The organism is Kosakonia cowanii JCM 10956 = DSM 18146, assembly GCF_001975225.1.
Taxonomy (GTDB): Bacteria; Pseudomonadota; Gammaproteobacteria; order Enterobacterales; family Enterobacteriaceae; genus Kosakonia; species Kosakonia cowanii.
In genome coordinates this window covers 402,829-633,514 of the sequence record NZ_CP019445.1, presented here as the reverse complement: position 1 = coordinate 633,514, position 230,686 = coordinate 402,829, and the positions used below count along the sequence as shown (strand labels likewise).

The window sequence follows — 230,686 nt, the reverse complement described above, 5'->3', positions numbered from 1 at the left end:
AGCAACCACCAGGTAATCTTTACCGTCGGCGGTTTTTGCGCCGTCAGCCAGCGGGTAGCGGATGTGCCACATCGAGCCTTTAGACTCGCGGTTTTCCACTTCCAGATCGGAGATCGCGGTGCGCAGTTTCGGGTCCCAGTTTACCAGGCGTTTGCCACGGTAAATCAGATCCTCTTTATAGAGACGGACGAACACCTCTTTCACGGCATTGGAGAGGCCTTCATCCATGGTGAAGCGCTCGCGCTCCCAGTCTACGGAGTTGCCGAGACGGCGCATCTGGCGGGTGATGGTGCCGCCGGATTCCGCTTTCCACTGCCAGATTTTGTCGATAAAGGCGTCGCGGCCGTAATCGTGGCGGGTTTTACCCTCTTCAGCGGCAATCTTACGCTCCACCACCATCTGGGTGGCGATACCCGCGTGGTCAGTACCGGCCTGCCAGAGGGTGTTTTTCCCCTGCATGCGCTGGTAGCGGATCATGGTGTCCATGATGGTCTGCTGGAAGGCGTGGCCCATATGCAAACTGCCGGTGACGTTCGGCGGCGGGATCATGATGCAGAAGCTTTCCTGGCTTTCATCACCGTTCGGTTTGAAATAGCCCTGCTTTTCCCACTGCTCGTACAGCGGCTGTTCGATATCTTTGGGGTTGTATGTCTTTTCCATTATTTCCAGGTTGCCGTGTTCAGGTTAAAACCGGCCACGCGGTAGGCTTTATAGCGTTCGCGAGCCAGTTGTTTCAGAGAGTCTTCGTGAGGGACGAAGTCTATCACTTCTGTGAAAGCGGTGGCAAAATCTGCAAATTCCGCGCGCAGGCTGATCAAGATGTCGCGCGGGCTGCTGTTACGTTTCGCCGGCCAGGCAATCTCGACTGGCGCACCGCCGCGCGGGCCTTCACCGGCCAGGTTGTGCGGCACAAAACTCTCCGCCGGTCGCGCCCACAGCGCTTCATCAAGACGAATGGCCTGCTGCTCATCGACGCAGGCGATCAGCACGCGTTTGCCATGACGCCAACGTTCTGCGGCAATCTCACACACCAGCTGTTCGACGGCGCTTAAGCCATCCGCAGTGCTGTCATTGTCGAGAAGATAGAACGTCGCATTTTTCATATATGGGGCTTTTGGTTGAGGTTTTAAATGCAAAGCCCGGTGGCGCTACGCTTACCGGGCCTACGCTGTTTTGTAGGCCGGATAAGGCGCAGCCGCCATCCGGCGCACAAAGTCACATGTTACTCTTCGCCGTTAAACCCGGCGCGATTGAGCAGGAACTGCGACAGCATGGCGACCGGACGCCCGGTGGCGCCTTTCGCTTTACCGGAACGCCACGCGGTGCCGGCGATATCCAGGTGCGCCCAATTGTACTTGCGGGTAAAGCGCGCGAGGAAGCAGCCTGCGGTGATTGCACCACCAGGACGGCCACCGATATTCGCCATATCCGCAAAATTGGACTCTAACTGCTCCTGATACTCATCGCTCATCGGCAGACGCCATGCGCGATCGCCCGCCTGCTCGGAGGCACCAATCAGCTCATGGGCCAGCGGATTGTGGTTCGACAGCAGGCCGGTAATGTGGTGGCCCAGCGCAATCACGCAGGCACCGGTTAACGTCGCCACGTCGATCACCGCTTCCGGCTCGAAACGCTCAACGTAAGTCAGCACATCGCACAGCACCAGGCGGCCTTCAGCGTCGGTGTTCAGCACTTCAACCGTCTGACCGGACATGGTGGTGAGCACGTCGCCCGGGCGGTACGCGCGTCCGCCAGGCATGTTTTCACAGCCCGCTAGCACGCCGGTGACGTTGATCGGCAGTTGCAGTTCAGCAACCATGCGCATCACGCCATACACTGCCGCCGCGCCGCACATGTCGTACTTCATCTCATCCATGCCTTCGCCAGGCTTGAGCGAGATACCGCCGGAGTCAAAGGTCAGCCCTTTGCCGACCAGCACAATCGGGCGCGCGTCTTCAGACGGGTTGCCTTTGTACTCAATCACCGACATCAGTGATTCGTTCTGCGAACCCTGGCCGACGGCGAGATAGGAGCACATGCCCAGCTCGCGCATCTGCTGTTCGCCAATCACGCGGGTGGTGACGTTTTTGCTGTAGGAGTCCGCCAGCTGGCGCGCGTGGGAGGCGAGATAGGCCGGGTTACAGATATTTGGCGGCATATTGCCAAGATCTTTCGCCGCTTTGATACCGGCGGAGATCGCCAGACCATGCTGGATCGCGCGCTCGCCGCTGGTCAGCTCGCGACGGGTCGGCACGTTGAAGACCATTTTACGCAGCGGGCGACGCGGCTCGCTTTTGGTGGTCTTCAGCTGATCGAAGCTGTAGAGCGTCTCTTTCGCCGTCTCAACGGCCTGGCGCACTTTCCAGTAGGTGTTGCGCCCTTTAACGTGCAGTTCGGTCAGGAAGCAGACCGCTTCCATCGAGCCGGTATCATTCAGCGTATTTATCGTTTTCTGAATGACCTGCTTGTACTGACGCTCATCCAATTCACGCTCTTTTCCGCAACCAATCAGCAAAATACGTTCGGAAAGCACATTTGGCACATGGTGCAGCAGCAGGGTTTGACCCGGCTTGCCTTCCAGTTCGCCGCGACGCAGCAGCGCACTGATATAACCGTCGCTGATTTTATCCAGCTGCTCGGCAATCGGAGAGAGCCGGCGCGGTTCAAAGACGCCAACAACGATGCAGGCACTCCGCTGTTTCTCCGGGCTACCGCTTTTTACACTGAACTCCATGCACTACGCTCCTGAATCTTAAAGACAACGGCGGCGGCTACGGATAGAATTGCAAGCTTTCGTAACTCAGGTCCGCTGTTGCGGTGACTTCGTGTTAATCTTAACGTTACTGCGGTTTCGGCACGTCAGAATCGGGTCTCACGCACGTATCCGCTGAGTATATTAATCTTAGCGATCATTTCGACGACTCAAGAGAATAAATGACGTTTAAGCCATGAAACAAGCGATTTTCCAGGAAAAAGACTGGTTTTTACGGGCGTAATTAAAGTGATAATCACAAGATATCTGGTGCGGGAGACGCTGAAAAGCCAGCTTGCAATCCTATTCATCCTGCTTCTGATTTTCTTTTGTCAGAAATTGGTCAGGATTTTAGGCGCAGCCGCTGACGGCGAAATCCCCACGAACCTCGTTCTCTCTCTGCTCGGGCTTGGCGTGCCAGAGATGGCGCAGCTTATCCTGCCGCTGAGCCTCTTCCTGGGTCTGTTGATGACGCTGGGTAAACTTTATACAGAAAGTGAAATTACGGTGATGCACGCCTGCGGCCTGAGCCGGGCGGTGCTGGTGAAAGCGGCACTGGTGCTGGCGCTGTTTACCGGTGTCGTGGCGGCGGTCAACGTGATGTGGGCCGGGCCGTGGTCTTCGCGCCATCAGGATCAGGTTTTGGCTGATGCCAAAGCCAACCCCGGCATGGCTGCGCTGGCGCAGGGCCAGTTCCAGCAGGCGACGGATGGCAACTCGGTGCTCTTTATCGAAGGCGTGGACGGTAAGAACTTCACCAACGTCTTCCTTGCCCAGCTGCGTCCAAAAGGCAACGCCCGTCCTTCTGTGGTGCTGGCGGACTCCGGGCAGCTCTCCCAGCATAAAGATGGTTCGCAGGTAGTGACCCTCAACAGCGGTACGCGCTTTGAAGGCACTGCGATGCTGCGCGACTTCCGCATTACCGATTTCCAGAACTACCAGGCCGTTATTGGTCATCAAGCCGTGGCGCTTGACCCGACGGATACCGAGCAGATGAACATGCGTACGCTGTTCAATACTGACAACCCGCGCGCAAGCGCCGAGCTGCACTGGCGTTTAACGCTGATTTTCGCCGTGGTGATGATGGCGCTGATGGTGGTTCCGCTGAGCGTGGTCAACCCGCGTCAGGGCCGCGTGCTCTCGATGCTGCCGGCAATGCTGCTCTATCTCATCTTCTTCCTGTTGCAGACCACCCTGCGTTCCAATGGCGCGAAAGGGAAGCTCGACCCGATGATCTGGATGTGGGCGGTTAACCTGCTCTATCTGGCGCTGGCCGTGGTGCTGAACCTGTGGGATACGGTGCCGATGCGCCGGGTTCGTGCCCGTTTTACCCGTAGAGGAGCGGTATAATGCAGGCTTTTGGCGTTCTCGACCGCTATATCGGTAAAACCATTTTTACCACCATCATGATGACGCTGTTCATGCTGGTGTCGCTCTCGGGCATCATCAAGTTTGTCGACCAGCTGAAAAAGGCCGGGCAGGGGAGCTACGATGCCCTCGGCGCGGGTCTCTATACCCTGCTTAGCATGCCGAAAGATATCCAGATCTTCTTCCCGATGGCGGCGCTGCTTGGCGCACTGCTCGGCCTCGGCATGCTGGCGCAGCGCAGCGAGCTGGTGGTAATGCAGGCCTCTGGCTTCACCCGTATGCAGGTTGCGCTGGCGGTGATGAAAACCGCGATCCCGCTGGTGCTGCTGACCATGGCGATTGGCGAGTGGGTTGCGCCGCAGGGTGAGCAGATGGCGCGTAACCAGCGTGCGCAGTCGATGTACGGCGGCTCGCTGCTTTCGACCCAGTCTGGCCTGTGGGCGAAAGATGGCAGTAACTTTGTTTACATTGAACGCGTGAAGAGCGACACCGAGCTGGGTGGCGTCAGTATCTATGCGTTCAACAAAGAGCGCCGTTTGCAGTCGGTGCGCTATGCGGCGTCGGCGAAGTTCGACGCCGAGCACAAAATCTGGAATCTGTCGCAGGTCGACGAGTCTAACCTGACCGACCCGAAACAGGTGACCGGCTCGCAGACCGTGAGCGGGACCTGGAAAACCAACCTGACGCCGGACAAGCTCGGCGTGGTGGCGCTCGATCCCGATGCACTCTCCATCAGCGGTCTGCACAACTACGTGAAGTACCTGAAATCGAGCGGCCAGGACGCCGGGCGTTACCAGCTCAATATGTGGAGCAAGATCTTCCAGCCGCTCTCCGTGGCGGTGATGATGCTGATGGCGCTGTCGTTTATCTTTGGCCCGCTGCGTAGCGTGGCGATGGGCGTGCGCGTTATCACCGGCATCAGCTTCGGCTTTGTCTTCTACGTGCTGGATCAGATTTTCGGCCCGCTGACGCTGGTCTACGGCATTCCGCCGGTGGTCGGGGCGCTGCTGCCAAGCGCATCCTTCTTCCTGCTGAGCCTGTGGCTAATGTCACGCAAGAGTCAGTAAATCCCCAAGAGAGGCTGCGGCCTCTCTTCTTTTTTGCAAGGAGCACACGATGTTTTCCCTCGCCAGGCGCTTTGCGCTCCGTTTCTCTACCGCACTGCTGTTCGGCATCCTCAACGCCCTTTTCACCATGGCCGTATTGAGCGGGCAGTGGCTGACCTCTTCTGCGGGCGACAGTGCGCTGCTGGCTTTTGAAGCCGCCGTGGTGGTGCTGGCGCTGCTGCTGGTGCAGTGGCTTATCCGCCGTGCTGGTGCGCTGGCGCAAGCCGTTGGTACGGTGCGCCGCGGCTCGCCCGAAGAGGCGCAGGCGGATCGTGTGCTGGCACGCTTTAACGCGGCGGAGACTCTGCTCGATCAGCTCTGGATGAGCGCACTGCTACCGGTGATTGCCGGGTTTTTCCTCCTTGATACGCACCTTGCGATGTACCTGCACGGCGGCCTGCTGGTGCTGGCGATTGCTATGACCTTCTGGCAGGGCAACCGCCTCGACAAGTTGCGTAATACCCACGGTTACCACGCCGGTTTTGGCCGCACCACGCCCTGATACCTTTCAGTAAAATCTGGTCTTTGCCCCGCTGCGCCCGGTGCGGGCTATGCTTGAGGGATGTTTCACTACACTCCCGGAAGATTATGTCCAGATTCTTTTTCAACGACCGCAAACAGCTGGTCAACGACGCCATCGAAGGGCTGGTGATCTCCGCCCCGCATGGCAACCTTGTACGCCTTGAGAGCGATCCGGCGATCCGCATCGTCGCCCGCGCCGACTGGGATAAAAGCCGCGTAGCGGTTATCTCCGGCGGCGGCTCCGGCCATGAACCGGCCCACGCCGGGTTTGTCGGCAAAGGCATGCTCACCGCCGCCGTCTGCGGCGATCTCTTTGCTTCACCGAGCGTAGACGCGGTGCTGAACGCCATTGTGGCAGTGACCGGCGATCGCGGCTGCCTGCTGATTGTCAAAAACTACACCGGTGACCGGCTCAACTTCGGCCTCGCGGCGGAAAAAGCCAAGCGCTACGGCCTGAAAGTGGAGATGGTGATTGTCGCCGACGACATCGCGCTGCCTGATAACAAACAGCCGCGCGGCATCGCCGGCACGGCGCTGGTGCACAAAATTGCCGGTTACGCCGCAGAGCAGGGCAAATCCCTGAGCGAAGTGCGCGACCTCGCTCAGCAGGCCTGCGACAACGTCTACAGCCTCGGTCTGGCGATGGAGAGCTGCAACCTGCCGGGCAGCGACAGCGAAGAGGGGCGCATTCAGCAGGGCCACGTTGAGCTTGGCCTCGGCATTCACGGAGAGCCGGGCGCGAGTACCCTTGAGACCCATAACAGCAAATCGCTGATCGATACGCTGGTCGAACCGCTGCGCGCGGCGGTGGGTAACGATCGTGTGGCGGTGCTGATTAACAACCTCGGCGGCGTCTCCGCGCTGGAGATGGCGCTGCTGACCAAAGAGCTGGCCCATTCGGCGCTGAAAGATCAACTGGCCTACCTGATTGGCCCCGCGCCGCTGGTCAGTTCGCTCGATATGAAAGGCTTCTCCCTTTCGCTGCTGCGCTTAACGGATGAGTTTGAGCAGGCGCTCTGCGCCGAGGTGCAGACCGTTGGCTGGCAGAAACCGGTCGCCTTCGCGCCGATGAAAACCCAGCCGCACAAAGCCGTTTACACCGGGCTGGAGATTGAGCCTTCCGATAACCCGCAGGTAAAAGCGCTGGTCGGCACTGCTGCGCAGACGCTCATCGACCTGGAAAACCGCCTCAACGCGCTGGATGCGAAAGTGGGCGATGGTGATACCGGCTCGACCTTTGCCGAAGGTGCGCGCGAGATCAAGCGCCTGCTGGAGCAGAACGCGCTGCCGCTGAACAACACCGCGCAGCTGCTGCAACTGATTGGCGAGCGGCTGGCGACGGTGATGGGTGGCTCCAGCGGCGTGCTGATGTCGATCTTCTTTACCGCCGCAGGCCAGGCGGTGCATAACGCCACGCCGTTGCCCGACGCGCTGCTGCTGGGGTTAAAGCAGATGAAACACTATGGCGGGGCGGATCTCGGCGACCGCACGCTGATCGATGCGCTACAACCGGCGCTGGAAGCCCTGCGCGATCGCGGATTAGCCGCTGCCATCGATGCCGCGCAGAAAGGGGCAGAGAGCACCGCCACCATGCAGAAAGCGGGCGCGGGGCGTTCATCTTACGTCAACAGTGAGAACCTTGAGGGCGTGACCGATCCCGGCGCAGTAGCGATTGCCGAAGTGTTTGCCGCGATAGGGAAATAGGAAGAGGTGCCCGGTGGTTCACCGGGCACAGTTGCCGGATGGCGGCTTCGCCTTATCCGGCCTACGTGATTGTGCGCCCTGCTCAAACGGCATGTGATTATGCGGCTGGCTGAAACCGCGTAGGCCGGATAAGCGTTTACGCGCCATCCGGCATTTAACCCGCACGCTCAACAACGTGCCGTCCGGCGTTAAACCTGCCCGGCGGCATTGACGCTCACCGGGCTAAACGGCTTAAAAATCCGCTTTCAACACCACGCGGTAACGCGCTTTACCGTCGCGCACATGCTGCAACGCTTCGTTGATCTGCGACATCGGGAACATCTCGATGGTCGGCGCAACCTTCGCACGACCGGCAAACTTCATCAGCTTACGCAACTCGTACGGCGTACCGGTTGCGGAGCCGGAGACGCTGCGATCGCCGCCAATCAGCGTAAAGGCCGGTACTTCCAGCGGCTTCATCACGGCACCAACGGTGTGGAAATGCCCGCCGTGCGCCAGCGCTTCGAAGAAGGGCAGCCAGTCAAGATCGACGTTAACGGTGTTGATGATGAGATCGTACTGACCCGCGCGCGCTTTCAGCGCTTCCGGATCGCGGCTGTTGACCACATAATCCGCGCCCATCAGACGCACTTCCGCCTCTTTTGCCGGGTTCGAGCTAAACGCCGTCACTTCGCAGCCCATCGCGCGCAGCAGCTTGATGGCGATATGGCCCAGACCACCAATACCGATCACACCAACGCGGCTGGTAGCGGTGACGTTGTGCATCAGTAGCGGTTTAAAGACGGTGATGCCGCCACACAGCAGCGGACCGGCGGTTTCAATATCAATGCTGTCAGGCAGGGGAATCACCCACTGCCAGCCAGCGCGGATTTTATCAGCGAAGCCGCCGCGGTTCAGAATGGTCGGCACCGCGCCTTCCAGGCAGTTGATCTGGTTACCGTCGATACAGGCGTCGCAGTGGCCGCAGCTGTGCGCTGTCCAGCCGATACCAACGCGCTGGCCCACTTTCAGCCCTTTGTTCTGCGCGGCGTCACCCAGTGCCACCACGTGGCCAATCACTTCATGCCCGGCAACCAGCGGATACTGGGAGAAGCCCCATTCGTTGTCGATCATCGACAGGTCAGAGTGGCAGATCCCGCAATAATCCACGGCGACTTCAACATCTTCAGCCGCCAGCGGGCCTGCATCGTATTCCTGAAGCTCAAGCTCGGCGCCAGCCTGTGGCGCGGCGTAGTTTTTGATGATGCTCATCACGGATTCCTTTATGTTGAGGGAGACGCTTGAAGTGTAGGGCATCTGCCGCCGCTCTGGCAGCCTGCGGCTGTGCATACCGCCCGTTTCGTTAAGCGATTGCTCTGAAAGCCGCGTTTTTTAGGATTTTCCATCCTCTTATTAAGCCGTGGCGACTTTGCAACACGATGTGTCCGAACCATCCTCAAATAAGGGCGCAACGCGCAGTCAACGCTCAGCGCCATTCTCTCTCTACAGGAGCAACGATGATGGCGAATCAACCGCAACACACCGGCGATGCTGGCGTCGCATTAATCAAATCCTTTGAAGGGCTAAGGCTGGAGAAGTATCGCGATGCCGTCGGCAAGTGGACCATTGGTTACGGGCACCTGATCCTGCCGAACGAGAACTTTCCCCGCCCGATTACCGAAGCGGAGGCTGACGCGCTGCTGCGCAAGGATTTGCAGACGAGCGAGCGCGGCGTGCACCGGCTGGTGACGGTCGATCTCGACCAGGATCAGTTCGACGCGCTGGTGTCGTTTACCTTCAATCTCGGTGCCGGGAACTTGCAGAGCTCAACGCTGCTCAAGCTGTTAAATCAGGGCGAATATACGCAGGCCGCCGACCAGTTTCTGCGATGGAACAAAGCGGGCGGCAGAGTGCTGCCAGGCCTGACACGGCGGCGCGAAGCGGAGCGGGCGCTTTTTTTGCAGGCGGGTTAGCCTGAAGAGGCCGATTTTTCGTGATGGTCGCATATAAAAGATATGCCGCCGGGTTAACGAGGCAGGCGCAGCAGTTTACTATTACGCTGTTTTTTTCATCACTTAGCAGAGGGCTGCAGGATAGTGACTTGCATAGCCCTCGATGGCAGGTATAATCCAACACGTTTCCGCATCCCCTTCCGTGCCGGAGTGGCGAAATCGGTAGACGCAGTTGATTCAAAATCAACCGTAGAAATACGTGCCGGTTCGAGTCCGGCCTTCGGCACCAAAAGATGTAAAAAAGCCGCATTGAAGCGGTTTTTTTGTTTCTGAAATCTGCATTTTCTTACTGTTCCTTCAAACTTCTTGCTCTTCATACCGCCGATTTTATTACTTGTAAGCATGATTTCGCTTTAGTTCAGATACGGCGCTGCAACGTAAATAAAAATCGAATCGATATTGGATTCTAAGACATATCTAACGTGTGATAGTCATCTGGCGAAATAGTATATATCCAAGAAGGATGCGCTCCCCCCTTAAAATAGTAGGCACTTATGAGCCAAAGCTGACAGTAAGATATAAATATGCGTGATATGTCACTTCAAATATACAATGTTGGGTGGAGTTAAAGCTCACATTTATATAAAATGGTTATCATTTTTTGCCAGGGACAATGTTGTTATGGGCGCAATAACTTTACGTAACGCCTTGAATGTACTCGCAAAATCATCTTCCTTTTCCGTTACCACTGTCACCGAGCGTAAGAAAGATGAGTTCGATAAACTGAAGGAACAACTCTTTGTTCAACAGGAAATTGAATCCGATTTGCAACGATATCTTGATCGAGCGGATGATGGAGAAATCATTTTTTTATGTGGAGGTGGTGGTGATGGGAAGCCAGAGATATTGAAGCACTTTAAGGCAAATTCGCGTTATCGAAAGCGACTTAATTTTCATCTGGATGTTGCGAATTTTGTTTTTTTTAAAGTGATGAGAATTATAGCGAAATATAGGTAGTCTATTTTGGAATATATTGAATTATGTTTCCTGATACGATGACCACATATTTTGCTAGTTTAATTAATCCCTCATGTTTCAAAGTGAGGAATTTATTTTCGTAAAATATATTTGAGTGTTAGTTTAAATGAATATAACCCCTGAAAGCAAAAGCCTTGAAAAAATATTAACTGGTCTTGAAACAAAATATATTGTACCTGATTACCAGCGAGATTACTCATGGTCGGTAAATGAGGTTGAGACCTTATGGGACGATATAGTCATTTCCCACAAGCAGCAATCAGAATATTTCATGGGAACAATAGTCTTAAAAAAACATGCTAAAGATTCAGATCTATTCGATATAGTTGATGGACAGCAACGACTTGCTACTTTTTCTATTCTTTTTTATGTCCTTGCTTGCTTAGGAGAGTCTTTCCCTGTAAATCCAGATATATTGAAAGATGTTGAGCGTAATAATTCATCAATGGAATTGTCTGCTAAAATTGCCAAGATCGCTAGGGCACGGTTAAGAGAACCGAGTGAACCTGATAATTATTACCTCAAATTAAATAAGAAAAATAATGAACTCTTTGAGTCCATTATCAGAGATGAAGGTAAGGATACCTTTCCGGTTGATGAGTCGAAGTTTAAAGTTAATAAAAGCGATGGTAGACTTATCAAAACAAAAAAAACATTCAATAAGAAAATCAACGGCGATTTCACAGGGAAAAATGCGTTACAAGAAATATATAGCACATTGATTCATGTGGTGAAAAAGTTAAAATTTATAACCATTGAAGTTGAAAATGACTATGATGCTTTTTTATTATTTGAATCTTTGAATTCAAAAGGTATGGACCTAAGCGTTGCAGATTTACTTAAAAATAAAATACTCATGAAGGGTGGTGGTTCAGAAGAAAAAAATGAAACTATTCTTGATAATTGGGAAACCATGATATCTGCAGTGGAGTCAAGTAGACTATCTCCTGTGGATTTCCTTAGAGTATATTGGGAAGCTATACAAGGTACGAATATCACTAAAAAAGAATTGTACAAAAATATTGGTGCTCATATCGACAGCGCAACGGATATTTTACTGTTTTCAAAAGATTTAAAAGATACTGCGATCGATTTCTCCAATTATGCCTCAAGTGATCTTTGCTTTCCTTCTTGTATTAACCTATCTAGTAAAGATGATTTTTTGAAATATTGTGGTGAGATTAACACATTGAAATACACCACATGTTTACCGTTGCTAATGTATTCATATAATTCCAGGAGGGACTTAGTAACGTTGTTAGCGAAGCTGAGTCTATCGTTCCTCTTTAGATGGATTACAATCTGCGATTATTCAGTTGGTGGAGCTAAAAAAGTTTTTGACGAGGTGATTAAACGCTTATCAACGAAAGCTGATGTGGCAAATGCGATCGAACCTTTCTTTAGTCACGATGATAAGGTCGGAGATGATGCTTTTATTATGGCAATGCGTCAATATAAGGCGCAAGATAATCAAATAGCTAAATATATTCTTTCAAAGTGTTATCTTTATGATAATAAAAATCAAAGTATACCTAATTACAACGAGGTTCATTTAGAACACGTACTCCCCCAAAACAGTACTCATTGGGAGAAAGATTCGAAATTCATCTTGCCGTATGGTACTTTTGCAAAAGATTATATATATAGTCTAGGCAATTTAACATTACTACATAAACAAATTAATCAGAGTATTAAAAACAAAATATTTTCTGAAAAAATAAATCACTATTCAGATTCTATATTTCCTGAGACCAAGGAAATATATAAGCTATCTGAAGTTGGTGGTTATTGGGGAGTGGATATTATTGAGGAAAGAGGAACGCGGCTAGCTAATAAAGCGCCAAGTATATGGCCTTTATCATATCCATAACTATCAATTAAAAAGCCCTCATATGAGGGCTTTTTATACTTATAAAGCAATGCTGAATTCTTTCATAGATTTATAATTTCTTAGTGCTGAGATTCCGTCTTCCACATGGGCAGCCCATGCTTTAATAGCTTCTTTCTGCTCAATATGTGGATATAACATCTTAAGCACTAATTCCGTAGCCTGAAGGGTCTCACCTAACCACGTTATTTTATCCAGCACTAAAGAGCCATCTAGTTTCTTAGTATCTCTTTCTGGTGAATAACGAAATTCGCTCTCAACTGAGCGAAAAAAAGCTAAACGTGCGGCCACATTTGGGGTGACGCCAGTGTAGCCTTTCAATCTTTTGAGCTGCTCTTCTGTCTGGCGGCTCAGTTGCATGCGATTAGGGAGCATCAGATTGCCTCCTTAGTTAATTCCCAGAAATAACCTGGTTTCAGTGAAGAGGATTTGGTACGCGCGTTAAACACAATTTCATAAGCATGCGAAATGTCATCCCGCAGCCTGTCAACGAAATAGCGCTCATCCACTTCGGTATCTGTTGATAACAATACGACCTGATGGCTGGCTTCAGGGAAATAATGATTGATCAATTTATCCCTATGCTGTGAGTCAAGACGGCCTAATGGCGTATCAATAATCACAGGCAAGTCACGCCCAGATGTTTTTGCTAACGCCTCAAGAATGGCAATGGCATAAATTTGCTTTTCGCCCGCAGAAAGTAATTTGCGATTAATGACTGAGCCATTTTCATCAACCAATTCGACATCAAATGTATCTGGGTTGATATGGGCATTTAATTGCAGATCTTCCTTCCGCGCTAATTTTCTGTAGGCATTTTCAAAGTTTGTTGCCAGCGTTTTTACTCGTGCTTGTGTTAAGACGTCACTGTATCGGCTAAGCAAGTTAATAGCTTCTTGTGCGTTTCTCAATGCGCTGTTAGAACCATGCTGATTACGCGCAAGATCATGGTTTTTCTGGATTTTACGTACGCAATCTAGCTGTTGTTGCTTTATTTTTCTGGCTTCATCAAGCAGAGATATATATTCCTGGCGTTTTTTCTCACGCTCTTTATCAAGCTCGCGCAGCTTGTCAAAGATATCCATTAACTGGTCGTCTTCCGGTGCGCGCGCAATATTGGCGGCTGCTTGCTCTAGTTGTTGCTCAATGTCAGTTAACTGAAGACGATACGAGTCGAAACGCTGCCACGCTTTTTGGCTATCTTGCTCAATTGATTGCTGCAGCATGCCTGCTTCTCTTTCAGAAACATCAAAGAGCAAATCACCCTTCGGCTTTGCCGCCATGTAATCTTTCAAATTATCAGCGATCGCTTCGGTCGCGATAATTTGTGTACTACTCCCGCTACTAGTGCGGAACGCAATATCATTTTTGAGTTGTGCCAGGAACTTCTCCAGCTCCTTCTCAAAACTTTTAGCTTGTTTGATCTCTGCTTCTTCAGCAATTCTTTTAAGTAGTTGCCCTAAAATATTGGGAGCCAGGGCATAGGGTAATGATCCATCGCACTCCTGACGCAATGCTCTTTCGAGCCGCTCTTTTTCTTTCAGGAGCGTCTCAACTTTAATCTTTTCCTGGGTCTTGGTTTGTGCAAATGCGCCGCCCTGAGCGTTCAATTGCCCTTCGTAGCGAATGATTTCTTTGGATAAAAGATCAATACGTATTTTTGCAAAGTCAGCTTTTTCGAGTAGTTCTTCTGCCTGAAACGCTAACTTTTGGCCTTCCGCCTCGAGTTCTGCCAGCTTTTGCTGCTGCGAACCTTCAAGCTGATTGGTCTGCTGACGTTTGATAAAAATCGTCAGATCGTTATGCAATTTTGCGATGAGGTCCAGCCCCAAAAGGCGGCGTACCGCAGTGCGCAGGATCTTACCGGACTCGTCTTCTGCGAGTTCAGCAATTTTTTCACCATCAAAAAAGAACAGGTCAGCAATACCGTGTGGGATCAATTCATTAAGGAATCCCTGGCATTGATCGTAATTCATCTCTTTAAGAGGGATCCCATCTTGCTGCAGCGATAAATTATCTTTCCTGCCTTTTTTCCAGCTTCTCGTGACAGTGAATTCGGCTTCACGCCCATCTTTGTTGTAAGTGAAGCTCAGCTCTACGGCAGCTTCATCAGGATTGTCTGTGACATAAGTGCCCTTATGAACCAGGGAGCTGAGCTGTTCAACATAATCTTGCTGTTGAGTGGCCTGACCGAATGCCAGACGTCCATACAACGCCAATCTTATGGCAGATAAAATTGAGGTTTTGCCTGCGCCATTTAACCCACCAAAGAGGACGATAGGACGCTGGTTTGTATCATTTGGTCGCTTTCTGGGAGCCAGATCAATGGTATGCGTACCGTTAAATACCCGGAAGTTGCGCAAAACCAGTTGCTTAATTAACACGTTCGTTTTCCTCGCCGGCAAAGAGAGATGATTCACTGGCATCAACGATTCTGCGTTGTAATACCTGAAGTTCAGCTTCCAGTTTTGCTACTTCTTCCTGATGAATATCACGGTCATTGCGCGTTTGTAATTTTGCATGTTGCTGCTGAATCTCTTCCAGCGTGCCCCAATCTTGTTTCAAGATGGTACCCAGTTTGTCGAAGATTCCCTGGCGACGGCTCAAACCTTCCATTGAGGTTTCAAGCTCGATCAGCTTCATTACCATTTCAGGTTCAACGTCAAAACCTTGTGCAATTTGCATCAGCAAATCGGCATCGCTGGCATCAAACCTGGATTGATCGTCAACAACCCAGTCCAGATCGCGTTGGTAAACCTCCCGATAAATGCCGGGCAGGGTATCGTACCAATCTGGTTCGTTGGGATCCTTCAGCCACTCTTGCCGAATAGCATGTAGCTCCGGCTGTGTGATCAGCGTGATGGTATGACCTTGCGCATTCAAATCGCGTTCGATTTCTAACAAGTCTTTTAGCCACTGCTGGCGATACTTAAGCCAGTATGGGCCCGGCACGTGTTTGCGTTCTGCAGTGATATCTTCGCCATCTTTAGCGTATTGATAGCTCACTTTCCCGGTACGACGTTTGTAGTTACGGAAAGTATCCTTGTTAACAGGATCGGTTGTGAACGCAAGGAGATCACGATACTTGAGCAGAGGAGACATCCACTCCTCGCCGTTTTGTATCAGGCTTTCCATCGCTTTATCTTTCGTGACGACAGTACATGTCCAGCAGCCAAATCGGGAGTTGCCACAAGAGGGGGTGCTGTCATCAATGACCAGCGGGCACTCACCTTGTGCAGAAGAATCCATATATAACGTCCATAGCGGACGGTTATTACCACCCCACGGGCTTTCCCACTCTTCAATATCATCAGGAGAGTAGCGAAACGCTCCTCTCAATAATTTCCAGACATCTTCCACATCCCATGTATCAATCGGTGTATAGATGAATGCATTGGGTAACGTGGTGTGGCGTGCAAGGCGCGTACCATCGATTTTATGTTTTGCGATGACCTGCGCACGCGATGAACTCTCGCTGCTACGCGAACCCAGAACAACAATAACCTCATCAAACTGGCTGACTTTATCTTTTATAAAGTCACTAACCGGATTGATTTTCATGCGCTCTGTACACCAGCGAAAACTCCGGGTTGGCGCTGGGTACCCTTTACCCAGCAAATTAACCCAGAAGGTTTCATTGGTTTTTGGCATTACTGCATGTTGAGTGATCGGGAGGCCATTGCGTTTAGCGCCAGCCTCTATCTGCAACATGGTTTTTTTAATCAGATCAACAACAACTGGCGTTTCTACCAGTGTATCGGATGAGACCAAAAACACATCTTTACTGCGCATTTCCGGAGGGAGTCCGAGCAACGCCAGATATACCAGGGTGATCACGGCGGAAGAATCTTTCCCACCGCTGTAGCCAATTACCCAAGGGCGTTTATCCGCACAATAAATTCGTTGCACTTCAGCAACATATTCAGCCAGGGGGCGTCCTGAGAACTGCTCCTGATTGATAAAGTCTTCATATTCGGCCAGATCAAAGGCCTGAACTAATTTACTCATAAGGCAACCATTTGAGCTTCAAGCTCTTGTTCTTCGGGGGTAAGTGGGAGAGAGAGCGCTTGCTTTAACGCATTACAGGTTAGCTGAATTGAAGTGCCAGTCTTGCTCAACTTGCCATGCTGCATTGCTCGCTTAACCATTTCAGGGTTGCTTTTGCGCCAGTCGAAATTTTTCAATTCTTTAATTTTTTCCTGCCATTGCTCAGGTTCTTCAGTCAGTAATGCACGACCAAGCAGACCTAAAGCTTGCAGTCCAATACCGTGGGCATGCACATAGTCCTGACGTAACTGCGCCGGAGAGACTTCTTTTCTTGCGGCAAGCTGCCAGTCAGGCATGACCTGGAAAACTGCCTGCCAGTAAATCGCGGCTATATTGGTATTGTCTTCGATGCTGCCAACTTTTGGGTCTTTACCCAAAAGCGCACGGGTCGCTTGCTTGATACTGCTAAGCGTGAAGAGCTTATTTGAAAGTGTACTAATACTGGATTTTTCGAGCTCCGTAAGACCGACAAAAGGTTCAATAGACATCGCCAGATAACGCGCAAGGTTTGAGCTTACATCGCGATGATCATACAGAGCCGATAAAGAAGGACTTGGGCGAATGGCATATTTGTTTAAGTCAGCAAACATTTGCTGGCTGCGCTTCAACCCTTCATCAACAAAAAACAGGACCGGAATGTTGTCTTGCCCCAGTTCAGGTCGCTCCGACAATGCATCCTCGATCGCTTTACGACGGTGTTGCCCGTCATTGATAAGAATTTGCGCATCCATTGGCACACGCAATGTCCCAAGGTTATTTGAACCGGAAAACTCATCGAACTGCACATCCACAGCAATCGATGCAGTAAGAGCCGAAAAGACATAATCCTTCGGATTCTCAAGCAGATAACGCACCATTTCAGGTATGCGAGATTTATTCAAAATGCGCTGCGCTCGCAGCTCTGGCGGGACATCCGTTTCGTCAAAGCTGAAAATTTTAGGTATGATGCGCATCGGGCAAGTCGCAATGTAGAATGGCCTTCCAGCTTGCATACCTCGCACAGCGGGGAAAGAGTAGCAGTAATCAGCATCGAAGTTTGCCATGGCAGTTCCGTGTGTTCGAGGAGGTTTTTACGTCATATTTTACGTAAAAACCTTCTAGATTAACATATGAGCCAGTCAAAAAAGCATTTTTGAAACAATGAATACATGATCAATCGCAACTTTACGTCTTTTTTAACGTAAATCCTTTATTGATAAAGGATTGCGAATTAGAAGCCTCCTTTCCACCAATTCCCCCTCTCTGTAATACCTTTCCGGCCAAATCTCCTGCGGCAGAACACCAATCGCATTTGCGATAATGGCTTCGCCTTTTGGCCATGGTCTTTCCAGGGCATTCGCTAAGGTCGAAGAGCTCAAGCCAGCCGCCCTGGAAAGTGCAGCCAGTGAGGTTCCTTTCTTATGCACCGCAGCTATCACGTCAGCTTTATGCCAGTTTGCTTTCATTCCTTTGATCCTCCGTTTTGGTGAGCTAACGACAAAAATACTACGTTATTCGTAGTTCTGCGAACAGAGGGTAAATTACGTATTTCGTAGTTTTGCAGGGAGGATCCAGATTTGCTGTAACTTCAGTGCAAAGACCAAAACAGCTAACAGAGCTACGTATTTCGTAGTATCAGGCGATAAGCATTACTACGATTATCGTAGCCATGAAAAATTCTCCCTCGCACAATGAAGTATTTAGCAGGCGGCTCAAGGCAGCGCGCCTCGCTAAAGGCTTGTCGCAAAAGCAGCTCGGCATTCTGGCAGGCATTGATGAGTTTGTTGCCAGCCCGCGAATCAATCGCTATGAGAAGGGCATCCATCAGGCGAATATCGAAATAGTCCAGCAGCTGGCACGCGTGCTTGAGGTTCCGCTCGCTTATTTCTATGCCGAAGATGACGATCTTGCAGCACTGATCGCTGCATGGAACAAAGTTGATGCCGCGCAGCGCCAATCCATACTCGCACTCCTTCCCCCAGCCAAATAACCCCCCTTAAAAAATTCCTCCCCAACTCCCCCTTTCCAAAATGCTATCCTGTCGCTGGATTCAGGCCGGGCTACATTCACGGTACTGGCCTGATTTTATTCCCCTTTTTTAAGTAAGGAGTAAGACAATGTCAGTTAAGAGAAAACACCTGACTCGCCACGAGGTGAGGCAAATATTGCTGGCAACAGACCGGGGGCTGCACTTTGCGCGGGATTACTGCCTCATCCAGATGTGTTTTTTACACGGGCTGCGCGTCAGCGAACTGTGTGATATGCGCTTGTCGGATATCGATCTGGTTGGGCGGTCAGTCTACGTCCGGCGGCTCAAGAACAGCCTCTCCACGCAGCATCCGCTGTTCGACACCGAACTGCCTGCGCTGACGCGCTGGCTGAACGAGCGTCGCCGCTGGCGGGATGCGGACAGCGACTGGCTCTTCCTCTCGCAAAAAGGCGGGCCGCTCTCGCGTCATCAGGTGCGGTTGCTGCTTAAACGCTATGGCGAACTGGGGGGAATCAGCATTTCTGCTCACCCGCACATGTTGCGGCACGGGTGCGGTTACGCGCTGGCGGATTTGGGGCGTGATACGCGTCTGATACAGGATTATCTCGGGCACCGTAACATCCGGCATACGGTGATCTACACGGCCACCAACACGCAGCGGTTTCTCAACGTCTGGGGAGATGTTTCGCAAAATCAACCATTTAGTGCCAAAACGCAAAGTAGTATCAGAAAAATTTAGGGTAGAGTCAAAATTTTTCTGATGCCTCTTCAGGCAAGACGTTATCTTGCTGTTTTTAAATCGTTATTTTTTGCAAGCACGTCGTAATAACGCATTAACCTTTACTGGCAACGTGATCCAGCTGTTCACGTTGCCAGTGTTATCTTCTCAACGTCCCGTTATTTTATCTCTCTTATTTTGCCAAAAAGCGCGTTCCCTGACGTTTTATGCTGCCTTTCTCTGTTTTTAGAAATCTTCCGCTGAACTCACCACTCTGGCACTAACGGGAAAGTCTGAAGCAGATTTTTTCGCCGCCGTTGTAGAGCAGGGCATGGCTCTGCGTCATTTTTATCAAGGAGAAGAAAATGAAAATGCGGTTAGCAAACACGGCTTTTATCGTCTGGATGGGGCTTGCCGGCACGGCGCAGGCCGCAGACGGCACCATCTACTTCACCGGCAGCATTACCGACCAGACCTGCGCGGTCGATAGCGGTTCGCAAAGCATGAACGTTGATTTAGGCAAAGTCTCCGTGACGACGCTCAACGGCTCTGCCGGGTTGAAAGCGGCTCCGACACACTTCAGCATTACGCTCAATGATTGCCCCGACACCGTCACCGCGCTGAAAGTGAAATTCGACGGCACCGCGCATGCCGTTAATCAGCGCCTGCTGTCGCTGGACAGCGGAAGTAACGTTGCGAGCGGGGTCGGCATCGAAATCGCGGATAAAAATGGCTCCGCCATTCCGCTCTACTCGGCCTCGGGCGATTACACCCTCGATGAAGGCAGCAACACGCTGGACTTCACCGCCCGCTATGTCTCGACCGGCACGACGGTCACCACCGGTACGGCTAACGCCACCTCGCAGTTCACCCTGAACTACCGCTAATGCCCGACTGACGCGGAGATACACATTAACGGTGTATCTCCGCATAACAAGGATGTTGTCTCCGGAGAGAAGAAGATGAACAGGCATCTGCATGTTGTGCTGGCGTTATTGCTGGCTCTGATTTGCGGGCCCGCAGAGGCCGGGATCGTGATTGGTGGGACGCGCGTTATTTATAACGGTGATAAAAAAGAGGCCTCGCTCTCCGTCCGCAACCCGAATAAATCAAATGTCTATCTGGTGCAGAGCTGGGTTGATAGCGGTGAGCAGGGTCGCAAAGCGCCCTTTATCGTCACGCCGCCGCTGTTTCGCATTAACGCGGATGAAGAGAACCTGCTGCGCATTATCCGCACGGGCGGCGCGCTGGCGCAGGATCGCGAATCGGTATTCTGGCTGAACGTTAAATCGATTCCCGCCATGGATGACAGCGTTGCGCGCACCAACATGTTGCAGGTGGTGATCAAATCGCGCATCAAGCTCTTCTACCGCCCCGGCGGGCTGCCGGGCGAGCCGGGAAGCGCTTATCAAAATCTGCGGTTCACGCACCGCGGCAATCGCCTGACCGTCACCAATCCCACGCCCTATTACGTCACGCTCTTCACCCTGAAAGTGGACGGAACCGAGGTTAAGGACGTTGATATGGTGCCGCCCCTGGGCAACGCCAGCTTTACGCTGCCCTCGGCTGCGGTATCGCGCGTCAGCTGGCAGGCGATCAGCGATTACGGCGGCGTCAGCCGGGTTGAACATCGGCCGCTCTGAGGGGAAGGTAATGAAAATGCCGACTTCGCGGCAGCGGGCGTTGTTACCGGCGCTGGTGCCGATAGTGCTGCTGCTGCCCGGCTACCTGCGCCATGCGGACGCGCGCGAGATGTTTAATCTTCATGCGCTGGAGCTTGATAACCCAGGCCAGCCGGTGGCCGATCTCGCCTTCTTTGCTGAACCGGACGGTCAGCTTCCGGGTACCTACCGCGTGACCGTCTATGTGAATGGTGAAAAGCAGGGCGATGCGCAGGATATTGCTTTTATCGCGGGCGCGGACAAGCGTCTGCATGCGCAGATCACGCCCGCGATGTTGCGGGGTTGGGGAGTGAAAATCGACGCCTTTCCCGAACTGGCGGCGCTGTCGCCGGAGGCACCTCTTGAGGATATCGGAAATTACATCCCGATGGCCGCCGCCGAACTGCGGTTCAGCCAGTTAAGGCTCAACGTCAGTCTGCCGCAGGCGGCGATGGATGCGCATGCCAGAGGCGATGTCGATCCCGCCGAGTGGGACGAGGGAGTCACTGCCGCGCTGCTGAACTACAACCTCAGCGGCAGCCATCGCTGGCTTGACGTGGGCAAAGGCTCGCGCGACAGCTACTACGCTAGCCTGCAAAGCGGGGTCAATCTCGGAGCGTGGCGGCTGCGTAACGACTCGACCGGGCATTACGCCAGCAACCACGGCAGCCGCTGGGCGTCGATTAACACCTATCTGCAACGCAACATCAAAGGGCTGAAGGGGCAACTGACCCTCGGCGACAGCTACACCTCGTCGGAGATCTTCGACAGCGTGCAGTTTCGTGGTGCGCAGCTCTCCTCTGACGACAACATGCTGCCGGACAGCCTGCGCGGCTTTGCCCCGGTGATCCGTGGCATCGCCCACTCCAGTGCGCAAGTAACCATCAGGCAGAATGACTACATCATTTACCAGAGCTACGTCGCGCCCGGGGCGTTTGTTATCCGCGATCTCTATCCCACCTCCGGCAGCGGCGATCTCACCGTCACCATCAAAGAGGCGGACGGCAGCGAACGCACTTTTACCCAGCCCTTCTCGGCGGTGCCGATTATGCAGCGCGAAGGCCGCCTGAAGTATGCCCTCACCGCCGGGAAGTATCGCAGCGGTAACCGAACCAGCGATGAGCCAGCCTTTGGTCAGGCGACAGCCATCTACGGCTTGCCGCGCGCCGTTACCCTTTTTGGCGGCGCGATCGCAGCGCAAAATTACCACGCCGGGGCGGCAGGGCTCGGTTTTGGGCTTGGCGATCTCGGCTCGTTGTCTGCCGATATGTCGGTTGCCCAGAGCACGCTGAACGGCAACGACGCTCACCACGGCCACTCCTACCGGCTGCAATATGCAAAGGATTTTCAGGCCACCGATACCCGCTTTACCCTTGCGGCGTACCGCTACTCCACCGCCGGGTTTTACACCTTTCAGGAGGCGAACGATCGGCGCGCGGAGGGCAGTAATAAGCGGCAAAAGCTTCAGCTCGATCTCAGCCAGAGCGTGGGTGATTACGGCTCGCTTTATCTCTCTGGCTATCAGCAAGATTTCTGGCAGGAGGAGGGCTACGAACGCACGCTTAGCACCGGCTGGAGCGGCAATTTCAGTGGCATCAGTTACAACCTCGCCTACAGCTATAACATCTATCCAGCTCGCGCCCAGCCCGCAGAGCAACAGCTGGCCTTCAACGTTCAGATGCCGCTCAGTCGTTTTCTGCCCAACGCCTGGGCGAGCTACAGCCTGAACAGCGCACGGCACGGCGACACCCGCCAGCAGGTGGGGCTCAGCGGTACGACACTTGCCGACAACAACCTGAGCTACAGCATCCAGCAGAGCCACACGCATCACGGCGCGGGCAGCGCGGGGAGTCTCAGCGCCGGTTACAAGGGCGGGCAGGGCGAAATAAGCGGCGGCTACAACTACGACGCGCACTATCAACAGATTAACTACGGCCTGAAAGGCGGCGTTGTCGCCCATCCGCACGGCATAACACTCTCCCAACCGCTGGGCCAGACGCTGGCCGTGCTGAAAGCGCCGGGCGCTCGTGATGCGAAAGTTCAGAACAACACCGGTCTCTACACCGACCGGCGTGGCTATGCGGTGGTGCCCTATGTCACGCCGTACCGGAAAAACCGCCTGGTGCTGGATACCACTACCCTTGGCGATGAGGTGGATATCGATAGCGCAGTGCAAACCGTTACCCCGACGCAAGGCGCCGTGGTGATGGCGAATTTCAACACCCGTGTCGGGTGGCGCGTGCTGATGAAGCTCTCTTATCAGGGGCTTCCGGTGCCCTTCGGCGCACAGGCAACGCTTAAAGAGGGGAGCAGCGGCATCGTCGGCGATGACGGCGTGGTCTATCTCGCGGGCGTGCCGGAGGAAGGAAAAATCAAAGTGAAATGGAACGCGGATCAGCAGTGTGAAGTCCATTTTCGCCTGCCGGACAACGTCGGCAACAGCCCAGTAATTGAAACAGAAGAGGAGTGCCTGGCATGACGCGGTTCGTAAAATCACTCTCCGGCCTGCTGGCGCTGTGGTGCCTCTCTTGCGGCGCGAAGGCCGCCTGCGGTTTTGCCAGTAATCTGGCGGGTGAGATCGGGAATGCCATCAGCTTCGGTAACGTCTCGGTACAACGTGATACGCCTGTCGGTATCGTGATTGCGACGGCAGTTACGGGTGCCTATAACGGCGGGAACAACATCGCCGGATGTACTGAGAGCTGGATTTACCGCTGGGAGATGAGCCAGTGGCGCACTCAGAGCGCCATCGGAAACAGAATTTATGCAACGAATTTGCCCGGTGTGGGGATTCGCTTAACTAATATCGGATCCCGAAAACAGCTGCCTTACGATCAGCGCGTGCCGCCGAATACCAGTGTTTATATCGGTGCCGGTATGAAAGCGGAGTTAATCAAAACCGGCGCGATCACGCCAGGAACATTGACCCCGGGCGTGCTGGCTCGCGCCTCAATCGCCAGCCGCTTCTATTTTGCCAATGTCATGCTGGGCGGCACCAACACGGTTACCACCACGGCCTGCACGATCCTGACACCGGAGCTCTATGTGCTGCTGGGCGATCATGAAAAATCGAACTTTTATGGCCCCGGCGCCTATACCGAATGGAAAGATTTCTGGATTGAGCTGGAGTGCGATAAAGACGCCCGTATCTACGTCCAGGTCGATGCGGAACAGCATCCCTCAAACGTGCCGGGCGTGATGAAGCTGGACAGCGCGCCCGGCGATATCGCGGCAACGGGCGTTGGTGTGCAGCTCTATTTTGCACCCGACGATCGGGCGGTGCGCTTTGGGCAGCGCGGGATTTACTACACCTCGCCCGGCGGCGGCACCGAGACCGTCCAGTTTAAGGCTCGCTATTACCAGACTGCTCCTCGCGTCAGCGCAGGTGTCGCCAGTGCAACAGCGACCTTTACCTTAACTTACCGGTAGGTGCTCGGAGTAAATGGCGCGGTAAGAGAAAAGCCTATTTAAAAACTGGAGCGAGTCAGCGTCAGCGTCCGTGTTTGCGGATCCCGGGTAATAACAAAGTAGGGCGGGGTTTCCCCCTCGCGCTGCCATCTTTCAAGTAAGCCTTCGCGCTTTACGCTGACATAACCCAGTGAGGTTAAATAATTTCTGATGACGGTTATGTCAGTGCCCGGACCGTAAACAATGCTGCTGTCCCTTGGCTGAGTGCCATCCTCGGCGGTAAAGGTGAAGTGATATTTCTCAGAGGCTCTCGGCGCATGGCGAATGTCGCTATCGGTGTAAAGATAATAGGCCCACAGGTTTGCCTCGCTATAACCTTCGTGGCGCTCAGCAACTTTCTGCATGCTGCAATCAATCAGCACGAAGCCAATGATGACCAGCAGAATAAGCAGTGACGCTCTTTTTAGTTTTTTCACTTGTAGTTACTCCATTGCAACTGAGATACCTGCTCTTTTACTAGTCCGATACACAGTGTCATCACCCGGTCTCAATTTATAAGGCGTAACCTGCATCATAAACCTCGGAAGCTGAGCCTTGTAAGGTGCGCGATAGCATAGCTGTTTATCGATGGGATCAGGGAAGAGCAACGGTAAAAATCCAGTGTTTTTGTAGTCACCGACAGGGCCATAGTAGTCCCATCGGCGTAGTGCTGATTCTTTGCTGGCAATACGCAAATCTCGCCAGTAAATGCGGGGAAAATTAACTCTATAGAAACCGAACAGATCCGAGACCAAATCTTCACTACTGAAGCCGCTATCGGTGAACCAACTGAACCATGGCATGGACTGCCAGTTTTCGAACGCCACTGCGGTGCCCATCATCATGGCAAGAATGATACTTCTTCGCTCTTCTATACTTCTTCCCCGCTTTATCCGCCAGATACTGAAGCGGCCAGTATTGAACCGGCTTATTGCCATCTTTTGTTCATATTTGATTTCGTAATACTCCTTACCGCTGGCTTCTCCCGCAGAAAAACGCGCTAATAACTCCTGGATATCATCACCACGAGCATGCCCCATATCGAGCCATCCCAAGACATCTGAATATAAAAGACCGCTTTTTATTGCTGATTCAGACCAAAATCTCGAAGGGTCCAGAATATCTTCACGTCGGCTCATTCTTCTAACCTCACAATCCATGTGTATAGTGCTTTTGGGACTTAATAGCCCGTCAATCTAACATGTTGTAATTGCGAGTATCTTTGGCAGTAGATCAAGAAATCTAATAATAATTTTCTGATATTGGCTCCTATTTTTAACACCTATTAATGGCTGAGTTACGCCCAGTAGGCCAGATGCTTCCCTGGCTACTTCGAGTTAATGAGTGGTATGCGATTAAGGTCCCCACCCAAACAAGTGATTGCGCTCCTATCCCTGGCATGGACAATGCCTCATCGTGCGCCATACAAAGCAGAGCAAGAAAAAGGTCAGCAAAAACCTGTAGTGATTTTTGACGACAAAAAAGCGTACAAACAGGTTTCTCACCAGCCAAACAGCAAAGGAGTCGCGATGTTACAAAAAGAGGATTTTCCGGCAAAGACCAGGTGGGTGATTATCGCCATCGGCACGCTCGCCGGGCTGCTATGGGCGTTGCCGGACGCGCTTAAGCTGCATGATAACTACTCAATTTATCTGTCGCCGCTTGCCATTGCATTTGCCAGCGTGCTCGCCTTCACGCTTTATCGCGTCAAAGACCTTAAGCCGTGGCTATGCGCACTGCTGACTCTGCCTTTTATCGCGCTAATGACCGGCTGGCTGCGCTGGAACTTCCCCGGGCTGCCGAACGATGATTTTCATGGCACAAACTTCGGTGCATCGACATTTCTGCTTACTCTGGTGATGCCGTTTCTGGCGGCTTTCTGCACGCCGTCCGGGCAGAAAGCGGATAAACATGCCTTTATCACCGGCGCACTATGGAACAACACCTTCACCCTGGGCGTGACCGCGGTGATGACCGGGCTGTTCTGGCTGGTGCTGCTGCTGTGGAGCAAACTCTTCAGCATGATTGGCATCACGCTGTTCGAGCACCTCTTTTTTGATAACCCTTTTTTCCCGGCGATGGCGACGGGTGCTGCCATCGCCGCAGGCATCGTTTTTTGCCGACGCCTGCCGGGCGCTGCCGGGCTGTTCCGTAACCTGCTGACGCTCGCGGTCAGCGTCCTGCTGCCGCTGCATGCGGTTATCTCTCTGCTGTTTCTGGCCTGCCTGCCCTTTACAGGGCTGGCGATTATCCCGGCCTCTGTTTCTGCCGCGACACTGCTGCTCACCATGACGCTGCTGATGCTGGCGTTCAGCGCCATGGTTGGCGAAAAAGCGCCAGCTGCTTCGCGTTCGCCGCGGGTGATTGCGCGTCTGGTGCTGGTGGCGCAGTGGATCACGCCGCTGCTCGCTGCGCTGGCGGGCTGGGCGCTGTGGCTGCGCATCGCCGAATATGGCTGGACGGTGGATCGCGTTTACGGCGTGGCTCTTACGCTTCTCGCGTTGATCGGGTCTCTGCTGCTGGTGAGTTATCAGCGCCGGGCCTGGTCACAGGGCGCGGCGAACATGAACAGCTTTATCGTTCTGATGCTGGCATTGACGGCCTGCGGTTGGTTTTTGTTGCATACGCCGGTTGTCGATCCGCTGCGTATCACCGTTAACACTCAGCTGGCGCGATACGCTGAGGGCAAAGCCAAAGCGGATGGGGAGGATCTTTACATGTTCAGCCACGCGGGACGTCGGGGAAAACAAGCGTTGCAGATGCTGAAAGCGCATCCGCAGTGGCTTAAAGATCCGGTGCAACAACAAGCGATGCTGATGCAAATCCTCGGCGGCTATCACGAAGGCACGAAGAAAGACATTAACGCGTTGCAGAAAAGCATCCCGCTGCGCGCGGGCAGCGAAGCACCGCCGGAGAGCTGGTGGCAGGCACAAACGCAGTATGTCGATCACACGCTGAGCACCTGCATGGTGGATAGCCGCGCCTGCCTGATCTGGATGCAGGATCTCAACAACGACGGCACGCCGGAAGTGCTGCTCTATAACCGCAACGACGCCGGGATCTCGGTCTATACCCATCAGGGCAATGAGTGGCGTCAGGCGGGCAGCGTCACGCTATCGCAAAACGCCGAAAAAGCGCTGCGCGAAAGTATGCCGAAAACCGTCAGCAAACCCTGGCGCGATCTGGAGATCAACGGTCAGCGCTATCCGGTGCAGTATTACGGCTTTGAAGGCCAGTAATCATTAAGCCCGGCGCCATAAAGCCGGGCGAGAGGAGTGCAACAGTGAGCCCGAGCGTAGAAGAGGTAATTGCATTTGTGCGTGAGTTTTCGGGATGTACGCGCAAAGCGATCGATGAAAGCACGCTGCTGGAAGAGGATCTGGGTATTTGCGGTGATGACGGCGTTGAGCTTCTTGAAGCAGCAGAGAAGTTTTTTGCTGTCCGTTTTGAAACGGATGAGGAGGATTTCCGCTCGCTTTTCTCGCTAAAGGAGAACGAGTACCTCTTTACAAGCGAAGGTCTCGATCTACTCGGCATCTGCTATTTTTTTCGCTGGTTGCGCGGCGAGCCAGAGCCCGTGGTGCGCGATCTCTCCATCGGGCAGTTGCATCAGGTGCTGGTGAAAGTGCGTAGCAAACAGGAGAGAAGTTGCCCTGCAACACCACCGAGTTAATAGGTTTTGTAATCGCTAAAATAGAAGTGTTTTCCCGTCTCATTGTCGACACGGATATTGACTTCGGCACCAGGAAAAAACGGATCCTTTTCAATGAACGGGAAAGCAATACCACGTTTGGCGATAACTTCCTCTCCTTTGAAAATATATTTCACCGTTACGGCTGCCGTAAGGTGATTATTAACGCCCTGGCGCTCATCATGATAGATATGTTTCTTCAGTATTATAGATGCTTATCTTTTAAGAGATAATGGCTATCGCCTTTTATAATCCAGCATTGCATCGCGCATATTGAGTATGTTCTTAGTGGGATCACTTTTAAGATAGACCACAGGAATGGTTGAACCCTGCTTGTAATTATAAAGATCCATGGTTTTGATATTTATGAGTACATTCTTATTCTCATATGTCTCCCCATTTTCTGCGGTAAATTGGTAATCAACATAAATGCTAACTATGCCGAGGTTCGATGGTGTGCGCGGTATAATCTGCGTAATGGTTGCATCGACATAACAAGGGTTGCTAAGTATTTTCTTTTTAGTAAACCCATCGAATATGCTTCTTATAATCGAGTAAACGATTGCAATAACCACTGCCGTTACAAGAATTATGGGGATCGCCTTGAGGTAATTGTCCATATAACCTTTTGAAGTTTAGTTTATCGGAAAAAGCTTCACGTATAGTATATGATTTATTTCTTTCATACAAACCTGAGTTGTTTACATATATACATTAACGAACAACGAGTTTCATATTCCAAATAATAAAAATCAGAGGGGTTTTCAGGGTTGATTCTGATTTTGATTGGCGTGCCAGGAACGAATTTCTCTCGGTCAGTAACCCAAAAAAAACCTCGTTTTGAGGTAATCATTTTATCTTCATAACTATATTCCAGCGTGAGTATTACCATCAGGGGATTATTAATTCGTTGGTATAAATTCATCTGCCTGAAAAAATAAGGCCACTTGCGTGGCCTTATGACATTACGTTTGTGGATAAACAATATTTGCACCGGGCGCTTCGCGGTGCAGATGGATAAAGTTCAGGTGGCGTTCATATTGATCGAGAATATCGATAATCACCTGCTCTTTGTTGTAATCCATCAGGTCATTCCCCTGGCTGCCCTCTAACAGGAAGGTCTCCAGGCGGAAGTAGTGCGACTTACCGCTGCGCGCGCGGTAGGTAAAGCCTGGAACGGAGTACTGCTGCGGCCAGACCTGGTAAACAAAGTTCTGCTCCTCGCCGAGGTGCACACGCAAATCGAGATGGCCGAGCGGTTTATCCTCTTCCGCAGGGACACTCTCCAGCGTGACGCGAGCGCCGCGCAGCTCCAGCTCTTTCGCCACATCCTGCATCGCCGGGTAGATCACCGTCTCCATCATCTGCTGGGTATAGCGCGTGCCCGGATAGTTCATCAGGCGCGAGAGACGCTTTTTCCAGCTCAGGCGATCGTTGCTCGCCGGAATATAGGGCGCAGTTTCACGGCTGGCGCTGGCGCGGCGGTGATCTTCCACTTTCAGCGACTTATAAAGCCCCGCCATCACAAAGAAGATCACAAAGCTGAATGGCAGACCCATGATCACCGTGGTGTTTTGCAGGGCGGAAATGCCGTTGGTCATCAGCATCCCCATCGTCAGCACGCCAATCGCCACCGACCAGAAGATACGCAGCCAGTTCGGCGCATCGCTGTTGATATCTTTCAGCTTCGAGGTGAAGTTACCCAATACCAGCGAGCCGGAGTCCGCCGAGGTGACATAAAAGAGCAGGCCGGTGATGGTGGCAACCGAGGCGCTCAGTTTAAACGCCGGGTACTGCGCCAGCAGACTGTAGAAGCCGCGTTCGGCGTGCGCCATCACTTCCTGGGCAAAACCGGCATCGCCGTGAATGATTTCATACAGCGCGGCGTTACCAAACACCGACAGCCACAGCAGGGTAAAGGTAAACGGAATGATCAGCGTACCGAGCACGAACTCGCGGATGGTACGACCGCGGGAGATACGCGCAAGGAACAGGCCGACAAACGGCGACCACGCCACCCACCAGGCCCAGAAGAAGAGCGTCCAGCTGTTCATCCACTGCGTCGGGCGGTCAAAGGCAAAGGTGTTCAACGTCATGCCCATAAAGCGGTTGATGTAATCACCCACATTCAGCACCAGCGCGTTGAGCAGGAAATCCGTTTTGCCCATAAACAGCACAAACAGGATCAGCCCGAGCGCCAGCGCAACATTCAGCTCAGAAAGGATGCGAATACCTTTATCGACGCCGGAGGTGACCGAAATGGTGGCAATAACCACCGACAGCACAATCAGCGCCATCTGCGCGGTTAACCCTTCCGGCACATCAAACAGCACTTTCAGGCCGTAGTTAAGCTGCACCACGCCAATACCGAGGGTGGTGGCGATACCGAAAATAGTGCCGATCACCGCTGCGATATCCACCGTGTGGCCAATCGGGCCATTAATGCGTTTACCAAAAATCGGATAGAGCGCCGAGCGGATGGTCAGCGGCAGGTTGTAGCGGTAGCTGAAGTAGCCGAGGGCAATCCCCATCAGGGCATACATCGACCAGCCAGTTAAGCCGTAGTGGAACAGCGTCCAGACCATCGCCTGGCGCGCAGCTTCCATCGTCTGCCCGGCGCCTTCCGGCGGCTGCATATACTGCGTCACCGGTTCAGCCACGGAGAAGAACATCAGATCGATGCCGATCCCGGCGGCAAACAGCATTGCCGACCAGCTTAACAGGCTGAACTCCGGTTTTGACTGCTCTGGCCCGAGCTTGATCGCCCCGTAGCGCGAACAGGCCATATAGATGACAAAGACGATATAGAGCGTGGCGGCCAGCATGTAGTACCAGCCAAAGGTGGACGACACCCAGTTCACGGTGGTCTGGATCCACGCCGCGGCGAGATCGCTATAGAGAATGGTGACAAGTGAAAATGTCAGAATCAGTCCGGCGGAGGTGTAGAACACCACAGGATTGATTCTGTCTTTTTCACTGGCAGGTGGATTAATCATCGGTTACCTCTGGTTAATTTCCTGTAACTAAATCAAAAGATTACTTGCAACGTGCTGCCTCTTTTCTTGTTGTTTTTCCCTCATTTTTGTTACGGATTGAGCCTGCTACAGCTTACACACAGCCGCTTCGTTTTTGTAACAGTGCAGGTACATTACCTTAACAAATTCTTTTTTTATATTGAACGTGCAATCAAAAAAAGATTAAATAGAGCCCTTACTTTGCGGTGGAAGAGGGAGTCATGCCAAAGGTGGGAATGCAGCCGATACGCCGTCGGCAGCTGATTGATGCGACCCTGGATACGATCAACGACGTCGGGATTAACGACGCCACCATTGCGCAGATTGCGCGCCGGGCCGGGGTATCGACCGGCATCATCAGCCACTACTTCAAGGACAAAAACGGCCTGCTGGAAGCCACCATGCGCGACATCACGCGCCAGTTGCGCGATGCGGTGGCGGTACGCCTGAAACCGTTAGCCCAGGCCACGACCGAAGCGCGTTTACTGGCGATTGTCGACGGTAACTTCGATGAGACCCAGGTGCATAGCGCGGCGATGAAAGCCTGGCTCGACTTCTGGGCCAGCAGCATGCATCAACCGCAGCTGGGCCGCCTTGAGCGCGTCAGCAGCCGACGCCTCTTCTCCAGCCTGACGGCGGAGTTTCGCCGCGAATTGCCGCGCGAGCAGGCCCGGCTGGCAGCGCACGGCCTGGCGTCATTAATTGATGGCCTGTGGCTGCGCGCAGCCCTGAGCGGCAAACCGTTCAACCCGGACGTTGCCCGAACGCTCACCACCCAATTCATCCGCCAGCAGTTGGCTGGTGCAAAGAATCCCTGAGGAAGGAGGAATCATGTCCCGATTCGCAGAACAGCAGCTCTATATTGATGGTCAATACGTTCCCGCCGCGGCTGGAAAAACATTCCAGACCATCAACCCGGCCAATGGCGAAGTATTAGCCGAAGTGCACGAAGCGGCGCAGGCCGATGTCGATCGCGCTGTCGAAAGCGCGCGTAAAGGCCAGAAAATCTGGGCCGCGATGACGGCGATGGAGCGTTCACGCATCCTGCGTCGCGCGGTCGATATTCTGCGCGAGCGCAATGACGAGCTGGCCGCGCTGGAAACCCTCGACACCGGTAAGCCGCTGAGCGAAACCCAGGCGGTTGATATCGTCACCGGTGCCGATGTGCTGGAGTACTACGCCGGGCTGATCCCGTCGCTGGAAGGGCAGCAGATCCCGCTGCGCGACACCTCCTTTGTCTATACTCGCCGCGAGCCGCTTGGCGTGGTCGCTGGTATTGGCGCATGGAACTACCCGATCCAGATCGCGCTGTGGAAATCCGCACCAGCGCTGGCTGCGGGCAACGCGATGATCTTCAAACCGAGCGAAGTCACACCGCTCACCGCACTGAAACTGGCGGAAATCTACACCGAAGCGGGCCTGCCGGACGGCGTCTTTAACGTTCTGCCGGGCAGCGGTGCGGTCACCGGCCAGCTGCTGACCGAGCATCCGGGCATCGACAAAGTCTCCTTCACCGGTGGTGTGGCCAGCGGTAAAAAAGTGATGGCAAACGCCGCCGGTTCGACCCTGAAAGAGGTCACCATGGAGTTGGGCGGTAAATCGCCGCTGATCATCTTTGAAGATGCGGATCTCGATCTCGCTGCCGATATCGCAATGATGGCCAACTTCTACAGCTCCGGCCAGGTCTGCACCAACGGCACGCGCGTGTTTGTTCCGGCGAAATGGCAGGCCGAGTTTGAAGTGAAGATCGCCGATCGCGTGGCGCGGATTAAAGCGGGCGATCCGAACGATCCGGCTATCAACTTCGGGCCGCTGGTGAGCTTCCCGCACCGCGACAACGTGATGCGCTATATCGAATCCGGCATCAGTGAAGGCGCACGCCTGCTCTGCGGCGGCAAACGTCTGACTGGCGGCGAGTTCGATAACGGTGCCTGGGTTGCGCCAACGGTCTTTACCGATTGCCGCGACGAGATGACCATCGTGCGCGAAGAGATCTTCGGGCCGGTGATGGCGATCCTCACCTATGAAAGCGAAGAGGAAGTGGTGCGCCGCGCCAACGCTACTGACTTCGGTCTGGCCGCTGGCGTAGTGACGCAGGATCTCAACCGCGCGCACCGCGTCATTCATCAGATTGAAGCGGGGATCTGCTGGATCAACACCTGGGGCGAATCCGCCGCCGAAATGCCGGTGGGTGGCTACAAGCACTCCGGCGTCGGGCGTGAAAACGGCCTGATGACGCTGCAAAACTACACCCAGGTGAAGTCTGTGCAGCTCGAAATGACCCGTTTCCAGTCTGTATTTTGAGTGAATTTTAACCTGAGGAGCGACTAATGGAATTTGATTACATCATCATCGGAGCCGGATCCGCAGGGAACGTATTGGCAACAAGACTGACCGAAGATAGCGACGTCAACGTGCTGCTGCTTGAAGCGGGCGGTCCCGATTACCGTTTTGATTTCCGCACGCAGATGCCTGCGGCGCTGGCGTACCCGTTGCAGGGCAAACGCTACAACTGGGCGTATGAAACCGAGCCCGAACCGCACATGAACAACCGCCGCATGGAGTGCGGGCGCGGTAAAGGGCTTGGCGGATCGTCATTGATCAACGGCATGTGCTACGTGCGCGGCAACGCAATGGATCTCGATAACTGGGCACAGGAACCAGGGCTGGAGCGCTGGACCTACCTCGACTGCCTGCCCTACTACCGCAAGTCGGAAACGCGCGATATCGGCGCAAACGACTACCACGGCGGCGAAGGCCCGGTCAGCATCACCACCTGCAAACCGGGCAATAACCCGCTGTTTGCAGCGATGATCGAAGCGGGCGTGCAGGCGGGCTATCCGCGCACCGAGGATCTCAACGGTTATCAGCAAGAGGGCTTTGGCCCGATGGATCGCTTTGTGACGCCGAAGGGGCGTCGCTCGAGCACCGCGCGCGGCTATCTCGATACCGCGAAAAAGCGCTCCAACCTGACCATCATCACCCATGCCACCACCGATCGCATTCTGTTCGACGGCAAGCGGGCGGTGGGCGTTGAGTATCTGCACGGTGCCAGCAACACGCCGCAGCAGGTGCATGCGCGCCGCGAAGTGCTGCTCTGCGCGGGTGCTATCGCTTCGCCGCAGATCCTGCAACGCTCCGGCGTCGGTGCGGCAGATCTGCTGAAGAAGTTCGACATTCCCGTGGTGCACGATCTGCCGGGCGTCGGTGAAAACCTGCAGGATCACCTCGAAATGTACCTGCAGTACGAGTGCAAAGAGCCGGTGTCGCTCTACCCGGCGCTGAAGTGGTGGAACCAGCCGAAAATCGGCGCGGAGTGGCTGTTTAACGGCACCGGTATCGGCGCCAGCAACCAGTTTGAAGGCGGCGGCTTTATCCGCAGCCGGGAAGAGTTCGCCTGGCCGAACATTCAGTACCACTTCCTGCCGGTGGCGATTAACTACAACGGCAGCAACGCGGTTGAAGCCCACGGCTTCCAGTGCCACGTTGGCTCCATGCGCTCGCCGAGCCGCGGCTTTGTGCGCCTGAAATCGCGCGATCCGCGTATGCACCCGGCCATTCAGTTTAACTACATGGCCCACGAGCAGGACTGGCAGGAGTTCCGCGATGCGATCCGCATTACGCGCCAGATCATCAACCAGCCGGCGCTGGATAAGTATCGCGGGCGTGAGATTAGCCCCGGTATTGAGTGCCAGACCGACGAACAGCTGGATGAGTTTGTGCGTAACCACGGCGAAACCGCCTACCATCCGTGCGGCACCTGCAAAATGGGCAGCGACGAGATGGCGGTAGTGGACGGGGAAGGGCGCGTGCACGGCCTGCAAGGGCTGCGCGTGGTCGATGCCTCGATTATGCCGCTGATCATCACCGGTAACCTCAACGCCACCACCATTATGATTGGCGAGAAGATTGCCGATAATATCCGTGGCCGCGCCCCGCTGCCGCGCAGCAACGCCGACTACTTCGTGGCGGGCGACCGCCCGGTGCGCGGCGAGCCGATGCGCGCGTAACGCCAGCAGCCGGTAGGGCAATCTTACCGGCTAGTTTTGCCCCAACCGCAGGCAGTGCGTCACCCGCTCAATCCCTTCCGTTGGCACAAAGCCTGCGCGTTGGTAAAAGCGGAACGCCGCCTGCGGTGCATGCGTGTAGAGATTGTCAAAGCTCTGCGCGGCCTGGGCGACAATCTCCCTCAAAAGCGCGCTACCCACCGCCTGGCTGCGATAGGCTGCGGCAACGTAGAGGTGGCGCACCCGGCCTGCGCGATCTCCCTGCACAAACGGGTCGATATTCAGCCCGCAAACTCCCACCAGCTTGCCGTCAAGCAACGCGCCCAGCAGCATTTCGCCTGGCTTATCAAAGCGGTTGTGCTGATTGAGCCAGTTCTCCTCAAGCCTGCGCAGCATATTAAACCCCTCCGCCACGCTCGCCTGTTTTAGCGGCTGAAAACCGTCGACTGCCGGGGTAATGGTGGTGATGTTCAGCGTCATAACACCCTCGTTATTGATGGAGATAATCCTGGCGCAGCAGGCCAAACAGCCAGTCATTGTGCCAGCGGTTATGCAGCCAATAGCTCTCGCGCAGCTCGCCCTCCAGCACAAACCCCACCTTTTCCAGCAGGCGGCGAGAGGGGTGATTGCCGGCGGTGACCATCGCCGTCAGCCGCCGGATGCCGCCTTTATTGAAGGCGAAATCGCACACCGCCTGTAACGACTCGCGCGCATAGCCTTTTCCCTGCGCCTCGGGAGCAAAGAGAAACCCCACTTCGGCGCAGTCTGCTTCGCGATGGATATAGCCGATGACGCCGAGCCTTTCACCGCTCGCTCTGTCGCGCACCACCAGGCAGAGCCAGTGCGCGCTCCCCGGTTGCCAGTGCGGCAAGCGGGCGGTGAAAGCCTCCTCGATCTCCTCTGGCGTGCGCGCGTCCGAGATGTAATGCTGCACCTCATTGCTCGCCATCAGGCGGCTAAAAAAATCGCGATCCAGTTCCTCGATTTGCATGCAGACCAGCCGTGGCGTGTCGAGGCAAAGGGCTGTTTGGGTATGGGCGTCTTTATTCATCTCATCGCTGTTTTGTTGGCAATCATTACAAAGAGATATATGTCAGATACGCGGCGAGGTAAACCAGTAAGCAGCCAAACCAGATCTTCCCCACCAGCTGATAATCCTCTTTTTTCACCATCTCCCCCTGTTCAGAAGGTCCAGGTTACGGCTACCGTGCCGGTGCCCTGATTGCGTTGCGAGACAATCGGGCTGTCGCCCGCGCGATCGCCAAGCCAGGTGTAGCCCGCGCTCAGCAGCGTTCCCCAGTGTTCGTCGAACTGATGGCTCCAGGTGAGCGAGCTGTTGACGCCGTAGAAACCGCCCGCGCGATCATAGGGGCGAAAACCGCTGCGCTGGCTCTGCCGCGCGCTGACGCCATAAAAGGTGTTGATGTAGCGGCTGTCGCCAAACAGGGCAGCAGACTGGATTGCAACGGTATCGCTGGCGCTCTGCACCGGCAGCAGCGTCACCGAGGTTTGATACTGCACGCCCTGGCTGTCGGTCAGCGGCAGCGTCGCTTTGCCTTCAACGGAGAGCCACGGGGTGATCGACCAGCCGACGGCAAGCGCGGTATTCATCGTGGCATCGATTTTCCCCATCCCTTTCAGGCTATTGGCTCCGTCGCGCCAGGAGGAGTTGCTCTCATCGCGGCCAAGACCGTAACCGAGCGTATGTTCGAGATAGAGACCGTTATCGCTTTGCAGGTCGTAACCGATGCCCTTTTGCGAATCAATGAAGAGGGCGTTATCGCGCGCCTGGATCAGTGGAACGAATTGCAGGCGCTGCTTGTCTGAACCGCTGTAACGCGGCGCAGACTGTGCGCCGATGCCTACAGTGACGCCATTTTGTGCCGATGGATCATCATCGGCGTGCGCCGCAGAGGCGGTGGTCGCCAGCAGGGCGCAGAGGCTATACAACGTACGTTTTCTGGTTATCATCGTCACATCTCGTCGGTGGGAAAGGGTGTGCGCAAGCGCTGAAAGGGAAGATAGACAGGTCGTATCAATAAACCGTCAGCAAAGTGTTAAGAAACGGTCAAGGTGGGGAAATGGTGGCGAAAAGAGTGCTGGTGATTGAGGATGACGCGGATGCGGCGGGCGTGCTGGAGGCCTATCTGCGCCGTGAAAATTATGAGGTGACGCTGGCGAGCGACGGCCTGGCCGGGCTGGAGCTGGCGCAGCGCTGCAAGCCCGATCTGATCCTGCTTGATGTGATGCTGCCCGGCATGAACGGCAGCGAAGTGCTGGCGGCGCTGCGGCGCAAAAGTGATGTGCCGGTGATCATGGTCACCGCGCTCGGCGATGCCCCCGACCGTATTGGCGCGCTGCGTTACGGCGCGGATGATTATGTGGTGAAGCCCTATCACCCCGGCGAAGTGGTGGCGCGCGTGCAGGCGGTACTGCGGCGCACGCAGCGCGCGGAAACCCAGGAGGAGGTGCTGCGCTGGCACAACCTCGCGGTCGACACCGTCGCCATTAGCGTGACCGTCACGCAAGAAAATAACCAGACGCGCGCGCTGGAGCTGACGCCGACGGAATTCTCCCTGCTTACGACACTGATGCGCCATCCCACCCGCGCCTTCTCCCGCCAGCATCTGCTGGAGCACTGCCTGCCCGAAAGCGAAGCGCTGGAGCGCGTGGTCGATACGCACGTCTACAACCTGCGTAAAAAGCTGGAAAACGCGGGCGTCAGCGGCGTGTTAAGCAATGTGCGCGGCGTCGGTTACAGGTTCTCTCAACCATGAAAAATTTAGCTCAACAGTCGCTCTGGCGCTGGATCTGCGTGCGCATCCTTGCGCTGGCGATCGGTACAGTGATCATCATCGCGCTCTGTATGTGGCTGCGCTACGCCGTGCAGACTGTCTGGATCCTGCACGCCATGCCTGCGCCGGTGCGCGCCGAGTTTCTGCTGTTGAAAGAGAACCCGGAGATCAACCCGACGCGCTTTCACGAAATCGTCGACACCTGGTGGGGGCTGAGCTACTCCACCCCCTCTATCGCCTCGACGGACTGGATCCTGGTCAGCGTGCTGGTGCTGGTGATGATCCCCTTTATCGTCTTTATGGGGCTGCGCTATGCCCGCCCGCTGACCCTGCAATTTAGCCGCCTGCGCGACGCCGCCGAAGAGGTGACGCAGGGGACATTTGGTGCGCAAGCCGAACTGGTAAAAGAAGCCCCCGCAGAAATGGTGCGCTTTGCCAGCGACTTTAACGGCATGACCCGCCAGCTGGCGCGCTATGAGCGTGAACTGCGCGCCTCCCACGTGGCGATGGCTCACGAATTGCGCTCACCGCTCACCGCCGCGATTGGTCGCCTGCAGGGGATGCTGGATGGCGTGTTTGAGCCGAGTCCTGCGCAGATGACGATGGTGATGAAGCAATTACAACTGCTGCGCCGCTTAACGGATGAGCTGCACCTGCTCTCGCTGGCTGACGCCGGGCAGCTGATGCTCAACTGCCAGCCGCTGCTCTTAGACGATCTGCTGCGCGAACGCGCGGCGTGGATGAAGCCGCAGGCCGATGCCGCCGGGTTCACCTTTACCCTGACCGCGCCAACGCCCGCGCCGCTGGAGGGCGACGCTTTCCGCTTAGGGCAGGTCTTTACGGTGCTGATGGAGAATGCGGTGCGTTACGGGCGGCAGGGCGGCCATCTGTTTATCGCCCTCACATCGCAGGCGAGCGGCTACCTGATTGATTTCACCGATGACGGCCCCGGCGTGGAGGATGATTTTCTGCCGCTGATGTTTGACCGCTTTACACGGGCCGAGACCTCGCGCGCGCGCCATTCCGGCGGCAGCGGCCTTGGGTTATCCATCGCCCAGGCAATCGTTCATGCCCACGGCGGCAGCATCAGCGCCGCGCTGCCGGAAGCGGGTGGGCTGGCGATCACCCTTCACCTTCCCCACGTGGTTGCGGCGCAAGAAAAGTTGCAGCCTTGATAAAACCTTGACGAAACGTGGGCTGAATCTCGACGCGTCACGCCTGTAATAGCGCCATTACCGATCCGGAGTGGCGCTATGTCAGAACAGTTTATCCCTTACGCACGCCCGCTAGCGCACAGGCTTTTACACGCTGTGCGCGGGCTTCCTCTGCTGCTATTGCTGGCGCTGGCCGCGACCGGCTGTGGCGAGAAAAAAACCGAAAAACCGGCACCGCCGCGTCCGGTGCGTTACCTGGTCGTCGCTAACAGTGCGGCAAACCCGCAAACGGTGCGCACCGGCGAGATCCGTGCTCATGATGAGACAACGCTGGCCTTCCGCCTGGATGGCCGCATGATTTCCCGTGAGGTGGATATTGGCGCGCGGGTGCATGCCGGGCAGGTGCTGGCCTCCCTTGAGAGCGAAACCGGTAAAAACCAGCTCGCCAGCGCCCGCGCCGATGTGGAGAGCGCCCGCGCGGCTGAGCAGGTGGCGGCGCTGAATCTGAAACGGATGCAGGCATTAATGCCCTCCGGCGCGATTGCCCGCACGCAACTCGACAGCGCCCGCGCCGACTGGCAGTCGGCATCATCAAAACTGAAAAGCAGCACTGCGGCATTACGCAATGCCGAGCAGAATCTGAGCTGGACGCAGCTGGTCGCCCCGGCAGACGGCATTATCACACGCGTTAACGCCTCTGCCGGGCAGGTGGTCAGCGCCGGGCAGGCGGTCTTTACCCTCGCTACCAGCGAGGCGCGCGACGTGGTGTTTGCCGTTGCCGACCCGCGCCAGCTGGCATCAAACGCAACTTTCACAGTTGCGCTGCTGGCGGATCCGTCAGTGAAGGCGAGCGGCAGCCTGCGCGATATCAGCCCGCAGGCCGATCCGCAGACGCGCACCTGGCAGGTGCGGCTGGCGCTGGCAAACCCGCCCACGGCGATGGCGCTCGGTGCCAGCGCCACCATTGCGCTGCCGGAATCAGCATCTGCAGGCTTTGCGGTGCCCGCCTCAGCGTTAAGCCGCCTTGGTCAACAACCGGCGCTGTTTGTGATTGATGATAAAAACCGGGCGCAGCCGCGCATGGTGACGCTGGGCGGCTATAGCGCCTCATCGGCGTTTATCCGTTCCGGTCTGCGCCCCGGCGACAGGGTAATTACTGCGGGCGTCAGCAAATTGCGCGCCGGTGAGCAGGTGATCGCCGGGGAGTTGCAGCCATGAAACGCTCGCGCTTTAACCTCTCGGCCTGGGCGCTGGAACATCAGCAGCTGGTCACCTTTTTTATGCTGCTGGTGATAGTGATGGGCGTGCTCTGCTATCAGCAGCTGCCGCGTAATGAAGATCCGGCGTTCACCATCAAAACGGCGGTCGTCACCGCTCAGTGGCCGGGTGCCAGCGTCGAAGAGACAACGCAGCTGGTCACCGACGTGCTGGAGAAGAAGTTACAGGAGATTCCGCATCTCGATTTTATTGAGAGCGAAACCCGCGCTGGCAGCACAATTATCAACGTCAACCTGCGTGATGACACGCCGCCAAAAGCGGTGCCCGGCATCTGGTACCAGGTGCGGAAAAAGATGCAGGACAGCGCCGCCGATCTGCCGCAGGGCGCGCAGGGGCCGCAGGTCAACGATGAGTTTGATGACACCTTCGGCACTATCTATGGCTTTACCGCCGACGGTTACTCGCCGCGTGAATTGCGCGATCGGCTGGAGACCATCCGCCGCAGCCTAATGTCGCTGCACGATATCGGCAAAATAAGCCTGATCGGCGAGCAGCAGGAGCAGATTGTTATCGCCTTCTCCCCGCGTCAACTGGCGGGAATGGGGCTGGATATTGAGCAGATCAGCACGGCGCTGAAGGCGCAAAACGCCATCGCGCCCGCCGGTACGATCCGCACCGGCGAGGATAACGTGGCGCTGCGCGTCAGCGGTGCGTTAAGCAGCGAAGCGAGCCTGCGGGCGGTGACGCTGCATATCAACGATCGCTATATTCCGCTCACCGATATCGCCACCGTCACCCGCCAGGCCGCAGAGCCACCCGCGCCGCAGTTTCGCGTCAACGGGCAACCGGCGCTCGGGCTGGCGATCTCGATGGCTTCGACCGGGAATATGCTGCACTTTGGCAAGGCGCTGGATGAGCGCATGGCGCAGATCCAGGCCCAACTGCCGCACGGCATTGAGATGGTAAAAGTGGCCGATCAGTCACAGGTGGTGAGCGGGGCGGTAAGCGGTTTTGTCCGCGTGCTGGTAGAGGCGGTGGTGATTGTGCTCGCCGTCTCCTTTGTCTCGCTGGGCCTGCGCGCGGGCCTGGTGGTGGCTGCCGCCATTCCGCTGGTGCTGGCGATGACCTTCGCCGGGATGATGCTCGCGGGGATCGGCCTGCAACGCATCTCCCTCGGCGCGCTGATTATCGCGCTCGGTCTGCTGGTGGATGACGCGATGATCACCGTTGAAACCATGGTCGCGCGCCTGGAAGCGGGGGAGTCGCGCAGGCAGGCCGCCACCTATGCCTTCAAAACCACCGCCTTTCCGATGCTCACCGGCACGCTGGTGATGATCGCCGGGTTTATTCCCGTCGGCTTCGCCGCCTCCAGCGCCGGGGAGTACTGCTACTCGCTGTTTGCCGTGGTGCTGATCGCGCTGCTCTGCTCGTGGGTGGTGGCGATCCTCTTCTCCCCGCTCACCGGCACCTGGCTGCTGCCCGCGCGCATCGATAAGCACGGCGATCGCGTCGGCAGGCTGAAACGCGGTTATCAGGCGCTGCTGCGCCTCGCGCTGCGCTGGCGGCTGACCACGCTGGCACTCGCGCTGCTGGCGCTGGGGTTGTCGCTGGTCGGCACCACCTATTTGCAGGGGGAGTTTTTCCCCGCCTCCGATCGCCCGGAGCTGCTGGTGACGCTCTCGCTGCCCGCTAACGCCTCGCAGACCGAGACGCAAAAGCAGGTGCAGCGCCTGGAGCGGGCGCTGGCCGGTAATGACAATCTCGATCGCTACAGCAGCTACGTCGGATCCGGCGCGGTACGTTTTTATCTGCCGATGGAGGTTTTGCAGGACAACGAGAACACCGCGCAACTGGTGGTGGTGGCAAAAGATCTCGCCGCCCGTGACCGGCTGCGCCAACAGCTGGAGACGCTGCTGGCAAGCCAGTTCAGCGCGATTACCTCTCGCGTGTCGCCGCTGGAACTGGGGCCGCCGGTGGGCTGGCCGGTACGCTACCGCGTGAGCGGGCCGGATTATGCAAAAGTGCAGACGCTGGCGCATCAGCTGGCGGCACAGATTGGCGGCTCGCCGCTGACGCGGGAAGTGAACCTGACCGCCGGGGAGCCGGAGCGGATGATCCGCTTACAGGTTAATCAGACCGCCGCGCGCGCGGCGGGCGTCTCCTCGGAAAGCATTGCCCGGATGCTTGATACCGTCTGGTCCGGCGCGACGCTGACCACGGTGCGGGATAACGATCGGCTGGTGGACGTGGTGCTGCGCGGTAACGATCGCGAGCGGCTCGATATCGGTACGCTCGGCACATTGATGTTGCCGACGTCTAACGGCACAAAAATTCCGCTGAGCGAAGTGGCGACGCCGGAGTGGGGGCTGGACGACCCGGTGATCTGGCGTCATCAGCGGCTGCCCTTTATCACTGTGCAGACGGATCTCGCGCCGGGCCTGCGCGCGGAAGCGGTATCATGCGGTCTGCGCCCGACGGTGGATAAGCTGCGCGTCCAGTTGCCTGCCGGGTATCGCATTGAGGAGGGCGGCACCGTTGCCGAGTCGGATAAGGGCAACGGCTCGGTGTATGCCGTGCTGCCGTTGACGCTGATCATTATGCTGCTGCTGTTGATGGTTCAGCTTCAGCGCTTCTCGCGCATGCTGCTGGCCATCACCATGGCACCGTTTGGCCTGCCGGGGATTGTGCTGGCGATGCTGCCGACCGGCACGCCAATGGGGTTTGTCGCGCTGCTGGGGGTGATTGCGCTGGCGGGGATGATCATCCGCAACGCGGTGATCCTGATTAGTGAAGTGGACAGCAATCTGCAACTAGGGATGCAACCTGATGAGGCGATTATCGCCGCGTCGGAGCACCGCGCGCGGCCGATTATGCTGACCGCCTGTGCGGCGATCCTCGGCATGATCCCCATCTCCCATCAGGTGTTCTGGGGCCGATGGCCTACGCCATTATCGGTGGGCTGCTGGTGGCAACGCTGGTGACGCTGACGGTGCTACCCGCCGCGTTCAGCCTGGTGCTGCAACTGAGCGCCCGCTTAGCCCCTGCGCATCGGGCGGCAGATAAAGATTAACGCCACCGCGCTACAGAGCGGGAAGATAGCCAACTGCAACCAGGGGTAGATCGCCTCAACCGAGGGGGTTAACGCCCGGTCGAGCTGGCTGCCAAACAGCAGGTTACCCGCCAGCACGGCAAAACCGCCCGCCGTCGCCAGCGCGCCATAGTGCGCGCCGAGCGTGGCGTCGTCGGCAAACCACGGCACCATATCTTTCGCCGCAGGCACCAGCAGCATCTGTCCGAGGGTTAATAACGAGACGAAGCTGATGGCGGGCAGCAGCCGCATCCAGCCCGCAGGCGGCGTGCTGGCGGCGCAGAGCGCGACGCTGGCAAAGCTTGCGGAGATGAGCAAAAAGCCCACCGGCATCATGCGCGCGGCACCAATGCGGCGCGTTAAGCGGGCGAGGGGCAGTTGCAGGGTGATAATCAACACCGAGGCCAGCATAAACAGCGGCCCGAGATCTTTTTCGCTGCCGCCCGCGCGCTGGATCTCAACCGGCAGCGCCAGGTAGAGCTGGTTATAGCTCAGTAACCAGGAGCTGTAGGCGAGGATAAAGGCGACAAAGCGCGGCTGGCGAAAGGTGGTCCACCACGGCGTGACCGCCAGCGTCTGGCGTTTTGGCGGCGCGGGCGGCAGGCAGAAGAAGAGCACAATCAGCGCCACAACAAACACGCCAGCACCTGCTAACGCCACCTGGCGAAAGCCGAGGCCGGTCATCAGCGCGCCCGCCACCGGGCCAAGCACCGCGCCGAGCTCGCCGCAGACGGCAAAAAGCGCAAACCACTCGGCGCGGCTGCGCTTGCCGCGGCTCTCGCTCTGTGCTCCGGCGCGCGCCAGTAGCGCTTCAATCGAGGGGGAGAAGAGCGCACCGCCAATGCCGGTCAGGCAGGCTCCGACAATAATTGGCCCCAGCGAGTGGCCGAACGCCAGCATCAGATAGCCCGCGACGCGGATAATGCAGCCGCAGAGAATAATCACGCGCGCGCCAAAGCGGTCCGATAACGCGCCGCCGATAAAGAACATCCCCTGCTGCGAGAAAGTGCGCAGCCCAAGCACCAGGCCGATCAGCCCGCCGGAGAGCAGTAAGTCATCGCGCAGAAAGATCGCCAGGAAGGGCACCACGGCGTAGAAGCCGATATTAAAAACAAACTGGCTACCGAGTAAAACAGGCGGCCAGAGCTGTTTCGCTGGCCGCAGGTGGGGAAAAGACATGCGGAAATCCTGATGTCAGGCGATGAAGTGGATATGGTTTTTGTCATGGCAGGGCGATGGCGTGATTTTCGCCTTCACGCGAAACACCTCCCACAGCAGATCTTCGGTGAGGATCGCCTGCGGCGTACCGCTCGCCACCACAGTACCGTGCTGCATCACAATCAGGCTGTCGCAAAACATCAGCGCATGGTTGAGATCGTGAATGGCGACGATGCTGGTCACCGGTAGCTCGCTGATAAGCTTCATCAACTGGAGCTGGTGGTGAATATCGAGGTGGTTGGTTGGCTCGTCGAGCAGGATCTCTGACGGCATCTGCGCCAGCGCGCGGGCAATGTGGACGCGCTGCCGCTCGCCGCCCGAGAGCGTCAGCCACCCCTGCTGGCTTTTCTCCAGCATGTCGACACGTGCCAGCGCGGCGGAGATGGTCTCCTCATCCTCCGTGCTCCAGCTGGAGAAGGGGGAGTGATGCGGAATACGCCCCAGTTTCACCACGTCGCGCACGCGCATATTGGCATCGGTCATGCCGTGCTGCTCAACAAACGCCACCCGGCGCGCGAGCTGCTTTTTGGGCAGCCGGTGAAGGTTCTGCCCGTCGAGCAATACACGTCCTTTATGCGGGCGGCGCAGCCCCGCCAGCACGCGCAGCAGGGAGGATTTCCCCGAGCCGTTCGGCCCCAGCAGGCCCACCGTTTCGCCACGCGCAACCGCCAGTGAGACATCGTTGACGATCACTTTTTTACCCACCTTCCAGGTGATATTTTCAGCGGCGATGCTCATTAGCGATTCCTTGAACGGTAAATAATAAAGGCGAAGAACGGCACGCCGACCAGTGCGGTGACGACGCCCACCGGCAGGCTCTGCGGGGCAATCAACATGCGTGAGGCGATATCCGCCAGCACCATCAAAATCGCGCCCGCCAGCGCACAGGCCACCAGCAGCCTGCGGTGCAGCGGCCCAAAGAAGAAGCGCATCATATGCGGCACCACCAGCCCGACAAATCCGATGGAGCCAGCCATGCTGACAATCGTGGCGGTGATGAGCGCCGTGGTGGTAAACAGCGCGAGACGCACCCACGGCACGGCGATGCCTAACGAGGCCGCCGCATCGTCGCCGAAGGTGAAGGCATCCAGCGCCCGCGAGTAGTAGAGGCAGATCGCCAGACCAATCAGCACAACCACCAGCACCAGCTGGAACTCCGGCCAGCGCACGCCGCTAAAGCTGCCCAGCAGCCAGAACATCACGTCGCGCGCCTGCTGGGCGCTGGCGGAGGTACTGATGGTATACGCCGTGACGGCGTTAAAGAGTTGCGAAGCGGCAACCCCGGCTAAGATGGTGCGCTCGTTGCCGCCGCGCGCGCCGTTGGTGAGAAACGCGACAAACGCAAAGGCGGCGAAGGCTCCGGCAAAAGCACCCGCCGAGAGCGATACCGCACCCGCGCCAAGACCCAGCACCACCACAGAGACCGCACCGGTCGATGCGCCCGCCGAGACGCCGAGCACATACGGCTCGGCCAGGGCGTTTTTCAACAGGCTTTGCAGCACCGCGCCGCAAATCGCCAGCCCGGCACCACAACAGGCGGCGACCAGCGAACGGCTGAGGCGGAAATCCCAAATCACGCTTTCATAGATGCGATTGAGCGGCTCGGCGGTCAGCCCAAGTTTATTGCCAATCGCATAGAAAACGCTGGGCAACGGAATCGCCAGCTCGCCGACGCTGGCTCCTACCGCAATCACCACCACTAGCAGCACAACGGCAAGCAGCGCGGCACTACTTAACCACAACGTTTGTCGCGTTGGGTGCAACGCTGCCATCAATTAAGCCCCATCTTTCTCAGCTGTTCAGCAACCTGCTCTGCGCCATAAATGGTGCGAATGGTGGGATTCATCGCCTGGCCATCCATCACCACGATGTGGCCTTTTTTCACCGCCTCAAGCTGGCTGACGGCGGGATCGCTCTTCAGGAATTTAATCTTCTCCTGGGCGTTATCCAGCGCCCAGCGATTGCGGTCGAGGCTGGAGACGACGATCACATCCGGATTAGCTGCGATAATGCTCTCCCAGCCAACGGTCGGCCACTCGGTTTCGGTGGTGATGGCGTTATGGCCGCCGAGCACATTGGCGATAAAACCGGAGGCACTGTTTTTGCCGCCGACGTAGGCGTCAGCGGAAGGGGATGAGCTGGAGAACCAGAAGACGAAGGAGAGATCTTTTTTGTTTTTACCAAACTCTTTACGCAGATCGGCTTCGCGCTTTTTGAAGTCGGCAACCAGCGCCTGGCCGCGATCTTCAACGTTAAAGATCTTCGCGAAATCTTCGATCTCCTGGTAGAGATAGGTCATGTCCCACAGTTTCTGGCGGCTGCCGTACATATCGCCGGTGCCTTTTTTAGTGGCGCACATGCCCGGCGACATATAGCTGTTAACGCCGACGGTGGCGAGATCTTCGCGCTTCGCCACTTTGCTCTCCGGCCCCAGCAGCAGCGGCGATTGCGCGGCTACGAAATCCGGGGTTTGCGCCAGCACCGACTCCAGGGTCGGGATCTCTACCGTCAGGGTTTTGATCTTCGCATTTTTTTCCGCCAGCTGCGGCAGGACTTTGGTCGGCCAGAAGGCGGTGGCGGCGATTTTATCCTCTAAGCCGAGCAGCAGCAGGATCTCGGCGGTGTTTTGCCCCAGCGCGACCACGTGCTCAGGGGCTTTGGTGAAGGTCTCTTTGTAGCCGCAGTTTTCAAGGGTGAGGGGATATGTGGTGGCATAAGCAGAACTTAATGAGGCAAGCGCCAGCCCCAGCGCGCAGAGAACCTTCTTCATTCAACACTATCCTTCATTAACATTATGGTGATTTATGGGATCATCGAAATAGTTTCGCAATGATAATGAATCCTATTACGAATGCGAGATCTTCTTTGCGCGAAGGGTTCAAATTTGTTTTATGAATGAATTTTTGAGGATTCATATTTAGTGTAAATATGATTATTTAATTTAAATTTCGCCCCCTTTTGGTCGATAACTCTTTTAAGGCAATTCGCATTTTATGCGGTGCCACATCGTTTTGTCGCTCTATCACCCAAGGGATCACTATGTCAGTCAGGCGTTTTTCATTGCTCGTTTTTGGTCTGTTACTCTCTATCTTCCTTATCAGCTCCGCGTCTAACCTCTGGTCGCTTACCCGCAGTAACGACTCGCTGGATAACGTAAACAAAGAGATCCGCGTGGTGCTGTCGGTCATCGATCCGATTAACCATAGCCGTACCCTGCGCGTACGCCTGATGGAGGCGATGATTAACGCCTCGCTGGGCGATAGCCAGAAAACCCAGGCCTCCCTTGAGAGCGCCAATGAGGTGATGCAAAAAGCCTCGTCGGCGTTCAATAACTATCTCGCCGCGCCGCGCGTTGCCGGTGAAGATGCGCTTGCTACGCCATATCGCCGTGCCTGGCAGAACTATGTTGATAACGGTTTACGTCCGCTGATGGATGCCGCGAAAAGCAACGACACCGCGCGCTTTAACCAGCTGGTCAGCACTACCATTCCTCAGTTAGATCGTCAGTTTGAGATCACCCTTGATAACCTGCTGGCGTTCCGTGAAAAGTATGCCCAGCAGCTGAACAATGAGGCGCAGAGCCGCTTCGTTAACAGCATGGTGACCATCGGCGTCTTTGCGCTGCTGTTTACGCTGATCATTGTGGGCATCTTTATCCTGCTGCGTCGTCGTGTGCTGTCACCGCTGGATGCCGCGCGTCTGCACTGCCAGAAAATGGCGGCGGGCGAACTGAATCTGCCGGTGGTTTCCAGCTCCAAAGATGAGATCGGCGGCATGATGAGCGCGCTGGAGCAGATGCGTCTCTCGCTGGTGCAGATCATCTCTCAGGTGCGTAACTCCAGCCAGAGCGTGGCTTACGCCGCAGAAGAGATCGCCGCAGGTAACACCGATCTGTCGGCGCGTACCGAAGAGCAGGCCGCCTCGCTGGGGCAGACCGCTGCCAGCATGGAAGAGCTGACCTCAACCGTGAAGCACACCTCTGAAAACACCCAGCAGGCCAACAGCCTGGCGGGGAATATGCGCAGCGCGGCGCAAGAGGGGAATGCGATTGTTGAAGAAGCTGTGGTGTCGATGAAGGAGATCGAAACCAGCTCCGGCAAGATCGGCACCATTATCGGCATCATTGAAGATATTGCTTTCCAGACCAACATCCTGGCCCTTAACGCCGCCGTCGAAGCGGCGCGCGCAGGCGAGCAGGGGCGTGGTTTTGCCGTGGTGGCAACCGAAGTGCGTAACCTCGCGCAGCGCTCCTCCGTGGCGGCGAAAGAGATCAAAGAGCTTATTGAACTCTCCGGTCGTCAGGTGCTGGTGGGCAGCGATCGCGTTACCAGCGCAGGCGAGAGCATGCAGCGTATTATCAACTCGGTGAAGCAGGTTTCTGAACTGATGTCGGAGATTGCGCTCTCCACCGGCGAGCAGAGCCGTGGGATCGATCAGATCAACCTCGCGGTGGCGCAGATGGATACCGTGACCCAGCAGAACGCCGCGCTGGTTGAAGAAGCCTCTGCCGCAGCCTACTCGCTGAAAGAGCAGTCTCAGCTGCTGGAAGAGGCGGTTGCGGTGTTTAAGCTCAGCTAATCAGGCGCAGCCGTTAACTTGAGGTCAGCCATGCTATGTGGCTGGCCTTTTTTATGGGCTTTGCTTTACGCTCTGCTGCACAACCACTGTTTTGTCGGGAGTTATTGATGAAAGGGTTTTCTCGCGGGTTAATTGCCAGCTTACTGTTGAGCGCCGGGGTAAGTGCTGCGCCTCAACCTGACGCCGCAAGCCGCACCTATGCACAGAATTACAAAGATGCCGCACTGGCGCTCTGTGTAGCGAAAGCGTACGCCAGTGAACCAGCTGCCAGTAAAGACGCATCAGCCAGCGCTGGCGGTTTTGATAACTGGAGCGAGTATGATGCCGAAAAGGGCGCCGGGAAGATGGGCGAACTGGCCGACCGCTATCTTGCAGGAGAGTATCACTCCCATCAGGGCAGCGATGTAAAACTTAATCTGATGAAATGCATCGACATGTATCACAGCGCAGAGCTTGCAAAACAGGTCAAAGATTTTGTGCCACATCCCGAGCGCAGTTGGGCGCAGGATCATGCTTCAGCAAAGCGCGGTAAATAAGATTCCGGCAATTAACGCGAAGGGGTAATTTAATTACCCCTGTAACGCGTCCTTATAAAAAATAATCTGAATTTTAGTTTTCTGCTTATTCCCTCTGCGCAGCGGTGACGAGATTTATTGATAATCCTGCGCTGTTATTTGTGAAAGGGAATAAATGATGACTACAGGACGTAGAGAGGGAACATTGCGTCTGATGACGCTCGGTGAAATTGCCATGGCACGTCAATTTTACGGCGATGCGATTGTGTATAGCCGCGTCTGGATCCACTGCGACAGCTACTTCCCGTTTGGGCTGCAGCATCCGGATTATGTTATGGCGCCGAATGGGGAGATTTGGTACAGAAAAGAGCGCTATAGAGATGACTTTTCTTTGCCTTCTGCGACCCTGCAAGAAAAACACACCTTCATCCATGAGTTAGGGCACGTGTGGCAGCATCAGCATGGTCAATGGGTGCGCATCCGAGGAGCTTTTAGCTGGGCAGCAAATTATTTTTATCAACTCGACAGAGAAAAGCTTACAGATTATCCCCTTGAGCAACAGGCCTCTATTCTGGCGGATTACTGGTTGCTTCATATTCATGGTATTAATGTTTGGCGGTTATTTCAGAAACAGAATCAACCAGGACGATATTGCGGAAAAGATGATATTCGTGATATCCCGACGCTGTATCGAAAAATCATTACAGGCAGAGGGTAAGGATGATGAGAGCAAATATGCTATTGATAGCAGTATGCATGCTATCTGGCTGCATCGGGTTTCTTGACAAAATGACACGAGAAGTGCCGACAAATCTATTTTTGATGAATCATGAAGTTTGCGCAGTCTCGATCATGAAACCCGGCGAAAAGATGGTCTCGGCTGAGATTTTCAGTACTGATGAAGGAAAGCGTTTTGAACTCTTCCCGGATAAGCCGCGTTATATTGCTGCGGGTGATTGCCTGCCCATGTTTAGCACTGCATTCAGGGCAGGGGAAAAATATGCTTACTCCTGGAACGTTGTACCTGTCAAAGGTGATGCCTACCTCATCACCGCCCAATTTACCCTCTCCACCGATAGCGCAGGGCATCTTTCAGTGAGCGATACCTCAATCCGCTGACTAGCTTTCAAGATATTTATCCACCAGATTCGCGGTATAGGTGCTGGCCATCAGAATATCCCAGCACCGCATGGCAAAGGTTTTATCATCAGGAATAGTTTCTCCGACGAGGGTGTTGAGTTCATTCTCTGTCACACTCAGCCCGCTTTTGTAATCGGGGTAATCTTTCATGAATTGCCCGACCGTTGTGTCGCCATTCGCCAGTTTTGCAACATCTTCAAGCGCATTGTCAAAACGACTGTTGGCAACAGTCACTCCCCTCGCCGGGGATTTCCGCTGCAGACCCAGTAGCCTGACCCACAAATCGTGATTGCGGCTTTGCTGTTTTATCATTTTCTCTACGTCGATGGTTGGCAGGTCACCAGGGAGGTAAGTCCTGGCCCGGGTAAAGAAGCGCCTGGTATCACGCATTCTCTCGCTGAAGTAAAAAGGATACGCCGTTACTTTTTTGTTCAGGATATGCGCCAGAACCTTACCGGTGGGTAACGAGCCAAACGCGCCGAAGCAGGAGTTAAGCCTGATTTCTTTTATTTTCGACCAGTCCACTGTGGATGTTTCACGCAGCCCCAGGCCACGAATCACCTCTGCAAGTTCAGAGGCATCCATTGCATTAACGCTTGATGCAGCACCATGTGCCGTAATGATTAATTGATTGCCGTTGACGACAAAACTGGCGTCCTGTCCCAGCAGTGACTTCATGCGAAGATTAGTCAGTGAGATATTGCCTGCATAGACTTTGCGGTTTTTAAAAATCTCATCGGAAAATTGCTCTGCTTTGACAATAGCTTTATCGAGTGGCAGACCCGCATCCAGGTGTCCGGGATTTACCATAAAAAACTCACCGTTACCCAGGCTGTACATGACATGCCTTGTCGATGAGGCATCAGAGGTTTTATCAAAAATGATCAATTGTCCTTTGGGCACGTTTGCCAGCTGTTGTTTCTTAATCAGGACGGCATTCGTTAATAAGTTGGTTATGGGCTGATGAACAACGCCAGTGGTGGTAGTGGATAACAGGGGCGTTAATAGATCTTTCAAAGCCCTGGCCTGCTCTTCTGCCAGCTCCCCTGATTTGCTGAGGAATTCAGTGGTAGTGGCGGCGATATCGCTGCTGTTCGCTGCCGATAACGGGGCATCTTCTGCAAGAGATTTTAATGAAGGGGAGTCAAGCTGCAGCCCTTTCGGTCTGCCCGCGATAAGCTGCAAGTCTGGTAACTGCGCATTTCCCCTGCGCCTGAATGTTCCGTTCACAAACTCGCCAAGCTGTTCTGCGGTTAATATTCGTTTGCCCTCACCGAGGCTGCTGTTAAGCACGCTATTTTTTACCCCAGCGAAGCGGCCATTACCGAGGCTTACCATAATATGGATCGGGCGCGGTCCTTTGGCCGGTAAATTAGGATCAACCTCCATAAACATCAATATTTCGCCCTGCTTTACACTAAGCAGATTCTCATGGCTGTTGATTATGGTACTACTTGCAAAGAGATCATTAACGTTGCCTGGGGAGGAGGCGCTAGCGCGTTGGTATTTTGTTGCCTGACGTATGCCGGTACGTAACGTTATGGCCGGGCCTTTACTTATAAGTTCGGCATTCTCAAGAAGAGTAACCGCATAATCCCAACTGATGTCGGATGCCTGGCTTGTTAGCCTGCTACGTCTTGCCGCCTCGCGTACAGGATTGGCCTGCTCAATGGTGTCGAATGCCATTTTTTTATTGGTGCTAGCGATGGCAGCAACATCATCGACACTTTTTTTTGGAAAATACCAGATAGGTCGCTTGAGAACCAATGCATTAGGCAGTTGGCTATTGGGCCCTCGCACGAGATAAGGGCTATAAGACCCGTAATCTATTTTTACCTTACGCAGTTCGTTCAGGGGATAATCAGCGTACTTTATAAGCTTTCTTTCTGACGTAATATTGGCATACTTTTGAGCCCACATCTCCTCGGGCATAATGATTGGTCCACTCAACTCTGGATAGAGTCCATTAAACTGGCCTGCAGTAATGTCAAAAGCGTAATCTCTACCCTTTTTTGTGCCGATAAGCACGAAATGATTGGTTGCTGAAGTATCCATGCCATTAACAAAAAAAGCCATGCCCCGGCATCTGATGTTTGTAAATTCCTTTTTTTTCATGAAAGTAGCCATAGTTGTAATAACAAGTTCGCATTTTTCAGACGGGGATAATATGGCGCCACTTAATCCGCCGGTTTTTTTTATTTCTTCAAGATATGCCTCTGCATTAACATCTGGAGTGCTGATGATGTTTTCAAAGACTTTCTCCTCTTTTAAACCTTCCCTCATTGGTTGCTCACCCATAGTAACCAGTGGGTACTTTATTTCACCGCCACGTAACCCGCCATAATTTTTATTTATTACCCAGTTTTCATCTTCTAAAATAACCGGTTCACCATAACTAAAACGTCCCGGGTTATTAGGGTCAACAGTTCGCCAGGTGTGCGCATAATCATCCCAGCGTATTTGATAGAGATTGCCATCGGATGTAATAAAATACTTGCCATTCATTTTACTGTCGGTTGTTGAGGTATAAACGTCAACGCCATGTACATGAGCCTTTGATAAATCGTCCAATGAAATGTTTGTGGTTATGTATTTAGCAGGAATGCTTCTACCTTTTAATGCACCTTGCACATCAGTGTTAATGATATTGCTCAAGCCAGAGGTAAGTTTACTTTTAGAGAAAGAGATTTTTGATAAATCTGCTAAATTAACAGGTGAAACAAGATCGATGAGCGCATTGGCGCTGATTTTTGCCAGCCCCGATGCGTTGATGAAGCCTTGTTTTCCCATTTGTTTAATTACGTATTTTTGCAGTCCTTTTCCTACTAATCCAATTTTCCTTCCTTCGCCAATTATTTTTCCCATCCCTTTGGCATTTTTAAGCAATGCTGCACTTTTAGTTCCCGCCTGGGAAGCAACAAAGCAAATGCTCATGACATCAAGCATAATTGATGTGGCATCAACCTTGTGCTCTGGGTCGTTTATTGAACCACGTATCTCAGCATAAAAAGGAATAACTGCATCAGCTATTTGTTGAAATAGTGTCGGCTGGTATAACGCCGTTTTTCGATTAGTAGCGGAGCGCTTCAGGACATCATGAAAAGCTTTATTCAAGGTTTCTAATAGCGTCTCTTGTGGTTGCTCAGTGTTAAGTGAAAAGTCATAGGTTAATCCATAATATGCGCGATCCTTAAAAGGAGTGTCATAAGTAATACCATCATTATCCTTGTATAAGGTGTTTTTTATTAAATCTTCGAACTCCTTTTTCTTTCTGGATTCAACGGTGCTGTATTTTCCAGCCTTTGTATTCCTATTGTTAGGGTCAAAGTTTTTAAGAAAGAAAGATTCGAGGAAAACAGACTCAACGCCGTGATAATGTGTTTTTTCAGGAGTAAGGGTGGCAATTGTCTTTAACCAGATATTTTCCATCATCTCTTTACGAGAGAACGTCCGGCTAAAAAGAGCGTCAGGAAAAAGAGAGAAGAAAACCCAGCGGCCATCTTCTAGTTCAATAAATAACATTCCGCCATCATGTTTATCATTAATGTCAGTTGACTGTAGTACGTTAAAATAGAAACGCTTTTTGACGCTGGATGTGATCTCATTTAAAGAGAGATCGGATGACAGAAGGAAGTTTTTGGTATTTTCACTGGCCTCGTAATCACTGTATTTTTCCTTGTAGGTGGCAAATTGCTGATAATACTCGCTATCAGAGTTGAAATAATTGCTACCTAACATATGTGCCAATGGTGTAAACCCTTCTGGCATTTTCTTGATTTTCTTGAGTGGGTTCAATGAATAGGCATCAGCATAATAAATATCAATAACGTTATCTATATCTATCGTCCTTAGGGTGTTATAGTTACCGTTGTTTTTTAATAACCAGTAGAGCAAGGGGGGTAATAATTGATTCGCTTCGGGATTTTCATCGTCTGCATAGCTTTCCTGGTAAATTCTCTCTGCTTCTTTATTGCTCCATTCTATATCCTGATAGCTGTTTTTCAATGTCGGCAACCGAACAGATGATTGCTGGATTTTTTCTATTAATTCCTGGCTGAGAGTATGGCGTTCAATGAGTTGTGCAATCATTGTTTGTGAAATGCTCAATGTTTTTAATTTATCGAGTTCGAGTTGAGTGTAAGCCTCTGTTGCTGAATTTCTTATGGCAATTTTCTGTAAGGTGAAATCAATTAGTAACTCTTCAGCTATGCTTACATCATCATTAAATCCTGCTGGTTTTTTCTTAACAGCAAGGGCTTTTTTCACATAGTCAATACTGATATTTACCAAACGATAATTTTTATTATAGTCGTCTATGACTTTTTGGTATTCAGCTTTCCGATCGAGTGTTTGTTTCCTCAAGGTACTGAGTTGTTTGATTCTGGTTTGATGCGTATTAATTGTTAACTTAAGGGCGTCTATGTTCTCCTGGGCTATTGGTTTATCAACTGATAACGGCCTCTCTAAAAGGAAATCAAGCCAGTAAGATATATCTTTCATACGGGCAGAGATAGCGGCGTATTGTTCTTTGATCTGTCGATCAATAGCCGCAATGCTGAGTTGGGCAATCTTTTTATTGGCCTCATCTGCCGCAACTTTAGCTTGTCGCGCGGCATATAAATATGAACTCTCTTCTTGCTCGCTTGTAAATTCTTCACGATATAAATTCAGTAGGTTTTGATTCCAGTTACGCTCTTCATTTTCATTACTCTTGTCAGGGTTGTAATAAGCAATGGATTTTTGCAGTTCTGAAACCTTATTACTTAATGAGATTATACTCATGAGAGCACCGCTGGTCGGCTTTTCATAGAGCCTATAAAAACCCTGCTCAAGTATTTTTTGCAAGTTATATAATAAATTATCCAGCGACGTGAAATTATCTCTCCATAATATTGCATCTATTTTTTCTTGCGTTTCATTATCAAGCGTAGCATCCTGGATGCTTTTTAGAAGACTATCGAGATCGAATGCGTCTGATATCAACTCTTCATCAAAATAGTGCCATTGACTGTTCTCCCTAACGAGAACGAAAAATTTCTCAATGCCATCTGCGGTGACTGTTACGCCACCTACATTTGGTTTTACCCAACTGAAATGCCAGTAGCGATTTTGCAGATAGATATAATATTCCCCCGTTTTATCTTGATATACCACTCCCTCTATCCCAGGTCCTGAACCAGCAGGTCGCACAGACGAATCAAGATCCCATTTTTTCATTTCGCCAATTAAATCTGTCGATAATGTATTAGGCACAATAGTGTTATCAATATCATACGCATTATCCTTGGTTTGCAACGGGACCCATGCGCCAAGGGCTTCATTATAATGTATGTTGAGATATTCACGCGTCCCGGCTTCATGTATTTTCCAGGTTTTCAGCTCTTCAGAGCCACGAAGGAGAATAGACGTGATATGCCAGTAATATCCGTTGGCCTGTATATAGTGCTGACCCGTAGACTTGTCCACGAACAATCCATTGTTTAATTTTTGTAATTTTTCGGAGGTGATTTTTGCGGCGTTATCAGTACTGAAAAATGCCTTAATATAATCTTCAATGCTAAAATTACCTACGTTTTTTACAGGTAGTGGGCTTGTGTCAAATGTCGGTGCCGGCCCCCACTGTTGATTTACTTTTCTTATATTAAAGATTTTTTTCTGCTGAGCACCATTAGTGTTCACCGAGATAGATGCTGTCGCATTTCCTGTGAAAATTATCGGCCAGTAAAAACCATTAAGATAGATATAGTGTTTATGGCTTTCACTATCCGTGTAAATTTGAGCCTCTTTGCCACCAGCCATATTGTCATAATAAAAGGCGCTGTGCGCTGGCCAGCTTTTAACTTGTTTATAAAGCTCAGGTGTGGCTGTGCTGTTAGATAAATCTACTGACGAAGTCGCGTTTCCCCCGACCTGTTTGTCTGAATCCGTAACGGCTTTATCACCTTCATCTGCCGGGTTTTTAGGCTTAACAGGGAGGGCAGGGTAATTGTTTTTTGTGTTTTCATTTTCAGTTGCTATCCACGTATTATTCTTGAGATGAACCTCTATTTTTATTTCACTCTCATTTTCATAAGGGTTTAGAGTGATGACACCCTTCTGATTGCTTTTAAAATCAATGGGCCAGTATTTTTGATTTATATAAATATAAAAATTGCTGCCCGCATTATAAACTGCGCCTTCTTGTCCGTTTTTAAAGCTGGAATTTAAAAATCCACTCCCGGTAGTCAGATTTTCGACGATACCTTTCAAGCTACCGGAAACCTGAGAGGAGATAGCTTTATTATCATCCTTATCCGGTGTGGTATTCAGTGCTATGCCAGGTCGGGGAGCGCCGCTGCCTGGCGCAAACCTTTTTACCCGGCCGCTGCGGGATAATAACGGCACTTTTCTTTTATTTGTGGTGGTCTGGTCAGTGCTTGCTGCTGTAGAGGTTTCACGCTGTGACGTTGTTGTTTCAACCGCCTGGTCTTCACTGATATCTCTATCCCCGGCGATGGTGTCGTCAGCGGTTAATTCAGTTCCGGTCTCCTCTGTGGTTTCATCTGATTCTGAATCACTCTCCTCTTCCTCAATATCCGCCATGCTGAACTGCTGCAGCATGCGGTTAATTCTCTCGCGCCGCGCATGCACCGCCTGCGCCCAGGCTTTCTGCATCGCGCGCTCCGCGCTGGCCCGCACCACGGCGTTCACGCCGGCGTAACCGCCATACGCGAGGCCGAACCACAGTGCTTCCTGTGGCAGGCCGACAATCACTTTTTTGGTCAGCGCCCTGGCGTAGGTTTTTTTATCCTTTAGCAACTGGCTGCCGACGACGGTGGCGGCCACGCCATATCCACCCGCCGGGGATAACGAGAGCGTCAGCCGGAAGGCCAGCTTCGACATCTCCTGATGAAACAGCCGGTTTCTGACCCGCTCATTTGCCGGTCCTTCACCCAGCCGCACGCGGTTCATCGCCCTGAGGTTTTTGTTCAGCGTCCAGCCGGTTTTCGCACCGCGCAGGGCGATGCGCACGGGGAGGGAAACCGGGCCGGTCAGCAGTTTCATGCCGCCTGATATCGCCGCTGACAGCGCACCGGTGAGGATCTTCTTCTCCGCCCAGTGCTGAACATCTGCCGGGACAGTGCGGGTGCCCGCGAGGATCTCCTCCGCCGTCGGCGGGTAGACCGTCGTCCCTTCCGCGGTATGTTTTAACGCAATGGCGACCCGTTTCAGCAGGCTCTCTGCCTGCGGATCGTCAGGCCCGGCAAAGTGCTGGCGCTGCCCGCTGAGCAGCTCCGTGAGTAATGTATCGAAGAGTTCATTTGCGCGGGTGCGTTCATCGCCCGTGAGGCCTGCAAGGTAATCCTGGCGGAGCGTCTGCGCCCACTCCGCGATGCCGCGCGCCAGCATGCCGCTGCGGGAGAAGTTATCCGGCGCCTGGCCGGTGAGCTGAATGGCCTGGGTCTTGACCTGGCTCTTCAGGGTTTTCAGCGTCATCAGCCACTCACCGGCTTTCTCCTGCAGCGCTTTTCCGCCCTCATGCCCGTGGCCGCTCAGCCGCACGGCGGCGGCGTTCAGCTGACGGGCAATACCGGCCAGCTGTTCAGCGGCCTGGATCACCGTTTCATCCATACGCGCAATTGCTTCAGCGCTTCCCGGCGCCGGGTTAGCCCGCAGCTCATCGCTCAGGGCAAAGTAAAATTCGTTGAACCAGGTTGTTTCCGCGAGGCGTGTGAGGGGAGCGAGCAGGGCTTCCATCTGCCGGGCGGCATTGTCCGCGATCTGCTGCCAGTGGTCTTTCTCCAGGGCAAGCCGCCGGGAAACCAGTTCATCCATTAACGCTGATTCATGGGGAGCGGCGATCTCCCGGCTGAGCAGCAGTTGCTGCTGTACCGCTTCCTGACGCACCCAGGCATAGCCCGGCAGGAGCCTGAGCCGCCGCTCTGCCTGCTGGATCTCATCAAGCAGAAGCAGGGCGGTGTTGCTGATGGCCTGGCGGGTGCCCTCGCTGACGGCAGGAACCCGATGCAGGGTATGTTTGGTTTTTGAGGCTGCCCGGCTGACTTTGCTGGCGGAGGTTTTCGCCAGCCAGACGGAGGCCGCGCGCGCAGCACGACCCTTCTTCCTCCCCCTGTCCCAGACCACGTTTTTTATTCTCTCCGTTAACGCTCTCTTCTGTCCGGGCTGAGGATCGGCGGGGGCGGGTTCCGTACGCTGCTTCTCCTGTAAAAGATGCACGGCCACCGAGCCCAGCGCATCCGCCAGTGGCACCATGCTGCCGGCAAGCCTGGCGCGCGCCGGTTTGCCCTGTCGCGCCGCCCTGTTTACGGCGGCAACCAGCGGGTTCCCGGCAAGTGCATGCCCGGTGGGGGCATCATCCACAGCCCGCAGATAGCGGGCATACTGCTGATAGCCCTGGCTCCAGTGCATAAGCTGCTCCGGGTGCATCTGCCCGGAACCGGACTCCGCGAGCAGCATATCCAGCGCAGCGCGGCGTGCTTCGCGCGCGCCCTGAAGAAGGGTGTCTGCCCGGGTCTGCAAATGGGCCGCCAGCCGCTGGCGGGTCAGGCGGCTTTCCGCGACCAGTGAGGCTTTCAGCAGGTCGAATTTTTTATACTCTGCGCTGAGCGCGTTGCTTTGCGCGAAAAGTAAACTGTCGAGAGTCTGCCGGCTTTTCTCGCGCGCGGCGGCCTGGCTCTCCTGCGGGAAAAGTTGCTCAGCCGCGCGGGTGACCAGCTCCCCGCGTGCTTCGCGCGCCGTCTGCTCGGCTTCCTCCTCCCAGTTCAGCGTGCTGATTTTCCGGGTGGCGCTGAGGTCATCCAGCGCGGCGCGCAGGTGCTGAAGAACGTCGTCTGAAGCCTGGAGCAGATCAGGGGAGAGCGCCGCTTCTGAGCTGAGCACGGCACTGAGCGTGTCAACAAATCGCCGGGCGGGTTGACGCAGCGCTTCAGGGATATTCAGCCGCTCGTTTTGCAGAATCTCCTGAAGCTTCTGCAGTGCGTTTCTGTCCGGACTGACGGGGTTATAACCCTTCCCGTGAAATTCGATCAGCTGAGGCAGTTTTTTATTTAACGCCTCTTCAATGAAATCCCTCAGCTGTTGTTTTTTATTTTCATCGGGCGGGGTGCCGGTGTTTGCCGGGCGGCCTGATGACTGGAGAGTTATATCTTCTGAGTCGTCGAGGAAAAGTTCATAAATATCAGCGGCAAGCTGTGAATAATCATTTTTAAATGATGCCTCCGGCAGCGCCGTCTCAAAAAGATCGGCCAGTTCGCTTGTGGTGTCGGGCATACTTTTAGGAAGAATATCGTAGTCGGACATGGTAAGCCCCTGATAATCATCATCTTGCGCCTGAAAGATGAAAGCGGTGGTCGCTCAAAAAGATGGAGAAACGAACGGGGTACGAAGGTAATTTTTAAGCATCAGCAAAGGGAGGAGGGGCTTCAAGGGAAATGGTTTCTTTTCGGATGTTTCACGCGGTAAATATCCCAGCGGTAATGCAGGCGTGTCAGCAGCGGTTTCGGCTGGCGATCCCGCTGCTGGCGGGGATTATGCTGTTTTATCCGCCCGCAGTATTGCCAGATGAGCCTCGATGCGTTTAACAAGCGCGTCAACACTGCCGTCATGGGCCAGCTCATGGAGTTGAACCCTGAAACCGATCGCTTTGATGGCTTCATCTTTTGCAATCGTGACCGTACCGTCAGTTTTTGGATAACCGCGATAGCTGTTCCACAGCGTGTAAGGGGAATCGTAGGTTCCGTTTTTACAGGCGGCGAAGAGGTAGATTTCAAGCAAGCTTGCTGCATTTTCTGGCGCTGTTTTCAACGAGCTGGCGAGCGGTTTTTCATCTTCGCCATATTGTTTGTTGCGCTGCTCCCAGGCCAGTTCGCTGTCCGTTACCAGGCGGAAATCAACAACGAAATCCTCGCTCCCCATTTTGCTGGCGGTCTGCTGGTGAGCGAAAACGAAGGAGGCATCCAGTAGCGGCAGAAAATCCCACTCCCAGCTGGTAAAAGGGTTGCTGTTACGCTGCGGCGGTGGGCTGAAGCTCCAGTGATCGCGGCGAAAAAACTCTGCCCCAAGGCGATAGGCGGTTTCATTGATGAGCGGCAGCATCTGCTGATAGTAGGCCGCACAAATCCGGTGCGCCTGGCGCACGACGCTAAATGGATCGGACATCAGGATTTTCCTTGTAAAGAGGGGAAGCCAGCCGACAGGTCGGCGTGATGAAGAGACGAAAGAAAGGGCTGCCACGGCAACAACGGCGCACGAATGCCATATAGCTCAAGGGCGCGCAGGCAATCGGCGACAATGCGTTGATCCTGCTCAGTCGGCCAGCCGCTGACGGGGTGTTCCATTTTTGCGCGAACCTCGCGCCACTCTGCGCCGTAAAAAGTGACCTCTTTGAACAAGGCCTTCAGGTTATCAAACAGTAAGGTAGCCTCCCTGGGCAGGTTGCCGACCGCGAAAAAATGCAGTGCCTGTTGGGCCTCTTCACTGTTTTTCCATGCGTAGATCTCCTTACACCACTGCTGTTGATACTGCTGACCACCCTCGGGTGGTTTGACTTCCACCATCAGCGTGGCGTGTTCGAAGGTCAGGACAACATCGGGCTCGGCATACTTGTCCTTTTCATTGATCCACGGCGCGACAGCGCTATCCAGCACATCAGGAAAGGGATATTTGGGCCAGAACGTAAGGGATTCAAACTTTCCCCACGGGCCTGTATCGGTAGCGAGCAGGGAGGAGAGTAAAGCCTGTATGGCTTCTTGTGAGAGGTAGCTTATTCGCCCCCAGAATGCGGCGGTTAAGAGATCTTCATAGTTTTGAAATACCGACCGCCAGCTTTGCGCGGCCTTAGCGCTCACATCCACGCGCCGTGCTTTGCTGTTCAAAATGGCATGTAACATTGTGGTTCCTTTCACAAAGTAGTGAGATGTAATAAACGGCAGGAGATCCCTTTCCTTTAATCTCCTGCGTGAGCCATGCCATTCTGGTAGTTATCGATTCGGCAACTTTGCCTTACACTCTGCGGGTCACGACGTAAGGAGAAGAGGATGAGTGAGTACTGGTGGAAAGATCTGCATGACCGTCAGGATCGCTGGCAGGGGCTGGAGCTGGTGGTGCGCGAGGGCAACGGTCAGGCGATGGAGATGCAGAGCGGCAACAACGGCCGCATGGCGTTGCAGGTCAATGGTGAACCCCTCTTCTGGGCGACGATGCTAAACGACCACTCCGGCGTCTGGCTGGTGTTTAACGCCGAGCACCCCGGCCAGGATCTGCTGCTGCCTGCCATCAGCTCGGCGGACGTAGAAAGCGCTAAACGAGCGGGCGAAGAGAACTGGATCAGCCACTGGTGCCGCTACTTTGCCCGTGAATTGATGGAAGCGCCCGTTCCACTGTTGCCGCCGCGCCGCTGGCTGCTGCGCCCGATGCTGGCGGCAAAGCCGAAGGCACCCTATGTTTGTGACCGCAAAGTGCCGCGCGATGAGTGGCGTTTTGAGACGCCCGACCACAGCACCTATATTGGCGTGAACTGGTCGCTCTACAGCGAAGATTTTCCCGATCTGCAAAACCCGGAGAAGGTGAAGTGGGTTGACTGGTGGTGGGGCGGTCATCTGCTGCTCAGCCGCTATCCGGTGGATGCCGAGTCCGGCCGCGTGAAGTGGTGGCGCAAGAAGTGCCGCGAAAACGCGCTGCCGCCGATTCTGGTGTGGTATATCGCCGGGCTGGCGTCGTTCGTCATCCTCGACGGCCACGACCGGTTACAGGCCGCGCTGGCAGAAGAGTATCAGCCGCAGTTTCTGGTGCTGAGCGAACTGAGTGAGCAGTCGTGGACGCCCAATGAAGCGTCGCGCGAAAAAGTCCTGCGTTCGCTGGCTATCCAGCAGGAGAGAAGCAAGAAAACCCCGGCCAATATCGATGCGATGAACCAGTCACTGATGAACCTCTACGACACGCGTTATCTCTACGCCCCGACGCACAGCCGCGCGGTGCTCGGTGATGGCTCCGGCTGGGAGCGTCAGGTGAAAACCTATCTGCAACGCCACCAGCTTGATGCGTTTATCGAAAAGATTATGGCGCGCGAAGAGTAGGCAAAGAGCGGCGAGTCAAACTACGGTGCAGGATAAAAAATAATGATGCACAAGCCCCACGCAGCCACCGCGTTAATCTTCCGCATAGTGAAGTGGGGCAGCCTGTTTGTGGTTTCACTCGCGCTGGTGCTCTTCTTTCTGCTCTGGCTGATGCTCTCCGGGCTGGGGGAAACGACGGTCTACACCGAGCGTAATCTGTGGGATTACCACGCATTAACCGAAAAGGCGATTGCACAGGCTCCTCGTATCACCACGACGTATCATCTGGAATTTCATAATGGTGACGGTTATCCCTCCATCAACAGCATTATTTTCGAGAATGCCAGCAAAGAGAGCGTCGAGGCGCTGCGGCAGTACGTTCAAACCCTCGGCTATGAGCGCGATCCGCATCCGATAACCAGTGCAGAAGAGTGGCGAAAACCCGGCAACCCCGCAGCAGATACTTTTTCACTCTATTACGATGCGCAAACCCGCCAGGCGACGTTAAGCATGATACTGCTACGTTAGTGAGTGCTTACTGGAGGCGCTATCGTCTGCGCTTACAAATATGTTTATCCCGATGGCCTCTGTAGCCGATGCACTCTCCTGTTTCCGGATCGACGTAATATTTAAACGGCGAGGGTAAAAATTGCTCACTGAAGGGTGCATCCAGCGGTGGCGCGATATTGGTATTGATTTCCCAGTACCGCTTGTTGTCACTTTCAACGAGCGAAGCCACGTGGTAGGCCTCATCCCAGCCGTTTTCGAAATTTTCATTCGCCCAGGCTTTCGCCGAGGCGAGGGCGGTTTTTTCGTCAATCATGCGTCTTTTCCTAAAGACAGAATTGGCTCATCATGAACTTTTTCAGCCAGTAAGCAAACCCATCCCGCTTCCCTGCGGGCCTGCAAATCCCTTATTTCACCGGCTGTAGCGCCGTTTTATCGACATACGGCTTCATCAGCGTATCCGCCTCTTTTTGTGCGGCGGCGGCCGCCGCTTCCGGCGTCACTTTCTCATCGTTCACCACCGCGGCGAGCTGGTTCTCCATCGCTTTGCGCACGGCGACGGTTTCATAAGTGGAGTACCACGGGTGCGCATACTGCAACTGCTCCAGCGCAATCGCCGCGCGCGGATCCTGCTTGAGATAAGCCTTCATCTCCGGCGTGTCGTAGGTCGCTTTCAGCGGCGAGAAGTAGCCGGTAAAGCGGCTCCACGCGCCGTTCACCTCCGGGCTGATGAGGTAGGTCATAAACTGATAAGCCGCTTTTTTCTGCGCGTCTGAGATGCCTTTAAAGCTCACCAGGCTGGCACCGCCAATCGGCACCGCGCGCTGCAGCTGGGCAGGCATCATCGCCACGCCCAGCTCAAACCCTTTGCTGTTCTCACGCATAAAGCCAAGCGCGCCGGTGCTCAGCATCGTCATCCCCACCTTGCCGGAGAAGAAGGCGGCGCTGATCTGTTTTGAGTTCAGCACGCCGGAGGGCATCACCTTCTCTTTGTAGATCAGATCCTGCCAGAAGCGCAGTGCGCCAATGGTGGTCGGCGCGTTGTAATAGACCTCGCCCGGGAAGTTCTCGTTGAAGTAATTGCCACCGTTGGCGCGTACCAGCGAGGAGAAGATCCAGCCGCCGTAATCGTCATTGGTAGAGGGGAGCATAATGCCCCACTGGCCTTTGCTCTGGTCCGTCAGCTTTTTCGCATCCTCCAGCAGCGTTTTCCAGTCTTGTGGCGGTTGCGTAATGCCCGCCTGCGCAAACAGCGTTTTGTTGTAGTAGAGGATTGGCGTCGAGTTGTGGAACGGGATGGCATAAGTTACGCCCATCACCTGCGCATTCTTCTGCATCGCAGGCCAGAAGGCGCTTTGCAGGAAATCGCCCGCTTTTTTATCGCCATATTTGAATAGCTCATCCATCGGCAGGATTTCATCTTTTAACGCCAGATCGGTAGTGAAGTTGGCGGACATGATCACCAGCGCAGGCGGCTGGCCCGCCTTCTGCGCAGACTCGGCTTTCATTTTGGTGGTGTCGTAGTTGCCGGTAAAAATGCCGCGCACCTCAACCTCTTTTTGCGAGTCGTTGAAGGCTTTGATGATGCGCGTCATCTCCATCGTTAGCTTGCCGTCGACCGGTGCCGGAAACATAAAGTCGATCTTCTCCTGCGCCGCCGCAGTGGCGCTTACCGCAAGGGTTATGCCGTAAGTAAGCGCTCGCATTAACTTATGCATGGTCTCTCTCCTGGTGTAAATTACGCTGCGTATCGGCAGCAAAAAGGTGGCAATCAAACGGTGAAAAACCGACGCTGAGCGTGTCCCCTTTGTTGGGAACATCGCCCCGGTGACGGCGGATATAGCGCAGGTTGCCGATGGGCGTGGTGACATGCAGCTGGTAATCAGCGCCCATCAGTTCGCGCTGGGTGACGGTGGCAGGCAGCATCAGATTGCCTGCTTCTGGCACATCAGAGATATGTTCCGGGCGAATGCCGAGCCACACCTCCGCATGATGACGGGCGTGAGCCGGCAACGGCAGGCGCTGCTCGCCCAGCAGCACATCGCCCCCGGCGCAGGGCAGCCGTTGCAGATTCATCGCCGGTGAGCCGATAAAGCCAGCGACAAACAGGTTCACCGGGTGCGCATAGAGCTCTTCCGGGCGGCCCACCTGCTGCACATGCCCGCCATTCATCACCACGATGCGGTCGGCCATCGACATCGCTTCGGTCTGATCGTGGGTGACGTAGATGGTGCTTATCTGTAACTGCTGGTGCATCGCCATAATGCTATCGCGCACGTCGCTGCGCAGGCGGGCATCAAGGTTGGAGAGCGGTTCATCCATCAAAAAGAGTTTCGGGTTGCGCACGATGGCGCGCGCCATCGCCACGCGCTGGCGCTGGCCGCCAGAAAGCTTGGCCGGTTTTCTCTCCAGCAGCGTATCGAGTTCCAGCATCTGCGCCACACGCTCCAGCCGCGGCTGCCAGCTTGCTCGCTCCTCATTGCGCACCTTCATGCCGAAGGTGATGTTGTCGCGCACGGAAAGATGCGGGAAGAGGGCGTAGTTCTGGAAGATCATCGCAAAGTTGCGATCGCGCGGCGAAAGGGTCGTGATCTGCTGGTTATCGAGCCAGATCTCCCCGCTGCTGACGCTCTCTAGTCCGGCGATCAGCCGCAGCAGCGTGCTTTTACCGCAGCCGGACGGGCCGACCAGCACCACAAATTCGCCGTCGGCAATCTCTAGCGAGACCGCACTCAGCGCCGCGTTGCCCTCAAAGCTTTTACTAACCTGATTGAGTCTTAACATGATCTTAGCGCTCATCCACCGGGCAGCTGATCTGTGGGTTGTAGAGCCACGGGCCGGGGTAGTGAGAAAGCGAATGCAGGTAACTGACCCACTGTTCGCCGACCTGGCGGTGCATCAGGCAGGCGGGCGGCGACATATCGTAATAGGGGCGAGTATCTTCGTGGCAGTACGGCACCTGGTGGACGGTGGCGGGAATGGTGGCAATCGTCGCCTGGCGATACTGGGTCATGGTCAGGCTGTGATTATGGCCACAGAAGATGCGCGTCAGCGCCGGGAAACGCTCAATCAGCTTTAACAGCAGATGGCCGTTTTCACAGGCGATACGATCCATCTGCGCATTGCCGAGCGGCAGCGGCGGGTGGTGCATAAACAGCGCGGTAGGCCGATCTCTACTCTGCGTAAGCTGCGCTTCCAGCCAGTTCAGCGTCTCCGGTGTCAGCCAGCCTTTTGACTCCCCGGTGAGACTGGAGTCAATAAACAGCAGGCGAGTGGGGAACTCATCAATCGCGTAACGCATATTGTGCGGATCGCTGCCCAGCTGTGGGCAGAGCGGGTGCATATACTCAAGAAAGTGCGCTTTGTCGTCGTGATTGCCGGGAATGACAAACAGCGGGTAATCGAGGCTGCCGAGCACCTGGCGCGCCACGCGGTACTCCGCAGGCTGGCCGCAGTTAACGATATCACCGCTGATGACCACCGCATCCGGGCGCTCGCGCAGGGCGTTTAGCTGGCACACCACATCGGCGTTACCGGCATTGACGTCAATAAACCCGTACAGCTTCTCATGCTGGCTGCGAAAGTGGGTGTCGGAAATTTGCGCTAAAAACATCACTGCACTCCTTATTTAATGCCGGAGAAGCCAAAGCTTCGAAGAAACTGTTTCTGGAACGCGATAAAGGCGATCATCAGCGGCAGGCAGACCATCAGCGTTCCGGCGCTGATCACCCCCCACTGCCCGCCGGACTCCGCGCCCATGGCGAAGGAGACCAGCCCGACCGTCAGCACCTGTTTATCGGGATCGTTGAGCATCATTAGCGGCCATAAATACTCGTTCCAGTGATAGGTAATGCTGACGGTGGCGAAGGCGAGCAGCGACGGCCAGGACATCGGCAACATCACGCGGAACAGCACCTGCCACCAGCGGCAGCCCTCCATTAGCGCCGCCTCTTCGATCTCTTTCGGGATGGCGAGAAAGGCCTGGCGCATCAGGAACACGCCAAACGCCGAGGTGAAGTAGGGCATCATCACGCCGGTTAAGGTGTTGAGCAGGCCGAAGGTTTTCAGCGTCAGCATATTGGGGATCATCATCACCACCGGCATGATCATCAGCTGCACCAGAAAGAGGACGAACAGCGTCTGCTTGCCGCGAAACTCATGGCAGGCAAAGACATACCCGGCGGTCGTGATGGTAAAAAGCTGCACGAAGAAGGTGCCGAAGGCGAAAATCAGCGTGTTGCCGTAGAGGCTCAGCCAGTCGGCGCTGTTCCACGCCTCGCTGAAGTTATCCAGCGTTAGCGGAAAGCGCGGCAGAATTGAGGCCATCTCTTCGCCGAAGGTGGTGGTGCTGAAAGCGGACGACAGCATCCAGATAAACGGGCTGACCCACAGCAGCGCCATGCAGCTCATCAGCAGCGCGAGGGTAAACGGACGGGAGTGGCGCAGACGCAGCCAGCGCGGGCGGGCAGCGGCGGCCGTCGAGTTGAGGGCAGGCGAGATCTCAACGCTCATAGTGCGCTCCTCTTTCCAGTAATTTCAGGTTAACCAGCGAAAAGATGAACAGGCCGACCAGCGTTAAAAAGGTGGCCGCCGACGCTTTACCGAGATCGTGCGTCTCCCAGGCGAGATTCTGGATGTAGTAGAGCAGCACGGTGGTGGCGTTGTCCGGCCCGCCGTGAGTCATCACCGCAACGTGATCGATCTGCGTTACGGAGTAGATCAGCGCCGTGGTGAGCACAAAGCTCAGGGTCGGACGCAGCAGCGGCAGCGTCACTTTGAAGAAAACCTGGGTCGGCGTTGCGCCCTCCATCACCGCCGCTTCGCGCGTGGAAGCGGGAATACCCTGCAAGCCGGCGAGAAAGAAGAGCATGTAGTAGCCAGCGAATTTCCATACGCCAATCAGCGCCAGCGCAAACAGCGCGCTGTTGCTGCGACCGAGCCAGTTGTTATTCATCGGCCCAAAAAGGGTGGCCAGGTAGTGATCGAGCATGCCGAGGCCGGGCATAAAGATAAACAGCCACAGCGCAGCCGCGCTGACCATCGGGATAATCATCGGGAAGAAAAAAGCGGTGCGCAGCCAGCGGTTGACGCGGTGGTTTTCCCATAGCGCGACGGCCAGCAGCAGCGCCAGCGTGACGCCCGGGATCACCGTCAGCAGGATATAGAGCAGGTTATTGAGCAGCGATTGCCAGAAGACACTGTCCTCCAGCAGGCGCGTAAAGTTAGCCGCACCGACAAAGGGCGGGTTGTCGCTCGCCATGCGCGTATCAAACAGGCTGTCGTAGACCGAGCGCAGCAGGGGAAAGTAGGTGAACAGCGCCAGGAACAGCAGCGACGGCGAGAGGATAAGCCAGGGAAGCCAGTACTTTTTCATAGTTGCCTGAAAAAAACGTCACGGGTTTCGAAAGCGGGCATTGTGTGAAACCAATGCTGCAAAAGCATGGCGTGCAGGTGACTGTTTAATGAACCGGCGGTACGGGGGAGGTGCCGGGTGGCGGCTGCGCCTTACCCGGCCTACGAAAAGCGAGGCATCAACACGTAGGCCCGATAAGCGTAAGCGCCATCGGGCAATGCGGGGAGATGCCGGGTGGCTGCTGCGCCTTACCCGGCCTACGAAAAGCACGGCTTCAACACGTAGGCCCGATAAGCGTAGCGCCATCGGGCAATGCTGGGAACATGCCGGGTGGCTGCTGCGCCTTACCCGGCCTACGAAAAGCGCGGCTTCAACACGTAGGCCCGATAAGCGAAGCGCCATCGGGCAATGCTGGGGAGATGCCGGGTGGCTGCTGCGCCTTACCCGGCCTACGAAAAGCGAGGCTTCAACGCGTAGGCCCGATAAGCGAAGCGCCATCGGGCAATGCAGGGGAGGAGCCGGGTGGCGGCTACGCCTTACCCGGCCTACGAAAAGCTCGGCTTCAACACGTAGGCCCGATAAGCGTAAGCGCCATCGGGCAATGCAGAGGAGATGCCGGGTGGCGGCTGCGCCTTACCCGGCCTACGAAAAGCGAGGGTTCAACGCGTAGGCCCGATAAGCGTAAGCGCCATCGGGCAATGCAGAAGGGTTACCGGTTAAACCTTAAAAATCCATCTTCACCGTGAACTGCACTTCACGCGGATCGCCAATCTGGTTACCCAGATTATTGGTGCCCATCGATGAGGTGTAATAGGTCTTATCAAACAGGTTTTTCAGGTTCAGTTGCAGCGTCACCGGGTAGCGCAGCTGCATTTTGTAAGCGGCAAAGGCGTCCGCGACGACATAGCCAGGCAGGTAGTAATCCGCGCCGTTGGTGGCCGAGCGGCGGCTGACGCCGTGCCCACCGCCGCCAAGGGTCAGCGTATTACCGGCGTAAACATTGTGAATGTCATAGGTCAGGAACAGCGAACCGGTGTGACGCGGCACGTTCGGCAGCGGTTTCCCGGCGTAGTCGGGATCTTCCAGCACTTTCGCCGCGGTATAGCTGTAGCTGGCGATCACATTCATATTCGGCGTCAGCGCACCTGCCACATCCATCTCAACGCCCTGGGAGCGCACGCGCCCGGCGGTTTTCGCTACCGTCTCATCGCCGACGATTTCGTTATACAGCACGTTGCGTTTGTGAATATCAAACGCCGTGATATTGGCGGTAACACCGTCGAAGAGGTCGAATTTGGCACCCACTTCATAGGATGTCGACGTTTCTGGCGGCAAGTCGCCGATATAGCTGGCAATGGACGACTGCGGCATAAAGGCTTTCGCCACGTTACCGAACAGTGAGATCGACGGCGTGAGTTTATAGACGAGGCCAAACTTCGGCGTCCACTGCTCATCGCTGCTGTCGGTGTTGACCTTAAACGGCCGCCCTTTGCCCGCATACTGGGTGTAATACTGGTAGCGCATCCCGGCGACCGCGATCCAGTTGTCCGTCAGATAGAGCGCATCCTGGGCATACGCCGAGTAGCTCTCTTGCTGGATGCGCTGATCGCTGTCGGAGGCCGAGACGGTTGTACATTTGCTCGCACGACCGTAGCTCGGGTTGTAAATATTGAAATCTTTCAGGTTCTTACAGCGGATCATATCGGTGCGCAGCAGATCGTAATTTTCATACGCGACGCCGGTGAGGATCTCGTTATAAAAGCCGCCGAGCGTCACGTTGCCCTGCAGATCGGCGCGCGTGGTGTGCATGCGCTGGGTCGATCCCTGCGTGGCATCCACCCGGCGCGTCAGCCCACCGGTGGCGGCGTTATAGGCCATCACCCGCGACTGGTTATCGCTGTATTTATCCTGGCTGAAACCGTACTCCAGCTTTCCGGTCCACTGGCTGTTAAAGCGGTATTCAGCGTTGAGCTGCGCGATATCAGATTCACCGTCAGTAATATTAAACGGCTCATCAAAACGGGTTTTACGATCGACATTGACCGGCTGTTTGGTCGCAAGATCGAAGATCGTGCCACGATCGAACGGCATCTGATAATCACGATGGGAGTAGAGCACGTTGATCGTGGCGTTATCGCCAAACCAGCTCAGCGAAGGGGCGATAAAGGTGCTTTTCTGCTTACCGAAATTACGCCAGTAATCTTCGTTCTGGTATTCGCCGATCAAGCGCCAGGCCAGCCGCGTGCCTTCGATCGGGCCGGTAACGTCAAACTCACCGGTGCCGCCGCCAAAGCTGCTGGAGGTGGCGGAAACGGAGCCACCAAAGGTGGTTTCCGGGCGTTTGGTCACCACGTTGATAAGCCCGCCGGGATCGAGAATGCCATACAGCGTTGAGGCCGGGCCTTTCAGCACTTCCACCCTGGAGACATCAGCGTTAAAACTGCGCGGCACCACGGTGCGCAGGCCGTTGGTCATTACCGAGCCGTCGCGGTTGGCACCAAAACCGCGGCGCACAAACGCATCCTGCGTGCCGCCAAGCGTGTTGGTCTGCACAACGTTGCTGACGTTGTACAGCGCTTCATCAAGCGTAGTGGCGTGTTGATCTTCCAGCACCTGGTCGCTGACGGTGTTCACCACTTGCGGAATATCCAGCAGCGGCATTGAGGTCAGGGTGGCGGTGGAGGAGCTGAGCGGCTGATACCCGGAGGTGGCCGGTTTATCGGCGGCGGCATCTGCCACTACCGTTACGGTGTCGCCCTCTTTGTTATCTGCGGCGTGCGTGAGTGGTGAAACGAGCGCGCCTAAAATGAGCGCAGAGAGGCGCGCGCGCCCTTTTTGCCCGGAATAACAACCCGTTAAATCTGCCATGTCTTCTTCTTTCCCGAAGCGTGCCTGCGTTACCGGCAGGCGTGAACGTTTTTTTATGGTTATTGCTGGTGGATAAAGCGTATCCGTTAGCCGTAGTGTGCGGCTTCGGATTTGTAATTGATAATCATTCAATCATGGGCTTATGTAGTAGTAAATGATAAAAGTGAGATATTCACTACAGAAGAAGCGCAGCGGTAAGAGGGCAGTTTGTGCAGTAGGTTTAGTTAATTAACTTATTAAAAATAAATAACTTAATGGCTCATTCTATTTTTCAAATATGCGGACGCAATCTGCCAGAGCGGCTAAGTGAACTAGCTGATTAGGATACTTGACTACTACAGTAGCAAACTGCAAAATTTCAAAAGAGAATGAGATTTATTTTTATTTGATGCTAACGCACGCGCGGGTAGCCACGCTGTTGCGGCGCAGGAGTCAACATGCCACAACACGTGGAACAACCTGAAAGCGGGCAAGGTATCGTGCTCGACCGCCTGTCGGCGGGCTATCACAAGCAGATAATTGTCGATGAGATCAGCCTGACCATTCCCCTCGGCAAAATGAGTGTGCTGGTGGGCGCAAACGGCTCCGGGAAATCCACCCTGCTCAGCACCATTGCCCGCATGCTGAAACCGCTGGGCGGCAGCGTGTTGCTGGATGGCAAAGCGATTCATCAGCAGCCGACAAAAGCCGTCTCCCGCCAGTTGGGCATCTTGCCGCAATCGCCGGTTGTGCCGGAAGGGCTGACGGTGTTTGAGCTGGTCGCGCGCGGGCGTTTTCCCTGGCAGAGCTTTATGCGCCAGTGGTCCCAGGAGGATGAAAACGCGGTACAGCAGGCGCTGGAAATGACCGGCACCGCCGGGTTTGCCCATCAGCCCGTGGATAGCCTCTCCGGCGGCCAGCGGCAGCGCTGCTGGATTGCGATGGCGCTGGCGCAGCAAACGCCGGTGATCCTACTTGATGAACCAACCACCTTCCTCGATCTTCGCTATCAGGTGGAGATCCTCGAACTGCTGCATACCTTAACCCGCGATCATGGCCGCACGGTGATTGTGGTGCTGCACGATCTTAACTTCGCGGTGAACTACGCCGACACGCTGATCTTCCTAAAGCAGGGACGTTTGCAAGGGGTGATCAACGAAGGCGAAGCCTGCACGCCGGAGCTGATCAAACGCGTGTTCGATGTCGAGGTACAGATGTCGGTTAACCCGTTGACCGGCAAGCCCTTCTTTATCCCCTTTCGCAAACCGGGCGGTAGCGGCGCATGATCATTCGTCACTCTGCGCGCGTGAGCATCGCCGCGCTTGGCCTGCTGGCATTAGTGATGATGGCGGCCATTGCCCACCTGGGACTTGGCGCGCGCTACATCGCACCGCCGACGGTGGTACAGGCGCTGATCGCCTTTGATCCGCACAATTTCGATCACCGGGTGATCATCAGCCTGCGTTTGCTGCGCCTCGTCGCCGCGATCTTTACCGGCGGCGCGTTGGGCGTTGCCGGAGCACTCTTGCAGTCGGTTATTCGCAACCCCTTAGGCGAGCCGCACATCCTCGGTTTGAATGCCGGAGCCGCGCTGGCGGTGGTGGCAACTACCGCGCTTGGCATCACGGTGGGCGATGCCGCCGTGAGCCGACCGCTGATTGCCGCCACCGGCGCGGCGATCCTCTTTTCGCTTGTGATGCTGCTCTGTTCAGCCGGGCGCGCTGGCTTCACGCCGATGAAGGTGACGCTCTGCGGCGTGGCGCTGTCGGCCTTTGCCTCGTCAATCACCGCCGCGATCCTGATCCTTGATGAGCAGACCCTGCTGAGCATGCGCACCTGGCTGGCTGGCGATCTTGCCGGGCTAAGCTGGGCGCAAATCACCCCTGCGGCGATGGCTGCCACCGCTGGCTTCGGGCTGGCGATTGGGCTGGCACCAGCACTGAATATGCTGGCGCTCGGTGATACGCTGGCGCGCGGCCTTGGTGTTTCGCTGACGCGCATTCGCCTGCTCTCCTTACTCGCCATTGCGCTGCTGTGCGGTGCGGCGGTCGCCATTGCCGGGCCGGTCGGGTTTGTCGGGCTGGTAGTGCCGCATATGGTGCGCCGCCTGGCGGGGAGCGATCTGCGCGTGGTGATCCCACTTTCCGCCCTTGGAGGCGCGGCGCTGCTGCTGCTGGCGGATATCGCCGCGCGAACGCTGCTGTCGCCACAGGAGCTGGCAACCGGGGTGATGACTGCGCTGGTCGGCGCGCCGCTGTTTATGCTGCTGGCGGCGAGGTTCTTCAAATGAGCCACCAACTGCATCGTGCCGGGCTGCGTGCGTTTCGGATTGGCGGCTTCTCCCGCCTGCTGCGCCCGCGCGCGCTGCTGTGGCTAAGCGGCCTGCTGCTGCTGGCGCTGGGGCTACTGCTGTTTGGCGTTTCGCACGGATCGCTGCCCGTGCCGACATCAAACCTTGCCCGGGCGCTGTTTATGCCGCAGATGCTCAGCGGCGAGCAGCACTATGTGGTGTGGGATCTGCGCCTGCCGCGGCTCTGCATGGCGCTGCTCTGCGGAGCGATGCTCGGCATGGCGGGCGCGGCGATGCAATCCATGACGCGCAATGGGCTGGCGGATCCGGGCTTAATTGGCGTTAAAGAGGGGGCCAGCGTTGCGGTGTTAACGCTGGTGTTCAGCTTTCCGGCGGTGAGCGTTGTCTGGCGCCCGCTGGCGGGAATGGCGGGCGGCCTGCTTGCCGCCGGGCTGGTGATCGCGCTGGCGCGCGATGTCTCCCGACCGCGCTTTGTGCTGCTGGGTATTGGCCTCTCCTGGACTTTCGCCGCCGGTATCGGCCTCTTTATGACCACCGCCGATGTGCGCGACGTACAGACCGCGATGCTGTGGCTGGCGGGCAGTTTACAGGCTGCCAGCTGGCCGCTGCTGGGTGTGGCGCTCTGCTGGGCGCTGCCTGCGGCGCTTATTTTGCTGCTCACCGCCCGCGCGGCGGATGTCGCGCAGCTCGGCAACCAGGCAGCAACCGGGCTGGGCGTGCGGCTGATGCTGCTTAACGGCCTGCGGGTGTTCGCGCCGGTGTTGCTGACCGCAGCCAGCGTCTCCTGCGTCGGCAGCCTCGGCTTTGTCGGGCTGATTGCCCCGCATATGGCGCGCTTTCTGCTGCGCGGCGGTGAGCGCGCGCTGCTCTGGGGCAGCGCAGTGCTCGGTGGTTTGCTGATGCTCGCCGCCGATACGATTGGGCGGCTGGCGTTTGCGCCACTGCAACTTCCCGCCGGGATTGTGATTGCGCTGGTGGGCGGCCCCTTTTTCCTGCTGCTGCTCTGGCAGCGGCGCGATCGCTTGTAACCTTAAGGAGTTCTATGCGCTTCCTCTTCTCCCTGCTGCTGCTGGCCGGTTTCGCCGCCGCGGCCGCAGAGCCAACGCAGACTTTCACCGACGATTTAGGGCGCGTGGTCAAGGTACCGCAGCACCCAAAACGCATTGTCTCGCTGCACGATCTTGATATCACCATTCCGCTAATTGAGCTTGGCGTGCCGCCGGTCGCCAGCCACGGACGTACGCAGGCGGATGGTCGCCACGTGTTACGCTCCGGCGCGCTGTTAACCGGCGTCGACTTTGATAACTCTGACATCCGCTTTATTGGCTCCGCCGATATCGATATGGAAGCCGTTGCAGCAGCAAAACCCGATTTGATCATTACCGAGCCAAGCCGTAATACGCCTGTAGAGCAACTGGCGAAGATCGCGCCCACGGTGAGCATCGATCATCTGCAGGGCGGCGCACCGGAGATCTACCGCAAGCTGGCGCAGCTGACCGGCACGCAGGCACGGCTGGCGATCCTGATGCGGCGCTATCAGGAGCAGATTGCGGCGCTGAAAAAGACCATTGATACCCGCAAGATAACGGTGTCGGTTATCCAGGCCAACAACGGCAAAATCAACGTCTTACACAGCTACCACTCGCTGGGCCGCGTGCTGCGGGATGCCGGTTTTCGCTTCCCGCCGCTTATCGACAGCATTCCTGAAGGCGGGCGGATGGATGTCAACGCCGAGCGGCTACCGGAGCTGGATGCGGACTTTGTCTTTGCGACATGGCGCGGCGATACCGGCGGCACGCCGCAGGATGAGATGGCTGCCATGAACGCGGTGATGCCCGGCTGGTGCGATTTCCTCACTGCCTGTCACAACGGGCGCTATGTACTGATTTCACGGGAAGAGGCGATCTCTAACTCCTTTGCCTCGTTAAGCCTGATGGTGGCGCAGGTGCAGTCGCAGATTGCCGGGCGACCGCTGCCGCAACAAGGGAAGTGAACATGCAGAACGCAAAGCGGGCCAGAAGCCGCGTCGATGTCTACGGCGAGCGTTTTCGCGCGCGGGCGCAGACGCTGTCACCGCGTTTGCAGGCGGTGGCGCGTTATATCCACGATCATCGCGAAGCGGTGCTGGAGCAGACGGCGATGGAGATTGCTGCCGCCACCCACACCTCTGACGCCACCGTGGTGCGGGCAATTCAGGCGCTGGGCTTTGCCGGGCTGCGCGATCTGAAGCAGACGCTGGAGCAGTGGTTTGGCCCGGCGGCGTCGTCGGCCGAGAAGATGAGCACCACGGTGAATGCGCTCGCCTGCGACGTCAATTCAGGCATCGATTTTGTCCTCGAAGGGCATCAGCACACCTGCGACGTGCTCTCCGCGCCTGCCAACCGTTACGCTATTGCGCAGGCGGTGGCACTGCTGGTCGATGCCCGTCAGGTGGCGATTTTCGGCATTGGCGCATCGGGGATCCTGGCGGAGTACAGCGCGCGGCTTTTCAACCGCATCGGCTTACCCGCTATTGAACTTAACCGCACCGGCATCGCGCTCTCCGAGCAGCTGATTGGGCTACAGCGCGGCGATGTGCTGGTGATGATGGCGCAGAAATCGGCGCACCGCGAAGGGCTGACCACGCTGAAAGAGGCGCGGCGGCTCGGTATTCCGGTGATCCTGCTGACCAACGCCGTCGACTCGCGCTTCAGCCAGCAAGCGGATGTGGTGATCCATGTCCCGCGCGGCGGCGAGAAGGGCAAAATCCCGCTGCACGGCACGGTGTTGCTCTGCCTGGAGATGATTGTGCTGTCGGTAGCGTCAGCCAATTCGCAGCGGGCGATTAAAACGGTGAAACGCATCAATGAGTTTCACCGGGGTTTAAAGCCGGGCGGGAAAAAGGGGTGAGCGCGCCGGTTATCCTTCTGACTGTGATCCTTTTATGAGAATAGTTCTCAATAGCATTGAAGCAGCCGGGTGCGGATGGTAAGGTGTAGGCCGTTTCGCCCGGCGTGGGGCCTGGGTTTGATCGAGAGCGAACGGCTGCCGGTTATGCAAAAAAGAGACTTTTCCGTTGAAGATTTTATCGGCTTTGGCGAGCGCTACGGCATAGATTATCGCTTTCCGGCGCTGGCTTCCTGCCGCTCGCTGAGCGAAGAGCGACGCATCGTGATCCAGGGCGATGTGCAGGAGATGCGCTTCTCCAGCGGCCTGAACCTGACCCGCTCCGACATTCGCGTTCTGCAACCCTATGAAACCACCTCCCTGCACAGTTGCCCGCTCTATATGCTGGTAGTTCTGGAAGGCAGCGTAATGCTGCGCCTCAACGGCGAGGAGTTTATCGTCCGCTCCGGCATGGCCTTTACCTCGCGCCTGAGCGAGCAGCAGGTGATGAATGCCCGTCATCTGGCGGATAACTCCCTGCGCACGCTGTCGCTCGGCGTTGATCCGGCCAGCTGCCAGCGCTCGCCGCTACTTACCGCGCTGCTGGAGCAGTGGGAATCCCACGGTGCGCCAACCTTTTTATGGCAGGTGCCCGAGTTTCTGCTCTCCGGTTTACAACAGAGCCAGCTTTCGACGCTGCCCGCACTGTCGCGCGAACTGATCCTCGAAGGGGTGATGCTGCAACTGGTCGGGCACGCGCTGTCACAGCGGATGGCGGGCGTTGAACGCTGTACGCGCGCCTGCGGCGGTGAGGGGCAACGGCTTGAGTCGGTGCGCCGTTTGCTCGAGCAGCAGCCGGAAAAAGAGTACACCCTGACCGCGCTGGCGCAGCTGGCGGCGATGAGCACCAGCAGCCTGCGGGTGAAGTTCCGCCAGGCGTATGGCCACTCGGTGTTTGACTATCTGCGCGACTGCCGCCTGGCGCTGGCCCGGCGCTACCTCGTCCAGGGTTATAGCGTGCAGCAAGCGGCCTGGATGTCGGGCTATCAACACGCCACCAATTTTTCTACCGCTTTTCGCCGCCGGTATGGCATCGCGCCGAGTGAAGCGCGACAGCCGATCGCCTCCCCGTAGACCTTTTCTCTCGCCCTGCACGCCATTTTGTCACCGCGCATATGTGAATTGTCATTGCGCATAGCTATTGGCGAATCCAAAAGGGTAATAATTCTTATTTACAATAATAACCGCTTCTGGAGAGTTTCATGTTCGCAAAAACGCGACTGGCATTGATGATTGGCTGCATAACCGGTGGGATGAGCGTTTCGGCGCTGGCGCAGGAAAACGCTAAAGATACTGTGGTGGTAACGTCGCAGGTGCAGAGCGGCGCGACCAAGCTTGAGACGCCGGATATCGAAACGCCGCAGGCGGTCTCGATCGTCACGCGCCAGCAGTATGAAGAGCAGGGCGCAACCAGCGTGCGCCAGGCCGTCAGCTATACACCGGGCGTCTACAGCAACCAAATTGGCGCCTCTAACCGCTTTGATTACATCGTGCTGCGCGGCTTTTCCGACGGCAGCCTCGATAATGTCTATCTCGACGGGCTGAAGATGATGGGCGACACCAACTCCCACAGCTCGCTGGTGATCGACCCGTGGTTTTTAGACAGCGTGGAAGTGGTGCGCGGCCCGGCATCTGTGCTCTATGGCCGCTCGTCGCCGGGCGGCATTGTGGCGCTGAACTCGCGCAAACCGTCGTTCGATCCGGGCGGTGAAGTGAAACTCTTCGCGGGCAATAACAACCAGCGCGGCGCGGCGTTTGATGTGACCGGGCCGGTGGATGATAACGATCGCGTGGCGGTGCGTTTAACCGGTATGACCCGCTATGCCGACTCCCAGTTTGATCACCTGAAAGAGCAGCGTTACGCCATCGCGCCGAGCGTCACTTGGCGTATTACCGACAGCACGCGCCTCGATGTGATGGCCTATCTGCATCGCGATCCGGAAGGCGGCAGCCACTCTGGCCTGCCCTATGAAGGCACCGTAGTGCCGCACGCCGGGGGCAAAATCTCCAACACCTTCTTTGAGGGCGAAGACAAGTACGACAAGTACAAACGCCGTGAAAACATGGTCGGCTATAACTTTGAGCACATGTTTGACAGCGGCTGGTCGGTGCGCCAGAAGCTGCGTTACCTGCGTACCAAAGTCGATCTCAATCAGGTTTATGCCTCAGGCTGGCTGAATGAGACCGAGCTGAACCGCGGTTACTCCGGCTCAGATGAGTCCCTCTCGGCTGTGACGCTGGATAACCAGCTTGATGGCAGCGTCGATACCGGTGCCATCAACCACCGTCTGCTGGTGGGCGTTGATTATCAGCATCGCAATAACAACGTCACCTCATCCTATGGCAGCTTCCCGGCGATCGATGCCTTTAACCCGGTTTACGGTGCCGATCCGCTCTCAATTTCCGTGTATGGCCGTGAAAAGCATAAACTGGAGCAGACCGGGATCTATGTGCAGGATCAGATGTCGCTCGATCGCTGGCGCCTGACCCTCGGCGGCCGTCACGATCAGGTGAAGATCACTAACAGCAATAAGATCGGTGACACTCACGATACGCTGGAGAAAGACCATATCAGCAGCCGTGCGGCACTGATGTACCTCTTCGACAGCGGATTTGCGCCCTACGTAAGCTACTCGACGGCCTTTACGCCGACCAGCTTTACCGATGAGAACGGCAAGATCCTGCAACCGATGAAGGGCAAGCAGTGGGAAGCGGGGCTGAAGTTCCAGCCGGAAGGTTCGCAGACCATGTACAGCGCCTCGGTCTACCGCATCAACCAGAACAATATCGCCACCAAAGTGGAGCCGACCGATCCCTACCGCGCTATTGGTGAGATTGAATCGGAAGGGGTTGAACTGGAAGCGGTGGGTCAGCTGACGGATAACCTGCGCTTACAAGCGGCTTACACCTATAACGACATTCGTTATAAGAAAAGCAGCCCCGAGGAGCAGGGCAAACGCGCGGTTTACGCCCCGCGCAACCAGGCCAGCGCCTGGCTGAGCTATGACGTGAAAGCGGGTGCGCTGAATGGCCTGACCCTCGGTTCCGGCGTGCGGTATGTTAACGGCATCACCTCCGATCGTGAGAATACCCACACGCTGCCCTCCTACACGCTGGTGGATCTGGCCGTCGGGTACGATCTGTCGAATGTTGGGCTGAAAGGGCTGAGCGCGCAGGTGAACGTGAATAACCTCACCGACAAGCGCTATGTCGCCTCGTGTAACTCTGCTAATTACTGCTACTTTGGCGCCGAGCGCAGCATCGTCGGCAGCCTCTCTTACGCATTCTGATGTGATAAACTCGGCCGCTGCGCCGGGTTTTTTCTTAGCTGAGATCGACGCCTTTATGGCCGAAGAGCCAGGTGACGATAAACCCACCGAGATAGGCCACCACCACGCCCGCCGCATAGACCGCCATCCCGGCGTAGATGCCATGATCGGAGGTCATCAGCGGCAGCGCCACCAGCCCGGAAGGGCCAAACACCGTATTCAACCCGACCGGTAAGCCAAGCCACGCCACGGCACCCATAAAAAATCCACCGCAGGCACCGCCAATACAGGCGGTGACAAAAGGTTTAACGCGCGGCAGGGTCACGGCGTAGATCAGCGGTTCACCGACGCCGAGCAGGCCGGGAATGATCGCCCCGCGGATCTGGTTGCGGATCGTCGATTCACGCGCCGCGCGGAAGTAAAGTGCCAGCGCCGCGCCCACCTGGCCGCCGCCCGCCATCGCCAGAATCGGAAAGAGCGAGTTGAAACCCTGCGCATCCATCAGGGCGAAGTAGACCGGAATAAAGCCCTGATGCACGCCAAACACCACCGCAATCAGGAACAGGCCCGCCAGCACCGCGCAGCCAAACGGGTTGCCGTTCAGGTGCAGAAACAGCCACGACATCCCTTTAAACAGCTCGCCGCCGATCGGCATGATCAATGTGAAGGTGAGCGCACCGGTGATCAGCAGCGTCAGCAGCGAGGTAAGGATCATATCGAGATTGTCGGGCACAAACCGGCGGATCTGCCGCTCGATCCACGCGCCGAGGATCGTGGCGATCAGCACGCCGATAATATTGCCGCGCGGATCGATGCTCATGCCGAAGAAGTTGTCGATCCCGGAGAAGTAGCCGACCGTCGCTTTCGCGTCGTAGCCGAGCACAAACAGCGCGGCGATAATCGCACCGTTGACGCCGCTGCCGCCAAAGGCTTTTTGCGCGTTGTAGCCGATCAGGATTGGCAGGAAGGTGAACAACCCTTTGCCGAACACTTTCATATAACCGACGACGTGCGCGAGCGCGCTGCTCTTATCCTGCGCGCCAACCAGCAGGCTTTGCTCAATCAGCGTGGCGAAGCCAAGCAGCATCCCGGCGGCGATAAAGCCGGGGATAAGCGGCGTGAAAATGGTGGCGAATTTCGCCAGAAACTGATGCAGGCCGCTGGTCTGCTTCGCCTTCATCTGCTGTTTGGTGTCGCGGGCGACCTCGTTGAGCGAGGCCGATTCCGCGGGCGCGTTGTCACGGCTGATTAAGAGACTCATCATCTCTGCCGCGGTTTGCGCTTTGCCGGGGCCAACGATGATTTGCAGCTGATCGTCGCTGTTCACCACGCCGAGCACGCCAGGCAGCGCCTGCAACCCGGCCTTGTCGACAAGCGCGTCGTTATGCAGCGCCAGGCGCAGGCGTGTCATGCAGTTGCCGCAGCTTTTAATATTCGCTTCACCACCGACCCGTTGCAGGATGGAGGCGATCACTTCCGGCGTGATTTTGGCCATCACTTCACTCCTGCGTGGAGCAGCGCCTGGCGAATAAACCCGCCGTTATCCGCGAGCAAACTCGCGGCCTCTTCGGCGTCAATCTGCGCCAGCACCATCAGGATGGCGGTTTTGCAGTGGCCGTGGCAGGCCTGTAGCGCCTGCTTCGCCTCGTCGCTGTCGCAGCCGGTGGCTTCCATAACAATGTTGACCTGCCGCTGCACCAGCTTCTGGTTCGTCGCCTCCACGTCCACCATCAAGTTGCCGTAGACTTTGCCGCTGCGGATCATCGCCCCGGTGGTGAGCATATTGAGCACCAGTTTTTGCGCCGTGCCCGCTTTCATGCGTGAAGAGCCGGTGACCACTTCCGCGCCGACCACCGGCGTAATGGCGATATCGGCAATCTGCGTCATTGGGCTACCGGCGTTGCAGGTCAGCGATACGGTGGTGGCATGCAGGCTTTTGGCGTACTCCATGGCGGCAATCACATAGGGCGTGCGCCCGCTGGCGGCGATGCCGACCAGCACGTCGTTGGCATTGAAATTAAGGGATTTAAGATCGTCGACGCCGAGCGTCAGGCTATCTTCGGCGTTCTCCACCGCCTGCAAAATGGCGCGATGGCCGCCGGCAATGAGGCCGATAACCTGCTCACGTGGCGTACCGTAAGTGGGCGGACATTCGCTGGCATCCAGAATACCTAAACGCCCGGAGGTGCCCGCGCCGCAGTAAATCAGACGCCCGCCCTTTTTAAAGGCGCTGACAATCGCATCGACCGCCTGCGTAATCGCCGGGATCACCTGCTCAACCGCCAGTGCGACCTTCTGATCTTCACGGTTAATCACCCGTAACATCGCCTCGGTATCAAGCATGTCGATGTTGGCGCTGGCGCTGTTGCGGCCTTCGGTCGTCAATGTGGATAGATCAATGTTCATCACGTCTCACTTCACTCTGCGTTATGACTTTCTGCCTGCCGCCTCACGGCCCCGGCAGCCGAAAAAGGAATAATATATTATTCATAACTATCAATTTAAGAATAATTTATTCTTGCACGGGGCGCGAAACGAGAGTGTGACGCTGCTCATGATGCGCATAAGTGATCATTAAGCGGCGCGTCAGCGCTGGTGAAAAGTGAAGATGGCCTGCACCAGCGCATCGGGATCGAGCTCAAGTTCGCCAGCGTTAAGCGCTGCGCGAAGGCGTTCAATCTTAGGCTGGTCAATCTCCGGCAATTGATCAAGGTCGGCCTGCGCCTGGTTAAGTAAAAAGAGGGTCGCGTCAGAAAAGGGGGGCGCTGTCATGATGTGCGTCTCACAGAGGGCGGTTAACGTTTGGCGGCTATCTGGCTACCTAAAACGACCATCGACGCCGCAAACTTAATCCCCGCGTTTTTGCTTAATCCGGCTCCAGCTGATAGCGAAAAATCATGCCATTTTGCTGGCAGACCAGCGGCACGCCGTCGGGCGCAATCTGCTGCATGGCATTCTCCGAGTAGGTCAGCAGATCAACATTGTTTGTCACCATGCGGTTATCTTTTGCCGGGTTGAACAGCACCGGTGGGTAGGCAAAATAGTGTTTACCATACCGCTGGCGCGTGTGGACAAAGTTACTTTTGAGCATAAAGGCCGCATTGTGCGGGCTGCTGAGCGTGCTGATAATAATATTGCCCGCCGTGCTCATGCGCGAATCGTAGATCTCCTGTTGATGCAGCATCAAATCGTAAAACCCCACCTGCTGTACGATCTCCTCCGTCTGGTTAAGGGCGCGCTGCCCGCGCTGGAAAACGATGCCGCAGGCTAACGCCGCCAGGGTGATAGCAAGCAAAAATAGTGTCCATTTACTGGCTGTTACAGCGTGCCATCTCATCCATTTTTCTCCGTGTCTCACTGACAATTAGCTTATTTAATAACGCCGTATCGGAACGCCAGTGGTCAATTTGCATCACCAGTACCCGCTGCTCGCAGCCATTATGTATGCGGAAGGTATAATTCAAGGTTTGATTTTCACTGCGATAGTAAATAGCAATACGCAGCGCCTTCTGCTTTGCCTGCCGATTAAGCCGGGTATAGCTCTCTTTTAAGCGATCATAAATAGCCGTCGGCTCTTTCATTCTCTCGCCCGGTGCCAGCAGGGCAAATATACGCAGATGGCTGTAGATATTTTTTGCCACCTCTTTTGCCACTATCTTGTTGTTATAGGTGAGCGCCAGATAGCCGCTACAGAGAACAGTAAATATAAAGAGCAGCATAATAAGCAGAACGTTAATGCAGGAGAAAGGTTGCGCAGCAACGGGCGTCTGTTGCCGGATTGGCGCGGGTAACTCAGGCGCGGAAGGTGCCGTCTCCTGTACGGGGATATCGACTTCAGGTGCGACAGGGCGCGGGTCTGGCGGCGGCCCGCTGATCAGAGGACGGCAATATTTTGCCTCCAGCACGTATCCCTTTTTGGGGATGGTGCGAATAATTCGCTGTTGCTTACCGTTATCCGCCAGGGCGGTGCGCAGCGCATGAATGGCATTGGCGAGGCTATTGCTGCTGACCGCGCGATCTTCCCAGACCTGCGCGGCTAACGCCTCATGGGAGAGGATCTCGCCGGGGTGTTGCTGCAAAACAGCCAGCAGTCTGAGCGGGTGCGTTCCCAGCCGTTTCTCCTCGCCGGTCACCACATGGTGGATCGCGCCTGACGCAGGATCGATGACCCAGTTATTTACGGTGCAATTGTGTTTATTCATAAAAGGTTAACGATTGATACCAATCCGTCAGAGACTTATTGCAAGAAATAATGCCGTTGGCTGAATCGGATAAATAACAGAATAAATATTCGTAGTTCACCGGTTTGTGGCGTTAATAATACGGAAAGCGCGGCGTAAATTACATGTGATTTCATTAGTTGGCGCTTTTCAAAGGATTAAAAAACGGGTTTGTGGTGTATTGTTTGACGCCGTTGAGGAGCGCTTTTGTAAGTTATTAGCTACTTCTCTTCTCATTTTGTTAATTAGGTGTTGCCGAAACTTTTTATTAATTGTTTTATCCGCTGTTCCTCATACGTAATGTAAATGATGAATTTAACTGCCGCAAAAACCTTAAATCCCGCTGATGAAGCGCGTTATATCAGTGATTATTTGCCGCTGGTACATAAAGTCGTCAAACAGTTCAGCTGGCAGACCAGCAGCGTAATGAGCAAAGAGGATATGCGCCAAATTGCCCTGATGGGGCTGCTGGCTTCCTTGCGCCGCTATGGCCCGCCGGACGCACAGTTTGCCGGTTACGCCATTCAGCGCATTCGCGGCGCGGTGCTGGATGAGTTACGCCAGCAGGACTGGCGACCGCGCAGGCTGCGTCAACAGACGCATAAGCTCACGGATGCGATCCGCGAAATCACCCGTGAGCTGGGGTATGAACCGCGCTTTGAGGAGCTGAGTGAACGGCTGTCGGTGACGCCGGAAGCCTGGCAGCAATATCTGCTGCTGCACTCGGCCAGTGCGCTGGAGAGCCTGGATACCCTGCTGGAGAGTGATTTGCACGCCAGCACGCTCCGTAGCCGCCAGCTCGAGGATGAACTGCTGCCCGCCTACACGTTACGCAGCGCGGTAGCCACCCTCGACAAGCGTGAGCAGCTGATCCTCGCGCTCTATTACCAGCATGAACTGAGCCTGAAAGAGATTGCGCAGGTGATCGGCGTATCGGAAGCGCGCGTCTGCCAGCTCAATAAAGGGATTGCCCAGAAGGTTCAGGCGTTTACGCGTCAATAAACGCGCTATTTATGGTGCTGGCTGTAGCCGGTGCTTCCGTTTAACTCATTGGTTTAAATGTGTTGTTCTCGTGAAAGCTGTGATTTTGTCATCCATCGTCGCCCCCAGTCGGAGCCTGCTCCGAGGGTTTTTGGGGCTTTTTTTTACGCTTCTTGTGCTGTCGCTTGCAACCGGGTGTGTGCAAACCCCCGCGCGCAGAGCGGCGCCTCTGTTAACCACGTCTGAGACAAACGCCCAGACGACTGCCGCGCATCATCAGGCGAGGCGAAAAGCGCGCGTTCGCGCATCGTTGCTGACGGTGATGAACCGTCTGGAGAAGCAGCTCGGTAAACCTTACGTGCGTGGCGGCGTCTCACCGCAGCGGGGTTTCGACTGTAGCGGGCTGGTGGTCTACGCCTATAACAAGGTGCTGGCGCGAAAACTGCCGCGCACCACCCGGGCGATGTTCCGGGATAGGGGGCTGAAAAAAGTGGCCCGCCATAAGCTGCGCCGCGGCGATCTGATCTTCTTTCACAGTAAAAGGCGCGGCCCGGCAGACCACGTTGGCGTCTACCTTGGCAACAATAGCTTTATCGAAGCACCGCGCAGCGGGCTGAAGATCCGTATCAGTAACCTGACCAATGATTACTGGCAGGATCATTACCTCGGCGCGCGGCGTATTCTGACCAACGAGGCGATTCTCTGAGGCTACTCCTCCAGCGCGTTGTGGATCGTCGCCCCCAGCTGTTTGATCGCTTCCCGTCTCTCTTCATCCGGCGGCAGGGCGCAGTTGAGGCGCAGGCAGTTGCGATACTTGCCGGAGGCTGAAAAGAGCGAACCGGGCGCGATCTGGATCTTTAACCGGCAGAGCGCGCGGGAAACGCAGACCATATCGACGCTTTCCGGCAGTTCGACCCACAGCAGAAAGCCGCCCTGCGGGCGCGTCACGCAGATATTGCATGGAAAATATTGTCGTACCCAACAGGTGTAGACCGCCAACCGCTGCTGGTACACCTGGCGCATCCGGCGTACGTGGCGGTGATAGTGTCCGTCGCGGATAAACGCCGCCACCGCCAGCTGGGTGGAAGGGACATTAGTGCCGATAGCGGCATATTTTTTATGGATCACCCGATCCAGATAGCGCCCCGGCGCGATCCAGCCAATGCGCAGTCCCGGCGCCACGGTTTTGGTCAGTGAACTGCAGAGCAGCACGCGGCCATCAATATCGTAGGATTTGATGGTACTCGGCCGTGGATAGTCGGTGGCCAGCTCGCCATAAATATCATCTTCGAAAATGACAATATCGTGGCGCTGTGCCAGCGACAGCGCCGCCTTTTTGCGCGCTTCCGGCATGATAAACCCGAGCGGGTTCTGGCAGTTGGGCACCAGGATCACCCCTTTAATCGGCCATTGCTCAAGCGCCAGTTCCAGCGCTTCAATACTGATCCCCGTTTCCGGATCGGTCGGGATTTCGATCGCTTTGATATCCAGCCCGCGCAGCAGCTGCATGGTGCCGTAGAAGCAGGGCGATTCGACGGCGACAATATCGCCCGGATCGCAGACCGCCATCAGCGCCAGCGACAGCGCCGGGTGGCAGCCAGCGGTGATAACAATCTCTTCGGCGTTTAACGAGGTGCCGCCATCAAGCATCAGGCGGGCGACCTGCTCGCGCAGCTCCTGCTGACCGGGCAGGGGGTCATAGCTGAGGGCATCCATCACTTGGTGCTGCGCGATGCGGCTCATCTCTTTCCATAGCGGTTTGAGGGTCGGCTGGTTGAGGTCCGGTGCGCCGCCGCCGAAGGCGATAATCTCTTTATCCGTGCGCGCATCAAGCAGGGTTAACACTTCATCCCACTGCGTGACATCAACCGGTCGCTGTACCGGGCGCGACATCGCCGGCACCGGCGGTTTGGCTTTGCGCGGCGCGACAAAGTAACCGGAGCGCGGCTGCGGGGTGATTAACTGCAACGTTTCCAGTACCTGATAGGCCTGCTGTACGGTGCTGATACTGACGCCATGCTCCTGGCTCAGGCTGCGCACCGAAGGCAATTTTTCACCGTGGCGATATAAGCCGTGTTCAATGCGCTCTGCCAGTAACGTGGCCAGATGTTGGTAGCGGGTCATGCTGTATCCTAAAAAGTCACCATACAGTTACAAAAAACAGTACAGATCGGGCGGGAAAGTGGCGTTCAGATCCTCTTTTACGGCATCTGTATGTTAAAGAAAAGTATTTTCTGAGTCTGTATTGTGCAGGGCGATCGCAGCGAAAATAGAGCTCTTTTCAGGCGAGGAGAGCAACATGGAATTTTTCGAAAATCGACCACGGCGCCCGTTTTCCGGCTTTGTTTTACTCTGGCGCCAGCTGCGGCGCTGGCACCTGTTGGCGAAAACCCGACGCGAACTGCGCAGGCTGAGTGACGAGCAGTTAAGGGATATGGGATTACGACGCAGCGATATAAGCTGAAGGCGAAAAGGGCGCAGGAAATATCTGGTGGTTCCCGCCCACCCTGCGTTGGGCTATGCTTAGCTCCATAACCTGAAGGGAGAGAGCACATGCATTTTATTACTAACCACGATGATGACGACAAAAAAGAGAAAGAAGCAGGCAATGCCAGCCAGCTGATGCAGCAGAAACTGCTGGATGCGCGTTCGATCATCATCTCCGGTGAGATCAACCAGGCGCTGACTGAGAAAGTGGTGACCCAGCTTCTGCTGCTGCAGGGCATCAGCGATGCGCCGATCAAAATCTATCTCAACAGCCAGGGCGGCCATGTCGAAGCGGCGGATACCATCCACGACATGATCAAATTTATCACCCCGGAAGTGCACATCATCGGCACCGGCTGGGTCGCCAGCGCCGGGATCACCATCTTCCTCGCGGCGAAAAAAGAGCACCGCTACTCGCTGCCAAACACCCGCTTTATGATCCACCAGCCGCTGGGTGGCGTGCGTGGTCAGGCGAGCGATATCGAAATCGAAGCCAAAGAGATTATCCGTACCCTTGAGCGTGTGAATCGCATGATTGCTGACGCTACCGGCCAGCCGGTGGAGAAGGTGAAGCAGGACACCGATCGCAACTTCTGGATGAACACCAAAGAGGCGATGGATTACGGCATTGTCTCCCGCGTGGTCAACTCCTACGCCGATCTCAACCTCGATTAATTCCTGTGCTTTTCTGAGGCGAGAACTCTCTCGCCTCATCATTTTCCTGATTCTCTTTCGCACCCCTGACGCCTTTCTCATTATGGAGTGATGGCATGAAAAGCAGTATCACCGCAGCGCTGATAACCGCAGCGACACTGAGCTTTCCTGCGCTGGCGGCACCTGCCAGCGTCTCGTTCGAACATAAAGACTGGCAAGTGGTGTGCGATAACACCCTGACCTGCCGCGCAGCGGGCTACAGTGTGGAGGACGACCCAACCGGTTCGGTGCTGATCACCCGTAAAGCGGGGCCGCAAACCCCGGTCACCGTGCAGGTGGTGCTGGCAGATATGGACGAGAGTGAACCGCCGTCGTCGCCGACGAAACTGGCGCTGTGGATCAACGGCAAATCGCTCGGCGCGTTAACCCCTGGCGATAACGACACCTGGCGTCTGACGGACGAGCAGGCAACGCAGATGATTGCTGCGGTGAAGGGCAGTGGCAAAGTTGAGTTCAGAGGCGGCGCGAAACCGTTTGTGCTCTCTGGCGACGGCGCTTCTGCTGCGCTGCTGAAGGTTGACGATGTGCAGGGGCGCATCGGCACGCCGGGCGCACTGAGTAAAAAAGGCAATAAGCCTGAAACCTCCGTTACCGCCGCGATCGCCGCCCCGGTGATCCAGGCCGCAACCGTAAGCAAAGGCGAGGCGCGTACTCTTAGCGCAGCCGAAGCAAAAAAACTGACGCCACAGTTGCTCGCGACACTCGGTAAAGATGATGACTGCGACCGGCTCGCCAACCCGGAAGAGGAGACGGTTAAGGGCGATAATGACCTCACCCTGACGCCGCTGGACGCCAAACATGGCCTGGTTTCCGCACTCTGCTGGCGTGCCGCCTATAACGAAGGGTATGGCTACTGGGTGGTCGACAACGCCCTGCAAGAGAAACCGCAATTCGTCACCAGCTCGGGAACCGACTACAGCAATGGTGCCATCACCCTCGCGCAGCGCGGGCGCGGAATTGGCGACTGCTGGGCATCAGCCGAGTGGGTGTGGGACGGCGAAGCGTTTCGTCGGAGCAGCGAAGGCACCACCGGCCTGTGCCGCGGCATCCGCGCGGGCGGTGCCTGGGAGCTACCCGAGTTTGTCGCCGAGGTGAAAGCCGCGAAATAACCCTCTGAGCACCGCCGCGACCTGATAAAAGAATGCGGTGGTGTTCATTTTATATACTTTACCTTCGATTTCATGGTCACTATACTTACCAAATTCAATATTAATGGTAAGTATAGTGACCATGACAGCAAGAGATAAACGCAGCGCGGTTATCTTCCCCCGCCATCAACAAGTGCTTACGCAGTTTGGTGAGAACATCAAACTCGCCCGCAAACGCCGAAAACTCACTCAGACTATGCTCTCGGAACGAACGGGGTTAAGCCGTCTCACCTTGCGAAAAATCGAGCAGGGCGACCCGGGGGTTTCGCTTGGGCACTATGTGGCTGTGCTTGGCGTACTCGGGCTGGTCGATGATTTTCTTCTGCTTGCCAGGGATGATGAACTGGGGCGCAAGTTGCAGGATATAGAGCTTTTAAGGAAGAGAGGAGAGCCGCGTTAATGACCACGGATGTTTGGGTGTATGCCGACTGGCAAGATTTTGCCGAGCCTGCGCGGGTTGGCCTGCTGCGCGCAGACAGGATACGCAATGGCGAGCATTTTAGTTTTCGCTATGACGATGAGTGGCTGATATCGCCCTTCGCGCAGAAAGTCGATCCCGACCTGGAACTCTACTCCGGCGAGCAGCACAGCCAGGCATCACGAAATTTTCGCGTTTTTCTCGACTCCTGTCCGGATCGCTGGGGGCGGCTACTGATGAAACGGCGGGAGGCTATCCTTGCCCGGCATGAAGCGCGTCGTCCACGGCAACTGGGCGAAATCGATTTTCTGCTGGGGGTGCATGATTTTCACCGCCAGGGCGCGCTGCGCTTCAAACGCGATCCAGACGGCACTTTTCTTGACGATAACCACCGGCTAGCGGCACCACCACTGACCTCGTTAAGAGAGCTGGCGCATGCGGCAGAGCAGGTCGAACGGCATGACGAGCGTGACGATGCTGAGTACCTGAAATGGCTGGAAATGCTGATGTCGCCGGGCTCCTCGCTGGGCGGCGCGCGGCCTAAAGCCAGCGTGCGTGATGAAGATGATCATTTATGGATCGCCAAATTCCCCAGCCGCTACGATGATTACGACATTGCGGCGTGGGAGTTTCTGACCTGGCAACTGGCGCGTAATGCGGGGATCGATATGGCAGAGTGCCGCATCGAGCGCTTCGAGAGTGAATACCACACCTTCCTGACTAAGCGTTTTGACAGAACGTCCGATTCCCGTCTGCACTTTACCTCTGCGATGACACAGCTTGGTTATTACGATGGTGATTACGAGGCCTCCTACCTCGAGCTGGCGCAGTTCCTGACGGAAAAGGGTGCCCGCAGCCGCGACGATTTAGCCCAGCTATGGCGACGCATCGTTTTCAATATCGCCGTTTCTAATAACGACGATCACCTGCGTAATCACGGTTTTATTTATCAGCAGGGTGGCTGGCGTTTGTCGCCCGCTTATGACATTAATCCGGTGCCGGATGCACAAGGGTTGCATCTTAATATCAGCGATAGCGATAACAGCCTCGAGTTTGAACTGGCGATGTCAGTTATCGATTTTTTCCAGTTGAGTAGTTCACGAGCGCACGCGATTAAACAAGAGGTATTAAGCAGCGTAAGCCAGTGGCGCAGCCATGCTGAAACGCTGGGCATCGCGCGCAGCGAGCAGGAAAGAATGGCTTCGGCGTTTAACTTTTAATGGAGAGCGAGACCGTGCTAACTACCCTTAACCACCTTACGCTGGCGGTCAGCGACCTGGCGCGCAGCGTCGATTTCTACCATCAGTTGCTCGGCCTGAAGCTGCATGCACGCTGGGATAACGGCGCGTATCTCACCTGCGGCGATATCTGGATTTGCCTCTCCGTCGATGAGGCGCGCCGGGTTGTTACTGCCGATCAAAGGGATTACACCCACTACGCGTTTAGCATTGGCGAGCACGAACTGGCAGCGTTTATCACGCGGCTGGAACAGGCGGGCGTGGTGAGCTGGAAGGTGAACAAAAGCGAAGGGGCATCGTACTACTTCCTTGACCCGGACGGTCATAAGCTGGAAGCACACGTCGGCGATCTGGCGCAGCGTCTGGCGGCTTGTCGCGCGAAGCCCTATAAGGGAATGGTGTTTTTTGATTGACCTCCGCGCCTTTCACAATCCATGCTCTTTGCCCCGCCGTTTCTTGATACTTACCCTGATAACCTTTATCGTGCCCCTCCGCTAATGTGAGGGGACGTAATGACCGAAGATGAACTGTTTGCTCGCCGGCCGCTGGGAATGCGCATGGCAATGGTGGTGCGCCAGTGGCGAGCGACCATTGATCATGCCCTGCGCGACACCGGCATTACCCAGTCGAGCTGGACGGTGCTGATGCAGTTGCAGCAACTGGGGGACAATGTTTCGGTCAGCGAGCTGGCGGAAGTGCAGGGCATTGAACTGCCGCCACTGATGCGCACGCTCGCCCAACTGGAGACGCAGGGGCTGATTGCGCGTACGACATCGCCGTACGACAAGCGCATCCGCCTGCTGAAATTGACCGCCAAAGGGTGCGCGCTGCTGGAGAAAATCACACAAGTGATTGAAGCCTGTCAGCTGCGGGCAACGGAGAGTATCCCGGCGGAAGATCTGCAAAAGTTCAGCGCTACGCTGAGCCAACTCGCCTGTAATCTGCGCGTGATGCGCGAAGAAGATAATAAAACCGAATAAGAAAATGATGACGCCTGAACAAAAATTTGCCCGCTGGGTAAGGGTCAGTATTGCCTCTTTCCTGCTGATGTTTGTCTATTTTATTGTCGCCGATATCTGGATCCCGCTAACGCCGGACTCCACCGTGATGCGCGTGGTGACGCCGGTTTCCGCCCGCGTCTCTGGCTATGTTTCTGAGGTTTACGTGCAGAACAACAGCCGGGTAAAGCGCGGCGATCTGCTCTACCGGCTCGACGCTACTCCCTTTGAAAACCAGGTTGAAGCCGCGGAGATTGCGCTGGCGCAAGCGCGTCTGACCAATCAACAGCTCGACGCGCAGATTGCCGCCGCGCAGGCAAGCCTGAAAACGGCGCAGCTGACAGCGCAGAATAATCGCGTCACCTTTGAGCGTTATCAGCGACTCGGCAAAATGCAGAGTGTCTCGCAGTCCGACCTTGATAACGTGCGCACCACCTGGCAGGGGAGTGAGCAGTCGGTGACGAACCTTAACGCCAGCATTGAAGCACTGCGTATTCAGCGCGGTGAACGTGATGAGGCGCATAACGTCACGCTGCAAAAATACCGCAACGCCCTGCAACAGGCGCAGCTAAACCTTGGCTGGACGCAGGTGCGCGCCGAAGCAGACGGCACGGTCAGCAACCTGCAGCTCAGCCCCGGTTTTTATGCCCAGGCGGGCGGCGCGTCGCTGGCACTGGTGCATGAAAAGAGCGATATCGTCGCCGATTTTCGTGAAAAGAGCCTGCGCCATACCCATATTGGCACCGATGCGGCGGTAGTGTTTGATGCGCTGCCGGGCCAGGTATTCCACGCGCATGTCACCAGCAGCGATGCGGGCACACTCGCCGGGCAGGAAGCGGTAAACGGTCAGCTTTCGGAGCCGGAAACTTCCAACCGCTGGGTGCGCGATGCGCAGCGCATGCGCATTCATGTGGCGCTGGATGAGCCGTTGCCAAAAGAACTGCCGACCGGCGCGCGCGCCACGGTGCAGCTCTATAACAGCGAAGGGATCTTCGCCCGCTTCTTCTCCGGGCTGCAAATCCGCCTGGTAAGCCTGCTGCACTATGTCTATTAACACGCTGGCCCGCGTCTTTACGCCGCACGGCAATATCGTCTACACGGCGAATGATTTCCGCCAGACGCTGCGCATTGTTTTCTCCGGGATGATCGCCCTGAGCGTGTCGAGCTTTTACAACACGCAGTATGGCGTCTTCTATGTCATCTACCCGGTGATGCTGCTGTCGCTGGTGCCGGTGTTTAACCGCCACGTCGCCAAACAGTTTGTGTTCAGCGCGGTGATTAACTGTGTCGAAATGGTGTTTATCATCGGCTATCTGATGCAGTGGCCGGTGATCATGACGCTGGTGGTGTTTGGGCTCTACGTAATGCGTTTTCGCTTTATGAGCAAAGGCCCGCTGTTTCTCTTTGGTTCTACCGGCGTGGTGTGCCAGAGCACGATGCTCAACTTTATGAGCTACCCGTCGAGCGACTGGCACACGCTGCTCTTTTCCAATATTGAGGCCAGTATTATGGCCGTCGTTCTTAGCGCGCTGATGCACTTTCTGCTGCCGGACGTCGAGCCGCGCACCCGTCCGCCGCTGATTGAGAAAAACGCTGCCCGAGTACGCCACGAATCGCTGCTCTCCGGCACGGTGGCGACGATGATTTTTGTTGTCTTCCAGATGAGCGACCTGAGCGATTCGCTTTCGGCATTGATGGCGGGCATTTTGATCCTCTTTCCGATGCACTATCGCGGCTCGGTGCTGAGTTCGTTATGGCGCGTGGTGGGCGTGGTGCTGGCGTGTCTCTACATCCTGCTGGTGCAGTTGATTCTCTATAACCACAGCAGCCATATGCTGTTGATGATGCCGCTGATCGGCCTTGGGCTGGCGTTTAGCGCGCGGCTGCATGTGATGGAGAAGGTGGGCGCGGGCGTCGGTTTCGCCAGCGTCACCACCATCGGCATTATGTTTGGCCAGAATCTGCACCCGGACACCGACCTGGTGTTCAGTGATTTGTACCGTATTGTCTCCGTCACCGTTTCGCTGGTGGCGACCCTGACGATGGTCTATCTGGTGCACCTGATTTTGAACCGCTTTGAAGCGACACGGTTTGTGATTGAGGAGTGAACCCATTGCCGGATGGCGCTACGCTTATCCGGCCTACGGTATGGCGATGTTGTTGGCCGCACGAGGGGATTAATTGCCGGATGGCGCTGCGCTTATCCGGCCTACGGTTCGCTTTTGTAGGCCGGATAAGGCGTGAGCCGCCATCCGGCAACTCAGAGGGCAGAGAGGTTGAAGAGCGCCGGGATCTGCGACAGGAGGTACAAAATCAGGCCAATACAGCCGCCGACCAGCGTGCCGTTGATACGGATAAATTGCAGATCCTTGCCGATATTGAGCTCCACCTGGTAAGACATATCCCGCGCATCCCAGCTCTTCACCGTGTCGCTGATATGACGCGTCAGGAAAGCCGAAAACTCCGGCGCGACGCGATGGGCCGCCTGTTCGAGGTGCTCGTTAAGCGAGGCGCGCAGCGCGCCGTCCGCCAGCAGCGTTTCGCCAAACCACAGCCCGGCCTCACTAATGCGCTTTTGCATCTTTGAATCGTCGGAGTGCATATCCGCTTTCATCCAGTTGCGCAGATCGCCCCACATCTCGCCAACGTAGCGGTTAAACGCCTCATCGTTCTTCAAATACTCTTTGATGTTTTCCGCCCGCTCTGCCATCTCCGGATCGCTTTTCAGGTTAGCGATCAGTTTCATCGTCGCGCGATCGAAGGCCTGGCGGATCTGGTGCGTGCGATCGGCATTGATATCATCCAGCAGGGAGTTAACCGCATCAGAGACCAGCGCCGCGCTCTGCTCCCCCAGCCACTCTTTCGGCAGCACTTTCGCCTTCACCGGATGGTCGGTCTCCAGCCAGTGCACCACCTGCCGGGCGATAAAGGTACGCGTATTTTCCCGTTGCAACAGCGCAATCAACTGAGTAATTAACGTGTCCAGCAACTTCTGGTGGCGGTTGTTACGTGTCAGGCTCTCCAGCATCAGGGCGCTGGTTTGCGTTAAATCGACTTTATCGATCGCTTTGTGCACCGCCCGGCGGATCAGCCGCTGAATACGGCTGTCATCGGTCATCTCGAGAAAGCCGCTCATCACTTGCAACAGATGCGTGCCGACGCGCTGCGCGTTCTCCGGCTGGCTGAACCAGACGCCGATCATCTGCGCGGGCTGATGCCGCTGGATCAGCGCCACCAGCGATTGGGTATCAAGAAATTTCTCCTGCACGAACTGACCAAGATTGTCGCCAATCCGGTCTTTATTGCGCGGAATAATCGCCGTATGGCGAGAAATAAACGGCAGCGGCACGCGGCGAAACAGCGCTACCACCGCAAACCAGTCGGCCAGCGCGCCGACCATCGCCGCTTCGGCAATGGCTTTGATCCCGCTCACCCAGAAGTTTGCCGGCAGAAAGAGAGTGGTAACAAATACTGCGGCAGCGATCAGCAGCAGCGACAGCGCCAGTCGTTTGGCGCGCTTCAGTTCAGCTAATTTTTCCATCTGATAAGCATAGAGCGAGACGAGGCGAAGGTGCAAAGAATCAATTTTGTAGCTACACTGTGCCCACAAACGCACAGGAGGTTATATGGATTCTGTTATCCGATCGCGTATCGACAGCGAACTTAAAGCACGCGCCGGGCTGGTGCTTGAAAATTGCGGCCTTAACTGGAGCACGGCGATACGCCTGTTTGCTGAGCAAATTGTTAAAAACGAAGGGATACCTTTTGAAATCACCGCGAAACCCACCGCCCGGTTACGTAACGCAATGGTTGAGGCCGAAGAGATCGCCGCGCAAAAGCAGGGGCGCTTTGAGAGTGTTGAACAGCTAATGGACAGCTTAAACGATGGGAAAGAGTAAACGCGCGCGCCTGCCATTCCGCTCCGATTACACCAAAACCTTTGTGAAGGCCTGGGAGCGATACAACAAAGCGGGACGCCGGGACATGCATGAGACGGCTGCTATCATGTCGATGGTGCTCTCCGGCAACCCGCTTCCCGCCCACTATAACGATCATGCTTTAACCGGAAATATGCAGGGGTTTCGCGAACTGCATATCGGCGGCGACTATCTGCTGGTCTATCGCCTTGATGACGAAAAGCATCTGGTGGTATTCACCGATTTGGGTACCCATGCCGAGCTATTCGAATAACGCCTTACAGGATTTTCCATAAGATCCACCCGCCAAACACCATCAGCACTACGCCAGCGATGCGCTCTATCCAGCAGATGCTGCGGCTCAGACGCCGTTGCAGCGCAGGCAGGCCAATCAGGCTGACCAGCGCTACATCCCACAGCAGCACTACCATTACCATCCAGATCCCGCTGACAGATTGTTGCAGTAGCGTCACATCCGGGCCGAGCAGGGCGGTCATCAGCGCCAGGTAGAAGAGGGCGTTTTTCGGGTTAAGCAGCGCTGAGCCGAGGCCAAGTAAAAACTGTTTACCGATGCCGGGGCAGCGCTGACGCGTCTCATCCAGCGCCAGCGTTTGCGGGCGACTGCGCACCAGGTGTGAGCCAATCCACAGCAGATAAAGCGCGCCGAGCAGTTCGATGGCGGTAAACAGCCCGCTGAAGTGGCGCAGCGCGCTGGCCCCGATAATCACCAGCAGAATATAGAGCGCGTTACCCAAAGCGATGCCGATGCAGAGCCCGACGCTGCCGCGCAGGCGGTAACGAATGGCGTAACCTATCAGCAGGAAAAAGTCCGGGCCGGGGCTGAGCAGCGCGACAAAATGCGCCAGCGCCAGGGCGGGAAAAGCGGCGGGAAAGATATCCATAGTGACCTCGCATAAACGTTGCGGTCACCATAGCGGCTGTGCGGCGCTATTTATTGTCTGATATTGATCCGAGCGCGTACTGGCGCGGCGTGGCGGCGGTGTAGCTGACAAAGGTTTTATGAAAGTGGCTCTGGTCGGCAAAACCGCTCTGGTAGCCGACATCTGCCAGTTTATCCCCGGCGCGCAGGCGGCTTTTAGCGAACTCAACGCGCGCGAGGTTGAGAAAGCTGCCGGGCGTTAAACCGGTGTCCCGTTTGAAGGTGCGGATCAGCGTCTCTTTGCGCAGCGAAAAGGCGTGGGCCAGCGCATCCAGCGTCGGTGGCTGCTGCAAATTCTCCTGCAACGCCATCTGCACCTGCTCGCTGATCGCGTGGAGCGGTTCATCATCAGGTACCTGCGGCAGGGCGTCGAGCAGAGTCTGGATGGCTCCTTGCAATGCCTGCGTCTGGTTATTCTCCATCAGCGCGACAATATGCAGGAAGTGTTTGAACAACTGCGGGTCGCGAATCACCTGTTGGCCACGATTTTCATCTGCCAGATAGAGCATATGGTAACTGCGTGGCTGCCCGGCGAGCGGGTTACAGCTGTGCGGCGTCAGGGCCGGGATAATAATCAGGTCGCCTGGCCGCAGCAGGTACTCCTGCTGATGGCAGACGCAGCGGGTCTGGCCTTCGATAATCGCGCCAATGGAGAGTTCTGCGTGGCGGTGGCGCTTATACGCCTGCGTGCTGTTGCGGGTGCTACGCAGCTCCACGCCGGGCAGCGCCGCTGAGCGGAAAAAGGTTTGTGCGATATCGCGAGTCACGGCTATTCATCATCTCGGTCTGGAGCGGTTTTCCGGTATAGCACAGCGCGCCTGGGATCGCGAAACGCGTTATGCAGAAGCCGCCACATTGGGTGGGGCTGTTCAAAGCCTGCTTCGGACTAATGGTTACGGTTTCCAGCGGCGCAGCGGCGTGTCGCGCTCATAGGGCATCGGCGTTGGATAAGCGATAAATTCGACGATGCTGCCCCACGGCGTGCGGCCATAGCAAAAGCAGTTGCCGTCGCCCTTCTCGGTCGGGAAACCGAGTGGCTGCGGCGCGGTAAACACTTCGCCACCCGCTTCGGCAAACTGTTTCAGCGCGGCATCGATATCGTCGACATAGACCGCAAAGTGTTGCAGACCAAAGTCGTTCGCCCGCAGCGGTTCACGCTGTGAAGGCCCCTGCATTTCAAACAACTCAATGCCCGGCCCGTGTTGCAGCTTGAGCATGCTCACCGCTTTGATCACCGTGCCCGGCACCAGCCGCAGCGTCTTTTGCTGTGCTTCGCTATCAATATCCTCATCTTCCGGTGCGACGGACTGGTAAATCAACTCCGCGCCTAATGCCTCGGTAAGAAAACGGGTGGCGGCTTTTATATCCGGCACGGTAATACCAATATGATCGATCCCGCGAATGCTCTGCTGCATATTTCCTCCTGTTATTTGTGTGGTATTAAGCATAGCGGATGCCGGCGGGGTGGAAATAAATCGGCGTTAATTAAGCTTTAATTGAACAAAAAGTGACAGGCAGGAGCGTTTATTTACTTATCCAGAAATAGTTCAGGGTTAAATAAGATTCTCTTACTTTCAAAATAATATAAGTATTTGATTTTTAATTTCTTGTTTGAGTTTTATATTTCATGGCGGCAAAAATATCACGCTAAATGAAACATAAGAACACTCCGGATATACTCAACTTTACTTCACGCCTCCTGACGCTTTACTACCCTTATTACCCTAAGCGGTAAATTAAGGAGACCCATATGGCTTACCAGACAGTGAATCCTTTCAACAATCAGCTGATTAAAGCGTATTCGAACCACAGCGATGCCGATATTGAGGCGACGCTGCGCCAGGCTGACGCCCTTTACCACTCCGAGTGGGCAAAAGGGAGCATCGACCAGCGGCTGCCGGTACTGCATAAACTGGCTGACCTGCTGGAGAGCCATCAGGAGGAGCTGGCGAAAATCGCCACCCAGGAGATGGGGAAACTGATTGCCCAGAGCCGCAGCGAGGTGCAGATCTGTGCGCAGATCGCCCGTTACTATGCGGACAACGCGGAAAAATTCCTCGCCCCGGTGAAATATGACACCGAGCTGGGCGATGCCTGGGTTGAGCACCATCCGATCGGCATCATCATGGCGGTCGAGCCGTGGAACTTCCCTTACTACCAGCTCATTCGTGTGCTGGCCCCGAACCTGGCCGCCGGTAACCCGGTGATCTGTAAGCACGCCAGCATCGTGCCGCACTGCGCCGAAGCCTTCGCCCACCTGGTGCGTGAAGCGGGTGCACCGGAAGGGGCATGGACCAACCTGTTTATCTCCTCCGATCAGGTCTCGGCGATTATCGCTGATCCGCGCGTGCAGGGCGCAGCCCTGACCGGTTCGGAAAAAGCGGGTAGTGCAGTAGCGTCGCAGGCGGCGAAGCACATCAAAAAATCGACCCTCGAACTGGGCGGTAACGACGTCTTTATCGTGCTCGACGACGCCGATCTGGAGAAGGCGGTGAAAACAGGCGTGCAGGCGCGTCTGGCAAACGCCGGGCAGGTCTGTACCGCGGCGAAACGTTTTATCGTGCACCAGAAAGTGGCCGATCAGTTCCTGCGCCAGTTCACCGACGCTTTCCAGCAGGTGAAGATGGGCGACCCGCTTGATGAGAGCACCACGCTTGGGCCGCTATCATCGAAAGATGCGCTGGAGACCCTTAGCAAACAGGTGAGTGAAGCGGTGCAGAAGGGGGCAAAACTCCACTTCGGGGGTAAACCGGCGAACAGCGAAGGTAACTTCTTTGAGCCGACGATCCTGACTCACATTACCCGTGATAACCCGGCGTACTTCGAAGAGTTCTTCGGCCCGGTGGCGCAGGTTTATGTGGTGCAAGACGATGAAGAGGCGTTGCGCCTGGCGAACGACTCCCATTATGGCCTTGGCGGGGCGATCTTCAGCCGGGATATTGAGCGCGCGAAAGGGCTGGCCTCGCGGATTGAAACCGGGATGGTTTACATCAACTGGCTGACCGATACCGCGGCAGAATTGCCGTTCGGTGGGGTGAAACGCTCGGGCTTTGGGCGTGAGCTGTCGGATCTGGGGATCAAAGAGTTTGTGAACCAGAAGCTGGTAGTGGTGCGTCAGTAGCCTTAGCTGGCGTCGTTTGCCGGATGGCGCTTGCGCTTATCCGGCCTACGCGTGACCCCATATCGATTGTGGGCCGCCATTCGGTTTTGCCGGATGGCGGCTTTGCCTTATCCGGCCTACGCGTGACCCCATATCCATTGTGAGTCGCCATTCGGTTTTTTGCCGGATGGCGCTTGCGCTTATCCGGCAAACGCACGACCTCATATCCATTGTGGGCCGCCATTCGGTTTTTTGCCGGATGGCGGCTTTGCCTTATCCGGCCTACGCGTGACCCGATGTCCATTGTGAGTCGCCATTCGGTTTTTCCGGATGGCGGCTTTGCCTTATCCGGCCTACGCGTGACCCCATATCCACTGTGGGTCGCCATTCGGTTTTTTGCCGGATGGCGGCTTTGCCTTATCCGGCCTACATACGTGCTGGTGTGTTTTTGTAGGCCTGATAAGCGTAGCGCCAACAGGCAGTTACTTTTTCAGCCCGGCAAACGCCGCTCTGATCTCCTCCTCCGGTAGCTGCACGCCGATAAACACCAGCGTACTATGCGGAGTTTCGTCGCCCCACGGGCGATCCCAGTCCGCGCTGTAGAGGCGCTGCACGCCCTGGAATAACAGGCGGTTCGGCTCGCCGTCGATCCACAGCATCCCTTTGTAGCGCAGCAGTTTTTCCGCAAAGCTCAGCAGCAGGTTCTCCATCACCCGCGACACCTCGCTGATATCCACCGGGTAGTCCAGTTCCACCACAATCGAGCTGATATCGTTCTGCTTATCGGCCATAAAGTGGAAGCGCGGTTTGGCGGCGACCACGTTCTCTTCGAGCATAAAACCGCTGGTGTTAAACAGCAGCGCCAGATCGATATCGCCGCGGGTCACGGTGTAGATGGGCGCGCGGGCGTTGATGCGGGCCAGCCGTTCGCGCAGCGCCGCGTTATCCGGGGCGACATCGGTTTTAGTCAGCAGAATACGATCCGCGTAACCGACCTGCGATTGCGCCAGCGTAAACTGGTTCATCTGCTCATCGGCATGCACCGCATCGACCAGCGCAATCACGCCGTCGAGCAGATAGCGCTGGCAGAGGATCTCATGGGAGAAGAAGGTCTGAATGATCGGGCCGGGATCGGCCATGCCGGTGCACTCGATCACCAACCGATCAAAGTGGAGTTCGCCGCGATCGAGCCTGTCGAGCAGATCCAACAACGCATCTTCCAGCTCATTCGAGCGGCTACAGCAGATGCAGCCATTGGTCAGGGTTTTGATCTGCGTGGCGCGATCGCCAATCAGCTGATCGTCAACGGAGACCTCGCCGAACTCATTTTCGATAACCGCAATCTGATAGCCGTGTTGTGCATTAAGGATGTGACGCAAGAGGGTGGTTTTGCCGGCACCGAGAAAGCCGGTCAGCAGGGTAACTGCAACAGGTGTCATGGACTCTCCTTTAACAACAGCGGACGCCGCCTTTGCCATCGCCGCCGTAACGCGCCTGTTGACGCTCGCGGAAAAACTCTTCGTAGGTCATATAGGGCGTATCGGGATGGTTGGTTTTCATATGATCAACATAGTTGTCATAGTCCGGAATACCAATCAGCATTTTTGCCGCCTGCCCAAGGTACTTTTTCGCCTGGCCTAAGTTACCAAACATTCGCGCATCCAGATATTGGTAATGCCGGAGAGGGGCGAGCCCGCTCCGGCACAGGGTTGAGATTAGTGGTGCGAAGAGGTTTTGACGCCGCCTTCCGGCACCGGCACATACGGCGTCTCTTTATCGGTACGCGTGGTGTTATTGCGTACCTGGAGCCACGTTTTGATGCCGTAGAAGATGATGCTGTAAACCACCACGAGGAACAGAATGCTTAACCCGGCGTTGGTGTAGTTGTTCACCACGATATGGTTCATGTTGGCAATCTGCTCTGCGCTCAGTTCGCTGCCGCCCGCGGCAATCTTCGCTTTGTACTGGTTAGCCATGTAGAGGAAGCCTTCCAGTTGCGGATTGCTGCTAAAGAGCTTCAGGCCGAGCGCCCAGGTGGTGCAGATCAGCAGCCAGGTGGCCGGAACGACCGTTACCCAGATGTATTTGGTGCGCTGCATCTTCACCAGGATCACGGTGCCGAGCAGCAGTGCCACGGCGGCCAGCATCTGGTTAGAGATACCGAACAGCGGCCACAGGCTCTTCACGCCGCCTAATGGATCGACCACGCCCTGATAGAGCAGGTAACCCCACAGGCCAACGCAACCGGCAGTACCCACTACACCGGCCACCAGCGAGTCGGTTTTCTTCAGGAACGGCACGAAGTTACCCAGCAGATCCTGCAGCATAAAGCGGCCTGCGCGGGTGCCCGCATCCAGCGCGGTCAGAATAAACAGCGCTTCAAACAGAATGCCGAAGTGATACCAGAAACCCATATCCGCCATCGGGATGATTTTGTGGAACACGTGGGCGATACCGACGGCCAGCGTTGGCGCGCCGCCTGCGCGGTTGAGCACGGAAGGTTCACCGATATCTTTCGCGGTTTGCAGGATCTGCTCTGGCGAAATCACAAAGCCCCAGGAGCTGACCGTCGCCGCGGCGTGCGCAGTGACATCCTGCAACTGCGCCATGATCATCGGCGCATGCTCGGTGCCCAGCTCATGCAGGTTTGGCATGGTGATGCCAAGGCCCGCAGGCGGCGTGTTCATGGCGAAATAGAGGCCCGGTTCGATAATGGAGGCTGCCACCAGCGCCATCACCGCCACAAAGGACTCCATCAGCATCGCGCCATAACCGATAAAGCGCGCGTCGGTCTCATTGGCCAGCAGTTTCGGCGTGGTACCGGAGGCGATCAGCGCATGGAAGCCGGAGACCGCGCCACAGGCGATGGTAATAAACAGGAACGGGAAGAGCGCGCCTTTCCATAGCGGGCCGGTGCCGTCGATATACTGCGTTACCGCAGGCATCTTCAGTTCCGGGTTGAGGATCACGATCCCCAACGCCAGGCCAACAATCACGCCGATTTTCAGGAAGGTTGCCAGGTAGTCGCGCGGGGCGAGGATCAGCCACACCGGCAGCAGGGCAGAGATAAAGGCATAGCCAATCAGCGCAAAGGTGATGGTGGTGTCTTTAAAGGTCAGCGCCGGGCCCCAGTAAGGGTCTTGCGAAATCACGCCGCCCATCCAGATTGACGCTACCAGCAGCACAATGCCGATTACTGACACTTCGCCGACGCGACCCGGTCGCAGGAAGCGCATATAGATGCCCATAAACAGCGCAATCGGCACCGTTGAGCAGACGGTAAAGACGCCCCACGGGCTCTCTGCCAGCGCTTTCACCACAATCAGCGCCAGCACCGCCAGGATGATAATCATGATCAGGAAGCAGCCGAAGAGGGCAATGGTACCCGGCACGCGGCCCATCTCCTCTTTAACCATCTCGCCGAGCGAGGCACCGTTACGCCGTGAGGAGATAAACAGCACCATAAAGTCCTGCACCGCTCCCGCCAGAACTACCCCCGCCAGCAGCCAGAGGGTGCCGGGCAAGTAGCCCATCTGCGCGGCGAGTACCGGGCCGACCAGCGGGCCGGCACCGGCGATAGCGGCAAAGTGGTGACCAAACAGCACGTAGCGGTTGGTTGGTACGTAGTTAAGACCGTCGTTATTGATCACCGCAGATGTGGCGCGGGTTGGATCGAGTTTCATCACCTTCTGGGCGATGTAGAGGCTGTAGTAACGATAAGCAACAAGATAAACAGAGACGGAGGCGACCACGATCCACAGGGCGCTGACATGCTCACCCCTGCGTAACGCGACGACCGACAGACAAAAAGCACCGATTACCCCAAGGATGACCCACGGAACGTGCTTAAAGAGTTTTTTTGTATCCATAGCAGACCTGGTTTTTATCAGAAATAGGGAAGAGATGTGTGTGGTGTTAAACAGGACAAATGCTGCCCGCCATGATGGCAAATCACGCGCGTGAAAGGGGGCGATTTTGCCGAGCGGTTATATAAGCGCGGTGAGCGGTATCGAAGTGGGTCTAAGAGGTTTTACACTACAACTATTCCGAAAAATTATGTGAGCAAGATCACGTAAGATCGCCACAGTTTAGCCAACGTAACAAGCTGATGGCGCTAATAATATCCCTACAAAATAGTGCATTTAGCCATAAAGTTTTTCCCCGCCAGGCCGAAAATCTACTTACTATCTATAAGGAAAGAGAATGATATGTTAACGCGCATCAAAATCGTGACCAGCTTGTTACTGGTACTCGGATTATTTGGCCTTTTACAACTCACCTCCGGCGGATTGTTCTTTAATTCGCTAAAGCAAGACAAAGAAAACTTCACCGTCCTTCAAACCATTCGTCAGCAACAATCCACGCTTAACGGCAGCTGGGTTGCGCTGCTGCAAACCCGTAACACCCTGAACCGCGCGGGTATCCGCTACATGATGGATCAGAACAATATCGGCAGCGGCGCGACCGTTCCGGAACTGATGCAGATTGCCAGCACCTCGTTGAAACAGGCGGAAGTGAACTGGAATGCCTACCAGGCATTGCCGCGCGATCCGCGTCAGAGCGAAGAGGCGGCGGCGGAGATCAAGCGTAATTACGATATCTACCACAACGCGCTGGCGGATCTGATCCAGTTACTTGGCGCAGGCAAGATCAACGAGTTCTTCGATCAGCCGACGCAAAGCTACCAGGATGGCTTCGAGAAGCAGTATGTCTCCTACTTACAGCAGAACGATCGTCTGTATGACGCCGCCGTGGCTGACAGTGAGAGCTCCTACGGTTCTGCTATCTGGATCATTATCAGCGTGCTGCTGGTGGTGCTGCTGGTGATCATCGCCGTGTGGGTCGGTATCAAACGTGCGCTGATCGCACCGCTGAACCACCTGATCGACAACATTCGCCATATCGCCGGTGGCGATTTGGGCCAGCGCATTGAAGTGCAGGGCTCCAACGAAATGGGCGTGCTGGCCGACAGCCTGCGTCATATGCAGGGCGAACTGGTGCGCACCGTCAGCGATGTGCGTAATGGCGCTAACGCGATTTACAGCGGTGCCAGCGAAATCTCCGTAGGTAACAACGATCTCTCTTCACGTACTGAACAGCAGGCCGCTTCTCTGGAAGAGACCGCTGCCAGCATGGAAGAGCTGACTGCGACGGTGAAACAGAACGCCGAAAACGCCCGTCAGGCGAGCAATCTCGCGCTGAGCGCGTCGGAAACGGCGCAGAAAGGCGGCAAAGTGGTGGATAACGTGGTGCAGACCATGCGTGATATCACCGCCAGTTCGCAGAAAATCGCTGACATTATTAGCGTGATTGATGGGATTGCCTTCCAGACCAACATCCTGGCGCTTAACGCCGCGGTAGAAGCGGCGCGTGCCGGTGAACAGGGCCGTGGTTTTGCCGTGGTTGCTGGTGAAGTGCGTAACCTTGCCCAGCGCAGTGCCCAGGCGGCGCGTGAGATTAAGAGCCTGATTGAAGACTCTGTTGGTCGCGTTGAAGTGGGTTCCACGCTGGTTGAGAGCGCCGGTGAAACGATGGATGAGATCGTTAACGCCGTTACCCGCGTGACCGATATCATGGGCGAAATCGCCTCTGCCTCTGATGAGCAGAGCCGCGGTATCGACCAGGTTGGCCTTGCCGTTGCCGAGATGGATCGCGTGACGCAGCAGAACGCCTCGTTGGTGGAAGAGTCTGCCGCGGCTGCCGCCGCGCTGGAAGAGCAGGCCAGCCGTCTGACCGAAGCGGTTGCCGTGTTCCGCCTGATGAACGAGCAGCGCGCTGCTGCGAAAACATCGGGTGGTAACAAAGCTGCGCCGGCAGTGCTGCCGCGTAAAGTGGTCGCGACCACCTCTGGCGAAAACTGGGAAACCTTCTGATTTCCCGCTGCGCCCTGCTCTGCAGGGCGCGCTTTTACCCTTCGCGTTTCACCACTTTTATCTCTACCAGACCAATCCCCAGCTGACGCGGCGCATGACCGAGGATATTCCCTTCGTTGGTCGACTGCGGATCCGGCGGCACAATTACCAGCTTGTTACTGCCCGCGCGATTGGTGAAATGGAGCGTGGTAGTGCTCACTTTATGACTCAGCGTCAGCATCTGCTCTTCATTGCCGACACGTACCGGGATTGGGCGATTGGCGTTATCACCAAAGGCTTTCGCGGTGATCACCAGATCGAACTGTGCTGGCAACGGCTGCTGGTATTCAATGGCCACCTCTTTACCAAGCTGGGCATTTGACCAGCGCCCCCAGCTTTCCGGGCGTGAGATGCCGTTAAACTGTTTCACCTCTTCCGGCGCGCCCGCGACATTAAAAATAAAACTGTCGGCTTTATAGCGAATGTCATCATCGAGGATCTTCAGCGTATCGACGCTCTTCTGGTAGCGGGCAGTATCGATAACTGTCTGTTTAAAAGCCGTTTTCCCGTGCCACTGCGGTTTATCCACGCGCTGCACCTGTTGTTCGCCGCCAAGTTGACCCTGCGATACGCACCAGTCGGTTGAAAGTGCGAGTTCAGGTGCCCAGAGCCGCGCCATTTTGTAGCAGCGATCGACCCAGACAAAGTTGTCGCGCGGCGCGAAATCCGCCAGCTGGAAACGCAACGGTGCGGAGTATTCACTCTCCGGCAACGGCTCGATTTTCTCCGACACGCGCACTAGCAGCGGCAGGCGGAACTGGCTGCCGGAGAAGGTGATGGTCTGTTTTTCCCCATCGATGGTGAAATCCTTCATCTCTTTGGGGAAGTTCCACAGGCGGATGATATCCGGCTTCCACGCCAGCACCTTCTGCTTCATGTTGAGGAAGACGCCGGAGAGCGACTGCCCGGAGAGGCTGCTGCGACCGAGGCCGAGGAAGTTGTCGCCGCCGAGAATATCGAGCACGGTCGCGCCATTATCCAGTGTGCTGCGCTTAATGCCGGAGAGATCCTGCTGCGGCTGGTCGCCGCGCAGGACGAAGAAGAGATTGCTGCGATCCTGTTTGTTCAGGTATTTCCAGGCACTGTTGTTCATCGCCAGATGATCGGACGAGACCACAATGACCGTATCTTTAAACCACGGCGACGCTTTGATGCGGTTAATCAATCTGGCGATATTCTGCTGGCTGCAGGTCACCGCGCTGAATGACTGGTTCACTTTATCGTCATAACGGTAGCTTTTGCGCTCGCAGCCGCGGGAGATAAAGCCGTCCGGGTGGTGGGTGTCCACCGTCAGCGCAAACAGGGAGAAGCGCTTACCGGCGCGGGAGAGGGATTCATACTGCTGCCAGACGGTATCCAGCACCGTATCGTCGTAAAAGCCCCAGTCATTGCGATAACTGGGATCCGCGACCTGGTTTTTCAGCTCCTCGGCGCCAATCAGATGGTCAAAACCGTGAGATTTGAGGAACACATCTTTACCGGCAAAACGCAGGTTCGCCCCCTGCACAAAGTGGTTCTCATACCCGGAGTTTTTCAGAATATCGCCGAGGCAGAGATTCTGCGGGAAGAAGCTGGAGACCGACGCGGAGGCATTGCCTTCGAACGGCGCGAAAAGCGGAATGCCACACTGCGAGGAGACCATGCCGGCAATGGTGTAATCGGTGCCGGGAAGTTGTTCGGTATGGCTAAAATCGAGGCTTTCAGCTTTCAGCGCGCCAAGCTCCGGCGTCAGTCCGGGAAAAGCATCCTCATTAAAGTAGGTGCGCTCGAGGCTTTCGCCGTAGATATAGACCAGATTCAGCTGCGGGTTGGGGATCTGCTTTGCGGGCACTTTGTACCAGGCGGCAAAATCGGGATCGCTTTCGCGGGTTTGCGACTTCACAAGCTCCGTTATCTGGCGGAACGCCGGGCTGGCATCCACCGAGCCTAAGGCCAGCGCCAAAGCCAGCAGGCTATAGCCAAAATGGTGGGGCATATGGCGGCGACGGCGCAGCACCCAGCCGAGGGCGCAAAACAGAGCGACCAGCGCCAGCACTAAGCCTGCGCCGGGCAGCAGATATTTGCCGATACCCGCGCCGGTCAGGCTGTTAGTCAGGGTGTAGATCACCGCATCGTTAATGCCGTCGCCGGTAAAGTAGTTGCTGGCATAAAGGGTGATATTTAATAGAACAAACAGGCCTAATACGAGAAGCGTGGCGCTAAACCACCACTTATTGCGGCCCGCTTTCGTAGCATAAATCGCCACGGAGGCGATAAACAGGGCAAGGGAGAGCAATCCGGACAACCGTTATTCCTCAAAAGCGCCAGAGATATTACTGGTCATGAATATTTGTAACAGGGCATATAATTTAATGACGATGTCACCTGCCTGCAATTGTAGTGTCATCTTATCGGTGGTTTATTCAGAATTGGTTTAGAAAGCGGGAAAGGTGATCGCTATCGCACAGCGTGAAAGGGGTAAAACGCCGCATTGGGGATAACGCGGCGTTGAAGGCGCTGATTTTAGTACTCTTTACCGGTGACGCGGCTGCGGTAGCTGTCCCAGTTGAAGATGACCCACAAACTGTTGCCGAGACGCATGCGATCCATCACGCGTTCGCCGAGCAGCTTATTCATTTCGTCCATATTGCTGTTAGTCAGCATGCCGGTCGGGCGCTTTGAAGAGGAGCGGCGATCGACAATCTGGTTGATGATCACTTTTTCGTAGCGTGATTCGGTCTGCATACCGATTTCGTCGATCACCAGCAGGTCGACACTACTCAAATCATTCAGCAACTGCTCTTCGCTGCTTTCGCGGTTGCCGAAGGTCTCTTTCATCGCCGACATGATGTCCGCCACGGTGATAATCAGCACCGACTTACCGCGCAGCAGCAGTTCGTTGCAGATGGCGGCGGCGAGATGGTTTTTGCCGGTGCCCGGTTTGCCGGAGAAGATAAAGCTGGCGATGTTGCCATCAAACTCTTCGACATACTGCCGCGCCTGGCTGAGGGCGCGCATCTGGCCTTCCGTCTCGACGCGATAATTGTCAAAAGAGCAGTTTTGGTGCAGAGGACGGATGCCGGAACGGTTAAAGGTGCGCTGCATCTTCATGGCGCGGTTTTCACGTTCCAGCGCCGCAGAGCGCAGTTCGCCCTGCTGCTTTTGCCAGGCCATCAACTCTTCGCTGTTTTTGAACGCCGGTTCGACGTGAGCCGGGATCATCTTTTGCAGCCGCTTCATCAATTCGCCAACGTTTTTCATCGCTAACCTCGAAAGCCAGGTGGAATGTGGTTGTCCGGTTCAGAGAGCGTGTTGATATCGCGCTTCGCCGCGCCGCTCTGGCTGCTGCGCCCGATTTGCAGGCTGCGCGCCAGCTTCTGCTGCCACTGCACGTGGTGGAAGACTTTGCCTTCCGCCTGCCAGTAAGCGACAAAGGACGCCAGCTCTTCCGGCGTGGCTGGCTGGGTGAGGGCGATGCCCCACAGCGCGGCCAGGCGCTGAAAATCGGCGTCTGGCTGCCAGCCCGGATACATAGCGAATTTGCCCATTGGCACGCTCACCGGCGCGGCGGCAGGCTCTTCATAGAATTGCGCATCAAGCGACACGTCGCTCGGCGGGCGCGAAAGCTGCGCTTCCAGCGCCAGTAGCTGCTCAAGGCGCTCGGCGGTGAGCGCGTAAAACGCGGGGCTGTTATTTGCAAATACGGCGACGGTACCGCCTTCCGCGCGCGCCAGTATCGCGGCGTTATCACGCATAAATTCATCAATGCCGATAACATTCGACGTCAGGATTCTGGAAGACATAACACGTTCTCAAACAGGGTAACGACAGAAAGAGTGGCGGGCGCAATGCAGGCCGCCGACAGAAAGGCACATAGTAACACAGCGCGCGGAAAGGGGAGCACAGCACGAAAAAAGCCGGGTTGCCCCGGCTTTGTCATTTCCCATAAGTGCTGGCTAAAAAATGCGTTACGCGATGATGTTCAGCGTAACGTCGATGTTGCCACGGGTGGCATTAGAATAAGGGCAGACGATGTGCGCGGCGTCGACCAGTTTTTTGGCTTCGTCTGCGTCCATCCCCGGCAGGTGAATGTTCAGTTTGGCTTCAATACCAAAACCGGTCGGCAACGGGCCGATACCCACTTCACCTTCAATAAAGGCCTCTTTCGGCATGCTGATTTTGTCGCGGCCAGCCACGAACTTCATCGCGCCGAGGAAGCAGGCAGAGTAGCCTGCGGCAAACAGCTGCTCCGGGTTGGTTACTTCACCGCCCGCGCCGCCCATCTCTTTCGGCACACCCAGTTTGACGTCGAGAACGCCATCAGAAGAGGTTGCGCGGCCGTCACGGCCTCCGGTTGCTTTGGCTTTGGCAGTGTAAACAACTTTTTCTAAAGACATGACAGGTTCCTTATCATCTTGAGTGTTTGCTATAAAATAGCGTGCGATTTATATATCAGTATAAATCCCCGAAAGGGAATTTATGCCTGGTGAAATTGTTGACGAAACTGCTCCAGCTGCTTTTTGACATCACGCAGCGTTGCATCATCGCAGGCCACCGCGCAGCGTATCGCTTCCGGGATGGCTTTAGCCTGTTGCTGTAACTCACGGCCGCTTTCGCTCAGGGTGATAACCACCTGGCGTTCATCATGCCGCGAACGCTGGCGATCAATCAGCCCGGCGCTTTGCAGACGTTTTAACAACGGCGTCAGCGTGGCGGAGTCGAGGAACAGACGCTCGCCAATCTCCGACACCGTAAGGTCGTCTTTCTCCCACAGCACCAGCATGACCAGATACTGCGGATAGGTCAGGTTCATCGGCGTTAACAACTGCCGATAAAGCTTATGCAGCGCCAGGTTTGTTGAGTAGAGTGCAAAACAAAACTGGTTATCTAGCGCGAGCTGCTCATTCGCGGTGGATGTTGAGCTTTTCTTCATGGTTTTAAATATAGGTAGCGTACGATTTAATTGCAAGTTATTTTTTAGGCGACTTAAACGCGCGGGCGTCGACGGTAGATCCATAACCCTGGCAGCGATAAACCGATCGACAGCGCACCGACGATCGAGCAGGCCTTCAGGAAGTTGGTCAACAGCAGGATCATTAATGCTTCACTGTAGCCAACGTGACTAATTTTGACCGCCGAGATCATCGCCGTATAGGCTGAAATTCCCGGAAACATGGGAATGACCGCTGCCACAGTAAAGACCTTCGGGTGCGCAAGATACCAGCGCGACCAGCGGATCCCAATGCAGCCTACCAGCATTGAGGCGACAAACGTCGACCACTCAATATTAAAACCCCAATGCATCATGGCAAAACGCGAGCCGTGGCCGATGGCGCCAAGCAGTCCGCACCAGCGCAGAGCGCGGTGAGGAACGTTAAACACCATCGCAAACCCGACTGCCGGAATGGCCGCCAGCAGCATATCTTGTGCCAGTGCGTAGAAGAACGAGATTATATCCATCCGCGCAGCCCCCAGAGTGTCATCGCCATCACCACGCCGATACAGGTCGCGAGTGTTAACAGGCTGGCAATCGCCCAGCGCGCCAGCCCGGTATTAATATGCCCTTTAAACATGTCTGCCACAGCGTTAATAAGAGGAAAGCCGGGCACCAGCAGCAGCACGCTGGCGGCCATCGCCACCGTTGAGGAGTGCAGAAAAGCGGGCAGGGTGAGCAGCAGCCCGGAAACGGTGGTGGCGACAAAAGCGGTAATACAGAAGTTGATTTGCGGATGCATATGTCTTCCTGCCAGCAGCAGACGGACATACATCGCGATGCTGCTAGCGCAGAAGGTGATAAACGCACCGTCCCAGCCGCCGCGATTGAGCTTGCAGAAGCAGGCGCAGGAGAGACCGACCATCAGCGTCACCAGCCAGCGCGGATAGCGCAGCGGTTTTAGCTGGGTGAAGCGCTTCTCTACATCCTGAAGATCCAGCAGCTTATGCTCGGCGAGAATGACGATATGTTGCACCTCCGTCACCATATGCATGTTAATGCCGCGATCGCTGCTTTTGCGCGTTGAGGTCAGACAGTGGCCATCTTTAATGGTGGTTAACACGATGGCATTTGAGGAGATCAGGCTCTCGACTGTGTCCATGCCAAGCGCTTTCCCCAGGCGGCTCGACAACTCCTCCACCAGCGCGCTCTCTGCGCCGTGCTGTAACAAAAAAAGGCCGCACTGAATACACAAGCGCGTAATGGTTCGCTGCGTTGAGTGGTCTGTTTGCATGCTTGCCCTGGTTAACTGGTCACGCCGCTCGCAAAGGGGGAACGGAACACCTCTTTTTAGCACAGGTGCGGGGGAGGCTGGCGCTAACGCAGATCAAGAAGTGTGCAATAAATTCGGATAATGATTTCGCCATGGTTATTTATCGTGCCAATCTTTCTAGGAATATTATTATAAAGGCCATATAAATTACGACGACATATTACGGATAATCCTGGTAAGCGTTAATATTCCTGGTTTACATGCGCGATTAAATATTTATTAAGGTTATTAATCTTTTATTAACTATATACAATTTGATTATATTCTTTTAATTATTTTATTTTTAATAAGGCACTAAGTATTTGAAGAGTCGTTGTGTTATGTTGTCACGCACGTTGGCAATATTATGATTTTAAATATTTATATTAAATTGCTAATCATAAATTCCAACAATTCTTATAACGGCTGGTTCGGAATATTATTGTTAATTTACGCATTATTGGTACCGATTGAGTAAATACTCATTACGAGGATTGATAGAGAGCGCAAATGGAAGCGGAGGTTTTTATGCTATCACCAGGCGGCAATCACGGGATTATTATTAGCCAGGCTCCCGTACTTAGGGCCGGTATTGGCAGCATATTTGAGCATCATTTTCCTGAGTATCCGGTAACGCATTACGCCACGATAGAGGAGGTCACGCTGCCGCAGTTAGCGGATAGCAGCTTGGTTATCATTGATTTCTCCGGTGGGCTGCGGTCTGCGCAGCAGCGCTGTGAACACTACTACACCTTGATCTCGCAATGCGATAAAACGCGCTGGCTCTTCTTTATTTCCCCAGAATTTTATCCTGATGCGGTGGACTTTTTAATCCAGCCGCAAACCATGCTACTCGCCGACATTGAGCCTATCGACAGTGTGGTTAATGCGCTACGCGGCGGAGAAGAAAACGCTCCTAAAGTGAGCCCAACGCTACTTTCTGCGGTACGGCAGCACTGTGCAGAGACGCCAGCGCCGCGAAAATTACTCACCTTTTCGGAAAGGAAAGTGTTACGCCTTCTTGGAAAGGGGTGGGGAATAAATCAAATCGCCATGTTGCTCAAAAAAAGCAACAAAACCGTCAGCGCGCAGAAAAATAGCGCAATGCGACGATTATCACTGCGCAGTAATGCAGATTTGTACACGTGGATTAATAGCCATCAGGGTATGAAAGAGCTGAATTTAGGATCAGCATATGGAGACCATAATGAATGGAAAACATTAGCCAAGCGGGACATGTAGCCATCATTGAAAAATGCATGATGAGTCGGGAAGGGTTGCAGAGTTTATTCAGCGAGCCCGTTTTTGCAAACTACTCTTTTCATTTTTTTAAGGATCATATTGCCTTTCGGCAGGCATTAAAAAAGTCTGCCTATTTCTCGGTCATCTATTCGCTTTTTGGTCAGCGTAAAGAGCGGCGCGAATGCCTGATGTGCCTGCATCTGCTCTCGCTCTCCTGCCCGGACGTTCAGCGCATTGTGCTGGCGGGAGATGACAGAGAAGCGCGGCTGGTGGGGCACCTCTCTCCGTCGCGCCTGCACGGCATCTTAAGTAAATCATCAGAGTTGCCGATGCTGCTTGAGCAACTCACCACGCTGCTTGGCGAAACCCGGCGGGTTAACGAGAACATGATTAATCATGGCTACGTCAGCCAGTTTCGTATGTTAAGCCCAACCGAAAGGGAGATTTTGCACTATATGACGCGGGGCTTTTCCATTGCAGAGATCGCCTCGCAGCTGGACCGCAATGTGAAAACCATCCGCGCGCACAAATTTAATGCCATGACAAAATTGGGCGTGACATCCGATGTCGGTTTACTTGATGCCGCGGATATTCTGACCTGGATTCCGCCCAGCACCCGGGCGGCATCTGAGCTGATGTAACGCTCGCTTCATTGCGCGTAAGCGCCAGGACCGGGCCTGGCGCAGCAACCCTACTGGCAAACGTCAATCCACTTTGCGGACGTCAGCGCCGCCATGCGCTCCGGTGAGATACGCACCGCGCTGTGAATCGCGCCCGCCGCCGGCAACACTTCCGGATACTGTTTGAGCGAGACATCGCAGTAGACCGCCAGCGGAGTTTCCAGCCCAAAAGGGCAGACGCCGCCGACCGGATGACCGGTAATCGTGACTACTTCATCACTGCTCAACATCCGCGCTTTTGCGCCGAAGGTGTTTTTCAGTTTTTTATTATCAAGCCGGGCATCGCCTTTCGCGACAACCAGAATGACCTCGTTTTTCACCTTTAACGACAGCGTCTTGGCGATCTGGCCCGGCTCGACACGATGGGCCGCCGCCGCCAGCGTAACGGTTGCCGTACTTTGATTGAGTTCAATAATATCGATATCAGGGGCGTTATCGGCAAAGAATTGCCGCACGGACTGCAAACTCATGATGTTCTCCTGCGAAAGACCGCAGCTAATCTGTCACAAGCGAGTTATCTCTGTAAATAATCCATCATGACAAACCGCTTACATTACGTTTCTCGATCCCCTTCACAATCGCGGAAACCGGTTACATGAACCAGTTGCAGTGTTCTCAGGGCAGGTTAATACTCATTTTGTCACTCCCCCTGACCCTAAAATAAAAAGAGCCTCTTATGAAACCTACTCTACTCAGTTGTAATGCTGGTCCGCTAATCAGCATGGTTTCAACCATCCGAAACCGATCGCGGCACGGCTGCACCGCTGCTGTTGCCATTACCTTGCAAGTCTGACAGGAGATCGACGATGTCTGCTAACCATGCTGCGTTTAACCTTATCTTTCGGTTTATTGAAAACTATGTCAGCCCGATAGCCGGGCGTATCTCTTCCCAGCGCCACGTTATGGCCATCCGCGACGGCTTTATCTCCGCGATGCCCTTTATGATTGTCGGTTCGTTTTTACTGGTATTTGCTTACCCCCCTTTTTCGCCTGATACCACGTGGGGTTTTGCCCGCGGCTGGCTGGATCTGGCGAAGCAGTATGAAGGGCGGATCCTTACGCCGTTTGATATGACGATGGGGATCATGTCGATCTACATTTGCGCCGCTATCGCCTACAACCTCGGCAAGCACTACGCGAAGACATATCAGCTTGATCCCTTTATGTGCGCGATGCTCTCGCTGATGGCGTTTTTACTGGTTGCCGCGCCGAAAACCAGCGGCACGCTACCGGTGGATAGCCTTGGCGGCACCGGGATTTTCACCGCCATCCTTGTGGCAATCTACTGCGTGGAGATGATGCGTTTTCTGAAGGCGCACAACATTGGCATCCGCTTGCCGGACCAGGTGCCGCCGATGATTAAGAACTCCTTCGATCTGCTGATCCCGGTGCTGGTGGTGGTACTGACGCTCTATCCGCTCAGCCTGCTGATTCAGTCCCAGTTCAATATGCTCATCCCGCAGGCGATCATGGCGCTGTTTAAACCGCTGGTGTCGGCGGCAGACTCTCTGCCTGCGATCCTGCTGGCGGTGATCATTGGTCATCTGCTCTGGTTTGCCGGTATCCACGGCGCAGCCATTGTCTCCGGCATGCTGCAGATGTTCTGGCTGACCAACCTGGGTATCAACCAGAGCGCTCTGGCGCAAAGCGCGCCGCTGCCGCACATCTTTATGGAGGCGTTCTGGACCTTCTTTATTGTGATTGGCGGGTCGGGCGCAACCATGGGGCTGGTGTTCTGCTACCTGCGTAGCCGCTCGGTCCATCTACGATCGATTGGCCGTCTCAGCGTTGTGCCAAGTCTGTTTAACATTAATGAGCCGGTGATTTTCGGCACACCGATTGTGATGAACCCGGTGTTCTTTATCCCCTTCCTGCTGGCACCGACGCTCAACGCAATTATTGCCTGGGCGGTGATGAAGATGGATCTGATTGGCCGCGTGATTTCGGTTGTACCGTGGACCGCGCCCGCGCCGATTGGTGCCGCGTGGGCATTAGGCTGGGACTTCCGCGCTGCCGTGCTGGTTCTGCTCCTCGCCGCGATCTCGGCGGTTATCTACTACCCCTTCTTCAAGGTGTATGAGAAGCAGCTGCTGGAGCAGGAGGCGGAAGAGGCGCGTCGCGCAGAAGAGGAAAATCGGCAGGTTGCCTGAGACAAAAAAGGGGCGAATTATCGCCCCTTTGCTATTCCAGCGTACAACGCTATTTCAGCGTGCAATCGCCACACTGCTGAACATCCGGCAGGCGATAGCGCTGGCAGCATGTCCGACGAACCAGCGCGCCGTCGCGCAGCACGACCGTGCGCCATAGCGGGTTGTCGCTGCCGTCAGCAAACGCTTTTTCGAAAAAGCAGATCTGGCGCAGGGCGGCCAGCCGGGCTTCGCCGATAAGCGGCATCATTTCGCCCAGATACCAGTTAATCAGGTAACCGGTGTTGCTCCAGATAAGTTTGCCATTGATGTCGCCCGTCGCCTCCAGTGCCTTTATTACCGGCTGGATGGTATGGGTGACCAGGGCGGCAATACGTTCAGCATCATTTTTCAGCGTCAGGCTGTGATCCTGCTGAACATCGATCCAGAAGCAGGCAGCGCGCCCGCTTTCGTGAAATTCAACGTGGAAGTTATCGGGGTCTAAATCCAGCGCGCTCTTTTGCGTTAACAGCGTCAGCAACAGCGGCGGCACCATCAGCCCGAGATACCATTGCGCCCACAGCGAGAGCAGCGGTTTGCTTTCACGTGGCTCTGTGGGGTTGTTACGGTAAATATGATCGGAGTAGGTGGCAATAAGCGAGCTTAGCGCCGTTGGGCGCGACCACTCCGCCAGCGTCATTGCATGATGGGGGACATCTTCATTAAGGCGCAGGAAATCGAGCAGATGGGCCCGCGTGCTGGCAATCGCATCCCGCATGGCAGTCGCCAGCGAGTCGCGCTCGTCATGAAGCGGGCTTTGCCAGATAACTTGTTGCGTAATCGATGCGGTACGGTATGCCATAGCCCCAGCTGCAGAAGGAATCTAAATGATAATGATTGCCAATCCTATCCAGAGGCCAAACCGATAGCAAGTTGTTTATCGTAAAGTTAGCGCCAGCGCACGTCAGGCGAGCTGTAAGTCTCCGCTGACCAGAATACTGTTGCGGCCTAAATGCTTGGCTTCATACAGCGCTTTATCCGCCTGCGTCAGCGCGGCATCAATATCGTTATTCTGCAACGGCGCAATGCCGATACTGACGGTGACATTAGTGGCGACGCTTTCATTAAACATATGCGGGATCTTCAGATCGTAAACCCGCTGGCGGATATGCTCTGCGGCCATCCGCGCCTGATCCTGGTCGATGTTATTCAACAAAATCATAAACTCTTCGCCACCGAAGCGCGCCACAATGTCCCGCGAGCGCACTGCGTCGCGCAGCGCAGCAGAGACGCGGATAAGCGCCTGGTCGCCCATCATGTGCCCATAATGGTCGTTATAGGCTTTGAAGTGATCGATATCCAGTAGCAGAACAAAACGGCTGCTGTCATCGACGGCAAGCAGGTTATCGAGTTTATGCTGCAATCCGCGGCGGTTATAGAGACCGGTGAGCGGGTCGAGCATGCTCAGGTCGTTAAGGGTTTTGCGCTCCTGCATCAACCGCTGCATCAGGGCGCGGGCAAAACTATCGTTACGCTTCTGAATTGCATGCTGAATGGCAATCCCAATAACGGGTAGAGAGAAGCTATAGATGAGGCGCATGCAGCTCTCAGACTCATTCAGCCATAAGCTGGTTACAAAAAGCGGCAGAGAGTGGAGAAGGAAGGCGATGACATTATTGGAGAAAGCGATAGTGCCGATAAACAGAACGCTGAGCAGCGCGATTAACAGATAGGCCGAAGCATCATCCCCTATCAGTTTCGCTTTAAGAACCACATGCCACGCCCAAAGGCAGCCAAACAGGAGTGAGATCAGTGTGATGTTGATTTTGCTTCTGGGGTAAAATTTGTGCCACGCGGGTAACACCGCGCTGAGCGTGAAGATCGCGCAAACCGGCACGGTCACGGCGTGCAGATTATAGAGCGGCACCAGCATAGAAAAGAGTGCTGAAATGGCGTTGAGCAGTAAAAAGAGACGTAGGGACAATCGATATCTCTTATTACAAAGAGATTGCCATGTTTGTGATGTCATACCTATAAGTCGTATTTATCCGCAGTTTTTCAGTGCGTTATGAGTCGTAAAATAGCGTTGCGCAATGAAATGGTCATCGCGAAATATTAGTAATAAGAATTTTTATTTAAGCGGTGCTTAATTTATCACCTTACTTAATGGCTGTCATTAGAAGATGCAGAATCTTCCGACACTGCGAGCTCGCTGACAGATGAGAAAATTTATCATATGATATTGGTTATCATTCGTGATTGAAGAGATGAAACCATGCTGCAGCGCGCGTTGGGAAGTCGTTGGGGGATCGTTTTTCCGGGCATGATTGTGGCCGCATTAGTGCTGGCAGACCTGTCGGTCAACAGCTGGCGCGCGGTGATTTTACTGGGCTTATTATTGACGCCAGTGATGCTTTACCACAAACGATTACGTCATTACGTTCTGCTGCCATCAAGCATTGCTCTGATTGGCGGTGTCATTTTGATGCTGCTGAATTTGAAAATGGTGGTGTAAAAACAGAGGGCATTAAGAGGGGTGAGCAAGATATCTGGTGCGAGGGGGGGGACTTGAACCCCCACGTCCGTAAGGACACTAACACCTGAAGCTAGCGCGTCTACCAATTCCGCCACCTTCGCACAGTCATCTTACTTGTAGATATCGCCTCGTTGGTGCGAGGGGGGGGACTTGAACCCCCACGTCCGTAAGAACACTAACACCTGAAGCTAGCGCGTCTACCAATTCCGCCACCTTCGCACAGTGCGAGCGATATCTGCGTGGTTTATGGTGCGAGGGGGGGGACTTGAACCCCCACGTCCGTAAGGACACTAACACCTGAAGCTAGCGCGTCTACCAATTCCGCCACCTTCGCATACCATCGATACCAGAAGTATCGTTACCACGGAGGCGCATTCTAGATGTTTTCAACTTTTCGTCAACAGTTAATTGCGCGCAGAGTCGTCGATTGCTGCAAAAATGGGCGTCGGCTAACAGGTGGGGAAATTCACCCGGCGAGCAGGCCCGCCGGGAAGAGGGCTTATTTTTTCAGCGCCTGGCGCGTCATCACGGTACGGTAAACCTTAAAGCGTCCGGTTTGCGCGATCACTTCATGGAAACCGAAGGTCTGATCCAGCACGTCCGGATAGGGCAGGAAGGCGTTCGCCACAATACGCAGCTCGCCGCCGCTGTTGAGGTGACGCACCGCGCCGCGGATCAGCGTTTGCGCCGCTTCGAGGCTGGTCTGCAACCCGTCATGGAACGGCGGATTGGAGATGATCATATCGAAGCGACCAGTCACCTCAGAGAAGACATTACTGGCGAAAACCTCACCTTCAAGGCCGTTCGCGGCAAGCGTCGCGCGGCTGGCTTCGATCGCCGGGGCCGAAACATCACACAGGGTCAAACGCACTTTCGGCGAATGGCTTGCCAGCGCCGCTGCCAGCACGCCCGTGCCGCAGCCAACATCCAGCACTTTGCCTTTGGTATGCGGCGTCAGCGTGGAGAGCAGCAACTGGCTGCCCACATCCAGCCCATCGCGGCTAAAGACGCCCGGCATGGTTTTAATCGTCAGGGAGTCCAGTGCGTACTCGCCCCAGAAACCGTCAGGATCAAAGGCAGGGTTTTTATCGAGGCGACCGTGATAAAGCCCACAGCGACGCGCGCTGTCGATCTTATTCAGCGTGCAATACTCTGCCAGCATCTGCTCGGCGCTGCGCACGCCGCTGCGGTTTTCGCCAACCACAAAAATATCCGTTCCCACCGGCAGCAGCGAGAGCAAATTCATCAGCTGGAACAGCGCTTCCGGCTTATTTTTCGGCCAGTAGTAGATAAGCGTATCGCTCTCACCAATCATCGCGCTATCCGCCACCAGGCTAAAACTGGCGCGCTCGCCCATCTGCTGGCTCAGGGTTTGCCACTGGTGGAACTGTTGGGTCCAGGCACGGCTCCCGGCACTCTCCAGACGCGCGGGCAGGTCGTCCTGCAGATCACCGGCAAAAAGAATATGGTTAGATTCGAAATCATCACTGTGGCGCAGCAAGACTTCACTTGCCGGGGTAAAAGCAGACATTACGTGTTCCTCTTTAAACTGAGCCGGCGATTATACACGTTATCCTTCGCGCTGCCTCTTTGTTGGCTGCGTCTTCATACCCCAGTCACTTACTCTTGTAAGCTCCTGGGGATATTCATCCTTGCCGCCTCGACGCAACACGAATGATTTTGTGTAACACGTTATCCTTCGCGCTGCCTCTTTGTTGGCTGCGTCTTTATCTCCACATGCCGCGTGTTGATGGCGCATTTTCGACGAGTTTGTTATATTTGCGCGCCTGATACAGGAGTGTTTCACGATGACTTCCCGACGCGACTGGCAATTACAGCAGCTGGGCATTACCCAGTGGACCCTGCGCCGCCCGACGGCGTTACAGGGCGAGATCGCCATTTCGCTGCCCGCGCATATTCGTCTGGTAATGGTCTCGCCGGCGCTGCCTGCATTAAACGATCCGCTTGTCACCGACGTGCTGCGTGCCCTGACCGTAACGGCAGATCAGGTACTGCAACTCACCCCGGATCGCGTGGCGATGCTGCCGCCTGAGAGCCATTGCAACAGCTGGCTGCTGGGCATTGATGCGCCGCTACCGCTGTCGGGCGCGCAAGTCTCGACGCCCGCTGTTGATGAGCTACGCGCAAACCCTGCGGCACGCGCCGCGTTATGGCAACAAATCTGCGAACATGAACACGATTTCTTCCCTCAGCACGACTGATCTGCCCCGCGCTTACGAAATAGAAACCCGGGCGCACGCCTTTCCCTGGAGCGAAAAAACACTCGCCAGTAATCAGGGGGAGCGCTACCTCAACTATCGGCTGATGGTGGGTGACGAGATGGCGGCTTTCGCCATCACGCAGGTGGTGCTTGATGAAGCCACGCTGTTCAATATCGCCGTCGATCCCGCCTGGCAGCGCCAGGGGCTGGGCCGCCAGCTGCTCGAACATCTGATTAGCGAGCTGGAAAAGCGCGATGTGTTGACGCTGTGGCTGGAGGTTCGCGCCTCTAACCAGCCCGCCATTGCGCTGTATGAAAGTTTAGGTTTTAACGAAGCGACTATCAGGCGCAACTACTATCCCACGGCCCACGGGCGTGAGGATGCCATCATCATGGCGCTTCCTCTGTAATTGAATAAAGGTGATGTAATGAAATGGGACTGGATACTCTTTGACGCTGACGAAACGTTGTTCACCTTCGACTCGTTTGGCGGCTTACAACGGATGTTTCTTGACTATAGCGTGACATTCACCGATCAGGATTTCGCAGAATATCAGTCCGTTAACAAGCCTTTGTGGGTCGATTACCAGAACGGCGCGATCACCGCGCTGCAGTTGCAGCATAAGCGTTTCCAGAGCTGGTCCGAGCGGCTGGATGTGCCGCCGGGCATGCTTAATGAGGCGTTTCTGAATGCGATGGCGGAAATCTGCGCGCCGCTGCCGGGCGCGGTGTCGCTGCTCGACAGCCTGAAGGGCAAAGTGAAAATCGGCATCATCACCAATGGTTTTACCGCCTTGCAGCAAATTCGCCTGGAACGCACCGGCCTGCGCGACTATTTTGATCTGTTAGTGATTTCTGAACAGGTTGGCGTGGCTAAACCGGATCCGCGTATCTTTGAGTACGCACTGAAGCAGGCCGGTAACCCATCCCGCGATCGCGTCTTAATGGTTGGCGACACGGCGGAGTCGGATATTCTGGGCGGCATCAACGCGGGGCTATCGACCTGCTGGCTCAATGCCCACAACCGCGCGCTGCCTGAAGGTATCAACCCGACCTGGACGGTAACGTCCCTGAACGAACTGGAGCAACTCCTGTGTAAACATTGATTGTCTGCACTCAACCGTTGAGTACAATAGCCGCATTTTTCGTCTTTAACGCGGGGCTCAGTGCCGCGCAATTACACAGAAGATCTCAATTATGACGTTGTCTCCTTATTACCAAGAGGTGGCGAAGCGCCGCACGTTCGCTATCATCTCGCACCCCGATGCCGGTAAAACTACCATCACCGAAAAGGTGCTGCTGTTCGGACAGGCGATCCAGACCGCCGGGACTGTAAAAGGCCGTGGCTCCAACCAGCATGCAAAATCTGACTGGATGGAGATGGAGAAGCAGCGTGGTATCTCCATCACCACGTCCGTGATGCAGTTCCCGTACCGCGAGAACCTGATCAACCTGCTCGACACCCCTGGGCACGAAGACTTCTCCGAAGATACCTACCGCACCCTAACCGCCGTTGACTGCTGTCTGATGGTGATCGATGCGGCGAAGGGCGTCGAAGATCGTACCCGTAAGCTGATGGAAGTGACCCGTCTGCGCGATACGCCGATCCTCACCTTTATGAACAAACTCGACCGTGACATCCGCGATCCGATGGAGCTGCTGGATGAAGTCGAGAGCGAGCTGAAGATTGCCTGCGCGCCGATCACCTGGCCGATTGGCTGCGGCAAGCTGTTCAAAGGGGTTTACCACCTCTATAAAGATGAAACCTACCTTTACCAGACCGGTAAAGGCCACACCATCCAGGAAGTGCGCATCGTCAAAGGGCTGGATAACCCGGAGCTGGATGCCGCTGTCGGCGAGGATCTGGCCCAGCAGCTGCGCGATGAGCTGGAACTGGTGCAGGGTGCTTCCAACGAGTTCGACCAGGAGCTTTTCCTGAGCGGCGCGCTGACGCCAGTCTTCTTCGGCACCGCGCTCGGTAACTTTGGCGTCGATCATATGCTGGATGGCTTAGTTGAGTGGGCACCGGCGCCGATGCCGCGTAAAACCGACGTGCGTGAAGTGAAAGCGGACGATGAGAAGTTCACCGGCTTTGTCTTTAAGATCCAGGCCAACATGGATCCGAAGCACCGCGACCGCGTTGCCTTTATGCGCGTGGTTTCCGGGCGTTACGAAAAAGGGATGAAGCTGCGCCAGGTGCGCACCGGTAAAGATGTGGTGATCTCCGATGCGCTGACCTTTATGGCGGGCGACCGCTCGCACGTTGAAGAGGCCTACCCGGGCGACATCATCGGCCTGCATAACCATGGCACCATTCAGATTGGCGACACCTTCACGCAGGGTGAAATGATGAAGTTCACCGGCATCCCGAACTTTGCCCCTGAGCTCTTCCGCCGTATTCGCCTGCGCGACCCGCTGAAGCAGAAACAGCTGCTTAAAGGTCTGGTTCAGCTTTCAGAAGAGGGCGCGGTGCAGGTCTTCCGCCCGATTGCCAACAACGATCTGATTGTCGGCGCGGTGGGTGTGCTGCAGTTTGATGTGGTGGTAGCGCGTCTGAAGAGCGAATACAACGTCGAAGCGGTCTATGAGTCCGTCAACGTGGCAACTGCCCGTTGGGTGGAGAGCAGCGACGTGAAGAAGTTCGAAGAGTTTAAACGTAAGAACGAGATCCAGCTGGCGCTCGATGGCGGCGATAACCTGACCTACATCGCGCCGACCATGGTTAACCTCAACCTGACACAAGAGCGTTACCCGGAAGTGACCTTCCACAAAACCCGCGAACACTAATCCCTCTACGGAGCGCGTCAGACGCTGCGCTCCGGCCTCTTTTCTCCCCTGCCGTTTCTTGCGGAAAGTTCTTAAAACCCTCGCTTTTTCTGTCTGTTGCTCGCTTTTTACGCACTCCAACAGGATCTTTGTCGAGAGTGATCTATATTTAACAAAGTGATGACAAGGTGTGTGGCTGAAAGTACTGTTCAATGCGTGTTTAATGGTCTTTTATCCACTCAACTAATCACCAGATAACATTAACAACTGCATCAGCGCAGCGATTTGCCGGAATGTGATCGCAACCATTGACGTTGATACGGTGAGTTTCACCGCAGCAGTTGGCAGCTTCTTGCTGCTTCAGCCCAAATGGTGGGCAAACATACAGGAATAACATCGATGACTATGACAAAGCTGACTCTTTCTAAAACCCTGCTGGCTATTACGCTGGGCTCTGTTCTGACCACGGGTTCTGCCCTGGCGGCGGAAACCACCACTGATAAAGCGCAAAGCACCGCGTCCAGTGCAGGGGACAAAATTGATAGCTCTATGAATAAAGTCGGTGGATTCATGGACGACAGTACCATTACTGCAAAAGTGAAAGCAGCACTGGTCGATCATGAAAGCATTAAAAGCACCGATATCTCCGTGAAAACGGACAAAAAAGTGGTAACCCTGAGCGGTTTCGTCGAAAGCCAGAAACAGGCTGAAGAGGCGGTTTCCGTGGCGAAAGGTGTAGAAGGTGTGGCTTCTGTAAGCGACAAACTGCACGTTCGCGATGCGAAAGAGAGCACTGCAAAAGGTTACGCGGGTGATACCGCCACCACCAGCGAAATCAAAGCGAAGCTGCTGGCCGATGAAAACGTCCCGTCCCGTATGGTGAAAGTGGAAACCACTGACGGCGTTGTTCAGTTATCCGGCACGGTAGAGTCCAAGGCTCAAAGTGAGCGCGCTGAAAGCATCGCCAAAGCAGTTGATGGCGTGAAAAGCGTGAAGAACGACCTGAAAGTTAAATAAGAGTACGTGAAAAAATCCGCGCCTGGCGATGTCCGGGCGCGATAGATACTTAGCAGGAAACATCGCGGATGGGCATCTGAGAGCCCATCGCTTGCGGTCGACATTAACTATGGTTAAGGAGAGTTTTATGTTTCGTTGGGGCATTATTTTTCTGGTTATCGCGTTAATTGCCGCCGCTCTGGGCTTTGGTGGTTTGGCAGGTACAGCAGCTGGTGCGGCGAAAATCGTCTTCATCGTTGGTATCGTTCTGTTCCTGGTCAGCCTGTTCATGGGTCGTCGGCGCCCGTAGCGTTTAACACGCTTAAACTTCGGTTACATTAAAGCCAGTCCTCGTGACTGGCTTTGCTGTTTCAGGGACTTAAATATTGCGCTACTTTGTTGTGACATTTGCTTAAAAGGAAAACGAAGTGGGGCAACATATTCCCATCACGCTCGGCAATATTGCGCCGCTGGCGCTGAAACCGTTTCGACCGGGACGTCTGGCACTGGTGTGCGAAGGCGGCGGCCAGCGCGGCATCTTTACCGCGGGCGTGCTGGATGAGTTTATGCGCGCCGACTTCAACCCTTTCGATCTCTTCTTTGGTACCTCTGCCGGCGCGCAGAATCTGTCGGCGTATGTCTGCAACCAACCGGGTTACGCGCGTAAAGTGATTATGCGCTACACCACGCGACGGGAATTTTTCGATCCGCTGCGTTTCGTGCGCGGCGGCAACCTTATCGATCTTGACTGGCTGGTTAACGCCACCGCGACGGAGATGCCACTGGCAATGGATCATGGCGTACGTGCTTTTGACGCCGGCAAAGCCTTTTACATGTGCGCCTGCCGCCAGGATGATTATTCGGCGGAGTATTTTTTACCTAATCACCAGACATGGCTCGACCTGATCCGCGCCTCAAGTGCCATTCCAGGCTTCTATCGCACCGGCGTGGCGCTGAGTGGCGTCAACTATCTGGACGGTGGCGTCAGCGACGCAATCCCGGTGCAGGAAGCCGCGCGTCGCGGGGCCGACACCATCGTGGTGATCCGCACCGTGCCGTCGCAGATGTATTACACGCCGCAGTGGTTTAAGCGTATGGAGCGTTGGCTCGGCGAAAGCAGCCTGCAGTCGCTGGTCAACCTGGTGCAGCATCATGAGAAGAGCTATCTCGCCACGCAGCAGTTTATTGAGTCCCCGCCGGGCAAGCTGCGCATCATCGAAATCTACCCGCCAAAGCTGTTAAAAAGCATGGCGCTCGGCAGCCGTTTACCGGCGCTGCGGGAAGATTATAAAATTGGCCGCTTATGCGGGCGCTACTTCCTGGCAACGGTGGGTAAATTGCTGGCCGAGACGCCGCCGCTGCTGCGCTATACGCCGGTGGTTGCGCCTACAACGCGCGTGGTGCCGCCCGCCGAAGTGGCGAACGACGCGCTTGATCTACCGCTGGTGACCGCGCCGGAGGCCAATGATATTTCGCTCAATAACGAGGACAGCGCGTGAGTTTTCGCTTTATCGATACCCACTGCCATTTCGATTTTGAACCCTTCAAAGGTGATGAAGCAGCCAGTATCGCCCGCGCGGCAGAGGCGGGCGTTGAGCGTATTATTGTGCCCGCCATCGCCGCCCGCTATTTTGACCGTGTCTGCAACCTTGCGCAGCAGTATCACGCCCTCTATGCCGCGCTGGGCCTGCACCCGATTGTGGTGGAGGAGCATACGCAGCAGAGCCTCGAGCAACTGGATGCGCTGCTTGCCACCCGCCCTGAGAAGGTGATCGCCATTGGCGAAATCGGCCTTGACCTTTATCGCGATAATCCGCAGTTTGAGCGCCAGCAGGAACTGCTTGATGCGCAGCTAAAAATGGCGAAGCGCTATGATTTGCCGGTCCTTCTTCACTCCCGCCGCACCCATGACAAGCTGGCGATGCAGCTGAAAAAGCATAACCTGCCGCGAACTGGCGTGGTGCACGGCTTTGCCGGCAGTCTGCAACAGGCGCAGCGCTTTATCGATCTTGGCTACTGTATCGGCGTCGGCGGCACCATTACCTATCCGCGCGCCAGTAAAACCCGCGATGTGATGGCGCAACTGCCGCTCGCCTCGCTGCTGCTTGAAACCGACGCGCCCGATATGCCGCTCAACGGTTTTCAGGGGCAGCCCAATCGCCCGGAGCGGGCGGCAAACGTATTTGCAACCCTCTGCGAGCTGCGCCCGGAAGCGCCGGATGTGATTGCTAACGCGCTGTTTCACAATACCCAACGGCTCTTCGCTCTGCCTGATTCGCGGCTGTAACGCTTTTTCGTCGGCAGGCACACTCTCCTGTGTTAAAATTCTCACATTCAAATGGCGTGGGTGTCCGCGGCTTCTTTTGCGCGTTGCCCTCTACCCGTGCCGGAATAATTTGATCAATGTCTCGTTGCAGTTATGCAAGCGTAAGCAAACTTTTTGCTAACTGTGATGCGTGTCGAAGTGTAATTGTGAGTGAATGTTAGAATACTCACAAAACCGAACTGAAACCGGCATTATGCCGTCGGAGAGAATATGACTGATTTAACTGCCAGCAGCCTGCGCGCGCTGAAACTGATGGACCTGACCACCCTGAATGATGACGACACCAATGAGAAAGTCATTGCGCTGTGCCATCAGGCGAAAACCCCGGTCGGCAACACTGCCGCGATCTGCATCTATCCGCGTTTTATCCCGATTGCGCGTAAGACCCTGAACGAGCAGGGGACGCCAGAGATCCGCATCGCTACCGTCACCAACTTCCCGCACGGTAATGACGATATCGGGATTGCGCTGGCGGAAACCCGCGCGGCCATCGCCTACGGCGCGGACGAAGTGGACGTCGTTTTCCCATACCGCGCGCTGATCGCCGGTAACGAGCAGATCGGTTTCGATCTGGTGAAAGCGTGTAAAGAGGCCTGTGCGGCGGCGAATGTACTGCTGAAAGTGATCATCGAAACCGGTGAGCTGAAAGAGGAAGCATTAATCCGCAAAGCCTCTGAAATCTCCATCAACGCCGGAGCAGATTTTATTAAAACTTCCACCGGTAAAGTGCCGGTCAACGCCACGCCTGAGAGCGCGCGCATCATGCTGGAAGTGATCCGCGATATGAGCGTGGAAAAAAGCGTGGGTTTTAAACCGGCGGGCGGCGTGCGTACGGCGGAAGATGCGCAGCAGTACCTGGCGATTGCCGATGAGCTGTTTGGCACCGACTGGGCCGATGCGCGTCACTACCGCTTTGGCGCGTCCAGCCTGCTGGCGAGCCTGCTGAAAGCGCTCGGTCACGGCGACGGCAAAAGCGGCAGCGCTTACTGATGATCGCCTGATGGCGCTGCGCCATCATTCGCCATATTGCCGGGCTGAATCCGTTGCCCGGCCCTCTCTATCCTCAGGGGGTTACCTTGTTTCTCGCTCAAGAAATTATTCGTAAAAAACGCGATGGCATCGCGCTGAGTGATGAAGAAATCCGTTTCTTTATCAACGGAATTCGCGATAACACCGTTTCTGAAGGGCAAATCGCCGCGTTGGCGATGACCATTTTCTTCCACGATATGACCATGCCGGAGCGCGTCTCGCTGACTATGGCGATGCGTGATTCCGGTACCGTGCTTGACTGGAAAAGCCTCGATCTTAATGGCCCGGTGGTGGATAAGCACTCCACCGGCGGCGTTGGCGATGTGACATCGTTGATGCTCGGCCCGATGGTGGCGGCCTGCGGCGGCTATATCCCGATGATCTCCGGGCGCGGCCTCGGCCATACGGGCGGCACGCTCGATAAGCTGGAAGCGATTCCGGGCTTTGATATTTTCCCCTCCGACCAGCGTTTTCGCGACATCATCAAAGAGGTTGGCGTGGCGATTATCGGCCAGACCAACTCGCTGGCACCGGCAGATAAGCGCTTCTACGCCACCCGCGATATCACCGCCACCGTTGACTCCATTCCGCTGATCACCGCCTCGATCCTCGCCAAAAAACTGGCGGAAGGGCTTGATGCGCTGGTGATGGATGTGAAGGTGGGCAGCGGGGCGTTTATGCCGACCTATGAGCGTTCAGAACAGCTGGCGGAAGCGATTGTGGGCGTTGCCAACGGTGCAGGCGTGCGTACGACCGCGCTGCTGACCGACATGAATCAGGTGCTGGCCTCCAGCGCCGGTAACGCGGTGGAAGTGCGCGAAGCGGTGCAGTTCCTGACGGGCGAATACCGTAATCCGCGTCTGTTTGAGGTGACAATGGCCCTCAGCGCCGAAATGCTCATCTCCGGTAACCTTGCAAAAGATGACGCTGACGCGCGCGCGAAATTGCAGGCGGTGCTGGATAACGGTAAAGCGGCCGAGATTTTCGGGCGCATGGTCGCCGCGCAGAAAGGTCCGCATGATTTTGTTGAGCACTACGATCGCTATTTACCGACGGCAACCCTGAGCAAAGCGGTGTACGCCGACGATGAAGGGTTTGTCAGCGCAATGGATACCCGCGAACTGGGTATGGCGGTGGTCACGCTGGGCGGTGGTCGCCGCCAGGCGTCCGATACCATTGATTACAGCGTTGGCTTAACCGACATGGTGCGCCTCGGCGAGCAGGTTGACGGCCAACGTCCGCTCGCCATTATTCACGCCAAAGATGAAGCCAGCTGGCAGAGCGCCGCACAGGTGGTGAAAGCGGCAATAAGTGTGAGCGACCGCGCACCAAAAGAGACACCGACGGTCTATCGCCGCATAACTGAATAGCGGTATACTGATCTGATCGCTTTTTTTCAAAGCACAAGGTACGGAGAACATATGAAACGTGCATTTATCATGGTGCTGGACTCTTTCGGCATCGGCGCGACAGAAGACGCGGATCGCTTCGGCGACGCGGGTTCCGACACTCTCGGCCACATCGCTGAAGCCTGTGCGAAAGGTGAAGCAGATACCGGGCGCAAAGGTCCGCTTAATCTACCGAATCTCACTCGCCTCGGGCTTGCGAAAGCCCACGAAGGCGCAACCGGCGCGATTCCTGCCGGTATGGACGGCAACGCCGAGATTATTGGCGCGTATGCCTGGGCGCATGAACTCTCTTCCGGGAAAGATACGCCGTCAGGCCACTGGGAAATCGCCGGTGTACCAGTACTTTTCGACTGGGGCTACTTCAGCGATACCGAAAACAGCTTCCCGCAGGAACTGCTGGATAAGCTGGTCGAGCGCGCTAACCTGCCGGGTTATCTCGGCAACTGCCACTCCTCCGGGACGGTCATTCTTGACCAGCTCGGCGAAGAGCATATGAAAACCGGCAAGCCGATTTTCTATACCTCTGCCGACTCGGTGTTCCAGATTGCCTGCCACGAAGAGACCTTTGGTCTCGATAAGCTCTATGAGCTGTGCGAGATTGCCCGTGAAGAGCTGACCGAAGGCGGCTACAACATTGGCCGCGTTATCGCGCGTCCGTTTGTGGGCGACAAAGCGGGTAACTTCCAGCGTACCGGCAACCGTCACGATCTGGCCGTTGAGCCGCCGTCCGCGACGGTGCTGCAAAAACTGGTTGAAGAGAAGGATGGGCAGGTGGTCTCCGTCGGTAAAATCGCCGATATCTATGCCAACTGCGGTATCACTAAAAAAGTGAAGGCAACCGGCCTTGACGCGCTGTTTGATGCCACCATTACCGAGATGAAAGAAGCGGGTGATAAGACCATCGTCTTTACCAACTTCGTCGATTTTGACTCCTCCTGGGGCCATCGCCGCGATGTCGCCGGTTATGCGGGCGGGCTGGAGCTGTTTGACCGCCGTCTGCCGGAGCTGATGGAGCTGGTGGGTGAAGATGATATCCTGATCCTTACCGCCGACCACGGCTGCGATCCGACCTGGAAAGGCACCGATCATACCCGCGAACACATTCCGGTACTGATCTACGGCCCGAAAGTAAAAGCAGGCTCGCTGGGACACCGCGAGACCTTCGCTGATATTGGTCAGACGATCGCCCGCTACTTCGGCGTCTCTGATATGGAGTATGGCAAAGCCATGTTCTGATGTTTTTGGGCGGGGTCTTTCCCGCCCTCCATTTTCTAACAAGTCAAAGGAAGCAACGATGGCAACCCCACATATCAATGCAGAAATGGGCGATTTCGCGGACGTCGTACTGATGCCGGGCGACCCGCTGCGCGCAAAGCACATCGCCGAAACGTTTCTCGAAGATTATCGTGAAGTAAACAACGTGCGCGGCATGCTGGGCTACACCGGCACCTACAAAGGCCGCAAAATCTCTGTAATGGGTCACGGTATGGGTATTCCCTCCTGCTCCATCTACACCAAAGAGCTGATCACCGATTTTGGCGTCAAAAAGATCATCCGCGTCGGCTCCTGCGGTGCCGTGCGTATGGATGTGAAACTGCGTGACATCGTCATCGGTATGGGTGCCTGCACCGACTCCAAAGTGAACCGTATGCGTTTCAAGGATCACGACTTCGCAGCGATCGCGGATTTCGACATGGTGCGTAACGCGGTTGACGCGGCGAAAAACCTTGGCGTCGACGCGCGCGTGGGTAACCTCTTCTCTGCCGATCTCTTCTACTCCCCGGATGGCGAGATGTTCGACGTGATGGAGAAGTACGGCATTCTCGGCGTCGAGATGGAAGCGGCGGGTATCTATGGCGTTGCGGCAGAGTTCGGTGCGAAAGCGCTGACTATCTGCACCGTTTCCGACCATATCCGCACCCACGAGCAGACCACCTCCGATGAGCGTCAAACTACGTTCAACGACATGATCAAAATCGCGCTGGAATCTGTCCTGCTGGGCGACAACGCGTAATTTTGCCTGCCGGGCGGCGGTAAGCTTGCCCGGCATTTTACCCCTCACTATCTATTCACTTATTTTTTCATCTTCATTTTTTTCTCTTTCAAATCATAAAAATAGTGATATAAATCTATTCAAGTATCTATTCAGGTATCTATTCACTATGCCGCTTCTTTCGGATTCACTATTACAAGGTCCCCGCACAGCCGCTGATTTGCGCAGTACCTTAAAGATCAGCCAGGCGACGTTTTCACGTCTTACGGCGTCGGAACCTCATATCCTGCAATTCGGCAAAGCGCGCGCGACACGTTATGCCTTATTGCGCCCTGTTCGCGGTATTGAGCTTTTTCCGTTGTGGCGTATTGATGAAAATGGGCGGGCCTGCAAATGGGGAGAATTACGCCCCTGCTGGCCGCAGGGAAGTTGTCTGGTGAGTATGGAGGACGGTAGCTGGCAATGGTTTGATGGCATCCCCTGGTACCTGACCGATTTACGTCCGCAGGGATTTTTAGGGCGAGCGTGGGGACGCAACATTGCTCAACAATTTGAACTCCCGGAAGATATTCGCCTGTGGCAGGAAGAAGATGTGCTTTTTGCGCTCGCCATGAGTGCGAACGAGCAGAGCGGCGGCTGGTTAATTGGCGAGGCTGGCTATCAAAAATGGATCGCGGCTTCTCCACCTGCGGCAATAACAGAAGATGAGAAGCTGAACTGCTATGCCGAGCTGGCTTTCCAGGCGCTTCAAGGAGAAATCATCGGCTCCTCCGCTGGCGGTGAACAGCCAAAATTTATGTGTTATGCGCAAACCGGTCCGGAATATGCTCACCGCCTGGTTAAGTTTACCGCTCCGCAGACCACTGAAGCTGCCGTGCGCTGGGGGGATTTATTGATTGCAGAATCCCTCGCGCTTGCTGCCCTGGCGAACGCCAGAATTGAAAGCACGCATGCCGTTGCGTTGATGGGCGAAAACCGACAAGTGTTTCTCGAAACGCGCCGCTTTGATTGTGTTGGTACAGAAGGCCGCCGCGCTATTGTCTCCCTGGAGTCACTGCAAAGTGAATTTGTTTCTTCCCCGGGCGCATGGCCAAAAGTTGTCGCCGAGTTAGTGAAACAGCGGCAAACAGATGCCGAATCGTTAACACTCACGGAGCAGATTTGGGCATTTGGGCGGCTGATTGCTAATAGTGATATGCATGCTGGTAATCTCTCCTTTTTTCTCTCAACACCACCGATGAAACTGACCCCGGTCTACGATATGTTACCGATGGCCTTTGCTCCTGCAACCGCTGGCATGATGCGGCAAGAGGCCGTTGATCTGGTTGTCGACACGCAGGTGAAGAAGGAGGCCTGGGATGTTGCTATCCCGCTGGCAAACCAGTTCTGGCAGGCTGTGGCGGATGATATACGCATTAGCGATGGCTTCCGTCGAATTGCACGGGATATGAGAGGAAAGGTTGAGCAGGCAGCCCGAAGCGTAGACCGTATGGCGTGATCTCTCTGGCGCTACGCGTATCAGACCTGATAAGCGCAGCGCCATCATGCGTATTGTTCTATCGCACGGCCTGCACGATCCACGCCGACAGTTCGCGCAGCTCCTGTTGCTGCTGCGGGAAATCCACCAGTAGCGCATCGCACGCCAGCGCCAGCGTATCGGCGCGATAGAGGCAGCCTTGCAAACGTGCCGCCAGCGCTTCCAGCGGTGCCGGGTTCAGGCTGTCGGTAAAGATCTGCGCGCGAGTGATGTGCCCCTTTTCGACATCGAAGTGCAGCTCCACACCGCCCCAGGTAAAACGCTCATCCAGCAAATGGCTGAAGGCCGGGGCCTGGCCGAAGTTCCACTCCCAGCTGCTCTGGCGGGCAAAGGTTTCGGCAAAGTTCGGCAGGTCTGGCGTTTTGTCCGGCGAGATAACCTCTGCCTCGACACGTTCGCCATAGTGCTCAAAGAAGGCCTCGGTGACGGCGGCGCAAATCTGCTCATGGGTGATGCCCGGCAGCAGATCGACCAGATTCGCCACCCGACCGCGCACGGAGGTGATGCCTTTGGCCTGCAACTTCTTCTTATCCGGGTTGAGATAGTTCGCCAGACGGCTGAGATCGGCATTGAGCAGCAGGGTGCCGTGGTGAAAGCCGCGATCCGGCGTTTCGCGATAGGCTGAGCCGGAGATTTTTCGATCCCCCTCAGCGGTTTTGACCACCAGGTCGTTGCGCCCGGAGGCTTCCGCGTTAATGCCCAGCGCCTGTAGCGCATTGAGCACAATGGTGGTGGAGACGGTTTTGTCATACTCCGGCTTGCCTGCCATAAAGGTAAAACAGGTATTGCCGAGATCGTGGAATACCGCGCCGCCGCCGCTGCTGCGCCTTGCCAGCCGCACGTTGTCCTCTTCCATGCGGCGAGTGTTGCACTCCTTCCACGGATTTTGCGCCCGGCCAATCACCACCGTATCGGCGTTGCGCCAGAGAAACAGCACCCGCTGCGTGGCGGGCATCTGGCGGAAAATCGACTCCTCAACCGCCAGGTTAAACCACGGATCGTAAGAGTCGGAGATAAGAAGACGAAGCGTCGACATAGGCGATATCCTTGCTAAAAAATCAGGGAGCGTACGGGAAGCCGCTGCGGCTACTCTCGCTTTTCCTGCTCATCCTCTTCCGGCACCGCTTTATTGGCCGTCAGCAGGAAGGGGGACTGCTGCCAGCGGGTGCGTTTGCCCTGCAACAATGTACGCGTCAGCACCACGCCAATCGCCAGGGAGAGCAGCAGCATCAGACGCAGAATATTGGTGGTGTTATCTACCTGTTTGGCTTCCGTCGCCAGCGTGTGGGTATCCAGCGTCAGGCGCAAATAACCCAGCGGGCCACTTTTGCCCTGAATCGGCTCGACAATCTGCTGGTTGAAGTAGGCACCCGCCTTTTTGCCATCCAGCGCCAGCCGGTCACGCACCTCAATACTTTCACCAGCGCGCGCCACCAGGTCGCCCTGTGCGTCATAAACGCCGGCATCGAGAATGCGGCTCTCTTCCGTCAGCGGGCTTAAGATGGCGGCGATGCGTTTTTCATCGGGTGTTTCGGTGCGCATCAGCGGGGTGAGATTGATCGTCACCTGGCGCGCCAGGGTTCTTGCCAGCTCTTCAAACTGCGGATTTCGCTGGCGCTGATGCTTCTGGCTGAACCAGGAAGCACCCTGCATCAGCGCGACCAACAGCGCCAGACAGATAAGGACAATCACGGCGCGATGCAGCCGAAATTTAAGTTTTGCGCGACTCATGTGTCACCTGTTGTAAATTTGATGCTTAATGTTGCCAGAAGCGTTGATTACAAGGTAGCCTCTTGCGTTATTTTCCCCTCCGGTGCTTTCTGGCGCGAACGTTTTTACAGGAGCTTTAATGCCTAACAGTCTGACCTGGTGCGACCTGCCCGATGATGTTTCTCAGTGGCCGGGATTGCCGCTCTCTCTCAGTGGTGATGAGGTGATGCCTCTGGATTATCACGCTGGTCGCAGCGGCTGGTTGCTCTATAGCCGGAGCCTTGATAAGCAGCGTCTGACCACCTATCAGCGCAAGCTGGGTGCCGCGATGGTGATTGTTTCAGCCTGGAGCGTCGATGAGTATCAGGTGATCCGCCTGGCAGGCTCGCTGACGCCGCGCGCAACGCGCCTGGCGCACGATGAGGGCATGGATGTCGCGCCGCTCGGTAAAATCCCGCACCTGCGCTCGCCAGGGCTGCTGGTGATGGATATGGACTCCACCGCGATCCAGATTGAGTGCATTGATGAGATCGCCAAACTGGCCGGCACCGGCGAACAGGTTGCTGAAGTGACCGAGCGCGCGATGCGCGGTGAACTCGATTTCACCGCCAGCCTGCGCAGCCGCGTGGCGACCTTAAAAGGCGCGGATGCTGCTATCCTGCATCAGGTGCGCGAAAATCTGCCGCTGATGCCGGGTCTGGTGCAGCTGGTGTTAAAACTGGAAACCCTCGGCTGGAAAGTGGCGATTGCCTCCGGCGGCTTTACCTTCTTTGCCGACTACCTGCGCGACAAGCTGCATCTGACGGCAGCGGTGGCGAATCAGCTGGAGATCGTCGACGGTAAATTTACCGGCCAGGTGCTGGGCGATATCGTCGATGCGCAGTACAAAGCGAAAACGCTGAAGCTGCTGGCGGAAGAGTATGAGATCGCCGCGGATCAGACCGTGGCGATTGGCGATGGCGCCAACGATCTTCCGATGATCAAATCTGCTGGCCTTGGCATCGCGTTTCACGCCAAACCGACCGTGAATGAGAAGGCGGAAGTGACCATTCGTCACGCCGACCTGATGGGCGTATTTTGTATCCTTTCCGGCAGTATTAATAAGAAGTAGAGGTGAATGTGGCGAAAGCTCCAAAACGTGCGTTTGTCTGTAATGAGTGCGGCGCTGATTATCCGCGCTGGCAGGGGCAATGCAGCGCCTGTCACGCCTGGAACACCATTACCGAAGTGCGCGTGGCCGCTTCGCCAACCGTTGCGCGCAACGAGCGCCTCTCCGGCTATGCGGGCAGCGCAGGCGTGTCGAAGGTGCAAAAGCTCTCCGACATCAGCCTCGAAGCGCTGCCGCGTTTCTCCACCGGTTTTAAAGAGTTTGACCGCGTCCTCGGCGGCGGCGTGGTGCCCGGCAGCGCCATTCTGATTGGCGGTAACCCTGGCGCGGGGAAATCGACGCTGCTGTTACAGACGCTCTGCAAGCTCGCCGAGCAGATGAAAACCCTTTATGTCACCGGCGAAGAGTCATTGCAGCAGGTGGCGATGCGTGCCCACCGTTTAGGGCTGCCGACCACTAACCTGAATATGCTCTCCGAGACCAGCATTGAGCAGATCTGCATGATTGCTGAAGAGGAGAAGCCGCGCCTGATGGTGATCGACTCCATCCAGGTGATGCATATGGCGGATATCCAGTCCTCGCCCGGCAGCGTCGCGCAGGTGCGCGAAACCGCGGCGTATCTCACCCGCTTTGCCAAAACCCGCGACGTGGCGATTGTGATGGTCGGCCACGTGACGAAAGATGGTTCGCTGGCGGGGCCGAAAGTGCTGGAGCACTGTATTGACTGTTCGGTACTGCTCGACGGCGATGCCGACTCCCGCTTCCGCACGCTGCGCAGCCATAAGAACCGCTTCGGCGCGGTGAATGAACTGGGCGTTTTCGCCATGACCGAGCAGGGGCTGCGCGAAGTGAGCAACCCGTCGGCCATCTTCCTTAGCCGTGGGGATGAAGTGACCTCCGGCAGTTCGGTGATGGTGGTCTGGGAAGGAACGCGCCCGCTGCTGGTGGAGATCCAGGCACTGGTCGATCACTCCATGATGTCGAACCCGCGCCGCGTGGCGGTAGGGCTTGAGCAGAACCGGCTGGCGATTTTACTGGCAGTCCTGCACCGCCACGGCGGTTTGCAGATGTCGGACCAGGATGTGTTTGTCAATGTGGTCGGCGGGGTGAAAGTGACGGAAACCAGCGCCGACTTAGCGCTGCTGCTGGCGATGGTCTCCAGCCTGCGCGATCGCCCGCTGCCGCAGGATTTGGTGGTGTTCGGCGAAGTCGGGCTGGCCGGTGAGATCCGCCCGGTGCCAAGCGGCCAGGAGCGTATCTCGGAGGCGGCGAAGCACGGTTTTCGCCGGGCGATTGTTCCGGCGGCAAACGTGCCGAAAAAGGCGCCGGAAGGCATGCAGATCTTTGGCGTGAAGAAGCTCGCCGATGCGCTAAGCGTCTTTGACGACTTATAATTGGCTTATCACTTTTGCAGGAGGCAACGATGTCGTCATTCGACTACTTAAAAACCGCCATTCGCCAGAAGGGCTGCACGTTGCAGCAGGTCGCGGATGCCAGCGGCATGACCAAAGGCTACTTAAGCCAGCTGCTGAATGCCAAAATCAAAAGCCCCAGCGCGCAAAAGCTGGAGGCATTGCACCGTTTCCTCGGGCTGGATTTTCCGCGTCGCGAGAAAAATATCGGCGTGGTGTTCGGCAAGTTCTATCCGCTGCACACCGGCCATATCTACCTGATCCAGCGCGCCTGTAGCCAGGTTGACGAGCTGCATATCATCCTCGGTTATGACGAAACCCGCGATCGCGCGCTGTTTGAAGAGAGCGCGATGTCGCAGCAGCCGACGGTAAGCGATCGCTTGCGCTGGCTGCTGCAAACCTTTAAGTACCAAAAAAATATCCGCATCCATGCGTTCAACGAAGAGGGGATGGAGCCTTATCCTCACGGTTGGGACGTCTGGAGCAACGGCATCAAAGCCTTTATGGCGGAAAAGGGTATTACGCCGAACTGGATCTACACCTCTGAGGCCGCGGATGCGCCGCAATATTTGCAGCATCTCGGCACGGAAGCGGTGCTGGTCGATCCCGAGCGCACTTTTATGAACATCAGCGGCTCACAGATTCGTGAAAACCCGTTCCGCTACTGGGAGTACATTCCGACGGAAGTGAAGCCCTTCTTTGTACGCACGGTGGCGATCCTTGGTGGTGAGTCGAGCGGGAAGTCGACGCTGGTGAACAAGCTTGCCAATATCTTCAACACCACCAGCGCCTGGGAGTTTGGTCGCGATTACGTCTTCTCCCATCTCGGTGGGGATGAGATTGCGCTGCAATATTCCGACTATGACAAAATTGCTCTAGGCCATGCGCAATATATTGATTTTGCGGTGAAGTATGCCAATAAAGTTGCCTTTATCGATACCGACTTTGTCACCACGCAGGCCTTCTGTAAAAAGTATGAGGGGCGCGAGCACCCCTTTGTGCAGGCGCTGATTGATGAATATCGCTTCGATCTGGTGATCCTGCTGGAAAATAACACGCCGTGGATCAACGACGGCTTGCGCAGCCTCGGCAGCTCTGTCGATCGCCGTGAGTTTCAGGATCTGCTGGTCTCAATGCTGGAAGCGAACAATATCGACTATGTTCGCGTTGAAGAGGCCGATTACGACTCACGCTTCCTGCAGTGCGTTGACCTGGTAAAACAGCTGATGGGCGCGTAGCGCGCTCTCTCTGGCCGGTCTGGCGCATGCGCCCTCCGGCCAGAAACAGCGCAGATGAGAGAGCGTTTTCCAGCGCATATGCACCTGCGCCAGCGCGGCAATCGAGCGCAGGTTCACTTTGCGCAGCAGATTGTATTTGTGGGTGCTCAGGGTTTTGCTGCCCAGCTCGCCATAATCAAAAATCCCGTTTTGATACTCGCTGTTCATCACATACGTCAGCAGTGCTCGCTCTTTGCGCGTGAGGGGCGGTGATGGCGGCGTATATTTACGCTGCCGCCAGGGGCGGTATTTCAGCTGAAGCGGCAACGTTTTTATAGCGATGCGCTTTTCGATTTTAAAAAAGGGCTGTAATAAAAAATGCTCAAAAGATTGGTCGCCAGACATAATCGTTTTTAACGTCGGCAGCGTGGTAATAATCAGAAAGTGATTATCGAAATCGACGATAACGTCCTCTTCGGCAAGGTTGAAGATTCCCTGATCAGACAGCGCCCGCAGCCCGCACGCCAGGAAGCGATCGTCTGTAATGATGTGCATGAGAAGGCTCCGTTTACTGCCTGTTGCGAGGAAGCAAAATGGTAGCGACTGGGTGTAGCGTTATTCAAGATGCGGCTTTTTTAGCGAAAGCTAAAACAGATATTCTGCCGATAGTCATTGCGCAGTTATTTCTGCTTTGGATTAGCATTGTCTGATGCAGTTTATTTTTATTTTATTTCTATGGCGAATATAACGAGGTAGCTTATTCGTCCTGAATAACAGAAAAACAAAAATACTTTTTTAGCGCGGGAAAGAAGAGGAATTTGCTGAGGGTTTGCGGAAAAAAAAGCGAATGGGTTTCCCCATTCGCTCTGCTTATTACTTGGTAATACGTTTGTACTTGATACGCTTCGGCTCCAGCGCATCGGCGCCCAGCGTGCGTTTCTTGTACTCTTCGTATTCGGTGAAGTTACCTTCGAAGAACTCCACTTTACCCTCATCCTGATAATCCAGAATGTGGGTGGCGATACGGTCAAGGAACCAGCGGTCATGCGAGATAACCATCGCGCAGCCCGGGAACTCCAGCAGGGCGTTTTCCAGCGCGCGCAGGGTTTCGATATCCAGGTCGTTGGTTGGTTCATCGAGCAGCAGCATGTTGCCGCCAACCTGCAGCAGCTTCGCCAGGTGCAGACGACCACGCTCACCACCGGAGAGTTCGCCAACGCGTTTGCCCTGGTCGGTGCCTTTGAAGTTAAAGCGGCCAACGTAGGCGCGGCTTGGCATCTCGGTGTTGCCGATACGCATGATATCCAGCCCGCCGGAGACTTCTTCCCAGACGGTCTTGTTGTTATCCATCGCGTCACGGAACTGGTCAACAGAGGCCAGTTTCACCGTTTCACCGAGCGTGATCGTACCAGCATCAGGCTGCTCCTGGCCGGACATCATGCGGAACAGCGTCGATTTACCAGCGCCGTTCGGGCCGATAATGCCGACAATAGCCCCTTTCGGTACTGAGAAGGAGAGGTTATCGATCAGCTGGCGGTCGCCGTAGGCTTTGCACAGGTTGCTGACTTCAACCACTTTATCGCCCAGGCGCGCGCCTGGCGGAATAAAGAGTTCGTTGGTTTCGTTACGTTTCTGGTACTCGGTGCTGTTAAGTTCTTCAAAGCGTGCCAGACGGGCTTTGCCCTTCGACTGACGGCCTTTCGCGCCCTGGCGAACCCACTCCAGCTCTTTCTCAATGGATTTACGGCGAGCCGCTTCCTGAGAAGCTTCCTGCGCCAGGCGCTGATCTTTCTGCTCCAGCCAGGAGGAGTAGTTGCCTTCCCACGGAATACCTTCGCCACGGTCAAGCTCCAGGATCCAGCCCGCAACGTTATCGAGGAAGTAACGGTCGTGGGTAATCGCCACTACGGTACCTTCGAAGTCGTGCAGGAAGCGTTCCAGCCAGGCAACGGATTCGGCATCCAGGTGGTTGGTTGGTTCGTCGAGCAGCAGCATGTCCGGCTTTTCCAGCAGCAGACGGCACAGCGCGACGCGGCGGCGTTCACCCCCGGAAAGATTAGCGATTTTCGCATCCCACTCCGGCAGACGCAGCGCATCGGCGGCGCGCTCAAGCTGCACGTTCAGGTTGTGACCGTCGTGCGCCTGGATAATCTCTTCCAGCTTGCCCTGCTCAGCGGCGAGCTTGTCGAAATCCGCCTCCGGCTCAGCGTAGAGTGCGTAAACTTCATCCAGACGTTTCAGCGCGTTAACCACTTCAGAAAGGGCTTCTTCAACCGATTCACGAACCGTCTGCTCAGGATTGAGCTGCGGCTCCTGCGGCAGGTAACCGATTTTAATACCCGGTTGCGCGCGCGCTTCCCCTTCGATGTCGGTATCAATACCGGCCATGATGCGCAGCAGCGTCGATTTACCGGCACCGTTAAGGCCGAGTACACCGATCTTTGCGCCGGGGAAGAAACTGAGGGAGATATTTTTCAGAATATGACGTTTCGGCGGAACAACTTTGCCGACACGGTGCATGGTATATACGAATTGAGCCACGGTGGACTTCGCCTCTTTGTTATGAGTAGTGCATTTAACAGCGGAGTGTAGCCGTTTTCGCGCGCTAATCCCAGCCAGCGACGCTCACACTGTTAAATCACACCAGAAAGGTAAAAAAGTGTGCGTAACGTGGCGCGTTACGGGATGCCCGGTTAGCATTAACCCCTGTATGCGGCATGATGCTGTAAAAATGTGACAGATAAGAGGAAAGAGCTGTGCAGAGAGCTAAACATGCCGCCTGGCGGTTAGCGGCGGCCTGCGTGTGTTTGCTGTCCTTCAGCAATGCGGCGCGGGCGGACTCACTGGATGAACAACGCGATCGGTATGCGCAAATCAAAAGCGCCTGGGACAACAACCAGATGGACGTTGTGCAGCAGCTAATGCCGACGCTGCAAACCTATCCCCTTTACCCCTACCTGCAATACCGGCAGATCACCGACGATTTGATGAGCGAACCGGCGCTCACTGTCACCCAGTTTGTGCAGCAGTATCCGACGCTGCCCGCCGCGCGGACGCTGAAAAACCGCTTTGTGAATGAGCTGGCGCGGCGTCAGGACTGGCAGGGTTTGTTGGCCTTTAGCCCGGACAAACCCACGACCACCGAGGCGCAGTGCAACTACTACTTCGCCAAATGGAACAGCGGCCAGGCGGATGAAGCCTGGGCGGGCGCGAAAGATCTCTGGCTGAGCGGCAAAAGCCAGCCCAACGCCTGCGATCAGCTGTTTGGCGCGTGGCGCGCGTCGGGCAAACAGGATCCGCTTGCTTACCTGGAGCGGATCCGCCTGGCGATGAAAGCCGGCAATACGCGCCTTGTCACCCTGCTGGCGAGCCAGATGCCGCCCGATTACCAGACCATCTCGTCGGCGATCGTGACGCTAGCCAACGATCCGATGACGGTAATGAGCTTCGCCACTACCACCGGGGCGACGGACTTTACGCGCCAGATGGCGGCAGAAGCGTTTGAAAGCGTGGCGCGCCAGGATGTGGAAAATGCCCGGTTGATGATCCCGTCGCTGGCGCAGGCGCAAAAACTTAATGAAGAACAGACGCAGCAGCTGCGCGAGACGGTCGCGTGGCGGCTGATGGGCAATGATGTTACCAGCGAGCAGGCGCGCTGGCGCGACGATACGATTATGCGTTCGCAATCCATTTCACTGCTGGAGCGGCGTGTTCGTATGGCGCTCAGTAATGGCGACCGCCGTGGGCTGAATACCTGGCTTTCGCGCCTGCCGATGGAGGCGAAAGAGAAAGATGAGTGGCGCTACTGGCAGGCAGATCTGCTGCTGGAGCGCGGGCGTGAAAACGACGCCAAAGAGATTCTCCATGCGCTGATGCAGCAGCGCGGCTTCTACCCGATGGCCGCCGCACAGCGACTCGGCGAAGCGTATCAGTTGAAGATAGATAAGGCTGATGGCAACGTCGATCCGACCCTGTTGCAGAGTACAGAGATGGCGCGCGTGCGCGAGCTGATGTACTGGAAGATGGATAACACCGCGCGCGGCGAGTGGGCGAATCTTGTCTCCAGCCGCAGCCAGCAACAGCAGGCGCAGCTGGCGCGCTATGCTTTTGAGCAGCAGTGGTGGGATCTGAGCGTGCAGGCGACGATCAGCGGCAAGTTGTGGGATCAGTTAGAGGAGCGCTTCCCGCTGGCGTATCGCGATCTCTATACGCGCTATACCGGCGATAAGCAGATTTCGCCGAGTTATGCGATGGCTATCTCTCGCCAGGAGAGTGCGTGGAACCCGACTGCGCGCTCGCCGGTCGGCGCGAGTGGGCTGATGCAAATTATGCCTGCTACCGCCACGCACACCGTGAAGATGTTTTCGATCCCGGGCTACAGTAACTCCAGCCAGCTCTTCGATCCGGAAACCAACATCAAGATCGGCACCAGCTATCTGCAGTATGTCTACCAGCAGTTTGGCGATAACCGTATTTTCGCCTCGGCGGCTTATAACGCCGGGCCGGGAAGGGTGCGTAGCTGGCTGAATAACAGCGGCGGCAAGCTGGATGCGGTGGCGTTTATCGAGAGTATTCCCTTCTCGGAAACGCGCGGTTATGTGAAAAACGTGCTGGCTTATGATGCCTACTACCGTTACTTCCTGCAGGACGAGAAAGCGACCATCCTCAGTGACGCTGAATGGCAGCGCCGTTACTGATTAGTGTGGTTTATGCTATGCTGCGTACTCATGCACGAGTACGCAGCATAAAAATCCCTAACACGGCGATAAACTATGACTCAGCAATCCCCCTATTCAGCGGCGATGGCCGAACAGCGCGAGCAGGAGTGGCAACGCTTTGTTGATCTGCTCAGGCAGGCGTACGACAACGAACTGCATATCCCATTGCTTAACCTGATGCTTACGCCGGACGAGCGTGAAGCGCTGGGCACGCGGGTGCGTATTATCGAAGAGCTGTTGCGCGGCGAGATGAGCCAGCGCGAGTTGAAAAACGAGCTTGGCGCGGGCATTGCGACCATCACGCGCGGCTCCAACAGCCTGAAAGCCGCGCCGACGGATTTACGTCTGTGGCTGGAAAAAGCGTTACTTAACGCTCAGCGATAAACGGCGTTATGGAACGGGCTGAGCGCTAAAATCACCGCCTGGTGATAGACGCTTTCGCGGGTCAGCGCCCCGGCGGTAAAGACGCCGATGGCTCCCTCTTTGCGGCCAATCTCATCAATGCCGGTATAGCGTGACATTACCGGCCCCAGCGCTTCGCCAGCGTTCACATCGCGCAGAATCACCTCCGGCAGCGGTAGCGTTGCCGAGCGGGATTCGCCGGTTAACTCGCCATTCTCAATCACCACCCAACTGAAGGTGCTTCCTTCATCAATACCCGCTTCGATTGCCACCCAAAAATCCGCGTTCGGCTGCGCCGCGCGCGCGTTTCGCACGCGGTTTCGTGCGCCAGCTCGCGTTTCTTCACTGCCGAAGGGTTGTTCCGGGACGCCGCTCTCGACGGAAATAGCGGCAATATGGCAGCATCCTTCGCCGAAAATCTGGTTAAAAGCGTGCAGAATCGCCCGAATTTTGGCGGGATTGGTGGTAGCGCAGACAACTTGGTGCATAATCATCTAAGGCATGTCCGAGAGGAAACTGCTTTTCCCGTGCGGACTTGAGCCTTCCTCAGAGAAATAAATTCATCGCAGTATAATGGATAACAATACATGTTACAGGTATACCTTGTTCGCCACGGTGAAACCCTTTGGAACGCCGAGCGTCGTATTCAAGGCCAGTCTGACAGTCCGTTAACCGACAAGGGCGAAACACAGGCCCGACAGGTGGCGGAACGCGCGAAAGCACTGGGCATCACCCACATTATCACCAGCGACCTGGGGCGTACGCGCCGCACGGCGGAGATTATCGCGGACATTTGCGGCTGCGACGTGACGCTGGAACCGCGCCTGCGCGAGCTCAATATGGGCGTGCTGGAGCGACGTCCCCTTGACTCTTTAACCGAAGAGGAAGAGGGCTGGCGTCGTCAACTGGTCAACGGCACCGCAGATGGCCGCATTCCCGAAGGCGAATCAATGCAGGAGCTGAGCGATCGTATGCATGCCGCGCTGGCAGCCTGTCTTGAATTGCCACAAGGCAGCCGTCCGCTGCTGGTGAGCCACGGCATGGCGCTGGGGTGTCTGGTGAGCACGATTCTTGGCCTGCCGGCTTATGCCGAGCGCCGTTTGCGCCTGCGCAACTGCTCCATCTCCCGCATCGACTATCAGCAGAGCCCATGGCTGGCGTCAGGCTGGGTGGTGGAAACCGCAGGCGACGTCTCGCATCTGGACGCCCCTGCGCTCGATGAGATGCAGCGTTAACGGCGGATAGGGATCAGATACTCGCAGCGAATGTGCGTCGGCGGTTCACGATCGTTGGTGGCGTTTCGCTGCGGGTAGAAGTGTTCGATATCCTGGCCTTTACGACGCGTCAGTTGCAGCATCGGCATGCAGGTGCCGTAGACGGTCAGGATAAACTCCTGCAACCCTTCCGGTGCGCCATCATAGGAGAAGGCAACATAGTCTCCCCCTTCCAGCGCGACCGGCTGAGCGTTGCTCAGGTAACCATTCGCCTGCTCCGGCGTCAGGGCGGTGGTGTAAAAGACTTCCTGCTCGTCATCTTTTTCCTGGCTTGGCCGCGGCTCGTGCAGGCCGTACAGCTCATCCGGGATGGTAGGCGCATTGCTTAAAAACTCGCGCCAGAACTGGATACGCATCTGGTTACGAAAATCGGAGATCTCCTCCAGCGCGCAGGTGTAGCTTTGCGTGGTGCCGATAAGCTTCATCGGTGGCAGCGTGACAAAGTTGTGCGTCGGTAAGGCGAACTCGCCCAGACGCAGCGGCGGCCGGATGCCAAACGAGTTCCAGTCCGGTGAACGGCGATAAAGCGCTGGGGTAACGGCAAACTGTTTTTTAAACGCGCGGGTAAAGGTTTGTTGGGAATCGAAGCGATACTGTAGCGCGATATCAAGAATCGGGCGGGCGGTAAGACGCAGCGCAACGGCGGATTTCGACAAACGGCGGGCGCGAATATAGGCGCCGATAGCGTGGCCTGTGACATCCTTGAACATCCTTTGCAAATGCCACTTGGAATAACCCGCTTTTGCCGCCACATTATCTAACGACAGCGGCTGATCGAGATGGCCTTCCAGCCAGGCAAGTAAGTCGCGAATGATGCCAGCCTGATCCATAAAATATCCTCTTCCATAGCACAGCAGCGGTGAACGCTTGATATCAGGGGAGGGATAATAGCGGGTTTTAAGGGGTTTAGCATGCAGTGTTTTTTTTGCGCTGACCCGCGCATTGTGACTGATTTTAATCATAAATTTTGTAAATGGGTGATCTGCAAACAGTTTCTCATATGAAAACTGAATAGTTGCGCAACGTAATATTCAAAAATGGTAACAATATGAAATATACAAAGTTTGTTATTCCTGCTCTCCTGTTGACCTCACTAGCTTCCGCACAGGCGGAGCAGATTGGATCGGTGGATACGGTGTTTAAGATTTTCGGCCCTGATCACAAAATCGTGGTGGAAGCGTTCGACGATCCCGATGTGAAGAATGTCACCTGCTACATCAGCCGGGCAAAAACCGGCGGCATCAAAGGCGGATTAGGGTTAGCGGAGGATACCTCCGATGCGGCGATCTCCTGCCAGCAGGTAGGGCCGGTTGAGCTGAGCGACAAAATCAAGAACGGCAAAGCTCAGGGCGACGTCGTGTTCCAGAAGCGCACCTCTTTAGTTTTCAAAAAGTTACAGGTGGTTCGTTTTTACGATGCCAAACGTAACGCGCTGGCCTATTTAGCCTATTCCGATAAAGTGGTCGAAGGTTCACCGAAGAACGCCATCAGTGCGGTGCCGATCATGCCGTGGGGTAAATAAGCAACGTGTCTAAGCCGCAACCGCTGATTTGGCTGGTGGAAGATGAAGCCAGCATCGCTGAAACCTTACTCTACATGCTGCAACAGGATGGGTTTGCTGTCACCGCGTTTGAGCGGGGATTACCGGTACTGGATGCAGCGGCGCAGCGGTTGCCCGAATTGATCATCCTTGATGTTGGCCTGCCAGATATCAGCGGCTTTGAGCTGTGCCGACGTCTGCTGGCGCGCGCACCCGCGCTGCCGGTGCTGTTTCTGACTGCGCGCAGTGAAGAGGTCGACAAACTGCTGGGGCTGGAGATGGGCGCGGATGACTATATCGCCAAACCCTTCTCGCCGCGCGAAGTGTGCGCCCGCGTGCGCACCGTGTTGCGCAGGTTGCAGAAAGCGTCGCTGCATAGCGACCGTATTCGCGTCGGCGAGTTTGAACTGGATGAAACGGCGGCGATTATCCTCTGGTGCGGCGAAACGCTGAACCTGACGCGGTATGAGTTCCTGTTAATGAAAACACTATTGCAGGCGCCGGGCAGGATCTTCTCGCGCCAGCAGTTGATGGACCAGGTGTGGTGCGATGGGCAAGAGAGCTTTGATCGTACTGTCGACACCCATATCAAAACGCTGCGCGCCAAGCTGCGCGCAATCAATCCTGAACTGACGCCAATCAATACCCATCGCGGCATGGGTTACAGCCTGGGGCTGCGCTGATGCGTATCGGCATGCGCCTGCTGCTGGGCTACTTCCTGATTGTGGCGGTGGCCGCCTGGTTTGTGCTGTTTATCTTCGTGCAGGAGATCAAACCCGGCGTGCGTCGCGCCACCGAAGGCACGCTGATTGATACCGCGACATTGCTGGCGGAGTTTGCCCGCGAGGATCTGCGCAGCGGGCATGCGCAGGATGGGCGACTGGCGCAGGCCTTTTCCACCCTTCATCAGCACCCGATTAACGCCCATATCAACGGCATTCACAAAGTGCGCAATGAGTACCATGTCTATATGACGGACGCGAGCGGGCGCGTGGTATTTGATTCGACGGGCAAGGCGCTGGGCGAGGACTATTCGCGCTGGAATGATGTCTGGTTGACGCTGCGCGGGCAGTATGGCGCGCGAAGCTCACCATTGGTTGCGGGCGATCCGCAAAGTACGGTGATGTATGTCGCTGCGCCTGTGACGGATGCGGGGCGCATCATTGGCGTGGTGAGCGTCGGTAAGCCCAACAGCGCCATGGATCCGGTGATAAAACGCAGCGAACGGCGCATTTTGTGGGCTGGCGGCGCGCTGCTTGGCATTGCGCTGCTGATTGGCGGGGCAATGGTCTGGTGGATCAACCGCGCGATCGGCAAGCTGGCTCGTTATGCGGATTCGGTAACCGAAGACCGCCCGGTGCCACTGCCTGAACTGGGCAGCAGTGAACTGCGCAAACTGGCGCAGGCGCTGGAGAGCATGCGCGTCAAGCTGGAGGGAAAAAACTACATCGAGCAGTATGTTTACGCGCTGACCCATGAACTGAAAAGCCCGCTGGCGGCGATCCGCGGCGCGGCGGAGATCCTGCGTGAACATCCTCCCCAGCCAGTCGCGACCCGCTTCACCGAGAATATTCTTGCGCAGAATAGCCGTATGCAGCGCCTGGTTGAGAAGCTGCTGCACCAGGCGAAGCTGGAGAACCGTCTGGAGATCGCCTTTGTGCCTGTTGAGATGAGTGTGTTGTTTCAGCAATTGCAGGAGGAGCGAAGCGCGGTGGCAGCGGCAAAGGCGTTAAACATTATTTTTGAAGCCAACGATGCAGTGGTAGCAGGTGACAAAGAGCTACTGGCGCAGGCGGTGGGAAACCTGCTGGATAATGCCATCGACTTTACACCTGCTGGTGGCAATATTGTGCTGCGCGCCGCAGAGGAAGCCGACAAGGTGGTGATTACCGTGAGCGACAGCGGCGGCGGCATCCCTGATTACGCGCTGCCGCGCATCTTTGAGCGCTTCTACTCCTTGCCGCGCGGGAACGGGCAGAAGAGCAGCGGATTAGGGCTGGCATTTGTCCAGGAGGTCGCGCGCTTGCATCACGGCGCTATCACCGTTTCCAACCGTGCGGAAGGGGGCTGCGAAGCCCGTCTGACACTTCACCCTCACTTCACATAACTTCAAATGCTTCACACATAGCCTCGTTATGCTGCGCGCATCACTAAGGAGAAGGCTATGTTGAAATCCCCCCTGTTCTGGAAAATGGTTACGCTGGCAAGTTGCCTGTGTGTGTTACTTATCCCGCTGACAATGCTCAGCAGCCTGATTAGCGAGCGCGCCGATTATCGACATGAAGTGACCGATACGCTGCGCCAGAGCAGCGCCGGCTCGCAAAAATTGATTGGCCCGCTGATCGCCATTCCGGTGACGGAAACCACCGTATCGCTGGAGAGCAGCGGCGAAAACGAACCGCCGAAAGAGATACGCCGTAAGCAGAGTTTCATCCGCTTATGGTTGCCGGAATCGCTGATGGTCAACGGTAATCAGCAGGTTGAAACGCGCAAAATCGGTATTTATGACGGGCAGCTCTGGCACAACAACATTGATATTAACGCCGAGTTCGACCCGAAGCGGCTGGATATCAAACCGAGTGAAAATGTGACGCTTGGCGAGCCGTTTATCGTGCTGGCGGTGAGCGACTCACGGGGCATTGGCCTGGTGCGCAGCACAAGCGTGAATGGCGAAGCGCTGCGCGTCGAGCCGGGCACCGGGTTGACGAGCGATCTGCAGGGTGTGCATATGCCGCTGGCGATGGAGAGCCTGCAAAAACCGCTTAAGCTGGCTATGTCGTTCAATCTGAGTGGAACCGGTGAATTTTCCGTGGTACCGCTTGGCCGTAATAGCGAGCTGGCGCTGAAGGGCGACTGGCCGCACCCGGGTTTTATGGGCGATTTCCTGCCGGAAAAACGTGAAGTGAGCGAGAGCGGATTCCAGGCGCACTGGCAGAGCAGCTGGTTTGCCAACAATCTGGACAGTAAAGTGCGCGATATGACTGTGCTCTCCGGTAAGAACAACTGGGAACTGCCGGCGTTCAGCGTCAATATCGTCACCCAGGCGGATCAGTATCAGCTGACTGACAGAGCGATAAAGTACGCCATCTTGCTGATCGTGCTGACTTTCCTGGCCTTCTTCGTGTTTGAAAGCCTTACCGCGCGGCAGATGCACCCGATGCAATATCTGCTGGTTGGTCTGTCGCTGGTGATGTTTTACCTGGTATTACTGGCGCTCTCTGAACATACCGGATTTACCGTCGCGTGGATTATTGCCAGCCTGCTCGGTGCGCTGTTGAACGGATTCTATCTGCAGGGCGTAATGAAAAGCTGGCGTGCCAGTCTGAGCTTTACCGCCGCGCTACTGCTGCTTGATGGGGTGATGTGGGGGCTGCTCAACTCTGAGGATAATGCGCTCTTGCTGGGAACCGGCGTGCTGTTTGTGGCGCTGACTGCGGTGATGTTCCTGACACGTAAATTTGACTGGTACGCACTGTCAGCGGCAGGGATAAAACGGATCGCAGCTGAGCCTGCGAAGGAAGATGAGTTAAGGATCTGGAAATAAAAAAAGCGGCGCACTGCGCCGCTTTTTCGTTTGCGTTCGTTTATTCCTGCAGATCGCCGCAGAAGCGGTAACCTTCGCCATGAATGGTGGCGATAATTTCTGGCGTATCCGGCGTTGATTCAAAGTGCTTACGGATACGGCGGATGGTGACATCCACGGTACGATCGTGCGGTTTCAACTCACGCCCGGTCATTTTTTTCAGCAGCTCAGCACGCGACTGAATCTTGCCCGGGTTTTCGCAGAAGTGCAGCATCGCGCGGAACTCACTGCGCGGCAGCTTATACTGCTCGCCGTTCGGGCTAATCAGCGAACGACTGTTGATATCCAGCTCCCAGCCATTGAATTTGTAGCTATCGACGCTGCGGCGCTCTTCGCTGATGGTACCGAGATTCATGGTACGGGACAGCAGGTTGCGCGCGCGGATAGTCAATTCACGCGGGTTAAAAGGTTTAGTGATGTAATCGTCAGCGCCAATTTCAAGACCGAGGATCTTATCGACCTCGTTGTCGCGACCGGTCAGAAACATCAGCGCGACATTTGCTTGCTCACGCAGCTCACGCGCCAGTAAAAGACCATTTTTACCCGGCAGATTGATATCCATAATCACCAGGTTTACATCGTGTTCAGAAAGGATCTGATGCATTTCAGCGCCATCAGTCGCTTCAAAGACATCGTAGCCTTCTGCTTCGAAAATGCTTTTCAACGTGTTGCGTGTTACCAACTCGTCTTCAACAATAAGAATGTGCGGGATCTGCATGTTTGCTACCTAAATTGCCAACTAAATCGAAACAGGAAGTACAAAAGTCCCTGACCAGCCTGGTGCATGTCGAAAATTAACATGACGGCATAACATGACTAAAGTACGTAATTGCGTTCTTGATGCACTTTCCATCAACGTCAACAACATCATTAGCTTGGTCGTGGGCACTTTCCCTCTGAACCCGACAGTGTCAAAAACGGCTGTCATCCTAACCATTTTAACAGCAACATAACAGGCTAAGACGCAAATGACACCCAATAAAACTACGCTTCGTTGACATATATCAAGTTCAATTGTAGCACGTTAACACTTTAGCGAAATTCTGATAGCCAGCTGCTAGCTTCTATTACAAATTTTCAATAAACCAAGTAGTTGCGTGCGCTAATTGATAAATAGCCTGAATCCAACACAGGCAGACATTTCTGTATTAAAATGCCAAGAAGAAACAGAGGGATATGCCCGTTCTGTTAACATCTTAACAGGTAATATTGCTGATAAACAGTTTAGCTTTTTTTAAGCGTAGAGATGGGTCAGATCGGCGATTAGTGTTATGTAATTGTAAATTCGCACCGCGTAATATGTTGATTGATGTCACATTTTTTCAGCGGGCATGAAAAAAGAAGGTTTCGATGCAACTGGCAATTGTTCTTGTCTCTCCCGCGCGAGCGGAAAACGTCGGCGCAGCGGCGCGCGCCATGAAAACGATGGGCTTTACTGACTTACGTATCGTCGACAGCGAGGTCCATTTACAGGAGGCTGCACGGCGCGTTGCGCACGGTTCGGGCGACATTCTTGATAATGCGAAACACTACGCCACGCTCGCCGACGCGCTGGCCGATATTCCTTTCACCATTGCTACTACCGCGCGCAGTCGGGCGAAATTTCACTATTACGCGACGCCTGAGCAGCTTGTACCGCTATTAGAGGAAAAAAGTACCTGGCTTAGCGGTGCGGCGCTGGTTTTTGGGCGCGAGGATTCCGGGCTGACCAATGATGAACTGGCGCTGGCGGATATTTTAACCGGCGTGCCGATGGCGGCAGATTACCCTTCGCTTAATCTCGGCCAGGCGGTGATGGTATTTTGCTATCAATTATCTGCGTTAATGCAAAGGGCGCCACAAACCATTTCTCAGGTTGATAATAACCAGTTAAACGCGCTGCGTTTACGGGCACATAATTTACTCAAAAAATTAGACGTGGTTGACGATATGAAAATGGTCGACTGGCTGGATCAGCGGCTTGGCTTACTTGAGCAACGCGACACCGCCATGTTGCACCGTTTGCTTCACGATATCGAAAAAAAGCTTATCGAGTAACGCGCTGTAATAAGATTCTTTTATAGCTGAAGATGCTGCGATATCGATTTCCCATCGCCCTGATCGGGCTGTAAACGGCTCCGCTTTTAGCGCAGACGGGAATTGAATAAATTCTGCATAAATAAAAAATAAATTGACTTAAGCAGGCAGATACTTTAACCAATATAGGCATACAGCACAGACAGATAATAATACAGAGCACAACATCCATGGCACGCATCTGCACGATTACCACTATTACAACCATCACCATTACCACAGGTAACGGTGCGGGCTGACGCGTACAGGAAATACTGAAAAAAGCCCGCACCTGAACAGTGCGGGCTTTTTTTTCGAGCAAAAATCAAGGGGTAAAGCATGAGAGTGTTGAAGTTCGGCGGTACATCAGTGGCAAATGCGGAGCGTTTTCTGCGTGTTGCCGATATTTTGGAAAGTAATGCCAGGCAGGGGCAAGTCGCAACCGTACTCTCTGCTCCCGCAAAAATTACCAACCATCTTGTCGCGATGATTGAAAAAACCATCTCCGGACAGGATGCAATTCCCAACATTAGCGATGCGGAGCGTATTTTCTCCGAGCTGCTGCAGGGGCTTTCAGATGCCCAGCCCGGCTTTCCGCTCGCACAACTCAAAACCGTGGTCGATGCCGAGTTCGCGCAGATCAAACATGTTCTGCACGGCATCAGTCTGCTGGGCCAGTGCCCGGACAGCATCAACGCTGCGCTCATCTGCCGGGGTGAAAAGCTCTCTATCGCGATTATGGCCGGGCTGCTGGAAGCACGCGGTCACAAAGTGACGGTTATCGATCCGGTCGAAAAACTGCTCGCGGTCGGGCACTATCTCGAATCGACGGTCGATATCGCTGAATCCACGCGCCGTATCGAAGCGAGCCGTATTCCGCAGGAGCACATGGTGCTGATGGCCGGTTTCACCGCCGGGAATGAGAAGGGCGAACTGGTGGTGCTCGGGCGTAACGGCTCCGATTACTCCGCCGCCGTGCTGGCCGCATGTTTACGCGCCGACTGTTGTGAGATCTGGACGGATGTCGACGGCGTATATACCTGCGACCCGCGCCAGGTGCCGGACGCAAGGCTGCTGAAGTCGATGTCCTATCAGGAAGCCATGGAGCTCTCCTACTTCGGCGCTAAAGTTCTTCACCCCCGCACCATTACCCCCATCGCCCAGTTCCAGATCCCATGCCTGATTAAAAACACCGGCAACCCGCAAGCACCAGGTACGCTGATTGGCGCCACCTCGGATGACGATGCATTGCCGGTTAAGGGCATCTCGAATCTTAACAATATGGCGATGTTCAGCGTTTCCGGTCCGGGAATGAAAGGGATGGTCGGCATGGCCGCCCGCGTCTTCGCCACTATGTCGCGCAACGGCATCTCCGTTGTGCTGATCACCCAATCTTCATCCGAATACAGCATCAGCTTCTGTGTGCCGCAGTCCGACTGCGCCCGTGCGCAGCGCGCGATGAGTGAAGAGTTCTATCTTGAACTGAAAGAGGGGCTGCTGGAGCCGCTCGCGGTGATGGAGCGTCTGGCGATCATCTCCGTTGTCGGTGACGGCATGCGCACCTTACGCGGCATCTCGGCGAAATTCTTTGCCGCACTGGCACGCGCTAATATTAATATCGTGGCAATTGCCCAGGGCTCTTCTGAGCGCTCTATCTCTGTTGTAGTCAGCAATGACGATGCCACCACCGGTGTGCGTGTTACTCACCAGATGTTGTTCAATACCGATCAGGTAATTGAAGTCTTTGTGATCGGCGTTGGCGGCGTTGGCGGCGCATTGCTGGAACAGCTGAAGCGCCAGCAAACGTGGCTGAAGAGTAAGCATATCGATCTGCGCGTCTGCGGCGTTGCGAACTCAAGAGCGCTGCTGACCAATGTTCACGGATTGAATCTGGATAACTGGCAGGCCGAGCTTGCCGAAGCGAAGGAGCCGTTTAACCTTGGCCGACTGATTCGTCTGGTGAAGGAGTACCACCTGCTGAACCCGGTGATCGTCGATTGCACCTCCAACCAGGCGGTCGCCGATCAGTATGCCGACTTCCTGCGCGAAGGTTTCCACGTCGTCACGCCGAACAAAAAAGCGAACACCTCGTCGATGGATTACTACCATCAGCTGCGCCGCGCCGCAGAGAAATCGCGCCGCAAATTCCTCTATGACACCAACGTTGGCGCAGGTCTGCCGGTGATTGAAAACCTGCAAAACCTGCTTAACGCCGGCGATGAACTGCAACGCTTCTCAGGTATTCTCTCCGGCTCTTTATCCTTTATTTTCGGTAAGCTCGACGAAGGGATGAGCCTGTCGGAAGCAACAAAAGTGGCGCGGGAGATGGGCTACACCGAGCCGGATCCACGTGACGATCTCTCCGGCATGGATGTCGCACGTAAGCTGTTGATCCTGGCCCGTGAAACCGGGCGCGAGCTGGAGCTGACGGATATCGTGATCGAGCCGGTGCTCCCAGCAAGCTTCGATGATTCTGGCGATGTCGACAGCTTTATGGCGCGTCTGCCATCGCTGGATGATGAGTTTGCCAGCCGCGTGGCGAAGGCCCGTGACGCCGGTAATGTGCTGCGTTATGTTGGCAACATTGAAGAGGATGGCACCTGCCGGGTGAAGATCGCTGAAGTCGATGGCAACGATCCGTTGTATAAAGTGAAAAACGGCGAGAACGCGCTGGCGTTTTACAGCCACTATTACCAGCCGTTGCCGCTGGTGCTGCGCGGTTACGGCGCGGGTAATGATGTTACGGCGGCGGGCGTGTTTGCCGACCTGCTGCGTACGCTTTCGTGGAAGTTAGGGGTCTGAGATGGTGAAGGTGTATGCGCCGGCGTCTAGCGCCAATATGAGCGTAGGGTTTGATGTCCTCGGCGCGGCGGTCACGCCCGTCGATGGCACGCTGTTAGGCGACACGGTGTCGGTGGAAGCCGCTGAACACTTTAGTCTGCAAAACAGAGGGCGTTTCGCCAGTAAATTACCGAGCGAAGCGCGGGAGAATATCGTCTATCAATGCTGGGAGCTCTTCTGCCAGGAGATTGGCAAGCAGGTGCCGGTGGCGATGACGCTGGAAAAAAACATGCCGATCGGCTCCGGTCTCGGCTCCAGCGCCTGTTCTGTCGTGGCGGCGCTGGTGGCGATGAACGAGTTTTGCGGTAAACCCCTTGATGAGACGCGCATGCTGGCGCTGATGGGTGAGCTGGAAGGGCGCATCTCCGGTAGCGTGCATTACGACAACGTCGCGCCTTGTTACCTCGGCGGCATGCAGTTGATGATCGAGGAAGGCGGCATTATCAGCCAGCAAGTGCCATGCTTTGATGAGTGGTTATGGGTGCTTGCCTACCCGGGCATTAAAGTCTCGACGGCAGAAGCGCGCGCCATTTTACCGGCGCAGTATCGTCGTCAGGAGTGTATTGCTCACGGGCGTCACCTGGCTGGATTTATTCATGCCTGTTACTCCCGCCAGCCCGCGCTGGCGGCGAAATTGATGAAAGATGTGATTGCCGAACCCTATCGCATGAAGTTGCTGCCAGGCTTTGGACAGGCGCGTCAGGCGGTGGCGGATATCGGCGCGCAGGCCTGCGGCATCTCTGGTTCGGGTCCAACGCTGTTTGCGTTGTGCGACAAGCCAGATACCGCGCAGCGCGTGGCCGACTGGCTCGGCAAACATTATCTGCAAAATCAGGAAGGCTTCGTTCATATTTGCCGGCTGGACACGGCGGGCGCAAGGGTAGTGGGATAACCAATGAAACTCTACAACTTAAAAGATCACAATGAGCAGGTCAGCTTCGCGCAGGCCGTCACACAAGGGCTTGGCAAAAATCAGGGGCTCTTCTTCCCGCACGATCTGCCGGAATTCAACCTGACGGAAATCGACGAGATGCTGGAGCAGGACTTCGTCAGCCGCAGCGCGAAGATCCTCTCCGCCTTTATCGGCGATGAGATCCCGCAGGAAGCGCTGGAAGCCCGCGTGCGTGCTGCGTTTGCCTTTCCTGCACCGGTAAAACCGGTCGAAAACGATATCGGCTGCCTTGAGCTGTTCCACGGGCCGACGCTGGCGTTTAAAGATTTCGGCGGGCGCTTTATGGCGCAGATGCTGAGCGCCATCAGCGGCGACAAACCGGTCACCATTTTGACTGCGACCTCTGGCGACACCGGCGCGGCCGTTGCTCATGCCTTCTACGGCATGAAGAATGTTCGCGTGGTGATCCTCTATCCGCAGGGCAAAATCAGCCCGCTGCAGGAGAAGCTCTTCTGCACGCTGGGTGGCAATATCGAAACGGTTGCCATTGATGCCGACTTCGACGCCTGCCAGGCGCTGGTCAAACAGGCCTTTGACGATGAAGAGCTGAAGAGCGCGCTGGGCCTCAACTCCGCCAACTCGATTAACATCAGCCGCCTGCTGGCGCAGGTGTGCTACTACTTCGAAGCGGTGGCGCAGTTGCCGCAAGAGGCGCGCAATCAGCTGGTGGTGTCGGTGCCAAGCGGCAACTTTGGCGATCTGACCGCCGGGCTGTTGGCGAAGTCACTCGGCCTTCCGGTGAAGCGTTTTATCGCCGCCACCAACGCTAACGACACCGTGCCGCGCTTTCTGAAAGAGGGCGAGTGGCAGCCAAAAGCGACGCAGGCGACGCTGTCAAACGCCATGGATGTCAGCCAGCCGAACAACTGGCCGCGCGTGGAGGAGCTGTTCCGCCGTAAAATCTGGCGTCTGAACGAGCTGGGTTACGCGGCGGTGGATGATGAAACCACCAAAGCGACGATCGTTGAGCTGAAGGCGAAGGGCTACGTCTCAGAGCCTCACGCCGCGATTGCTTACCGCGCCCTGCGCGATCAGCTTCATCCGGGGGAATATGGTCTCTTCCTCGGCACTGCGCATCCGGCGAAGTTCAAAGAGAGCGTGGAAGCTATCCTTGGCGAAACGCTGCCGCTGCCGAAAGAGCTGGCTGACCGTGCGGATCTGCCGCTGCTCTCCCACTCCCTGCCTGCGGATTTTGCGGCGTTACGCCAGCTGATGATGCAAAAAGCGTAATTTCAAACGTCCTCCACCTGTTGGTGGGGGACGATTTTCTGCTTACTGCTCGTGGCGTTTAAACACCAGCTCGTCTGGCGTTGAGGCCGTCTCATCAAAGAAGTATCCTTCGCGGTCAAAGCCTGTTAGCTGCTCCGGCTTCGTCAGACGCTGCTCAATGATGTAGCGGCTCATCAGGCCACGCGCTTTCTTGGCGTAGAAGCTGATGACCTTAAACGTGCCGTTTTTCTCGTCGAGGAACACCGGTTTGATGATGCGCGCATTGAGCTTCTTCGGCTTCACGGCGCGGAAATACTCATCGGATGCCAGGTTAACCACAATCTCATCGGCCTGTTCGGCGAGCGCCTCATTCAGCGTGTCGGTGATGATATCGCCCCAGAACTGGTAGAGATCTTTGCCTCTCTCATTCTCAAAACGAATACCCATCTCCAGACGATAGGGCTGCATCAAATCGAGCGGACGCAGCACGCCATACAGGCCGGATAACATACGCAGGTGCTGCTGGGCGAAGTCAAAATCTGCGTCGCTGAAGGTTTCAGCCTGCAGGCCGGTATAAACATCGCCTTTAAACGCGAGCAATGCCTGGCGCGCGTTTTCCGGCGTGAAGTCGGGCTGCCAGTCGTGAAAACGGGTGGCGTTGAGGTCGGCGAGCTTGTCGCTTATCCCCATCAGCTTTTTAATCTGCGGCGCGGAAAGCGTGCGGGCAGTCTTAATCAGCTGTTGCGAATGGGCCAGCAGCGCTGGCTGGGTGTAGCGCTCGGTTGCCAGCGGGCTCTGGTAATCGAGCGTCTTGGCAGGTGAAATCAAAATCAGCATGCTCACTCCTTGCTGTGTGAGAAATTTCCGCTGACTTTAACAAAAAAATCACCTGGCTTGATCGATAGTTGCGATTAGCGAGACGGAGGGGGAAGCGAGTCCCAACTGCCTGGCGCAAGTTGGCGCTGAATCTCCGGGTAACGCTGCGGGTTAAACACCGGTTCGATGCCCAGCTTGCGCTGGCGCAGGTAGTCGCCCGCCAGCAGCTTAACCACTGGCGACAGCAGCAGAATGGCTGTCAGGTTAATCATCGCCATCAGCGCCATCACCACATCAGCGATATGCCAAATTAGCGGTACGCTGACCAACGAACCGCACAGCACCATTACCACCACCACCCCACGTAGCAGCAGCAGGTTGCCACGGCTATTGCGGCCTAAAAAGATCAGGTTGTTCTCGGCATAGAGGTAGTTCGCAAGGATCGAGGTAAAAGCGAACAGCAGCACCACCAGCGCGAGAAACCCGGCGCTCCAGCTGCCAGCAAGAGAGACCATCGCCTGCTGCATCAACTGGATGCCGATAAGACTACTCTCCGTCTCCGTCGGTCCGCTACCTGCCAGCAGCAGCATCATCGCGCTGGCGGTACAGACCAGAAAGGTATCCGTCAGCACGCCAATCATCTGCACAATGCCCTGCGCAACCGGATGGGGCGGGGAGGAGGCTGCCATCGCCGCAGCGTTCGGCGAGGAGCCCATTCCGGCTTCGTTAGTCGACATGCTGCGCTGAAACCCGCTGGTCATCGCCTGGCTTAGTGTCCAGGCCATGGTGCCGGTCGCCGCCTCTTGCCAGCCGAAGGCACTTTTAAAAATGGTCTCGAAAACCTCTGGTAACAGGCTGGCATGCCAGAGGCTGATGCTGAAACTTACCACAATCCATGCCAGCGCAATCAGCGGCACCATCCACTGCATCAGACGAGAGAGCACCGCCAGACCGCGGGTCATAAACAGCAGGCAGCCCACCGCCAGCACCAGGCCGGTCAGCGTGCCCGGCACCTGCCAGGCAAAGTGAACGGCGCGCGTCACCACACTGGATTGAATGGTGTTAAACACCAGCCCATAAGCGAGGAGCAGGAAAATGGAGAAGAGCACGCCCATCCAGCGCATGCCAAGGCCGCGCGCCATATACCAGGCCGGGCCGCCGCGCAGTTGGTTATTGGCATCGCGCTCTTTATAGAGCTGCGCCAGCGCGCATTCGGCGAAGCTGGTCGCCATGCTGATAAGCGCCGCGATCCACATCCAGAAGATCGCGCCAGGTCCGCCAGCGGTGAGAGCAAATGCCACGCCCGCCAGGTTGCCGCTGCCTAAGCGCGTCGCCAGGCTCAGGCAGAGCGCCTGCCACGAGGTGAGGGCACCGGGCGGCACGCTGCGGCCGCTTTTCAGACTTTTGCCAAAGTCGCGGAAAAAACGAAAGGGAACAAACAGGCTGCGAAATGCAAACCAGATACCCGCCGCTGCCAGCAGGTATACCATCAGCGATCCCCACAGGATCTCACTGATAAAAGAGAAGAATTCTGGCATTAACGACCCTCTTGTCGATGCCGGGGGAGGTAACCTGCGACGGCGCGTTTACAACGGGCTTATCCCTTCGCAGGCAATTAATCAGGGAGTTTATCATACAATGCCACCTGCATTGTCTGCGGTTGCGCTGACAGGGCGTCGTGTTATCATCTTGCCAGACCGGTTACATCCCCCTAACAAGTATACTCGTCATACTTCTCGTTCAGGTGCGCTGGCAGCCTTTGCGCCCGACAAGCCATAAAGGCGTCATCGGTCTCGACGTGATTTATTCAGGGTATCGTTTAAAGAGAAACATTATCATGACGGATAAATTGACCTCCCTGCGTCAGTACACAACAGTCGTGGCTGATACCGGAGATATCGCGGCAATGAAGCTCTATCAGCCGCAGGATGCTACAACCAACCCTTCTCTGATCCTTGGGGCAGCCCAAATCCCGGAATACCGTAAACTGATTGACGAAGCTGTGACCTGGGCGCGCAGCCAGAGCAGCGATCGCGCGCAGCAAGTGGTTGATGCGTCCGACCGCCTGGCCGTTAACATCGGTCTGGAAATCCTCAAACTGATCCCGGGCCGTATCTCTACTGAAGTTGACGCGCGCCTCTCTTACGACACCGAAGGCTCCATCGCCAAAGCCAAACGCCTGATCAAAATGTATAACGATGCGGGCATCAGCAACGATCGTATCCTGATCAAGCTGGCTTCCACCTGGCAGGGCATTCGCGCAGCAGAACAGCTGGAAAAAGAGGGCATCAACTGTAACCTGACGCTGCTCTTCTCCTTCGCCCAGGCGCGTGCCTGTGCCGAAGCGGGCGTCTACCTGATCTCTCCGTTCGTAGGTCGTATTCTTGACTGGTACAAAGCCAACACCGACAAGAAAGAGTACGCACCGGCAGAAGATCCGGGCGTGGTTTCCGTGAGCGAAATCTACCAGTACTACAAAGAGCACGGTTATGAAACTGTGGTAATGGGCGCAAGCTTCCGTAATATCGGCGAAATCATTGAGCTGGCTGGCTGCGACCGTCTGACCATCGCCCCGGCGCTGCTGAAAGAGCTTTCAGAAAGCGAAGGCGCGCTGGAGCGCAAACTGGTTTACACCGGCGAAGTAAAAGCGCGTCCGGAGCGCATCAGCGAAGCGGAATTCCTGTGGCAGCACAACCAGGATCCGATGGCGGTTGATAAACTGGCGGACGGTATCCGCAAGTTTGCCGTTGACCAGGAAAAACTGGAAAAAATGATCGGCGATCTGCTGTAATCATCAGGCGTGGCCGGGCTCCCGGTCACGCTTCTTCTCTCCACTCTGTTTGCCTCTCCCCTCAGCGTGTATCATTCCGTAAACGGTTTTATGCAACGGAATAATTATGGACACACTACGCATTGGTTTAGTTTCGATTTCCGATCGCGCCTCCAGCGGCGTTTATGAAGACAAAGGCTTACCCGCGCTCGAAGCGTGGCTGGCATCGGCCTTAACCACCCCGTTTCATATCGAAACGCGCCTGATCCCCGACGAGCAGACCATCATTGAGCAGACCCTGTGTGAGCTGGTGGATGAGATGAGCTGTCATCTGGTGCTGACCACTGGCGGAACCGGCCCGGCGCGACGCGATGTGACCCCCGATGCCACCCTCGCCGTTGCCGATCGCGAGATGCCGGGCTTTGGCGAGCAGATGCGCCAGATTAGCCTCAATTTTGTGCCGACGGCCATTCTTTCGCGCCAGGTGGGCGTGATCCGTAAACAGGCGCTGATCCTCAACCTGCCGGGCCAGCCGAAATCGATTAAAGAGACCCTGGAAGGGCTGAAAAGCGAAAACGGTGAAGTAAAAGTTGCGGGAATTTTTGCCAGTGTACCGTATTGTGTACAGCTTCTTGATGGCCCCTATGTGGAAACAGATCCGCAGGTCGTAGCAGCTTTTCGTCCTAAAAGCGCAAGGCGCGAAACTTTATCCTGAAAGCAGCGCTTTTCTGACATATGCGATCCCGGCGGTGGCGTATTGATATTTTTACGGTATAGTCATTTTTAGTTTACATAAATCGTAAAAATATAATCGTTCACTCTTATCAACGGTTCGCTATGTCACATTACACACGCCCTCTGAATAAACAGGATTATAAAACCCTGACCCTCGCCGCCCTCGGCGGGGCGCTGGAGTTTTACGATTTCATCATCTTCGTCTTTTTCGCCGCCGTGGTCGGGGAACTCTTCTTCCCGGCCGATATCCCCGAGTGGCTGCGTCAGGTGCAGACCTTTGGTATTTTCGCCGCTGGTTATCTGGCGCGCCCGCTGGGCGGCATTGTGATGGCGCACTTCGGCGATCTGGTCGGGCGCAAGAAGATGTTCACCCTTAGCATTCTGCTGATGGCGCTGCCAACGCTGGCGATTGGCCTGCTGCCGACCTATGCCTCAATGGGCATTGTCGCGCCGCTGCTGCTGCTGTTTATGCGCGTGTTACAGGGCGCAGCGATTGGTGGCGAAGTGCCAGGCGCATGGGTGTTTGTTGCTGAGCATGTCCCGGCGCGCCGCATCGGTATCGCCTGCGGCACGCTGACGGCGGGCTTAACGGTTGGCATCCTGCTGGGATCGGTGGTTGCCACGCTGGTCAACACCAGCATGACGCAGCAGGCGATCCACGACGGCGGCTGGCGTATTCCCTTCCTGCTTGGCGGCGCGTTCGGGCTGGTGGCAATGTATTTACGCCGTTGGCTGCGTGAGACGCCCATTTTCCTGGAGATGCAGCAGCGCAAAGCGCTGGCGCAGGAGTTGCCGGTAAAAGCGGTGGTGCTGAAGCACAAAAAAGCGGTAGTGGTTTCAATGCTGCTGACCTGGCTGCTCTCAGCCGGGATTGTGGTCGTTATTCTGATGTCACCGGTCTGGCTGCAAAAGCAGTTTGGCTTCGCGCCCGCCCTGACCTTACAGGCAAACAGCATCGCTACGGTCATGCTCTGCTTTGGTTGTCTGGCGGCGGGGCTGTTAGTCGATCGCTTCGGTGCCAGCCGCACCTTTATCGTCGGCAGCCTGCTGCTCGCCGCTTCCAGTTGGCTCTTCTATCACCGCGTTGGCAGCCACCCGGAACAACTCTTTCTGCTCTATGGCCTTGTCGGCTTGTGCGTTGGCGTTGTGGGCGCGGTGCCCTATGTGATGGTGCGCGCCTTTCCGGCGGAGGTGCGTTTTACCGGCATCTCTTTCTCTTACAACGTCTCTTATGCCATTTTCGGCGGGCTGACGCCGATTGCGGTGACGATGCTGATGAGCGTCTCGCCGATGGCACCGGCCTGGTACGTGCTGGCGCTCTCCTTGATGGGGTTTGGTTTGGGCGTTTGGCTGCGCCAGGATCTGCATCATGCCGATAACGTGGCCGACACCCCGCTCGAATCCTTATAAAAAAACGGAGCCTTCAGGCTCCGTTTTTTTATTGCTCAATCTCCACGTCGCTTAGCGCGAAGCGGACTTTCTTACCCCCTTCGTGATAACCGATACGAATAAATATCCGTAATGCCTCCAGCCAGGCATAGTCGCTGCTCATCGCTCTCCCGTCACCGCGATCGTCGGTACAGGTGAACTCCAGCAGGCGACCGCTGAAGCGCGGGTTAAGGGTGGCGGCCTCTTGCCACTGCGCGTCAGCTTTACAGGTCTGGCTCTTTGTCACCTGTTGCGCTTTTTTCGCAACCTGTTGCTGCACGCGCCACTGAAAATGTCCGCCGGCTACGGGCGGTAGCGCAATATCGCTTTCAAGGGTTTGCGTCACAGCAGGCGTTACTGCCATCGACTCCACGCTTTTCAACTCGACAAGGTTAAACAGACTCTGATCCTGAAAATAGAAGGCGATATTAGCCAACGGTGCCGTTTTGAGCGTTAGGGTTGTACCGTCCGGCTGCGCATCGATACGGAAAATCGTCGGCATAGAACTATCGGCATTCTGTTTGTAGCGCAAATGGCGAAAAGCAGGGCGTTGCTCAGGAGAGCCAACCGCCTGTTGCACACGCTTTTCGACCTCTTGCGGCAAGGTTGCCTCGCCCAATAGCGCAGGATCGTTACGGGAGAAGTCGGGCGGCGTGGGCTGATTTGCCGCTAATGTTTTCTCCCGTGTCGTTAACGGCCCCTGGCCGGTGAACTGGCGAATATCCTTCACGGCGCAAAGCGCTTTGCCCGCAGCCAGCTGATCTTCAGTAAGCGGCGTGACCTCAGAGGAGGGCGCTTGCTGGAGGGTTAACCGATCGTGCTCATCCAGCCAGTAAGCGTTGAGCGGCGTGCCGTTTCCGCTCTGGCAATAGAAGCGAATATCCTGAATTTTCATGGCGTAAGGCGCGCCATATTTGGCGTCACGATGAATCTGTCCATAATCGGTGCCGAACCGCAGCCGAAGTATGTCGCCATCGCGAATGCTGTTGTTAACGTCCACGGCCTGCCAGTCGCCCTCTTTATCTGCTGCAGATTAGAGCCGCCATGCCGGTGGCGGTAGCTTTAGCCCACAGACATCCAGCTTCGCATTACCGCTGAACATCGCTTCCCCCTCGGCTGAAAGGGCGACGCCAGGCACATAGCGGTTGATAGAGCCTGCACCAAAGGCGCGTACTTCATGAGGCGTGCCGGTGGCAACTTCGGTAATTAACAGGTTTTTTGCGTGCGTGGTGCAATCCACATTCAGCCATATCGTGGTGTTCTGTGGCGTTGATGCAGTGGTGGCGCGATAAAGAGCCGTAATATTCTGACCATCATGTGGGCCAAAGGCGTTAGCCGATTGCAGCGTGATATCCGTAACGGGGCCAGGTGAAGCAAGCGTCTGGAGCGGTAAAAGCAGCGCCAGCGAAAGGGGGGTGAGGCGAGTCATGGTGAATTCTTCACAGTAGCAGAGGTGGGCGCTACGTTAACGGAAAATGGCCCGGCGGGATAACGCCAGAATGGGTAGTAACGCGAAAAAAATGCGAAGCCCGGCTTCGCATTTTAGGGGAGAAAGGAATCAGGCTTTTTCGCCAATCGGCAGCACGGTGCGGCCAAACTGCTCGTTCAGCACTTCGCCCATCGCCAGGTAGATCGCGCTGGCACCGCAGACGAGGCCAATCCAGCCCGCGATATGGACGATGTTTTCGTTATCCGCCAGATGTCCCACCGCCAGCAGCGCAAACAGCACCGTCAGGCTCAGGAAGACAAACTGCAACATGCGCGCGCTCTTCAGCGTGCCGAAGAACATAAACAGGGTAAAGACGCCCCAGATGGCTAAATAGACGCCGAGGAAGTGGCCGTTGGTCGCCTCTGTCAGCCCCATTTTCGGGAACAGCAGAATTGCTACCAGCGTCAACCAGAAAGAACCGTAAGAGGTAAAAGCCGTTAAGCCGAAGGTGTTGCCTTTTTTATACTCAAGCAGGCCGGCAAAAATTTGTGCGATACCACCATAGAAAATGCCCATCGCCAGGATAATGACATCCATCGGGAATAAACCAATATTGTGCAGGTTAAGCAGAATAGTGGTCATGCCGAAGCCCATTAAGCCCAGCGGAGCCGGATTAGCCAACTTAGTGTTGCCCATAATTCCTCAAAAGAATCAATTGATAAAGGGGAGAAATAATTACCCCGCGGGCGTTTTCTGCAAGCGGGGCGCGGCATCATAAATAGCGCCATCCGGCCTGTCTATGATCTGAACAGGGGGAAATTAAAAAATTTTTTACTGTCTCCCCCTTGATGCGCGGCGCGGCGACCCCATCTTGTAGTCAACCGCATTTTGTGGGCTTGTAAAAAAATCAATACAGGGCAGTTGAAACCGTGAGGTTTGCCCTTATTACAGGTTCACAACCAGCTGATGACGAATTTTTAGTGGAGACGTTTAGATGGGTAAAATTATTGGTATCGACCTTGGGACAACCAACTCTTGTGTAGCCATCATGGATGGCGCTTCGGCACGCGTGCTTGAGAACGCTGAGGGCGATCGCACCACGCCTTCCGTAATTGCGTACACACAGGATGGCGAGACTCTGGTAGGTCAGCCGGCTAAACGTCAGGCAGTGACGAACCCGCAAAACACGCTGTTTGCGATCAAGCGCCTGATTGGCCGTCGCTTCCAGGACGAAGAAGTCCAGCGTGACGTATCTATCATGCCTTACAAAATCATGGCAGCCGACAACGGCGACGCCTGGATTGATGTGAAAGGCAACAAAATGGCACCGCCGCAGATCTCTGCTGAAGTGCTGAAAAAAATGAAGAAAACGGCGGAAGATTACCTGGGCGAACCGGTAACTGAAGCGGTTATCACTGTTCCGGCTTACTTTAACGATGCGCAGCGTCAGGCGACCAAAGACGCCGGCCGTATCGCGGGCCTGGAAGTAAAACGTATTATCAACGAACCGACAGCGGCTGCGCTGGCTTACGGTCTGGATAAAGAGACCGGCAACCGCACTATCGCGGTATACGACCTGGGCGGCGGTACCTTCGATATCTCCATCATCGAAATCGACGATGTTGACGGCGAAAAAACCTTCGAAGTACTGGCGACCAACGGTGATACCCACCTCGGTGGTGAAGACTTCGACAGCCGTCTGATCAACTACCTGGTAGAAGAGTTCAAGAAAGATCAGGGTATCGATCTGCGCAACGATCCGCTGGCAATGCAGCGCCTGAAAGAAGCGGCAGAGAAAGCGAAAATCGAGCTCTCTTCTGCACAGCAGACCGACGTGAACCTGCCGTACATCACCGCAGACGCGACCGGTCCGAAACACATGAACATCAAAGTGACTCGCGCGAAACTGGAAAGCCTGGTCGAAGACCTGGTAAGCCGTTCTATCGAGCCGCTGAAAGTTGCGCTGCAGGATGCGGGCCTCTCCGTTTCTGACATCAACGACGTGATCCTGGTCGGTGGCCAGACCCGTATGCCAATGGTGCAGAAAAAAGTGGCTGAGTTCTTCGGCAAAGATCCGCGTAAAGACGTGAACCCGGATGAAGCAGTAGCTATCGGTGCTGCGGTTCAGGGCGGCGTTCTGACCGGTGAAGTTAAAGACGTTCTGCTGCTGGACGTTACCCCGCTGTCGCTGGGTATCGAAACCATGGGCGGCGTGATGACTCCGCTGATCAACAAAAACACCACTATCCCGACCAAGCACAGCCAGGTGTTCTCTACTGCGGAAGACAACCAGTCTGCGGTAACCATCCATGTGCTGCAGGGTGAGCGTAAACGCGCCTCCGATAACAAATCGCTGGGCCAGTTCAACCTCGACGGTATCAACCCGGCACCGCGCGGCATGCCGCAGATCGAAGTCACCTTCGATATCGACGCCGATGGTATTCTGCACGTCTCTGCGAAAGACAAGAATACCAACCGTGAGCAGAAGATCACCATCAAGGCTTCTTCTGGTCTGAACGAGGATGAAATCCAGAAAATGGTGCGTGACGCGGAAGCGAACGCCGAGTCTGACCGTAAGTTCGAAGAGCTGGTACAGACCCGTAACCAGGGCGATCATCTGCTGCACAGCACCCGTAAGCAGGTTGAAGAAGCAGGCGACCAACTGCCAGCTGAAGACAAAACTGCAATCGAGTCCGCGCTGAGCGAGCTGGAAACCGCGCTGAAAGGCGAAGACAAAGCCGCCATCGACGCGAAAATGCAGGCGCTGGCACAGGTTTCCCAGAAACTGATGGAAATCGCCCAGCAGCAGCACGCACAGCAGCAGGCGGGCGGCGCTGATGCTTCTGCGAACAACGCCAACGCGGCGAAAGATGACGACGTGGTTGACGCCGAGTTCGAAGAAGTTAAAGACAAAAAGTAATCGCCCTTATGCAGGGTAGATAACCAGCACGGGCGTCGGAGTTTTCTCCACGCCCGTGCTCGTATGTTAAGGGGCAGATAAACCGATGGCGAAGCAAGATTATTACGAGATTCTCGGCGTGTCGAAAACGGCCGAAGAGTCTGAGATCAAAAAGGCGTACCGACGCCTGGCCATGAAATTTCACCCGGACCGCAACCAGGGCGATAAAGAGGCCGAAAGCAAATTCAAAGAGATCAACGAAGCCTATAAGGTCCTGACCGATCCCCAGAAACGCGCGGCGTACGATCAGTACGGCCATGCGGCCTTTGAGCAGGGCGGCGGCGGCGGTGGATACGGTGGCGGCGGCTTTGGTGGCGGTGCCGACTTCAGCGACATCTTTGGCGATGTCTTTGGCGACATCTTCGGCGGCGGTCGTGGTCGTCAGCGCGCGGCGCGTGGTTCCGATCTGCGTTACACCATGGAGTTGACGCTGGAAGAAGCGGTACGCGGCGTCACGAAAGAGATCCGCATCCCGACGCTGGAAGAGTGCGACATCTGCCACGGCAGCGGCGCAAAAGCGGGTACCCAGCCGCAGACCTGTCCGACCTGTCATGGCTCCGGCCAGGTGCAGATGCGCCAGGGCTTCTTTGCCGTACAGCAGACCTGTCCGCACTGTCAGGGCCGCGGTACGCTGATTAAAGATCCGTGCAACAAATGTCACGGTCACGGTCGCGTTGAGAAATCCAAAACCCTCTCCGTGAAGATCCCGGCAGGGGTAGACACCGGCGATCGTATTCGTCTGAGCGGCGAAGGCGAAGCGGGCGAGCACGGCGCACCGGCGGGCGATCTCTATGTTCAGGTGCAGGTGAAACAGCATCCGATCTTCGAACGCGAAGGCAATAACCTCTACTGCGAAGTGCCGATCAACTTTGCTATGGCGGCGCTGGGCGGAGAAATCGAAGTGCCGACGCTGGATGGTCGGGTGAAGCTGAAAGTGCCGAGCGAAACCCAGACCGGCAAGCTGTTCCGCATGCGCGGTAAAGGCGTGAAATCCGTACGCGGTGGCGCGCAGGGCGATCTGCTGTGCCGCGTAGTCGTAGAGACGCCGGTCGGCCTGAACGAGAAGCAGAAACAGCTGCTGCAGGATCTGCAGGACAGCTTTGGTGGCCCGACGGGGGAAAACAACAGCCCGCGCTCCAAAAGCTTCTTTGACGGCGTGAAAAAATTCTTCGACGATCTGACGCGCTAAGCGTCCCGCATCACCTCTCTTTATCAACCCGGCGCTGCCGGGTTTTTTTTGCCCGCTCGCATACCTCGGGAAAACAGAGCTGATAAGCAATAATAATCTGTTTTTAACGAAGAGTAGCGAGGAGTAAGATAGCCGCCACGACGTTACAGGGAGTGGGAGAATCCGATGAAGTTTTTGCACCGTTTTTTAAATAGCGATGCCTCAGGTGGCATCGTGCTGATTTTGGCCGCTGCGCTGGCCATGCTCTGCGCAAACCTTGGCGCGACGCAGGAGATTTACAGCTCGTTTTTACAGACCCCGGTCCAGCTGAAAGTCGGCTCGCTTGAGATCAATAAAGACATGCTGTTGTGGATTAACGATGCGCTGATGGCGATCTTTTTCCTGATGGTCGGTCTGGAAGTGAAGTATGAACTGGTTGAGGGAACCCTCGCCAGCCGCCAGCAGGCGGTATTCCCGGTGATTGCCGCGCTGGGTGGAATGGTTGCACCCGCGCTGATCTTCCTGCTGTTTAATGGTCATAACCCGCTGGCAAGCCACGGCTGGGCCATTCCTACCGCGACCGATATTGCCTTTGCCCTTGGCGTACTGGCGCTGTTAGGTAATCGCGTCCCGCCGGTACTGAAGGTGTTTCTGATGGCGCTGGCGATCATTGACGATCTCGGCGCGATTGTGATTATCGCACTCTTCTACACCAGCGATCTCTCGACTCTGGCGCTGGGCGTTGCCGCCACCGCTATCGCTGTGCTTGCCATCATGAACGCGCTCAACGTGCGCCGTATCGGTCTCTATATGTTAGTGGGCGTCGTGCTGTGGACGGCGGTGCTGAAATCCGGCGTACATGCCACGCTTGCGGGCGTTATCGTCGGTTTCTTTGTGCCGCTGAAGAAAGAGAATGGCGTGTCGCCGTTACATCAGCTGAGTGATGCGATTAGCCCGTGGGTTGCCTGGCTTATTCTGCCGCTGTTTGCTTTTGCCAATGCCGGGGTTCCTCTTACCGGTATGTCGCTCTCCGGCCTGACGGATGTACTGCCGTTGGGGATTATTGCCGGTCTGGTGATCGGTAAGCCGCTCGGCATTTCGCTCTTCTGCTGGCTGGCGCTGCGTTTGAAACTGGCGAAGCTGCCGCACGGCGCGGTGTTCAAACAGATTATGGCGGTCGGCGTGCTGTGCGGCATCGGCTTTACCATGTCGATCTTTATCTCGTCGCTCGCCTTTGGTGATGAGCATGCCGATATGATCGCCTGGAGCAAACTGGGCATTCTCACCGGCTCGGTTATCTCGGCCGTAGCGGGTTACTGCCTGCTGCGTACGCGCATTATCCGCACGGCGTAGTCACCAAAAGGTAAAGCGCCATGTCATATATCAATTACAACCATCTGTACTACTTCTGGCATGTCTACCGGGAAGGCTCCGTCGTTGGCGCGGCGGAGGCGCTTTACTTAACGCCGCAGACGATCACCGGGCAGATCAAAGCGCTGGAGGAGCGGCTGCAGGGCAAGCTCTTTAAACGTAAAGGGCGGGGGCTGGAAGCTACCGAACTGGGTCAACTGGTGTTTCGCTATGCGGATAAGATGTTCGCGTTAAGCCAGGAGATGCTCGATATCATCAACTACCGCAAAGAGGCGAACCTGCTGTTTGATGTCGGCGTGGCGGATGCGCTCTCAAAGCGGCTGGTGAGCGGCATTCTTGATGCCGTCGTACAGGAAGGCGAGCCGATTCACCTGCGCTGCTTTGAGTCGACGCACGAGTTGCTGCTGGAGCAGTTAAGCCAGCATAAGCTCGATATGATTATCTCTGACTGCCCCATCGACTCTGCCCAGCAGGAGGGGCTCTTTTCGGTGAAGATTGGCGAATGCAGCGTCAGCTTCTGGAGCAGCGGCCCGGTGCCCGATCTGCCGTTTCCCGCCAGCCTTGAAACGCGTCGGTTATTAATTCCCGGTCGCCGCTCAATGCTCGGCCGCAAGTTAATGAACTGGTTTCATGTGCAGAATCTGCAGGTGGAGATCCTCGGCGAGTTTGATGATGCTGCGCTGATGAAGGCCTTTGGCGCGAAACATGACGCCATATTTGTTGCGCCGACCTCCTATGGAGACGACTTCTATGCCGATGCGCGAATGGTGGAGATCGGTCGGCTCGACAATGTGCAGGAGGAGTATCACGCGATTTTTGCTGAACGGATGATCCAGCATCCGGCGGTGCAGCGCATCTGCAATCGCGATTATTCAGCGCTTTTCGCGCTCCGCCAGAAATGAAAAAACCCGCCGAAGCGGGTTTTTTTTACAAAGCGAACAGCGAAGCGATTAAGCCAGGCTGTTGATACGCGCGGTCAGGTTAGCCTTATGACGCGCTGCTTTGTTTTTGTGGATCAGACCTTTAGCGGCCTGACGATCCACGATCGGTTGCATTTCGTTAAATGCATTCTGCGCAGCGGCTTTGTCGCCAGCTTCAATAGCTGCGTATACTTTCTTAACGAAAGTACGCATCATTGAGCGACGGCTAGCGTTGTGCTTGCGAGCCTTTTCAGACTGAACGGCGCGCTTCTTAGCTGATTTGATATTAGCCAAGGTCCAACTCCCAAATATGATCTTTATGGACAATTCAAAGGCCGGGGAATATGCCCTTTTAGCCTTCTTTTGTCAATGGATTTGTGCAAATAAGCGCCGTTAAGCAACGACGCTCGTTACGTAGTGATGGCGCAGGATTCTAACAGCTTGCGTGTCGCGAATACAGCTTTTCCACCAGAAAAATCGTGCATAACGGCAGATTCTCACCACAGCCAGCGGCAGCCTGATGAAAAGCCTCTCCTTTCTGGCGCGATAAGGCAATCGCCGGTTAACGTTGCCCGCTGTACAAGGTATAATCCGACGATTTTCACTGTTTTGAGCCAGACATGAAGCTGATACGCGGCATACATAACCTCAGTCATGCACCGCACGGGTGTGTGCTGACTATTGGTAATTTCGACGGCGTACATCGCGGTCATCAGGCGTTGCTACAGGGGCTGGGCGCAGAAGGGCGCGCGCGTGGCCTGCCGGTGGTGGTGATGATTTTTGAACCGCAGCCGCTGGAGCTGTTCGCCGGGGAAAAATCCCCCGCGCGGCTAACGCGTCTGCGCGAGAAGCTTCGCTGGCTGGCCGAGTGTGGCGTGGAGTATGTTCTCTGCCTGCGCTTCGACAGGCGTTTTGCGGCGCTAACCGCACAAACCTTTGTCAGCGACCTGCTGGTCGACCGCCTCGGTGTGAAATTTCTCGCAGTCGGTGACGATTTCCGTTTTGGCGCTGGTCGCCAGGGGGATTTCTTGTTATTACAGAAGGCCGGCGAGAAATATGGCTTTGACGTCACCAGTACGCAAACCTTCTGCGAAGGCGGCGTGCGGGTGAGCAGCACCGCGATTCGCCAGGCGCTGGCGAACGACGACCTGGCGCTGGCCGAGAATCTACTTGGCCGCCCGTTCAGCATCTCCGGGCGCGTTGTCCACGGCGATGCGCTGGGGCGCACCATCGGTTTTCCGACGGCGAATGTGCCGCTGCGCCGCCAGGTCTCCCCGGTAAAAGGGGTCTACGCGGTTGAAGTGGCGGGGCTCGGCGATACGCTGCTGCCGGGCGTGGCCAATATTGGTACCCGTCCGACGGTGGCAGGTATTCGCCAACAGCTGGAAGTGCACCTGCTGGATGTTGCAATGGACCTTTATGGTCGCCATATAGACGTAGTACTGCGTAAAAAAATACGTAACGAACAGCGCTTTGCTTACCTCGATGAACTGAAGGCGCAAATCGCCCGAGATGAGGTAGCGGCCCGTGAGTTTTTTGGGCTATCTAAACCGGCTTCTTAAGGCCTGGTGGTATTAATCAAACCGAAATACGGAACCGAGAATCTAATGAGTGACTATAAATCTACCCTGAATTTGCCGGAAACAGGGTTCCCAATGCGTGGCGATCTCGCCAAACGCGAACCGGGAATGCTGGCGCGTTGGACTGATGATGACCTCTACGGCATCATCCGTGCGGCGAAAAAAGGCAAAAAAACCTTCATTCTGCATGATGGCCCTCCATATGCGAATGGCAGCATTCATATTGGTCACTCGGTTAACAAGATTCTGAAAGACATTATTGTGAAGTCCAAAGGGCTCGCAGGTTATGACTCGCCTTACGTTCCGGGTTGGGATTGCCACGGTCTGCCGATCGAACTGAAAGTCGAGCAGGAGTACGGCAAACCGGGCGAGAAGTTTACCGCCGCCGAGTTCCGCGCCAAGTGCCGTGAATATGCCGCCACGCAGGTGGACGGGCAGCGCAAAGACTTTATCCGTCTGGGCGTGCTCGGTGACTGGTCGCATCCTTACCTGACCATGGACTTCAAAACCGAAGCCAATATCATCCGCGCGCTGGGCAAAATCATCGGTAACGGCCACCTGCTGAAAGGGGCAAAACCGGTGCACTGGTGCGTCGACTGCCGTTCCGCGCTGGCGGAAGCGGAAGTTGAGTATTACGACAAAACCTCACCGTCTATCGATGTCGCCTTCCAGGCCGTCGATCAGCAGGCGGTGAAAGCGAAATTCGGCGTTGATTCTGTTAACGGCCCGGTTTCGCTGGTTATCTGGACCACCACGCCGTGGACCCTCCCTGCTAACCGCGCTATCTCCCTCTCTCCGGAGTTTGAGTACGCGCTGGTACAGGTTGACGGTCAGGCGCTGATCCTGGCAAAAGATCTGGTTGAGAGCGTGATGAAACGCACCGGCATCAGCGATTATCGCGTGCTGGCTACGGTCAACGGCGCTGAGCTTGAACTGATGCGCTTCAAACACCCGTTCCTCGATTTCGACGTGCCGGCGATCCTTGGCGATCACGTTACGCTGGAAGCGGGTACCGGCGCGGTGCATACCGCCGGTGGTCACGGTCCGGACGACTACACCATCAGCCAGAAGTACGGTCTGGAAATTGCCAACCCGGTTGGCCCGGACGGTCGCTATCTGCCGGGCACCTACCCGACGCTTGATGGCATCAACGTCTTCAAAGCGAACGACATCATCGTGGCGCTGCTGACCGAAAAAGGCGCACTGCTGCACGTCGAAAAGATGCAGCACAGCTATCCGTGCTGCTGGCGTCACAAGTCGCCGATTATCTTCCGCGCCACGCCGCAGTGGTTCGTCAGCATGGATCAAAAAGGGCTGCGCACGCAGTCGCTGCAAGAGATCAAAGGCGTGCAGTGGATCCCGGACTGGGGCCAGGCGCGTATCGAATCGATGGTCGCTAACCGTCCTGACTGGTGTATCTCCCGTCAGCGCACCTGGGGCGTGCCGATGTCGCTGTTCGTTCATAAAGATAGCGAAGAGCTGCACCCGCGTACGCTGGAGCTGATGGAAGAGGTAGCAAAACGCGTTGAAGTTGACGGCATTCAGGCCTGGTGGGATCTCGATCCGCGCGACATCCTCGGCGATGACGCTGACAGCTATGTCAAAGTGCCGGATACGCTGGATGTATGGTTTGACTCCGGTTCAACCCACGCCTCCGTCGTCGACGTTCGCCCGGAGTTCGCGGGCCACGCGGCAGACATGTATCTGGAAGGCTCGGATCAGCATCGCGGCTGGTTTATGTCATCTCTGATGATCTCCACGGCGATGAAGGGTAAAGCACCTTATCGTCAGGTGCTGACCCACGGCTTCACCGTTGACGGTCAGGGCCGCAAGATGTCGAAATCGATCGGCAACACCGTTTCGCCGCAGGATGTGATGAACAAACTCGGCGCGGATATCCTGCGTTTGTGGGTGGCATCAACCGATTACACCGGTGAAATGGCCGTTTCCGACGAGATCCTGAAGCGTGCCGCTGATAGCTATCGTCGTATCCGTAACACCGCGCGCTTCCTGCTGGCGAACCTTAACGGTTTCGATCCGGCGAAAGATATGGTGGAACCGGAAGAGATGGTGGTGCTGGATCGTTGGGCCGTTGGCTGCGCGAAAGCGGCGCAGGAAGATATCCTGAAAGCCTACGAATCCTACGACTTCCATGAAGTGGTGCAGCGCCTGATGCGCTTCTGCTCCGTGGAGATGGGCTCGTTCTACCTCGACATCATCAAAGACCGTCAGTACACCGCGAAAGCGGACAGCCGTGCACGTCGCAGCTGTCAGACCGCGCTCTACCACATCTGTGAAGCGCTGGTGCGCTGGATGGCTCCGATCATGTCCTTCACTGCGGATGAGATCTGGGGCTATCTGCCAGGCGATCGCGAGAAGTATGTCTTCACCGGCGAGTGGTACGAAGGCCTGTTTGGCCTGGCGGACGATGAAGCGATGAACGACGCCTACTGGGCCGAGCTGCTGAAAGTGCGTGGCGAAGTCAACAAGGTGATCGAGCAGGCGCGTGCCGATAAGAAAGTGGGCGGCTCCCTTGAAGCGACGGTGACGCTGTTCGCACAGCCGGAGCTGGCGGCGAAACTGACGGCGCTGGGCGATGAATTACGATTTGTCCTGTTGACCTCAGGCGCGCAGGTTGCGGATTATGCCAGCGCGTCTGCGGATGTACAGCAGAGCGAACTGCTCAAAGGGCTGAAAGTAGCGCTGAGTAAAGCCGATGGTGAGAAGTGCCCGCGTTGCTGGCATTACACCCATGATGTCGGTCAGGTGGCGGAACACGCAGAAATTTGCGGACGCTGTGTTAGCAACGTCGCCGGTGACGGCGAAAAACGTAAGTTTGCCTGATGAGTAAACCGATCTTTTCAACAGGGCTGCGCTGGCTATGGCTGGTCGTGGCGGTGCTGATTATCGATCTGGGCAGTAAACACCTGATCCTCCAGAACTTCGCTCTGGGGGAAACGGTCTCTCTGTTCCCGTCGCTAAACCTGCACTATGCGCGTAACTATGGGGCGGCATTCAGCTTCCTCGCCGACAGTGGCGGCTGGCAACGCTGGTTCTTCGCGGGTATCGCTATCGGTATCTGCGTGGTGCTGACGGTGCTGATGTACCGCGCTAAAGCGTCGCAAAAGCTGAATAACATCGCCTATGCGCTGATTATTGGCGGTGCGCTCGGTAACTTGTTCGACCGTCTGTGGCATGGCTTTGTCGTCGATATGATCGATTTTTATGTGGGCGACTGGCATTTTGCTACCTTTAACCTTGCCGATACCGCAATCTGTATCGGCGCGGCGCTGATCGTGCTGGAAGGGTTTTTACCCTCCGCCGCAGTGAAAAAACAGGCGTAAGCCATAAAGCGTTGTAGGCCCGGTTATTAAGCCGGATAAGCGTAGCGCCATCCGGCATGCAATATACCCGGGTCCTACATTCGCTATCACATAAGAGCAACCTGCATGTCTAAATCCGTACAGAGCGACAGCGCAGTGCTGGTGCACTTCACGCTCAAGCTCGAAGATGGTTCACTTGCCGAATCCACTCGCAACAACGGTAAGCCGGCGCTGTTTCGCCTTGGCGACGGTTCCCTTTCCGAAGGGCTGGAGCAACATCTGCTTGGCCTGAAGGCCGGGGAGAAAAAGGTCTTTTCCCTTGAGCCAGATGCCGCCTTCGGCACGCCGAGCCCGGATCTGATCCAGTACTTCTCGCGCCGTGAATTTATGGACGCCGGCGAGCCTGAAATCGGCGCGATTATGCTCTTTACCGCAATGGATGGCAGCGAAATGCCGGGCGTGATCCGTGAAATCAACGGCGACTCGATTACCGTCGATTTTAACCATCCGCTGGCGGGCAGAACCGTCCACTTTGATATCGATGTGCTGGAAGTCGATCCGGCACTGGAGGAGACAGATGCAGATCCTGTTGGCTAACCCGCGCGGTTTTTGCGCTGGCGTTGACCGCGCTATCAGCATTGTTGAAAACGCGCTGGCCATCTACGGCGCGCCGATTTATGTGCGTCACGAAGTGGTGCACAACCGCTACGTGGTCGACAGCCTGCGCGAGCGCGGTGCCATCTTTATTGAGCAGATAAGCGAAGTGCCGGACGGCGCGATCCTGATCTTCTCGGCGCACGGCGTTTCACAAGCGGTGCGCAACGAAGCGAAAAGCCGTGATTTAACGGTCTTCGACGCCACCTGTCCGCTGGTCACGAAAGTGCATATGGAAGTGGCACGCGCCAGCCGTCGTGGCGAAGAGGCGATTCTGATTGGACACGCCGGTCACCCGGAAGTGGAAGGCACCATGGGTCAGTACAGCAACCCGAAAGGGGGCATGTACCTGGTTGAGTCGCCGGACGATGTGGCGACGCTTGAGATCAAAGATCCGGGCAAACTCTCCTTCATGACCCAGACCACGCTCTCCGTCGACGATACCTCTGACGTTATTGACGCCCTGCGCGTGCGTTTCCCGCAGATCGTCGGGCCGCGTAAAGATGATATCTGCTACGCCACCACCAACCGTCAGGAAGCGGTGCGCGCACTGGCTGAACAGGCGGAAGTGGTGCTGGTAGTCGGGTCGAAAAACTCCTCCAACTCCAACCGGCTCGCCGAGCTGGCGCAGCGGATGGGCAAAGCGGCCTATCTGATTGATGATGCCTCTGATATCCAGGAGCGCTGGGTTCAGGGTATTGCCTGTGTCGGCGTTACCGCTGGCGCGTCCGCGCCGGATATTCTGGTGCAGAACGTGATTACCCGCCTGCAGGAGCTGGGCGGCGGCGAAGCCATCCCGCTTGAAGGACGCGAAGAGAATATCGTCTTCGAAGTGCCAAAAGAGCTGCGGGTCGAGGTTCGCGAAGTCGAGTAACCTTTTTCCCGAGGGTTATGCGAAGATGCCAGACTGAGTCTGGCATTTTTTTTGACCATTTTTCGTGGAGGGGCTATGGGTCTGCCAATCATTCTCGACACCGATCCCGGTATTGACGACGCCGTGGCGATTGCCGCCGCGCTGTTCGCACCCGAGTGCGATCTGAAACTGATCACCACCGTTGCCGGTAATGTTTCGCTGGAGAAAACCACCCGCAACGCGCTGCAACTGCTTCACTTCTGGAACGCGGATGTCCCGCTGGCGCAGGGAGCCGCCACGCCTTTGCTGCGCCCGCTTTATAACGCGGCAGATGTGCATGGCGAATCGGGGCTGGATGGCTACGACTTTATCGAACACGCACGTCAGCCGATGGCGATCCCGGCCTTTCAGGCGATCCGCGACATGCTGCTGGCCTCGCCTGAACCCATTACACTTGTGACCATCGGCCCGCTGACCAATATCGCGCTGCTGTTTACCCACTACCCGGAGTGCCAGTTCAACATCCGTCGGCTGGTGATGATGGGCGGCTCCGCCGGGCGCGGTAACTTTACGCCGAGCGCCGAATTTAATATCGCCGTCGATCCCGACGCCGCGGCGCGCGTTTTTGCCAGCGGGCTGGATATCGTCATGTGCGGCCTGGATGTCACCAACCACGCGACCCTTGCGCCCGCCTTTCTGGCAACGCTTCCCACCCTGAACCGCACCGGCAAAATGTTGCATGCGCTTTTCAGCCACTACCGCAGCGGCAGCATGGCGACCGGTCAGCGCATGCACGATCTCTGCGCTATCGCTTACCTGGTCCGCCCGGATCTCTTTACCCTCAAACCCTGCTTTGTGGCGGTTGAGACGCAGGGGCAGTTCACCACGGGTGCGACGGTGGTGGATATCGACAGCAAGCTGGGGCTACCCGCCAATGCGCAGGTAGCGCTGGATATGGATGTTGAAGGCTTTCGTACATGGTTCGCCGGGGTGCTGGCGCTGGCACCTTAAAACCCATTAACGCGATGACAAACGAGAGAAGACGCGATGACTGAACGACTCTATTACACCAGCGATGCACTGGAAGGCCACGCGCGCGTACTGCGCTGCACGGAACAGGCTGATGGCCGCTATGGGATCGTGCTCGATCGCACGCTGTTCCATCCGCAGGGCGGCGGTCAGCCGGCCGATAAAGGCTGGATCAACGGCGTGACGGTCGAAAGCGTGGCGCAGCAAGAGGATGAGGTGATCCATCTGCTGGCGCAGCCGCTGCCAGTGGGCGAGGTGGAAGTGAAAATTGATGCTGAGACCCGCGCACTGCACAGCCAGCTGCACTCCGCCGGGCATCTGATTGGTTATGCGGGTGAAGCCGCTGGCTGGCGGCCGGTCAAAGCGCACCACTGGCCGGGGGAAGGGCGCATCACCTTCGCACCGGGAGAGGAGGCCGCAGAGCCTGAGGCCGCGACCTTTACGGACGCCATTACGCGGTGGCAATCCGCGTCGCTGGCGCGGAGCATCGCCTTTGAAGCGGGGCGCAGACGGGTCAGTTTTGGCGATCTCCCGGCGTACGGCTGCGGAGGAACGCATGTGCGCTCACTGGCGGAACTCGGCCTGGTGGTGATCAGCAACGTCAAAGTGAAAAAAGGGCAGCTGATTGTTAACTATACGGTGGCGTAGCGCCTCTCCTGTCCTCATGCCTTTTACTGATATTTGCCGGTGTATATCATTAATTTCTAATTATCGACGTTTTCGGCTGGTGGCTCAGCGATGGGCTGGTTAATCTGGAAACGATTTTTACGCATTTAATTAACAAAAGAGCACAACTATGCATGATGCAGCAATCCGCGTAGCCATCGCGGGCGCTGGCGGTCGTATGGGCCGACAGCTGATTCAGGCGGCGCTGGCTATGGAGGGCGTGGCCCTTGGTGCAGCGCTGGAGCGGGAAGGTTCATCTCTGCTGGGAAGCGATGCGGGCGAACTCGCAGGCGCGGGTAAAAGCGGCGTCACGGTGCAGAGCAGCCTTGAGGCAGTGAAAGATGATTTCGATGTCTTTATCGATTTCACCCGCCCGGAAGGGACGCTGTACCATCTCGCCTTTTGCCGTCAGCACCATAAAGCCATGGTGATCGGGACTACCGGTTTTGATGACGCGGGCAAGCAGGCCATCAGCGACGCGGCGCAGGAGATTGCCATCGTCTTTGCCGCCAACTTTAGCGTTGGCGTAAACGTCATGCTGAAGCTGCTGGAGAAGGCGGCGAAGGTGATGGGCGACTACACCGACATTGAAATTATCGAAGCCCACCACCGTCATAAAGTGGATGCCCCGTCAGGCACGGCGCTGGCGATGGGTGAAGCGATCGCCAGCTCACTGAATAAAGAGTTAAAAGAGTGCGCGGTTTATTCGCGTGAAGGCCATACCGGTGAGCGGGTTCCCGGCACCATTGGCTTTGCTACGGTTCGCGCCGGGGATATCGTCGGCGAACATACGGCGATGTTCGCCGATATTGGCGAACGTGTCGAGATTACGCATAAAGCGTCAAGCCGCATGACCTTCGCTAATGGCGCGGTGCGTTCCGCTTCATGGCTTAAAGATAAAGAAAACGGTCTTTTTGATATGCGTGATGTCCTCAATCTCAACAATCTGTAAGCATTTTACCCTTCGTGATGTGGTTGTTGCAGTCATAATGGATTGATTGCAAAGGGCAATAATTTATTGCCCTTTTATTTTGCCCTCTATAAGCTATTTTTCTCTTTAAGCCGCTAAATCAAACGCTTTATAAGCCATTTTTTGTTTCTAAAATGTAAATTTTTACCATTTGGTCTGGTTTTTCCTCCCGACCACGACTCAGATACAATTTTCTTCCCGCGCAAGCGTTTTCCCCGCTCTGTTTATCTTCTTTTTTTATCTCTTAAACCTTGTAAAAGCAGGCAGTGGCGTAAAAGAGAAAGAAAAATAGGCCTCATAAGTTGACTTTTATCCCGCATCTCTCCAGAATGCCGCCGTTTGCCAAAAATCCACGGCCAGCAAATTTGCATTGATTCATCATCCTGATATGAATTAATATGCAAATAAAGTGAGTGAATATTCTCTGGAGGGTGTTTTGATTAAGTCAGCGCTATTGGTTCTGGAAGACGGAACCCAGTTTTACGGTCGGGCCATAGGGGCAACAGGCACGGCGGTTGGGGAAGTCGTTTTCAATACTTCAATGACCGGTTATCAAGAAATCCTCACTGATCCTTCCTATTCCCGCCAAATCGTCACTCTTACTTATCCTCATATTGGCAATGTCGGCACCAACGCGGCTGACGAAGAGTCCTCTCAGGTGCATGCGCAAGGTCTGGTAATTCGCGACCTGCCGCTGATCGCCAGCAACTACCGCAGCACTGAAGATCTCTCTTCCTACCTGAAACGCCATAACATCGTGGCGATTGCCGATATCGATACCCGCAAGCTGACCCGCCTGCTGCGCGAAAAAGGCGCACAGAACGGCTGCATTATCGCGGGCGAAAACCTCGACGAGACCGTGGCGCTGGAGAAAGCGAAAGCCTTCCCGGGGCTGAACGGGATGGATCTGGCGAAAGAGGTGACGACTCAGGAGAGCTATAGCTGGACGCAGGGCAGCTGGACGCTTGCGGACGAGTTGCCGGAAGCGAAACAAGAGAGCGAACTGCCTTACCACGTTGTGGCCTACGATTACGGCGCAAAACGCAACATTCTGCGCATGCTGGTGGATCGCGGCTGCCGCCTGACGGTAGTCCCGGCGCAAACCCCGGCCGCAGAAGTGTTGAAAATGAATCCGGACGGTATCTTCCTCTCTAACGGCCCCGGCGACCCGGCACCGTGCGATTACGCTATCGACGCGATTAAAGCTTTCCTGGAAACCGACATCCCGGTGTTCGGCATCTGCCTCGGACACCAGCTGCTGGCGCTGGCGAGCGGTGCAAAAACCGTGAAGATGAAGTTTGGTCACCACGGCGGCAACCACCCGGTAAAAGATATCGACAACAATACGGTAATGATCACCGCGCAGAACCACGGTTTTGCCGTTGACGAGGCGTCGATGCCTGCCAACCTGCGCGTCACGCACAAATCGCTGTTCGACGGCACGCTGCAGGGCATTCACCGCACCGATAAGCCTGCCTTCAGCTTCCAGGGTCACCCGGAAGCCAGCCCTGGCCCGCACGACGCCGCGCCGCTGTTTGACCACTTTATTGAATTGATTGAGCAGTATCGTCATACCGCCAAATAATCAGGAGAAAAAGAGCCATGCCAAAACGTACAGACCTAAAAAGCATCCTGATCCTTGGCGCTGGCCCGATTGTTATCGGCCAGGCGTGTGAATTCGACTACTCCGGCGCGCAGGCGTGTAAAGCGCTGCGCGAAGAGGGTTACCGCGTAATCCTGGTGAACTCCAACCCGGCAACCATCATGACCGACCCGGAAATGGCGGACGCCACTTATATCGAGCCAATCCACTGGGAAGTGGTGCGCAAGATCATCGAAAAAGAGCGCCCGGACGCAGTGCTGCCGACGATGGGCGGCCAGACCGCGCTCAACTGCGCGCTGGAGCTTGAACGTCAGGGCGTGCTGGAAGAGTTCGGCGTGACGATGATTGGTGCTACCGCAGATGCGATTGATAAAGCGGAAGATCGCCGCCGTTTCGATATCGCGATGAAGAAAATCGGCCTCGATACCGCGCGTTCCGGCATTGCGCACACCATGGACGAAGCGCTGGCCGTAGCGGCTGACGTCGGCTACCCGTGCATTATCCGCCCCTCCTTTACCATGGGTGGTACCGGTGGCGGCATCGCCTATAACCGCGAAGAGTTTGAAGAGATTTGCGCCCGCGGCCTCGACCTCTCTCCGACCAAAGAGCTGCTGATTGATGAGTCGCTGATTGGCTGGAAAGAGTATGAGATGGAGGTGGTGCGCGATAAGAATGAAAACTGCATCATCGTCTGCTCGATTGAAAACTTCGACGCCATGGGCATTCATACCGGTGACTCCATCACGGTGGCCCCGGCGCAGACCCTGACCGACAAAGAGTACCAAATCATGCGTAACGCCTCGATGGCGGTACTGCGTGAAATCGGTGTGGAGACCGGCGGCTCCAACGTGCAGTTCGCGGTTAACCCGAAAAACGGTCGTCTGATTGTTATCGAGATGAACCCGCGCGTGTCACGCTCTTCAGCGCTGGCCTCAAAAGCGACCGGCTTCCCGATTGCCAAAGTGGCGGCGAAACTGGCGGTAGGTTACACGCTGGATGAGCTGATGAACGATATCACCGGCGGGCGTACCCCGGCGTCGTTCGAACCCTCTATCGACTATGTCGTCACCAAAATCCCGCGCTTCAACTTCGAAAAATTTGTCGGTGCTAATGACCGCCTGACCACGCAGATGAAATCCGTTGGTGAAGTGATGGCGATTGGCCGCACCCAGCAGGAGTCGCTGCAAAAAGCGCTGCGCGGCCTCGAAGTGGGCGCCACCGGCTTCGACCCGAAAGTAAGCCTTGAGGATCCGGAAGCGCTGACCAAAATCCGCCGCGAGCTGAAAGATGCGGGCGCTGATCGTATCTGGTACATCGCTGACGCTTTCCGCGCTGGTCTTTCCGTCGATGGCGTCTTCAACCTGACCAATATCGACCGCTGGTTCCTGGTGCAGATTGAGGAGCTGGTGCGTCTGGAAGAGCAGGTTGCCGCGCAGGGCATTAACGGCCTGAACGCCGATTTCCTGCGCCAGCTGAAACGCAAAGGCTTCGCCGATGCGCGTCTGGCGACGCTGGTTGGCGTGCGCGAAGCGGAGATCCGCAAGCTGCGTGACCAGTACAACCTGCACCCGGTCTACAAACGCGTTGATACCTGCGCCGCGGAATTCGCTACCGATACCGCGTATATGTACTCCACTTATGAAGAGGAGTGCGAAGCGAACCCGAACCAGGATCGCGAAAAAATCATGGTGCTCGGCGGTGGTCCAAACCGTATCGGCCAGGGTATCGAGTTTGACTACTGCTGCGTCCACGCCTCGCTGGCGCTGCGCGAAGATGGTTACGAGACCATTATGGTCAACTGTAACCCGGAGACCGTCTCCACCGATTACGACACCTCTGACCGCCTCTACTTCGAGCCGGTAACGCTGGAAGATGTGTTGGAAATCGTGCGCATCGAGAAGCCGAAGGGCGTGATTGTTCAGTACGGTGGCCAGACGCCGCTGAAACTGGCGCGCGAACTGGAAGCAGCGGGCGTACCGATTATCGGCACCAGCCCGGACGCGATTGACCGCGCAGAAGACCGCGAACGTTTCCAGCAGGCGGTAGAGCGCCTGAAGCTGCTGCAACCGGCTAACGCCACCGTTACGGCGCTGGAGCAGGCGGTTGAGAAAGCCAAAGAGATCACCTATCCGCTGGTGGTGCGTCCCTCCTATGTGTTGGGCGGCCGCGCAATGGAGATTGTCTACGACGAAGTTGACCTGCGTCGCTACTTTATGACCGCAGTCAGCGTCTCGAACGATGCGCCGGTGCTGCTGGATAAATTCCTTGATGACGCAGTAGAAGTGGACGTCGACGCGATTTGCGACGGCGAAAGCGTGCTGATTGGCGGCATCATGGAGCATATCGAGCAGGCAGGGGTGCACTCCGGTGACTCCGCGTGTTCGCTGCCGGCCTATACGCTCAGCCAGGAGATTCAGGATGTGATGCGCCAGCAGGTGCAGAAACTGGCGTTTGAATTGCAGGTGCGCGGTCTGATGAACGTGCAGTTCGCAGTAAAAGATAACGACGTCTACCTGATTGAAGTGAACCCGCGCGCGGCGCGTACCGTACCGTTTGTCTCAAAAGCGACGGGTGTTCCGCTGGCGAAAGTGGCGGCGCGCGTGATGACCGGCCAGACCCTGGCTGCGCAGGGACACACCAGCGAAATTATCCCGCCGTACTACTCGGTGAAAGAGGTGGTGCTGCCGTTCAACAAATTCCCGGGCGTTGACCCACTGTTAGGGCCGGAAATGCGCTCGACCGGGGAAGTGATGGGCGTCGGTCGCACCTTTGCTGAAGCGTTTGCCAAAGCGCAGCTCGGCAGCAACTCCACCATGCAGAAGCGTGGCCGTGCGCTGCTGTCAGTGCGTGAAGGGGATAAAGAGCGCGTTGTTGACCTTGCCGCCAAGCTGCTGAAGCAGGGCTTTGAGCTGGATGCCACCCACGGCACAGCGATTGTGCTCGGCGAAGCAGGCATCAACCCGCGTCTGGTGAATAAGGTGCATGAAGGGCGTCCGCACATTCAGGACCGTATTAAGAATGGCGAATATACCTACATCATCAACACCACCGCAGGCCGCCAGGCGATTGAGGATTCAAAACTGATTCGCCGCAGCGCGCTGCAGTACAAGGTGCATTACGACACCACCCTGAACGGCGGCTTCGCCACCGCGATGGCGCTGAATGCCGACGCCACCGAGAAGGTGACCTCCGTGCAGGAGATGCACGCGCAGATCAGCAAGTAACAGAACGGGCCGGTTTACCGGCCCGAATTTTTTGTATTTGTAGGCCGGATAAGGCGTTGCCGCCATCCGGCAATAATGCCTGATGGCGCTTCGCTTATCAGGCCTACGCTAACCTTCCTGCATTCCCCACCTTCAGAGTGTTCTGTATTTTCCTCATACCTCAGCGAGTTACCCTACACTTACTCCCAAGAAGCCTAAAATTCACTGCAAAACAGGGAGAGAACCATGAAAACTAAACTTCTGCTCACATCCGTAATGACTGCCGCTGCGCTGTTCACCGTTGCTGGTTGTTCTTCAAACCAGGCTGTAGAGACGACCGATGGCAAAACTATCGTTACCGACGGCAAGCCGCAGGTAGACAAAGATACCGGCATGGTCTCCATTAAAAATGCCGAAACCGGCAAAACGCAGCAGATCAACCGTGACCAGGTTAAAGGGATGAGCGAGCTGAATAACTAATTCGCCACGCTTAGCGTGCGGTGGCTTTCGCCGCCGCACGACCCCCCTCTGAATTCCCCTACAGATTGCTACTGTTAGCCAATCGATTAACTGTCTACACTCTTTGAAAATTGTCAGTGAAACAGGTAATCGATGATCCTTATTATTTACGCCCACCCCTATCCGCAACACTCCCATGCTAATAAGCAGATGCTTGAGCAGGTCGGGACAATGGATGAGGTGGAGATCCGCTCCCTTTACGACCTCTATCCCGATTTCAATATCGACATTGCCGCCGAGCAGCAGGCGTTGGCGCGTGCCGATCTCATCATCTGGCAGCACCCGATGCAGTGGTATAGCGTCACGCCGTTACTCAAACTCTGGATCGATAAAGTGCTGGCTCACGGCTGGGCATATGGTCACGGCGGCACCGCATTGCGTGGCAAAAGCATTATGTGGGCGGTGACCACCGGCGGCGGCGAGCACCATTTTGATCTGGGTGAGCACCCTGGTTTTGAAGTGCTGGCTCAGCCTTTGCAGGCCACGGCGCTTTATTGCGGGCTAACCTGGCTGCCGCCTTTTGCCATTCACCGCACTTTTGTCTGCGATGACGAAACCCTGCAGGCGCAGGCACGGCAATATAAACAGCGTTTGCAGACATGGCTGGAGGTGCAGCGTGGATAGTCACTCAATGATTCAGGCGCTGATCTACCTGGGCGCGGCGGCGCTGGTGGTGCCAATCGCCATGCGCCTCGGGCTCGGTTCAGTGCTTGGTTACCTGATTGCCGGCGGGATTATCGGCCCGTGGGGGTTACGGCTGGTCACCGATGCGGAGTCTATTCTGCACTTCGCCGAAATTGGCGTGGTATTGATGCTGTTTATCATCGGCCTGGAGCTTGATCCGCAGCGGTTATGGAAATTACGCGCCTCGGTGTTTGGCGGCGGCGCATTGCAGATGGGCAGCTGTGGCCTGTTGCTTGGGGGCTTCTGTCTGCTGCTCGGCCTGCCGTGGCCGGTGGCGCTGCTGATTGGCCTGACGCTGGGGCTCTCATCGACCGCTATCGCCATGCAGGCGATGAATGAGCGGAACCTGACCGCCTCGCAGATGGGGCGCAGCGCCTTTTCAGTGTTGCTGTTCCAGGATATCGCCGCCATTCCGCTGGTGGCGATGATCCCGCTGCTGGCCGCCAGTGGCGGAGCGATGACTCTCAGCGCCTTTCTATTATCCGCGTTGAAAGTGGTGGCGGCGCTAACGCTGGTGGTGCTGATTGGGCGTTATGTCGCGCGCCCGGCGCTGCGTTTTGTTGCCCGCTCCGGACTGCGCGAAGTCTTCTGCGCCGTGGCGCTGCTGCTGGTCTTCGGTTTCGGTTTGCTGCTGGAAGAGGCCGGGTTATCGATGGCGATGGGCGCCTTCCTCGCCGGGGTGCTGCTGGCCAGCTCCGAGTATCGCCACGCGCTGGAGAGCGATATCGAGCCGTTTAAAGGGCTGCTGCTCGGGCTCTTCTTTATCGGCGTTGGCATGTCGATCGATTTCGGCACGCTGGTGAGCCATCCGCTGCGCATTCTGCTGATGCTGGGCGGATTCCTGGTGATTAAAACCGCTGTGCTGTGGCTGATCGCGCGTCCTTTAACGGTGCCGCGTAAGCAGCGCTGGTGGTTTGCGGCGCTGCTGGGGCAGGGGAGTGAGTTCGCTTTCGTGGTATTTGGCGCGGCGCAGACGGCGCAGGTGCTGGACAGCGAATGGGCAAAAGCCTTAACCCTCACTGTGGCGCTGTCGATGGCAGCAACGCCGCTGCTGCTGGTGCTGCTCGCGCGTCTGGAGGCGGGCGGCGGCGATCGTGAGCAGGAAGCCGATGCGATCGATGAAGAGGAGGCGCGGGTGATTGTCGCCGGCTTTGGCCGCTTCGGGCAGATCTCAGGGCGCTTGTTGCTCTCCAGCGGCGTGAAGATGGTGATCCTCGATCACGATCCCGACCATATCGAGACGCTGCGTAAGTTTGGCATGAAGGTCTTCTACGGTGACGCGACCCGCGTCGATCTGCTGGAGTCTGCGGGCGCGGCGCGGGCGGAAGTATTGATCAACGCAATTGATGATCCCGAAGCCAGCCTGCACTTAACGGAGCTGGCGAAAGAGCACTTCCCGCACCTGCGCATTATTGCCCGCGCCCGCGATGTCGATCACTACATTCGCCTGCGTCAGATGGGCGTTGAGGATCCTGAACGTGAGACCTTCGAAGCGGCGCTGAAAACCGGCCGTCTGGCGCTTGAAGGGCTGGGGCTGGGTGCCTATGAGGCGCGTGAGCGCGCCGATCGCTTCCGCCGCTTTAATCACGACATGATTGAAGAGATGGCAAATGCGGAAGATGGCGGCCAGGGGCGCGTTGCGGTGTTTAAACGCACCAGCGCCATGCTGACGGAGATTATCGCCGAAGATCGTGCGCATCTCTCCGTCACGCAGCGCCATGGCTGGCAGGGAACGGAAGAGGGAAGACATACTGACGATCCGGCAGATGGGCCCGCGGTAAAACCGCAGCCCTGATCGCGTGGCCTGTTAAGGCTGCTTGACGGCTAACGGCTTGATAGATCAGGCATGGAAAGCTGGCGGTGCGAAGATGTGCAGGGTCACCGCCAGCAGAACAGAAATTTTTCTTCTTCTTTACCTTGCGCACCGTCGACGAAAGATTGTGCTTTCCGTATAGTGGCGACAATTTTTTGCATCCAGGAAATGAATGAATGATCAGTCTGATTGCGGCGTTAGCAGTGGATCGCGTCATCGGTATGGAGAATGCCATGCCGTGGGATCTCCCTGCCGATCTCGCCTGGTTTAAGCGCAACACCTTAAACAAACCTGTTGTGATGGGCCGCCTGACATGGGAATCCATCGGTCGCCCGCTGCCGGGGCGTAAAAACATTGTCATCAGCAGCCAGCCAGGCACCGACGATCGCGTTGAGTGGGTGAAATCCGTTGAAGATGCGCTGGCGGCGTGCGGCGATGCGCAGGAGATCATGGTGATCGGTGGCGGACGCGTCTACGAGCAGTTCCTGCCGAAAGCACAGCGCCTCTACCTGACGCACATTGATGCGGAAGTGGAGGGCGATACCCATTTCCCGGATTACGATCCGGACGAGTGGGACTCGGTCTTCAGTGAATTCCACGACGCGGACGCGCAGAATTCACACAGCTACTGCTTCGAAATTCTCGAGCGTCGCTAATAGCAAAATCCCCGGCATGCCGGGGATTTTCATTTCAGGAGGCGATGGCTTCCCCATCACCCAGATCCATCTGGCGATTCGATGGCTGGGTGAAGATCTGCTTATCCTCCCAGCGCAGGCAGGTGAGATCCCCGCCCCAGCAGCAGCCCGTATCCAGCCCGTAAATCCCCTCCGGCGTGCCTTCCCCTTCCAGCGATGCCCAGTGACCGAAGACGATGCTGTACGCCTGCGCAACCTGACCCGGAATTGAGAACCAGGGTTTCAGCGGTGCCGGCGCGTTCTGCGGCGTATCTTTGCAGTACATATCCAGCTGCCCGTTCGGGAAGCAGTAACGCATGCGCGTAAACGCGTTGGTGATAAAGCGTAAACGTGCAAGGCCGCTTAGCTCCGGTGACCAGTGGTTTGGTAGATCGCCATACATCGCATCGAGGAACAGCGGATAGGAGTCGCTCGCCAGCACCGCTTCGACATCGCGGGCGCAGCTTTTCGCCGTGTCGAGATCCCACTGTGGCGTGATCCCGGCGTGGGCCATCACCACCTTTTTCTCTTCGTCGACTTGCAGCAGCGGCTGGCGGCGCAGCCAGTTAATCAGCTCGTCGGCGTCGGGCGCTTCCAGCAGCAGGTTAAGCCGATCTTTTGGCTTATTGCGGCTGATGCCGGCAAAGACCGCCAGCAGATGCAGATCGTGATTGCCGAGCACAATGCGCGCGCTGTCGCCAAGAGATTTGACGTAGCGCAGCACGTCGAGCGAGCCAGGGCCGCGCGCCACGAGGTCGCCGGTCAGCCATACGGTGTCTTTTTCCGGTGAAAACTCCACCTGGTTTAACAGCGCGATCAGTTCATCAAAGCAACCGTGAACGTCGCCAATAAAGTATGTAGACATTGATTAATGGATCACTATTGGAACGGCGAGTCGGAAGACCGGGATAGCGACGCGGAAGGGGTTACCCTGCGCATCGACCATATCGTAATGGCCCTGCATGGTGCCCAGCGGCGTTTCGATCACCGCGCCGCTGGTGTACTGAAATTCGCCGCCTGGCTCGATATGGGGCTGCTCGCCGACCACACCTTCACCCTGCACTTCCGTTTCGCGGCCATTTCCATTGGTGATCAACCAGTAGCGACTTAGCAACTGGACGGCGCTTCGCCCCAGGTTCCGGATGGTGACGGTGTAAGCAAAGACATAGCGTTCATGGTCGGGTTGCGACTGTGATTCGATATAGAGGCTTTGAACCTGCACAGAGACGCGGGGCGAATTGATCATGGGTTAACTCTCCTTCGGCGGCGCATTATCCGTCAGATAGTTGGCTAACTGACAATACTGCGCAACAGAGATATTTTCTGCGCGCATCGTCGGATCGATACCCAACGATGAAAGCACGTCGACGGTAAACACATTGCCGAGACTGTTACGAATGGTCTTACGGCGCTGGTTGAACGCTTCGGTAGTAATGCGGCTCAGGGTGCGAACCTCTTTTACCGGGTGCGGCATAGTGGTATGCGGCACCAGGCGCACCACGGCGGAATCGACTTTTGGCGGCGGTGCGAAGGCGGTCGGCGGCACTTCGAGCACCGGGATCACCTGGCAATAGTACTGCGCCATTACGCTCAGTCGTCCATACGCTTTACTGTTCGGCCCTGCAACCAGGCGGTTTACCACCTCTTTTTGCAACATAAAGTGCATGTCGGCAATGGCATCAGTATAGCTAAACAGATGAAACATCAACGGTGTCGAGATGTTGTAGGGCAGATTGCCGAAAACGCGCAGCGGCTGGCCGAGGGTTTGCGACAGCTCGCCGAAGTTCATGGTCATCGCATCCTGCTGATAAATCGTCAGCTTTGGTGCGAGGAACGGATGCGTTTGCAGACGAGCCGCCAGATCGCGGTCAAGCTCGATAACCGTCATTTTATCCAGACGGTCGCCGACCGGTTCGGTCAGCGCGCCAAGACCCGGGCCGATTTCGACCATGGCCTGACCCTTTTGCGGGTTGATGGCGGAAACGATGCTGTCGATCACGAACTGGTCGTGGAGGAAGTTTTGCCCGAAGCGCTTGCGGGCTAAGTGGCCCTGATGGACGCGAGTATTCATTGAGTATTAACAATCATCTTGATGGCGAGATTAAGCGCCGTAATAAAACTGCCGACCTCCGCGGTTCCCTTTCCCGCCAGTTCAAGGGCGGTACCGTGGTCGACGGAGGTGCGAATAAAAGGTAAACCGAGGGTAATATTCACCCCGCGGCCAAAGCCCTGGTATTTTAGCACGGGCAGGCCTTGATCGTGGTACATCGCCAGCACCGCGTCGGCGTTATCGAGGTATTTCGGCTGAAACAGCGTGTCTGCCGGGAGCGGACCGCTCAAGTTCATGCCTTCGTGACGCATCGCTTCCAGCAGCGGAATGATGGTATCGATCTCTTCCGTGCCCATATGGCCGCCTTCACCCGCGTGGGGGTTGAGGCCGCAGACCAGAATATGCGGAGAGGCAATACCAAACTTCTGCCGTAAATCGCCGTGCAGGATGGTGATAACTTCACGCAGCAGATCGGGCGTGATGGCATCTGCAACCTCCCGGAGCGGCAGGTGCGTCGTCGCTAGCGCCACGCGCAGCGTCTCCGTTGCCAGCATCATCACCACTTTGTCGGCGTGAGCGCGCTGCTCGAAAAACTCTGTGTGCCCGGTAAAGGGCGTACCCGAATCGTTGATCACCCCTTTATGCACCGGGCCGGTGACCAGCGCGGCGAATTCGCCGTTCAGGCAACCATCGCAGGCGCGGGCAAGGGTAGAGACGACGTAAGCACCGTTTTGCGGATTAAGACGACCAGCGACAACCGGCGCGTTGAGCGCAACGGGCAGCAGGGTAAGGGTTCCGGCCTGTTGCGGCGCCGCTGCATGCCCGGGAGCGTACTCCCGAAGCGTAAGCGGCAGACCGAGCAGGGCTGCCCGGTCGGTTAACAGCGTCGCATCGCCACAGATTACCAGTTCAACCGGCCAGTCGCGCTGGGCGAGCTGCACCACCAGATCCGGGCCAATCCCGGCGGGTTCGCCGGGAGTGATAACGATGCGCTGCGTGTTCATCAGTTGCTCAGAATTTTGACGTAAGCGCTGGCGCGTTGTTCCTGCATCCAGATTGCCGCCTCTTCAGAGAACTTGCGGTTCATCAACATCCGGTAGGCGCGATCTTTCTGCGCGGCATCGGTTTTGTCGACGTTGCGCGAATCGAGCATTTCGATCAGGTGCCAGCCGAAGGAGGAGTGCACCGGGCCGCTCATCTGGCCGCGTTTCAGCTTCATCAGCGCATCGCGGAAAGCGGGATCGTAGATATCCGCTGCCGCCCAGCCGAGGTCGCCGCCCTGGTTGGCTGAACCCGGATCCTGAGAGAACTCTTTCGCCGCATTAGCAAACGTGGTGCGACCGCTCTTAATATCGGCAGCAATCTCTTCCAGCTTAGTGCGCGCCTGGTCATCAGTCATGATCGGCGACGGCTTCAGCAGGATGTGACGGGCATGCACCTCGGTCACGGAGATGCTCTTCGACTGACCGCGCAGATCGTTCACTTTAAGAATGTGGAAACCGACACCGGAGCGAATTGGGCCCAGCACGTCGCCTTTTTTCGCCGTGCTCAGCGCCTGAGCGAAGACGCTCGGCAGCTCCTGAATACGGCCCCAGCCCATCTGGCCGCCTTTCAGCGCCTGCTGGTCGGCAGAGTAGGTGATTGCCAGCTTGCCAAAGTCAGCGCCGTTACGCGCCTGCTCTATGATAGAGCGCGCCTGGGCTTCTGCTTCGTTAACCTGTGCGGAGGTCGGGTTTTCTGACAGCGGGATCAGGATGTGGCTCAGGTTCAGCTCGGTGCTGGCATCGTTCTGATTGCCAACCTGCTGTGCCAGCGACTCCACTTCCTGCGGCAGCACGGTCACGCGGCGACGCACTTCGCTGTTACGCACTTCGGAGATGATCATCTCTTTGCGGATCTGATTACGATAGGTGCTGAAATTCATCCCGTCGTAGGCCAGACGGCTGCGCATCTGATCCATCGTCATGTTGTTCTGTTTCGCAATATCCGCGATAGCGGCATCGAGCTGTTCGTCAGTCACTTTGACGCCCATCTTCGTGCCCATCTGCAAAATGATCTGATCCATGATCAGACGCTCCAGGATCTGATGGCGCAGGGTTTTGTCATCCGGCAACTGTTGACCTGCCTGGCCAGCATTCGCTTTGACGGACTGCATCAAACCATCAACGTCACTTTCGAGCACGACGCCGTTATTCACCACGGCGGCGACTTTATCGACAACCTGAGGCGCGGCAAAACTGGTATTCGCAACCATAGCGATACCGAGAAGCAGCGTTTTCCAGTTCTTCATACCTTTTCCATTTCAATTAACCGCAGTGCGGATTACGTTGCAAATCAAACAGATCACAGTGAGCTACGGTACGGCAGGATGTTCGAGCGCAGCATCTCTTGCGTACCCAGGCCATAGTTGGAACTCAGGCCGCGAAGCTCAATGTTGAAACCGATAACTTTTTCATACTTGCTCTGATCGTTCTCCCAGCCGTTAAGCTTACGTTCCCAACCGAGGCGAATCGCATAACAGCAGGAGTTGTACTGCACACCAACCATCTGGTCCGCAGGCTTACTGGTATTGGTATCAAGATAGTACGCGCCAACAAGAGACCAGCGATCGGCGATCGGCCAGCTTGCGGCGGTGCCCACCTGCGAAATCCCGTTTTTATACTGCTCAGCTTTGGCAAAGTTCGGCAGCGTAGCCTGGATATACTCCGGGCTTGCGTAACGGTAGCTCAGCTGCAACAGACGGTCTTGATCCCGGCGGTACTCCAGCGCAGAGCTGCTGTTGGCGATGTTGTTCAGACGCGTATCGTACTGAACCCCGCCGCGCAGGCCCCAACGGTCGGAGATACGCCAGTAGGTATCGCCCGCCCATACCAGCGAACCGGTTTTGTTGTCTTTCTCCCAGTTGATATTGTCATCACCGGTACGGGACTCGGTGAAATAGTAGATTTGACCAACAGAAACGTTAAAACGTTCAACCGCCGCATCATCATAAATACGCGTGGTAAGACCGGTGGTAACCTGGTTTGCTGACGCGATACGGTCGAGACCGCCGTAGGTACGGTCACGGAACAGGCCGCTGTAGTCCGACTGCAGCAGGGAGGAGTCGTAGTTATTGATATGGCTCTGATCGCGGTACGGTACGTAGAGGTACTGCGCGCGCGGCTCCAGTGTCTGGGTGTAGCCCGCCGCCCAATCCATATCACGCTCAAAGACTAGCTTACCGTCGGCTTTAAACTGCGGCATAACGCGGTTTACTGAGTCGCGGTAATCGGTACCGTTACGGGTGTTATAGGTGTCGACATTGGTCTGCTGGTAGTGGGTCGCCAGCAGTTTAACTTCCGTATTGAGGCTGCTCCAGCCATTAGAAACCGGCAGGCTTAAGGTCGGCTCCAGATGCAGACGCGTTGACTCTGGGTTATTTTTGTTGGTGTTAACAAAGTTGACCGCCTGGCCATACATGCGGAAATCAAACGGACCAAGATCGTTATGGTACCAGTTCACGTCCACCTGCGGCTGCGCAGAGTAGGAGTTACTGTTGTTACGGTTAAACACCTGGAACTGCTTGGTGGAGACCGTAGCGTCAAAGTTTTGAACCGCATAGCCGACGCTCAGGATCTGCGTGGCGTAACCGTCGGTACTGGAACCATATTTTGACGAGAAGTCGTTAAAATAGCGCGGATCGCTCACTTTGGTGTAGTTCGCGTTAAAACGCCACACTTTATCCATTACACCGCTGTGCTGCCAGAAGAAGAGCCAGCGATGGCGATCGCCCTCTTTTGGGTATTCGTCTTCGTAGACTTTATCTGATGGCAGGTAGTCGAACTCGATCAGGCCCTGGCCGGCTTGCGACAAGTAGCGGAACTCATTCTGCCACTGGGTGTTGCCGCGCTTGTGGATATAGTGCGGCGTGATCGTCGCATCCATATTGGGCGCGATGTTCCAGTAGTAGGGCAGATAGAATTCGAAATAGTTGCTGGTAGTGTACTTGGCGTTCGGGATCAGGAAACCTGAACGGCGCTTATCGCCGATCGGCAATTGCATATAAGGGCTGTAGAAGACCGGAACCGGGCCGAGCTTAAAGCGGGCGTTCCAGATCTCAGCAACCTGCTCTTCGCGATCCTGAATCACCTCGCTGCCGACAACGCTCCAGGTATTGGAGCCGGGCAGACAGGAGGTAAAGGTACCGTTGTCCAGAATGGTATAGCGATTCTGGCCGCGCTGTTTCATCAGATCGGCTGTACCGCGCCCCTGGCGGTCCACCATCTGGTAGTTACCGTCCCAGATATTGGTATCTTTGGTGTTGAGGTTCGCCCAACCTTTCGGACCTTTCAGGATGACCTGATTGTCGTCATAGTGCACATTACCGAGCGCATCCACCGTTCGTACAGGTTCCGTCTGACCTTCCGGTTGCTGTTGATGAACCTGCACCTCATCGGCCTGCATGCGGCTATTACCCTGATTAATATCGACATTACCGGTAAAAACGGCGTCGTCAGGGTAGTTGCCTTTAGCATGATCGGCGTTGATCGTTACCGGTAAGTTATTGGTATCGCCTTTAATCAGGGGGCGGTTATAGCTGGGAACGCCAAGCATACACTGCGAGGCAAGATCGGCTGCCATACCCTGCTGACTGTAAAGGGCGTAGCCAATCATGGTGGCCAGGAGGGTGGGGATACGTTTTTTCATACGTTTTATGTGTTGTTCCGTCATCTGTGGCTTTACGCTGGCAAACGGTCTGAGACTAACTTACTCGCCTTTGCAACGCTAGTTTTAATCCTGCCCGCGTTCGAGCCAGAAGGAGAGCCTGCGCCTGTGCACGGCATAGAATGACGGGTATGATAAAGCAAATTTTAGCCGACGGCATGACGATTTGGGGAGTATATGCAGTATTGGGGGAAAGTGGTTGGAGTGGTCGTTGCCCTTTTCGTAGGCGGCGGCTTTTGGGGCGCCGTGCTGGGGCTGATTATTGGGCATCTTTTTGACAAATCGCGCAGCCGTAAAATGGCGTGGTTTGCCAACCAGCGCGAGCGCCAGACGCTCTTTTTTGCCACCACCTTTGAGGTTATGGGGCATTTAACCAAATCGAAGGGGCGCGTGACGGAAGCGGATATTCAGGTCGCCAGCCTGTTTATGGATCGTCTGAACCTGCACGGCGAGTCGCGCACCGCGGCGCAGCACGCGTTTCGCGTCGGTAAAACGGATAACTACCCGTTACGCGACAAGATGCGTCAGTTTCGCAGCGTCTGTTTCGGCCGCTTTGATTTGATTAGGATGTTTCTGGAAATTCAAATCCAGGCCGCGTTTGCTGACGGTACGCTTCACCCGAGTGAACGCCAGGTTCTGTACGTCATTGCCGAAGAACTGGGCATCTCTCGCCAGCAGTTCGATCAGTTCCTGCTGATGATGCAGGGCGGGGCGCAGTTTGGCGGCGGCTTTAACAACTCGCAGCAGCAGGCGGGCGGTGGCGGATGGCAGCAGTCGCAACGCGGCCCGACGCTGGAAGATGCCTGCAACGTGCTGGGGGTGAAAGCCACCGACGATGCGACAACCATTAAACGCGCCTATCGCCGCTTAATGGGCGAGCATCACCCGGACAAACTGGTGGCGAAAGGATTACCGCCGGAGATGATGGAGATGGCGAAGCAGAAAGCGCAGGACATCCAGAAAGCCTACGAACTGATTCGCGAACAGAAAGGGTTTCGCTAATAAAAACGTCCCCGACCGCAAGATCGGGGCGCGTTCTCAAAAATCCACCGGTGCCTTAAACGTCATGCTGTTGCCAAACGCCGGATGGGTAATGGTCAATATTTCGGCATGGAGCTGTAAACGCGGCGCCATTGCCAGCGCGTCTGGCGTCGCATAAAAGCGGTCGCCAAGAATCGGATGACCCAGCGCCAGCATATGCACCCGCAGCTGATGCGATCGGCCGGTAATCGGCTTCAGACGCACCCGCGCGCTGCCATCCTCGTCATACGACAGCACTTCATACTCCGTCTGCGCCGCCTTGCCGGTTTCAAAACAGACCTTCTGCTTTGGCCGGTTTGGCCAGTCGCAAATCAGCGGCAGATCCACCAGCCCTTCCGCGTTTTCCGGGTGACCCCAGACGCGCGCCAGGTACTGCTTTTTCGGTTCGCGTTCGCGGAACTGGCGTTTCAGCTCGCGCTCGGCCGCTTTGGTGAGTGCCACCACAATCACGCCGCTGGTGGCCATATCCAGCCGGTGCACCGATTCCGCCAGCGGATAGTCGCGCTGAATGCGCGTCATCACGCTGTCTTTGTGCTCATCAAGACGGCCCGGTACCGACAACAAGCCGCTGGGCTTGTTGACGACCATAATGTGCTCATCCTGATAGAGAATGACCAGCCAGGGATCCTGCGGCGGGTTGTAGGGCTCCATCACCATTGCGGGCTCCGTTTATTGATGCGTGACGACAATCAGACGCAGCGCGTCCAGACGCCAGCTGGCCTGCGCCAGGCTCTCCATCACCTGCAGCCGGTTGCTCTCGATCGCTTCCAGTTCGTCATCACGAATGTTCGGGTTGACGGCTTTCAGCGCTTCCAGACGCGCCAGCTCCGCAGAGAGCTTCTCATCGGCTTCGCGGCGCGCAGCTTCAATCAGCGCCTTCGCGGCATCAGCCACCTGGGCTTCACCTTTTTGCAGAATGGTATGCACTTCCTGCTGTACGGCGTTGACCAGTTTGCTGCCGGTATGGCGGTTTACCGCGCTCAACTGACGGTTAAAGGTCTCAAACTCCACCTGCGCGGCGAGGTTGTTACCGTTTTTATCCACCAGCAGGCGGATCGGCGTCGATGGCAGGAAGCGGTTAAGCTGCAGCTGCTTCGGTGCCTGCGCTTCAACTACGTAGATCAGTTCTACCAGTAGCGTACCGACCGGTAAGGCTTTGTTCTTCAGCAGCGAAATGGTGCTGCTACCGGTGTCGCCGGAGAGGATCAGATCCAGGCCGTTACGGATGATCGGGTGCTCCCAGGTGACAAACTGCGCATCTTCGCGCGACAGCGCCACATCACGCTCAAAGGTGATGGTACAGCCATCTTCCGGCAAGCCTGGGAAGTCCGGCACCAGCATATGATCCGACGGCGTCAGCACAATCATGTTCTCGCCGCGATCGTCCTGGTTAATGCCGACGATATCAAACAGGTTCATGGCGAAGGCAATAAGCGCGGTGTCGTCATCCTGCTCGGCGATGCTGTCAGCCAGCGCCTGCGCTTTTTCGCCGCCGTTGGAGTGGATCTCCAGCAGGCGGTCGCGGCCCTGCTCCAGCTGCGCTTTCAGCTCATCATGCTGCGCGCGGCAGGTTTTAATCAGCTCGTCAAAACCGTCGGTATTTTCCGGTGCGGCCAGGTAGTTAATCAGCTCGCCGTGTACGCTGTCATAGATGGCGCGGCCGGTCGGGCAGGTGTGTTCAAACGCGTCCAGCCCTTCGTGATACCAGCGCACCAGCACCGACTGCGCGGTTTTTTCAAGATATGGCACGTGGATCTGAATGTCGTGCGCCTGGCCAATACGATCCAGACGGCCAATACGCTGTTCGAGCAGATCCGGGTTGAAGGGCAGGTCGAACATCACCAGATGGCTGGCGAACTGGAAGTTACGCCCTTCGGAGCCGATTTCGGAGCAGAGCAGCACCTGCGCGCCGCTATCCTCTTCCGAGAACCAGGCCGCCGCGCGGTCGCGTTCAATAATCGACATCCCTTCGTGGAACACTGCCGCGCGGATACCTTCGCGCTCGCGCAGAACCTGCTCCAGCTGCAGCGCGGTCGCCGCTTTGGCGCAGATCACCAGCACCTTCTGCGAGCGGTGGCTGGTGAGGTAGCCCATCAGCCACTCGACGCGCGGATCGAAGTTCCACCAGGTACCGCTGTCGCCCTCAAACTCCTGGTAGATCTGCTCCGGGTAGAGCATATCGCGGGCGCGCTCTTCCTGGCTTTTGCGCGCACCCATAATGCCGGAGACTTTAATCGCCGTCTGGTACTGGGTCGGCAGCGGCAGTTTCACCGTGTGCAGTTCGCGTTTCGGGAAGCCTTTGACCCCGTTACGGGTGTTACGGAACAGCACGCGGCTGGTGCCGTGGCGATCCATCAGCATGGCGATCAGCTCCTGGCGCGCATCGGCAGCGCCGTCGCGGTCGCTGTTCGCGGTTTGCAGCAGCGGCTCGATATCCTGCTCGCCCACCAGCTCGCTCAGCATATTGAGATCGTCATTGCTCAGGCGTTCGCCCGCCAGCAGCAGCGCGACGGCGTCGGCTACCGGGCGGTAGTTCTGCTGCTCATCAACAAACTGGGCGAAATCATGGAAACGGTTCGGGTCGAGCAGGCGCAGACGCGCAAAGTGGCTCTCCATACCGAGCTGTTCCGGCGTCGCGGTCAGCAGCAGAATGCCCGGCACGCGCTCGGCCAGTTGTTCAATGGCGAGATATTCGCGGCTCGCCTCTTTTTCGCTCCACACCAGGTGGTGCGCTTCATCGACCACCAGCAGATCCCACTCGGCATCGCACAGGTGTTCGAGACGCTGCTTGCTGCGGCGCACGAAATCAAGGGAGCAGATCACCAGCTGTTCGGTCTCGAACGGGTTATCGCTATCGTGCTGCGCTTCGGCATAACGATCGTCATCAAACAGCGCAAAGCGCAGGTTGAAGCGGCGCAGCATCTCAACCAGCCACTGGTGTTGCAGGGTTTCCGGCACCACGATTAGCACGCGCTCGGCGGCACCCGCCAGCAGCTGCTGATGCAGGATCATCCCGGCTTCAATGGTTTTGCCCAGCCCCACTTCATCAGCCAGCAGCACGCGCGGCGCATGGCGGCGACCCACGTCATGGGCAATGTGCAACTGGTGCGGAATCAGGTTCGTACGCTGCCCACGCAGGCCGCTCCACGGCATGCGGTACTGCTCACTCTGGTATTTCCGCGCGCGGTAGCGCAGCGCGAAACGGTCCATACGATCAATCTGCCCGGCGAAAAGACGATCCTGCGGCTTGCTGAACACCAGCTTGCTGTCGAGCAGCACTTCACGCAGCACCACGTTGCTCTCCCCGGTATCAAGACGCGTACCGGTATAGGCGAGCAGACCGTTCTCTTCGTTGACTTCATCGATGGTGAGCTGCCAGCCGTCGTGACTGGTGATGGTGTCACCGGGATTGAACATGACGCGCGTGACGGGAGAGTCGCTGCGGGCATACAAGCGATTTTCACCGGTGGCGGGGAAAAGCAGGGTGACCGTGCGCGCGTCCATCGCAACGACAGTACCAAGTCCAAGCTCGCTTTCCGTATCGCTGATCCAGCGTTGACCAAGTGTAAAGGGCATAAATGAACTCTAATCTCTAATTGCAGGCAATAGTTCGTCACCGCCTGGCGACAGGCGGGCGGATAAATTTGGGGCCAGAAAAAGGAAGGGCGCTATGGTACTGGAACCAACTTCGTTCGTATAGACCGATTCGTGCAGCATCACGGTCAGAATAGTCCCAGCTGCCCTGTCATCAGTGTAGCAAAGTCATCGTCAAGGAAAGGAAGGATCCCATCGGCGACCGGCTGCAACTGCTTCGTTAAATAGTGATCGTAATCGAGCGGCGAGCGCTGGTAATCGACCGGTTCCGGACCACTCGTCGTCCAGAGATACTTAATGGTGCCGCGGTTCTGGTACTGCGGCGCGCGCCCGCGCTTCTGGTTCTCCTCGTCGGCAAGACGCGCAGCGCGCACGTGCGGCGGCACATTACGCTCATACTCCGCCAGCGGGCGGCGCAGGCGCTTGCGGTAGACCAGCTGCGCATCCAGTTCGCCCGCCATCAGGCTGGCGATGGTCTCGCGGACATAATCCTGGTAGGGCTCGTTGCGAAAAATACGCAGATAGAGCGACTGCTGGAACTGCTGCGCCAGCGGCGTCCAGTCGGTACGCACCGTCTCAAGGCCTTTAAACACCATGCGCTGCGTATCGCCCTCCTGAATCATCCCGGCGTAGCGCTTTTTGCTCCCCTGATCCGTACCGCGAATGGTCGGCATCAGGAAGCGGCAAAAATGGGTTTCGAACTCCAGCTCCAGCGCGCTCTCCAGCCCCTGCTGTTGCAGATGGGAAGTCCACCAGCGGTTAACCGTGTCGACCAGCTGCTGACCAATTTTCGCCGCCGCCTCTTCGCTGTGCTGATGTTTAAGCCAGACGAAGGTGGAGTCCGTATCGCCATAGATCACGTCATACCCTTCGGCTTCAATCAGCGCTTTGGTTTGCAGCATGATCTGGTGCCCGCGCATGGTGATCGACGAGGCCAATCTCGGATCGAAGAAGCGGCAGGCGGTAGTGCCGAGCACGCCGTAAAAGGCGTTCATAATGATCTTCAGCGCCTGCGACAGCGGCTTATTGCCCTGCCGTTTGGCCTCATCGCGCCCGTGCCAGATCTGCCCGACAATCTCCGGCAGGCAGTGCTTCTCGCGCGAAAACCACGCGCCGAGAAAACCTTCCGTGCTGTGCGCCGCATCCGGCTGCGCCAGCCCCTCAATCAGACCGACGGGATCGATAAGAAAGGTGCGGATGATCGACGGGTAGAGGCTTTTGTAATCGAGCACCAGCACCGAATCATAGAGGCCAGGACGTGAGTCCATCACATAGCCGCCTGGGCTTGCCTGTGGTGCGACATCGCCGAGATTGGGTGCCACATAACCGGCGCGGTGCATGCGCGGAAAATAGAGGTGGCTAAAGGCGGCAACCGAGCCGCCGTGGCGGTCGGCGGGCAGGCCGTTGACCGTCGCACGCTCCAGCAAAAAGGGCATGATCTCCGTCTTGTGGAAGATACGCGTCACCAGCTCGCAATCCTTCAGGTTATAGGTAGCAAGCGCCGGCTTATCTTCGGCGAAGCGGCGGTTGATCTCATCCATGCGATCCCACGGGTTGTCGATCGCTTTGCCCTCGCCGAGCAGTTCGCGCGATACCGATTCCAGCGAGAAGGAGGAGAAGCTCCAGAAGGCGGACTTCAGCGCGTCGATGCCGTCGATAATCAAGCGGCCCGGTGCCTGGGCAAAGAAGACGCCGTTTTTAAAGCCGTGCTCGCGCCACTCCAGCTCGCTGCCGTTGCGCCCGAGGGTTAGCGGCACGCGATAGCGCTCGGCGCTCTTTTGCAGCACTTTCAAATCGAACTGCACCACGTTCCAGCCAATCAGCACATCGGGATCGTGCTCGGCAAACCAGGCGTTAAGCTTCTCCAGCAGCTGCGGGCGGCTGGCGACATAGATAAGGTCGAAATCGAGCCCCTGCGCATTACCATTCTCTGGGCCGAGCATATAGACCGTGCGCTGGCCGCAGCCCTCAAGGCCGATGCAGTAAAGTTCACCGTGGCGGGTGGTTTCAATATCCAGCGACACCCACTTCAGCGGCGGGCGATAGTGCGGGCTCGGCTTCAGGCGCGCATTGACCAGCGCATTGCCGCGCGGTTCGCCATCGACCCACACCGGAGCGGTGATAAAGCGCTCCATCAGATAGCGCTCCGGCGGGCGGACATCGCCTTCATAGACGGTAACGCCGCCTTCGCGCAGCAGCTTCTCAAAACGCATTAATTGACGGTGGGCGCGGCAGTAGAGACCCATTACGGGACGGCGGTGAAAATCATTGAGGGAGAGGGGCGTTAAGCGCCAGTTGTGCTCATCGCGCAGCAGCGCGCGGGCGTTGTCGGCCTGTTCGGCGGGAATAAAGGCAACCGACTCCTGCGGCGGCAGCACCACGCGCAGCGGGCCGTTATCCGTGGCAAGCCAGAGTTCGATCTCCGTCCCGTTGGGCGTATCCCGCCAGTGACGGGTTAAAATAAAGCCTTCTTGCGCCTGCGCCACAGTTTGCTCTCACTCAACCGAAACCAGGCGAGATTATAGCCTGGTTCGGTAGGTGATGCTGTGGTTTTATACAGCTATTGGCCGTAATAGGCTTTCGCGCCGTGTTTACGTAAATAGTGCTTATCCAACAGTGTTTGCTGCATGGCAGGCAGCTGCGGATTGAGCTGGCGGCTAAAGATGCCCATATAGGCCACCTCTTCCAGCACAATGGCGTTATGCACCGCGTCATCGGCATTTTTACCCCAGGCGAAAGGCCCGTGGGAGTGCACCAGCACGCCGGGCATCTGCGCCGCGTCGATCCCGTTTTTCTCGAAGGTTTCGACAATCACATTGCCCGTTTCCCACTCATATTCACCGTTGATCTCCTCATCGCGCATTTTGCGGGTGCAGGGGATCTCGCCATAGAAGTAGTCGGCGTGGGTGGTGCCGGTCGCCGGAATGGGTTGCCCGGCCTGCGCCCAGATGGTGGCGTGGCGCGAATGGGTGTGGACAATGCCGCCAATGGTCGGAAACGCCTGGTAGAGCAAGCGGTGGGTGGGGGTATCGGAAGAGGGCTTTTTCGTCCCTTCAACCACCTCGCCGGTGGCGATATCGACCACCACCATATCCTCGGCGGTCATCGCGCTGTAATCGACGCCGGAGGGTTTGATCACCAGCACGCCGCGGGTGCGGTCGACGGCGCTGACGTTGCCCCAGGTCAGGGTGACCAGATTATGTTTTGGCAGTGCCAGGTTGGCTTCCAGCACCTGCCGTTTGAGATCGTCGAGCATCGGTTTCTCCTGTATTGCCGGATGGCGCGTTGCTTATCCGGCCTACGGGTTCGTTTCGTCTGTATTGCCGGATGGCGCGTGGCTTATCCGGCCTACGGGTTCGTTTTGTCTGTATTGCCGGATGGCGCGATGCTTATCCGGCGTGGTGGTTTTGTAGGCCCGGTAAACGCAGTGCCACCGGGCATGGGCTTAGGCTTAGCGTTTAGCGCCGTAGTAGAGCTCGTTCCAGCGCAGCGCATCTTTAAACGCTGGCAGGCGGGTATCTTCATCGATCACCGTCAGCTCAATGCCGTGCAGCTCGCTGAACTGGCGCATATCATCAAGCGTCAGCGCCTGGCTAAAGACGGTATGGTGCGCGCCACCGGCGAGGATCCACGCTTCGGAGGCGGTGTTGAGATCCGGCAGCGCTTTCCACAGGGCATTCGCCACCGGCAGGTTCGGCAGATCGTGCGGCGTTTTCACCGCTTCAACACAGTTCACCAGCAGGCGGAAGCGATCCCCAAGATCGATCAGGCTGGCGTTGATCGCCGGTCCCGTTTTGGTGGAGAAGATCAGACGTGCCGGATCGGCCTTGCCGCCGATGCCGAGATACTGCACATCGAGCGTCGGTTTCTCGTCGAGAGCGATAGAAGGGCACACTTCCAGCATATGCGAGCCGAGCACCAGGTCGTTGCCATTCTCAAAGTGGTAGGTGTAATCCTCCATAAAGGAGGTGCCGCCGTTCAGGCCGCCGGACATCACCTTCATAATGCGCAGCAGCGCTGCGGTCTTCCAGTCGCCTTCGCCGGCAAAGCCGTAGCCCTGCTGCATCAGGCGCTGTACCGCCAGGCCCGGCAGCTGTTTCAGGCCGTGCAGATCTTCAAAAGTAGTGGTGAAGGCGTGGAAGCCGCCCTCTTCTAAGAAGCGTTTCAGGCCAAGCTCGATACGCGCAGCATCGATTACGTTCTGGCGTTTATCGCCGTTCACCTGGGCCGCTGCGGTCAGGCGGTAGCTGCTCTCATACTCATCGACCAGCGCATTGATATCGCCGTCGCTCACCGCATTCACCACCTGCACCAGATCGCCCACGCCCCAGGTATTTACCGAGAAGCCAAATTTGATCTGCGCGGCCACTTTATCGCCGTCGGTTACCGCTACTTCACGCATATTGTCGCCAAAGCGCACCACTTTCAGGTGACGGGTATCCTGTTTCGACACCGCCTGACGCATCCACGCACCGATGCGGGAATGAGCCTGTTTATCCTGCCAGTGACCGGTTACCACGCTGTGCTGCTGACGCATACGCGCGCCGATAAAGCCAAATTCGCGGCCGCCGTGCGCGGTCTGGTTGAGGTTCATAAAGTCCATATCGATGCTGTCCCACGGCAGGGATGCATTGAACTGGGTATGGAACTGCAGCAGCGGCTTGTTGAGGATAGAGAGGCCGTTGATCCACATTTTCGCTGGCGAGAAGGTGTGCAGCCACACCACCAGCCCGGCGCACTTCTCGTCATAGTTGGCATCGCGGCAGATGGCGGTAATCTCATCCGGCGTGGTTCCCAGCGGCTTCAGCGTCAGTTTGCAGGGCAGTTTTGCTTCTGCGTTGAGGGCGTTAACCACCTGCTCGGCATGATGCGTCACCTGCTTCAGGGCTTCCGGCCCGTACAGGTGCTGGCTGCCAATAACGAACCAAATTTCATACTTGTCGAAAATAGTCATGATCGTGTCCTTAATGGGTTAACGCGGCCGGCGAAACTGTCGCGGCTGAAGGGAGATAGTGCTGCTCGGCGCTGACGGCCCACTGCTGATAGCGACGATAGAGCCGTTCAAACTGTTGCGCCTGTGCCGAAGGTTGGAGCGTTTTCTCGATGGCGCTCGCCATCTTCTGCTGCGCAGCCGGGATATCGGCGTGCACCTCTGCGGCGACGGCGGCAAAGATGGCCGCGCCCAGCGCACAGCACTGTTCAGAGGCGACAACCTGCAATGGGCGGTTGAGCACATCGCAGCAGGCCTGCATCACGCCGAGGTTTTTCCGCGCGATGCCGCCAAGCGCCATCACGTTGTCAACGGCAATACCCTGTTCGGTAAAGCACTCCATAATCGCGCGGGCACCGAAGGCGGTGGCGGCAATCAGCCCACCGAACAGCGCCGGGGCGTCGGTGGCAAGATTCAGATCGGTGATCACCCCTTTCAGGCGCTGGTTAGCGTTTGGCGTGCGGCGGCCGTTGAACCAGTCGAGCACCACCGGCAGGTGATCGAGAGAAGGATTTTTCACCCACGCGTCGGTAAGCGCTGGTAGCAGCTGTTTCTGGCTGGCTTTGATCTGCTCTTTCAGTTCCGGGTGCTGCTGCGCCAGCTGTTCCAGCGGCCAGCCGAGGATGCGGCCAAACCAGGCGTAGATATCGCCGAAGGCGGATTGCCCCGCTTCGAGGCCGATAAAGTCCGGTACTACGCTGCCGTCAACCTGGCCGCAGATACCTTTCACCGCGCGGTCGCCAACGCTCTGTTTATCGGCGATCAGAATGTCGCAAGTGGAGGTGCCGATCACTTTCACCAGCGTATTGGGCTGTGCGCCTGCGCCGACGGCACCCATATGGCAGTCAAACGCGCCACCGGAGATCACCACTGATTCAGGCAGCCCCAGGCGCTGCGCCCACTCGGCGGTCAGCGTGCCCACCGGGCGGTCTGCGGTAAAGGTTTCGGTAAAGAGCGGCCAGCGCAGGTGTTTGTTGATAATCGGATCGAGTTCATCAAAGAAAGCAGCGGGCGGCAGGCCGCCCCAGCTTTCATGCCACAGCGATTTATGCCCGGCGCTGCAACGCCCACGACGGATCGCTTCCGGGCGCGTAGTGCCGGAGAGCAGGGCAGGCACCCAGTCGCACAGCTCGATCCACGAGGCGGCGGCCTGCGCCACGGCGCTGTCGGCGCGGGTAACGTGCAGGATCTTCGCCCAGAACCATTCGCTGGAGTAGATGCCGCCAATGTAGCGCGAGTAGTCGGTTTTACCGGAGGTGTGGCACAGGCGGGTGATGGCTTCCGCCTCTTCCACGGCGGTGTGATCTTTCCACAACACAAACATGGCGTTCGGGTTGTCGGCAAACTCCGGGCGCAGCGCCAGCACGCGGCCTTCAGCATCAATCGGCGCCGGGGTGGAGCCAGTGCTGTCCACGCCAATGCCTTTGATCTCTGCGCGCTGGGCGTCGCTTAACTCTGCCAGCACGCTTTTGAGCGCTGCTTCCATCGATTCGATGTAATCGCGCGGGTGATGGCGAAACTGGTTATGCGGCGCGTCGCAATAACGGCCCTCCTGCCAGCGCGGATACCACTCGACGCTGGTGGCGATCTCCGCCCCGGATGTGCAGTCTACCGCCAGCGCACGTACTGAATCGCTGCCGAAATCGAGGCCAATCGTGATTGCCATGCTTAGTGCTCCATAAGAATAACCGTTAGAAAAACGATAGAGATCGGCGGCGAAAACCGTCAGGCAGGATTCGCTAATCTTATGGACGAAATTGCTATGGCATCGCAAAGTGTGACGCCGTGCAAAAATTCGATGTGGACATTTCTGTCGCCTTTATAGACACTTTCGTTATCCGTTTTGACCCTGCTTTAAGGCGTTAAAAAGGGCTTATCGCTTTTGTCTTGCGGCGTCGCGTGACAGCAGTATTGACGCGCTCTGCCCGCCATTAGCCGGGAAATAACGGGAATGACAATATGGACAATTGGTTTCCTTGTCGGGTAGGGGAGTAATGCGTTTTATGGCCGAATCTCAAAATGATCCACTGCTGCCCGGGTACTCGTTTAACGCGCACCTGGTGGCGGGTCTGACGCCGATTGAATCGGAAAGCTATCTCGACTTTTTTGTTGACCGACCGCTGGGGATGAAGGGCTATATCCTCAACCTGACGGTGCGCGGCGAAGGCGTGGTGATGAACCAGGGCAAACAATTTATCTGCCGCCCCGGCGATATTCTGCTCTTTCCCCCCGGCGAGATTCACCACTATGGCCGCCATCCTGACGCCGAGGCGTGGTACCACCAGTGGGTCTACTTCCGTCCGCGCGCCTACTGGCAGGAGTGGCTAAACTGGCCGACGCTCTTCGCACAAACCGGTTTTTACCGCCCGGATGATGCGCATATGGATCGTTTTCGCGACCTTTTCGCGCAAATTATCGACGCTGGGCAGAGCGCCGGGCGCTACGCCGAACATCTGGCGATCAACCTGCTCGAACAGCTGCTGCTGCGGCGCATGGAGGCGATTAACGAATCCCTTAATCCGCCCCTTGATAACCGCGTGCGTGATGCCTGCCAGTACATCAGCGACCACCTTTCCGATAACCATTTTGATATCGCCAGCGTCGCGCAGCACGTTTGTCTCTCTCCGTCGCGCCTGTCGCATCTCTTTCGCCAGCAGCTTGGCGTTAGCGTGCTGAGCTGGCGCGAAGATCAGCGCATCAGCCAGGCGAAACTGCTGCTCAGCACCACGCGGATGCCGATTGCCAGCGTTGGGCGCAACGTCGGCTTTGACGATCAGCTCTACTTTTCTCGCGTCTTTAAAAAATGCACCGGTGCCAGCCCGAGCGAGTTTCGTGCTGGATGTGAATGAAGCGTAAAGAATGGAAATAATCTGTTCTTCAATCTGACATAAGTGGTAAAGATTCAGATAATTGAAAGCTTGACGGTGGCGGAGGCGCTCCGCAGAATCCGGCGTTCAATCTGAACAGGACCCTTTATGGAAGCATTGCTGGAACACTTTATTACCCAGTCAGCCATGTACTCGCTGGTGGCGATTGCGCTGGTCGCTTTTTTTGAGTCGCTGGCGCTGGTGGGGCTGATCCTTCCCGGCACGGTGATGATGGCGGCGCTCGGCGCGTTGATTGGCAGCGGGGAAGTTAATTTCTGGCATGCGTGGCTGGCGGGCATTGTCGGCTGCCTGCTCGGTGACTGGCTCTCCTTCTGGCTCGGCTGGCGCTTTAAGAAACCGCTACACCGCTGGTCTTTCCTGAAAAAGCACAAAGGGCTGCTCGATAAAACCGAACATGCGCTGCATGAGCACAGCCTGTTTACCATTCTGGTTGGGCGCTTTGTTGGCCCGACGCGCCCGCTGGTGCCGATGGTCGCCGGGATGCTCGATCTGCCGATCCGCAAATTTTTACCGCCGAATATCATTGGCTGCCTGCTGTGGCCACCCTTCTACTTCCTGCCGGGTATCCTCGCTGGCGCGGCGATCGATATTCCTGCCGATATGCAGAGCAGCAGCTTTAAATGGCTGCTGCTGCTGACGGCGATTGTGCTCTGGCTGGCCTGTTGGCTCTGCTGGCGGCTGTGGCGGGCAGGTAAATCGGGCAGCGATCGCTTAACGGCCTACCTGCCGCGCCAGCGCCTGCTCTGGCTGGCACCGGGCACGATGGTGATTGCCATTGCGGCAGTAGTGATGCTGGCAAAACACCCGCTGATGCCAATCTATCTCGATATTCTCGGCAAGGTGATCCGCGGTCACTGAGCCTGAATGCCGAGCAGGGCGGAGACCGGCGCGTTGCCGCGAAGCAGCGTGTCGGTTGCGCCATCCCAGGCGATACGGCCCTCGGCGACCACCAGTGCGCGCTCGGCGATGCGCGCGGCATCCTCCACGCTGTGCGACACCATCAGCAGCGTTAACTGCTGGCGGCGGCAGACGTTCTGCACCAGCGCGAGCATCTCCTGGCGCAGTGCGGGATCGAGCGCGGAAAAGGGCTCATCCAGTAGCAGCAGCGGCTGCTCGCGCACCAGACAGCGTGCTAATGCCACGCGCTGGCGCTGGCCGCCGGAGAGCTGATCCGGCAGTCGCTCAAGCAGGCTCTCCAGCCCCATGGTGGCGGCAATCTCATTGAGCTTCTCCCGCTGCGCGGCGTTCAGCTTCAACCCCGGATGTAAACCAAGAGCAATATTCTGCCGCACCGTCAGGTGGGTGAAGAGGTTGTTCTCCTGAAACAGCATCGACACCGGACGGCGCGCGGGCGGTGTGCGGGTATGATCCTCATCGCCGAGTAAAATCGTGCCGCTCGCCGGGGTGATAAACCCGGCAATCAGGTTCAGCAGCGTGCTCTTACCCGCGCCGCTGGGGCCGAGAATGGCAATCTGCTCACCCCGTTCGGCTGCAAGGGTAAAGCGCATCGGCAGGTGTTCGTAAAGCCAGGTGACATCAATCAGTCTTAGCATGGCGGCCCGGTAGTTTTTCAATCACAGTGAAGAGTAAAAAGCAGAGCAGCAGCAGGATCAGCGCGGTGACGGCTCCATCCTGGCTGCGGTAAGAACCGATTTGCTGATAGAGATAGAAGGGCAGCGTGCGGAAATCCTCATTGCCGAACAGCGCCACTACGCCGAAATCACCAATCGATAGCACGCAGGCAAAGGCCAGCGCCTGCGCCAGCGGGCGTTTCAGCGCGCGCAGCTCCACCACCCACAGGCGGCGAAAACCGGCAATATCGAGCGACTGGCAGAGCAGCGCATACCGCGCGGTGAGATCGCGCATCGGGTTTTCCAGCACCTTTAATGCATAGGGGATCGCCATCAGCGCATTGGTGAATATCACGATGCCATCGGCGGAGTCGGGCAGGCCGATGGTGTTGTTGAGCAGCAGGAAAAAGCCGGTTGCCAGCACAATCCCCGGCATCGCCAGGATCAGCATGCCGCTCAGTTCGAGCGCCTGCCCGGCCGCAGTGCGGTGGCGCGCGCGCAGTTCGCGGCTGCTCCACAGCAGCATCATGGTCAGCACCACGCAGAGCAGCCCGGCGACCAGCGCGATACGCAGCGACGTCCACACCGCCTGCCACAGCACCGGCTCTGCCACCACCTTCAGCAAACTGACATTAAGCCCGTCAACGATCACCGCCAGCAGCGGTGGCAGCATCAGCAGCAGTGCCAGCACAATTAACAGCGTATCGGTGATGCGGCTAAACCAGCGCGTTTCCGGGTCGCGCCAGCCCTGAATATGATGGCTGCCAACGGCGAAGGCTCTACTCATCCGCTGGCTTAACAGCACCAGCCCGAGGCAGCAGATCATCTGGATTATCGCCAGTATCGCCGCGCGGGCGGGATCAAAATCAAAGCTGAGCGCCTGGTAGATGGCAAGCTCAATGGTGGTTGCCTGCGGGCCGCCGCCCAGCGACAGCACGGTGGCGAAACTGGCGAAGCAGAGCATAAAGATCAGCGCTGCCACTGGCGGGATCTGGCGGCGCAGCCAGGGCCACTCGACAAAGCGGAAGAAGGCCCAGCCGCGCATCCCGAGCTGGGCTGCCAGCTGGCGCTGCTCACCGGGGATCTGCTCCAGCGCCTGTAGCAGCAGGCGCGAGGCCATCGGCAGGTTAAAAAAGAGGTGCGCCAGCAGAATGCCCTGCAAACCGTAGGGCGAAAAGGTCCACTCAAGGCCAAGCGTCTGGCAGAGCGCGGCGAGCCACCCCTGGCGACCATAGACGCTGAGAATACCGAACACCGCCACCAGCACCGGCAGGATCAGCGTCATCGCGCATAAGCGCAGCAGCAACTGGCGGCCGGGAAAACGACGGCGGTAGAGCGCACGGGCAAGAAAAATGGCGGGCACCACGGAGAGCAGGGCGGAGAGAAAAGCCTGCCAGAAGGAGAATCGCACCACGTGCCACAGGTAGCTGTCCGACAACAAGTCGGAGAGCCCTTCGACAGGTGCGTTTTGCCACAGCGCGAAAAAGGCCGCCACCGCGACCACGACCATCAGCGTGGCGGCGGTGAGGCCAGGAAGCAGCCAGCCGGGAATTAGCGGCTGACTGCGCGTTGCCACGAGGCTATCCATGCTGCGCGCTGGGCTGCTACCTCTTGCGGCGAGAATTGCAGCGAGGTTTGTGGTTTCTCAAGCTGGTCAAACCCGGCGGGCAGCGTGACGTTGCTCACCGGGTACATCCAGTTGCCCGTTGGGATGGCACTCTGGAAGGCGGGTGAAACCATAAATTTGAGGAATTTTTCCGCCAGCTCCGGCTGCTTGCTGGCGGCGGTACGCGCCGCGACTTCAACCTGCAAATAGTGGCCTTCGCTGAAGTTCGCCGCCGCGTAGTTCTCTTTCTTCTCTTCGATGATGTGGTAGGCAGGCGAGGTGGTGTAGCTCAGCACCAGATCGCTCTCACCTTTCAGAAAGAGGCCGTAGGCTTCGCTCCACCCTTTGGTGACGGTAACGGTTTTGCCCGCCAGCTTTTGCCAGGCTTCGGGGGCTTTATCGCCATAGACTTTCTGCATCCACAGCAGCAGGCCGAGCCCTGGCGTGCTGGTGCGCGGATCTTCATAAATCACGCGCCACTTCTGATCGCTTTCGACCAGCTCTTTCAGGCTCTTCGGCGGGTTTTTCAGTTTGGTTTTGTCATAGACAAAAGCGAACCAGCCGTAATCGAACGGCACAAAGGTCTCATTGCTCCAGCCGCCCGGCACCTTCACCGCGTCATCCGGCACGCCGCTTTTGGCGAAGAGTTTTGTCTGGGTCGCGGCTTCCAGCAGGTTGTTATCAAGACCGAGCACGACGTCAGCTTTGCTCTTTTTGCCCTCCATCCGCAGACGGTTGAGCAGCGAGACGCCATCTTCCAGCGCCACGAACTTCAGCTCGCAGTTGCAGTCGGCTTCAAAGGCTTTTTTTACCGCAGGGCCTGGCCCCCATTCGGCGGCGAAGGAGTCGTAGGTGTAGACGGTCAGGACGGGTTTAGCGAAAACTGGCGCGGCAATCAGCAGCAGCAGTGACAACGATTTTTTTAACACTTTGCACCTCATAAATGGGTGGCAAAGGATTTTGAGAGAGCCTCAAATCCCTTCGCCGGCGTTATCCGGATCAGGTTCGACGGGTATTTTCTCAGCACGCGCGTGAAGCGCAGCACCCCGTTGAGAACGGCGCTATTGTAATGATTTGGTAAACAATCTGAAAGCATTACGGATCCGGCGGCGCAAACCAGGCCGATTTAAAGTCAAACCAGCCGAGGGTATTCATGCGCAGCCCGCGCATGGTGCGCTGCCCCTGAATGCGAAGCCAGTGGTGGATCAGCGGCACAATCGCTTTACTCGCCAGCAACTGCTGTGACCACATCGCCAGGTTCATCTCCCCGGCGCGCCAGCGCGCGGCGTCCGCCTGCCAGTCGCGCGGGATGCAGTGTTGCAGCAACGGTACTTCATAGAGGTTAGCGAAGACCGAGAAGTCGAGCGGCAGCGTAAAGTTGGCGCTGTTAAGCCAGATATCGCTCTCTGTTTCCCCGCGATGCCACTCATCGTAATCGACCTCCTGAATCAGTAACTTAACGCCATGTTCTGCCAGCAGCGTACTCATGGTGTGGGCAATCGCCTGGTGCTCGTTATGCTCGCGGTAGAAGGTGAGCGTCAGCGTCTCCAGCCCGGCGGGCTTTTCACCGCTGCCGGGGCGCGCGTGGTGCCAGCGCGGCAGTAATCCATAGGCGGGAAACCAGTAGCGCTGATTCTGTTCGCTGGCGTGCCACAGCAGATTGGTTGGCGAAAGGATCCGGCTTACCCATTCGCGCACCGCCGGGTTCGCGCCGCGACTGGATCGCGCGTCAAACAGCAGATAGTAGCAGCCCTCTTCGAGACGGCTCTCCACCGCTTTTTCGCCCTCGGTTGGCCCTTCAAGCGTCAGGCCGCAGGTGGTCTCATCCCCAACATCCGGCAGCACCCAGACATTCACTTCATCAATCAGCGCACGAAAACCGAAGTAATCCTCAAAGGCGTGGATCTTTAGCTGGTTGCGGGTATTGCGCATCACTGCGTAAGGGCCGGTGCCAATCGGTTGGCTGGCAAAGTTCGTCAGCGTCTCCCACTCCTGCGGCAGGATCATCGCCGGTACGTGGCCCATCAGCCACGGCAGCCAGCTATCGGGCTGCGAGAGGTGAATGTCGAGCGTCCACGGCGTGGGGGAAACGATATCGCGGATATGGGAGTAGAGCGGCAGGGCGCTGGCACGCCGCAGGGAGGCGATAACATCCGCCATCTCCAGCTCGCGGCCGTGGTGAAAGTGGATGCCGGGGCGTAAGTAGAAGCGCCAGTGCAGGGGAGAGATCGCTTTCCAGTGGTGAGCAATATCGGCTTCCAGTTCCCCGTTTTCCTCATTTATGCGCGTCAGGGTACTGAAGATTTGCCGCGCCATATGGGTTTCGGAGCGGCGCAACGGCGAGCCGGGCAGCAGATTGCGCAGCGGGCGGTAGTAGAGCACGCGCAGGATATGCCGCCCCTGGCGAAAACTGCGGCCCAGATGCGACACCAGCATCTGGCGCACGGCGGCTTTATCGCCCACCAGCTGCACCAGTTGATCGATGCGATCCTGTTCAAGCAGATCTTCCGCCCGCTGCTGCTGTAACGCCAGGCCGGTGTAGAGGAAGGTGAGGCGCGAGCGTTTACCGCGCCCGGCTTCCGCTTCCCAGGTGAGCCAGCCGCGCGTCTGCATGGTGTTGAGCAGGGTGCGCATATGGCGGCGGGAGCAGTTAAGCAGCTCCGCCAGCTCGTTGAGCGTAGTTTCCTGAGATTTTCCATCGCAGCATTGCCACAGACGGATGAACTGTTGTTGCAGGCGACCAGAGGACATAAAAGAGGAACTCCCGGCAAAAACTCAGCAATTTATTTATCCCTATATTAAGCCGATACTTCTCTGCGATGAAAGCGAGGAGGCGCATAGCGAAGTGGGGAATGACGACGCGTGTGGAAAAACTGACTCGCCCGAATCATGTGTGACTGAGTATTAAGTGCGAATGCACCCGCCAGCAAAATGTTTTTGCTGGCTTTTTTCGTTTAAGCTTGCGTCGCTGTTTTCCGCTTTCAACAAGGAAATGCCATGCTTTGGTTGATGACGATGGGACGCCGCATGAATGGCGTCTACATCGCGTTTATGATCGTCGCCTTTATGATGGGCGTCGCCGGTGCGGTACAGGCCCCGACGCTGAGCCTGTTTCTCAGCCGCGAAGTGGGCGCAGAGCCCTTCTGGATCGGGCTGTTCTATACCGTCAACGCCATTGCCGGGATCCTCGTCAGCCTTGCGCTGGCAAAACGATCAGACAGCCAGGGCGACCGGCGCAAGCTGATCCTCTTCTGCTGCCTGATGGCGGTGGGTAACGCGCTGCTGTTTGCGTTTAACCGTCACTATCTGACCTTAATTACCTGCGGCGTGCTGCTGGCTTCGCTTGCCAGCACCGCGATGCCGCAGCTTTTCGCGCTGGCGCGTGAGTACGCCGACAGCTCGGCGCGGGAAGTGGTGATGTTCAGTTCGATTATGCGTGCGCAGCTCTCGCTGGCGTGGGTTATCGGGCCGCCGCTGGCGTTTATGCTGGCGCTCAATTATGGCTTTGTCGCCATGTTCTCTATCGCCGCCGGGCTGTTTATTGTCAGCCTGGTGCTGATTGCCTTCTGGCTACCGTCGGTGCCGCGGGTTGAGCAGCCCGCCGACGTTGCCGTTACGCAGGTAAGCGGCTGGCGCGACAGCAATGTGCGCATGCTGTTTATCGCTTCGACGCTGATGTGGACCTGCAACACCATGTACATCATTGATATGCCGCTGTGGATAAGCCTTGAGCTGGGGTTACCGGATAAACTGGCGGGCATTTTGATGGGTACTGCCGCAGGCCTGGAGATCCCGGCGATGATCCTCGCGGGCTATTTCGTGAAGCGTTTCGGTAAGCGGTTGATGATGCTGATCGCCGTTGCAGCCGGCGTGCTGTTCTATATCGGCCTGCTCTTTTTCCATAGCCAGACGGCGCTGCTGCTGTTGCAGTTTTTCAATGCGGTGTTTATCGGCATTGTCGCCGGGATCGGCATGCTGTGGTTCCAGGATTTGATGCCGGGCAGGGCAGGTTCAGCGACGACGCTGTTTACCAACAGTATCTCCACCGGCGTGATTCTGGCAGGCGTTATCCAGGGCGCGCTGGCGCAATATTTTGGTCACGGTTCGGTCTATTGGGGCATTGCCGGGCTGTCGGTGGTGACGCTGCTGCTCACCAGCCGGGTGAAGGATGTTTAAGGCGCGGTGCGGCGGTTCAATTGCCGGATGGCGCTAACGCTTATCCGGCCTACTCTTCACATTTGCATTGTTACCCGTAGGCCGGATAAGGCAACGCCGCCATCCGGCAAACCAACCTGCACTGTGCCGACTGCCGGATAACCATCCGGCAATCGGCATCAGGCTATCACCCCATAAAGGCGGGTTGTCTTCACATTTGCATTGTTACCCGTAGGCCGGATAAGGCAACGCCGCCATCCGGCAAACAAACCTGCACCGTGCCGACTGCCGGATAACCATCCGGCAGTCGGCATCAGGCTATCAACCCATAAAGGCGGGTTGTTTTGCTTCGTAAGCGGCAATGGCGTCGTCGTGTTGCAGCGTCAGGCCAATGCTGTCCAGCCCGTTCAGCATGCAGTGGCGGCGGAAGGCGTCGAGCGTAAAGCTGTAGGATTTCCCGCCCGCCTTCACCACCTGCGCCTGCAAATCCACCTCAAAGGTGATGCCCGGATTGCTCTGCACCAGCACAAACAGCTCATCCACCTCTTCGTCGCTCAGTGTCACCGGCAGCAGCTGGTTGTTAAAGCTGTTGCCATAGAAGATGTCGGCAAAGCTCGGCGCAATCACCACTTTAAAGCCGTAATCCGTCAGTGCCCACGGCGCATGCTCGCGCGAGGAGCCGCAGCCAAAGTTCTCCCGCGCCAGCAAAATCGACGCGCCTTTGTACTCAGGAAAGTTGAGCACGAACTCCGGGTTCGGCTGCTCGCCTTTATCGTCGAGGAAACGCCAGTCGTTGAACAGATGCGCGCCAAAACCGGTGCGCGTCACCTTCTGCAAAAACTGCTTCGGGATAATGGCGTCGGTATCGACGTTAGCGGCATCCAGCGGAACCACCAGCCCGGTATGTTGGGTAAATTTCTCAGCCATGGTGATCTCCTTAAGCCTGCAAATGACGAATATCAGCGAAACGACCGGTTACTGCCGCCGCAGCGGCCATTGCCGGGCTGACCAGATGGGTACGTCCACCGCGGCCCTGACGGCCTTCAAAGTTACGGTTGCTGGTAGAGGCGCAGCGCTCGCCCGGATTCAGGCGGTCATTGTTCATCGCCAGGCACATCGAGCAGCCCGGCAGACGCCACTCAAAACCGGCTTCGATAAAGATCTTATCCAGACCTTCCGCTTCCGCCTGTGCTTTTACCGGGCCGGAGCCTGGAACCACCAGCGCCTGCACGCCCGGCGCCACTTTACGCCCTTTGGCAATTGCCGCCGCCGCGCGCAAATCTTCAATGCGCGAGTTGGTGCAGGAGCCGATAAAGACCTTGTCGATCGCCACGTCGGTCAGCGGTACGCCTGGTTTCAGTCCCATATAGGCCAGCGCTTTTTCCGCCGAGGCACGCTCAACCGGATCGGCAAAGGAGGCCGGATCGGGAATGATCTCGGTGACCGAGATCACCTGGCCCGGGTTAGTGCCCCAGGTGACCTGCGGGGCGATATCTTCTGCCTGCAGGGTAACTACGCGGTCAAAGTGGGCGCCTTCATCGGTTTGCAGCGTTTTCCAGTAAGCGACCGCTTCGTCGAAATCTTTGCCCTTCGGCGCATGCAGACGACCCTGCACGTAGTTAAAGGTGGTCTCATCCGGCGCGACCAGACCGGCTTTAGCGCCCATCTCAATTGCCATATTGCACAGCGTCATGCGGCCTTCCATGCTGAGTGCGCGGATAGCGTCGCCGCAGAACTCCACCACGTGACCCGTACCGCCAGCGCTGCCGGTTTTGCCGATGATCGCCAGCACGATATCTTTGGCGGTGATGCCCGGCGCGGCGGTGCCGTTAACTTCAATCTTCATGGTTTTGGCACGCCCCTGTTTCAGGGTCTGCGTCGCCAGCACATGTTCCACTTCTGAAGTGCCGATGCCAAACGCCAGCGCGCCAAATGCGCCGTGTGTGGCGGTGTGGGAATCGCCGCAGACGATGGTCATCCCCGGCAGGGTAATGCCCTGTTCCGGCCCCATCACGTGCACGATGCCCTGATAGGGGTGGTTCAGGTCATACAGCTCGACGCCAAATTCGTTGCAGTTCTTAATCAGCTCCTGCATCTGAATACGCGCCATTTCGCCGGAGGCGTTGATATCTTTGGTCTGCGTTGAGACGTTGTGATCCATCGTGGCGAAGGTTTTACCCGGCTGACGCACCGGGCGATTGTGCGCGCGCAGGCCATCAAACGCCTGCGGCGAGGTCACTTCATGCACCAGATGGCGGTCGATATAGAGCAGCGGGGTCTCGTTCGGCGCTTCATAGACCACATGGGCGTCAAATAACTTTTCGTACAAACTCTTAGCCATGATTACACCCCTTCTGCGACATAACGAGCGATGATATCGCCCATCTCATCGGTACTGACTGCGGACGCGCCACGCGCTAAATCGCCGGTGCGCACGCCCTCTTCTAAAGCCCGGTTAATGGCCTGTTCAATGGCCGTTGCCGCCTCGTCTGCATTCAGGCTGTAGCGCAGCAGCAGTGCCAGCGACAGAATCTGCGCGATTGGGTTGGCGATATTTTTGCCCGCGATATCCGGCGCGGAGCCACCCGCCGGTTCGTACAGGCCAAAGCCCTGCTCATTCAGGCTGGCAGAGGGCAGCATGCCCATTGAGCCGGTGATCATCGCGCACTCGTCGGAGAGGATATCGCCGAACAGGTTGGAGCAGAGCAGCACGTCGAACTGGGACGGATCTTTAATCAGCTGCATGGTGGCGTTATCGATATACATATGCGCCAGCTCAATGTCCGGATACTCGCCCGCGATCTCATTGACGATTTCACGCCACAGCAGCGAAGTTTGCAGCACGTTGGCTTTATCGATGGAGTGGACTTTTTTGCCGCGTTTGCGCGCCGACTCGAAAGCGATACGCGCAATGCGCTCGATTTCAAAGCGGTGATAAATTTCGGTGTCGTAAGCTTTCTCATGCTGGCCGCTGCCTTCGCGCCCTTTCGGTTGGCCGAAGTAGATGCCGCCGGTCAGTTCGCGTACGCACAGGATATCGAAACCGTTGGCGGCGATATCTTCGCGCAGCGGGCAGAAGGCTTCCAGGCCAGCATAGAGTTTGGCCGGGCGCAGGTTGCTGAACAGCTTGAAGTGTTTACGCAGCGGCAGCAGCGCGCCGCGCTCCGGCTGCTGTGCCGGCGGCAGGTTTTCCCATTTCGGGCCGCCGACGGAGCCAAACAGGATCGCATCGGCCTGCTCGCAGCCTTCGACCGTCGCCTGCGGCAGCGGATTGCCGTGGCGGTCGATGGCGATACCGCCAACGTCGTAATGGCTGGTGGTAATTCGCATTGCGAAACGGCTGCGCACGGCTTCCAGTACTTTCAGGGCTTGCGCCATCACTTCCGGGCCAATGCCGTCTCCCGGCAGCACGGCAATATGGTAACTTTTCGACATCACACGGTTTCCTTGTTGTTTTCTTTGTTCTGCGCTTTACGTTGCAACTCTTTTTCCACTTCCGCGGCGCGCCAGATGGTGTTCAGCACGTTGACCATCGCTTTGACGGAGGACTCAACGATATCCGTCGCCAGGCCGATGCCGTGGAAGCGGCGGTTGTTGTAATTGACGACGATATCAACCTGGCCCAGCGCATCTTTCCCGTGGCCTTTCGCCGTCAGGCTATATTTCACCAGCTCAATGTCATACTCGGTGACGCGGTTAATCGCCTGGTAGACTGCGTCGACCGGCCCGTTGCCATTGGCGGCTTCGGCTTTGATCTCCTCGCCGCAGGCCAGTTTCACCGAGGCGGTGGCGATATCGTTGGAGCCGGACTGCACATTGAAGTACTCCAGACGGAAATGCTCCGGCTCTTCCTGCTGTTTGTTGATAAAGGCCAGCGCTTCCAGATCGTAATCAAAGACCTGACCCTTTTTATCCGCCAGCTTCAGGAAGGCGTCGTACAGGTTATCCAGGTTGTAGTCGCTCTCCTGATAGCCCATCTCTTCCATACGGTGTTTGACCGCTGCGCGACCGGAGCGTGAGGTCAGGTTCAGCTGCACCTGGTTCAGGCCGATCGACTCTGGCGTCATGATTTCGTAGTTTTCGCGGTTTTTCAGCACGCCATCCTGATGGATGCCGGAGGAGTGGGCGAAGGCGCCGGTGCCGACGATCGCTTTGTTAGCCGGGATCGGCATATTGCAGATCTGCGCCACGGTCTGGCTGGTGCGCCAGATCTCCTGATGATTGATGCGGGTGTGCACATTCATAATGTCTTTGCGCACTTTAATCGCCATGATCACCTCTTCCAATGAACAGTTACCGGCACGTTCGCCGATGCCGTTCATCGCGCCTTCTACCTGGCGGGCGCCGGCATGCACGGCGGCAATCGAATTACCGACCGCCAGGCCTAAGTCATCATGGGTGTGGACAGAAATAATGGCTTTATCAATGTTTGGAACGCGGTCATACAGACCGGTGATGATATTGGCGAACTCGAAGGGCATGGTATAGCCCACGGTATCCGGGATATTTATGGTTTTCGCCCCGGCATTGATTGCCGCTTCGACGACGCGCGCCAGATCTTCAATCGGCGTACGCCCGGCATCTTCACAGGAAAACTCCACATCATCGGTGTAGTTACGCGCACGTTTCACCATATAGATTGCGCGCTCAATCACCTCATCCAGCGTGCTGCGCAGTTTGGTGGCGATATGCATTGGTGAGGTGGCGATAAAGGTGTGAATGCGGAACGCTTCAGCTACTTTCAGCGACTCTGCGGCGACATCAATATCTTTCTCAACACAGCGTGCCAGAGCGCAGACACGGCTGTTTTTTACCTGGCGGGCGATGGTCTGCACGGACTCAAAATCGCCCGGTGACGAGACAGGAAAACCGACTTCCATTACATCAACACCCATGCGCTCCAGCGCCAGGGCGATCTGCAGCTTCTCTTTCACACTCAGGCTTGCCTGCAATGCCTGTTCACCGTCACGTAAGGTGGTATCGAAAATTACGACTTGCTGCTGGCTCATGGTTTAGATCCTTGTTCGCTTTGGCCGCCTCGCTACGAGCATAAAAAAACCCGCGCCAAGGCGCGGGTTCTTAGTCTTAACAGGAAGACGATTCAGTTCTGAGTGTCGTCCACCGGTCTACCGCGCACAGTTGATGCGTTTAGTAGTAGTAGACCAGCGAAACGAACGTGACGAATCATGAATCTTGCTCCCGTGAAAACCGATATGCTTTTAGTGGTACTGGATACGCACTTTGATGTCAACCCCCCGGCGAAAACTGGCGATGGTGAAGCGCAAATCTCCGCGCACTGTTTTAGTTTAATCTGCTGTCTAATTAGCGTGATCGCGACATTCTTGCTTGTTGTGCTGATAAGACTTTTCGTAAGAAAAAGCGAAGGGAAGGTTCGGGGAATTAATAATCCTTTTCGGCGAGATGTTAAAGAAAATGGTGGGTAGGGCAATCGACTTATGATTATCGTTACAAAACAGCTATGGAAGTGAAAATATTAAAAATTAATTTATATTACAGGGCTGAGTAATGCTTTTTTTAATTTCATCCAGGAAATTAAATGTAAGCTTTATATATTCCTAAATTTTCACACTGCGCTTCTAATAATGCTATATGCGTGATAAATCATCTTCCTGAATATTATTATTACACAAGTCAAGGGAGTTTATCATGACGACGGATTGCAATTTTCCCGGGGAAAGTATTTATAATCAAAAGGTTAATGACGGCGAGAAGCCACAATTACGTTCGGTTGATCTCAATTTACTGACCGTTTTTGATGCCGTTATGCAGGAGCAAAACATTACGCGTGCAGCCCATGCGTTGGGTATGTCTCAACCCGCCGTCAGTAATGCCGTTGCGCGTCTTAAGGTGATGTTTAACGACGAACTTTTTGTTCGTTATGGTCGAGGTATTCAACCTACTGCACGTTCGTATCAGCTTTTTGGTGCGATAAGGCAGGCACTTCAGTTGGTACAAAATGAACTGCCTGGCTCCGGTTTTGATCCACAAAGCAGCGAGCGGATTTTTAATCTTTGCGTATGCAGTCCACTCGATAATTTCTTGACTTCGGTTATTTACAATAATGTTAAAACCGTCGCGCCAAATATAAAGCTGATATTTAAATCTGATCTCAATCACAGTACCGAACATCAGTTGCGCTATCAGGAAATAGAATTTGTGATCGGCTATGAAGAATTTCGTCGTCCGGAGTTTTCCTGCGTCCCGCTGTTTAAAGATGAAATGGTGCTGGCGGTGAGCCAACAACATCCGCGCATCGCTGACCTGACGACGGAAAACAGCTTGTTTAACGAGCAGCACGCCGTTGTTTCGCTGGAGCGCTACGCCTCTTTCAGCCAGCCCTGGTACGACACGGTCGAAAAGCGCAACCGCATTGCCTATCAAGGAATGGCGCTGCCCAGCGTATTAAACGTTGTCTCTCAAACCCATCTGGTTGCTATTGCGCCGCGCTGGCTGGTGGAGCGCTTTGCCAGCGGGCTGGCGCTGCATACGCTGCCGTTGCCGCTTACGCTCAATAGCCGTACCTGCTGCCTCTCATGGCACGAATCCGCTGGTCGGGATAAGGGGCATCAGTGGATGGAGGAGCTGCTGGTGTCGGTCTGTAGCCACTAAGCGGCGTGCGGAATAAACCGGGCGGTTGACTTCCGGTTTATTCTGCCTTTATCTATATAACCACTATTTTATTCTGATTTATCCTGCCAGCGAATCTCTGCACGATGTTAAAAATGCATGAATTACTGAACATTCCCTTATCACAGCGATCAATGGTCAACGTCGCGGCTTATTACAGACGTTTTCACCAGCTCTTCATTTAAGACCTCCTGTTTCTGCTTTTAGCGGCGCTTTTCCTCTCCTGAGGTCGGATTGCCTGCCAGATTTTGAGCGGTTATGGTAACTGCCATTCATAATCAGAAAGCAGGATGTCCTGTTCTGAACAGAGCGACAGTGCGGAAATGAGTTCTGCCGTCAGTCGACAAATGTAAGCCTGGAGGCAAAGCATGGAGATGTTGTCTGGAGCCGAGATGGTCGTGCGATCGCTCATCGATCAAGGCGTAAAGAAGGTATTCGGCTACCCCGGGGGCGCGGTACTTGATATCTACGACGCCCTGCATACCGTCGGTGGCATCGAGCATGTGCTGGTGCGCCATGAGCAGGCGGCCGTTCACATGGCAGACGGGCTGGCGCGTGCAACAGGTGAAGTAGGGGTGGTGCTGGTGACTTCCGGCCCCGGCGCGACAAACGCTATCACCGGTATCGCGACAGCTTATATGGACTCCATCCCGCTGGTGGTGCTCTCCGGTCAGGTAGCGACCTCGCTGATTGGTTACGACGCCTTCCAGGAGTGTGACATGGTGGGCATCTCCCGCCCGGTGGTGAAACACAGCTTTCTGGTGAAGCAGGCGGAAGATATCCCCGGCGTATTAAAAAAGGCGTTCTGGCTCGCTGCCAGCGGACGTCCCGGTCCGGTAGTGGTGGATCTGCCGAAAGATATTATGAACCCCGCGAACAAGCTGCCCTATCTCTGGCCAGAGTCGGTCAGCATGCGCTCCTATAACCCGACCACACAGGGGCACAAAGGGCAGATTAAACGCGCCCTGCAAACCCTGGTTGCCGCCAAAAAGCCGGTCTTCTATGTCGGCGGTGGGGCCATTACTTCTTCGTGCGACGCCCCGTTGCGCCAGCTGGCTGAAACGCTGAATGCGCCAGTGGTCTCCTCATTAATGGGGCTGGGTGTTTTCCCGGCTTCCCATCGCCAGTCGCTCGGCATGCTCGGTATGCACGGCACCTATGAAGCGAATATGACGATGCACCACGCCGACGTGATCTTTGCCGTTGGCGTACGTTTTGACGATCGCACCACCAACAATTTGCTGAAGTACTGCCCCGACGCGACCGTGCTGCATATTGATATCGATCCCACCTCTATTTCTAAAACCGTTCAGGCTGATGTGCCGATTGTTGGCGATGCGCGCCAGGTGCTGGAGCAGATGCTGGAGTTGCTTGAACAGGAGCGCGCCTCGCAGCCGCACGATGAGATCCGCGACTGGTGGCTGCGCATTGAGCAGTGGCGCGCGCGCCAGTGCCTGAAATATGACACGCAAAGCGAAAGCATTAAACCGCAGGCGGTGATTGAGGCTGCCTGGCGCCTGACTAATGGCGATGCTTACGTCACCTCCGATGTTGGTCAGCACCAGATGTTTGCCGCGCTCTATTATCGCTTCGATAAACCGCGCCGCTGGATCAACTCCGGCGGGCTCGGCACGATGGGCTTCGGCTTGCCTGCCGCGCTGGGCGTAAAAATGGCGCTGCCGGACGAGACGGTGATTTGCGTCACCGGCGACGGCAGTATCCAGATGAATATCCAGGAGCTTTCGACGGCGCTGCAATATGAGCTGCCGGTGCTGGTTCTCAACCTTAACAACCGCTACCTCGGCATGGTGAAGCAGTGGCAGGATATGATCTACTCCGGTCGCCACTCGCAGTCCTATATGGAGTCTTTACCGGATTTTGCCCGTCTCGCCGAAGCGTATGGTCATGTTGGTATCCGCATTACCCGTCCGGAAGAGCTGGAGGCGAAGCTCGCCGAGGCGCTGGAGCAGGTGAAAAACAATCGACTGGTCTTTGTTGATGTGACCGTTGATGGAAGTGAACACGTTTATCCGATGCAGATCCGCGGCGGCGGCATGGATGAGATGTGGTTAAGCAAAACGGAGAGAACCTGATTATGCGCCGGATATTGTCTGTCTTACTGGAAAACGAATCGGGCGCGTTATCGCGCGTTATTGGCCTCTTCTCACAGCGCGGCTACAACATCGAAAGCCTGACGGTCGCGCCAACGGACGATCCCACCCTGTCGCGGATGACCATCCAGACCGTGGGCGATCAAAAGGTCCTTGAACAGATCGAGAAGCAACTGCACAAATTGGTAGATGTGCTGCGCGTAAACGAGCTGGGGCAGGTGGCCTATGTTGAGCGTGAGATCATGCTGGTGAAGATCCAGGCCAGCGGCTATGGCCGGGAAGAGGTTAAGCGCAACGCGGAGATCTTCCGCGGGCAGATCATTGACGTCACGCCGTCGATTTACACGGTTCAGCTCGCCGGCACCAGCGACAAGCTTGATGCGTTCCTCGCCACAATTCGTGATGTAGCGAAGATTGTTGAAGTGGCGCGCTCCGGCGTGGTCGGTTTATCACGCGGCGATAAAATCATGCGCTAATGCGAGCAAGGTTCCACATTTTTAAGCCCGGCTGATTATGCCGGGCTTTTTTTTGCGAAATCAGCCGGAAGCAGAGAGAAAAGCGGTTGCCGCAGTTACCTTTCTGCGCTTAGATGTTATGGAAATTAACCTATATCCCTAAAAAGGTTATGGTGCGCATCATTTTAAGGGGCAATTGTGAAACTGGATGAAATCGCCCGGCTCGCCGGCGTCTCACGAACCACGGCAAGCTACGTCATTAACGGAAAGGCGAAGCAGTATCGTGTCAGCGATAAAACCGTTGAGAAAGTTATGGCGGTCGTTCGTGAGCATAACTACCACCCGAACGCGGTGGCGGCTGGGTTACGAGCAGGACGCACACGATCGATTGGGCTGGTCATTCCCGATCTGGAAAACACAAGCTACACCCGTATTGCTAATTATCTGGAGCGCCAGGCGCGCCAGCGCGGCTACCAGCTGCTGATCGCCTGCTCTGAAGATCAGCCCGATAACGAGATGCGTTGCATCGAACATCTGCTGCAACGGCAGGTGGATGCAATCATCGTCTCGACCTCCCTTCCGCCGGAGCACCCCTTCTATCAGCGCTGGGCGAATGACGCCTTCCCGATTGTCGCGCTCGATCGCGCACTGGATCGTGAGCACTTCACCAGCGTGGTCGGGGCCGATCAGGAGGATTCAGAGATGCTGGCGGCGGAGTTGCGTAAAATGCCGGCGGAGCGCGTGCTCTATTTAGGCGCGCTACCGGAGCTATCGGTAAGCTTCCTGCGCGAGCAGGGTTTCCGCAGCGCCTGGAAAGACGATCCCCGCGAGGTGAAGTATCTCTACGCCAATGGCTATGAGCGCGACGCCGCCGCTCAGTTATTTGAAAAGTGGCTGGAAACGAATGAGATGCCGGAAGCGATGTTTATCACCTCTTTCGCGCTGCTGCAGGGCGTGCTGGATGTAACGCTGCGCCGCGACGGCAAGCTGCCTTCCAATCTGTCGATAGCCACCTTTGGTGATCATGAACTGCTCGATTTCCTGCAATGCCCGGTGCTGGCCGTGGCGCAGCGCCACCGTGACGTTGCCGAGCGGGTGCTGGAGATCGTGCTGGCAAGTCTCGATGAACCGCGCAAGCCGAAGCCGGGATTGAGCCGTATTCGACGTAATCTCTATCGGCGCGGCATATTAAGCCGTGTATAAATAAAGGCAATTAAGGCAGCGCGAGCTGCCTTTTCCTTTTCAACATTTCGCCTTAATCGAAATAGTGCTATTTAACTCCTCAGATAAATCCTTAATTTACGAAGATGCTCTGATTTATTATTTCTTTAAGTTTCTTTACTTCCGATTTCTCACCACCCGTTAAGAAGTTACTGATGATGATTTCTGTATTGAATTGTTACATCTCCTGATCGCATTCGATTAATTAACAACCACTTTTACTGGGGGATCATCGCCTTAGCGAAACCGGGACGAAGTTAGCGTCAGGACCTGCATCTGGCGCTGTTAAGTCGCGCCGTTATGCCTTAAAATGCCGCCCGCGTCGCAAACTGACACTTTATATTTCGCGTACAGAAACGGAATGGTCTGAAACCCCGGGCCCTATATTTCCCCCTTTTTTCTTGCAAATATTCATGACGTTAATTTGCCTCGTAAGCTGAGCACTATTTCACCGACGCTGATATTCATTACGAATAAGGGATCTTTTGTTCTTGTTGGCCTTTGCGCTGGCTTGACAAGCTTTTCCTCCGCTCCGTAAACTCCCTCGGTGGGGTTTTGTGGGATAAAGTGGTGGAAATGATCATGCGGGGGTAAACCGGACATGTTCCGTGGCGCGACGTTAGTCAATCTCGACAGCAAAGGGCGGTTATCCGTTCCGACCCGTTATCGGGATTCGCTGCAGGAGAGTGCCTCCGGCCAGATGGTCTGTACCATTGATATTCGCCACACATGCCTGCTGCTTTACCCTCTGCCCGAATGGGAAATTATCGAGCAAAAACTGTCGCGGCTGTCGAGCATGAACCCGCTTGAGCGGCGCGTACAACGTTTATTGCTGGGGCATGCCAGCGAGTGCCAGATGGATAGCGCCGGTCGCATATTAATTGCGCCTGTCTTACGGCAGCACGCCGGGCTAACCAAAGAAGTGATGCTGGTCGGACAGTTCAATAAATTTGAGCTGTGGGATGAAACGACCTGGTATCAACAGGTCAGGGAAGATATTGACGCTGAGCAATCCGGTTCCGAAGGACTTTCGGATCGGTTGCAGGATTTGTCTCTTTAATGATGATGGAAAATTTTAAACACACCACGGTGCTGCTGGATGAGGCCGTTAACGGCCTGAATATTCGTCCGGATGGCATTTACATTGATGGCACTTTTGGTCGCGGTGGACACTCGCGCCTGATCCTCTCCCAATTGGGGGCGGAAGGCCGCTTGCTGGCAATCGATCGCGATCCGCAGGCAATTGAAGTTGCGAAGACCATTAATGACCCGCGCTTCTCCATCATTCATGGACCCTTTTCTGCACTCGCTGATTATGTCAGCGAGCGCGATCTTATTGGCAAGATTGACGGCATTCTCCTCGATCTTGGCGTCTCTTCACCGCAGCTTGACGATCCGGAGCGCGGCTTCTCCTTTATGCGAGATGGCCCGCTGGATATGCGTATGGATCCGACGCGCGGCCAGTCTGCCGCCCAGTGGCTGCAAACCGCAGACGAGGCGGATATCGCCTGGGTGCTGAAAACCTTTGGCGAAGAGCGCTTTGCTAAACGCATCGCCCGCGCCATCGTCGAGCGTAATCGCCTCGATCCGATGACCCGCACTAAAGCGCTGGCGGAAGTGGTGGCAGCGGCGACGCCGATAAAAGATAAATTTAAACATCCCGCGACCCGTACCTTCCAGGCGGTGCGCATCTGGGTGAACAGTGAACTGGAGGAGATAGAGCAGGCGCTAAAAAACTCGCTCGATGTGCTGGCCCCGGGAGGCCGCCTTTCTGTCATCAGCTTCCACTCGCTGGAAGACCGCATTGTGAAGCGCTTTATGCGTGAGCAAAGCCGTGGGCCGCAGGTTCCTGCCGGGCTGCCGATGACCGAAGCGCAACTCAGCAAGCTGGGTGGCCGTCAACTGCGAGCCTTAGGAAAAATGATGCCGGGCGAAGAAGAAGTGGCGGAAAACCCACGTGCCCGTAGTTCAGTTCTGCGAATTGCAGAGAGGACGAACGCATGATCGGCAGAGTGACAGAGACCCTCAGCAAAGTTAAGGGATCGTTAGGAAGCAGCGAGCGCCATGCCTTGCCTGGCGTGATCGGCGACGATCTTTTGCGGTTCGGGAAACTGCCACTCTGCCTGTTCATTTGCATCATCATGACGGCCATCACGGTCGTCACCACTGCGCACCATACCCGTTTGTTAACCGCACAGCGTGAACAACTGGTGATTGAGCGCGACGCGCTGGATATCGAATGGCGCAACCTGATTCTTGAAGAGAACGCCCTCGGCGATCATAGCCGGGTCGAACGGATTGCTACCGAGAAGCTGCAGATGCAGCACGTCGATCCTTCACAGGAAAATATTGTGGTGCAGAAATAGCGATGAAAAAGGAACAACCCAGCGCATGAAAGCCGCGGCGAAGATGGTGAAAGCGAAACGCCAGGAAGAGCAGGCCAACTTTATAAGTTGGCGTTTTGCGTTGCTTTGCGGCTGTATTTTATTGGCGCTCGGCTTCCTGATTGGCCGCGTCGCGTATCTGCAAATCATCAACCCCGATATGCTGGTGCGCCAGGGCGACATGCGCTCGCTGCGCGTGCAGGAAGTGGCGACCTCGCGCGGGATGATCACCGACCGCTCCGGACGTCCGCTGGCGGTTAGCGTGCCGGTAAAAGCGATCTGGGCCGATCCGAAAGAGCTGCATGACGCAGGTGGCGTAACGCTGGATAACCGCTGGAAAGCGCTCTCAGATGCGCTCAACATGCCGCTCGACCAGCTCGCCTCGCGCATCAACGCTAACCCGAAGATGCGCTTCATCTACCTTGCCCGCCAGGTCAATCCGGATTTGGGGGACTACATCAAAAAACTCAAGCTTCCCGGCATTCATCTGCGTGAAGAGTCGCGCCGCTACTACCCGTCCGGGGAAGTGACCGCTCACCTGATCGGCTTTACTAACGTCGACAGCCAGGGGATTGAAGGGGTCGAAAAGAGCTTTGATAAGTGGCTTACCGGCCAGCCGGGCGAGCGCATCGTGCGTAAAGATCGCTATGGTCGCGTAATTGAGGATATCTCCTCGACCGACAGCCAGGCGGCGCACAACCTCGCGCTGAGCATTGACGAACGTTTGCAGGCGCTGGTTTACCGCGAACTGAACAACGCCGTGGCGTTTAACAAAGCCGAATCCGGCAGCGCCGTGCTGGTGGATGTCAACACCGGTGAAGTGCTGGCGATGGCCAACAGCCCCTCCTATAACCCGAACAACTTCTCCGGCACCGCCAAAGACGCGATGCGTAACCGCGCTATCACCGACGTTTTCGAACCCGGTTCGACGGTGAAACCCATGGTGGTAATGACCGCGCTGCAACGCGGCGTGGTTAACCCGAATACGGTGCTTAACACCGTGCCTTACCGAATTAACGGTCACGAAATCAAAGACGTGGCGCGCTATAGCGAATTGACCCTTACCGGGGTGCTGCAGAAGTCGAGTAACGTTGGCGTATCCAAGCTGGCATTAGCGATGCCCTCCTCAGCGTTAGTAGATACTTACTCACGTTTTGGACTGGGAAAAACGACCAATTTGGGGATGGTCGGGGAACGCAGTGGCTTATTTCCTCAAAAACAACGGTGGTCTGACATAGAGAGGGCCACCTTCTCTTTCGGCTACGGGCTAATGGTAACGCCGTTACAGTTAGCGCGAGTCTACGCAACCATTGGCAGCTACGGCATCTATCGCCCGCTGTCGATTACCAAAGTCGATCCGCCCGTACCGGGTGAGCGCGTCTTCAACGAATCCATTGTCCGCACCGTGGTGCACATGATGGAGAGTGTGGCGCTGCCGGGCGGCGGCGGGGTAAAAGCGGCCATTAAGGGCTATCGCATCGCGATCAAAACCGGTACCGCGAAAAAAGTCGGGCCGGATGGGCGCTACATCAACAAATACATTGCATACACTGCGGGCGTCGCGCCTGCCAGCCGGCCGCGCTTTGCGCTGGTGGTGGTCATTAACGATCCGCAAGCGGGCAAATACTACGGTGGCGCGGTCTCTGCGCCGGTCTTTGGTGCCATCATGGGCGGCGTACTGCGCACCATGAACATCGAGCCGGATGCGCTGACCACGGGCGAAAAAAGTGAGTTTGTAATTAATCAAGGCGAGGGATCAGGTGGCAGATCGTAATTTGCGCGACCTTCTCGCTCCGTGGGTACCGATGCTACCTGCGCGAGCACTACGAGAGATGACACTCGACAGCCGTGTGGCTGCCTCGGGCGATCTCTTCGTGGCGGTGGTCGGTCATCAGGCGGACGGGCGTCGTTATATCCCGCAGGCGATTGCGCAAGGTGTTGCTGCCATTATTGCTGAAGCGAAAGACGAGGCAAATGACGGTGAAATTCGTGAAATGCACGGTGTGCCGGTGGTTTACTTAAGCCAGCTGAATGAGCGCCTCTCTGCGCTGGCGGGCCGCTTCTACGGCGAGCCGTCAGACCAGCTGCGCCTGATTGGCGTCACCGGTACTAACGGTAAAACCACCACCACGCAGTTGCTCGCGCAGTGGAGCCAGCTGCTCGGCGAAACCAGCGCGGTGATGGGCACGGTCGGCAACGGCCTGCTTGGTAAAGTGGTGCCGACGGAAAACACCACCGGTTCTGCGGTCGATGTCCAGCATGTGATTGCCGGTCTCGCGGAGCAGGGCGCTACCCTTGCCGCGATGGAGGTCTCCTCCCACGGTTTAGTTCAGCATCGCGTGGCGGCACTGAAATTCGCCGCCTCGGTGTTCACCAATTTAAGCCGCGATCACCTCGATTATCATGGCGATATGACCCATTACGAAGCTGCCAAATGGCTGCTCTTCTCCTCGCACCACTATGGTCAGGCGATCATCAACGCCGATGACGAAGTGGGCCGCCGCTGGCTGGCAAACCTGCCGGATGCAGTTGCCGTGTCAATGGAAGGTCATATCAACCCGGACTGCCACGGACGCTGGCTGAAAACCCTGAGCGTCGATTACCACGACAGCGGGGCGACCATTCGCTTCGACTCCAGCTGGGGCGAAGGCGAAATCGAAAGCCGCCTGATGGGCGCGTTTAACGTCAGCAACTTGCTGCTGGCGCTGGCAACCCTGCTGGCGCTCGGCTATCCCCTAAGTGATCTGCTGAAAACCGCTCCCCGCCTGCAACCCGTTTGCGGACGAATGGAAGTGTTTAGCGCGCCGGGCAAACCGACGGTGGTGGTGGATTATGCCCACACGCCGGATGCGCTGGAAAAAGCGCTGCAGGCCGCACGGCTGCACTGCACAGGAAAACTGTGGTGCGTCTTTGGCTGCGGCGGCGATCGTGACAAGGGCAAACGTCCGCTGATGGGCGCGATTGCCGAAGAGTTTGCCGATGTGCCGGTCGTCACCGATGACAACCCGCGCACCGAAGAGCCACGCGCCATCATTAATGACATTCTCGCCGGTATGCTCGACGCCGGACGCGCGCATGTGGTGGAGGG

Annotated in this window: 203 protein-coding genes, 4 tRNA genes, 2 pseudogenes, 1 riboswitch and 1 other annotated feature (2 of these 211 running past the window's edge); of the genes and pseudogenes, 119 read left to right on the top strand and 90 right to left on the bottom strand. The window is 56.1% G+C overall.

Features of this window, described 5'->3' with window-relative positions; all coding sequences use genetic code 11:
• The 3 genes from BWI95_RS02940 to pepA form a co-directional block, all read right to left on the bottom strand.
• Positions 1–660 carry the beginning of a valine--tRNA ligase gene (locus BWI95_RS02940; RefSeq protein WP_023480471.1) on the bottom strand. 2,196 nt of this gene lie to the left of the window's left edge, so only the first 660 of its 2,856 coding nucleotides appear in the window; the start codon lies at positions 658–660; the stop codon falls past the left edge of the window.
• Positions 660–1,103, bottom strand: coding sequence for a DNA polymerase III subunit chi (holC, locus tag BWI95_RS02935; RefSeq protein ID WP_054804012.1), 444 nt, complete (start codon positions 1,101–1,103; stop codon positions 660–662). Before holC ends, BWI95_RS02940 begins: the two co-directional genes overlap by 1 nt.
• 119 nt (positions 1,104–1,222) lie before the next feature.
• A complete protein-coding gene (gene pepA, locus BWI95_RS02930) occupies positions 1,223–2,734 on the bottom strand; it encodes a leucyl aminopeptidase (protein WP_023480432.1) in 1,512 nt (503 codons plus the stop codon).
• A 153-nt stretch (positions 2,735–2,887) separates the two neighbouring features.
• On the opposite strand from pepA, the gene BWI95_RS23650 reads away from it, so the two are divergent.
• The 5 genes from BWI95_RS23650 (at position 2,888) to BWI95_RS02905 (ending at position 7,452) form a co-directional block, all read left to right on the top strand.
• A complete protein-coding gene (locus tag BWI95_RS23650; protein WP_216848985.1) occupies positions 2,888–2,938 on the top strand; it encodes a hypothetical protein in 51 nt (16 codons plus the stop codon).
• A 63-nt stretch (positions 2,939–3,001) separates the two neighbouring features.
• Positions 3,002–4,102 (top strand): LPS export ABC transporter permease LptF, encoded by a 1,101-nt coding sequence (lptF, locus tag BWI95_RS02920; RefSeq protein ID WP_054804011.1) that lies wholly within the window; start codon positions 3,002–3,004, stop codon positions 4,100–4,102.
• Complete coding sequence (lptG, locus tag BWI95_RS02915; RefSeq protein ID WP_054804010.1) at positions 4,102–5,187, top strand: LPS export ABC transporter permease LptG; 1,086 nt, start codon at positions 4,102–4,104, stop codon at positions 5,185–5,187. Before lptF ends, lptG begins: the two co-directional genes overlap by 1 nt.
• A gap of 49 nt (positions 5,188–5,236) precedes the next feature.
• Positions 5,237–5,728, top strand: coding sequence for a hypothetical protein (locus tag BWI95_RS02910; RefSeq protein WP_023480308.1), 492 nt, complete (start codon positions 5,237–5,239; stop codon positions 5,726–5,728).
• Positions 5,729–5,814: 86 nt separating this feature from the next.
• Positions 5,815–7,452, top strand: coding sequence for a dihydroxyacetone kinase subunit DhaK (locus tag BWI95_RS02905; RefSeq protein ID WP_076768980.1), 1,638 nt, complete (start codon positions 5,815–5,817; stop codon positions 7,450–7,452).
• A gap of 231 nt (positions 7,453–7,683) precedes the next feature.
• Here the strand turns inward: BWI95_RS02905 and ahr are convergent, their stop codons facing one another.
• Complete coding sequence (gene ahr / locus BWI95_RS02900) at positions 7,684–8,703, bottom strand: NADPH-dependent aldehyde reductase Ahr (protein ID WP_042713995.1); 1,020 nt, start codon at positions 8,701–8,703, stop codon at positions 7,684–7,686.
• Between the two features lie 248 nt (positions 8,704–8,951).
• On the opposite strand from ahr, the gene BWI95_RS02895 reads away from it, so the two are divergent.
• From BWI95_RS02895 to BWI95_RS02880, 4 genes and pseudogenes are all read left to right on the top strand, one after another.
• Positions 8,952–9,404: a lysozyme gene (locus BWI95_RS02895; RefSeq protein WP_042714022.1), complete on the top strand. Its 453-nt coding sequence runs from the start codon at positions 8,952–8,954 to the stop codon at positions 9,402–9,404.
• A 183-nt stretch (positions 9,405–9,587) separates the two neighbouring features.
• Positions 9,588–9,672 (top strand) — tRNA-Leu (locus BWI95_RS02890).
• A gap of 392 nt (positions 9,673–10,064) precedes the next feature.
• Positions 10,065–10,355, top strand: a pseudogene (locus tag BWI95_RS02885) (DNA phosphorothioation-dependent restriction protein DptF); the annotation flags it as partial.
• Positions 10,356–10,527: 172 nt separating this feature from the next.
• Positions 10,528–12,291, top strand: coding sequence for a DUF262 domain-containing protein (locus BWI95_RS02880; RefSeq protein WP_076768979.1), 1,764 nt, complete (start codon positions 10,528–10,530; stop codon positions 12,289–12,291).
• A gap of 39 nt (positions 12,292–12,330) precedes the next feature.
• Here BWI95_RS02880 and dndE read toward each other — a convergent pair whose 3' ends face one another.
• From dndE to BWI95_RS02855, 5 genes are all read right to left on the bottom strand, one after another.
• A complete protein-coding gene (gene dndE, locus BWI95_RS02875) occupies positions 12,331–12,684 on the bottom strand; it encodes a DNA sulfur modification protein DndE (RefSeq protein ID WP_054804005.1) in 354 nt (117 codons plus the stop codon).
• Entirely contained in the window at positions 12,684–14,693 is a 2,010-nt protein-coding gene (gene dndD, locus BWI95_RS02870; protein ID WP_076768978.1) for a DNA sulfur modification protein DndD, read from the bottom strand. Before dndD ends, dndE begins: the two co-directional genes overlap by 1 nt.
• Positions 14,683–16,317, bottom strand: coding sequence for a DNA phosphorothioation system sulfurtransferase DndC (dndC, locus tag BWI95_RS02865; RefSeq protein ID WP_054804004.1), 1,635 nt, complete (start codon positions 16,315–16,317; stop codon positions 14,683–14,685). The genes dndD and dndC overlap by 11 nt, the downstream gene beginning before the upstream one ends.
• A complete protein-coding gene (gene dndB, locus BWI95_RS02860) occupies positions 16,314–17,399 on the bottom strand; it encodes a DNA sulfur modification protein DndB (RefSeq protein WP_076768977.1) in 1,086 nt (361 codons plus the stop codon). The genes dndC and dndB overlap by 4 nt, the downstream gene beginning before the upstream one ends.
• Positions 17,400–17,531: 132 nt before the next feature.
• Positions 17,532–17,801 (bottom strand): helix-turn-helix domain-containing protein, encoded by a 270-nt coding sequence (locus BWI95_RS02855; protein WP_076768976.1) that lies wholly within the window; start codon positions 17,799–17,801, stop codon positions 17,532–17,534.
• Positions 17,802–18,004: 203 nt separating this feature from the next.
• Here BWI95_RS02855 and BWI95_RS02850 point away from each other — a divergent pair, with 203 nt between their 5' ends.
• From BWI95_RS02850 to BWI95_RS02825, 6 genes are all read left to right on the top strand, one after another.
• Entirely contained in the window at positions 18,005–18,325 is a 321-nt protein-coding gene (locus BWI95_RS02850; RefSeq protein WP_054804003.1) for a helix-turn-helix domain-containing protein, read from the top strand.
• A 127-nt stretch (positions 18,326–18,452) separates the two neighbouring features.
• Positions 18,453–19,064 carry a tyrosine-type DNA invertase gene (locus BWI95_RS02845; protein WP_042713977.1) on the top strand — a complete coding sequence of 204 codons (612 nt, stop codon included), beginning with the start codon at positions 18,453–18,455 and terminating at the stop codon, positions 19,062–19,064.
• Positions 19,065–19,408: 344 nt separating this feature from the next.
• Positions 19,409–19,930, top strand: coding sequence for a fimbrial protein (locus BWI95_RS02840; protein WP_054804002.1), 522 nt, complete (start codon positions 19,409–19,411; stop codon positions 19,928–19,930).
• Positions 19,931–20,005: 75 nt separating this feature from the next.
• Positions 20,006–20,686, top strand: a complete 681-nt coding sequence (locus BWI95_RS02835; RefSeq protein WP_054804001.1) for a fimbrial biogenesis chaperone — start codon at positions 20,006–20,008, stop codon at positions 20,684–20,686.
• A 10-nt stretch (positions 20,687–20,696) separates the two neighbouring features.
• Positions 20,697–23,183: a fimbria/pilus outer membrane usher protein gene (locus tag BWI95_RS02830; protein WP_054804000.1), complete on the top strand. Its 2,487-nt coding sequence runs from the start codon at positions 20,697–20,699 to the stop codon at positions 23,181–23,183.
• Complete coding sequence (locus BWI95_RS02825; RefSeq protein WP_054803999.1) at positions 23,180–24,133, top strand: fimbrial protein; 954 nt, start codon at positions 23,180–23,182, stop codon at positions 24,131–24,133. The genes BWI95_RS02830 and BWI95_RS02825 overlap by 4 nt, the downstream gene beginning before the upstream one ends.
• Before the next feature lie 38 nt (positions 24,134–24,171).
• On the opposite strand, the gene BWI95_RS02820 is transcribed toward BWI95_RS02825, so the two are convergent.
• On the bottom strand, positions 24,172–24,588 hold the full coding sequence (locus BWI95_RS02820) for a hypothetical protein (RefSeq protein WP_076768974.1): 417 nt from the start codon (positions 24,586–24,588) through the stop codon (positions 24,172–24,174).
• Between the two features lie 6 nt (positions 24,589–24,594).
• On the bottom strand, positions 24,595–25,290 hold the full coding sequence (locus tag BWI95_RS02815; RefSeq protein WP_054803997.1) for a hypothetical protein: 696 nt from the start codon (positions 25,288–25,290) through the stop codon (positions 24,595–24,597).
• A gap of 390 nt (positions 25,291–25,680) precedes the next feature.
• On the opposite strand from BWI95_RS02815, the gene BWI95_RS02810 reads away from it, so the two are divergent.
• On the top strand, positions 25,681–27,390 hold the full coding sequence (locus tag BWI95_RS02810; RefSeq protein ID WP_167552459.1) for a DUF4153 domain-containing protein: 1,710 nt from the start codon (positions 25,681–25,683) through the stop codon (positions 27,388–27,390).
• Positions 27,391–27,434: 44 nt separating this feature from the next.
• Positions 27,435–27,824 carry a hypothetical protein gene (locus BWI95_RS02805; RefSeq protein ID WP_076768972.1) on the top strand — a complete coding sequence of 130 codons (390 nt, stop codon included), beginning with the start codon at positions 27,435–27,437 and terminating at the stop codon, positions 27,822–27,824.
• 983 nt (positions 27,825–28,807) lie between these two features.
• Here the strand turns inward: BWI95_RS02805 and BWI95_RS02785 are convergent.
• Positions 28,808–30,838: a choline transporter gene (locus BWI95_RS02785; RefSeq protein WP_023480491.1), complete on the bottom strand. Its 2,031-nt coding sequence runs from the start codon at positions 30,836–30,838 to the stop codon at positions 28,808–28,810.
• Positions 30,839–31,077: 239 nt separating this feature from the next.
• Between BWI95_RS02785 and betI the strand changes: the two genes are divergently transcribed.
• The 3 genes from betI to betA are packed head-to-tail and all read left to right on the top strand — an operon-like array spanning position 31,078 to position 34,866.
• Positions 31,078–31,674, top strand: coding sequence for a transcriptional regulator BetI (gene betI / locus BWI95_RS02780; RefSeq protein ID WP_054803993.1), 597 nt, complete (start codon positions 31,078–31,080; stop codon positions 31,672–31,674).
• 13 nt (positions 31,675–31,687) lie between these two features.
• Positions 31,688–33,160, top strand: coding sequence for a betaine-aldehyde dehydrogenase (betB, locus tag BWI95_RS02775; protein ID WP_023480479.1), 1,473 nt, complete (start codon positions 31,688–31,690; stop codon positions 33,158–33,160).
• Between the two features lie 26 nt (positions 33,161–33,186).
• Positions 33,187–34,866, top strand: coding sequence for a choline dehydrogenase (betA, locus tag BWI95_RS02770; RefSeq protein WP_076768970.1), 1,680 nt, complete (start codon positions 33,187–33,189; stop codon positions 34,864–34,866).
• 30 nt (positions 34,867–34,896) lie between these two features.
• On the opposite strand, the gene BWI95_RS02765 is transcribed toward betA, so the two are convergent.
• The 3 genes from BWI95_RS02765 to BWI95_RS02755 all read right to left on the bottom strand — a co-directional run bounded on the left by BWI95_RS02765 (position 34,897) and on the right by BWI95_RS02755 (position 36,834).
• Positions 34,897–35,343 carry a GNAT family N-acetyltransferase gene (locus BWI95_RS02765; protein WP_054804647.1) on the bottom strand — a complete coding sequence of 149 codons (447 nt, stop codon included), beginning with the start codon at positions 35,341–35,343 and terminating at the stop codon, positions 34,897–34,899.
• 10 nt (positions 35,344–35,353) lie between these two features.
• Entirely contained in the window at positions 35,354–35,854 is a 501-nt protein-coding gene (locus tag BWI95_RS02760; protein WP_232374407.1) for a GNAT family N-acetyltransferase, read from the bottom strand.
• 191 nt (positions 35,855–36,045) lie between these two features.
• The gene (locus tag BWI95_RS02755) at positions 36,046–36,834 is read right to left on the bottom strand and encodes a MipA/OmpV family protein (RefSeq protein WP_054804645.1); all 789 of its coding nucleotides are present in this window, start codon (positions 36,832–36,834) and stop codon (positions 36,046–36,048) included.
• Between the two features lie 110 nt (positions 36,835–36,944).
• Between BWI95_RS02755 and BWI95_RS02750 the strand changes: the two genes are divergently transcribed.
• The 4 genes and pseudogenes from BWI95_RS02750 (at position 36,945) to BWI95_RS02735 (ending at position 43,100) form a co-directional block, all read left to right on the top strand.
• Complete coding sequence (locus BWI95_RS02750) at positions 36,945–37,640, top strand: response regulator (RefSeq protein ID WP_076768969.1); 696 nt, start codon at positions 36,945–36,947, stop codon at positions 37,638–37,640.
• On the top strand, positions 37,637–38,833 hold the full coding sequence (locus BWI95_RS02745; protein ID WP_054804644.1) for a sensor histidine kinase: 1,197 nt from the start codon (positions 37,637–37,639) through the stop codon (positions 38,831–38,833). The genes BWI95_RS02750 and BWI95_RS02745 overlap by 4 nt, the downstream gene beginning before the upstream one ends.
• Positions 38,834–38,911: 78 nt before the next feature.
• The gene (locus BWI95_RS02740) at positions 38,912–40,030 is read left to right on the top strand and encodes an efflux RND transporter periplasmic adaptor subunit (RefSeq protein ID WP_076768968.1); all 1,119 of its coding nucleotides are present in this window, start codon (positions 38,912–38,914) and stop codon (positions 40,028–40,030) included.
• Positions 40,027–43,100: pseudogene (locus BWI95_RS02735) on the top strand (efflux RND transporter permease subunit). Before BWI95_RS02740 ends, BWI95_RS02735 begins: the two are co-directional and overlap by 4 nt.
• On the opposite strand, the gene BWI95_RS02730 reads toward BWI95_RS02735, so the two are convergent.
• The 4 genes from BWI95_RS02730 to eitA are packed head-to-tail and all read right to left on the bottom strand — an operon-like array spanning position 43,065 to position 47,106.
• Positions 43,065–44,297: an MDR family MFS transporter gene (locus BWI95_RS02730; RefSeq protein WP_076768967.1), complete on the bottom strand. Its 1,233-nt coding sequence runs from the start codon at positions 44,295–44,297 to the stop codon at positions 43,065–43,067. The pseudogene BWI95_RS02735 and the gene BWI95_RS02730 sit on opposite strands and share 36 nt — an antisense overlap.
• Positions 44,298–44,312: 15 nt before the next feature.
• Positions 44,313–45,074 (bottom strand): siderophore ABC transporter ATP-binding protein EitC, encoded by a 762-nt coding sequence (eitC, locus tag BWI95_RS02725; protein WP_076768966.1) that lies wholly within the window; start codon positions 45,072–45,074, stop codon positions 44,313–44,315.
• Complete coding sequence (locus BWI95_RS02720; protein WP_054804526.1) at positions 45,074–46,108, bottom strand: FecCD family ABC transporter permease; 1,035 nt, start codon at positions 46,106–46,108, stop codon at positions 45,074–45,076. The genes eitC and BWI95_RS02720 overlap by 1 nt, the downstream gene beginning before the upstream one ends.
• Complete coding sequence (gene eitA, locus BWI95_RS02715) at positions 46,108–47,106, bottom strand: siderophore ABC transporter substrate-binding protein EitA (RefSeq protein ID WP_076768965.1); 999 nt, start codon at positions 47,104–47,106, stop codon at positions 46,108–46,110. Before eitA ends, BWI95_RS02720 begins: the two co-directional genes overlap by 1 nt.
• Positions 47,107–47,375: 269 nt before the next feature.
• On the opposite strand from eitA, the gene BWI95_RS02710 reads away from it, so the two are divergent.
• The 4 genes from BWI95_RS02710 to BWI95_RS02695 all read left to right on the top strand — a co-directional run bounded on the left by BWI95_RS02710 (position 47,376) and on the right by BWI95_RS02695 (position 50,548).
• Positions 47,376–48,914 carry a methyl-accepting chemotaxis protein gene (locus tag BWI95_RS02710; RefSeq protein WP_054804525.1) on the top strand — a complete coding sequence of 513 codons (1,539 nt, stop codon included), beginning with the start codon at positions 47,376–47,378 and terminating at the stop codon, positions 48,912–48,914.
• A 107-nt stretch (positions 48,915–49,021) separates the two neighbouring features.
• Positions 49,022–49,450 (top strand): T6SS amidase immunity protein Tai4 family protein, encoded by a 429-nt coding sequence (locus BWI95_RS02705; protein WP_076768964.1) that lies wholly within the window; start codon positions 49,022–49,024, stop codon positions 49,448–49,450.
• Between the two features lie 157 nt (positions 49,451–49,607).
• Positions 49,608–50,147, top strand: coding sequence for a hypothetical protein (locus BWI95_RS02700; RefSeq protein ID WP_054804528.1), 540 nt, complete (start codon positions 49,608–49,610; stop codon positions 50,145–50,147).
• 2 nt (positions 50,148–50,149) lie between these two features.
• Positions 50,150–50,548 (top strand): putative T6SS immunity periplasmic lipoprotein, encoded by a 399-nt coding sequence (locus tag BWI95_RS02695; protein ID WP_076768963.1) that lies wholly within the window; start codon positions 50,150–50,152, stop codon positions 50,546–50,548.
• Here the strand turns inward: BWI95_RS02695 and BWI95_RS02690 are convergent, their stop codons facing one another.
• From BWI95_RS02690 to BWI95_RS02680, 3 genes are all read right to left on the bottom strand, one after another.
• A complete protein-coding gene (locus tag BWI95_RS02690; protein WP_076768962.1) occupies positions 50,549–59,869 on the bottom strand; it encodes a hypothetical protein in 9,321 nt (3,106 codons plus the stop codon).
• 228 nt (positions 59,870–60,097) lie between these two features.
• Positions 60,098–60,727 (bottom strand): hypothetical protein, encoded by a 630-nt coding sequence (locus tag BWI95_RS02685; RefSeq protein ID WP_076768961.1) that lies wholly within the window; start codon positions 60,725–60,727, stop codon positions 60,098–60,100.
• On the bottom strand, positions 60,727–61,458 hold the full coding sequence (locus BWI95_RS02680; protein ID WP_076768960.1) for a hypothetical protein: 732 nt from the start codon (positions 61,456–61,458) through the stop codon (positions 60,727–60,729). Before BWI95_RS02680 ends, BWI95_RS02685 begins: the two co-directional genes overlap by 1 nt.
• A 147-nt stretch (positions 61,459–61,605) precedes the next feature.
• Between BWI95_RS02680 and BWI95_RS02675 the strand changes: the two genes are divergently transcribed.
• Both BWI95_RS02675 and BWI95_RS02670 read left to right on the top strand, forming a co-directional pair.
• Positions 61,606–62,643 (top strand): hypothetical protein, encoded by a 1,038-nt coding sequence (locus BWI95_RS02675; protein ID WP_054804511.1) that lies wholly within the window; start codon positions 61,606–61,608, stop codon positions 62,641–62,643.
• 42 nt (positions 62,644–62,685) lie between these two features.
• Positions 62,686–63,150 carry a hypothetical protein gene (locus BWI95_RS02670; RefSeq protein ID WP_054804510.1) on the top strand — a complete coding sequence of 155 codons (465 nt, stop codon included), beginning with the start codon at positions 62,686–62,688 and terminating at the stop codon, positions 63,148–63,150.
• A 19-nt stretch (positions 63,151–63,169) separates the two neighbouring features.
• On the opposite strand, the gene BWI95_RS02665 is transcribed toward BWI95_RS02670, so the two are convergent.
• From BWI95_RS02665 to BWI95_RS02635, 7 genes are all read right to left on the bottom strand, one after another.
• The gene (locus BWI95_RS02665) at positions 63,170–63,445 is read right to left on the bottom strand and encodes a hypothetical protein (protein ID WP_076768959.1); all 276 of its coding nucleotides are present in this window, start codon (positions 63,443–63,445) and stop codon (positions 63,170–63,172) included.
• A 91-nt stretch (positions 63,446–63,536) separates the two neighbouring features.
• A complete protein-coding gene (locus BWI95_RS02660) occupies positions 63,537–64,847 on the bottom strand; it encodes an ABC transporter substrate-binding protein (protein ID WP_076768958.1) in 1,311 nt (436 codons plus the stop codon).
• Entirely contained in the window at positions 64,840–65,913 is a 1,074-nt protein-coding gene (locus BWI95_RS02655) for an ABC transporter ATP-binding protein (protein ID WP_054804527.1), read from the bottom strand. Before BWI95_RS02655 ends, BWI95_RS02660 begins: the two co-directional genes overlap by 8 nt.
• Before the next feature lie 4 nt (positions 65,914–65,917).
• The gene (locus BWI95_RS02650; protein ID WP_054804509.1) at positions 65,918–66,742 is read right to left on the bottom strand and encodes a phosphodiesterase; all 825 of its coding nucleotides are present in this window, start codon (positions 66,740–66,742) and stop codon (positions 65,918–65,920) included.
• Between the two features lie 11 nt (positions 66,743–66,753).
• A complete protein-coding gene (locus BWI95_RS02645) occupies positions 66,754–67,641 on the bottom strand; it encodes a carbohydrate ABC transporter permease (protein ID WP_054804508.1) in 888 nt (295 codons plus the stop codon).
• Positions 67,631–68,503, bottom strand: a complete 873-nt coding sequence (locus tag BWI95_RS02640; protein WP_076768957.1) for a carbohydrate ABC transporter permease — start codon at positions 68,501–68,503, stop codon at positions 67,631–67,633. The genes BWI95_RS02645 and BWI95_RS02640 overlap by 11 nt, the downstream gene beginning before the upstream one ends.
• 702 nt (positions 68,504–69,205) lie before the next feature.
• Positions 69,206–71,350 carry a TonB-dependent siderophore receptor gene (locus tag BWI95_RS02635; RefSeq protein WP_054804676.1) on the bottom strand — a complete coding sequence of 715 codons (2,145 nt, stop codon included), beginning with the start codon at positions 71,348–71,350 and terminating at the stop codon, positions 69,206–69,208.
• A 437-nt stretch (positions 71,351–71,787) separates the two neighbouring features.
• Here BWI95_RS02635 and BWI95_RS02630 point away from each other — a divergent pair, with 437 nt between their 5' ends.
• The 7 genes from BWI95_RS02630 to foxA all read left to right on the top strand — a co-directional run bounded on the left by BWI95_RS02630 (position 71,788) and on the right by foxA (position 79,855).
• Positions 71,788–72,615: an ABC transporter ATP-binding protein gene (locus BWI95_RS02630; protein WP_054804675.1), complete on the top strand. Its 828-nt coding sequence runs from the start codon at positions 71,788–71,790 to the stop codon at positions 72,613–72,615.
• On the top strand, positions 72,612–73,619 hold the full coding sequence (locus BWI95_RS02625) for a FecCD family ABC transporter permease (RefSeq protein WP_054804674.1): 1,008 nt from the start codon (positions 72,612–72,614) through the stop codon (positions 73,617–73,619). The genes BWI95_RS02630 and BWI95_RS02625 overlap by 4 nt, the downstream gene beginning before the upstream one ends.
• Positions 73,616–74,668, top strand: a complete 1,053-nt coding sequence (locus BWI95_RS02620; protein ID WP_076768956.1) for a FecCD family ABC transporter permease — start codon at positions 73,616–73,618, stop codon at positions 74,666–74,668. Before BWI95_RS02625 ends, BWI95_RS02620 begins: the two co-directional genes overlap by 4 nt.
• Positions 74,669–74,682: 14 nt before the next feature.
• The gene (locus tag BWI95_RS02615; protein WP_054802746.1) at positions 74,683–75,633 is read left to right on the top strand and encodes an iron-siderophore ABC transporter substrate-binding protein; all 951 of its coding nucleotides are present in this window, start codon (positions 74,683–74,685) and stop codon (positions 75,631–75,633) included.
• Between the two features lie 2 nt (positions 75,634–75,635).
• The gene (locus BWI95_RS02610) at positions 75,636–76,529 is read left to right on the top strand and encodes a MurR/RpiR family transcriptional regulator (protein ID WP_054802747.1); all 894 of its coding nucleotides are present in this window, start codon (positions 75,636–75,638) and stop codon (positions 76,527–76,529) included.
• 144 nt (positions 76,530–76,673) lie between these two features.
• Positions 76,674–77,639: a helix-turn-helix transcriptional regulator gene (locus BWI95_RS02605; protein ID WP_054802832.1), complete on the top strand. Its 966-nt coding sequence runs from the start codon at positions 76,674–76,676 to the stop codon at positions 77,637–77,639.
• 128 nt (positions 77,640–77,767) lie between these two features.
• Positions 77,768–79,855, top strand: coding sequence for a ferrioxamine B receptor FoxA (foxA, locus tag BWI95_RS02600; protein ID WP_076768955.1), 2,088 nt, complete (start codon positions 77,768–77,770; stop codon positions 79,853–79,855).
• A 34-nt stretch (positions 79,856–79,889) separates the two neighbouring features.
• Here the strand turns inward: foxA and murP are convergent, their stop codons facing one another.
• From murP to BWI95_RS02575, 5 genes are all read right to left on the bottom strand, one after another.
• Positions 79,890–81,329, bottom strand: a complete 1,440-nt coding sequence (murP, locus tag BWI95_RS02595; RefSeq protein ID WP_076768954.1) for a PTS N-acetylmuramic acid transporter subunit IIBC — start codon at positions 81,327–81,329, stop codon at positions 79,890–79,892.
• A complete protein-coding gene (gene murQ, locus BWI95_RS02590) occupies positions 81,329–82,240 on the bottom strand; it encodes an N-acetylmuramic acid 6-phosphate etherase (protein WP_054802748.1) in 912 nt (303 codons plus the stop codon). The genes murP and murQ overlap by 1 nt, the downstream gene beginning before the upstream one ends.
• A gap of 180 nt (positions 82,241–82,420) precedes the next feature.
• Entirely contained in the window at positions 82,421–82,606 is a 186-nt protein-coding gene (locus BWI95_RS02585; protein WP_054802749.1) for a flagellar biosynthesis anti-sigma factor FlgM, read from the bottom strand.
• Positions 82,607–82,700: 94 nt separating this feature from the next.
• On the bottom strand, positions 82,701–83,129 hold the full coding sequence (locus tag BWI95_RS02580; RefSeq protein WP_054802750.1) for a hypothetical protein: 429 nt from the start codon (positions 83,127–83,129) through the stop codon (positions 82,701–82,703).
• A gap of 13 nt (positions 83,130–83,142) precedes the next feature.
• Entirely contained in the window at positions 83,143–84,036 is an 894-nt protein-coding gene (locus tag BWI95_RS02575; RefSeq protein ID WP_076768953.1) for a winged helix-turn-helix domain-containing protein, read from the bottom strand.
• A 324-nt stretch (positions 84,037–84,360) separates the two neighbouring features.
• Here BWI95_RS02575 and BWI95_RS02570 point away from each other — a divergent pair, with 324 nt between their 5' ends.
• Both BWI95_RS02570 and BWI95_RS02565 read left to right on the top strand, forming a co-directional pair.
• A complete protein-coding gene (locus BWI95_RS02570; RefSeq protein ID WP_054802753.1) occupies positions 84,361–85,056 on the top strand; it encodes a FliA/WhiG family RNA polymerase sigma factor in 696 nt (231 codons plus the stop codon).
• Positions 85,057–85,234: 178 nt separating this feature from the next.
• Positions 85,235–85,741, top strand: a complete 507-nt coding sequence (locus tag BWI95_RS02565; protein WP_376782124.1) for a C40 family peptidase — start codon at positions 85,235–85,237, stop codon at positions 85,739–85,741.
• Positions 85,742–85,743: 2 nt separating this feature from the next.
• Here the strand turns inward: BWI95_RS02565 and BWI95_RS02560 are convergent, their stop codons facing one another.
• Complete coding sequence (locus BWI95_RS02560) at positions 85,744–87,159, bottom strand: aminotransferase-like domain-containing protein (RefSeq protein WP_054802756.1); 1,416 nt, start codon at positions 87,157–87,159, stop codon at positions 85,744–85,746.
• A gap of 175 nt (positions 87,160–87,334) precedes the next feature.
• Between BWI95_RS02560 and BWI95_RS02555 the strand changes: the two genes are divergently transcribed.
• The 9 genes from BWI95_RS02555 to BWI95_RS02515 all read left to right on the top strand — a co-directional run bounded on the left by BWI95_RS02555 (position 87,335) and on the right by BWI95_RS02515 (position 94,146).
• The gene (locus BWI95_RS02555; protein ID WP_076768952.1) at positions 87,335–87,499 is read left to right on the top strand and encodes a DUF1127 domain-containing protein; all 165 of its coding nucleotides are present in this window, start codon (positions 87,335–87,337) and stop codon (positions 87,497–87,499) included.
• Between the two features lie 89 nt (positions 87,500–87,588).
• Complete coding sequence (locus BWI95_RS02550) at positions 87,589–88,197, top strand: ATP-dependent Clp protease proteolytic subunit (RefSeq protein ID WP_023480386.1); 609 nt, start codon at positions 87,589–87,591, stop codon at positions 88,195–88,197.
• A gap of 95 nt (positions 88,198–88,292) precedes the next feature.
• Positions 88,293–89,345 carry a DUF1176 domain-containing protein gene (locus tag BWI95_RS02545; protein WP_076768951.1) on the top strand — a complete coding sequence of 351 codons (1,053 nt, stop codon included), beginning with the start codon at positions 88,293–88,295 and terminating at the stop codon, positions 89,343–89,345.
• A 121-nt stretch (positions 89,346–89,466) separates the two neighbouring features.
• Complete coding sequence (locus tag BWI95_RS02540; RefSeq protein ID WP_206616705.1) at positions 89,467–89,784, top strand: helix-turn-helix domain-containing protein; 318 nt, start codon at positions 89,467–89,469, stop codon at positions 89,782–89,784.
• Positions 89,784–91,022, top strand: coding sequence for a type II toxin-antitoxin system HipA family toxin (locus BWI95_RS02535; protein ID WP_076768950.1), 1,239 nt, complete (start codon positions 89,784–89,786; stop codon positions 91,020–91,022). Before BWI95_RS02540 ends, BWI95_RS02535 begins: the two co-directional genes overlap by 1 nt.
• Positions 91,023–91,036: 14 nt before the next feature.
• Complete coding sequence (locus tag BWI95_RS02530) at positions 91,037–91,453, top strand: FosA family fosfomycin resistance glutathione transferase (RefSeq protein ID WP_054802834.1); 417 nt, start codon at positions 91,037–91,039, stop codon at positions 91,451–91,453.
• A 99-nt stretch (positions 91,454–91,552) separates the two neighbouring features.
• A complete protein-coding gene (locus BWI95_RS02525; RefSeq protein ID WP_042714558.1) occupies positions 91,553–92,020 on the top strand; it encodes a MarR family transcriptional regulator in 468 nt (155 codons plus the stop codon).
• A gap of 4 nt (positions 92,021–92,024) precedes the next feature.
• The gene (locus BWI95_RS02520; RefSeq protein ID WP_076768949.1) at positions 92,025–93,092 is read left to right on the top strand and encodes an HlyD family secretion protein; all 1,068 of its coding nucleotides are present in this window, start codon (positions 92,025–92,027) and stop codon (positions 93,090–93,092) included.
• On the top strand, positions 93,082–94,146 hold the full coding sequence (locus tag BWI95_RS02515) for a DUF2955 domain-containing protein (RefSeq protein WP_054802757.1): 1,065 nt from the start codon (positions 93,082–93,084) through the stop codon (positions 94,144–94,146). The genes BWI95_RS02520 and BWI95_RS02515 overlap by 11 nt, the downstream gene beginning before the upstream one ends.
• 152 nt (positions 94,147–94,298) lie before the next feature.
• Here BWI95_RS02515 and BWI95_RS02510 read toward each other — a convergent pair whose 3' ends face one another.
• Complete coding sequence (locus BWI95_RS02510) at positions 94,299–95,579, bottom strand: DUF445 domain-containing protein (RefSeq protein ID WP_054802835.1); 1,281 nt, start codon at positions 95,577–95,579, stop codon at positions 94,299–94,301.
• An 85-nt stretch (positions 95,580–95,664) separates the two neighbouring features.
• Here BWI95_RS02510 and BWI95_RS02505 point away from each other — a divergent pair, with 85 nt between their 5' ends.
• On the top strand, positions 95,665–95,937 hold the full coding sequence (locus BWI95_RS02505; protein ID WP_042714565.1) for a type II toxin-antitoxin system RelB/DinJ family antitoxin: 273 nt from the start codon (positions 95,665–95,667) through the stop codon (positions 95,935–95,937).
• Positions 95,924–96,229 carry a type II toxin-antitoxin system RelE/ParE family toxin gene (locus BWI95_RS02500; protein WP_054802758.1) on the top strand — a complete coding sequence of 102 codons (306 nt, stop codon included), beginning with the start codon at positions 95,924–95,926 and terminating at the stop codon, positions 96,227–96,229. The genes BWI95_RS02505 and BWI95_RS02500 overlap by 14 nt, the downstream gene beginning before the upstream one ends.
• A gap of 4 nt (positions 96,230–96,233) precedes the next feature.
• On the opposite strand, the gene BWI95_RS02495 is transcribed toward BWI95_RS02500, so the two are convergent.
• The 3 genes from BWI95_RS02495 to BWI95_RS02485 all read right to left on the bottom strand — a co-directional run bounded on the left by BWI95_RS02495 (position 96,234) and on the right by BWI95_RS02485 (position 98,310).
• Positions 96,234–96,857 (bottom strand): LysE family translocator, encoded by a 624-nt coding sequence (locus tag BWI95_RS02495; RefSeq protein WP_054802759.1) that lies wholly within the window; start codon positions 96,855–96,857, stop codon positions 96,234–96,236.
• Positions 96,858–96,903: 46 nt separating this feature from the next.
• On the bottom strand, positions 96,904–97,668 hold the full coding sequence (locus tag BWI95_RS02490) for an AraC family transcriptional regulator (protein WP_054802760.1): 765 nt from the start codon (positions 97,666–97,668) through the stop codon (positions 96,904–96,906).
• Positions 97,669–97,788: 120 nt separating this feature from the next.
• On the bottom strand, positions 97,789–98,310 hold the full coding sequence (locus tag BWI95_RS02485) for a VOC family protein (protein ID WP_054802761.1): 522 nt from the start codon (positions 98,308–98,310) through the stop codon (positions 97,789–97,791).
• A 335-nt stretch (positions 98,311–98,645) separates the two neighbouring features.
• Between BWI95_RS02485 and BWI95_RS02480 the strand changes: the two genes are divergently transcribed.
• Complete coding sequence (locus BWI95_RS02480; RefSeq protein ID WP_054802762.1) at positions 98,646–100,016, top strand: NAD-dependent succinate-semialdehyde dehydrogenase; 1,371 nt, start codon at positions 98,646–98,648, stop codon at positions 100,014–100,016.
• Positions 100,017–100,477: 461 nt separating this feature from the next.
• Here BWI95_RS02480 and yjiA read toward each other — a convergent pair whose 3' ends face one another.
• The 3 genes from yjiA to BWI95_RS02465 form a co-directional block, all read right to left on the bottom strand.
• On the bottom strand, positions 100,478–101,434 hold the full coding sequence (gene yjiA, locus BWI95_RS02475) for a GTPase (protein ID WP_054802763.1): 957 nt from the start codon (positions 101,432–101,434) through the stop codon (positions 100,478–100,480).
• A gap of 10 nt (positions 101,435–101,444) precedes the next feature.
• The gene (locus tag BWI95_RS02470) at positions 101,445–101,648 is read right to left on the bottom strand and encodes a YbdD/YjiX family protein (RefSeq protein WP_054802764.1); all 204 of its coding nucleotides are present in this window, start codon (positions 101,646–101,648) and stop codon (positions 101,445–101,447) included.
• 62 nt (positions 101,649–101,710) lie between these two features.
• The gene (locus BWI95_RS02465) at positions 101,711–103,864 is read right to left on the bottom strand and encodes a carbon starvation CstA family protein (protein WP_076768948.1); all 2,154 of its coding nucleotides are present in this window, start codon (positions 103,862–103,864) and stop codon (positions 101,711–101,713) included.
• 339 nt (positions 103,865–104,203) lie between these two features.
• On the opposite strand from BWI95_RS02465, the gene tsr reads away from it, so the two are divergent.
• Positions 104,204–105,868 (top strand): methyl-accepting chemotaxis protein, encoded by a 1,665-nt coding sequence (gene tsr / locus BWI95_RS02460; RefSeq protein ID WP_054802765.1) that lies wholly within the window; start codon positions 104,204–104,206, stop codon positions 105,866–105,868.
• 34 nt (positions 105,869–105,902) lie between these two features.
• Here the strand turns inward: tsr and opgB are convergent, their stop codons facing one another.
• The 7 genes from opgB to BWI95_RS02425 form a co-directional block, all read right to left on the bottom strand.
• On the bottom strand, positions 105,903–108,191 hold the full coding sequence (opgB, locus tag BWI95_RS02455; RefSeq protein ID WP_076768947.1) for a phosphatidylglycerol--membrane-oligosaccharide glycerophosphotransferase: 2,289 nt from the start codon (positions 108,189–108,191) through the stop codon (positions 105,903–105,905).
• Positions 108,192–108,409: 218 nt separating this feature from the next.
• Positions 108,410–109,147 (bottom strand): DNA replication protein DnaC, encoded by a 738-nt coding sequence (dnaC, locus tag BWI95_RS02450; RefSeq protein WP_023480325.1) that lies wholly within the window; start codon positions 109,145–109,147, stop codon positions 108,410–108,412.
• A 2-nt stretch (positions 109,148–109,149) separates the two neighbouring features.
• Positions 109,150–109,689 carry a primosomal protein DnaT gene (dnaT, locus tag BWI95_RS02445; protein ID WP_054802766.1) on the bottom strand — a complete coding sequence of 180 codons (540 nt, stop codon included), beginning with the start codon at positions 109,687–109,689 and terminating at the stop codon, positions 109,150–109,152.
• Between the two features lie 165 nt (positions 109,690–109,854).
• The gene (locus BWI95_RS02440; RefSeq protein ID WP_042715761.1) at positions 109,855–110,283 is read right to left on the bottom strand and encodes an organic hydroperoxide resistance protein; all 429 of its coding nucleotides are present in this window, start codon (positions 110,281–110,283) and stop codon (positions 109,855–109,857) included.
• 80 nt (positions 110,284–110,363) lie between these two features.
• Entirely contained in the window at positions 110,364–110,819 is a 456-nt protein-coding gene (locus tag BWI95_RS02435; protein WP_054802767.1) for a MarR family winged helix-turn-helix transcriptional regulator, read from the bottom strand.
• Positions 110,820–110,872: 53 nt separating this feature from the next.
• Complete coding sequence (locus tag BWI95_RS02430; RefSeq protein ID WP_042715758.1) at positions 110,873–111,346, bottom strand: threonine/serine exporter; 474 nt, start codon at positions 111,344–111,346, stop codon at positions 110,873–110,875.
• Positions 111,337–112,113: a threonine/serine exporter family protein gene (locus BWI95_RS02425; protein ID WP_076768946.1), complete on the bottom strand. Its 777-nt coding sequence runs from the start codon at positions 112,111–112,113 to the stop codon at positions 111,337–111,339. The genes BWI95_RS02430 and BWI95_RS02425 overlap by 10 nt, the downstream gene beginning before the upstream one ends.
• Before the next feature lie 528 nt (positions 112,114–112,641).
• Here BWI95_RS02425 and BWI95_RS02420 point away from each other — a divergent pair.
• The gene (locus tag BWI95_RS02420) at positions 112,642–113,373 is read left to right on the top strand and encodes a LuxR C-terminal-related transcriptional regulator (protein WP_369811826.1); all 732 of its coding nucleotides are present in this window, start codon (positions 112,642–112,644) and stop codon (positions 113,371–113,373) included.
• Positions 113,374–113,393: 20 nt separating this feature from the next.
• On the top strand, positions 113,394–114,014 hold the full coding sequence (gene bglJ, locus BWI95_RS02415; RefSeq protein ID WP_076770267.1) for a DNA-binding transcriptional activator BglJ: 621 nt from the start codon (positions 113,394–113,396) through the stop codon (positions 114,012–114,014).
• Between the two features lie 50 nt (positions 114,015–114,064).
• On the opposite strand, the gene BWI95_RS02410 is transcribed toward bglJ, so the two are convergent.
• Positions 114,065–114,523: a YbaK/EbsC family protein gene (locus BWI95_RS02410; protein WP_076768945.1), complete on the bottom strand. Its 459-nt coding sequence runs from the start codon at positions 114,521–114,523 to the stop codon at positions 114,065–114,067.
• A gap of 336 nt (positions 114,524–114,859) precedes the next feature.
• Between BWI95_RS02410 and BWI95_RS02405 the strand changes: the two genes are divergently transcribed.
• Positions 114,860–116,203, top strand: coding sequence for a PTS sugar transporter subunit IIC (locus BWI95_RS02405; RefSeq protein ID WP_076768944.1), 1,344 nt, complete (start codon positions 114,860–114,862; stop codon positions 116,201–116,203).
• 49 nt (positions 116,204–116,252) lie between these two features.
• Here BWI95_RS02405 and fhuF read toward each other — a convergent pair whose 3' ends face one another.
• Together fhuF and BWI95_RS02395 are read right to left on the bottom strand one after the other, a co-directional pair.
• On the bottom strand, positions 116,253–117,041 hold the full coding sequence (gene fhuF, locus BWI95_RS02400) for a siderophore-iron reductase FhuF (RefSeq protein WP_076768943.1): 789 nt from the start codon (positions 117,039–117,041) through the stop codon (positions 116,253–116,255).
• Positions 117,042–117,143: 102 nt separating this feature from the next.
• Positions 117,144–118,208: a GGDEF domain-containing protein gene (locus tag BWI95_RS02395; RefSeq protein ID WP_076768942.1), complete on the bottom strand. Its 1,065-nt coding sequence runs from the start codon at positions 118,206–118,208 to the stop codon at positions 117,144–117,146.
• A gap of 246 nt (positions 118,209–118,454) precedes the next feature.
• Between BWI95_RS02395 and BWI95_RS02390 the strand changes: the two genes are divergently transcribed.
• Positions 118,455–118,694, top strand: coding sequence for a DUF1435 domain-containing protein (locus BWI95_RS02390; RefSeq protein WP_054802769.1), 240 nt, complete (start codon positions 118,455–118,457; stop codon positions 118,692–118,694).
• 35 nt (positions 118,695–118,729) lie between these two features.
• Here BWI95_RS02390 and BWI95_RS02385 read toward each other — a convergent pair.
• The 4 genes from BWI95_RS02385 to rsmC form a co-directional block, all read right to left on the bottom strand.
• Positions 118,730–118,816 (bottom strand) — tRNA-Leu (locus tag BWI95_RS02385).
• A gap of 31 nt (positions 118,817–118,847) precedes the next feature.
• Positions 118,848–118,934, bottom strand: a tRNA-Leu gene (locus BWI95_RS02380).
• 28 nt (positions 118,935–118,962) lie between these two features.
• Positions 118,963–119,049, bottom strand: a tRNA-Leu gene (locus tag BWI95_RS02375).
• A 165-nt stretch (positions 119,050–119,214) separates the two neighbouring features.
• Positions 119,215–120,246, bottom strand: a complete 1,032-nt coding sequence (gene rsmC / locus BWI95_RS02370) for a 16S rRNA (guanine(1207)-N(2))-methyltransferase RsmC (RefSeq protein ID WP_076768941.1) — start codon at positions 120,244–120,246, stop codon at positions 119,215–119,217.
• A gap of 277 nt (positions 120,247–120,523) precedes the next feature.
• Here rsmC and BWI95_RS02360 point away from each other — a divergent pair, with 277 nt between their 5' ends.
• The 13 genes from BWI95_RS02360 to yjjJ all read left to right on the top strand — a co-directional run bounded on the left by BWI95_RS02360 (position 120,524) and on the right by yjjJ (position 132,953).
• The gene (locus BWI95_RS02360; RefSeq protein WP_042716030.1) at positions 120,524–120,937 is read left to right on the top strand and encodes a DNA polymerase III subunit psi; all 414 of its coding nucleotides are present in this window, start codon (positions 120,524–120,526) and stop codon (positions 120,935–120,937) included.
• Positions 120,906–121,346, top strand: coding sequence for a ribosomal protein S18-alanine N-acetyltransferase (gene rimI, locus BWI95_RS02355; RefSeq protein ID WP_054802770.1), 441 nt, complete (start codon positions 120,906–120,908; stop codon positions 121,344–121,346). Before BWI95_RS02360 ends, rimI begins: the two co-directional genes overlap by 32 nt.
• A gap of 18 nt (positions 121,347–121,364) precedes the next feature.
• Entirely contained in the window at positions 121,365–122,042 is a 678-nt protein-coding gene (gene yjjG / locus BWI95_RS02350; protein WP_054802771.1) for a pyrimidine 5'-nucleotidase, read from the top strand.
• A 91-nt stretch (positions 122,043–122,133) separates the two neighbouring features.
• Entirely contained in the window at positions 122,134–123,723 is a 1,590-nt protein-coding gene (gene prfC, locus BWI95_RS02345; RefSeq protein ID WP_054802772.1) for a peptide chain release factor 3, read from the top strand.
• Positions 123,724–124,101: 378 nt separating this feature from the next.
• Entirely contained in the window at positions 124,102–124,719 is a 618-nt protein-coding gene (osmY, locus tag BWI95_RS02340; RefSeq protein ID WP_023480446.1) for a molecular chaperone OsmY, read from the top strand.
• 127 nt (positions 124,720–124,846) lie between these two features.
• Complete coding sequence (locus BWI95_RS02335; protein ID WP_023480205.1) at positions 124,847–125,008, top strand: DUF1328 domain-containing protein; 162 nt, start codon at positions 124,847–124,849, stop codon at positions 125,006–125,008.
• A 118-nt stretch (positions 125,009–125,126) separates the two neighbouring features.
• A complete protein-coding gene (locus BWI95_RS02330) occupies positions 125,127–126,197 on the top strand; it encodes a patatin-like phospholipase family protein (protein ID WP_076768940.1) in 1,071 nt (356 codons plus the stop codon).
• Positions 126,194–126,985, top strand: coding sequence for a TatD family hydrolase (locus tag BWI95_RS02325; RefSeq protein ID WP_054802773.1), 792 nt, complete (start codon positions 126,194–126,196; stop codon positions 126,983–126,985). Before BWI95_RS02330 ends, BWI95_RS02325 begins: the two co-directional genes overlap by 4 nt.
• Positions 126,986–127,234: 249 nt before the next feature.
• A complete protein-coding gene (gene deoC / locus BWI95_RS02320) occupies positions 127,235–128,014 on the top strand; it encodes a deoxyribose-phosphate aldolase (RefSeq protein WP_076768939.1) in 780 nt (259 codons plus the stop codon).
• A gap of 86 nt (positions 128,015–128,100) precedes the next feature.
• The gene (gene deoA / locus BWI95_RS02315; RefSeq protein ID WP_076768938.1) at positions 128,101–129,423 is read left to right on the top strand and encodes a thymidine phosphorylase; all 1,323 of its coding nucleotides are present in this window, start codon (positions 128,101–128,103) and stop codon (positions 129,421–129,423) included.
• Positions 129,424–129,474: 51 nt separating this feature from the next.
• Positions 129,475–130,698 (top strand): phosphopentomutase, encoded by a 1,224-nt coding sequence (gene deoB / locus BWI95_RS02310; protein ID WP_076768937.1) that lies wholly within the window; start codon positions 129,475–129,477, stop codon positions 130,696–130,698.
• Positions 130,699–130,756: 58 nt separating this feature from the next.
• Complete coding sequence (deoD, locus tag BWI95_RS02305) at positions 130,757–131,476, top strand: purine-nucleoside phosphorylase (RefSeq protein WP_023480392.1); 720 nt, start codon at positions 130,757–130,759, stop codon at positions 131,474–131,476.
• Positions 131,477–131,624: 148 nt separating this feature from the next.
• The gene (yjjJ, locus tag BWI95_RS02300; RefSeq protein WP_076768936.1) at positions 131,625–132,953 is read left to right on the top strand and encodes a type II toxin-antitoxin system HipA family toxin YjjJ; all 1,329 of its coding nucleotides are present in this window, start codon (positions 131,625–131,627) and stop codon (positions 132,951–132,953) included.
• A gap of 58 nt (positions 132,954–133,011) precedes the next feature.
• Here yjjJ and lplA read toward each other — a convergent pair whose 3' ends face one another.
• Together lplA and BWI95_RS02290 are read right to left on the bottom strand one after the other, a co-directional pair.
• Positions 133,012–134,028, bottom strand: a complete 1,017-nt coding sequence (gene lplA / locus BWI95_RS02295; RefSeq protein ID WP_054802774.1) for a lipoate--protein ligase LplA — start codon at positions 134,026–134,028, stop codon at positions 133,012–133,014.
• Positions 134,029–134,078: 50 nt separating this feature from the next.
• A complete protein-coding gene (locus BWI95_RS02290; protein ID WP_076768935.1) occupies positions 134,079–134,723 on the bottom strand; it encodes a YtjB family periplasmic protein in 645 nt (214 codons plus the stop codon).
• 118 nt (positions 134,724–134,841) lie between these two features.
• Here BWI95_RS02290 and serB point away from each other — a divergent pair, with 118 nt between their 5' ends.
• From serB to nadR, 3 genes are read left to right on the top strand one after another with little or no spacing between them, the layout of a single operon-like run.
• Positions 134,842–135,813, top strand: a complete 972-nt coding sequence (gene serB / locus BWI95_RS02285) for a phosphoserine phosphatase (RefSeq protein WP_076768934.1) — start codon at positions 134,842–134,844, stop codon at positions 135,811–135,813.
• An 8-nt stretch (positions 135,814–135,821) separates the two neighbouring features.
• Positions 135,822–137,204 carry a DNA repair protein RadA gene (gene radA / locus BWI95_RS02280; RefSeq protein WP_023480209.1) on the top strand — a complete coding sequence of 461 codons (1,383 nt, stop codon included), beginning with the start codon at positions 135,822–135,824 and terminating at the stop codon, positions 137,202–137,204.
• A gap of 29 nt (positions 137,205–137,233) precedes the next feature.
• Positions 137,234–138,460, top strand: a complete 1,227-nt coding sequence (gene nadR / locus BWI95_RS02275) for a multifunctional transcriptional regulator/nicotinamide-nucleotide adenylyltransferase/ribosylnicotinamide kinase NadR (RefSeq protein ID WP_023480307.1) — start codon at positions 137,234–137,236, stop codon at positions 138,458–138,460.
• Here nadR and BWI95_RS02270 read toward each other — a convergent pair.
• Both BWI95_RS02270 and ettA read right to left on the bottom strand, forming a co-directional pair.
• Positions 138,410–138,994, bottom strand: a complete 585-nt coding sequence (locus BWI95_RS02270; RefSeq protein ID WP_076768933.1) for a LuxR C-terminal-related transcriptional regulator — start codon at positions 138,992–138,994, stop codon at positions 138,410–138,412. The genes nadR and BWI95_RS02270 overlap by 51 nt on opposite strands.
• A 318-nt stretch (positions 138,995–139,312) precedes the next feature.
• A complete protein-coding gene (gene ettA / locus BWI95_RS02265) occupies positions 139,313–140,980 on the bottom strand; it encodes an energy-dependent translational throttle protein EttA (protein ID WP_054802777.1) in 1,668 nt (555 codons plus the stop codon).
• Between the two features lie 215 nt (positions 140,981–141,195).
• Between ettA and sltY the strand changes: the two genes are divergently transcribed.
• Positions 141,196–143,136 carry a murein transglycosylase gene (gene sltY, locus BWI95_RS02260; protein ID WP_076768932.1) on the top strand — a complete coding sequence of 647 codons (1,941 nt, stop codon included), beginning with the start codon at positions 141,196–141,198 and terminating at the stop codon, positions 143,134–143,136.
• A 75-nt stretch (positions 143,137–143,211) separates the two neighbouring features.
• Positions 143,212–143,541 carry a trp operon repressor gene (trpR, locus tag BWI95_RS02255; protein ID WP_023480369.1) on the top strand — a complete coding sequence of 110 codons (330 nt, stop codon included), beginning with the start codon at positions 143,212–143,214 and terminating at the stop codon, positions 143,539–143,541.
• Here the strand turns inward: trpR and yjjX are convergent.
• A complete protein-coding gene (yjjX, locus tag BWI95_RS02250) occupies positions 143,532–144,047 on the bottom strand; it encodes an inosine/xanthosine triphosphatase (protein WP_054802836.1) in 516 nt (171 codons plus the stop codon). The genes trpR and yjjX overlap by 10 nt on opposite strands.
• 99 nt (positions 144,048–144,146) lie before the next feature.
• Here yjjX and gpmB point away from each other — a divergent pair, with 99 nt between their 5' ends.
• Entirely contained in the window at positions 144,147–144,794 is a 648-nt protein-coding gene (gpmB, locus tag BWI95_RS02245) for a 2,3-diphosphoglycerate-dependent phosphoglycerate mutase GpmB (protein WP_023480352.1), read from the top strand.
• On the opposite strand, the gene robA is transcribed toward gpmB, so the two are convergent.
• A complete protein-coding gene (robA, locus tag BWI95_RS02240; RefSeq protein ID WP_076768931.1) occupies positions 144,791–145,663 on the bottom strand; it encodes an MDR efflux pump AcrAB transcriptional activator RobA in 873 nt (290 codons plus the stop codon). The genes gpmB and robA overlap by 4 nt on opposite strands.
• Before the next feature lie 218 nt (positions 145,664–145,881).
• Between robA and creA the strand changes: the two genes are divergently transcribed.
• The 4 genes from creA to creD are packed head-to-tail and all read left to right on the top strand — an operon-like array spanning position 145,882 to position 149,917.
• Entirely contained in the window at positions 145,882–146,355 is a 474-nt protein-coding gene (creA, locus tag BWI95_RS02235) for a protein CreA (protein WP_023480363.1), read from the top strand.
• 5 nt (positions 146,356–146,360) lie between these two features.
• Positions 146,361–147,056 (top strand): two-component system response regulator CreB, encoded by a 696-nt coding sequence (gene creB, locus BWI95_RS02230; protein ID WP_054802778.1) that lies wholly within the window; start codon positions 146,361–146,363, stop codon positions 147,054–147,056.
• A complete protein-coding gene (creC, locus tag BWI95_RS02225; protein ID WP_054802779.1) occupies positions 147,056–148,480 on the top strand; it encodes a two-component system sensor histidine kinase CreC in 1,425 nt (474 codons plus the stop codon). Before creB ends, creC begins: the two co-directional genes overlap by 1 nt.
• A gap of 57 nt (positions 148,481–148,537) precedes the next feature.
• Positions 148,538–149,917, top strand: a complete 1,380-nt coding sequence (creD, locus tag BWI95_RS02220) for a cell envelope integrity protein CreD (RefSeq protein ID WP_054802780.1) — start codon at positions 148,538–148,540, stop codon at positions 149,915–149,917.
• Positions 149,918–149,957: 40 nt separating this feature from the next.
• On the opposite strand, the gene arcA is transcribed toward creD, so the two are convergent.
• Positions 149,958–150,674: a two-component system response regulator ArcA gene (gene arcA, locus BWI95_RS02215; protein ID WP_023480336.1), complete on the bottom strand. Its 717-nt coding sequence runs from the start codon at positions 150,672–150,674 to the stop codon at positions 149,958–149,960.
• 94 nt (positions 150,675–150,768) lie between these two features.
• Here arcA and yjjY point away from each other — a divergent pair, with 94 nt between their 5' ends.
• From yjjY to thrC, 6 genes are all read left to right on the top strand, one after another.
• Complete coding sequence (gene yjjY / locus BWI95_RS23215) at positions 150,769–150,909, top strand: YjjY family protein (RefSeq protein ID WP_086870418.1); 141 nt, start codon at positions 150,769–150,771, stop codon at positions 150,907–150,909.
• 397 nt (positions 150,910–151,306) lie between these two features.
• A complete protein-coding gene (locus tag BWI95_RS02210; protein WP_076768930.1) occupies positions 151,307–151,993 on the top strand; it encodes a tRNA/rRNA methyltransferase in 687 nt (228 codons plus the stop codon).
• A gap of 209 nt (positions 151,994–152,202) precedes the next feature.
• Positions 152,203–152,271, top strand: coding sequence for a thr operon leader peptide (thrL, locus tag BWI95_RS23210; RefSeq protein ID WP_124971581.1), 69 nt, complete (start codon positions 152,203–152,205; stop codon positions 152,269–152,271).
• Positions 152,210–152,327: a sequence feature (Thr leader region), on the top strand. Its footprint overlaps the gene before it by 62 nt.
• Before the next feature lie 23 nt (positions 152,328–152,350).
• Entirely contained in the window at positions 152,351–154,813 is a 2,463-nt protein-coding gene (gene thrA / locus BWI95_RS02200) for a bifunctional aspartate kinase/homoserine dehydrogenase I (protein WP_076768929.1), read from the top strand.
• A gap of 1 nt (position 154,814) precedes the next feature.
• Positions 154,815–155,744: a homoserine kinase gene (gene thrB / locus BWI95_RS02195; RefSeq protein WP_054802781.1), complete on the top strand. Its 930-nt coding sequence runs from the start codon at positions 154,815–154,817 to the stop codon at positions 155,742–155,744.
• Between the two features lie 3 nt (positions 155,745–155,747).
• Positions 155,748–157,034, top strand: coding sequence for a threonine synthase (thrC, locus tag BWI95_RS02190; RefSeq protein WP_076768928.1), 1,287 nt, complete (start codon positions 155,748–155,750; stop codon positions 157,032–157,034).
• A 42-nt stretch (positions 157,035–157,076) separates the two neighbouring features.
• On the opposite strand, the gene yaaA is transcribed toward thrC, so the two are convergent.
• The gene (gene yaaA / locus BWI95_RS02185) at positions 157,077–157,850 is read right to left on the bottom strand and encodes a peroxide stress protein YaaA (protein ID WP_076768927.1); all 774 of its coding nucleotides are present in this window, start codon (positions 157,848–157,850) and stop codon (positions 157,077–157,079) included.
• Between the two features lie 74 nt (positions 157,851–157,924).
• Positions 157,925–159,367, bottom strand: coding sequence for an alanine/glycine:cation symporter family protein (locus BWI95_RS02180; protein WP_076768926.1), 1,443 nt, complete (start codon positions 159,365–159,367; stop codon positions 157,925–157,927).
• Positions 159,368–159,666: 299 nt separating this feature from the next.
• On the opposite strand from BWI95_RS02180, the gene tal reads away from it, so the two are divergent.
• From tal to BWI95_RS02165, 3 genes are all read left to right on the top strand, one after another.
• Positions 159,667–160,620 carry a transaldolase gene (gene tal, locus BWI95_RS02175; RefSeq protein WP_042713423.1) on the top strand — a complete coding sequence of 318 codons (954 nt, stop codon included), beginning with the start codon at positions 159,667–159,669 and terminating at the stop codon, positions 160,618–160,620.
• 106 nt (positions 160,621–160,726) lie between these two features.
• Complete coding sequence (mog, locus tag BWI95_RS02170; RefSeq protein WP_054802782.1) at positions 160,727–161,314, top strand: molybdopterin adenylyltransferase; 588 nt, start codon at positions 160,727–160,729, stop codon at positions 161,312–161,314.
• A 122-nt stretch (positions 161,315–161,436) separates the two neighbouring features.
• Positions 161,437–162,744 (top strand): MFS transporter, encoded by a 1,308-nt coding sequence (locus BWI95_RS02165; protein ID WP_076768925.1) that lies wholly within the window; start codon positions 161,437–161,439, stop codon positions 162,742–162,744.
• 28 nt (positions 162,745–162,772) lie between these two features.
• On the opposite strand, the gene BWI95_RS02160 is transcribed toward BWI95_RS02165, so the two are convergent.
• The 3 genes from BWI95_RS02160 to satP form a co-directional block, all read right to left on the bottom strand.
• Positions 162,773–163,762 carry a hypothetical protein gene (locus BWI95_RS02160; RefSeq protein WP_076768924.1) on the bottom strand — a complete coding sequence of 330 codons (990 nt, stop codon included), beginning with the start codon at positions 163,760–163,762 and terminating at the stop codon, positions 162,773–162,775.
• Positions 163,763–163,795: 33 nt separating this feature from the next.
• The gene (locus tag BWI95_RS02155; RefSeq protein ID WP_054802785.1) at positions 163,796–164,191 is read right to left on the bottom strand and encodes a hypothetical protein; all 396 of its coding nucleotides are present in this window, start codon (positions 164,189–164,191) and stop codon (positions 163,796–163,798) included.
• 129 nt (positions 164,192–164,320) lie between these two features.
• Positions 164,321–164,887 carry an acetate uptake transporter gene (satP, locus tag BWI95_RS02150; RefSeq protein WP_076768923.1) on the bottom strand — a complete coding sequence of 189 codons (567 nt, stop codon included), beginning with the start codon at positions 164,885–164,887 and terminating at the stop codon, positions 164,321–164,323.
• A gap of 298 nt (positions 164,888–165,185) precedes the next feature.
• Between satP and dnaK the strand changes: the two genes are divergently transcribed.
• The 4 genes from dnaK to nhaR all read left to right on the top strand — a co-directional run bounded on the left by dnaK (position 165,186) and on the right by nhaR (position 170,591).
• Entirely contained in the window at positions 165,186–167,111 is a 1,926-nt protein-coding gene (dnaK, locus tag BWI95_RS02145) for a molecular chaperone DnaK (protein WP_076768922.1), read from the top strand.
• A gap of 85 nt (positions 167,112–167,196) precedes the next feature.
• Positions 167,197–168,339 (top strand): molecular chaperone DnaJ, encoded by a 1,143-nt coding sequence (dnaJ, locus tag BWI95_RS02140; RefSeq protein ID WP_023480326.1) that lies wholly within the window; start codon positions 167,197–167,199, stop codon positions 168,337–168,339.
• 165 nt (positions 168,340–168,504) lie between these two features.
• Complete coding sequence (nhaA, locus tag BWI95_RS02135) at positions 168,505–169,671, top strand: Na+/H+ antiporter NhaA (RefSeq protein WP_076768921.1); 1,167 nt, start codon at positions 168,505–168,507, stop codon at positions 169,669–169,671.
• Between the two features lie 20 nt (positions 169,672–169,691).
• Positions 169,692–170,591, top strand: coding sequence for a transcriptional activator NhaR (gene nhaR, locus BWI95_RS02130; RefSeq protein WP_076768920.1), 900 nt, complete (start codon positions 169,692–169,694; stop codon positions 170,589–170,591).
• A gap of 48 nt (positions 170,592–170,639) precedes the next feature.
• Here the strand turns inward: nhaR and rpsT are convergent, their stop codons facing one another.
• Positions 170,640–170,903 carry a 30S ribosomal protein S20 gene (rpsT, locus tag BWI95_RS02125; protein WP_023480327.1) on the bottom strand — a complete coding sequence of 88 codons (264 nt, stop codon included), beginning with the start codon at positions 170,901–170,903 and terminating at the stop codon, positions 170,640–170,642.
• 326 nt (positions 170,904–171,229) lie between these two features.
• On the opposite strand from rpsT, the gene ribF reads away from it, so the two are divergent.
• The 14 genes from ribF (at position 171,230) to folA (ending at position 188,162) form a co-directional block, all read left to right on the top strand.
• Complete coding sequence (gene ribF, locus BWI95_RS02120) at positions 171,230–172,171, top strand: bifunctional riboflavin kinase/FAD synthetase (RefSeq protein ID WP_076768919.1); 942 nt, start codon at positions 171,230–171,232, stop codon at positions 172,169–172,171.
• A 45-nt stretch (positions 172,172–172,216) separates the two neighbouring features.
• On the top strand, positions 172,217–175,033 hold the full coding sequence (ileS, locus tag BWI95_RS02115) for an isoleucine--tRNA ligase (protein ID WP_076768918.1): 2,817 nt from the start codon (positions 172,217–172,219) through the stop codon (positions 175,031–175,033).
• Positions 175,033–175,533 carry a signal peptidase II gene (gene lspA / locus BWI95_RS02110; RefSeq protein WP_076768917.1) on the top strand — a complete coding sequence of 167 codons (501 nt, stop codon included), beginning with the start codon at positions 175,033–175,035 and terminating at the stop codon, positions 175,531–175,533. Before ileS ends, lspA begins: the two co-directional genes overlap by 1 nt.
• 105 nt (positions 175,534–175,638) lie before the next feature.
• Positions 175,639–176,109, top strand: a complete 471-nt coding sequence (fkpB, locus tag BWI95_RS02105; protein ID WP_054802788.1) for an FKBP-type peptidyl-prolyl cis-trans isomerase — start codon at positions 175,639–175,641, stop codon at positions 176,107–176,109.
• A complete protein-coding gene (gene ispH, locus BWI95_RS02100) occupies positions 176,090–177,040 on the top strand; it encodes a 4-hydroxy-3-methylbut-2-enyl diphosphate reductase (RefSeq protein ID WP_076768916.1) in 951 nt (316 codons plus the stop codon). Before fkpB ends, ispH begins: the two co-directional genes overlap by 20 nt.
• Positions 177,041–177,115: 75 nt before the next feature.
• Entirely contained in the window at positions 177,116–178,030 is a 915-nt protein-coding gene (gene rihC, locus BWI95_RS02095; protein ID WP_054802789.1) for a ribonucleoside hydrolase RihC, read from the top strand.
• A gap of 36 nt (positions 178,031–178,066) precedes the next feature.
• Entirely contained in the window at positions 178,067–178,696 is a 630-nt protein-coding gene (locus tag BWI95_RS02090; RefSeq protein ID WP_076768915.1) for an alanyl-tRNA editing protein, read from the top strand.
• 148 nt (positions 178,697–178,844) lie between these two features.
• A complete protein-coding gene (gene dapB / locus BWI95_RS02085) occupies positions 178,845–179,666 on the top strand; it encodes a 4-hydroxy-tetrahydrodipicolinate reductase (RefSeq protein ID WP_076768914.1) in 822 nt (273 codons plus the stop codon).
• A gap of 454 nt (positions 179,667–180,120) precedes the next feature.
• Positions 180,121–181,269 carry a glutamine-hydrolyzing carbamoyl-phosphate synthase small subunit gene (gene carA, locus BWI95_RS02080; protein ID WP_023480398.1) on the top strand — a complete coding sequence of 383 codons (1,149 nt, stop codon included), beginning with the start codon at positions 180,121–180,123 and terminating at the stop codon, positions 181,267–181,269.
• 17 nt (positions 181,270–181,286) lie between these two features.
• Positions 181,287–184,511: a carbamoyl-phosphate synthase large subunit gene (gene carB / locus BWI95_RS02075; protein WP_076768912.1), complete on the top strand. Its 3,225-nt coding sequence runs from the start codon at positions 181,287–181,289 to the stop codon at positions 184,509–184,511.
• A 225-nt stretch (positions 184,512–184,736) separates the two neighbouring features.
• Positions 184,737–184,970: a YgdI/YgdR family lipoprotein gene (locus BWI95_RS02070; protein ID WP_023480333.1), complete on the top strand. Its 234-nt coding sequence runs from the start codon at positions 184,737–184,739 to the stop codon at positions 184,968–184,970.
• Between the two features lie 132 nt (positions 184,971–185,102).
• Positions 185,103–185,633: a glutathione-regulated potassium-efflux system oxidoreductase KefF gene (kefF, locus tag BWI95_RS02065; RefSeq protein ID WP_054802790.1), complete on the top strand. Its 531-nt coding sequence runs from the start codon at positions 185,103–185,105 to the stop codon at positions 185,631–185,633.
• Positions 185,626–187,488 carry a glutathione-regulated potassium-efflux system protein KefC gene (gene kefC, locus BWI95_RS02060; RefSeq protein ID WP_076768911.1) on the top strand — a complete coding sequence of 621 codons (1,863 nt, stop codon included), beginning with the start codon at positions 185,626–185,628 and terminating at the stop codon, positions 187,486–187,488. The genes kefF and kefC overlap by 8 nt, the downstream gene beginning before the upstream one ends.
• Positions 187,489–187,682: 194 nt before the next feature.
• Positions 187,683–188,162, top strand: coding sequence for a type 3 dihydrofolate reductase (gene folA / locus BWI95_RS02050; RefSeq protein ID WP_023480281.1), 480 nt, complete (start codon positions 187,683–187,685; stop codon positions 188,160–188,162).
• A 34-nt stretch (positions 188,163–188,196) separates the two neighbouring features.
• Here the strand turns inward: folA and apaH are convergent, their stop codons facing one another.
• The 6 genes from apaH to lptD are packed head-to-tail and all read right to left on the bottom strand — an operon-like array spanning position 188,197 to position 194,916.
• The gene (gene apaH / locus BWI95_RS02045) at positions 188,197–189,045 is read right to left on the bottom strand and encodes a bis(5'-nucleosyl)-tetraphosphatase (symmetrical) ApaH (protein ID WP_054802792.1); all 849 of its coding nucleotides are present in this window, start codon (positions 189,043–189,045) and stop codon (positions 188,197–188,199) included.
• 3 nt (positions 189,046–189,048) lie between these two features.
• The gene (gene apaG / locus BWI95_RS02040) at positions 189,049–189,426 is read right to left on the bottom strand and encodes a Co2+/Mg2+ efflux protein ApaG (RefSeq protein WP_042715373.1); all 378 of its coding nucleotides are present in this window, start codon (positions 189,424–189,426) and stop codon (positions 189,049–189,051) included.
• Positions 189,427–189,429: 3 nt separating this feature from the next.
• On the bottom strand, positions 189,430–190,251 hold the full coding sequence (rsmA, locus tag BWI95_RS02035) for a 16S rRNA (adenine(1518)-N(6)/adenine(1519)-N(6))-dimethyltransferase RsmA (protein WP_023480359.1): 822 nt from the start codon (positions 190,249–190,251) through the stop codon (positions 189,430–189,432).
• Positions 190,248–191,237, bottom strand: coding sequence for a 4-hydroxythreonine-4-phosphate dehydrogenase PdxA (gene pdxA / locus BWI95_RS02030; protein WP_128483656.1), 990 nt, complete (start codon positions 191,235–191,237; stop codon positions 190,248–190,250). Before pdxA ends, rsmA begins: the two co-directional genes overlap by 4 nt.
• Positions 191,234–192,520: a peptidylprolyl isomerase SurA gene (surA, locus tag BWI95_RS02025; RefSeq protein WP_076768909.1), complete on the bottom strand. Its 1,287-nt coding sequence runs from the start codon at positions 192,518–192,520 to the stop codon at positions 191,234–191,236. Before surA ends, pdxA begins: the two co-directional genes overlap by 4 nt.
• Before the next feature lie 53 nt (positions 192,521–192,573).
• A complete protein-coding gene (gene lptD / locus BWI95_RS02020) occupies positions 192,574–194,916 on the bottom strand; it encodes an LPS assembly protein LptD (protein ID WP_076768908.1) in 2,343 nt (780 codons plus the stop codon).
• A 195-nt stretch (positions 194,917–195,111) separates the two neighbouring features.
• Between lptD and djlA the strand changes: the two genes are divergently transcribed.
• A complete protein-coding gene (gene djlA, locus BWI95_RS02015) occupies positions 195,112–195,936 on the top strand; it encodes a co-chaperone DjlA (RefSeq protein ID WP_076768907.1) in 825 nt (274 codons plus the stop codon).
• 36 nt (positions 195,937–195,972) lie between these two features.
• Here djlA and rluA read toward each other — a convergent pair whose 3' ends face one another.
• From rluA to araB, 6 genes are all read right to left on the bottom strand, one after another.
• The gene (rluA, locus tag BWI95_RS02010; RefSeq protein ID WP_076768906.1) at positions 195,973–196,632 is read right to left on the bottom strand and encodes a bifunctional tRNA pseudouridine(32) synthase/23S rRNA pseudouridine(746) synthase RluA; all 660 of its coding nucleotides are present in this window, start codon (positions 196,630–196,632) and stop codon (positions 195,973–195,975) included.
• Positions 196,633–196,644: 12 nt separating this feature from the next.
• Entirely contained in the window at positions 196,645–199,551 is a 2,907-nt protein-coding gene (gene rapA / locus BWI95_RS02005) for an RNA polymerase-associated protein RapA (protein ID WP_076768905.1), read from the bottom strand.
• Positions 199,552–199,697: 146 nt separating this feature from the next.
• On the bottom strand, positions 199,698–202,055 hold the full coding sequence (gene polB, locus BWI95_RS02000; protein ID WP_076768904.1) for a DNA polymerase II: 2,358 nt from the start codon (positions 202,053–202,055) through the stop codon (positions 199,698–199,700).
• Between the two features lie 74 nt (positions 202,056–202,129).
• Positions 202,130–202,825: an L-ribulose-5-phosphate 4-epimerase gene (gene araD, locus BWI95_RS01995; protein ID WP_076768903.1), complete on the bottom strand. Its 696-nt coding sequence runs from the start codon at positions 202,823–202,825 to the stop codon at positions 202,130–202,132.
• 195 nt (positions 202,826–203,020) lie between these two features.
• Complete coding sequence (gene araA / locus BWI95_RS01990; RefSeq protein WP_042718349.1) at positions 203,021–204,523, bottom strand: L-arabinose isomerase; 1,503 nt, start codon at positions 204,521–204,523, stop codon at positions 203,021–203,023.
• A gap of 10 nt (positions 204,524–204,533) precedes the next feature.
• Positions 204,534–206,225, bottom strand: a complete 1,692-nt coding sequence (gene araB, locus BWI95_RS01985; RefSeq protein ID WP_054802795.1) for a ribulokinase — start codon at positions 206,223–206,225, stop codon at positions 204,534–204,536.
• Between the two features lie 337 nt (positions 206,226–206,562).
• On the opposite strand from araB, the gene araC reads away from it, so the two are divergent.
• Both araC and BWI95_RS01975 read left to right on the top strand, forming a co-directional pair.
• Positions 206,563–207,408 (top strand): arabinose operon transcriptional regulator AraC, encoded by an 846-nt coding sequence (gene araC / locus BWI95_RS01980; RefSeq protein ID WP_076770265.1) that lies wholly within the window; start codon positions 206,563–206,565, stop codon positions 207,406–207,408.
• Positions 207,409–207,534: 126 nt separating this feature from the next.
• Positions 207,535–208,305, top strand: a complete 771-nt coding sequence (locus tag BWI95_RS01975; protein ID WP_076768902.1) for a DedA family protein — start codon at positions 207,535–207,537, stop codon at positions 208,303–208,305.
• Here BWI95_RS01975 and thiQ read toward each other — a convergent pair.
• The 4 genes from thiQ to sgrR all read right to left on the bottom strand — a co-directional run bounded on the left by thiQ (position 208,299) and on the right by sgrR (position 213,375).
• Positions 208,299–209,000, bottom strand: a complete 702-nt coding sequence (thiQ, locus tag BWI95_RS01970; RefSeq protein ID WP_076768901.1) for a thiamine ABC transporter ATP-binding protein ThiQ — start codon at positions 208,998–209,000, stop codon at positions 208,299–208,301. The genes BWI95_RS01975 and thiQ overlap by 7 nt on opposite strands.
• Positions 208,984–210,594: a thiamine/thiamine pyrophosphate ABC transporter permease ThiP gene (gene thiP / locus BWI95_RS01965; RefSeq protein ID WP_076768900.1), complete on the bottom strand. Its 1,611-nt coding sequence runs from the start codon at positions 210,592–210,594 to the stop codon at positions 208,984–208,986. Before thiP ends, thiQ begins: the two co-directional genes overlap by 17 nt.
• Positions 210,570–211,553, bottom strand: coding sequence for a thiamine ABC transporter substrate binding subunit (thiB, locus tag BWI95_RS01960; protein ID WP_076770264.1), 984 nt, complete (start codon positions 211,551–211,553; stop codon positions 210,570–210,572). Before thiB ends, thiP begins: the two co-directional genes overlap by 25 nt.
• Before the next feature lie 29 nt (positions 211,554–211,582).
• Positions 211,583–211,683, bottom strand: a riboswitch (TPP riboswitch).
• A gap of 36 nt (positions 211,684–211,719) precedes the next feature.
• Entirely contained in the window at positions 211,720–213,375 is a 1,656-nt protein-coding gene (gene sgrR, locus BWI95_RS01955; protein ID WP_054802796.1) for an HTH-type transcriptional regulator SgrR, read from the bottom strand.
• A gap of 246 nt (positions 213,376–213,621) precedes the next feature.
• Between sgrR and BWI95_RS01945 the strand changes: the two genes are divergently transcribed.
• Positions 213,622–214,800, top strand: coding sequence for a sugar efflux transporter (locus BWI95_RS01945; RefSeq protein ID WP_076768898.1), 1,179 nt, complete (start codon positions 213,622–213,624; stop codon positions 214,798–214,800).
• A gap of 300 nt (positions 214,801–215,100) precedes the next feature.
• On the opposite strand, the gene leuD is transcribed toward BWI95_RS01945, so the two are convergent.
• The 5 genes from leuD to leuL form a co-directional block, all read right to left on the bottom strand.
• A complete protein-coding gene (leuD, locus tag BWI95_RS01940; protein ID WP_076768897.1) occupies positions 215,101–215,706 on the bottom strand; it encodes a 3-isopropylmalate dehydratase small subunit in 606 nt (201 codons plus the stop codon).
• Positions 215,707–215,716: 10 nt separating this feature from the next.
• Positions 215,717–217,120 (bottom strand): 3-isopropylmalate dehydratase large subunit, encoded by a 1,404-nt coding sequence (leuC, locus tag BWI95_RS01935; protein ID WP_076768896.1) that lies wholly within the window; start codon positions 217,118–217,120, stop codon positions 215,717–215,719.
• A gap of 2 nt (positions 217,121–217,122) precedes the next feature.
• Positions 217,123–218,214 (bottom strand): 3-isopropylmalate dehydrogenase, encoded by a 1,092-nt coding sequence (gene leuB, locus BWI95_RS01930; protein ID WP_023480275.1) that lies wholly within the window; start codon positions 218,212–218,214, stop codon positions 217,123–217,125.
• Positions 218,214–219,788 carry a 2-isopropylmalate synthase gene (gene leuA / locus BWI95_RS01925; RefSeq protein ID WP_023480193.1) on the bottom strand — a complete coding sequence of 525 codons (1,575 nt, stop codon included), beginning with the start codon at positions 219,786–219,788 and terminating at the stop codon, positions 218,214–218,216. The genes leuB and leuA overlap by 1 nt, the downstream gene beginning before the upstream one ends.
• A 92-nt stretch (positions 219,789–219,880) precedes the next feature.
• On the bottom strand, positions 219,881–219,967 hold the full coding sequence (gene leuL / locus BWI95_RS23975; RefSeq protein WP_128484107.1) for a leu operon leader peptide: 87 nt from the start codon (positions 219,965–219,967) through the stop codon (positions 219,881–219,883).
• A 479-nt stretch (positions 219,968–220,446) separates the two neighbouring features.
• Here leuL and leuO point away from each other — a divergent pair, with 479 nt between their 5' ends.
• The 9 genes from leuO to murE all read left to right on the top strand — a co-directional run.
• The gene (gene leuO, locus BWI95_RS01920; protein WP_042718370.1) at positions 220,447–221,409 is read left to right on the top strand and encodes a transcriptional regulator LeuO; all 963 of its coding nucleotides are present in this window, start codon (positions 220,447–220,449) and stop codon (positions 221,407–221,409) included.
• A gap of 386 nt (positions 221,410–221,795) precedes the next feature.
• A complete protein-coding gene (gene ilvI / locus BWI95_RS01915) occupies positions 221,796–223,520 on the top strand; it encodes an acetolactate synthase 3 large subunit (RefSeq protein ID WP_076768895.1) in 1,725 nt (574 codons plus the stop codon).
• A 2-nt stretch (positions 223,521–223,522) separates the two neighbouring features.
• The gene (gene ilvN / locus BWI95_RS01910) at positions 223,523–224,014 is read left to right on the top strand and encodes an acetolactate synthase small subunit (protein WP_054802797.1); all 492 of its coding nucleotides are present in this window, start codon (positions 223,523–223,525) and stop codon (positions 224,012–224,014) included.
• Positions 224,015–224,191: 177 nt separating this feature from the next.
• A complete protein-coding gene (gene cra / locus BWI95_RS01905; RefSeq protein ID WP_054802798.1) occupies positions 224,192–225,196 on the top strand; it encodes a catabolite repressor/activator in 1,005 nt (334 codons plus the stop codon).
• 619 nt (positions 225,197–225,815) lie between these two features.
• Entirely contained in the window at positions 225,816–226,274 is a 459-nt protein-coding gene (mraZ, locus tag BWI95_RS01895; protein WP_023480198.1) for a division/cell wall cluster transcriptional repressor MraZ, read from the top strand.
• A 2-nt stretch (positions 226,275–226,276) separates the two neighbouring features.
• Entirely contained in the window at positions 226,277–227,218 is a 942-nt protein-coding gene (gene rsmH, locus BWI95_RS01890) for a 16S rRNA (cytosine(1402)-N(4))-methyltransferase RsmH (RefSeq protein WP_023480357.1), read from the top strand.
• Positions 227,215–227,580 (top strand): cell division protein FtsL, encoded by a 366-nt coding sequence (gene ftsL, locus BWI95_RS01885; RefSeq protein WP_023480380.1) that lies wholly within the window; start codon positions 227,215–227,217, stop codon positions 227,578–227,580. Before rsmH ends, ftsL begins: the two co-directional genes overlap by 4 nt.
• A gap of 25 nt (positions 227,581–227,605) precedes the next feature.
• On the top strand, positions 227,606–229,372 hold the full coding sequence (locus tag BWI95_RS01880) for a peptidoglycan glycosyltransferase FtsI (RefSeq protein ID WP_023480405.1): 1,767 nt from the start codon (positions 227,606–227,608) through the stop codon (positions 229,370–229,372).
• Positions 229,359–230,686, top strand: partial view of a UDP-N-acetylmuramoyl-L-alanyl-D-glutamate--2,6-diaminopimelate ligase gene (gene murE / locus BWI95_RS01875; protein ID WP_054802799.1) — the 5' portion only. Its footprint extends 160 nt past the window's final position; 1,328 of the gene's 1,488 nt are visible here — the first part of the coding sequence; its start codon is at positions 229,359–229,361; its stop codon lies off the right edge, out of view. Before BWI95_RS01880 ends, murE begins: the two co-directional genes overlap by 14 nt.

Excerpts from the sequence above, each read along its gene's own strand:
- holC (WP_054804012.1), bottom strand. The coding sequence starts at position 1,103 with ATGAAAAATGCGACGTTCTATCTTCTCGACAATGACAGCACTGCGGAT.
- pepA (WP_023480432.1), bottom strand. The coding sequence starts at position 2,734 with ATGGAGTTCAGTGTAAAAAGCGGTAGCCCGGAGAAACAGCGGAGTGCC.
- lptG (WP_054804010.1), top strand. The coding sequence starts at position 4,102 with ATGCAGGCTTTTGGCGTTCTCGACCGCTATATCGGTAAAACCATTTTT.
- BWI95_RS02910 (WP_023480308.1), top strand. The coding sequence starts at position 5,237 with ATGTTTTCCCTCGCCAGGCGCTTTGCGCTCCGTTTCTCTACCGCACTG.
- BWI95_RS02905 (WP_076768980.1), top strand. The coding sequence starts at position 5,815 with ATGTCCAGATTCTTTTTCAACGACCGCAAACAGCTGGTCAACGACGCC.
- ahr (WP_042713995.1), bottom strand. The coding sequence starts at position 8,703 with ATGAGCATCATCAAAAACTACGCCGCGCCACAGGCTGGCGCCGAGCTT.
- BWI95_RS02895 (WP_042714022.1), top strand. The coding sequence starts at position 8,952 with ATGGCGAATCAACCGCAACACACCGGCGATGCTGGCGTCGCATTAATC.
- BWI95_RS02880 (WP_076768979.1), top strand. The coding sequence starts at position 10,528 with ATGAATATAACCCCTGAAAGCAAAAGCCTTGAAAAAATATTAACTGGT.
- dndE (WP_054804005.1), bottom strand. The coding sequence starts at position 12,684 with ATGCTCCCTAATCGCATGCAACTGAGCCGCCAGACAGAAGAGCAGCTC.
- dndC (WP_054804004.1), bottom strand. The coding sequence starts at position 16,317 with ATGAGTAAATTAGTTCAGGCCTTTGATCTGGCCGAATATGAAGACTTT.
- dndB (WP_076768977.1), bottom strand. The coding sequence starts at position 17,399 with ATGGCAAACTTCGATGCTGATTACTGCTACTCTTTCCCCGCTGTGCGA.
- BWI95_RS02855 (WP_076768976.1), bottom strand. The coding sequence starts at position 17,801 with ATGAAAGCAAACTGGCATAAAGCTGACGTGATAGCTGCGGTGCATAAG.
- BWI95_RS02850 (WP_054804003.1), top strand. The coding sequence starts at position 18,005 with ATGAAAAATTCTCCCTCGCACAATGAAGTATTTAGCAGGCGGCTCAAG.
- BWI95_RS02845 (WP_042713977.1), top strand. The coding sequence starts at position 18,453 with ATGTCAGTTAAGAGAAAACACCTGACTCGCCACGAGGTGAGGCAAATA.
- BWI95_RS02840 (WP_054804002.1), top strand. The coding sequence starts at position 19,409 with ATGAAAATGCGGTTAGCAAACACGGCTTTTATCGTCTGGATGGGGCTT.
- BWI95_RS02835 (WP_054804001.1), top strand. The coding sequence starts at position 20,006 with ATGAACAGGCATCTGCATGTTGTGCTGGCGTTATTGCTGGCTCTGATT.
- BWI95_RS02830 (WP_054804000.1), top strand. The coding sequence starts at position 20,697 with ATGAAAATGCCGACTTCGCGGCAGCGGGCGTTGTTACCGGCGCTGGTG.
- BWI95_RS02825 (WP_054803999.1), top strand. The coding sequence starts at position 23,180 with ATGACGCGGTTCGTAAAATCACTCTCCGGCCTGCTGGCGCTGTGGTGC.
- BWI95_RS02815 (WP_054803997.1), bottom strand. The coding sequence starts at position 25,290 with ATGAGCCGACGTGAAGATATTCTGGACCCTTCGAGATTTTGGTCTGAA.
- BWI95_RS02810 (WP_167552459.1), top strand. The coding sequence starts at position 25,681 with ATGTTACAAAAAGAGGATTTTCCGGCAAAGACCAGGTGGGTGATTATC.
- BWI95_RS02785 (WP_023480491.1), bottom strand. The coding sequence starts at position 30,838 with ATGATTAATCCACCTGCCAGTGAAAAAGACAGAATCAATCCTGTGGTG.
- betI (WP_054803993.1), top strand. The coding sequence starts at position 31,078 with ATGCCAAAGGTGGGAATGCAGCCGATACGCCGTCGGCAGCTGATTGAT.
- betB (WP_023480479.1), top strand. The coding sequence starts at position 31,688 with ATGTCCCGATTCGCAGAACAGCAGCTCTATATTGATGGTCAATACGTT.
- betA (WP_076768970.1), top strand. The coding sequence starts at position 33,187 with ATGGAATTTGATTACATCATCATCGGAGCCGGATCCGCAGGGAACGTA.
- BWI95_RS02765 (WP_054804647.1), bottom strand. The coding sequence starts at position 35,343 with ATGACGCTGAACATCACCACCATTACCCCGGCAGTCGACGGTTTTCAG.
- BWI95_RS02760 (WP_232374407.1), bottom strand. The coding sequence starts at position 35,854 with ATGCAAATCGAGGAACTGGATCGCGATTTTTTTAGCCGCCTGATGGCG.
- BWI95_RS02755 (WP_054804645.1), bottom strand. The coding sequence starts at position 36,834 with ATGATAACCAGAAAACGTACGTTGTATAGCCTCTGCGCCCTGCTGGCG.
- BWI95_RS02750 (WP_076768969.1), top strand. The coding sequence starts at position 36,945 with ATGGTGGCGAAAAGAGTGCTGGTGATTGAGGATGACGCGGATGCGGCG.
- BWI95_RS02745 (WP_054804644.1), top strand. The coding sequence starts at position 37,637 with ATGAAAAATTTAGCTCAACAGTCGCTCTGGCGCTGGATCTGCGTGCGC.
- BWI95_RS02740 (WP_076768968.1), top strand. The coding sequence starts at position 38,912 with ATGTCAGAACAGTTTATCCCTTACGCACGCCCGCTAGCGCACAGGCTT.
- BWI95_RS02730 (WP_076768967.1), bottom strand. The coding sequence starts at position 44,297 with ATGTCTTTTCCCCACCTGCGGCCAGCGAAACAGCTCTGGCCGCCTGTT.
- eitC (WP_076768966.1), bottom strand. The coding sequence starts at position 45,074 with ATGAGCATCGCCGCTGAAAATATCACCTGGAAGGTGGGTAAAAAAGTG.
- BWI95_RS02720 (WP_054804526.1), bottom strand. The coding sequence starts at position 46,108 with ATGGCAGCGTTGCACCCAACGCGACAAACGTTGTGGTTAAGTAGTGCC.
- eitA (WP_076768965.1), bottom strand. The coding sequence starts at position 47,106 with ATGAAGAAGGTTCTCTGCGCGCTGGGGCTGGCGCTTGCCTCATTAAGT.
- BWI95_RS02710 (WP_054804525.1), top strand. The coding sequence starts at position 47,376 with ATGTCAGTCAGGCGTTTTTCATTGCTCGTTTTTGGTCTGTTACTCTCT.
- BWI95_RS02705 (WP_076768964.1), top strand. The coding sequence starts at position 49,022 with ATGAAAGGGTTTTCTCGCGGGTTAATTGCCAGCTTACTGTTGAGCGCC.
- BWI95_RS02700 (WP_054804528.1), top strand. The coding sequence starts at position 49,608 with ATGACTACAGGACGTAGAGAGGGAACATTGCGTCTGATGACGCTCGGT.
- BWI95_RS02695 (WP_076768963.1), top strand. The coding sequence starts at position 50,150 with ATGATGAGAGCAAATATGCTATTGATAGCAGTATGCATGCTATCTGGC.
- BWI95_RS02690 (WP_076768962.1), bottom strand. The coding sequence starts at position 59,869 with ATGTCCGACTACGATATTCTTCCTAAAAGTATGCCCGACACCACAAGC.
- BWI95_RS02685 (WP_076768961.1), bottom strand. The coding sequence starts at position 60,727 with ATGTCCGATCCATTTAGCGTCGTGCGCCAGGCGCACCGGATTTGTGCG.
- BWI95_RS02680 (WP_076768960.1), bottom strand. The coding sequence starts at position 61,458 with ATGTTACATGCCATTTTGAACAGCAAAGCACGGCGCGTGGATGTGAGC.
- BWI95_RS02675 (WP_054804511.1), top strand. The coding sequence starts at position 61,606 with ATGAGTGAGTACTGGTGGAAAGATCTGCATGACCGTCAGGATCGCTGG.
- BWI95_RS02670 (WP_054804510.1), top strand. The coding sequence starts at position 62,686 with ATGATGCACAAGCCCCACGCAGCCACCGCGTTAATCTTCCGCATAGTG.
- BWI95_RS02665 (WP_076768959.1), bottom strand. The coding sequence starts at position 63,445 with ATGATTGACGAAAAAACCGCCCTCGCCTCGGCGAAAGCCTGGGCGAAT.
- BWI95_RS02660 (WP_076768958.1), bottom strand. The coding sequence starts at position 64,847 with ATGCATAAGTTAATGCGAGCGCTTACTTACGGCATAACCCTTGCGGTA.
- BWI95_RS02655 (WP_054804527.1), bottom strand. The coding sequence starts at position 65,913 with ATGTTAAGACTCAATCAGGTTAGTAAAAGCTTTGAGGGCAACGCGGCG.
- BWI95_RS02650 (WP_054804509.1), bottom strand. The coding sequence starts at position 66,742 with ATGTTTTTAGCGCAAATTTCCGACACCCACTTTCGCAGCCAGCATGAG.
- BWI95_RS02645 (WP_054804508.1), bottom strand. The coding sequence starts at position 67,641 with ATGAGCGTTGAGATCTCGCCTGCCCTCAACTCGACGGCCGCCGCTGCC.
- BWI95_RS02640 (WP_076768957.1), bottom strand. The coding sequence starts at position 68,503 with ATGAAAAAGTACTGGCTTCCCTGGCTTATCCTCTCGCCGTCGCTGCTG.
- BWI95_RS02635 (WP_054804676.1), bottom strand. The coding sequence starts at position 71,350 with ATGGCAGATTTAACGGGTTGTTATTCCGGGCAAAAAGGGCGCGCGCGC.
- BWI95_RS02630 (WP_054804675.1), top strand. The coding sequence starts at position 71,788 with ATGCCACAACACGTGGAACAACCTGAAAGCGGGCAAGGTATCGTGCTC.
- BWI95_RS02625 (WP_054804674.1), top strand. The coding sequence starts at position 72,612 with ATGATCATTCGTCACTCTGCGCGCGTGAGCATCGCCGCGCTTGGCCTG.
- BWI95_RS02620 (WP_076768956.1), top strand. The coding sequence starts at position 73,616 with ATGAGCCACCAACTGCATCGTGCCGGGCTGCGTGCGTTTCGGATTGGC.
- BWI95_RS02615 (WP_054802746.1), top strand. The coding sequence starts at position 74,683 with ATGCGCTTCCTCTTCTCCCTGCTGCTGCTGGCCGGTTTCGCCGCCGCG.
- BWI95_RS02610 (WP_054802747.1), top strand. The coding sequence starts at position 75,636 with ATGCAGAACGCAAAGCGGGCCAGAAGCCGCGTCGATGTCTACGGCGAG.
- BWI95_RS02605 (WP_054802832.1), top strand. The coding sequence starts at position 76,674 with ATGCAAAAAAGAGACTTTTCCGTTGAAGATTTTATCGGCTTTGGCGAG.
- foxA (WP_076768955.1), top strand. The coding sequence starts at position 77,768 with ATGTTCGCAAAAACGCGACTGGCATTGATGATTGGCTGCATAACCGGT.
- murP (WP_076768954.1), bottom strand. The coding sequence starts at position 81,329 with ATGGCCAAAATCACGCCGGAAGTGATCGCCTCCATCCTGCAACGGGTC.
- murQ (WP_054802748.1), bottom strand. The coding sequence starts at position 82,240 with ATGAACATTGATCTATCCACATTGACGACCGAAGGCCGCAACAGCGCC.
- BWI95_RS02585 (WP_054802749.1), bottom strand. The coding sequence starts at position 82,606 with ATGACAGCGCCCCCCTTTTCTGACGCGACCCTCTTTTTACTTAACCAG.
- BWI95_RS02575 (WP_076768953.1), bottom strand. The coding sequence starts at position 84,036 with ATGAATAAACACAATTGCACCGTAAATAACTGGGTCATCGATCCTGCG.
- BWI95_RS02570 (WP_054802753.1), top strand. The coding sequence starts at position 84,361 with ATGATGAATTTAACTGCCGCAAAAACCTTAAATCCCGCTGATGAAGCG.
- BWI95_RS02560 (WP_054802756.1), bottom strand. The coding sequence starts at position 87,159 with ATGACCCGCTACCAACATCTGGCCACGTTACTGGCAGAGCGCATTGAA.
- BWI95_RS02555 (WP_076768952.1), top strand. The coding sequence starts at position 87,335 with ATGGAATTTTTCGAAAATCGACCACGGCGCCCGTTTTCCGGCTTTGTT.
- BWI95_RS02550 (WP_023480386.1), top strand. The coding sequence starts at position 87,589 with ATGCATTTTATTACTAACCACGATGATGACGACAAAAAAGAGAAAGAA.
- BWI95_RS02545 (WP_076768951.1), top strand. The coding sequence starts at position 88,293 with ATGAAAAGCAGTATCACCGCAGCGCTGATAACCGCAGCGACACTGAGC.
- BWI95_RS02540 (WP_206616705.1), top strand. The coding sequence starts at position 89,467 with ATGACAGCAAGAGATAAACGCAGCGCGGTTATCTTCCCCCGCCATCAA.
- BWI95_RS02535 (WP_076768950.1), top strand. The coding sequence starts at position 89,784 with ATGACCACGGATGTTTGGGTGTATGCCGACTGGCAAGATTTTGCCGAG.
- BWI95_RS02525 (WP_042714558.1), top strand. The coding sequence starts at position 91,553 with ATGACCGAAGATGAACTGTTTGCTCGCCGGCCGCTGGGAATGCGCATG.
- BWI95_RS02520 (WP_076768949.1), top strand. The coding sequence starts at position 92,025 with ATGATGACGCCTGAACAAAAATTTGCCCGCTGGGTAAGGGTCAGTATT.
- BWI95_RS02515 (WP_054802757.1), top strand. The coding sequence starts at position 93,082 with ATGTCTATTAACACGCTGGCCCGCGTCTTTACGCCGCACGGCAATATC.
- BWI95_RS02510 (WP_054802835.1), bottom strand. The coding sequence starts at position 95,579 with ATGGAAAAATTAGCTGAACTGAAGCGCGCCAAACGACTGGCGCTGTCG.
- BWI95_RS02505 (WP_042714565.1), top strand. The coding sequence starts at position 95,665 with ATGGATTCTGTTATCCGATCGCGTATCGACAGCGAACTTAAAGCACGC.
- BWI95_RS02500 (WP_054802758.1), top strand. The coding sequence starts at position 95,924 with ATGGGAAAGAGTAAACGCGCGCGCCTGCCATTCCGCTCCGATTACACC.
- BWI95_RS02495 (WP_054802759.1), bottom strand. The coding sequence starts at position 96,857 with ATGGATATCTTTCCCGCCGCTTTTCCCGCCCTGGCGCTGGCGCATTTT.
- BWI95_RS02485 (WP_054802761.1), bottom strand. The coding sequence starts at position 98,310 with ATGCAGCAGAGCATTCGCGGGATCGATCATATTGGTATTACCGTGCCG.
- BWI95_RS02480 (WP_054802762.1), top strand. The coding sequence starts at position 98,646 with ATGGCTTACCAGACAGTGAATCCTTTCAACAATCAGCTGATTAAAGCG.
- yjiA (WP_054802763.1), bottom strand. The coding sequence starts at position 101,434 with ATGACACCTGTTGCAGTTACCCTGCTGACCGGCTTTCTCGGTGCCGGC.
- BWI95_RS02470 (WP_054802764.1), bottom strand. The coding sequence starts at position 101,648 with ATGTTTGGTAACTTAGGCCAGGCGAAAAAGTACCTTGGGCAGGCGGCA.
- BWI95_RS02465 (WP_076768948.1), bottom strand. The coding sequence starts at position 103,864 with ATGGATACAAAAAAACTCTTTAAGCACGTTCCGTGGGTCATCCTTGGG.
- tsr (WP_054802765.1), top strand. The coding sequence starts at position 104,204 with ATGTTAACGCGCATCAAAATCGTGACCAGCTTGTTACTGGTACTCGGA.
- dnaC (WP_023480325.1), bottom strand. The coding sequence starts at position 109,147 with ATGAAAAACGTTGGCGAATTGATGAAGCGGCTGCAAAAGATGATCCCG.
- dnaT (WP_054802766.1), bottom strand. The coding sequence starts at position 109,689 with ATGTCTTCCAGAATCCTGACGTCGAATGTTATCGGCATTGATGAATTT.
- BWI95_RS02440 (WP_042715761.1), bottom strand. The coding sequence starts at position 110,283 with ATGTCTTTAGAAAAAGTTGTTTACACTGCCAAAGCCAAAGCAACCGGA.
- BWI95_RS02435 (WP_054802767.1), bottom strand. The coding sequence starts at position 110,819 with ATGAAGAAAAGCTCAACATCCACCGCGAATGAGCAGCTCGCGCTAGAT.
- BWI95_RS02430 (WP_042715758.1), bottom strand. The coding sequence starts at position 111,346 with ATGGATATAATCTCGTTCTTCTACGCACTGGCACAAGATATGCTGCTG.
- BWI95_RS02425 (WP_076768946.1), bottom strand. The coding sequence starts at position 112,113 with ATGCAAACAGACCACTCAACGCAGCGAACCATTACGCGCTTGTGTATT.
- BWI95_RS02420 (WP_369811826.1), top strand. The coding sequence starts at position 112,642 with ATGGAAGCGGAGGTTTTTATGCTATCACCAGGCGGCAATCACGGGATT.
- bglJ (WP_076770267.1), top strand. The coding sequence starts at position 113,394 with ATGAGTCGGGAAGGGTTGCAGAGTTTATTCAGCGAGCCCGTTTTTGCA.
- BWI95_RS02410 (WP_076768945.1), bottom strand. The coding sequence starts at position 114,523 with ATGAGTTTGCAGTCCGTGCGGCAATTCTTTGCCGATAACGCCCCTGAT.
- BWI95_RS02405 (WP_076768944.1), top strand. The coding sequence starts at position 114,860 with ATGTCTGCTAACCATGCTGCGTTTAACCTTATCTTTCGGTTTATTGAA.
- fhuF (WP_076768943.1), bottom strand. The coding sequence starts at position 117,041 with ATGGCATACCGTACCGCATCGATTACGCAACAAGTTATCTGGCAAAGC.
- BWI95_RS02395 (WP_076768942.1), bottom strand. The coding sequence starts at position 118,208 with ATGACATCACAAACATGGCAATCTCTTTGTAATAAGAGATATCGATTG.
- BWI95_RS02390 (WP_054802769.1), top strand. The coding sequence starts at position 118,455 with ATGCTGCAGCGCGCGTTGGGAAGTCGTTGGGGGATCGTTTTTCCGGGC.
- rsmC (WP_076768941.1), bottom strand. The coding sequence starts at position 120,246 with ATGTCTGCTTTTACCCCGGCAAGTGAAGTCTTGCTGCGCCACAGTGAT.
- BWI95_RS02360 (WP_042716030.1), top strand. The coding sequence starts at position 120,524 with ATGACTTCCCGACGCGACTGGCAATTACAGCAGCTGGGCATTACCCAG.
- rimI (WP_054802770.1), top strand. The coding sequence starts at position 120,906 with ATGAACACGATTTCTTCCCTCAGCACGACTGATCTGCCCCGCGCTTAC.
- yjjG (WP_054802771.1), top strand. The coding sequence starts at position 121,365 with ATGAAATGGGACTGGATACTCTTTGACGCTGACGAAACGTTGTTCACC.
- prfC (WP_054802772.1), top strand. The coding sequence starts at position 122,134 with ATGACGTTGTCTCCTTATTACCAAGAGGTGGCGAAGCGCCGCACGTTC.
- osmY (WP_023480446.1), top strand. The coding sequence starts at position 124,102 with ATGACTATGACAAAGCTGACTCTTTCTAAAACCCTGCTGGCTATTACG.
- BWI95_RS02335 (WP_023480205.1), top strand. The coding sequence starts at position 124,847 with ATGTTTCGTTGGGGCATTATTTTTCTGGTTATCGCGTTAATTGCCGCC.
- deoC (WP_076768939.1), top strand. The coding sequence starts at position 127,235 with ATGACTGATTTAACTGCCAGCAGCCTGCGCGCGCTGAAACTGATGGAC.
- deoB (WP_076768937.1), top strand. The coding sequence starts at position 129,475 with ATGAAACGTGCATTTATCATGGTGCTGGACTCTTTCGGCATCGGCGCG.
- deoD (WP_023480392.1), top strand. The coding sequence starts at position 130,757 with ATGGCAACCCCACATATCAATGCAGAAATGGGCGATTTCGCGGACGTC.
- yjjJ (WP_076768936.1), top strand. The coding sequence starts at position 131,625 with ATGCCGCTTCTTTCGGATTCACTATTACAAGGTCCCCGCACAGCCGCT.
- lplA (WP_054802774.1), bottom strand. The coding sequence starts at position 134,028 with ATGTCGACGCTTCGTCTTCTTATCTCCGACTCTTACGATCCGTGGTTT.
- BWI95_RS02290 (WP_076768935.1), bottom strand. The coding sequence starts at position 134,723 with ATGAGTCGCGCAAAACTTAAATTTCGGCTGCATCGCGCCGTGATTGTC.
- serB (WP_076768934.1), top strand. The coding sequence starts at position 134,842 with ATGCCTAACAGTCTGACCTGGTGCGACCTGCCCGATGATGTTTCTCAG.
- nadR (WP_023480307.1), top strand. The coding sequence starts at position 137,234 with ATGTCGTCATTCGACTACTTAAAAACCGCCATTCGCCAGAAGGGCTGC.
- BWI95_RS02270 (WP_076768933.1), bottom strand. The coding sequence starts at position 138,994 with ATGCACATCATTACAGACGATCGCTTCCTGGCGTGCGGGCTGCGGGCG.
- trpR (WP_023480369.1), top strand. The coding sequence starts at position 143,212 with ATGACTCAGCAATCCCCCTATTCAGCGGCGATGGCCGAACAGCGCGAG.
- yjjX (WP_054802836.1), bottom strand. The coding sequence starts at position 144,047 with ATGCACCAAGTTGTCTGCGCTACCACCAATCCCGCCAAAATTCGGGCG.
- gpmB (WP_023480352.1), top strand. The coding sequence starts at position 144,147 with ATGTTACAGGTATACCTTGTTCGCCACGGTGAAACCCTTTGGAACGCC.
- robA (WP_076768931.1), bottom strand. The coding sequence starts at position 145,663 with ATGGATCAGGCTGGCATCATTCGCGACTTACTTGCCTGGCTGGAAGGC.
- creA (WP_023480363.1), top strand. The coding sequence starts at position 145,882 with ATGAAATATACAAAGTTTGTTATTCCTGCTCTCCTGTTGACCTCACTA.
- creC (WP_054802779.1), top strand. The coding sequence starts at position 147,056 with ATGCGTATCGGCATGCGCCTGCTGCTGGGCTACTTCCTGATTGTGGCG.
- creD (WP_054802780.1), top strand. The coding sequence starts at position 148,538 with ATGTTGAAATCCCCCCTGTTCTGGAAAATGGTTACGCTGGCAAGTTGC.
- arcA (WP_023480336.1), bottom strand. The coding sequence starts at position 150,674 with ATGCAGATCCCGCACATTCTTATTGTTGAAGACGAGTTGGTAACACGC.
- yjjY (WP_086870418.1), top strand. The coding sequence starts at position 150,769 with ATGACTAAAGTACGTAATTGCGTTCTTGATGCACTTTCCATCAACGTC.
- BWI95_RS02210 (WP_076768930.1), top strand. The coding sequence starts at position 151,307 with ATGCAACTGGCAATTGTTCTTGTCTCTCCCGCGCGAGCGGAAAACGTC.
- thrA (WP_076768929.1), top strand. The coding sequence starts at position 152,351 with ATGAGAGTGTTGAAGTTCGGCGGTACATCAGTGGCAAATGCGGAGCGT.
- thrB (WP_054802781.1), top strand. The coding sequence starts at position 154,815 with ATGGTGAAGGTGTATGCGCCGGCGTCTAGCGCCAATATGAGCGTAGGG.
- thrC (WP_076768928.1), top strand. The coding sequence starts at position 155,748 with ATGAAACTCTACAACTTAAAAGATCACAATGAGCAGGTCAGCTTCGCG.
- yaaA (WP_076768927.1), bottom strand. The coding sequence starts at position 157,850 with ATGCTGATTTTGATTTCACCTGCCAAGACGCTCGATTACCAGAGCCCG.
- BWI95_RS02180 (WP_076768926.1), bottom strand. The coding sequence starts at position 159,367 with ATGCCAGAATTCTTCTCTTTTATCAGTGAGATCCTGTGGGGATCGCTG.
- tal (WP_042713423.1), top strand. The coding sequence starts at position 159,667 with ATGACGGATAAATTGACCTCCCTGCGTCAGTACACAACAGTCGTGGCT.
- mog (WP_054802782.1), top strand. The coding sequence starts at position 160,727 with ATGGACACACTACGCATTGGTTTAGTTTCGATTTCCGATCGCGCCTCC.
- BWI95_RS02165 (WP_076768925.1), top strand. The coding sequence starts at position 161,437 with ATGTCACATTACACACGCCCTCTGAATAAACAGGATTATAAAACCCTG.
- BWI95_RS02155 (WP_054802785.1), bottom strand. The coding sequence starts at position 164,191 with ATGACTCGCCTCACCCCCCTTTCGCTGGCGCTGCTTTTACCGCTCCAG.
- satP (WP_076768923.1), bottom strand. The coding sequence starts at position 164,887 with ATGGGCAACACTAAGTTGGCTAATCCGGCTCCGCTGGGCTTAATGGGC.
- dnaK (WP_076768922.1), top strand. The coding sequence starts at position 165,186 with ATGGGTAAAATTATTGGTATCGACCTTGGGACAACCAACTCTTGTGTA.
- dnaJ (WP_023480326.1), top strand. The coding sequence starts at position 167,197 with ATGGCGAAGCAAGATTATTACGAGATTCTCGGCGTGTCGAAAACGGCC.
- nhaA (WP_076768921.1), top strand. The coding sequence starts at position 168,505 with ATGAAGTTTTTGCACCGTTTTTTAAATAGCGATGCCTCAGGTGGCATC.
- nhaR (WP_076768920.1), top strand. The coding sequence starts at position 169,692 with ATGTCATATATCAATTACAACCATCTGTACTACTTCTGGCATGTCTAC.
- ribF (WP_076768919.1), top strand. The coding sequence starts at position 171,230 with ATGAAGCTGATACGCGGCATACATAACCTCAGTCATGCACCGCACGGG.
- ileS (WP_076768918.1), top strand. The coding sequence starts at position 172,217 with ATGAGTGACTATAAATCTACCCTGAATTTGCCGGAAACAGGGTTCCCA.
- lspA (WP_076768917.1), top strand. The coding sequence starts at position 175,033 with ATGAGTAAACCGATCTTTTCAACAGGGCTGCGCTGGCTATGGCTGGTC.
- fkpB (WP_054802788.1), top strand. The coding sequence starts at position 175,639 with ATGTCTAAATCCGTACAGAGCGACAGCGCAGTGCTGGTGCACTTCACG.
- ispH (WP_076768916.1), top strand. The coding sequence starts at position 176,090 with ATGCAGATCCTGTTGGCTAACCCGCGCGGTTTTTGCGCTGGCGTTGAC.
- rihC (WP_054802789.1), top strand. The coding sequence starts at position 177,116 with ATGGGTCTGCCAATCATTCTCGACACCGATCCCGGTATTGACGACGCC.
- BWI95_RS02090 (WP_076768915.1), top strand. The coding sequence starts at position 178,067 with ATGACTGAACGACTCTATTACACCAGCGATGCACTGGAAGGCCACGCG.
- dapB (WP_076768914.1), top strand. The coding sequence starts at position 178,845 with ATGCATGATGCAGCAATCCGCGTAGCCATCGCGGGCGCTGGCGGTCGT.
- carB (WP_076768912.1), top strand. The coding sequence starts at position 181,287 with ATGCCAAAACGTACAGACCTAAAAAGCATCCTGATCCTTGGCGCTGGC.
- BWI95_RS02070 (WP_023480333.1), top strand. The coding sequence starts at position 184,737 with ATGAAAACTAAACTTCTGCTCACATCCGTAATGACTGCCGCTGCGCTG.
- kefF (WP_054802790.1), top strand. The coding sequence starts at position 185,103 with ATGATCCTTATTATTTACGCCCACCCCTATCCGCAACACTCCCATGCT.
- folA (WP_023480281.1), top strand. The coding sequence starts at position 187,683 with ATGATCAGTCTGATTGCGGCGTTAGCAGTGGATCGCGTCATCGGTATG.
- apaH (WP_054802792.1), bottom strand. The coding sequence starts at position 189,045 with ATGTCTACATACTTTATTGGCGACGTTCACGGTTGCTTTGATGAACTG.
- apaG (WP_042715373.1), bottom strand. The coding sequence starts at position 189,426 with ATGATCAATTCGCCCCGCGTCTCTGTGCAGGTTCAAAGCCTCTATATC.
- rsmA (WP_023480359.1), bottom strand. The coding sequence starts at position 190,251 with ATGAATACTCGCGTCCATCAGGGCCACTTAGCCCGCAAGCGCTTCGGG.
- surA (WP_076768909.1), bottom strand. The coding sequence starts at position 192,520 with ATGAAGAACTGGAAAACGCTGCTTCTCGGTATCGCTATGGTTGCGAAT.
- lptD (WP_076768908.1), bottom strand. The coding sequence starts at position 194,916 with ATGAAAAAACGTATCCCCACCCTCCTGGCCACCATGATTGGCTACGCC.
- djlA (WP_076768907.1), top strand. The coding sequence starts at position 195,112 with ATGCAGTATTGGGGGAAAGTGGTTGGAGTGGTCGTTGCCCTTTTCGTA.
- rluA (WP_076768906.1), bottom strand. The coding sequence starts at position 196,632 with ATGGTGATGGAGCCCTACAACCCGCCGCAGGATCCCTGGCTGGTCATT.
- rapA (WP_076768905.1), bottom strand. The coding sequence starts at position 199,551 with ATGCCCTTTACACTTGGTCAACGCTGGATCAGCGATACGGAAAGCGAG.
- araD (WP_076768903.1), bottom strand. The coding sequence starts at position 202,825 with ATGCTCGACGATCTCAAACGGCAGGTGCTGGAAGCCAACCTGGCACTG.
- araA (WP_042718349.1), bottom strand. The coding sequence starts at position 204,523 with ATGACTATTTTCGACAAGTATGAAATTTGGTTCGTTATTGGCAGCCAG.
- araB (WP_054802795.1), bottom strand. The coding sequence starts at position 206,225 with ATGGCAATCACGATTGGCCTCGATTTCGGCAGCGATTCAGTACGTGCG.
- araC (WP_076770265.1), top strand. The coding sequence starts at position 206,563 with ATGGCCGAATCTCAAAATGATCCACTGCTGCCCGGGTACTCGTTTAAC.
- BWI95_RS01975 (WP_076768902.1), top strand. The coding sequence starts at position 207,535 with ATGGAAGCATTGCTGGAACACTTTATTACCCAGTCAGCCATGTACTCG.
- thiQ (WP_076768901.1), bottom strand. The coding sequence starts at position 209,000 with ATGCTAAGACTGATTGATGTCACCTGGCTTTACGAACACCTGCCGATG.
- sgrR (WP_054802796.1), bottom strand. The coding sequence starts at position 213,375 with ATGTCCTCTGGTCGCCTGCAACAACAGTTCATCCGTCTGTGGCAATGC.
- BWI95_RS01945 (WP_076768898.1), top strand. The coding sequence starts at position 213,622 with ATGCTTTGGTTGATGACGATGGGACGCCGCATGAATGGCGTCTACATC.
- leuD (WP_076768897.1), bottom strand. The coding sequence starts at position 215,706 with ATGGCTGAGAAATTTACCCAACATACCGGGCTGGTGGTTCCGCTGGAT.
- leuC (WP_076768896.1), bottom strand. The coding sequence starts at position 217,120 with ATGGCTAAGAGTTTGTACGAAAAGTTATTTGACGCCCATGTGGTCTAT.
- leuB (WP_023480275.1), bottom strand. The coding sequence starts at position 218,214 with ATGTCGAAAAGTTACCATATTGCCGTGCTGCCGGGAGACGGCATTGGC.
- leuA (WP_023480193.1), bottom strand. The coding sequence starts at position 219,788 with ATGAGCCAGCAGCAAGTCGTAATTTTCGATACCACCTTACGTGACGGT.
- leuL (WP_128484107.1), bottom strand. The coding sequence starts at position 219,967 with ATGATTCGTCACGTTCGTTTCGCTGGTCTACTACTACTAAACGCATCA.
- leuO (WP_042718370.1), top strand. The coding sequence starts at position 220,447 with ATGACGACGGATTGCAATTTTCCCGGGGAAAGTATTTATAATCAAAAG.
- ilvI (WP_076768895.1), top strand. The coding sequence starts at position 221,796 with ATGGAGATGTTGTCTGGAGCCGAGATGGTCGTGCGATCGCTCATCGAT.
- ilvN (WP_054802797.1), top strand. The coding sequence starts at position 223,523 with ATGCGCCGGATATTGTCTGTCTTACTGGAAAACGAATCGGGCGCGTTA.
- mraZ (WP_023480198.1), top strand. The coding sequence starts at position 225,816 with ATGTTCCGTGGCGCGACGTTAGTCAATCTCGACAGCAAAGGGCGGTTA.
- rsmH (WP_023480357.1), top strand. The coding sequence starts at position 226,277 with ATGATGGAAAATTTTAAACACACCACGGTGCTGCTGGATGAGGCCGTT.
- ftsL (WP_023480380.1), top strand. The coding sequence starts at position 227,215 with ATGATCGGCAGAGTGACAGAGACCCTCAGCAAAGTTAAGGGATCGTTA.
- BWI95_RS01880 (WP_023480405.1), top strand. The coding sequence starts at position 227,606 with ATGAAAGCCGCGGCGAAGATGGTGAAAGCGAAACGCCAGGAAGAGCAG.